Origin of the sequence: Schlesneria paludicola DSM 18645 (assembly GCF_000255655.1) — a bacterium.
Lineage (GTDB): Bacteria > Planctomycetota > Planctomycetia > Planctomycetales > Planctomycetaceae > Schlesneria > Schlesneria paludicola.
Genome location: NZ_JH636434.1, coordinates 224,320 through 455,005, shown reverse-complemented (window position 1 = coordinate 455,005; position 230,686 = coordinate 224,320). Strand labels below are relative to the sequence as shown.

The window sequence follows — 230,686 nt, the reverse complement described above, 5'->3', positions numbered from 1 at the left end:
AGCACGATGCCACCCCTGAAAGGCACGCGCAATACACTCCGACTTCATCAGCTTCGCATGACATTTTAGAGAGGCCCGTCTCTCTGCAGAGTATTTCCGAGGGCACGCTGATTCGGGTCAGGCGGGAAGTCTCGAACAACGAGCAAGTTAATTGCTTTTCGACATACTATGCGAGTCGACGAATTGCCGAGCTGTCTCGAGCCGGGGGGGACCCGCATCTTTGTCAACGTGTTGAAGATGACTTTACTGTGACTGTGGTCGCTGAAGTCGTCGGGTTCCGCGGACAGTGCTACGAAGAAGCGATTGTCGACATCACATTCGAACTGGACGGCTACGCTTACGAGGCGACGTTACAGGCTGTGCCAATTACGGGTCAGATCATTGAACAACCAATTGTTGAACAGTGCGCGGTCACAGGTCTCCGGATGCCTTACGGTGTCTTTGGTAAATGTGATCGGACGGATAGGTCGGTTCCACGTCACTCGCTCATGAGATCAGATGTGAGTGGACGCCAGGCATTGCCAGAGTATGTCGTCAAATGTGAAGTCACAGGGAAAGCTGCGATTGACGACGAGGTCGAGAAGTGCATGAGTTCGGGGCGGACTGCGATTTCAAGCGAATTCGTGACGTGTGTGGTAACAAATAATCGCATTCTTCGTAGCGAGTCAGCGACATCTGATGTTTCATCCAAGATCGTTACAAAAAATCTTCTTTTTGCATCTGAACGGCAACCGCACCGCCTGGGACTAGAAATCGAATGTGCATCGTGCGAGTTCTCAAAACGTCGGCTGCTGATCGATGAAATTGGATTGTCAGCAGTCTCTAAAATGGCGGTTGACACCGCGCTCCTTGTGGCTTCGGAGAAATCTGGTAGGCTCGGTCTCGACAGTGAAACTGTTCGTTGCCACAAAACAGAAAAGCTCCTTCTCAAAGATGAAGCAAAAACGTGCGAAGCTACCGGACTCCTCGTCGATGAAACGCTGTTAGCCTACAGCGAACACAGTGGTCTGCTCGTACTTTCGGACCTGTTACTGCCCTGCTCAGTGACTCGTCGTCTGGCTTTGCCGTCAGAGCTCGAGAAATGTGACGAGAGTGGCGATTACGTTTTGCCATCTGAGCTGGAGACTTGCGCTGTAAGCGGCAAGAGAGTCTCTCGAAAGTACATCACCTACTGCGATATCACAGATGATTGGCTCGCTCCGTCTGTCGCTTTCACATCCGATGTCAGTGGACGCCATGGACGGCCGGATTTGGCACGCATTTCTGATAAGCCGCCGCATCGACGCGGACTGCCAGACGAAATTGCTATCTGCGAAATATCGCACAGTAAATTGCTGGTCGACGAATTGAACCGCTCATCGGTCTCGAATCGACTAATCGATCGCTCGTTACTCGTTCAAATCGAAGATCAGCTAGTCCATCCAAGTGAATTGGTCGTTTGCGAGATCTCGAATGAAACTCTTCTGCCGAGCCAGGTGGGCAGGTGCCAAATTACGCAGCAAACTGTTTCGACACGATTCTTGACGGTCAGTGAAGCTTCCGGTCGACAGATTCTCACAAACTTGTCAGCCAAGTGTACAGTAACTGGAAAGCTTGTCGGTCGGGATGAGCTTCAGAAGTGTGGGTTGACGGGCGACATGGTTCTGCCGTCGGAGTTGGAAACATGCTCTATCAGCCGTATCTCCGCTATACGCAGTCGGATGCTCCGATGTGATTGTTCAGGTGCGTGGCTAACGGAGGAAGTTGCGATCTTCTCGGATGTCAGTTCGCGATGTGCCAGCCCAAATCTACTACGACGATCTGAACGGCCCCCGCACCGTGTCGGACTTATTGATGAGACGGGAACGTGCGAAGTATCTGGAAAGACGCTTTTGATCGACGAGATGAGTCGTTCGGCAGTTTCAAATCGTCTGATCGATCGAGAATTGTTAATCACGATTCGCGATCAGTACGTTCACCCTGACGAACTCATAACATGCGAAGTCACTGGACGTAGGCTGCTTCCGACAGACACAGAGGTTTGTGCGATCACTCATATGCGAGTTGCATGCGATCTTTTAGTAACGAGTGAAGTATCCAATCGCAGAATACTAGAGAAGGAGGCATCTCGGTGCGCAGCAACCAATCGGCTCGTAGCCCGAGATGAATTGACTCCCTGCTACATCAGCGGCGAACTCGTGTTGTCGACCGCACTTGAAACATGTGCCGAGTCTGGAGCTGTTGCGCAGAAGAAATACTTCGTCCGCTGCGAAGATACTGGGGCGTTAATACTCCACGAGCATTCTGGCCGATCAGACTATCGGCCAAGAATTGTCACACGGCGATTGCTCCGGAAATCGGAAAAGCCTCCAGGTAGAATGGGGACTGCAGATGAATTCGGAATTTGCTCGGAATCCAAGGCGGTCTTACTCCTTGATGAGATGGCGAAATCAGCTGTTTCTGGCGAGCTGGTCAGATTGGATCTGCTGAAGGCATCAGACAAAAGCCAAAAGCGGGCGCTCGCGAGAGAAATGGAGCACTGCGAAGAGTCTGGCGCCATATGTTTGCCATCTGAAATTGGAGTTTGCGAAAGCAGTAGGCGTCGCGTGACATCCGACCTTCTTGAGAGGAGTCAGGCATCCGGCAGGGCGTGCCTCAAACGACTCTTCGTTGTCTGTGCTGTTACAAGAAAGCGGATACCGCAAGACGAATCTGAAGTTTGCGAGGTCAGTTCGGAGGTGGTTTGGCGCGACGTATTAGAGACGTGCGCTGCCACCGGGAAACGTGTTATTCCTTCGGCACTACATAAGTGTACTGATACGGGCGATCGCGTTATCAGCTCAGAAATTGGATATTCAGACTATCGGTCACGCCCCGTCAGAAAATCGCTTCTAATCTCGTCCGACAAACCCACAGGTCGGCAAGGTACAAAAGCCGAGATGGGCCGATGCAAGGTGAGTAGAAAAATACTGCTCCTGGATGAGCTCGAACAATGCGATTCTGTTAAAGGTCTCGTTGATCGTGATTTGTTAACGACGTGTACACAAACTCAAAAGCGAATTTTGAAGGATGCTGCGACACTGTGTGCTTGGACTGGCAAGCGAATTGATGCGAACCTAGCGGCGACGTGCGAACTCACACAAATCGATTTCTCCGCTCGCTACCTGGATTCAAACTTTATGCTCACTCCGCTCGCGGGGATGCTTGATGGTAAAACGGTGTTGGGCGCTCAGGATCGACCCGATTTGATTCCGATCTTGCAACGTCTGGGCGGAACCATACTTTCGTCGATCATCTCCGTTCAGGCGGTCGAATCAGCAAGTCGCAAAGTCTTGGCAGTGTGCATCGAATTTCAGAAGAAAACATGGTTTTCTTCGAGGCGTCACGCTGGTTGCCTGCTCGTGAATTCTTCGAATATGCGAATCTACGGGAAACTGGTTGTTGGTGTCCGAACCGCATCGGAGTGGAAACGCGAGAGCACCTACGATGGATTCTACGAGTAGAGGATGGACTCTTCTTTACGACCTGCCGCGCCGTCGATTCGCTCAGAGGCAAATCTTGCCTAATGAAGTGGACCCCGTTTTTCGGACCACGGAGGCTGCATCGCTACCTCGTCTGATTCGAATGGTGCCGTCGGTTGATGTTACCGATGTACCGAATCTACTCCTCTTTCATGTTCGATCCGCAATTGCAATCTTTGGCCCTATCCACAGCGTTGTTGGCTAAATTATTCCGACGCCAAGGAGCGAAAACACTCGTGGCATTGATTGAGCCAAGGCGTACTCAGCGGTCGGTCCCAAGCCATCTTCACCGGCGAAGTGGAGTGCGACGGCTTTGCTCGTAGCGCGGTTGATCCAGACCGATCCTGAATCTCCGGAAAGGCTGATTTCGGATTCGGGCAAATCGGGATCGACGACAATCCGAATTCCATCAATCCAGCGCTTCTGGTCACCGTAATCTGAATAGTCAAGCTCGAAACTGCCTCCGATCCCATCTACCATACCGTGAGTCAGACGTGAATTGATGCCGTATTTCATGACCTTCATCCCCACCATGGGGGACTCGACGCCTTGAATAACGTCCTTTTGATCAAACAGCTTCTGGTTCATCGCCACGGTTCTCGCCACCTTCGCGAGCCTGTCCATAGATCGGGTTGAAAGGCTGCTTTCTTCGATCGTGTGCTTGAAGAACTCCATTCTTCGTTCGCTGAATTCGCAGAAGTCCCGCACTCGGCCTCCTGGCATGGCCGCATTGAACGGGACTTCAAGACCGAAGTACCGTTTGTTCTGCGTGTCGCGAGCGGAAGATCGAGCCAAGTCCCATGCTTTACCAAGTCTGCAGGCGCGAGATTAATCAGAACTTCGACTTCTGGTTCCGGGATTTGCAGCTTCGCAAATGCCCCGGAGAGGCGTCCCATCGCTTCCCTGACTGACGTTGGGGCCATCCCAGTCAGGCTGACTGCCGCACTCCAGGGCATGGGCTGCCGAAGGACAGAGATTGCACGTGCCTGAATCTCAATGAGTCGGCCATCCAATCCGAAGAGAATCCCACCGTTCAGCGAGTGATCACGCGACAGCAGTGACTTGAGAGTTTTAGCGCGAACAGGAGAGCGTGGAGGGCTTGCCATGGCTGAGCTCGGGATTCAAACAGTGGTTAGGCCGCGAGCTGTCGGGGAATACGTTTTGGCCGACGAGGCTGTGCATTCATCGGTTCAGCCGACGACCGTGATTGGGTAGACGATCGTCAAGTACAAGTAGTACAGGACGATCGACAAGACGAGGAGAACGATGCCATTCCTCGCAGTTTTCATGGAAATGTTATTCATTGAGACAGCCAACTCAGTCGTCGGCATTTCCTGATTTCTAAGTTTTTCCGCATGAAAGTATTCGCGGACTGCGACGCCAAGGCAGATCAGCAAAGCCAAATGAACGATGACACAGACCACATGGCTGATGAAATTTGTCGTGGAGATTGCACTCCGTTGTTCCTTCAGAATTTCGGATTGCCTAACGTAGTACTGAACGAGCCATTCTTGGCACGCTTTTAGGACAGGTGCTGAACTCTGGGAATCGGCCAGAACTGCAGCGACAATCGGATTTGTACCTCCAACCAACGGAGGTTCGGTCTCGGACACCTTCTTCTTCGGAGGCATCTCAAATGTCATAAATTGTTCCGGCGTCTTCATGACAACTTGCGATGCCGACTTGGATTCCACGATCTGTTTAGTCACGGTTGTGACGGGTGAGTCACCTTTGCTTACGCTGTCCTGCGTAAAGCCAGGGCTTGCAAGCGTGATCATAGAAACCATCAGCGCACCGACGTGCGGCATTGACCAGATGTCAGATATTTCGAAACGCATCGCGTTTACCTCTTGTGTGCTCACTTTTTCGAACGTGCCTTCCGCTCGTACGTCGTGCCGTCTTTCTTGTGGACAACCTCTTTCCCGGTTGCCTTCTCGTATGCTTTCTCTGCGGCACTTTCCTTGTATGAGCTCTTTCCCTTGCTGCTAGTTGGTGCTGACGAGCTCGACGGCTTTGCCTTCTCTGCAGGTGAGGACGATCCGGCTTGTCGTCGTTCGTAGGTGCTTCCATCCTTGCGATGGACCACTTCAACACCGTTGGCTTTCTCGTACGCCTTTTCGGCTTCGCTTTCCTTGAACGATCCGCTTTTGCTATTCGTAGCGGAGGCGCTGGCCTTCACGATGGGTTCAGCCTTGGGGACTGTCACCAAACTATTCGCTGTGGCAGGGGGCGTAACGACAGGCACCGCAACGGTCTTCTCTGGAGGAGCTATCGCAGGTTTGGCAGGCGGATGGCGAAAATCCCAAGGTGCTGTTGGGTTCTTTTCTACCCAGAGCCCCTTCTCGCCGGTCCTTGCTTCGGCTTCGGCCTTTGCCAGATCTTCGTCTTTGCTGTACTGCTTGTAGTGCCAGGCGAGACCGTCGGAGACCATCTTCAAATTGATGTTGTTCCCGTCGAGCAAAATCGTCGCGAGAGTCCGGCCATACTTATCGGTTCCCGAGGTCTTTAGCACGACCTGCTTATTGACCAAGAGAGACCGCAGTGCTTCCCGCGATTCGGGTCCGCTCGGCTGCCCCTTTTCAGGAGCATCGATGCCTTCCAGCCGCACAGTGATCGTCGACGAACTCGTCTTCGCGACGACAGTATCGCCATCGATTGCGACCACGATTTTCGCGATCACCTCCGACGCTGGAGCCTCCCTGACGGTGGCGCCGGCCATTGCAAAAATGCAGCAACAGACATTGAGTGTTCGTCGCATTGGCAACCCTCCTGTACGAAGTTAAATCACTCTGTGACGCTACCGAGATTTTCCGAAGAATCCAACCGTTCATGACGAAATTCTCGAATTATTTGTGCGTAAAACGTGTTGTGGTAACATTTTGAGGAGACGTTTTCGCCATGAAACTGCGCCGCGAAAATTCGAGGTTGATTCATTTCGCACCTATCAGAACAATGATACAGTAGTGATGATTGTTCACATTTGTTTGTGCAAATATCCACAGATTTGGAGGGCCAACCGTGCGTCAGATCTTCGCCTGCATCACGATTTTCGTCAGTGCGTCGAGCGCTTTTGCTTGGCACGACGGTGGGCATAAAACTGTCGCGGCGATTGCCTTTCGCCAGTTGAGCCCAGTCGAGAAGACGGCGGTGTTCGAACTCCTAAAAAAGCACCCACGGTTCCCGGAAGAGTTCGCCGCGAAAACGCCGAGCAGTCTGACCGATGATGCCAAGATCGAATGGGCCTTTCAGCAAGCCGCCGTATTTCCGGATATCGCGAGGGGGTATCAAGGCAACTTGAAAACGACGTTCCATAGGCCACTTTGGCACTTTATCAACTTCCCGGAGTTCCTTTCCTCGGATGATCGGCAAGCACTCCATCCGGAAGCAAGTCTCAATCTCTCGACATCGACTCCGTCTCAGCTTGCAGATGACTCAAACGTGATCCAAGTAATTCGCTCCGCCAGAAGCACAATTGCTGATACCTCAAAGGGCGAGTCGGAAAGAGCCCTGATGCTCTCTTGGCTTTTTCACACCATCGGCGATGTTCATCAGCCCCTGCACTCTACTGCCTTCTTCTCGCGTGGACTCTTCCCAACCGGCGATCGAGGAGGAAACCGCGTCAGCACGATTCAGAAAGACAATCTTCACTCCGTATGGGACGACTTCCCAGGAGGACGGCTTTCGTTTCGAACAGTCCAGCAGCAAGCGATTTCGTTGCTTGCGATACCTGAGCTTCAAGCGTTAGGCACTCAAGCAACTGTAGATCTGGACGAAATGAAGTGGGTTGAGGAAAGCAAAGCCCTCGCAATGGGTCTCGTCTACGACGATGAGCTACTGGCAACTCTCCGGATCATGGAGGCTGCCCACACGGATATCGAGCATCAGCCGATTCATCTTAGCGAGGACTATCTGCGAGCTGGCGATGCGGCCTGCGACAAACGAGTTGTTCAGGCGGGCTTTCGATTGGGAGCAATCCTGAAAGGGTTGGTAGCAGCAGCACATTGATACGAGGTACAGAAGCTTTAGTTGATCCTCGGTCGCTTCGCACTCTCAGCGGGCCTTGATGTTGCCGTGGGCTGCCATAGGAGGTGTCAGGGTGCCAGCAACGCTACTTTTGCAGTCACGCGTCGCAGCCGTCTCCTTAGTTCCATGCTCTTTTGCACGCCGATCCGATGCGGTGCAATCGCTACTACCACGCACCTCTAAATGCTTTTCATTCGGCACCTAGTAATCTCGAAGCCACCACTCCAATGGCGAAATCGCATGTACAACTTCTGCTCATGGTCGGTACTTCTCTTAGTCGTAGTTGGCCTGATCGCTGTCTCCGTCTCTGCAGACGAGGCCCCAGATCCGAGCTTGAAAGTTGTCATCATCAGACACGCGGAGAAACCGGCTGATGGCGACAACTTGTCGTGCCAAGGAATGAATCGAGCACTTCGACTTCCCGCCGTTTTGCATCAGAAGTTTCAAACTCCGAAGCACGTCTACGTCCCGAAATTAAATTGTGGAAAGTCGACAGCACATTCGAGGATGTTTCAAACAGTCAGCCCCTTTGCCGCGAAATACAACCTCAAGGTTACGAGCGAATTTGATGAGAAAGACTCCAAAGGAGCTGCTAGTGATGTCCTTAAAAAGAAAGGGACCGTTTTGATGGTGTGGAATCACAGTGAGATTCCAAATCTCGCGAAGGCCCTCGGAGTAGAACAAGAATTGAATTGGAAGGAGAACGATTTCGACAGCATTCTCGTCATTTCATTTTCCTCGGGATCTCCAATTCTCAGGCATGATAATCAGGGGATCACGCCTGGCGCCGATTGCACTTTTTAGGGCTCCTAGATGGATGCTCCTCGATAAATGGAACATTTTGCAAAACCCGCGACGAATTCTCAGTCCTCTTGGAACTGACCATTTCTAACAGACTCTGTCGATTGTGCAGCAATTCATTTTGTCGACGGCCAATCCTCGATGCGTTTAATTTCAGTGCGACAGCCCATAACTAGTTTGGAGATAGGCCATGCCAGACTCAGATGTATCGCTTCTAATGCGGTTCCCAAAAACGAGCACGACTGGGTTCGCTGTCGCATCCGGTAGCCAACTTGCTGCAATGGGAATCACACTTGAGCCACTCTTCGAAACTCAAGGTCCATCAATTTCAGCAAAAGCGTTGGGAGCGTCTCCGACGGCGGTGCACGAGTGGTATGTGGCTCGCCCCATTGGTACTGCTGGCAGAAACCCATGGGATGTCGCTCATGAAGTTATGAGTCGTGCCGCAGGTACAAACCTGGCATTGGGAAGCGCTCCAGACATCATTGAGCCTGATCTTTTGCAGCAGTGGGGCTGGGAGGTGCCTAAGCATGATGTTGGGTTAGCGGCTGTGGCGCAATCCTGCGATTTCGTCGACCAAGATCCAAATCTTCCATTTCAACCAGGGCATTTTGCTTGGCATTTGGAAGAGGCGTTCTCTCAACTGAAGAAGGCTCGCGAAAGAGCCGGCACTGCTCCTGGAAATCGAACAATCAGAATTGCTCATCTAGACACCGGCTATGACGCAAGCCATTCAGCGATAGCATCAACAAAGCTGAACCGGGACCTTCAACGCAACTTTATTGACAGTGACCGTCCAAACGATGCGCGCGATCTCGGAGTATCCGGCGTCCTGAAGAATCCCGGTCATGGTCTGGCAACTTTGACACTGCTCGCTGGTGGTGGCTTCAAGTTCAACCAGTCTGGGTACTCATTCGACGGAGTACTTGGTGGTGCACCGAACGCCGACATCGTGCCAATTCGAGTTGGCAATTCAGTTGTACAACTCACAACGAGCGCCGTAGCGAAAGGAATCAGCTATGCGGTTGACCTCTGTCAAACCGATTCGACGCGAGTTCACGTGATATCAATGAGTATGGGGGGAGTGGCGTCGGCCGCATGGGCTGATGCAGTGAACAAAGCCTACGAAGCCGGGATTATTTTCGTCGCTGCCGCGGGGAATAACTATTCAGCCGGCGCGTTTGGCTTTCCTACTCATCAAATTGTATATCCAGCACGGTTTCGTCGTGTGCTAGCAGCGTGCGGCGTGATGGCAGATCGTACCCCTTATTACGGTCTCAAATTAGGAACGATGCAAGGGAATTGGGGACCAGAAGGTGCGATGGCGACAGCGTTGTCGGCTTTCACACCAAACACATCATGGGCTAAATGGGGCTGTGCAAACACAGTTTTAATGAGTGGCGCAGGCACTTCGTCTGCAACGCCGCAAATCGCAGCTGCAGCTGCGTTGTACCTCCAACAATACGCGAATGACTTGTTTGATTCATCGAAGTATCCAGAGGCATGGATGCGAGTCGAAGCGGTCAGGCAAGCATTGTTCCGGTCAGCTGATACAAGCGCCGATGGCGGCCGCCGTGATAAATTAGGAAACGGGATTCTCCGCGCAAATGACGCTCTCTCCATTGCACCCCCCGCAGCTTCGGCGCTTCATAAAACCGCGACAGATTTCGCAGGGTTTCCGTTCCTGAATGTCCTCTCGTCAACGGCACTGGGACCGTCACAACAGGACGGAATGCTTCGACTCGAGGCAACTCAGTTACTTCATCAATGGGGCACTCCTGAATTACCTAATCCGTTAGAGCAAGCGGTAAACGATCCCGATCGCCGGGCATCAGACGTTCCTGAGAGCGAGAGGAAGGCCTTTCTTGAGGCCATTGCACAACACCCACGGGCATCTCAAAAACTTCAGGAAAGGGCGAAACAAGTTTTATCCGGCATGGGGAGCACCGTCTCGCAAAAGCCCTCATCACCCACGGATGGTGGGCAGACCTTCCCCAAACCAATTTCTGAAGACAGGGGTGAGAAGTTTCTCCCGCCTAAACCGACATGCAGGAAGCTACGCGGTTACGCGGTCGATCCTAGCCTGTGTTCGAGATTGGAGACTGCGAATATCGCACAAATTACATTCGAAGTCCCTTGGGAAAAGCTTCGTCCAGGTCCAGTAGGTGAATACCTCGAAGTAATCGACATTGATCCGGCAAGTCGTACGTTTTACGAGCCGGTGAACTTGGAGAGCCCCGTTATTTTGGCTCAAGACGGCCTGCCTCCCTCAGAAGGCGTCCCGCAATTCCATCAACAGATGGTCTACGCAGTATCTAGCTTAACAATCAGGAACTTCGAAACTGCCTTGGGACGTAAGGCTCTTTGGCGCCCTGGCCCGCCGCCACCGGGTGCCAATGCAAAGGACGATTCGAATTTCATAGGTCAGCTGCGGATTTATCCGCATGCATTGCGCGAGGCGAATGCCTACTACTCTCCGAACAAGATTGCACTGCTATTCGGCTACTTTGACTCGGTGAACGTCGACGAGACGAATTCAAACGAAGCATCGATGCTTCCGGGTGGCAGAATTTTCACTTGCCTGTCGCACGACATCGTTGCGCATGAGACTACTCACGCACTTCTCGACGGAATGCATCGTCGATTTCTGCTGCCATCAAACCTTGATGTCCTTGCCTTCCACGAAGGATTTGCAGATTGCGTCGCAATGTTACAGCACTTCACATTCCCCGATCTGGTTGCAGATCAGATTCGTGTGACTCGTGGAGCGATCGACTTCGAAAAGAACATCCTAACACAACTTGCCATTCAGTTCGGCTTCGCCACAGGACAACGTTCCGCTCTTCGCGACGCAACTGGGAATACAGAAAACGGCAAATGGCTGCTTAAGAAACCGAGTCCTACTGACTATCAAACGGAGAAAGAACCTCATGGTCGAGGAAGGATACTAGTCTCGGCCGTGTTTGACGCCTTTCTCTCAATCTACAGGCGTCGTACCAGCGATCTGTTGCGCTTAGCCACGGGCGGTAGCGGAGTGTTGCAGGAAGGTGCTATTCACCCGGATTTAGTACGACGTCTTGCAGAAGAAGCCTCAAAGGCGGCTCAGCACGTACTGACGATGTGTATCAGGGCGCTGGACTATTGTCCCCCAACTGACATCACGTTCGGTGAATACCTGCGGGCAATTATCACAGCGGACTCTGATGTCGTCGATGACGATCGCTTTAACTACCGAATTTCCTTTGTTGAGGCTTTCCAGAGAAGGGGCATTTTTCCCCCCGATGTGAGAACGCTTAGCGTAGGCAGCCTAAAATGGCGTTCAATCGAAGAGGAAACGCTACAGCCGTCTGAATGGCTCAAAGATCGCGTCAGAGATCTACGACGTGTCAGCATGAAAACACTGTATGCATGCTCACGCAAGGAGATCTTCACAATCGAACGGACGATGCGAATGGACATCCATCGGACGCTTGAAACGCATTTTCATAACTCCGACGGTATTGGCCTATCTGACGCGCAATTGCTTGGTATTGATCCTGAAAAATCATTCGAGGTCCATACGGCGCGTATCGCGTTTCGACCGCGCCCTGATGGAGGCATTAGTCCGCAGGTTCTGATTGGCTTAATCCAATCAACGAAGAAGCCAGTGGACCCAAGCGATCCGTTTGGGCCTGATATGAACTTTGAGGGCGGGTGCTCACTTGTCGCGGATCTCTACGCTGGCGAGCTGAAGTATTGCATCCGTAAGCGACTAAATGGCGCGACCCGGCTAGCTGATCAACAATCGTTGGCGAGCCGAGAGTTTTCGCTTCTTCGTTCGACTTACTTTGGCAAACGTGCCCTCAGTCAATCCAATGGAGAAAACGAACCATTCGCCCTAGTTCATCGAAACCAATAAGGAGCGAGTCGAATGCCCAAGAAAAAATCTGTCGTTGCAAAGCCATCTGATCCCAAGGCTTCAGCCGCTGCTAAGAAGTCCGCCAAGAAACTGAAGAAGGGGACAAACCCAAACCAAATGTCGCTGCCCAGAGTCAAGGTGCAAATGTTCAGGCAGGGCCTAGGAGACTCGTTTTTGATCACTCTTGATGATCAAGGGGCAAATGAGCGGAGACTCTTAATTGACTGTGGGACACTTGGAAACAAAGTGTCGGAAGTCAACACAGGCTCGATTGCCAAATACTTGGAAACGTTAATCGCTGGTGGAAAAGCGATCGACGTGCTTATTGCCACGCACGAGCACCAAGATCACGTGTCTGGATTTCGCAAGGACCTGCAAAGTGTTCTGACCGGCAACGTGGGGCAGGTATGGCTTGCCTGGACGGAGAATCCATCTGACAGTGATGCGAAACGTTTTGCTAAGTACAAGGGGGACTTGGCAACCGCCTTGCATAGCGTCGCTCAGGCCGCGCCGAACGCACCGTTTACGAATGATCTTGAAAGCTTATTGGAATTTTCCGGATCTCCGCTGCTTGGTGCCGCATTTGCCAACACCGTCAATGATGCAATGGAATTTGTCCGAACGGGTACGGGTGGCAAGACACACTACCGAAATCCTGGGGACCTTATCGACGACGAGACGTTGCCGGGATTCCGCGTCTACGTATTGGGGCCACCTCGCAGTGAGCAATCACTAAAAGATGTCGGCTCGCACGCAAGCGATGAGCTCTACGGACTGGCAGCGTCGTTGGCTCGTACAGCCCTCATACACACTTCTATTATGAATAGCTCCTTGAGCGATCCGGGATTACCATTCGATGAACGCCACAATCATGTCGGCGACGACCTGCTCGCCAACATGTACCCCACATACACGTCCCCAGACGCTGGTTGGCGACGAATAGACTATGACTGGCTGAATGGCGCATCTGAACTAGCGCTTCAACTCGACAATCTCACAAACAACACCAGCTTGGCAATTGCAATCGAACGCATTGCCGACGGCAAAGTCTTACTTTTTCCAGCAGATGCTCAGGAAGGGAACTGGCTCTCGTGGCATGCGCCTGAAATAAAGTGGAACATCGAAGACGACTCCGGCAATAAGCGTGAAGTGACTGCAGCTGACCTCCTCGCCAGAACGGTGTTCTACAAAGTTGGACATCACGGTAGTCACAATGCTACTGCGAAGGGAAAAGGCTTGGAGTTGATGTCACGCAATGATGAGTTGGTCGCCTTCATTCCGGTGGACCGAGCAATGGCCCTTACACGCAGTCCGAAGGACTCTTGGCAAATGCCAGCACGGCCACTCTACAAAGAACTATTGAAGCGATGTCAGGGGCGGGTCATGCGAGCTGATTTGGGATGGGCCGCGCCGGCGAAACCTGGAGATGACGTCGAGCTCATGTTCTTGAATATGGAAGACGAGGAACAGTGGAAAGAATGGGCAGCAAATCAGCAACAGGCTTCACATGTCAGCGACTCCAATCCACTTTTCGTTGAGTACCTTCTCACATGACGACACTGACGACGGCGGGTGCCCTCTCTGAATGCCTCACACTAGCATAACATCGGAGCTTGAGATGGAGAATGACAGGAAGCTTCAAGCCCTTATGTCCCTCGTCATGATCCTGGCAACCGCGTCGCTGGGCTGGATCGGGCTCCGCAATCGCGGCGAGCTCGGACGCATTGGCGAGTCTCGGACCGCAGAAGTATCGCTGGCCAGTCCACAAGATGTGGTTGCCAGGATGTGGGAGGATCCTCTTCAAGCCGTATCGACAGCAGCACCTAGCCATGACAAGGCGCACAGCGGGCGATCAGCACACCACCACTCGCCACAACACGTCGCCGAGGATGTAAAACAAAACCTTTTCAAACATGGCGGCGTATCCTTAATAGTGATACCCATTCCCGACACACCATATCCGGAGGATGTCGAAAGTCGCTTGCGAACTCGGTACGCGATGCAAATGGCGTTCGCTAATGAACTCTACACGCCAGACAACCGAGAACGCCTGGGTTACTTTCGATTCCCATCAGAGTACTACGGCAGTACCACAGCCTCGCGTCTACCTGCACAGGTCGTGCCATCCACAACGACGATACCTCACGAGCGTGCAGCACATTCTTCGACCGGCGCTCTTACACTGTACTTTCACATGCGACTCTCTGCTCTACTAGATGTATTTACTCGCATAGCGGCATTATTTTCATCCCTTGCATCGGAGGAGGCTCCGACTGGAGCACTAGTACCGTACGAATGGTTTCTGCCCCCGCCTTTAAAGAGCACTTCATGCATCAACGCTGGCGAGTCACCAGCGATTCTAGTTATCTGGCTACCCAATAGCATTCTCGAGAACAAACCATTACGTTCTTTAGCAAAATTACAAAGTGCTCTCACCGGCTCCAATTCGGTTGAGCTAATGGGACTGTCGCTAATAGGGCCACCCACCTCCGACGGACTGAAAGCACTTATTGCCGACGATACGTGCGTGACAGCACTTCACAACGTCCTTTCAATATACTCTTCGCAAGCCACGGCATCCGATGCACAAATGGGGTTCAATCCTCTTTCAGAGGCGACAATCGATCGCACAGAGATTCAGGCACGCATCCGAGACAAGCTAGCATCTACTGAATCTTCGCCATTGCTCAAGCCTTCGCAGCGAGTTTCAAGGTGGCCTTTCTTTCGCAATCTAATCGCACCGGACAATCTTTTGACGGATCTTCTCGTCACCGAATTGAATGAGCGTGGCGTTGACACAACCGGAGATGGATCCGACATCATGCTTTTGGCCGAAGCAGATACAAAGTACGGACGGTCATTGCCAGTTACATTTCAGGCCTCTTGCAGGAATCAGAGATCTTGCGAGAAGCAATCGCATGTATCCGCACGAACGGCGACTCACATCACGATTCACAAATACTTGTGCGGACTCGACATGCAAAAAGGACAGCACTCAGAAAGCAAAACAGCACAGCGCCGGTCCGTGACCTCTCCGGAACAAGCTTTAACTGATGCACTAAGTAAAGACCGGGCGATGCCACTGGGTGAATCTCAGTTAGATTACGTTGACCGACTCATTGAAAGCATCGAACGAGGTGGGAAGGAACATCGTCCTCGGAACAAGATTAGAGCTGTCGGAGTACTTGGGAGTAACTTCTATGACAAGATGATTCTCCTTAGGGCACTACGGCCGAGGTTCCCAGGTGCGGTATTTTTCACAACCGACCTAGATGCACGAATGTGGCATCCGAATCACGCGCCGTTCACTACAAATCTAGTCGTCGCTTCGGCCTATGACGTTAACAGCCACGTCGACCCTAGCGCTGAAGATCTCCCACCATTTCGAGACGTCTACCAGGTCTCTGCGTACAAAGCCATTCAGGCAGCAATTCAAGACCACTCGGCTCTTAAAGACGGTTCCAAGTCGGCTGCGCCGACTCCGTCGGCTTCAATTTTCGAAATCGGCCGAAATCGCCAGGTAAAACTCACACCGTCGGTTGGTGGGGATTTGCACACACAGCTATCGTCCGTGCCTGAAGGGAGGACTTGGTTGTGGCACTTCTTCAGATCGAAATCACCGCATTTTGGTGGTTTTCTCCTGATCCTCGTCACGACGTCGCTGGGGATCGCGACATGGAACTATTTTAACGTTGAGCCCGGCGGGAGGAAAATAAAAATACGACAAGGAGAGTTGAACGCGATGATATCGCTGGGATTCGTTTCGCTTTTCTGCGTTCTGACATTTATGTTGTCCGAAGGAGACTCGGCGGAGCCTTGGTTTCTCAATGAAGGCGTGAGTGCATGGCCAACCGAAATCATCCGCATGACCATCATCACGTGTATTTTTTGCTCGTTTGCGTCTTCGTTCAGAGACTTCAGAAGCATGATTAAGAGTTTGAATGAACGTTTCTTCGTTCTGGGCTCTTATGGACTTGTGCGAGCAGTTGCAATACCTTCGCATCCTGAAGCCATTCCGGAAGGCCAACCGACAAATCTCCCAAGTCCCAATGAAACAGTGACTAAAAGGTACGCTACTCAATTGACAGCATGCTCGAAGTGGGTGCATTCCGCCGTGACGAAAGAGAATGTAGGGAAAATGTCAGCTCAACTGAGGCAACTGTGCGAAGAATTAATCCAAAGACTTGCAACAGCATTATTGACAAAGGCGGAGTCGCAAAGCACGTCTAGATCGCAAGCGGATCCTGTTGCCGCGAACTTATGTGAGGCATATTTGGTAAAGTCCTGCAACGGATGGCTCTTTCGCGTAGTCCTTGGCGCGGGGCTCTATCTCTCATTTGCAATTGGACTTACGTTCCTGATGGACGGTGAGATTGCGCCAAAGCCACATATTCGCGGTTTGATCGCAAGATGGATCGATTCTTTTCTCCTTTGGTCGTCGATCGCAATGTTTTTTGTCCTCGTGTTTTACGTACTCGACCGGGTGATGGCAGCCGCGCAATTGTTGCGATCTGTAGATGATAAAGAGTACACCATCTGGCCAGAAGCTGCGGTGAAGAGTATAAGAGAGCGATTCAATGTCAGTTCGAGGGTTATCAGTAGATATTTAGATTTCGGCTTGGCGGTATGCCTATCCACTCACACCAGTAAAATGATATATATGCCATTTTGTATCATTTTCGGCTTCGTCGTATCCAGAAGCGCGATGTTCGACAGATGGGAGTGGCCAGTTTCGCTAGTTGTAATGTTTGTTTGCAACGCCGCTATGAGCTGCGCGTCGTGGATTATCTTACGCCAGTCAGCCGACAAAATCCGAAAGAACGCTTTACAAAGCATAGCGCAAGCGATCGAGGAGAAACAGCGAAAATGGTGTGATGCAAAATGGAAACACCCGCAAGGAGTCCTCCTAGAGTCAACTGAGTCAAGCGAGCTATTTGCTTTGAAGAAAATGAAGACCGAAATCGAAAGTGAACGAAGTGGCGCCTACACGGATTTTTTTCAAGATCCCGCGGTGTTCGCGGCCATGTTGCCAACGAGTGTACTCGGCATCGTCACGATCATTGCGTATATGATTTTTGGCGGAGTGTAAACGAGCTGGTAGGCTATGAGTGTTAGGAACGCCAAACCGGGCATGCCCTTCGAGGACTGATGCCTTGAGTTTCAGAGCATCTCCCGACATCAGTTGACCATTCGCGCAGAATGCGGGCTTAGCCGAACACTGTTGCTTGCCTACGTCCTGATTCTGTCGCGTCGCGGCTAAGTTTTTGTGTCGGACAATACCGACGTCGAGTACCGCAATGAACATGCATGAATGGCTGCCCGAATTTGAGGCGCAGATTCAACAAAACATTGCCGCAAGCTCATTGTCCATCGGGTCACTCTGATCAATCCACGTCGCTGTGATGCCGTCCCAGTCTTGCCGATCTGGCCACTCCGCGAACTCGTCGAATCGATGCTCGCAGTTCGCTACGCCCTTCACGTCTTTTCCGTCCAAGATCTTGTTCACGGTCATGAAACCAGGTCTATCCGATAGCCGATCGAGTTTATGCCGGCCGATCGTTTGGTTCGCGTGTCTCACGACTTTCATCGGTACCGGAATCGACAACAGGGCTAGATCGCCTTTGTAGTTCACAACGATAGCTCCGGTCGCGCAAGTGGAGGATCGCACCTGCGCGATCTGGGCGATAGAGTGAACCGGTTCACAATGCCTTTCATCCAGCAGGTAGCCTGTCATGACGATTCCAACGAAGATCGGCAAATACACGATCGATTCGCAGCTAGCAAGCTCCGCGGTGGGTATGCACCGATACTCGGCCGTCGATCGTTCAGTAATGCACGAAGTTGAGCTTTGGGTGTTTTCCGATCGTTCGGCGACCTTTCGCGAGGAGTTGCTGAATTGGGCGCGTAGGTTCGCAACAACTGCCCACCTTCATCTGATTCCGGTCATTGACGTCATTCCGACAGAGGACGGGCACTATTGCATGGTTACACATTCGGTCCCCGGGGCAAACTTGTTTGAAACGTGTGGCGGTTCGGGATTACCAATCGATGAATGTGTTCGCATTGTTGCGGCAACTGCGAGCGCTCTGGACCACGTGCACGCCAAAGGAATTACACATGGCTCCATTTGTCCATTCTGTATTCTGAGCGAACATGAACGACCTAATGTGTATCTCACGGACTTCAGCATCGTGCCCCTCGATCGCGGTGTACCGGCCTATGCCAGCCCTCAAAGGCTAAAACTCGAGACGGGCCCCGATACTACAAGCGACATCTACTCGCTTGGCATGTGCTTTCACCACGCCCTTACGGGCAAGCAACCGTTTGAAGGTTCGTCGCTTGAAGTCTTGGAACAGGCCGCATCCGGCAGCCCCGTATCGCCTCGGCGCCAGAATCCGTCGATTCCCCTGGAGCTTGAGCGAATATGCCTGAAAGCCATCGCAATCAATCCACAGGGCAGGTACGCGACAGCCGGAGAAATGGTAGCGGACTTAAGAAAGTGGAAATCCAGCAAAGCTTGATGGCCGTTTTGCTCAGGACTCGCGGCCACTTTACGCGTTTGATGATCTGCTTCGAGCGTACGGAAGTTCCTCAACTGGTCTGAAAACTTCCTCGGGACTTCAGGCAGCGAAACCCGTTGCTAGGCGTATTGCGGGCAAAGTCGGACATGATCGACTTCGGCAAACGCGGGTACTTTCCTAGACGTGTGTTGGTCCTGATGGCTTGGCTGTCTTCGTCTTGCTAAGCAACAGCCAAGCCGATAGCAGGGTCAGTGGGAGAGATATTGTTGAAAGTGGTGTTTGGGAGACGAAAGAAAAAAGGCGGCGTATCCTGCTGTTAGAGAAAACTCAGCAGCCCCCATTGGGGCCAGAAGGAATGCCACCCATGCGACTGACTACGACGAATCAGGCTGGGAATCCAGCGTTTGGAGCCTCGGTGAACGAACGATCTGTGATCGGTTTCACGGGGAGTGACCAGAGCCGCAGCCCCTTGGATACGTTGATTCGGGAAGGAGCCAGGAAGATGCTGCAAGCGGCTTTAGAGAAAGAAGTCCAGGAGTTCCTGGAGCAGCATTCCTCCCGAGTTGACGAACAGGGACACCGTCAGGTTGTTCGGAATGGTTACCTGCCCCCACGAGAGATCGTGACAGGAGCCGGCCCGCTGGGAGTTTCCCAGCCTCGAGTCCGTGACAAGTCCGTTGATGTCACAGAACGCGTTCGCTTTTCGTCATCGATCCTTCCTCCTTACCTGCGAAAGAGCAAGTCGATCGAAGAACGGATTCCCTGGCTGTATCTCAAGGGGATTTCGACAGGTGATTTCTCGAAAGTTCTGCAATCCCTGATCGGCTCGAATGCCAGTGGATTCAGCGCGAATGTGGTCGTTCGGCTTAAGGAACAGTGGTCCCAGGAGTATGACGCCTGGAGCAGACGCAACCTTTCCGGGAAGCACTATGTCTACATCTGGGCCGACGGCATTTATGCCAATGTCCGCTTGGAAGATGAGGCCAACTCCCGTCAATGCTTGCTCGTTCTGATGGGGGCCACGGCCGAAGGAGAGAAAGAACTGATTGCCGCCATCGACGGCTACCGCGAGAGCAAACAGAGCTGGATGGAGGTTCTACTGGATCTGAAGCAGCGTGGACTGACTATCGAGCCCAAGCTGGCGATACTTTCCAGTGCGTCTCCACTGGTGGGGGCCTCGAATGACCCGTTGTGGTACAATCCCTGACGACGTAAGTAGTCGCGGACTTCACAGGAGGAGCTTTTCGATGATTGTGCATCCAAACGAGACTCGAGTGATAGCTGTAGTAAAAGAAATTGTACCGGGGATTGATGGTCAAGGATTTGATATCGAGCTGCAAATCGATGAGAATCAATCGCCCGTGCCTGCAGACGATTTTATCCAACCTCAGCCAGGCGATCGCTTAAAGGTATATTCTTCTTCATCAGGAACCCTGAAGCCCGGCGAGCAGATCCAAGCAATCTTGGGACTGTCCGCCGGACCATTTGATCAGAGGGTGATTCTCCGGAAACAGGAGCCAGTCAAACATTGACCTTGGCTTTGATGATTCCTGAGTTTTCGGTTATTCCCGAGAGCTTGACCTTAGAAGCGGAGCCGTCATTCGACCTGGTGCTGGGGTTCGTCGTGTCGCTCACGGTTTTCACATTAGCTGTACCAGGAAAAAGATCTCCTGCATCGCCACGGTTCGCGCCGAGCTCTAACTCTTTCAATCCGTCGGCCTGAACAAGTCCGACTAAGTACGCCAGCGGATTCGTGTTGTTTGATTGCTTCTCATCGATATGCCATAGCGCGAGCCCACTTCCTGGTAAATATTTGTCTAGCCCCGTCTGCTGGCGATTTTCGATCAGGAAGTATTCCGTACCCGCTGCCCCGCCCGTCCACAACCGGTAACTTGCTTTTGGATCGGTCTCAAGTGTTGGCAGCGATAGAGTTTTGGAGCTAGTCACGTTCGTCGACTTTATCCAGCCCAGCCGATTTAGGCACCAACAACTCATTCGAGTCGGATTTAATCCTCTGTTGCCCCAAGAGCCTCCGCCCATGAGGCACCAATCGCCAACGCCTTCGGACCGATTACTGGTGTCGTAAAGATCTGGGAGCCCAAGAACGTGCCCAAATTCATGACAAAACACTCCAACGTTTCCATCTTCGGGTTCGGTGGAATAGGCAAACACACTGACGCCATTTTTGACGAAAGGCGTCGGCAACGTCCATTTGTGCGACCAGATCATCTCCCTACGTTTAGTGGGATTCGGTTCTGCTTCCGCTCCACCACCAGCATGAATCAAAAAAATGCCGTCTACGAATCCATCGCCATCCGAATCGTACGGTGCGAGGCTATTCGTTGCAGTGAACACCGTGAGTGCATCTTGAAGTAGTCCTGGAGTATTCTTCGGAAAGTTGTTTCCAGTACCACTCTGCCCATCTGTATAAAAGTTGTAAGGCTTTGGCGCCCGTACATAGCCTTTAACATCGCCGGAAACCTGCAAAGCCCCGCCAGAGATCGTATTGTAATACGAAGTCATTGAGTTCGGGTTTCCAGGATCGAAGAGCATTTTTTGGAAATCTGCCGCGGGACGAGTTCCCTTGTTGTCGGAAAAATCGACAAGCAAAGCGAGCGCATGCAATTTCCGAGTTGGAAGTGGAGCGAGTTGGGCGGAAAGTGACAAAGAGCGCGTCCGTCCAGGACTCGATTGTGGTCCCATTTCCGGCGGATAGATTACGCCGTCGTTGAACCCGACGGACATAATCGGTAGGCCAGCGGGAGCGAGGCCCATCACGGAAGCCAGGCGTGTCTCATGCGAGGATAAAGCGCGAGCAGATGCGAGCTCTTTCTTGATATTCTTTAGCACCCTTGGCGAGGGGCAACATACGGAAGGGCCATCGAAATAGGTTCCGAAGTGGACGGGAGGCATCATGGGGTTAACCTTGATTAATACCATTTTCGCCGGGAGGAACTAGTCCGCAATCCGTGAAAACGGTGAAGGGAGGGACATGATTCACTTGAACGTATATAATCCGAACACAAGGAACATTTCAATCGAGTGACATGTATTAATTGTAAATATCCATTCGACTTCAACCGAACGGCCATGGGAAAGTAGCTCTCTCTCTACCATCGGACACATCTTGACGCGACAAGTGTTGGCATATCGATTTGTGCAGAATCATGATTTTGTTTAAGTCGAGTAATGCAAAATATGCGACAAACGTAGAGCCGTGTCGCGAGCATTCGAAACGCCAGCAACATGGATGCGGAGCTTTAAACAATCTCTTCGAGCAAACACAGTGAAGTACCGTCGCGTGATTTCAAATGGCCAATGCGCTAACCGATCACTAATGTGAAACGGAACGTTATGACGTGGTCTAAGCTAAGCGTGATGGCCATTCGATAAAATGGCTGGAAAGCCCACGAGGTGGAAGTTCGTTAAATCACACGAGGGTGGATGAGCGTAGACAAAGCGAGGAGCACGTTTACTAAAGGTCGGCGAGAGTTTTGAAAAACCCATAACCAGGGATACAGATTTTCGAAAAATTCCACGGGGGGAAGGTAGCAAATGGGTCCGTGGGCTCGCGGGGGCCTACCCCCATGCCTCCCAATGCCGCGGTGATCGCCAATTGCGGCTGCGTCGACTGCAAAGCTCTCGAGTCGCCTCTGTAGTCAGTGGCTATCGCGATGAATCCCAGGCGATTCAGCCGCGCAGCGTTATAGCTAGCGCGTTCGGCAACCTGCTCGCTAAGTGAGTTTGTCGGCATTGACTGGCGACGAGGCAACGTACGCAGGCGCCGCATCTCGCCCCGGAATTCACGAAGGCCTTTACCGCGGGGCTTGCGTGCAATGGGGTGGTCGATGTCGGAATGGCAATCGGCCCACCTACGACCTGTAGAAATCAGAGATTCGTCCGAATTTTCTCGAAGATTTCTGATGCATAGCGAGAATTCTGGTCAGGGACTACGACAAACGTAGTACATCAGACAACTAGCTTGCGAGTGCTCATACAAGATCTTGTGGTTCGATTGTCAGTTCGTCGCCGAACTCATGTAAGGGTAGAGGGCGATGTAACTGCGATCAGTTTTCCGCTCTCGCTTCCCTCTGCGGATTCTCGCGATTCACCGACATGCTTCGGTGACGCATCTCAATATCGCGGTGATCAGTTCATCGCAACCCGTGACTGAGTGCTTGGCGCTCGCACGATCCCTCTACTGCCCCTTTGGGGGCGTTCTCTAGGAGCCTGATCCATGTTCGCCTTGATCAATGAGATTGCCGTTGTTTCCTCGTTCTGCCTGTTCTGGGCGTCGTTCGCCACGCTTGGTGCGGTTGTTGTGATCGCGTTGATACCGAGTCGTCAGGTACTGCCACTCGGTCGTCGTCGCGTGCGTTGAGTTGACCGATTTGTTGTTCGTGACAGGTGGCGGTTTTCCCTGAGTTCACGGGCCGCGAGTCGTCAGTGTTTGAGAGTTGATCGAATGGGCATGGCACGCCCGAAGCTGCCAGCGGAGACTACAAAATGTCAGTGTGTGTTCTGGACTGCGATGAACTTTCCCTGTTTGCGGCGATAGCAACTCATCTAAAGCTTGCCACATTCGCTGAATGCGTGGCGATGGCTGAGCTAATCTCGGTTTCGAACTGTGCGGCATTCAATGCCCAGTACGGTGAGAATCAACAGTCTGCCAGTCTCAACGACATCGAAAGGGGGGCATTAGATCGGCTCGCGAAGAAGAACTTCGTCGGCCGTGCGATTGGTGGACTCACCTACAACATGGTCGCGAACAATGGGACCGCATACATCGGAGCGTTAGCGGCCTCTCGTGACGACGTGACTGCCAGATCTGAATTTGATCGCCTCGCCGCAATTGAGAAGCAAGTGTCGGCATGGCACAAGGCGGAATGCCGACGGATCGAGAGACAGGCCGAGGACGATCAAGCGTTCACTGAAGTTGGCCCATTGCCGATCCTGACGGACGAGGAACTCAAGGCGAAGATGCTCGCTTCTGGTGCGTCACGCTTGATCTACGCTGAATTCAGAGTTGATGAATCAGACTCACAATCAGACTACTGGGGCGGGCGATCTGGTCGACGTGTGGTGATTGGTTTTGGAACCGGCAAGCGTGAGTCATTCAAGCAATTGCGCGTTGCCGCCGCACAGTTCCCGCCAACGGCTGAGTATGCACCAGGTCACGATCGGTACACCGTGAGCCTCAAGTGGGACCACGATCGAAATGACGATCCGAATCGCGCCTGGATCAGCTTTGGTGATGGCAATGGTTGGAATCCTGATCATCCGCGCAAGGGGCAGTCGGTTCTGTTCCATTGGTACAAAGATCGATTCACTGGAGAGCAGGGAAGAATCGGCTTCAAGTTCTCAACTCAAGCGGAGTGTGAGGCATTCATCGCGAACAACCCGCCCTTGGACGGTACTGAATGGTCGACCAGCTCAGAGTCGTTCGAGCACCGCGAAAACTACTCAATGGGTGGCGGGAACTATCTCGGAATCGGGCGGTACTGCGGCTGGTCCGTTCGGTCAACGACATCACTCGGCAATTGTGAATACTTCGAACCACCAACCGTCGAGAAGCGGTTAAAGCGGCTTCGTGCGACCGCGACGCCAATGGTCAGCGAGCTATACGCGGCAAACGTCTGAACGGCGTGCGATTCACCCCATCGGTTTCGGGGGGGATATCCTGCGTCGAGAGCAGGGAGAAGTCGGACATGGTCGACTTTGCCAAATGGCATTCGTCATGCCTCTTACTTCTCGAGGCTTTGGGCGAACTCAACGACAGATCTCTTGCAGAACCTGCGAACCCCAGATGGCATAGCGCCCTTTCGAATTTTCGACTCTGCGGCCAATCGGTCGAGTTGTCGGCTGCTGACGGAGAGAAATTTGCTCGCTGTGCCTGGGTCCATCAAGCCAGCGCAGCCGAATTTGTATCCCCATTTCGAATCGGCCGCGCCCCCGTATATGGCCCCATTGTTCTCACCTACCATCGGATTTGTCCTGTGTTAACTCAATTGTTGCTCGGTGGAGTCAATTCGTTCAGCGTTCGTTTGCACTCGGCCAACTCACGTTCGACCTTCTCTCGTTGGCTTCGTTCACAGTGCACCGCGAATTGTTGGTTTTTCCACTGCTCCTCTTGCCTGGACTTCATCGTCGCCCATGTCACGAAGATTCCAAGTGTCAGGAAAATGATCCAGCCGTCCTTTGAACTCTCTGTTGGTGCGGCAGCCAAAAGCAACGTTAGCGCAGCAATCATCACATGCATCCCCTCGACCCACGATTCGCGACACGGGTCGAAGGATACCGAGGTCGCACCCCGATTTTCTCCTGAAATTTTGACCGTGAATCTGTAGATAGACGGATGGAAAACGTCGCAACGTAAAGGGATAAAACATCATAAAAGCGTTTTCATATTTACGAGTTTCTGGCAAAGGGCAGGTGCTCGGCGACGGGTTTCCTCGCCAGCGAGAAGCCATCGACGCCTATGCGAAATCGTCAGGGATCGTCGTCGAAGAGGAGTTCGTTGACGAAGGCGTCAGCGGTACAACAGAACTCTCGGATCGCGATGCATTGGCTCGCCTGCTCGATCGAATCGAATCGAATGGAGTTCGCACAGTTCTCGTGGAACGGTCGGATAGGCTTGCTCGCGATCTTCTTGTCGGCGAAGTGATCTTGGGTCAGTTTCGCGATCTGGGTGTGAGTGTCATCGAAGCTGCGAGTGGGAACGTTCTCACTGCGGACAATGCTGATCCAACGAAAGTCCTGATTCGGCAAATCCTCGGCGCCGTGGCAGAGTTCGATAGACGAGTCACTGTCGCAAAGCTTCGGGCAGCTCGGTTGCGCAAGAAAGCGAGAACTGGCCGGTGCGAAGGACGACGGCCGTATGGAGTCGAAGCGGGCGAAGCTGAAGTCGTCGGGAAGATCAAAGCCCTGAGACGCAAACCCACGAAGGGCAAACGATTGTCATACGACGAGATCGCTTCGCAGTTGAATTCCGAAGGCATCCCAACTCGTAATGGTGGTCCCTGGCGGGCGTCGACGATTGGCCAGATTTTGGGCCGTTAACCTCGGTACGCCACTTCGGCAAGGACTTGCCGTTCTAGAATGGGATTCAACATACAGTTATCGGAACAAAGTATGAAAGTCACGCAAGAGATGATCGATGTGATCGCAGAACTCATCGTTGAGTATTGGGACAAGAAGGCAGGCCAGGAGAAGTTCACAAAAGACACACCTCCAAAGCAAGACTGCGAAACCAAGGATGCGGCGTTAACGCTGCCTGTTATGCGGAAGCGAACGCCAAGGGCACCGAGAAAGAAATGACGCGAATCGCTCGGTCAATCGAGCATAGCCCGGCCGATTATTTGTCGACCGGGCTATGTTTCCCGACACTGGAATTCCGGCATTGATCAGGCAGCATCAGTTGCCGGCACCTTAGTTGCAACGATCCGTCGGATCGCTCGCAGGTCTCGAGTATCCTCAATCGCTTCCACTGCGTCCGCACATTCCTGTGAAACGGCGGCGATCTCTCGCAGCCACACGACAATCTGCTGGGGCAGTGGCTTCCGCAGATCGACAACCGCATTGGGCGGACACCAGTTGATCATAAGTTCGGCACACTCGATGTTCGTCGCTTCCCGGTAGCCGTGTTCGTTGCTCGGCTCGCCTTTCTCGGCTCGTCGCAATCCGTTGAATCCGCCGTGTTCGAATACGATTCCGTCGGTCTTCTCGTCGATTGCGATGCAGCTTCTCTCGAGAATTGGGCGGGAGAGTTCGTCCATTTGTTTCGCAACGGGGTTGCCGAGAATTTCGCGAAGTTTCGCTCTGTACTCGCTGTCTGTAAGTTTGGTCATGGGTATTCCTTTGTACGACTCGCAGTCGCTGAAAGATTGAATGGAGCCAGCTAGCGGACGGCCGACTGGACTTGAACGACAATTTTGTTGGTTAAGCGGATCGAAGCTTTCGCGGTCGTCCCAGATGTGCGAGGGTATTTCCGCGTTTCATGCGTTCTCGCTCAGACCAACCCGCCTGGATTTCGAGACATGCAGCGCGGATCTCTTCCTCCGTTGGCATGTACTCGGGTTGTCCACTCGAAATGGTTGACGGTTCTTCGGCAGATTCCGGATCAGACCAGAACCATTCAGCGTCGATCGTAAGCCGCCCATCGGTTACGAGGATATTGGTGTCTGTGCTCATTGAGACACCATCCCTTCTGCTGCGGCAAGCGGACAGACAGCGATTACCCAGCTTCGAGGAACGCGAGCCAAGCGATACCGCTCGGTGTTTTCAGCCTCCATTGCCAGATCCACTTCCTGTCGAGTGAACCCAGTGCGGACACATTTCGGATACGCCGTCGGGTCACCCGGCCGATCGGTATCCTCGACTCCGGACAAAATCAGCACCGATCCATTGGTCATTAAGAGCATCCACCGCTTGTTCTGACGGGCATGAACTGAGGCGTTGAATGTAACGGCCAACATCGCTGACAACTCCTTAGACATCCCATCCGTAAGTCCAGGCGGTGACGATCTGGCGTTCCTGGGAACAAAGTTTTCTACCGTGATCGTAATCAGGCCGTGGGTTAGCCTCGTGTCTGGCGTCGATGTTCCGCTGAACGCTGGTTTCGGAGTCTCGTATGGGCGACATAGCTCGGGATTCGCGACTAGTGGGAGAAAAGACTGCATTGGGGAAATGCCCTTTCTGGGGTGATTGTCAGCGGTCATCGAGTAGGCGCACCGCGAGCGCAGACGTTCTTCGGGTGTGCCCGCTGTCGATGAGACGCGGACGTAGAATTCAGCTCAGACAAACAATGAAACGTGCGGCGAGACGCCCGGCCGTGCGGACTCACCAGCAAACGAAAAACCCCTCGCGGATAGCTTGGTCACCACAACGAAGCGATCCCGCGAGGGGTTGAAAGGCGTCGGATTGTCTGCGTCAGAATGACTGACCGCTTCGTTGTGGTAGTGGGAAGATAACGACACTTAACTCGTTTTGTCAAAGGTTTTGTTGAAACTTCCACAAAAGTTCCGTGATACTTCGTGCGAACGGTCAGCTAGGTTCTAATCTCCACATGGCCAGACACGAGCACACTGCCGAGCAATTCGAGAGTATTGCCAACGATCTTGCAAAGGCGATCGAAACGATCAATGCCACCGTTGCAACGATGCGAGAGGCAGGAATGCCGCACGCATTGGTACATGGTTCATCCCCGAAAAATCAGCATCTGCCAGCGGTCCTGGATTGGATTGAAAAAGTGAACGCTGAAGTGAAGATGCAAGCGAGAGCATACCTCAGCGGAGTGGCTTCGCAGGCTGAACTTCTAAAACAGAAGTCAGACAACCAGAAAGCTGCCGCCGCCAAGAAGCCGTGGAAAAAGGCCGCGAAAAAGAAGGCGGAGTGAAGTTTCCGTCCAAGGGCATTGTAAATCTTGCATCATGAATTCTCGGGATTTGCGCCGAGCAAGTTCTCCGGGTGTAAGCCAGGAGTCTTTTGGCATCAGATTTCTGATCCTGTTCGAATCACTTCCGAACCGACTTAAAAAGTGAACGATTCGCCCGTGTCACTCTACGGAATGGATTCCGCATGAATGGTCCGACGTCTACTCAACTGCCAGATGCTCTGCTCCCGGCCCTGCAACAACTAATCAAGGCAATTCAAGAGCATTTGCCGACTAACTCACAGACCCATTTCGCGGCGACTAAGAAAACGTCGACTTCGGCAATGTTGACGACCGACGAGGCAGCGGAGGTCCTCGTCGAACGCTGGACCTCCAAGTCGCTGCTCACGACTTCGCAGGCGGCCAAAGTGATTGGGATGAAGCCTGGTACGCTCGAACAGTGGCGATGCCGGTTTCGGGGGCTCGCTGGCTACCCTCCGTTCATAACGGTTCGCAAGAGCGTACGTTACCGATATTCAGACCTGATGACATGGCTGGAATCTCAATAGTGTGATTGCTTGCTACCAACCCAAGGTAACGCCAGACTCCAGACAAACCGTCACGAGCCATTCGCGAGCCAGAACATGCGAGAGTTCTTCCGGGGTTGGAAACGCAAGTTGGGCATGTTCACGCTGGTGATGGCGTGCGTGTTTGCAGCCGCGTGGGTGAGATCAACCAGATTCTGCGACGTGATTGGGTATTATCGTGACTCGGTGTATGAAGCACCTGACTTCGGTGAGTGGCGTGTGCTCTATAGCGGTGGGGATGTTTATATTGTGTCTGATGCAGGTTCCATAACGGTTCACGCATCGGCACCATTGTTTCATTTACCATCGCTGTGGGAATTGCCTAAAACAAAGATTCGACTGGAATCGGATGAGTCTAAAGGCGAAAGCAACGAAGACTTGTGGGAGAAATGGCCGCACTATCGCCATTGGAATGGTTTTTGTTTGGCTCGATTTGCGGATGCGAGCGATATCCCATTCTCATGGTCAGTGACTTTCCCCTACTGGTCAATCGTTTTCCCGCTCACAGTTCTCTCCGCCCACCTGCTTGTCCGCAAGCAGCGACCGCCAACCAAAGCGGATGGGGCGAGAATATCAGGCACCAATTAGACAATTTGCGGGCTGTCGGCTTTGTGCGGCGGTTAGCAACGCGGCACAGAAGTCGATCATGTCCGACTTTCAATTGTTGCGTGGATCAGGCTTCGAGGCCTTCATCTCTGCGTCGAACGATTTTTTCAGCAACTCTGCCATTTCATCGAACCCACGGATGCCGTCGTCGTCGAGGCCCTTCACGACGTCGAGCATCGCAGAAAACGACTCAAAGATCCGCGGCTGCTCTCCGGTCATTCCTGCGATCTCGAATTCGCGGAGAACGGCAGTTTCGAATGATTGGTACTGCCCAGCGTTCAGACCGCGAAGATCGCGGAGCATCTGGCACAGATTCTTGCCAAGATTTTCAGGGGACGATTCGCGTGCTCTCTTCATTCAAATGCTCCAACAGGTGGTTTGGATGGTTACTCGAACCAACGTAAGTGTCTTTCAAATCGCGACTAAAGCCCAGGCTCCTCCATCTCGGGCGTAATCTAATGCGTATACACATCACTTTTCAGCGGCTTGCTTTGTGTAACTTTTGGACGCTTTGGACGTTTTTTCGGGTTCGGTCGCGAGGAAGCGAACAATCTCCCCCAAACAAATTTCCTCAACGCGCTCCCGCATGGATTGATGCAAGATCCAGCAGTTCGGGCCAGGGCGTTGGATCTGGCGTTCTCGGATTCTGAGAGCGGTAACAGCTTCGTTGACGATGCGTCTCGTGTATCCCATCACACGGAGCTCTGCACGAACTTCGTGTGATGGTCTTGGCCCCCCTAGAAGTGATGCACCTAGTAGGCGAATGCAGTTTTGGAGCGTGACCGTTGATTGCGGTCTGTGCCATCCACCTGCGACGTAATCGCTCATGTCGCGATGCACGAATTTTTGGGCGATCCCATCTTTGAACCTCACTGGCATTCTACATGTCGTACATCGCCAGACTCGTTCGCGGTTCGACCACAGATACGCAACTGACTGGCACTGCTTCCGCGGGCATTTTTCGCGTCCCGTGGGTTGGTTGTCTTCATTCGGGACTGCGGGCAAGAGTTTTGGTTCATCGAAGTTCGGTTTGGCTGCGTGCTTTCGCGACGGCTTGCGGCGTGCCTGTCGCTTCTGTTCCAGTGCAGTCTGCCTCTGCCTTTCCGCCGCATCTGGGAAGGACATTTCGGCGTGGGCCTTTACTGCGAGATTCAGCAAGTGCCATTCTGCGGATTCAACTGTCATTTACCTTCCCTGTTCTGTTTTGGCGGACGGATCGGTCCAGCACCTCGTTCAAGCGTTGATTGCCGGGCTCCACAGGATCTGCACTCGCGGACTCTGTAGATCTGGTTATGCATGTCGTCTGACTTTGAATAAATCACTCTGCAGCGGCCGTCGCACCGAATGTCGTGAATGATATTCTGGCACATGAATCCGCGATCTTCAGACATTCGTGGCATGATCTAGACCTGCTTGCTTGCACGGGACTGTAACCTGTAATTGAATGCCCTCTGCGGCCCGTTGACCGATGTCTCAATTGTCGACTCGACCGCACCACACACCTTGCAAACTCGCACTCGGGAAACCCAGCGCATTTCTTTGCTGTGTTCCGATCTACCAACGGACATAAAACCCTTGCATGGCTGACCATCGTTAACCGCAACGCATCTGAATCCGATCTTCGAACTCACTCTTGGCACAGGCCCCTCCTTTTCAAATACATCAGTTCTTCGAACAGGATCACGTGTGGACTTTCAGCGTCATCGGAAAGCCCGTCTGCTCGAAACCACGCTGAAATGATTGCTCGATCGCATGGAGGTTTTTTCGCGTCGAGTAAAGACTGTCATGTAGGCTGATGACGAACTCACCGGGGTTGGTCGCGATAAAGTTTGCGGCCACGGTCTCGATCACGAAATGGGATTCTTCGCGTTGCAGGAGCCTGATCAAATTCGCGTGATCGTTGGCGTTTACTTTCTTAATGAACCGATAGACGCTCGGGAACAGCTCACGGAACTTGTCCTCGACCTTGCTCTGATATTTGCCTTTTTTGGCAATAACGTCCGCCAAAATCTTCTTTTTGATGGCGTCTCGATCCAATTCAGGTGCATTCAGACTCAGCGCGAAGTGATCGTAGAACTCGCCACTTTGCACGAGCCGAATGTACTGTTCGAGATCAGAAAAACGTGAATCATATTTGCCTCTGCTTTTAATTCTCTCCTGTTCTCCTTTCCTGTGCTGTGCTGCGAGCTTGCCGAGAAGAGCTGGTTGGGCATTCGCCACGTCTACACTCACCAGACTCTGATTTCTCACGTGAAGATGTTTTCGAAGTTCCCTCTTTAAAGTCGAGATGCTGTTGGCTAATCGACCGTACTGACTGACGTTCGCGTAGAAGTCGCGACTTTCGATATTTTGGACGTTGATTCCCTGGCAGTCATACGGATTCGACGCTGGATCTAACCCTGCTATTGTCTTTCGCGCCGCGTCGCCATCGATTTCCAGCTGAGCTTGCAGCTTCGCTAACTGCCTGTGAACGGGCTTCATGCGAGCGTCGACATCCTTCGCCGCTTGCGCGTGAAATTTTGCCAAACGCCGAATCAAGCGAAGGTCGGTCGCTTTGACGCGAATGTGCTTATCTTCCAAGTAGCGTTTATCGAGTCGATAGCCGAAGGACTTTGCACCGGGAACGTAGGCGAAACGTTCGACGACGCCACCAACAATTAAAGCTTCAATGACCTCGGCATAGGTTTGCGCCCGCATGACCTTCAGCAAGTATTTTGCCATTAACCTAACAAGCCCTTTTTCATCGACATCACGCCTCGCGAATTTCCACATTATCAAACTGATGAAGTACCTCGCGTCATCGTGCCGCTTGCTCAAAGAAGGGGTCTGCAAGTAGTCTGCAGGTGCAAATGACTCTGGCTGGAGAAACTCAAAGATTTGCTCGTTTAAGTCATTTTTGTGTGGTCTATGACGACCACGCGTTGATTCAGTCCTTGAAGTCGCCATAATCTTGAAGTCCTTCCACTGGACGGTTTCCGATCACGAGCGCCGGCTGATTCCACCCGGCCGGCGCTCAGTCAAAATTCGTGAGATCTCCCAGAGCGTCGCACGCGAAAAATGTCATTACATCGTCAGCGCCGAGCACTGGCAGTCCGTACGCAGATGTCAGGTCTTCAGCCTCGATGAATCCGCAGTCGCGACATAGGGCAGAAGAATCTGCGACGCTAATTGGTGAGACGTGATCCGATTAGATGTCGACATCGCAATTGAGCTTGATGCGATCGAGTCCAAGCCGACGACTCACCTAGATTCTGATTGCCGCTCGCCGCGCATCACGGTGAACTTCATGGCGACTCATTGAGCGTCCACCTCCATGACGAACGAAGCGAAGTTTTTCTGCATCAAATCTCGGATACCCTTGAGACGTGCTGCATCTCGATCCTCAGCAACTCGTTCCTGTTCAAACAAGTCCATGTCGATGACGTTGGCGATGGTGTCGCGAATAATCTGTTGCAGGGTCTCGTGTGGCAGTGCTTCGAGCTCCCAGCTATTCGCTCCAAATTTCTCGATGAAAGCCCGAGAACGTGCTGTTTCTGACTTAGCCTCTAACCCTTGCGGCAGGTTATATTTCAGCACTTGTTCGTGCGTCAGCGCAACCTTAATTGGGACGATATCGCCAATTTCAAAGTCGTCACGCATCGACCGACCAAAGGATTCAGCGATGCATTCGCCGTCCGCGTCAAAATCGCTGACGATCAGTACCACCAGTTTCGACTTCCCAGATTTGCGAAATCGCTTAGCCATCGCATGGCGCGGCGGAAGACTGCAAAATCCACGGGCACTTGTCACTGGCAGACAGAATTCGCTTGCGACATCAGTGACGATCCGTGCGACCGTATTTTTCTCGCACAGCAATTCGACGTGATTCGGCTGGGACTGCATGAGATCCCTAAAGTATCCCTTCAGAAATTCGTTCATCTCAGTCGCGATGAATGCCCCAGGCTCTCTAGATACATTCCAGATCGTTACCGGGCGCGTCTCATCAGCAATCGCCTCGAACGAAATCAAGCCGTTCAGGCGCATTCGTGTGAGCAGTTCAACCAACGACTTATAGGACGCGATGTTATTGCGATACCGACTCTCAGGTTTGCTGGCGTGAATTAAGGGCGGATTATTCAGCAGTACGTAATGAATCTGCCTGTCCGAAACTGGCAAGATTCCTTTCAACTTCTCCAAAGCGCGGAAGATCGCTTCCACCATCGGCGTCTTTGCCGGTGAAATTGCCTTACGCCGCTTGTACGATCCGAGCAAAAGTTGGTCATGATCGACTTTTGATTTTTCCCGACGGTAGTTGATCAATTCCGCCCGGGCCTCTTCGGGGTCAATGTCGACAACCGACTCTCGAAGTTGCTCATCAAGAGCTTTTACTCTTTGCCTGTTGAATTCCCTCAGGAGCACGACGAACCTGTCCGGTTCATCAATCCGCCGAATGTTCTCATACCGACACGGCACTTCAGTCAGGCGAGCGATTTTACTGGCCATGAATCGCCGGTGACCGCTCAGGATGTATCCATCTAGGGTCAGCACCAATGGCTCACGAAGCCCAATTGCTTTTATCGACTGAGCCAACGAATTGATCTCTGGATCGGATGCGAGTACAGGCCTGTACAACGTATCGTTTTCTGGGGATGGTCTGATATCTGCGATCGCGACGTTGACAATCTTAAGTCGCTTGTCCGCACCCTTTTTTTCGGGCCTCGAAGTTTGGGCAGTCGTTGCCATGGAAAAACATCCTTGCGCTACAGGAAGGGATTGACGGCATCTGCTGATGCGTTTTAGGAAGAGACCGATCAGTACCCGGATGATTCGAGGAGCCGGTTAGCTAATTCCGCCTGCTTGCGACGCTGCTGAGCTGTCAGCCCCGCAGGTTGTGCCTGGCCATTGGCCATCCGCAAGAATCGATGGAGGGCTTCAACGCTGGTGCAGCGGATGCCATTCAGCTTGAGAGTCGGCAGCTTGACTCGCTGGTCAGTACCGGCAATTCGCAGCCCGTCAAGAGCCCATCGAAACGCGGTTGCGCGTGACGGCTTTCGCGGGCCAGGACAATGTTTCGGGATTTCGAACAGGCCAATGATCGTTTCGTGTTCGATGTCGATCACATCTGGCTGATTGCTTGGTTTGATCGCGATCATAAAAAATCCTCAGTCAACGAGAGACGAAATGAGTATTCGTAACGCGAAGATGAGGATGACTTCGAGAAGCCGTTTTTTTTAGCCGGACTTTTTCAGTAGTTATTACGGACTTATTCGGAATCGGAATCGGTTACAGTGATGAGGCGGTCGGCGGGCGGATGTTTAACAGAAATCCAGCCAACTCCTCGTATGAGCCTCGCGAGCCTGTTCTGTTCCAAAACGGTCTTCAGCCCAAAATCGTAAAGGCGAGTGGTGACACCTCCAGAAACAGCATCGGCGAGTTTGGTCACCGTTAGTGCTTTTCCTTTTAACGCTTCAAGAATGTTTAATTGATGATTCGTCAAAACGATACTCGGAGACTTTCGCTTACCTTCGACCGCACGATTAACCGAGTTTCGCTGTGAAGCAATCACGGCTCTGCAATGCTCAATAGTTGTATCGATGTGCAGCCTGGCCACGCTCAACTCGCAGCGATATCTGGATTGCAGGCGACGAAGAAGCCCCTCAGTCTCAAGCAACGGAACTTTTTCAGCTAGGAAGAATTGTCCCCACTCAGTGAACTTGGCCAGCCACTTTGCTCGTAGCTCCTCCTGCACAAAGCGCTCTTCAACAAATTCGTCAAACATATGCACTTTGTCATCTGTGGCACAGCACGCGATCGCGTCCACAAAGATGGTAGCTTCCTTTACATCCAGAGTGTCTACATGTTGCTGATCCACTTTGTTTTGAGCTAAAACGTGCGATTTGTATTTATCAATGATCGTATGATCAATTGCTCTGATCATCGTGATATGTGCTTCTATCGCAGTCGAAATCAGTGCATCAACGGCGCTCGAATGATCGCCAGGAAAGTCGAGCAATGGAGCTTTCCGATAGTGATCTCGCAGTTCCCATTCGTATTCGTGATAGCTATCAATTGCTGATTCAAGTTCAAATCCGAGTTGATGAAATCGGGCACAAATGTGCACAAAGGATTCACGGACCATGTCTTCGACCTTGCAACCGAATCGCTTCTCGTCTTTCCTGGCATTCTTGCGAGATAGGTGGTGGCGCAGTGACGCATTTTTGGCCAATTCTTCGTGCCTCTCGGCATAATTGCATAGCAGACATAGATAGTAGTGAACTTCGTTTAAGAAGGTTTCAAGTTCACAGAGGCGGGCCCGTGTTTTTTTGAAATTCATCGCCGTCGGCTCCTGTTGCCGAATCCTGATTGAAGAAACAACTCGGAAGCGGGATCAGGATTCCCGTTTGTCGACTGGCCGGTCTATCCGAGTTGAAAGGAGAGCATACCGTTCTTAACCGAGTGCTTCAGCCGTCTTGATCGCCAGAGCGTCCATCTGGCTCGAATAAACGTCTGTCATGTCAGTCGTCGTGTGTCCTGCAACAGCACGAGCAGCTTCAACGCCGAGTTCCGCCCGCGCCCGCGTGACGTACGTGTGCCGAAGCCAATGAGGTGACCAGCGAGGGATCTTTGCATCGGTACACGCCCGCGTCACGGCCCGGCAATACGAAGTCCGTTCAATGTCGAATAAGGGCTTGTCTGGATCATCTGACAGATACTTTGAGATGATTTCGCGAGCCTTCTTGCCGAATGGGATCATTCGTCGCAACCCGTGGTGAGCACATTTGTGGTCATCCAGAACAGTGGTCCACGTTTCTTTCGTTCGGTCGATCATCGCGGGCGTCAGCGCCAACAATTCGCCGGATCGGGCACCGGTCGCCAACTGTAGGTCAATCAAATCCCTGACGAGCGGCCGGACGCGCTGGCGAACGGCTTCAATATGGACCTGATCAACGGCATGGCGTTTCGGTCGATCTGGCGCGCCATGATCACGGCCCCGAAGCAGTGGCGAGACCGACTGAAGTCGAGTGAGAACATCAACACTCACCATTTCATTCTCGACTGCGAATTTCCACATCCTGCGGACGCGTCCAACCATGACATTGATGTTGCTGCGCGCCCATTTCTTTTCGATCATCTTGGTTCTGACCGCCTTTAGGGCGAGCGGCCCAAAGTCTTTGATCGGAGTCAGTCCATAGAGCGGACGAAGAATTCGGTAGCAGGCCTCGTAACAATCAATCTCGGACGTTGGCACTCCATTCTTCGTGTAGTGCTTGGCGGCGTGTGCCTTAAAGGCCACGATGAGTTCTGCCACGCTTGGTCCGGGATCTTCTTCCGATGTTGATTTTGCCAAGGGGCTCAAGGGTGGGAGATTGGCGTTGACGCGAGCCACCAACGCACCGTACTGGACCATTGATTCAGGGCTCAGGTATTCACCCAAAAGGTAGTCGTGGCCGTTGACACGAACTCTGGCTTGGCCGCTGGACTGATGAAGCAGATATGAAGGGATTGCGTTCTTTTTTCGAGCCACGTGCGGGTTCCTTTCCGTTTCGTTTCGTGGAACGAGTTCCACGATTGAAATAGGACTTTTCTACCGCACGGGCGACCTTCGCCCGGTAATCTGAACTGATTCGGTTCGGGGGGATTATACTGTTTTCTAAGCAAAAAACCGGGTGAATTGCTCCACCCGGTTTTTTCTCGGAAATAGTCGGGCTGACAGGATTTGAACCTGCGACCTCTTGACCCCCAGTCAAGTGCGCTAGCCAAGCTGCGCTACAGCCCGGGCCACGAATTGTTGATGACAACAGCTCGTGCGAGAACTATCGCAACGTCCCGCGATCAATGCAAGAGAGGCTCGTCGATTTCCGTAAAAGTTTTTATTGACAGCCTTTACGCTGGAATCTATTCAACTGTCATTGACCGCCAACCATTGGCTTGTTCCAGCATTGATTCGCGGTCGATTCCGTAGGTGCCGCGGTGCGATTGTTTCAGAAGTGAGACTCGGTCGCGATTCTTTCGTCTTGCCGCCGTGGCCACCAGATCGAGTGCCGTGAACGCAATCAGGCATCCTGTGGATTCTCTCTGGAATTCGAATAGACGGAAGCGATTTGACCCTGCCCCTGGGATGCCGTATTCTGACTTGGATCAAATAGTTCCGATGTTCGCGGCCAGTCTGCGCATCCAAAGCGGGTGGCAGCAGATCGGTTATTCGACGGGGAGTCTGAAACGATGCAACGACGATGTTGGCTGACGATCGTGTTAGGCGCCGTTTTGATCGGCCACTCGTCGATCACGAGGACGATATTTGCCGACGACGAAGTCAAGGTCACACGGATCTGGACCGTCCCCGACAAACTGACGCTGAGCGATATTCGCGATGCGCGCAGTTTGCTTGTCTTGGGTGAAACTCAAGAGGGCAAAATCGTTGATTTCTCACATGTTGCGACACGCACACCTCAGGGGTCGAGCATTCGCGTTGACCAGGATGGATACGTTGTTCCCGTCATGCCGGGGCCGAGTCAGGTTGTCGTCACCGCAGGCGGGCAATCGGTCACGGTTCCTGTTGACGTCAAAGAGCTGCCCAAAAAAGAAGTCGATTTCATTCGGGATGTCGAGCCGATCATGGCCAAGGTGGGCTGTAACCAGGGGACCTGCCACGGCGCCCAGCAAGGTCGCAAGGGGTTCAAGCTGAGTTTGCGCGGTTACGATCCGCTCTACGATTTCCGCGCGCTGGTCGACGATGTGTCGGGACGCCGCTTCAATCGAGCCAAACCGAGCGACAGTCTGATGCTGTTGAAGCCGACCCAAGGCGTGCCGCACGAAGGCGGATTCCTGTTCGACGAGGATTCGCGCGCTTACAAGATCATAGAACAATGGATTGCCGAGGGGTGTAAATTCAGCGAAGCCACTCGGCCATCGCGACTCGAACTGCTGCCCGCGAGCCCCGTACTTGAACGCACAAGTCAGACCCAGCAGATGCAGGTCATCGCCTATTTCAGCGATGGCACCTCACGTGATGTGACCCGCGATGCTGTATTCGAAGTCAGCAATTTTGAAGTCGCGACGGTCAGTCCCGGAGGAGAAATTAAAGCGGTTCGACGCGGGGAGACACCCGTACTTGTTCGATATGAAGGCGCCTATGCCTCAAATACCGCGATCGTGCTTGGCAAGCGCGAAGGATTTGAATGGAAGGATTCTCCCGAGTTCAATTTCATCGATAAGCACGTCAACGCAAAATTGAAACGCTTAAAAATTCTTCCCGCCGAACTGTGTTCTGACGCTGATTTCCTGCGACGCGTTTCGCTCGACCTGACCGGATTGCCCGCAACGGGCGACCAAACCAAGGCGTTTCTGAACGACGCCCGCGATTCCCAGACGAAACGTGCCGCGAAGATCGAGGAATTGCTTGAATCGCCCGACTATGTCGACCATTGGACGCTGAAGTGGAGCGACCTGTTGTTGTCGAATCGAAAGTTTATCAAGGAACAGGGGGTCTGGGCGTTCCGCAACTGGATTCGTCGTGCCGTTGCAATCAATCAGCCCTATGATCAATTCGTTTATGAATTGATGACGGCGAGTGGCAGCACGCTCGAGAATCCGTCTGCGAACTACTATCGAATCGCTCGTGAACCCCGTGAAGTCATGGAAAACATGACACAAGTATTCGTGGGCACGCGGTTCGTGTGTGCTCAGTGCCACGATCACCCCTTCGAGAAATGGACGCAGACCCAGTACTACCAGTTGTCGGCGTTCTTCGGTGGGGTGGGCCGAAAAGGTGGCAATCGCAACGAAGAAGAAGTCATCTACGACATGCGAGCGCCCGCTACGGTGACGCATGCCGGGACGGGGCAAGCCGTCTCTGCGGCGTTTCCGTTTCAACTCGCCAGTGTGGATTTGTCGTCAGAGATTCCTCGCGTCAAATTGGCATCGTGGCTGACATCGCGCGAGAATCCCTACTTTGCGAAAAGCATCGTCAATCGATACTGGAGCTACTTGAATGGTCGGGGAATTATCGATCCGGTCGACGACATCCGACTGAGCAATCCTCCCACGAACCCCGAGTTGCTGGATGCTTTGACCAGCGACTTTATCGCGCACAATTTTGATCTGAAGCACGTGCTGCGCACGATTGCCAACTCACACACGTATCAACGCACGTTCGCGACACAGAAATGGAACGAAGATGATGACGTGAACTATTCACACGCGACCCCTAGACGACTGGCCGCAGAACAGTTGTTCGACGCCATTATGACTGCGACGGGGGCACCGACCAATCTGCCCGGTGTGCCAGGAGGCTTCCATGCGTCGCAACTGCCGGACTCGTCGGCTAGTGTCAGCTTCCTCGACATGTTTGGCCGTGCTCCGCGCGAATCGCCGTGCGAATGCGAACGATCGTCGGAAGTGAGCCTGGCGCAGACACTGACTTTGATCAACGGGCCAACAATCTCGGAAGCGATCGTGCATCCACAAGGGTTGATTGCGAAGCTCGTCGCCGCGAAAGCCGAACCAGTGCAGGTCGTCAATGAAATCTACCTTTCCGTCTTCAATCGCCCCGCGACGGAGGCGGAACGCGAACAGGGTGTAAAGTATCTCGCGACGAATGGAACCGCTGAGGGGGCTCAAGACCTGATGTGGGCGCTCATCAACAGCCCCGCGTTTCTGTTCAATCGATGACCGACCCATATTTCTGGAGTTGCCCATGAAGCTGCCGACGAGCCTCGGTTCGATCCTGATAATCGCCTGCCTCTTCTCTTCCAACGCCGCCTGGGCGGAAGATGCGTTCACACGAGTTGAGGATGTGATTTATGGCCGGAAATGGGGCACGGCCCTGACGATGGACGTGTTTACACCGAAGCAGGCCAATGGCGCCGCGATCGTTTTCGTGGTGAGTGGCGGCTGGTATTCGGCCCATGAAGCGATCAACCTGGCCTTCGCCAAAGAGTTTCTTGATCGCGGCTATACCGTCTTTGCAGTGGTTCATGGCAGTCAGCCGAAGTTTACGATTCCCGAAGTACTTGAAGATCTGAACCGTGCTGTTCGATTCATTCGCAGCAACGCGGAAAAGTATCAGATTGATCCGAGTCGAATCGGCATTTGCGGAGCGTCAGCTGGCGGCCATCTGTCCTTGATGCTGGGGACGGCCGGATCCAGCGGAAATCCGGACGCAAAGGATCCGGTCGACCGTGCATCCAGTCGCGTGCAGGCCGTTGCCTGCTTCTTTCCACCCACCGATTTTCTAAACTATGGCACCCAAGGCGAAATTGCCCTGGGTCGAGGCATCCTGAAGGACTACCGCGCCCCGTTCGATTTTCATGAATACGACAAGAAAACCAAAGCGTTCGTCCCGATCACGGACGAAGCTCGCGTCCTTGAAATCGGTAAATTGATTTCCCCTGTCAATCATGTGACGAGCGACGACCCACCAACGCTGATCATCCACGGTGATGCAGACAAGCTCGTTCCGATCCAGCAGGCCGAGATCATCATTGAAAAACTGAAATCGGTCGGCGTCGCCAGCGAACTGGTCAGCAAAAAAGGACGTGATCACGGGTGGCCTGAAATCGGAAGCGACTTTAAAACGCTGGCCGACTGGTTCGACAAGTATCTGGTGAAGCCCTGATCACGCGGCAACGGACAAAAGCGACGGCACCATCGCCATCACTATCGCATACCGCGTAGTTGAACCGGTTGAAGGCTGCGAACTGTGATCACGTCCGCATTCCAGTCTTCACGTCGAACGCGGGGTCCGATGACGCCCATCGGACGCCCGTTGTACCGGTTCAGGTCAACACCCGGTCCCGGCTGAAGAACGCTCAGCATTCGTCCGTCGGGGGCAATCAGCACGAACTGCGGTCCACCTGGCGTGGCGTTGGTGATCCGCTGGACGATTCCGGCCCCATCAAATGAGGGCGTAGGGCCTGTCGACGGGGCGGCGGCCGGCGCCTGGCCCGAGGCGACGGGCTGAGCCGGGCCAAGCACGGGTGCCGACGATCCAGGTTGAGTGATCGGCGTTGGCGCCTGCTGCGGATCGGCCATCGGTGACGGTTTGACCGAATCAGGCTGGAATTGAGCTTGTTGCTGCTGGAGCTGCGCATCACGCTCTTTTGTCTCGGACGACAGCTTATAGAAATCTATGTAGTCCTTGTAGACCTTGCGATAACGCTTGACCGCATCGACTCGAAGCTTGATCGTGGATGTCATCGAAGCCAGCCCAACGTCAGCATCGAGCTGTCGATACTGTTGTTCGAGCGTATCGAGGTCCCAGGTTGGCGGATCATTCTGAATCATTTCGCGGAACTGTTGATCGATCTCTGTCAGACGCTGTTTGCCGGCCTGTTTTTCGGTCGCGGTTTCCGTTCGACTGGAGGTGGCTTCATTCGATGACGAATCCGTCAATGACTCACGAACGACTGGACCAGTGGAAACCGGCTTTGCGAATGCATCATCGTCTTGCTCTGCGATCGGACCAGTGCGCTTCTTGGGATGGTCTGATGGGAAGGGATCATTTCGAAACGCATCAATGGGGACGATCGACTTTCGGGCGATCCAGCGCCATTCCCCTTTCGGCGGGGCAATCTTTAGCATGACACGCGGAGCTTCGTCACCAACTTGGAACGATTTCTCGCCAAGGATTTCGACATCGGCATCTTTGGAAAGCTCTGCCTGAATCGTCGTAAAATCGTCTGGATTCAGGTCACTGCCGACGTGAACGACAATCCGATTCTGCTTGAGTGATCCATGATTGGGGCCGTTCTTTTGCACGTGTGAGGCCCTGATCCAACTGAAGCTGCCCTCGGGCGGCTCGATCATGCACCAGCCACCCGGATCATGACGCACGACTTTGACTCGCTGGCCACGGTTCAAGTGGCTGGTTGGATAGAACTTTTTGGAACTCGGTCCGCTCCAGACATCGTCACCGTCAGCGACATCAATGACGGCCTCATAGGGAAACGTGCGTTCTTCGGCGGGCACCGTGACGACCGACGTGAAAAACACGAAGCCGGCAATCAAACACGGAATACGCATGACAGCCTCCGCTGCGGACTCGATGCAGTGTTGAAATTTGGGGGAATGCGATCCGCGACTCGAATGCTGCCACGGATCAAATCTGGGAGATGTGGCGCGGGTTGTAGCCCACCGGCGAAATCTGCTCAAGACCAATTGAAGTCGAGTTTTTCCCAACCTGTTTCGCGAGAAACACCAAATGGTGCTTAAGTCGTCGCGGCTACCCACGGCAGAGGCAGGAGGGCACTGCTCACAGATGTGTACCCCCCGCAGCAGCACGCCTGAGCGGCCAAGGTTTGACAACGCCCCAAACACGAAGGCTCAATGGGGGGCTCACTTCATCAGATGGTCGAGAATCGCCTGATCCAGATTCGGAATACGTTGCATCAGACGTTTACTGAGCGGCATGGGAACGTCGCCCGATTGAATTTCTTCGAAGTAGGTCGCGAGCGATTCTTGCGCCGCCACGGGACCGTGAATTAAGAAATGGACGATCCCCCACGAATCACGGTACTCGCGTTTCTTCATGTCAAGCAGTTCTCGCTTCGACTCAAGGTACGCAATATCGGGCTTCCAACGTTCAAATCGAATGGCGTTTTGCAGTTCACCCCGATGTGGATTCCCTTTTTCGCGACGACCGGCGGGCACTTCGAAATACTCCGCGAACCCCTCGTCGATCCAGATTGGAACATACGGCAGCGCGGTGTGCAAAAGGGCGTGCGTCGTTTCATGCCGCACATCTGTTTCCAGGTCGCTGTGGCGGTAGGCATACACGCGCCCTGCGTCGGTCCCGGGTACATACAGGGCCTGGCGATTGACGCCTTCGGGGATCCTCACGGAGATGTATTGATTGTAGCTGCGTTTGCTATTGAACAAATGAATCTGAATCGCCTGGGGCTGACATCGCAGCCCCAGCGTCTTCTCGATATCGTCTTGCAGATCTCCGAGATCCTGCACCAGTTCGTGCACGTCTCGGAGCGGGAATTCGGATCGGATCAGATAGGGGCCAAGTTCACGCTCATCAGCCCACTGGTGTGCGGCGGGCGGTTTCTTCCACGGTGAGCTAAGAGAGATGCGACTCCATGGCGCGGCCATCACCGACGTCGCGGCGACGAGGACGAAACACGCAACGAGCGAGACAGGACGCATGCCGCGGAGTATAGAATTGAACGGTATTCGGTCAAGATGACTGTTAGGCTTGGCGAGTTCTCATCAAAACGCACGCAACACCTTCACGATGTGACGAGAATCTGCATATGACATACAGACCGACGGGTTCGGCACCAGAGAACCGCCTCGTACCACTCGGGCGAGGCCTGTTTGGCGGAGGGCTCATCCTTCTCGTCTTGCGAGGGCTGCAGATGACAACGCAATTGCCGGGTCTGCCCAGCTTCTGGTATTCGAATCAATCCTTGTGGGTCTGCTTGGGATTTGGCATGACGGCACTCGGATGGCAAATCCTGTGGGGTAAACCCAAAATGCCAGAAAGCGGATGGCGTCCCGCAGTCCCCGGCCGTCGATTTCGATCGGTCATCCTTTACACCAAAGAAGGATGTCACCTGTGTGATGAGGCCGCCGAATTACTCGCACGATACGAGCGGTGGCTGCCTCGTGTTGAAAACATTGAGATCCAGTCCAGCCGTGAACTGACCGAACAATTCCAAACGTGTGTCCCTGTGATCGCGTTTGATGGTAAGATTCGATTTCGCGGACGCGTTGATGAAGCATTACTCAGACGGCTGATCGAAGGCAGCCCTCCCCAGGGCCTGAAGTCGTCCCACGGCCACGGCACGGAGGTTCAGTAGTCGCTCGACGGCTCAATACCAGCATGAATGAGTGCAGGGAATAACAAGAATTTGACGGCCAATCCCTACGCGCAATGTCGGGAACAGCGGGGCAACTGCCTTTTTCGCACTTCCCCATTCTGCTACGATGAGTTTTTCAGCTAGATTGATTTGATGCGGGTTTGGATCCTCACAACACTCCTCGATGGTACCTCAATTCTGAATTGCCCCGTGGCCAGCGTTCGCTCAACGCCATTCACGACGCACAGCGAATTATCAACGCGGGATTGAGTCGTCTCTTGTGACTCGACGAAAACCGTGGCGACAGACATCAACAACATTTTCAATCTGGTTGAGATCGCAGTTTGGAGATCGGCGAGACGGCCAGTCCAATCGATGAATGACCGGCCTGGACTCAAGAAATCAATCCTTCTCATTTGCTCACGGGCAACGCAAGACGCGGGAATCGTAGCGTGTGGAAGCAGTTGGCGAATCAGTGGGCACTGATCACCGGAGCCTCAGCGGGCTTGGGTGCTGAATTCGCACGCCAACTCGCCTCTCGCGGCATGCATCTGGTGTTGACCGCACGTCGACGCGAATTGATGGAAGAGCTCGCTCTAGAACTTCATACCAAGCACGGGACGCGCTGTGAGATCATCGTTGCGGATCTCTCCGATCCGTCGCAGCCCCAGCGAATTTTGAACGAGCTGGATGCCAAGGGAATCACGATTGAACTGCTGGTGAACAACGCGGGCTTTGGAGTTGTTGGCGAAGTGCAACAGGCCGACATCGATCGATTGCTCGAAATGATTCGTCTGAATATCGCGGCGATGACCGAACTGACTTACCGCCTACTCCCCGGAATGATCGCCCGGGGGCATGGTTCGATTCTGAATGTCTCGTCGTTGTCGGCCTTCCAGCCAGTGGCTTACATGGGCGTTTACGCGGCGAGTAAGGCGTTCGTGCTGCACTTGAGCGAGGCCTTGCACTGTGAATTGAAAGACCGCGGAGTCACTGTGACAGCGGTTTGCCCAGGGGTCACGCGAACCAGCTTCTTTGATATCGCAGGCGCTCCGGGGTGGGTGCAGAAGCACTCGTCACTTTCGGTCGAGACGGTCGTCAAAAAGGGGCTCAAGGCCCTGGTGCGACATCGACAGTGCGTGATTCCCGGCTGGCGCAACTTTTTACTGACGTTACTCGTGCGAATCGCGTCGCGACGGCGGGTTGTGATAGAATCGACGCGGTTCTTTCGCCCACGTTCTAAACCGAAAGCCAAGCCGTCCTGACGGGGTGCTTCTGGCAGAATCCTCCGTGGCATCGACATCCCCTCTGAATTCAGAAATCAGCATCGGTTACGAACATGCCGGATCGAATTGAGACCTATGAACAGGCCATTGAGTTCCTGTTTGGGCGGATCAATTACGAACGGATTCAGGCCGAGGCTTATTCCACCAGCGATTTCAAGCTGGACCGCATGCGCCGTCTGCTCGAGTTGATGGGGAACCCGCATGAGCGCATTCCCGCGATTCACGTCGCCGGCACAAAAGGCAAAGGGTCGACGTGCTCGATGCTGTCCTCGATTCTGGCTGCATCGGGATATCGTTGTGGATTGTACATTTCGCCGCATATCACCGCATTCGAAGAGCGATTTACGATCAATGGAGTGATGCCGACGCAGTCTGAGTTCATCGGATTGGTCAATCGTCTGCTGCCAATGATTACCCAGATGGACAACATGCCTGGGCGGATGCAACCAACTTATTTTGAGTTGGCAACGGCGCTGGCCTGGCTTCATTTTCTGGAGCAGAACGTCGATATCGCGGTCTTGGAAGTAGGGCTCGGCGGGCGGCTCGATTCGACCAACTTGTGTAAGCCTCTGGTCACCGTGATCACCAACGTCAGCCGTGACCACACACACGTGCTGGGTAGCACTGTCCATCAGATTGCGTATGAAAAGGCCGGAATCGTCAAATCAGGCATTCCGACGATTTCTGGAGTCACTCACCCCGACGCGCTGGCCATGGTTGAGGAGACCTGCCGTGAGCGGGGTTCCCCACTGAAGTTGCTGGGCCGAGATTTTCGGCTTGTGGATCGCCATCTGGATGAGCATGAACAGGTACAGATCGACGTCACAACATCTACATCGAACTGGCAACAGATGCCCGTGGCTTTGCGCGGGCCGCACCAGGCCGTGAATGCAACGCTGGCACTCGCCGTGGTGGATGAGCTGCGGCAGTTGAACTGGGACCTGTCCGATGACGATGTCCGGCAAGGACTACTAAGCGTAAGCTGGCCGGCGCGTGTGGAAGTGATCGCAAGACGTCCGACCGTGATCGTTGATGCCGCGCACAACTGGGAATCGGCCCGGGCACTCGTGGCGTCACTCAACGAGTCCACCAAACTTCGCAAGCGAATCCTCGTCTTCGCTGCGACGAAAGATAAAGACGTCGCTGGTATCCTGCGCCAACTGTTACCCCACTTCGATACGCTCGTTTTGACGCGATATCTGGACAATCCGCGCGGGGTATCGCTCGAGGAACTGAGCAGGCTTGTCAATGCTCTGACCGTTCGGCCCGCGCATCTCGCCAAAGATCCGCTTGCCGCCTGGACACTGGCCAAACGTTTGGCGACGCAGGACGATGTAATCGTGATTACCGGTTCATTTTTTCTCGTCGCAGAACTGCGATCGACAATCGCAGAGGAATGCCGCGCGACGCTGAATTGAGAGATCGCCGCCCCCTCTTCGATCCATCAAGCAATCTCGCTGGATGACGCGTGAGCGAACCGATGCAAGTTGTGATATTCGCCCGCGAACTCCGGGACGTTCACGACTTCGAAGTCGCCTGTTCTGCTGCGAGTTCCGCCATCCGCTGAGCCGGTACGACAAGCCGATCCCAGTTTTTCAGCATATAGTCCGGTGGTCCACCCTTGTCGGCGACGACCTGAGCAACTTGGATTGTGGGAATCATCTCGATCGCATCCCACGGACAGACCGTCAATTCGTACGGATCGGTTTTCTTCGTTGGGATATGGACGCAGACTTCGCAGCCCACACATCGCTCGACATCGATTTCGCACCACGACTGCAAGACCGAGATGGAATCGCCAGGGACTTTGTAAATGCAGTCAACCGGGCAGACTTCCAGGCACGCCTCACAGCCAGTGCAGTTGTCGGCATTGATGACGGCAACTTCTTTAGGAAGCTTTTTTCGCGAACCAGCTTTGGCCATGAATCACTTACCTCGCAACGAGTATCCAGCAATTGAACGCGACTGGAATTCAGAATTCGATCAGATGATTCAGACAGAAAAGGCGTCGACCTGACCCGATCAGAAACTTCAGGGATTCGCAGGCCGTCCGCGCAGTCCTCACCGGATACATCAAGTATAGCGTTTGAACGCCCCCCCGCGAGGTGAAGCCACGAAGATTCCCGACTTTGAAAATCGCAGGACCGCATTTTCGCCGGCACGCCAACTCAGGATTCCCACGAAATTTCGAGCGGGCAGGTCGAATACGCGGCGAATGTCTTGCTAAGTTTCTTTGCTGCTGTGCGGGGCGTGCTGCACTCCAAGTCAGAGTGACGATCGAAATTGGGGCGCACGTGAAATTCGAAGCCAGGCGATACTCCGCGCATGGGCTTTGGGATGATAGACTGTTTTTGGCGACGAATTTGTTGTTCGATCCTAACGGGACATACCTGCCGACAACTGCCTCGCTGTTCGACCTTCGACTCGCGATGGGCTCATGCTTTCACGCCTGTCTTTACTGCCGTTCGTTTGGAACTGGCTGCGAGTTCTCTCTTGAAAGTTGACCCGATGTCACGAATCCGCCGACAGAAACAACAAGCCGCAAACCCGACTTCAACGATCACCGAACCGAAACCGACCACGGCGGGATTTGGCCTTCGGGGGGTTGGATTGATCGCACTGGGGGCCATCGCATTCGCCGGGGCGTACGCCGTCACGGCCTACGAACAGAAAACGGAGTCCAAACAACAACCCGCAGCGCGAAAGGCCGCGGCGTTAAAAGGCTCGTCCGAAAACGTCGCCGCATCCGTTGAAGCCCCGATCACTGAAGCCCCGACCTCGGCCCCGGAAGGCATGGTTTGGATTCCACCGGGTGAGTTCACGATGGGAACATCAGGCCCCTCGGCCTTGCCGAACGAACGACCTGCTCATCAAGTACATCTGAACGGTTATTGGATCGATGCTCACGAAGTTACCAACGCCGAGTTTCAAAAATTCGTCGATGCAACGGGATATGTCACGACGGCGGAAGTGAAGCCTGATTGGGAAGAATTGAAAAAGACCGTGCCCCCCGGGACTCCCAAACCGCCCGATGACGTGCTGGTCCCTGGTTCACTCGTTTTCACGGCGCCGCCAACTCCTGTACCCACAAACGATGTTTCGAAGTGGTGGACGTGGATCCCTGGAGCCTGTTGGAAACATCCCGAAGGCCCCAAGTCATCGATTGATAACCGGTCCGAACATCCCGTTGTCCACATTTCGTGGGACGATGCGAATGCCTATGCAAAATGGGCCGGCAAGCGTTTACCCACCGAAGCAGAATGGGAGTGTGCTTCACGCGGCGGGCTGGTGGGGAAGCGGTTCACCTGGGGAGACGAACCTCCCAAGGAATCGAGCAAGCTTAGCAATATCTGGCAGGGCGTGTTCCCGAATCAGAACGATCAGTTGGACGGTTGGGAACGAACGGCGCCGGTCAAATCATACCCTCCCAATGGGTACGGCCTATATGACATGAGCGGCAATGTGTGGGAATGGTGCTCGGACTGGTACCGCGCCGATGCGTATGCTCAACGCATGGCGGAAAAGGTCGTCGAGAACCCGCCAGGTCCTGCCGACAGTTGGGACCCCGGCGAGCCTGATGCCGCAAAACGCGTGATCCGTGGCGGTTCGTTCCTTTGCCACATCACCTATTGCGAAAGCTACCGCACGGCAGCTCGACGCGGCACGACTCCTGACACGGGGATGTCGCACCTGGGGTTTCGCTGTGTCGTTCCGGACAAGAAGCCGCAATGAACTCCGCACCACACGTTGCAGGGCGACCGCAAAGTTGCATTGCGACTATAAAAACAGTGCACAGTTACCACAAATCGTGAAGGATTCGTGAGAGTTCGTCGTCGGCGACATCACGAGGATTGCCACTCATGCTATTGCCGCGCGAACCCGTCACGAGCGCCGGAATTTGCTCTTCCAAAACACCGACATCGCGCAATCGAACGGGAATGCCGACCTCGAGACAAAGACCTTCGATCCTGCGAATGAACCCTTCGGCCAGTTCTGGATTTGTGAGCGGTCGTGATTCGAACAGGCTTTCGAGTTCAGCCAGCTCGACCTCTCGGGCTTGCTGGTTCACTCGCAGTGCTGTCGGTAGCAGCATCGCACAGGCCTGGCCATGAGGTACCTGACAATGGACTCCCAACGCCGCGGCAACCCCGTGTGCCAGACCAAGCCCCGAATTGGCAAGTGCCAAGCCTGATAGCATCGCCGCATGCGCCATCGCTTCACGACTTTCTCGATTTGCCCCATCACGGACAGCGACGGGTAACGCCGGCAGCGCCAACTTCAGTCCACGAAGTGCCATCGCTTGCGGAATCGGCGCAGCGCGTCGGGAGATGAAACTTTCGATCAGTTGCGTGATGGCATCCATCCCGGTGAAGGCCGTTGTGTGGGACGGCAGGCTGACCGTGAGTTCCGGATCAACCAGAACGATCTTGGGAATCATCCAATCGCTACGCAGACTTTTCTTGAACGGCGCGTCGTATGACGAAATCACGGCGTTCTTGGTGCATTCGGCACCGGTTCCCGCCGTTGTCGGAACGGCGATCATCGGGAGCGGACGGTGGGTGATCTGGAGTCCTTTGCCGACGCCTTCGAGAAACTCCACCACCGAGTGACCATGGCGGTTCTGCACGAGTGCCGCAGCGGCTTTCGCGAGATCGATTGTCGAACCGCCGCCAACTGCAACAATCACGTCGGTCGCGCAGGGTTCCGACATCACCAGTTCGGACACCAACCGATCGACGTCAGCCACCTCGGGTTCGCGTGAAGCGGCCGAAAAGCGATGGACACGCAGTCCCTGCTCTTCCAGCGACGCGGCTGCAGACTCGATGACGCCGCATATCTCGAGCGTTCGGCTGCCTGAAATCAGGAAGGCACGCGTCCCAACCGTCGCGGCAAGCTTGCCCAGTTCAGAACGGCGTCCCCATCCGAACACAATCTGCATCGGTGACCAAAAATCGTACTTCATAGTCATTGTAGAATAGCCTGGATCCAATCAATCTTCATCTGTGTTGCGATCGAGACTGGAAGAAGGCTTGCCGCGAGTTCTTGTTGGAACGACAGCGAAAGATTTCTTGCGAATGGCGAGTTCCCTCTGGACGGTATCGGGATCGCCTGCCAAATTATGGCAGTGAGCCGTCGAAGACGAACGAGACGGGTCCGCGGGACTTCCCTCACCGGACTATGGCAGTTGCACCGCCATTTCGCTCATTCGCCAATCCAAAGCTCGCCCGGAATCCCATTGATTTGTTCCTGTTCTGCCGAGTCGAATTCATGCTCACAAACACAAGTTCGGCATTGCGACCCGTTTCTCGACGGCTGAGATGGGTGGTGGGCGTGCTTTTGCTTTTCGGCGGCGCGATCGGACTTCGAGCATTCGCTCAAAACAAACGCACCGCGAAAATTGACACGTGGGGCTTTCAAGTCATCGCCAGCTATCCACATGATCCGGTGGCGTTCACACAGGGGCTTGTTTTTAAGAACAATCAGTTGTTTGAGGGAACCGGCAAACTGGGTGAATCGTCCCTGCGGCGTGTCGATCTGGCGACGGGCGCAGTCGAGAAAATCGCCCCGCTGAACCATCATTACTTTGGTGAGGGAATCACGATTCTCGACAATCGGATCTATCAACTGACTTGGCAAAATCGACTGGGGATTGTGTATGACCTGACGAGTTTCCAAGTCGAGAAGACTTTTCAATTCACGGGCGAGGGCTGGGGACTGACAAACGATGGCAAGTACCTGATCATGAGTGATGGGTCGTCGACAATTCGCTTCCTCGATCCCAAGACATTCACGGTCGTGAGACGCATCACCGTCCGCGGCCATCAGGGCAAAGTCGAGAGACTGAACGAATTGGAATTCGTGAAGAACGAAATCTGGGCCAACGTGTGGTATCAAGACACCATTGTGCGAATTTCTCCTGAGACTGGAGAAGTACTGGGGTGGGTGGATCTCAGCAATCTGTATCCTCGGACGCAGCGACGCAGCAACGAAGATGTACTGAACGGTATCGCGTACGACCCGGACAGCGATCGTCTGCTGGTGACCGGAAAAAACTGGCCGCATCTGTTCGAGATCAAAGTGGGCCCGAAATAGGCGAGAGATGATCGTGCCCTGAACGGGACGTGCGTTCAGTCTGCTTAAATCGAAATTGTCAATTCGAGTGCGGTCTCGCCAGCGCTTCGCCGAACTCGGATAAAATCACCTTCAGCCAGAGTTCCATTCCCGATCACGCGCCGTATCCTGTTTCGAAAACGACATTCGAGGGGGATGCGGTGACCGACGCGAATGAGGACGTCTTGCGAGTTCCAACCAAGCCACAGAATCGTCGACATTTCGTGATGTTGTGGCTGGCTGCCATGGCCGCAATCGCCTACCTGTGCCGCACCAGTATTTCCGTTGTCGAGAAATCGATTCGCGCCGATTTGGGGCTATCCGAAAGTGCGATGGGCATGATTCTAGGCCCCGCCTTTTTCTGGACCTATGCCTTAGCACAGATTCCCGCGGGATACGCTGGCGGCCGAGTTGGCGCGCGAATCAGTCTGCCCTGTTTTGCGTGCCTCTGGTCCCTCGCAACGGCGGTGTTCGGAATCTTTCATTGGTTTCCGCTTCTGATGCTGAACTGGATGCTGGTTGGCCTTGCACAGGCAGGCGCCATTCCCGTGGCCGCGAAAACGATCGCCGACTGGCACCCAAAGGCAGAACGTGCCTTCGCCAGCGGTACGTTTGTGGCAGCCATGTCGTTTGGTGCCGCTGGCGGGGCCGCGTTGACGGGCTGGCTCGTCAGTTGGATGAACTGGAAATCCGTGTTCATCCTGTATGCCATTCCCGGGATCGTGTGGGCAATCGGTTTTGCCTGGTGGTTCCGGAATCGCCCCGAAGAACATCCGCGGATCACAAGCGAAGAACTGGATTTGATTCGCGAGAGAACCTCGACTCCAACGATCGTCATAAGTGCGTCTGCGCTGTCTGCGACCAAAGAATCAAAGATGCCCGCGGCGCTTGAGGAATCCGAGCGAACCCCATGGCTTCTGCTGGTCACCAGCCCCGCGGTCTGGTTGATCTGTGGGCAGCAGTACTGTCGGGCCGCTGGCCTGGTCTTCTTCGCCAGTTGGTTCGCGACGTTCTTACAAGAATCTCGGCAGATCACCGTCACGAAATCCGGCATGCTGTCTGTTTTACCGCATCTGGCAACTGCCATGGCCTGCCTGATTGGGGGACGAGTGGCAGACGAAGTCTTTCGCCGTACCAACAACCTGGTTTGGTCCCGCAAAGGGCTGGCGGTGGTCAGTTTGATTCTCAGCACCGTGTTCTTGTTCGCCGCCTACTTCGTCAACGACGCAACACTTGCGGTGACCGTGATCAGTCTTGGCGTCTTCTGTGCAGGACTCGCGGGGCCGAGTGCTTACGCGGTCACCATGGACCTTGGAGGCAAACACGTTGCCTCGCTCTTTGCGACCATGAACATGATCGGTAACCTTGGCGCGGGAATGCTGCCCTTGATGGTGCCGCTGCTGCGGCGGGTGATCGCCAGTAACTCGACACTTCTGGGCCTGTTTGGGGGAGACAGTTGGAATGCCGTCATCCTGTTTATTGCGTTGCTGCATCTGGTTGCCGCCCTGTGTTGGTACCGCCTTCGCATGACCGGGACGGTCTTCGAACAATCATGGCTGGCCAAAGGCAGTGCATCCGCGTAGCTATCGGTTGAAATTGCGGTGACGGACTCGTATCAACCACATCCACACCAACTTGTTCGACTTGCGCTTGCTTGTACTAACTCTGTTTCAATCGGCGATTACGCTCTTTTGATCGATCCCTGAAAGACTTCTTATGACGAGCCAGAAAACTCCAGAAAGCCGTTGTCTTGTCGGCGTCTCGCAGTGCGACATCACGCCGCCCGTCGGCATCTATCATCGAATGTGGGGGGCCGCGACACATGAACGCTCGACCGGCGTTCACCGGCCACTGATGGCTACGGTGCTGTTGATGCAGGCCGATTCAAAACAGGCAAGCGACTCTAGAATCATTATTGCGTTGGACCATTGCCTGTTCTGGACCGAAGAAATGAATCGGTTTTTGGACGTTGTCAGTACGAAAGCCAAAGTCTCGCGCGATGCGATTGTCGTGTTCTTCTCACATACACATGGCGCGGGGCTGATGGGCCTTGAACGTCGTTCTTTTCCCGGCGGGGAATTGATCGAGCCGTACCTGGACGAGCTTGCGATTAAGGTCATCAATCTGATCGCCGACTGTCAAGAACGCTTGACGCCCGCCACCATCGTCTACGGCAGTGGTCGGTGCAGCATGGCCAAACATCGTGATTTCTTTGACACGAAGAATGGTCATTACGTCTGTGGATTCAACCCCGATGGCTCAACAGACGAAACCGTACTGGTCGGCCGAGTTGTCAGCGAAGCGGGTGCTCCTCTGGCAACGATTGTGAATTATGCCTGTCACCCAACCACGCTTGCCTGGGACAACACGCTGATTAGCCCAGACTACATTGGGGCGATGCGCGAACTGGTCGAAGACGAAACGGGTGTCCCTGTTGTTTTCATTCAGGGAGCGTCAGGTGATGTTGGGCCACGCGAAGGATTCGTCGGGGATCTCAAAGTCGCCGACCGAAACGGTCGCCAACTGGGTTACGCGGTCCTGTCCACATTGGAATCATTGCCCCCCGCCGGGCAGGAATTCGAATATCAGGGGCCGGTCGTCTCAGGGGCCACGATTGGGACATGGGCCTATCGTACGGAAACGCCCGTCCGGCGAAATGAGGAATCCCAATGGACCGCGTCTTGCCCGCACGTTTCCCTGAAGTATCGCGACGATCTGCCGGTGCTGGCAGAACTCAAAGCGGAGAAAGCCCAGTGGGAAGCCGAGAAACAACAAGCAATTGCCGCGCATGACGATGACCGTAGTCGCCGCGCCCATGCCATGATCGAACGTTCGACTCGACGAATGACGCGGGTCGAGTTCTTGCCGCCGGGCGAGAGCTTCCCGTATCCCATCCGGATGTGGCGCAATGGAGACGCCGTCTGGATTGCACTCGATGGCGAGCACTACAACATTCTGCAGCGGACACTGCGTGAACGATTCCCCAATGCACCGCTTGTGATCGGGACACTCGCGAACGGCTCCAATGTCTGGTATCTGCCAGATGCCGACAGCTATGGACTGGGGCTTTATCAGGAAGAAGTCTCGGTTCTCGCCAAAGGATCACTCGAGGCAGTGATCGACGCCACCATCATCGCCGTCCAGCAACTGCTCGCCGATAAGTGATGACGCTGTCGATCGTTGATTGTAGGCCTAGATCCTCGCCTCGACCTGGTCTCTGCGAGGCGAGGATCAACGACGAGCCGTTCGAGAAGATGCGATCGACTCGAAGCGTTGCGGATGCTTGCAACGTTGCTGCCGGAGTTGCGCGGATTCATCCGACATTGAGTCATGCAACCCGGCATCGCGCACGTGGGCTATCGCAGCACGCTTGCCGACAGCGAATCCGTTGGGACCAACGCCAGCCGTTGCAGACCATCACTTCGACGGTCGTGAACCTTTGACTGAGGCCCGATGGGCCGGCCGGGAAGTGGAGTCCGACGCGACGGAACGAACTTTCCCGGAGCCCCATTCGCATCGTCCCCAACGCCTGACTCCTCGGGTTGATCAATTACGGAATCGCTGGGAAGTTGAGGCGGGATCGGAATCGAGATTGACCAGGTGTCATCTTCTGTCGGAAGCGTCCGAGGCGTTTCCAGGCTTGGAGGACTCACGTCGAGTGGCAGTTCTGCAGGGAGGGTCGGCAGCGGGGCCACCGGCGCTTCCAATTCCAATGGTCCCTGTTCGGGAACACTTCGAAGCTGTGGCGTGTTGCGCGACTTCACCACCTGGGGTGTCGCTGTGATTTCCGTCCGAGAAGGAATTCGAAGCGTCATTCCCAACTTCACGTCATTGGGGTCGGTCAATTGGTCAAGATTCGCTTCAAACAGTTCCGGAAATCGACTGGAGCTTCCCAGTGTTTTCGCGGCAATTGAAGAAAGCGTTTCGCCTTTTTGGACGACATGGGTACGAGTCTCGCCCCCCGGTCCCGCACCTGCCGACCCGCGACTTGTACCGTGCAATTCCGACGTGATTTGTTCGGATGCGGGACGAAGTTCGTTGGGAACCGTGATGGGCGCAAATTCAACGACTTCCTCACCGATTGTCGCCTTGGGCCGAAGCTGGCGGTCATGTGAGTGCGTGGAACTTGAATTATTGTCGCCGCCGGAATTCAGCGGGCTCCAATAGCTGGCACTGTCGGGTGATTGATCGCCGGAGTGACTGGGGTCGGCCGCACGCTGACGGCGGCGATCCGAGGCTTCGACAGCTTCGATCCCTTTGAGATAGGGCCGAGTAGTTCGTTCCGCAATCCGCTCGTCGAGTTCTTCGGCGTGCTGCAGCCGAAGTGCAGGTGGAACGGTTCGCGTTTCGTTTCGGAAGAAGAACGCCGCGCAGGCGCCGACGAGAAGCACTCCCAGTGCTAATCCGATTCGTTGATCTTGGTGCATTATGACCTCCTGAACCAATTGTCGATGCCGTGCGAAACGCGATCGAACCGATCAGAAACACGTCTTGGTGTGTTGCCGAGCGGATCGATGAGCCGCATCACGGTTTCGCCCTGCATTAAAGGCCGCACAGAGCATCGTCACAGATTAAAGATGGATCACTCCGGTCGATCGTGCGACAAGAACTTGTTGAAAAATGGCCTCTAATCGCGATCCCGCCGTTTTTATGACCAGATTGCCGACGATTGCGATTTCGCCGGTTGTGATGAGAGCGAGGATCGCATCGATTATCGCGGCGTCCAAAAACTCGCATTCTGCTACAACACATTTCTCATAAGAACGTTGCGGCAAGATCCTGTGTCACGTGGGGCACCGACGTCTCCGCTCGTCGGCTGCGACGAACTCGCGATTCATCTGCTCCCCAATGCCGGTTACGAACTTGGCGTCTCATCCCGACATCACATCAGTGAAATGCCACTCTTCCTCGTGAAGTTTTTGGTTTTAAGACTGGTGGCCGCAGAATCAGGTCGATAGAATCTAAGAGACAACTTGAGACTGAGTCTCAATGCGCGGATTACTGATTTCGTTCTCACCCGAAGGCGGACCGCATGGCGAGTGCAATTTCACAGACCCTACCACTTGAAGTGATGCAGGTGGGAGAGCGTGGCGTCGTAGCGGATGTTTTCGGCCAGCCTGAGCTGGTCGTGCGTCTGGCCGAAATGGGCCTGCATCCAGGTGTGTGCGTTCGCATGGTGCGCCCCGGCTCCCCCTCAATCGTGGAAATCAATCACCAGCGGTTTTCGATCCGATTCGAAGAGGCTGCAACCGTCCTCGTGGATGTTTCCCCATGACATTGAATGAGTTGCGAGTCGGACAGCAAGCGACGATTGTCGATGTGGTCGGTACTGATGGAATCTCGAGTCGGCTAATGGAAATGGGCCTGACGGATGGTGAGACGATCACCCTTGTTGGATTCGCTCCTTTGGGTGATCCGATCGAATTCCTGATTCGCGGCTATCGATTGTCACTTCGGAAAGCGGAAGCCAGCCGAGTGCTCATTACCTGCGACGGCCACATTCCTGTGCCGCCTCAATCCAGTTAACACCCCTCGCGGGATCGCTTGGGATCGACAAAACGACTGTGAGGAACGCTGAATTCGGGCGTCCGAGTTTCGGAATCTGCGAATCAGTCTCATTCTCTCCGCTGAATAGCCCCCTCTGCTCCAACTGGCCCTCCCTCCTCGCATGAGCATACCGGACACTCCCACCGCCCAAATTCCTCTCCGTCGAACGTTAGCCGACGGCTCACGACTTCCGGAGCGAACGGTCGCTGTGATCGGGAACCCCAACACGGGCAAAAGCACGCTTTTCACCGCGTTAACGGGTGTTCATACACGGATTGGGAATTACCCCGGCGTCACCGTCGAGAAGAAGTTGGGCTGGTTCGAGTTTGAAAATCAGCCCATTCGGCTCGTCGATTTGCCCGGAACATACAGTCTGTCCCCGCGCACAATTGATGAACTGGTCAGTGTCGAAGTCTTGCTTGGACGCCAGGCGGATCTCGGAACGATCGACGCCGTCGTCTGCATCGCGGACGCGTCCAATCTCGAACGAAATCTCTATTTGGTCAGCCAGGTGCTCGACCTCGGTTTGCCGACCGTGCTCGTCCTGAACATGTGGGATGTTGCACAAAGTCGAGGCGTTCAGATTGACATCGACGAGCTTTCGAAACGGCTGGGCGTGACCGTTGTGGCCTGTGAAGCACACCGTCGTCGTCAGATCGAACAAGTCCGATCGGCCATTGTACACGCGTCGCATTTGCCACGCGTTTCGCGTGCGGATCTTTTCCCCCCCGAATTTCGCAACGAAATCGCGCGCCTTCGAACGGATTTGCAGCAAGCCACCAAGCGAGAGTACCCAGAGTACCTCCTTGAACGAATGTTGCTGGATATTGGCGGCCAGTTAGAAGTGGAACTTACGAAGCAGGACTCCACGAACCTGACCGCTTCGCTGATTCAGGCACGCGAACGACTGAACGCCGCGGGGTGCCGCATTCCCAGTATTGAAGCGAAAGTTCGGTATGGCTGGGTGCGACAGCTCTTGAGCGGAGTCATGACGTCCCCCGCAGTCCGACCGATCACCTGGACCGACACACTGGATCGTTGGTTGACGCATAAAGTCTGGGGATTGATCGCGTTCGGACTGGTCATGTTTGGCGTGTTCCAACTGATTTCCTCAGTTGCGGAACCGCTGATGCAACTCTGTGAACTCGGCCAGCAATCCGTGGGAGGAGCGATCGGATCATTGCTTCCCGTGGGACCGCTGCGAAGTCTGATTGTGGACGGCGTTATCGCGGGTGTCGGTGGGATTCTGGTTTTTTTGCCGCAGATCTGCCTGTTGTTTCTGGCGATTGCGATACTGGAGGATTGTGGCTATCTCGCTCGTGCGGCGTTCCTGATGGACAAACTGATGACCAAAGTCGGACTGAGCGGCAAATCGTTCGTCCCGCTGATGTCGTCGTTCGCATGTGCCATTCCGGGCATTATGGCAACACGAACCATTGAGAACCGACGCGATCGCATGGTGACGATCCTGATCGCGCCACTTATGAGTTGTTCGGCGCGAGCGCCCGTCTACTGGCTGATGGTGGCGGCGTTTTTTCCGAAGATTTCGTGGGCGGGCGGATGGATCACTCTTCATGGCGTGATGCTGTTTGTCATGACATTCTTCGGTGCCTTCGTCGCGATCCCGATGGCTTGGCTGCTGAAAAAGACGTTGTTCCGCGGCGAGACACCACCATTCGTCATGGAGCTTCCATCCTACAAAGTTCCTTCTCCGCGGATCGTACTGCATCGTGTCTATGATCGGGCGAGTGCGTTCGTGATGCGGGCCGGCACATTGATTCTGGCCACGTCAATCTTGATTTGGCTTGCCAGCTATCTGCCTGCCAGCCACGCGAAAGAAGAAGCGGTCATCGCCCAGATTCAAGACGTCGAATCACAACTTGAATCCGAAGTTCGCCAGGAGACGCTGTTGCGTGAAGAGCGAAATTCGCTCGGCGAGGATGATTCGGAAAATGCCACTACAAAGCGGGCTGAAATTGACACTCGATTGGCATTGTTGGAAGAGAAGTTGCAACCACTGCATGCACTTCAAGACGAGCGCAACAAACTCTCAGAGCAGATTTTGGCCGACAGTTACTTGGGACGATTCGGAAAAATGATCGAACCGGCCGTCATCCCCTTGGGCTGGGACTGGCGCATCGGCGTGGGAGTGCTTGCCTCGTTCCCTGCCCGCGAAGTGATCGTTTCCACGCTCGGCACAATTTACAGTCTGGGTGGCGACGTCAATGAACAGAGTTCGGGACTGCAATCGGCGCTGCAAGAGGCTCGGTGGCCCGATGGCCGGCCGGTCTACTCGATCCCGGTGGCCATGTCGATCATGGTGTTCTTCGCGTTGTGTGCACAATGTGCATCAACGCTCATGGTGATTCGCCGCGAGACAAATCACTGGGGCTGGGCTCTGTTCACGTTCACCTACATGACGTCACTGGCATATGCCGGGGCCTGGATTGCCTACCGTGTGACCGCCCTGTTGATTTCGTGAACCACACGAGCGATGGGCGGTAATGCTTTCGGCATCGCCACGTCGTTAAGTTTCATTTTTGACTCCATCGACGAACCGCGACGTGCAGAGGGGCGTGGTTTTCTCTGGCCCGTGATTTCGTTCGCCTAGCGGCTCACGTCAAGTTAAGTGGGACCAAGGGCGTCCGCGCAAATACGGCCGTCGCTGTGGGCTCCGGGCTCAACAAATCGAATCAGGAACGAGGACTGCAAAGAAACAGGATGCTCGGTCCACTATTTCTGCTTCGCGCTCTCTTCCGCTTTTCGTTTGCGGTAGTCGGCCAGGACCCCTTCTGGATCATCATTGAAGGCATCGCGGCAACCAGTGCAGCAGACGTAATACGACTTTCCCATATAACTGACTTTGATCGTTCCCAGTCCGCCGGTCACGACGCATTCGGGGCCCGAATTGCCCGCCGTTGCTAATCGAGTTCCATCGCGCTGGTAACCAATCTCGGCGACACGTGTGTAAAACGACTGCGGTTCGGGACGTTTTTCCATCAGCAGGATGACACGATTTTCGTTCATCGGCGTGAGCGTTACGCGGTGAATGTCCTTGTTCTCGTCCGCCTCGGACTCGAAAATCAATCGCTTTTCGTCTAGCTTTCCGCGATAGGTTCGAGTCGAATCGTCTTGCAGAGTGACGCTGAGCGTATATTGCTTCTTCGCGTCATCGAAACCAAATAAAGCCGACTTCCACAGTTTGCCCGATTCGATGTTCCAGCGAATGCCGTGGCTCTGGGGTTTCAGTTCCCAGAGTGCATCCGCACGCTCTTGCCATGCACCCTGTTGCGAACCCCGTTTCGGCTGCCCGATCCCGCGCCAGCCACCAATCAGTACTTGAAAATCGTGTAGAGCCTGGATCGTTGCGGGCTTCGCAGTTTCCTTTTCTGCCTCAGCTGCAAAGGCCGTCATGACGGCGACCACGCCGCCAAGGCAGATTGCGATGAACGACAGTTCCCGACGCATGTTCACCTCTTTGCTCCATTTGAGTCATTCTGACTACCGTGAGTATCTCAGTTTAGAGGCCAAGAATCCAGAGGTTTGTCACCTGACACGGAACGGAATGGCGAGGGCCATTCAAGAATGAGAAGAAACGCGGAGCGGGCCGATAAGCCGGGTTTTGTCGTGGACGATCATTTCTCTCGACCGCCGATTGCTCGGCGGCTCTAGCAACCTACCCGGACGTCAGACGAGACGGACAGCCTCGTGCCGTCGACCTGTTTCCAAGTCGACGAGCGACGCCCTGCTTGGTCTTGCTTCCGATGGGGTTTACCAAGCCGAACCGGTCACCCGATCCGCTGGTGCGCTCTTACCGCACCTTTTCACCCTTACCTCGTCACCGAGCCTCAAAAGCAAGCTCATGAGGCGATGAGTGACGATCGGCGGTTTGTTTTCTGTGGCACTGTCCCGGTCCTTGCGGACGGTGGGTGTTACCCACCATCGTGTCCTGTGAAGCCCGGACTTTCCTCCATGTGAAGAAGCGAACTTCTTCTCACAGCGATCGCCTGGCCCACTCCGCGAATGGGAAACTTTACGGAACCACGCCGATTGAAGATAGTAGGAACGCCGTATCCTGGAAGAAATCTTCGACAACTGTTCGATGAAACTCTGGGAAACCGCCTGAACTTCAGACTCAATCACCGTGTCCGGCACGTGAACGGAAACGACAGCAACCAGGTCTGGTCGACGATCTTCGGAGATACCTTATGGCTGGAATTCCCTGTTGGCAGGTTGATGCTTTTACAGACCATGCGTTCGGAGGTAACCCCGCCGCGGTCTGTTGGCTCGAACAGGAAGCCGAAACCGCCTGGATGCAGTCAGTCGCGGCCGAGATGAACCTTTCCGAAACCGCATTCGTCAGGCGGTTACCTGACTCCATGGAACTGCGATGGTTCACCCCAACCATCGAGGTCGACCTTTGCGGTCACGCGACTTTGGCAACGGCACGGGTGCTTTGGTCTGAAGGTCTCGCGCCGAAAGATCAACCTCTGCGATTTCAGACGCGCAGCGGCCTGTTGACGTGCCGGTTGAGCGGCGAACTGATTGAACTGGATTTTCCCGCGACTCCGCCGATACAGATCGACGTATCGCAAGAATTGATCGACGCCTTGGGCATCACTCCACTTTATGTTGGTCGATCGAAGTTTTATCAATTGGCGATCGTTGACTCGCCAGCGACAGTTCGCGCGGTAAAGCCTGATTTTCGAAAGCTGGCCGAAGTGCCGACGCTGGGTGTGATTGTGTCCGCCGCTTCGTCCGCCCCCCCTTACGATTTCGAATCACGGTTCTTCGCCCCACGGATGGGTGTCGACGAAGATCCGGTCTGCGGCTCGGCACACTGCTGCCTGACACCCTTTTGGTCGCAAAAGCTCGGTAAGAAAGAACTCCTCGCCTATCAGGCATCGGCGCGGGGCGGCATTCTTCACCTGCGCTGGGAAGGCGAACGCGTCATTCTGGGCGGACAAGGTGTCGTCGTATGGCGCGGCGAATGCCTGTGCTAAACGTTCGGACCACATATTCTTCGTTGAACCATTGTCGTTGAACCGGGCTTCTTCGATGAACTGCGTCGCGTCATTTCATTTCGTCTTTTCGCTCAACCTCGCCTCGTTGAGAAGCGCGGTTTTATTTTTTCCCCTCTCTCTCGAATCCATACCAGTCGGTAGGTCACTCACATTCACTCCATCGGCGAATTCTTCGCTGCGTTTGATGCCCCTGGCAGAAGGATGCAGATCCATGATGGCGCCGTCGCCGCTGGCTCCGGATTGAACAAGTCAGATAGATGTGAGCGGATCGCTACACCTCTTCGTCATCAGTCCCACTCACAACAGGCCTTCGCCCTGAGAGGCGATTCAACGTCTCCATCCATCACTTCCCATCCGACGAACTTCAGATCGCGTTCAGGAAAAAACCGCAAATTTGACCCCCACGAATCCCAGCCGAATGGCGGACAGGTGCCCATGAGGTCGATACAATCCCGAGACCTCACCGAGTGAGACCGCAGGCGCCAGATATCGACCGCTATATGGAGAATTCGCTATGAAGGCCGCATTTATTCGTGAAACCGGTGCGCCATCGGTCATCCAATTTGCAGACGTCCCTGACCCCGTTCCTGGTCCGACGGAAGTGCTTGTCAAAGTCGGTGCCGTGTCGGTCAACCCGATCGATACGTATATTCGCGCGGGGGCCGTCGCGATGATCTCCAAATTTCCCTACATCATCGGAGCCGATCTGGCGGGAACGGTCGAATCTGTCGGCAGCGAAGTCAAGCGATTCAAAGCGGGCGATCGCGTCTGGGGAAGCAATCAGGGCCTGTTCGGCCGTCGTGGTACGTTCTCGGAACTCGCAGCGGTCGATGAACGCTGGCTATATCCGACACCGGCTCGAGAAACCGATGCGGAAGCCGCTGCCGGTGCATTGGTCGGCCTGACAGCGCATGTCGGTTTGTTTTTACACGCGAACCTGGCCCCGGGTGAAGTTGTCTTCGTCAACGGTGGTGCAGGCGGTGTGGGCTCGGCTGTGGTCCAGTTGGCGAAAGCGGCTGGTGCGTTTGTCATCACGACAGCCGGTAGCGAAACAAGCCTAGCCATCTGCAAACAACTCGGTGCCGATCTGGTGCTCGATTACAATTCACACAACCTGGATGATCAGATTCGTGCGTTCAGCTTACCTCACGGCGGCGTTCACTTGTGGTTCGAGACCCAGCGCGAGCCGACGCTAGACCGCACGGTGTCGGCGATGGCACCACGAGGCCGAATCGTCCTGATGGCGGGTCGCGCGGCGCGGCCTGAATTTCCTGTCGGACCATTCTATGTCAAAGATCTGCGAATCATTGGCTTTGCGATCTTTAATGGAGCTCCAGAAGAACAGCGGGCTGCGGCGGATAAATTGAATACGCTCTACGAATTCAATCGTTGGAAACCACAAGTTGGCAAAACCATGCCGCTCAGTGAAGCCGCCGCCGCCCATCAACTGCAGGAGGATGCCACAGTGAAACGCCTCGGCAATCTGCATGGCAAGATTGTACTGATCCCCGAGTAACCGCCGGTCAGAAGCGGCTGACGGCAAAGCATGTTCGAGTCGTGCTCAAGTGCGATTCACAGATGCCCTTGCTGTCTGCAAGTCGACTCACTCGCCTAGGCCGACGTCGTGACAATCAAAATGAACAGAATGAACAATCGGTTTATGATTTTTCACCGTGCCGCAAACATTTGCAAAAATGGATTTGATCAGATGGAAAGAGAAATTGGACACCTTGTGATCGAATAAAATCGAGTGTCCTGCTTCGCAGGGTCGAACTTGATTTTGATGAGCTGACCAACCCTTTCCTTTATGACTGCCTGATCGCAACAGTGGTGTTCGGTCGTCGTCCTTTCAGCCTCTAGAACGGAATCATCCTTGGCGGAACCCATTCGAGAAGAACTGCAGGTTCAGCATCGTACGGCGGTGCTGGTTTCAGTGCCCGATCCAACCCGAAAACTCGGCAAAGAAAGAGCGCTCGACGAGTTGAAGGGGCTTGTGAAAACCGCAGGTGTGAAAGTGGTGGGCGAACTGGTCCAACTACGCGGACGCCCACATCCGGGAACATGTCTTGGCAAGGGGAAAATCGAAGAGCTTAAAGACCTGGTCGATGCGACGGGCGCCGAACTGATCATCTTCGACAACAATCTAACTCCGTCACAGGGGCGGCATCTTGAGCTCGAAACGAAGCGGATCATCGTTGATCGTAGCGAACTGATTCTCGATATTTTCGCCACACATGCTCGGTCAGCCGAAGCACGTCTGCAGGTCGAACTCGCGCAGCTTCAGTACACGCGTACTCGTTTGAAACGGATGTGGACCCACCTGGAACGCATCGAAGGGGGTATCGGAGCCAGTCGAGGTCCTGGTGAAAAGCAAATTGAAACGGACCGCCGGATCATCGATCAACGGATTGATGAACTGAAGCTTCGGCTCGCCGAAGTCGAGGTTCGACGTGAACGCATGGTCCGTCAGCGTGAATCCCATTCGCTCGTTTCCGTCGTGGGATATACCAACGCGGGAAAAAGTACATTAATGAATGCGCTGACGGGGGCTGACGTCTATGTTGCCAATCAGCTCTTCGCCACGTTGGATACTCGCACGCGAAAATGGACGATTCCGTCGTGGGGTGAATTGCTGTTGAGCGATACCGTCGGATTCGTGCGTGATCTGCCACATTCACTGGTCGCATCATTCAAATCGACCTTGGAAGAGGCAAGGCAGGCCGATTTGCTGCTGCACGTCGTCGATGCCTCAAACCCTGAAGCCGAACAGCAGGCCGAGACAGTCGAGCAAGTTCTCAACGAAATCGGCGTCGAGATCCGGAATTACATTCTGGTGCTCAATAAGGTGGACGCTGTCCAAGATCGCGGTGTCGTCGATGTCTTGCGGGCGAAGTATGCGCATTCGGTGACCGTTTCGGCACTGACCGGTGAGGGGCTCGACAAACTCGGCTTGCTCGTCGGTGAACTTCTCGGTGAAGGGTATGTCGATGCGGAAGTCACTACGTCCGCAGGAAACGGCAAGCTCTTCGCGTTTCTGGCCGAACATGCGGAGATCACCGACACCCAGTATGTCGAATCTACTGCGATTCTTCGTTGTCGGATTTCGCGAAACATCTTGTGGCGTGTGAAGGGCGAGAATACGACCGTACGCGTCATTGATCGACCTCAACCGTCGTTCGTGAATTAAACACGATCTGCCAAGCGATGATTGAACGTTTCGAACGAGAGTCAGACGCTCATTCGACAAACAGAAATTCGTTTGCGTTGAGTAGAGCGTGACAGAGATCGGCGAATGCTTCAGCGGCATTCGCCGATCGTTTTTCATCCGCCGTGCCCGCCGAACTCGGCGGTAGCGACGACTCGGTGGATGTCGCCGACAGATCTGCGATCACGGTTTGCTGGTCAAACAAGAAGCGGACTGCCGACTCCAATTCTGCGTCCGTCGCAGCTCGCCCGAACGTCATCTGCCAGGCCTGCCGAACCTTCTCAGCAGGATCGGCCGACTGGGCAGAGGCACTCGAACGCGAGGCGAGTTCTCGTCCCGCATGAATCACAATCTGATTGTTCAGCAGCATCAGTGCTTGCGGTGCGATGGTCGTCTTCGTGCGACAGCCACACGATTCGTGCATATCGGGAAAATCAAATGCGGCCATCAACGGATAGGGCAGATTTCGTTTCGCAAAAATGTAGATCGAACGCCGAACCTGCTGTGATGGTTCGCTCAATTTCCATTCGTAGTTGCTGAAGTTTGGTGGCAATCCAGGACGAATCCCAGGGCCATACATCGCATCGTTGAGCTGCCCCGACGCCATCAACCACGCGTCACGGATCCGCTCAGAGGAAAGGCGACGACGAACGAAGCCGCAATAGTCCGACGAGCGAGCACTGGCCAGAGACACCGTCTTTGTTTGCTGGCGATAGGTCGCCGACTCCACAATCCGTCGATGGATCCGTTTTGACGCGAATCCGTGCTCAATGAAATCGCTCGTCATCCAATCGAGCAATGCAGACAGAGACGGCTTGGGCGACTGAGTGCCAAAATCATTCGCGTTCGAGACGAGTCCCTGACCGAAATGCGTTTGCCAGATTCGATTGATCCAGACACGGTGTGTCAGTGGATGACTTGCGGCCGCAAACCAGCGCGCCAGGAACGACCGTCGCCCCGACGTCTGCGAACTAGGGGGCACGATCGCAAGGGGCCCGGGGGTGATGTCGCTCCTGAGAACGACGGGAAAATGGGGTTCAACCACTTCACGCGGTTTGTCATAACTTCCATTTTCCATCCGGCAGGTCGCAGGTGGCGATGTGGTCAATTCACTGATAGCCATGACCTCTGTCCGCGAAGGAGCAACCGGCTGGCTTTTTGAGGCCTCGGCCAGTTTTGCCAAGAGCTCGTCACGCCGTGCACGTGCCGCATCTTCGAGATGCCTGGGAATGTCGTCCTCTTTGACTCCCATCTGCCGCGCCGACCAGAATGCCAGTTGACGCTGCATCGTTGTGCGGTCTTCGATGGGCGTGTCGAGGGCCTCAAGGACTTCCGGGGGGAACTTCATCCGCCTTTCGCCCTGCATCTTGACGCGTGCCGGTCGTTCCAGCTGGTTCAGTTCACGCCGCAGACTGGCCGTTTCATCCAACCAGGCGCGTTCCGCGCGACGAAACTCGTCGAGTTGCAAATGAGTTCCAACGGCACTACGGTCTTCGAGGACGATTCCCGAGAAAAATGCCTGCAACTGGTAGAAATCGGTCTGCAGAATGGGATCGAATTTGTGGTCGTGACATTGAGCGCATCCAATCGACAGCCCAAGGAATACCGCGCCGACATTTCCTGTCAGATCATCGAGTGAGGTCTGACGCGCGAGCAGGATATTCGAAGCGTTACTTTCATCGGGCCACATGCGGCAGTACGCCGTCGCCGCCAGAGACTCGGGATCATCTGGAAAGAGTTCGTCGCCCGCCAATTGATCCTCGACAAATCGGTCGAATGGCAAGTCACGATTGAATGCCCGAATGACGTAGTCACGGTAGGTGTACGCACGGGGCCTGAGCGGATCTTCTTTGAATCCCGCTGTTTCCGCGAATCGAACGACATCGAGCCAATCACGTCCTGCTGCTTCGCCGTAATGTGGGCTCGCCAGCAGTCGGTCCACCAATCGTTCGTAAGCATCGGGTGATTGATCGTCCAAAAACTCGGCCACATCCGGCGGCGACGGCGGCAGGCCGATCAGATCGAATGTGAGACGCCGAATGAGTGTCGTGCGGCTGGCCGCATCAGCCAAATGGACCCCCTCATGTTGCAGGCGGTCTGCGATGAAGCAATCGATTGGACTTCGAACCGTCGAATCGCCTGTTGGCGATTCCTGAGTCGAATCAATCCTTGGGACGACGCTCCGTTCAACGGGGCGGAACGCCCAGTGATTTCGCTCCGATTCCGTGAACTTTGGCGTCTCTTGCGCCATCGCCGAAGCGATCACGCACAAGACTAGCGCCAGGAATTGAAGACCGTGTCGTATCGATTCGCGAACCATCGCCATCTCGACGGACCTCCGGGCGGATTCGAAGTCTCACTTTTCACGCAGACACGCATAAGGGATGATACGAGCACGAGCTTGCATTCATCGTGACGTCGCCAAATCCTTTAGAATCAGGACTCAGGCGACATGGGGATCATAAGCATATCGTTGCGGCGGTTGCGAGTGAAAGATCTTCCGGAGGTCGCAGTTCAGTCATGTATCAAGACGAGAGGCCGCGATCACGGAAGGGGACGAATTTTCCCCTTCCGTGTTTAAGCGACATTTGCCCCGCGATCACAGGATTTCCAGGGTCGGCATTTTAGGAGCAACCAGCAGTTGCTTGGCGATTTGCATGGCCACCTGCTCACAAATATGCAGCAGCGGTTTTCGTGAGGGATTCTCTTCGCTGAACAAGCTTGAAATCTGCCCAGCATCCCCTCGAATCCGGATTCCTGCGTCGATCGGCAGTTCACCCAGGAAGGGAATGTGCAGTTCTTCGGCTTTCGACTTGGCGCCGCCGCGACCGAAAATCTCACCCGTCATATTCTCAACGATTCCGAGCACCGGAATCTTCACCTGATTGAACATGCTGATCGCCTTGACGGCATCGAGCAACGCGACCTGTTGTGGGGTGCAGACAACGACGGCACCCGCGAGCCCGAGCGTTTGTGACAGTGTCAGCGAGATATCACCCGTACCCGGCGGGAGATCGATGATCAGGTAGTCAAGCTCGCCCCAGTCTGTGTCTTTCAAAAACTGCGTGATCGCACGATGCAGCAGTGGGCCGCGCCAAATCACGGCCTGATCCGGCTTCAGAAAATATCCCATCGAAATGACCTTAAGGCCATCCGACGAGACCGGCTGAATTCGCTCAATCTCTTCGCCCGACTTGGTCATCACTTTCACGGCCGAGGGCCGTTCGGTGGAACCAATCATATGTGGCACGCTAGGGCCGTAGACGTCCGCGTCCATAAGTCCCACCTGGCAGCCGAGCGTCTTCAGGCCATACGCCAGAGTCGTCGCGACGGTGCTCTTGCCGACCCCGCCTTTTCCACTGCCCACGGCAATGACGTTCTTGGCACGGAGACCGAACGAACCACCCGACATGGCCCCGCGGACGACCGCCGAGAATTCCACATCAACTTGCCCGACCCCAGGATCGGACTGCTTCACAGCTGCAGAAATGGCTCCAGAAATACGTTCACGTCCAGGATAAGCGGGCGTGGGCAACTCGATTTGCACCGAAACGACTTCGCCGGACCGGCGAACGCCTTTCAGCATTTCGAGTTCGCCGAAGTTGCGACCGATTTCCGGATCTTTCAAGCTCTGAATTGTTTGCGTGAGTTGAGCGTCCGATACCATTGGTTTTCCTGTGCGTCTCAGAGCAAGATTGTTTCGCGGCCCGCGGTTCAGATCAGATGGGCTTTCGTCCCAGCCATGAACTTGCCATAGGCCGCGTCGTCAGCGAGTTCGTGATCTCGCAGCCTGTTGCCGCCATCGACCGAAGATCACAAGCTGTTGTAGCACTGCATGGGCAGAGCAGCAACGATTGGCACGTCGTCTGCGATCGGCTTGATGAGAATTGGCAATCTCAACTCGTCCGAACTGACGCAGTTCGTGTGGAGCCGCAAAACCGTTACTGCCGATGTTGTCGGAGATTTTCTCGCGCGCAGAACATGCTGCACACAACGTGAGCACTGAAGCATGATTTTAAAGCACGGCACGCAAGCAGTGAGAGATGACCGAAGCGACAGATCCTGTTAAAGTCATTTCAATTCATAGATCGCATCGTGATGTCTAGACGTTGGCATTCTGATTGCTCATGAAGTTCGCAAAGCAGAGGCCTCGTGGCGCTAAATCCTTTGTTCCCCAGTTTGAAAGCACAACTTATGAGTGGAAGTACGGCTCGTTTTCAGGCAATCCAGGCAGTTACGAAGTACCAAGCCCTTTCCGAGCCATTGAATTTCGCCGCGACGACGATGGCCGAGGTCTTCGGTTCGAATGTCTTCAGCACGAAGGTGATGAAAGACCGATTGCCTAAGAGCGTCTTCAAATCCGTCATGAAGACGATTGAATCCGGCGAGCCACTTGACCCCGCGGTCGCGGACACCGTCGCCGCTGCCATGAAAGACTGGGCCATTGAAAAAGGGGCGACGCACTATGCGCACGTCTTCTACCCCTTGACGGGCCTGACCGCTGAAAAGCACGACAGCTTCCTGGCCCCTGATGGCCTGGGCGGCGCCGTCAACGAATTCAGCGGATCAGCACTGACACAGGGCGAACCAGACGCTTCCAGCTTCCCTTCAGGCGGCATCCGCGCCACGTTCGAAGCCCGTGGCTATACCGCTTGGGACGTGACAAGTCCTGCCTACATTCTCGAAAACCTGAATGGAACCACGCTGGTCATTCCCACCGCGTTCTTCTCGTGGACCGGCGAAGCGCTCGACAAGAAGACGCCTTTGCTGCGATCGATGAAGGCGTTGAACACCCAGGCACAGCGCGTGCTAAAGCTGTTCGGACATAAAAACATTCCGCTCGTCACAGCCTCGGCCGGCCCCGAGCAAGAATACTTCCTGATCGACCGCAATTTCTTCTTTGCTCGCCCTGACTTGATCAATGCCGGCCGTACCCTGTTTGGTGCCATGCCGCCCAAGGGACAGGAATTCTGCGATCAGTACTTTGGTGCGATTCCCGATCGCGTCCTCGCTTGCATGCTCGAAACGGAACGTGAACTGTTCAAGTTAGGCGTGCCCGTCAAGACGCGTCACAACGAAGTCGCTCCGAGCCAGTACGAAATCGCCCCGATCTACGAAAACGCGAACGTCGCTGCTGACCATCAGCAATTGTTGATGCTGACACTGAAGAAAGTGGCCGCAAAGTACGGTCTAGAATGCCTGCTGCACGAAAAGCCATTTGCTGGCGTTAACGGTTCGGGCAAGCACCTGAACTGGTCGCTGGGAAATGCCGTTCAAGGCAACTTGCTCGACCCGGGCAAGACACCGCACGAAAACATGCAGTTCCTGGTCTTCTGTGCGGCAGTGATTCGTGCCGTTCATAAACACAGTGCACTGCTACGCGCCGTCGTGGCTCACGCAGGCAACGATCATCGCCTGGGTGCCAATGAAGCTCCTCCGGCAATTATCTCGATCTTCCTTGGCGAACAGCTTGCTGATGTGTTCGAGCAGATCAAGAAGAGCGGTTCGGCATCGAGCAGCAAGCAAGCGGGGCTGATGAATGTCGGTGTCGACACGCTGCCTCCATTGCCGAAAGATGCTGGCGATCGAAACCGCACCAGCCCGTTCGCCTTCACCGGCAACAAGTTCGAATTCCGTGCTGTCGGTTCAAGTCAGTCACTGTCGGGACCGCTGGTGGCGTTGAATACGATCATGACAGAATCTCTCGATTACATCGCAACGGAACTGGAGAAGTCCACCGGCGGCGATCCAGCGAAGCTTGCCAGCTCGGTCCAGACGCTGCTCAAATCGATCATCAACGAACATGGCTCCGTGGTGTTCAACGGCGACGGTTACTCGGAAGAATGGCATGCCGAAGCCAAGAAACGCGGCCTGCCAAACAATAAGCAGACGATCGATGCACTTCCCGCCATCACCGATCCCGCCGTCGTGTCGATGATGGAAAAGTACAAAGTCTTGACCCCTCGTGAAGTTGCGAGCCGCGAAGAGATCTACTTCGAGCAGTACGTGTTGACGCTGAATGTCGAAGCACGCATCACGCATGAAATCGCGAAGACGATCATCTACCCAGCCGCCGTCCGATACCAGTCGGAACTCGCTGCCGCGTCTGCAAACTGCAAGGCAGCAGGAGTCGACTTCGACGCCGCGTTGCTGATCAAGCTGAGCGGATTGATCAAGACGTTGAACGAAAAGACGGCTGCGTTGGAACACTTGAACGAAGAAGGTGGTCACGGCGGACACGGCGTCAGCAATCCGAAAAAGGCGGCCGAACGCTGTGCGTTGAAGGTCAAGCCAGCCATGGATGCCGTGCGTGCTGTCGTCGACGAACTTGAAACAATCGTTGCCGACGATCACTGGCCACTGCCAACGTACCAGGAAATGCTGTTCATCAAGTGATCTGATCGGAACGCAGTGGACTCGCCCCGATGGGCCGACCGCTGGCCGACAGGCGGCATCTCCATCAGGAACAAGCCCCTGAGATGAACGAACCTGAATGGCCCGAGACCTCAAGTCTCGGGCCATTTTCTTTTACCAGAACCTCGAAAATATGGCGTCATCCGCACAGAACATCGCCCTCAGGCGAACCAACGATACGTTTTCGGCTCAAGGTGAATACTCGATGTGATTTTCACCCGATCGGGGCACTCGACTGCCCGTGGAGAATACGGTAACAATCTCTCAGTCTCCGCTGATTTGCCTGCCAACCGGAAAACACTTGGCCATGAAGATTGCTCTCGCTCAGTTGAATCCCACCGTGGGGGATCTCACGGGAAACAGCCAGTTGATTCTGGAAGCCACACAACGGGCCGTGACCGTCGGTGCCGATCTGGTTGTGTTCTCGGAACTGGTGGTCTGCGGCTACCCGCCGAAGGATTTGCTGTTACGCGAGGGGTTTGCGGCGGCGTGCGACATCGCGGTGGAAAAGCTTGCGGCAGCGATACCACCCGGAATCGGAATCATCCTTGGTCATCCGACGCATTGGCAAGTTCCGTCTGGCCGTACTGCAAACGCCGCCAGCCTGCTCTGCGACGGAAAAATCCTCGCAACCGTCCACAAGATGCTGCTGCCCAATTATGACGTCTTTGATGAGCGACGTTATTTTCGCCCGGCGGACCGTGTCGCGCCGATCGAATTCAAAGGCGTCAAGATTGGCCTGCATATCTGTGAAGATGCCTGGTGGGGCGAGCCTGACACGTTCCATCATACCGATCCGATGAGTTTTCCAGACCCCATCGCCGAACTGGCAAAAGGCGGTGCACAGGTCCTCATCAATGTCTCGGCGAGCCCATTTGAGGTCAACAAGACTGTTCGTCGCGATGGGATTCTGCGGCGGCATAGCCAGCGACACAAGGTCCCGTTCCTGTTCGTGAACGAAGTCGGCGGGAACGACGATCTGGTCTTTGATGGACATAGCGTTGTGTTCGACGCCAAGGGGGTAAAGGTCGCGCGACTCAAGGGGTTCGCCGATGATTTCACGGTGATTGACCTCAAGCAGCTTCCATCACCGCCGCATGACGTTCCAATGCCAGTCCCCGCTCAATTACTCGATGCACTCATCCTGGGCCTGAAAGACTACATGCGCAAGTCCGGGTTTACAGGCTGCGTGCTTGGTCTGTCGGGCGGCGTCGACAGCACGTTGGCGGCCTACATCGCAGCACAGGCCTGCGGAGCCAGCAACGTCCATGGGATCATGATGCCCAGCCGCTACAGTACTGGACATAGTATTGACGACTCGAAGGCTCTGGCCGATCGATTAGGAATCGACGCCCAGGTTGTCCCGATCGACACTGTCCACAAAGCGTATGAGCTGCTGCCACTCGCCGGCGACGACTTGGCCTCCGCCCCGGCGGGGCTCGCCGATCAGAACTTGCAGGCTCGGATTCGAGGAGCGATTGTGATGATACGCAGCAATCACCATGGTTGGCTGCCGCTGGCGACGGGAAACAAGAGTGAACTTGCCGTCGGCTACTGCACCTTGTACGGCGACATGGCGGGAGGCTTCGCCGTACTGGCAGATCTCTTCAAACGCGACGTGTATGCCATCTGCGAATACATCAACGAAACACGGGAATGCCGCGAAGTGATTCCGCGCAACGTGATCACGAAAGCCCCCAGTGCCGAACTGGCACCAGACCAGTTCGATCAGGATACGCTGCCGCCCTATCCCATTCTGGATGGAATACTCGAGGGTTTGATCGAACGAGAAGAGTCGGTCGCCACCTTGGGAAAACGGTTTCCGATCGAAACCGTTCGCTGGGTCGCAAAGAAACTGGACCGAAACGAGTACAAGCGCCGCCAGATGCCGCCCGGTATCAAGCTATCGGAACGCGCTTTCGGCAGCGGACGCCGCATGCCGATGGCCGCGCGATTCGAGATCGAATAGTACGGCGGCACCCGGAAAAACTCGCTCAATCAGCTTCATTCGGCTGTTGGGCGCGGACGATTGGACCAGTGGCCAGATGGATCACTTCCACTTACCCACACGCCCTTCTGGTTCCAATCCATGTACGCGTGAACGTCCGCCGGTGCGTATCGCAGCGTCAAGCCGCAGCGTCGGCGATCCGACATATTGGCGTTCGATCCGTGCAGCAGCAGGTCCGAATGCAGCGAGATTTCGCCCGCTTTCAAGCAATCGTCGACAAAATGACCGTACTGCTCGACGTTCTCGATCGTCTGATTGAGAACGTTGTGTTCCTTGGGATCGCTGGGGCGGAACGTCATTGCACCGTGGTGATGCGAGCCTGAAACAAACCGCATGCAGGCATTTTCGACATCGGCGTCGTCAATGGCGAGCCACGCCGTGACCGCTTTTGACGGCGTCAGCGGCCAGTAGCTCGAATCCTGATGCCAGGCAACTTGTTTTCCGTCTCTCGGCATCTTGCAGAAAAAGTGTGATCCCCAGCCGACCACGTTTTCGCCCAGCAGGTCGCGCACACAGGCGACGATCTTGGCGTTCGTCACGATGTCCCAGACACGTCCGTACTTCAAGTGCGCGGAGCTGATGGAGTAACTGTCCCCGCCTGCTGCGATAACTTTGGCCAGAAGCTCATCGAAGTATTGGCGAAGACTTGCGATTTCGGTCGTGGAGTAAACTCGAAGGCCCGCGACATATCCTTCGCGATTGAACTGCTCAATCTGATCCTTCGTCAAAACCTTGGGCGAATCGTTGCGGACGGGATGAAAATTGAGATCCCGGGGAAGCTTTGATAGCTCTGTCGGGTCGAGAACGGCTTTGAATTCGGTTGGCGCAGGCGCGGACATGAGCGACTCCAGTTGGCATAAACCACGAACCATCCATGATTTGAGTATATTCAGCCAGTCAAAGAAGCTAAAGTGAATGTTTTCGGCGAAGTCGAATTCGGTTCAACTTGCAACCCGCGTGGCGATAGTTATACTTCTTCCTCCCCTAAGGTCCGTTTTGGTAAGTGGCCTTCCCGACGAGAATTACGAACGCGATTTGAGGTTGTCATGGGTTCCGAATGCGCGATTTGTCAGAAGAAGCCGGTTCGCGGCAACCAAAAAGTGGAACGCGGTAAGGCCAAGTACTTGGGCGGTAACGGTCGTAAAACGACAGGTATCACCAAGCGTTGGTTCCGTCCAAACTTGCAGTCGCTGCGCATGCAGACCGGCGAAACGTCGAAGCGCGTTCGCGTCTGCGTACAGTGCTTGCGTTCCGGCCTGGTTGTGAAGCGAGTGGTCAAGAAGCCATTCACGATCGAAGCTGAGTAATCCTCGCGCTGACGCGTCGGCATCAAGGATTTGCCGGCGCGGTCACTTCCGGTAGCCAAGAACTGCCAGTTGGAAGCACCATGGAATTGTCGCGCGACGATGTACGAAAAGTGGCGGGGCTTGCTCGTCTAAAGGTCACGGAAGACGAACTCGATTCTCTTGCGCACGATCTTCGCGCGATGATCGGATACGTTCAGATTCTGAACGAAGTCGACACGACAGGTGTTGCTCCGATGGTGCATGCCGTTGAGCTGCAGAATGTGCTGCGCGCGGATACGCTCGTTCCGTCTCTTGAACGGCCGGCAGCACTCTCGAATGCGCCCCAGACAGACGGTGAGTGTTTCCTGGTACCAGCCATCATCGACGGCGAGTGACGTCAATCGACATGGCACGGCTTGGTCGCGCAGGAAGGGGGAGACCGCATCGTCTTCAGAGACGACACCATCGCGGTTGTTTTCCCGAATAGGAAGCTTCGCACTTGGCCTGCATGCTGCTGAAAAGCGGGATGGGCAAACTGCGTGAGCCATCCCGCTTGTGCTCGCATCATCAAATTGACCCGCCGAACGTGAAATCTCCGTTCTGCACATCGATCGTAATCGTCGCGCCCTCAGCGAAATCGCCGCCAAGGATTGCGTTGGCCAGTTCATTCTGAAGCCGCTGCTGGATCACGCGCTTCAACGGACGCGCACCGTACACAGGATCGTAACCTTCTTCCGCTAGTTGCTTTCTGGCCGCATCGGTCACGACCAGCGTGAAGCCGTTTTCCTCAAGCCGTTTTTCGAGCCGTACCAGTTGCAGATCGACGATTTGGCGAATCTCGTTCTTGCCTAGGGGGTGGAACACAATGACTTCGTCAACGCGATTCAAGAATTCGGGTAAGAACTCTTTTCGTAATGCTTGAAGGACTCGACGCTGAATTTCTTTGTCGTCTTCCTTGTCGGTCAGATCCATGATCGTCTGGCTGCCGATGTTCGACGTCATCACCACGATCGTATTGGTGAAGTCGACCGTCCGGCCGTGACTATCCGTCAACCGGCCATCGTCGAGCAACTGCAGTAGCACGTTGAAGACGTCCCGATGTGCCTTCTCGATTTCGTCGAGCAACAAAACAGAGTACGGCCTGCGGCGAACCGCCTCCGTCAGCTTGCCCCCTTCTTCGTATCCGACATACCCCGGAGGAGCACCGATCAATCGTGCGACGGAATGCTTCTCCATGAATTCGCTCATGTCGATCCGCACCATCGCTCGTTCGTCGTCGAATAAGAACTCGGCAAGTGCCTTGCACAGTTCCGTCTTTCCGACACCGGTTGGACCAAGGAAAATGAACGAACCAATCGGTCGATGGGGATCCTGCAAGCCTGATCGCGATCTGCGGACGGCGTTCGCGACGGCCGTCACTGCTTCGGACTGATCGATCATGCGGCGATGGATATGGTCTTCCATCTCGAGCAATTTCGTCTTCTCCGTTTGCAGCAGTCGCGAGACCGGAATTCCCGTCCAGGTGCCGACCACCTTTGCTACGTCCTCTTGAGTCACTTCTTCACGCAGCAAGCGCTGCCCCTCATCTCCACCAACCTGAGACGCACGTTCTTCTGCCTTCGCCAATCGCTGGCGAACATCCTTCAGCTTTTTCTCAACATCAAACGCTTTGACAAAGTCATCGTTCGAATTTGTGCGTTGAGCCTGCGAAAAGGCCTGTTCATAGGCGGTATTGAGCTTTTCGATTTCTTCCTTGAGCGGACGGATCGAGGTGAGTGCATCCTTTTCGGTCTGCCAGCGAGCCTTGAGCGCATTAACGCTCTCTTCTCGATCGGCGATTTGCCGACGAAGATCCTGCAATCGCGTCTTGCTGTCGGCGCTCGATTCTTGCGAGAGTGCTGCCGCTTCGATTTGCATTCGCGTCAATTGACGAGTCGCTTCATCAATCTCTGCCGGCATCGAATCCATTTCCATCCGCAATTTACTGGCGGCTTCGTCGACCAGGTCGATCGCCTTATCGGGCAGAAATCGATCATTGATATAACGATCGGAGAGGGTGGCCGCGGCGATCAAGGCATCGTCGGTAATGCGCACGCCGTGATGCGACTCATAGCGAGACTTGAGGCCACGCAGAATCGAAATGGTGTCCTCGACGCTTGGTTCGTTCACCAGTACAGGCTGGAATCGTCGTTCAAGCGCCGGATCTTTTTCGATCGACTTCCGGTATTCGTCCAGTGTTGTTGCACCGACGCAGTGTAGTTCGCCGCGCGCCAGCGCCGGCTTCAAAAGATTCGCCGCGTCCATCGCCCCTTCGGATGCACCGGCACCGACAACTGTATGCAACTCGTCGATGAACAGAATCACGCGTCCGTCGGCCTCGGACACTTCCTTGAGCACGGCTTTCAGGCGATCTTCAAATTCACCGCGGTACTTGGCCCCGGCGATCAGCGCCCCCATGTCGAGCGCGATGACCCGTTTGTCTTTCAGATTCTGGGGAACGTCACCCATCACGATGCGGTGGGCCAGACCTTCGACAATCGCGGTTTTCCCGACACCGGCGTCACCAATCAGAACCGGATTGTTCTTTCGACGGCGCGACAGGACTTGAATCACACGGCGTATTTCCTGGTCCCGGCCAATGACAGGATCGATCTTGCCGGCTTGAGCGAGCGCAACCAGATCCTTTCCATACTTTTCGAGTGCCTGGTACTTGTCTTCGGGGTTCTGATCGGTAACAGACTGAGACCCACGGACGGTCTTGAGTGCACTCAAGACATCGGCTTCGGTGACACCATTCAGCTTCAGAACACGCTGAGCCTGATCGTCGACCAGTGTTAAGGCGATCAGCAAATGCTCGGTTGAGACGAAGGCATCCTTCATCGCGTCGGCCTGATCGGCCGCTTTATCGAGCACTTGTCGGATGGCCTGACTGGCTCCGGTCTGTCCCCCCCCTGAACTGCGGGGCAACTTTGCAAGATCGGCTTCAACGATCCCGCGCAATTGCGGGACGCGAATTCCAACCTTTTCGAGTAACGGTTTGACAATCCCGCCTTGTTCGTCGAGCAATGCTTTGAGCAGGTGCAAGGGCACGAGTTGCGCGTGCCCTTGCGACTCTGCAGATTGCTGCGCCGATTGAAGGGCTTCCTGGGCTTTCACCGTCAATTTGTCGGGACGAAATGCCATCGTTAATCCTCCTTCAGGCGAGACGTTTTCGTGGAACTTCAATTCTGAAATGGCACATCGTTGAACTCGCGCTCGCAGGCAAATGAGCCTGCGAGCGAATTCTTTGAACGTGCCACAATAGAGTCATTGTGCCACTAGCCCGCCTTAACTTTTCTTTTCAAATTCGGCGTCAATGACTTCTTCATCGGGCTTGCCGCCATTCGCAGACGGTTCGGGAGCTGCCCCGCCGGCCGCTGCTCCAGCGGCACTTTGCATGTGCTGGCTCAACGCCATACTGGCTTGCTGCAGCCCATCGACAGCCGAGTTGATTGCCGCGATATCTTCGCCCTTTTCAGCCGCTTTCACCTTTTCGATGCTCGCTTCAACCGCACCCTTCGACGCGGCATCCAGTTTCGCACCATGTTCCTTCAGGATTTTTTCGACTTCATAGACCGAGGTTGACGCCTTGTTCTTGGCTTCCGCCAGTTCGCGTCGGTGCTTGTCTTCCGCGGCATGCGATTCCGCATCCTTCTTCATCTTTTCGATTTCAGATGAATCCAGTCCGCTCGAGTTTTCGATTTTGACCGAGTGTTCTTTGCCTGTGGCCTGGTCTTTGGCTTTGACGTTAAGAATCCCGTTCACATCGATATCAAACGTCACTTCAATCTTCGGCGTACCGCGAGGTGCCGGCAGAATGCCTTCGAGATTGAATTGGTTCAACAAACGGTTGTCACGAGCCATCGGACGCTCACCTTGGTACACGCTGATCGTCACTGCGGTCTGTCCGTCAGCAGCGGTCGAGAATGTCTGCGTCGCCGTCTTCGGAATCGTGGTGTTGCGTTCAATCAGCACCGTCAGCACGCCACCCTCGGTTTCGAGACCGAGCGACAGCGGTGTCACGTCAAGCAGAACCATATCCTTGACGTCGCCCGAAATGATCCCGCCCTGAATCGCGGCCCCGATTGAAACGACTTCGTCTGGGTTCACGCCTCGGTGCGGTTCTTTGCCGCCAAACATCTTCTTGACGAACTCTTGCACCTTCGGCACGCGAGTCGAACCACCAACCAGCACGACTTCATCAATCTGGCTGGGTGACAGCTTGGCATCGCGCAGTGCGTTCTCGACCGGTTTGCGGCAGCGTTCGACCAGGTGATCGATCATTCGTTCAAATTCGGCACGGGTCACCGTCAACTGCAAGTGCTTTGCACCACTCGCGTCGGCCGTGATGAACGGCAGATTGATATCGGTCGACTGTTGGCCCGACAATTCCTTCTTGGCCTTTTCCGCCGCTTCGCGCAGCCGCTGCAAGGCCATCGCGTCTTTGCGCAAATCGATGCCATGTTCCGCCTGGAACTTGTCGGCGATGTGCTTAATCAGCACTTCGTCGAAGTCATCACCGCCAAGATGAGTGTCACCGTTGGTGCTGAGCACTTCCACGAGTTCGTTATCGACTTCCAGAACCGAAACGTCGAACGTCCCACCGCCCAGGTCGAAGACCGCAATCTTTTCGTTCTTTTTATTCTGCAGGCCATATGCCAATGCTGCCGCGGTCGGTTCATTGATGATTCGCTCGACCTTCAGGCCAGCGATTTCGCCCGCGTCTTTCGTCGCCTGACGCTGAGCATCGTTGAAGTACGCTGGAACCGTGATCACGGCACGGCTGCAGGTATGACCGAGGTAGGCTTCCGCCGATTCCTTCAGCTTGCGCAGAACCTGCGCCGAAACTTCGGGAGGAGTGTACGTCTTCCCGTGAACTTCCACTTTGACGTATTCCGTAGGGCCGCCCACGACTTTATAGGGAACCATCTTCTCTTCAGATTCGACTTCGTTGTGTCGTCGTCCCATGAATCGCTTGATCGAGTAGATCGTATTCTTGGGATTGGTCACCGCCTGTCGCTTCGCAGGGTCACCGACCAGTCGATCCCCTTTCTCTGTATACGCAACGACGCTCGGGGTGATTCGATTGCCATCTTGGTTGGCAATGACCTTCACTTCGCCACCTTCCATGACCGAAACCACGGAGTTCGTCGTTCCCAGATCGATACCGATAATTTTTTCTTGAATCGCCATAGCTAAGTCTCCATGGGTGAGAGGAGGGATCTGTCGTCAGAAATTCGCGTTGTTGAAGAGAATCGCAAAGTGCGCGCCAACATTGGCGAGACTGCGAAAAATCGTGCAAACACCAGTATTTATGGCGATTCCACGACGGAAACAGAAGCGGCCGCAACGCAGGACTGCCAAAATTGCAAGTTTTCGGGAAACCATCACTGAACCCGACGCTGCCAATATGACAGCTTGGTGGCCGGGGTGTATTCGCTTCTTCCATGTGGATGAAATCTGACTTTCGCTCCAAATACGAATTCTTCCACGCGACGAGCTTACGATCTGCAATCGAATCACGCTGCTTCAATGATTTCGAGGCGCGGCCGGATATCATTTGAGGGACGGTCGCAATGGTCGGGATTGTTAACTTTCGCCATAAAGGAGTTGCAGACCGATCGCCGGCAGCCGTAAACTGCAATTCGGTCAACGCACATATGTCAGACGGATCGCCGTGGGTCGCGCGTTTAACGTCAGTTGGACGCGCAGAGAGGCGTCAATCGACGATTTCGCCCGTCGGCTCTTTGGTGTCGGTGTTCAACCTCGGTCAAGCGGTTGGCCAAGATTCCATGGCAACGGATTTTCAGATGGATCTGTGGCAGCGATTGTCAATTGCCAGTGTGCTGATCGCCTGTTCGTGCCTAATCTCACGAATTCTCGATGCAGCAGATGCACGGCTCGAACGAATTCAGGCCGTATTTTCTCGCATCGACCAGGATCGCGACGAAAAGCTGACCATTGCCGAATTCACCGCCGATCGAAAGCCCCTCGGCGCGGCACAACGCGACTTTCGACTCTTCGATCGCAATCATGACCAATTTCTGAGTTCTCATGAATTCGCTTCGATTCCCGGTGCCGTTGCCCCGGCCGATCGCGAACCGACCAATGATCCGATTGTCGATCTCGTTGATCAATTGATGTCAGGCATGGACCAGTCTCTTGATAACTGGAACGAAAATCCCGACGTCGAAATCAACGTGAACCATTTCACCCGTACGGTTCAATCTTCATTTAAGAACGCTCATATCCGCTTGGATCCAGTTCCCGCGGATCTCAACCAGGACCACAAGATCAGCAGGGCGGAGGCCCGACAGTTTCTCGAAATCCAAATGGGAGTGAGAACCGATCACGGAACGCTGCTTCGTGCAGCAAATGGTCAGATCCTGAACTATGGCCAATTCCACCAGTTCGACCTCGATCACAATGATCAACTCGACCGGGCGGAGTTTGAAAAATCGATCGATCCTGCAGAGGAAATTCCACTGACATTCGAATCTGCAGACACGAATCAGGATCGCAGTGTTTCGCTGGAAGAGTGGGGACGATTGGGAGGCGAGCGACTTGTTGATCCGATCGCCGACTTTCTCGAACTCGACACCAATTTCGATGCGTACGTCGCTCCGGATGAGTTGGCCGCCCGAATGCAAAACGAACAACATCACGTGCTGAAAAAGACCTTTCCCGCTTTCGACCTTGATCTCGATGGCAAGTTATCACTGGCCGAGTATCGCATCACGATGCGGGCGAACCCCGCTTGGAACTGGTACAAAGTCCCCGCGGACCAAAACAATGATGGACACCTGGAATTCGCAGAGTTCTCATTCGAGGGTGCATCGTCTCCGCTGCTGCGGTTGATGTATTTCAAACAACTGGATCTCAACAGCGACCAGCGTCTCGAACCGCATGAATTCCCCCTGCGAATCAAACGTCCGAACGAATTCTATTCGCTGCAGGAGGATGGATCGAACTTGCAGTTCCTTTGGGGGGGCGAGGATCATCCCGTCATTGGATCTCCCACCGTTTCACCCGACGGAAAATGGTTGGCATTCGACGAATTGCCGATTGGATCAACGGGAGGTGAACAGATTTACGTTATCCCGATCAAAGGCGGTACCGCGCGGAAGATCTGTTCGGGAGTGATGCCGTCGTGGTCACCAGACAGCCGCCTCCTGGCGTGTTCACGTCGCGCGCCACACTTTGGCGTCTGGCTGGCCGATGTCACCACTGGCGAGACCGAAATCATTGTGCAAAGCCATTGGGGGCAATTATCCCCCAATGGTAAATCCCTCATGATCGGTGTTCCGAATATTCTCGTGTACGACATGGAAACCGAATCGAAGAAGTCAATTCTTGGCACTGGGACAAATCCCTTTGTCAAAGTTTACCGAAACGGCGCCTGGTCACCTGACTCAATGCAGTTTTGCTTCAAGGGCCGCAACACGGAGAATCAAATTCAAATTGCCACGGTCCAAATCGCGGGTGATCCGAGTAACTCCACCCTTCAGGTGCACCACACTTTCGCGATCACGTCGACCACGAACTTCGCCTGGCACCCTTCCGGGCACCGCGTTGTGTTCTCGATGCCTTGTCTCGAACGCGACGGGTTGCGACAACTCTACGAGTTCGATCCAGGCATCCCGGGATCGGTCCAACTCGTCGCCGGTCAGGACCCAACGCGCAACAACATTGATTCGTGCTGGACGCCGGACGGTCGACGTCTGATCTTTGCGAGCGGTGACTTCTGCGACGATTGACGGCCAGGCGTTAATCAGACGCAAAGGCATTTGAATCGATGAATCCCCATGCGCCCAGAAGAGTTTCGCCATGAATCAGCTTAGTGGTCAGATCGCAGTGATTACCGGTGCCAATCGTGGAATCGGTAAAGCGATTGCGCATACGTTCGCAGCAGAAGGCGCTGCATTGGCCCTCTGTGCTCGTAGTGCCGATTCGCTGGCAGAAGTTGCCAACGAGTTGGCCGCGAACGGAACCGACGTCTTTCAGCAGACCTGCGACGTCTCTAATGAGGCCGACGTCGAACGATTCTTCGCAGAAGTCGAGGCACGATTCGGGCGAATCGACCTACTGGTCAATAATGCAGGTGCATTCGACGGTGGACCGCTCGACGAGCTTTCGCTGGACGCGTGGAATAATGTGATCGGCGCCTGTTTGACCGGAACGTTCCTTTGCAGTCGCGCCGCGTTCCGGTCGATGAAACTCCGACGCGCTGGAAAGATCCTGAATATCGGATCGATCAGCGCGCAGCGCCCTAGAGAAGGCAGTGCCCCCTATTCGGCCGCGAAGTTCGGCGTCTGGGGACTGACTCAGGCCGTGGCGCTTGATGGCCGACCGTACGGAATCACTTGCTCGTGCTTGCACCCCGGCAATGTGATGGTTGAGCGTCGCGCGGATTCGGGGAAAGAATCTGACCGCGAACCCATGATGCAACCCGACTCCATCGCCCGCGCGGCACTGGCAATGATGACATTGCCGGCCGACGTGAATTTCCTCGAAGCGATTGTCTTGCCACGCGATCAAGCCTATCTGGGGCGCGGCTAGTCGAGCTTCAGGGGCCCAAGCGAGCTTCGCGGCGTGCGCACGTGGTTTTTCAGTGCCCATCACGTTCTCTCGATCGTACGGCGCGATACCGGATTGACCTTAACGAGGTGGCGCTGTGCAATTAAGAACGTGCGTTGGCACGCGCGGACGTCTCACCAAATGCAGCTCGATCCGCGTTGCAAGTGAAACCCCAATTTATGCCGAATCTGCGTGACTCCGAACTCTTGAAGTTCGTTCGCGCAAATCGGAGACGCTTCATCAGAAACGACGCAAATCTCCGCCAGTGGCCATCGGTGTCGTACGGCATTTAGGGCATCAACTCGTCCAGAATCCCACGGGTCGGCATCAAACAAGACGAGCGATGGCGAATCCGCAACCAACTGATGCCCCTCGGCACCAAGCACATCAATCAAGAACCTCCGGTACGCCGGGTCTGGAGAATCCACGAGAATCGTCAGTCGTTCGACGCCGAGAGGTACAGGTGTGTTGTCAAACGCGAAAACTTCTTCTTTCGACGCCGACCACAAAAGCGGGCTGCGATCATGCTGGCCAGTAATCAGCTGCCACTCGTGGTGCAGTCGTTCGGTGGCAGCCCAAATGGGCACCCGCACGGCCTGCGGCCAGAGGTCCCGATTCCGGCCGTCCGACTCACACCACGCCCCCGCACAAACAACGACGCGGGCGAGAGGCGCAATGGCTAGCAACTGAAGAATCTCTATTCGCGAATATTCGTCGGACCAGCCTTGAAGAAGCACAATCAGATCCGGAATGAGATCATTCGCAGACTCCAATCGACCGACAATTGTCGAGTACACCGTCAGCGATTGGGGGTCTGCCTGCAGCAATTCGCTCAACCAATCGCAGATTGGCCGCATTTCGGCATGATCGCGGTTCCCAATGAGTGCAATGACGGGCCCGCAGTCTGCTTTCGTCGTGTCGTCTTCGAGTGGGGTCATCTCTTTCGACTCGTCGATCTTCGCTCTACGAGCGCGCCACATTGTTCGCCTGAGCACATCAGTCGCCGTGCTTCTGTCTAAGGCGTGGCGACAGACGCAGCATCAACTGGACACGTTCAAACTGATCGAGCCATTCCTGAATGACGGCGTCTTGCAATGACTTGGCCTGCGGGACAAGGCCCGTCGGACATGCGGCACCGCTGAGTGATGCCGCAGTGTCGCGATATTTTGCCAACGTCCGATCGCCATAACGGCCACAAGGCGCTCCGTCTTCGGACATTAACAATACCGACGGCACGCGGCGACCACCGCAAATCGACAGTTCATCAGCAATCTCGCTGTGATCATCTCGATCAAAGTATCGGATCTTCAGACGGGCTGTCTGTTCGGCAAACAGATCGAAGATCGGACATTGCTGGATACAGTCTCCGCACCAGGCTCCAGACACGACCATCACATGCATTTCTCGCTGAAATCCCGCCAGCAACGCCTTCTGGTCGGGTGTCAACGTGACCTCGCTGCGCACGGCATCCCAGCGTTTTCGTTGATCAGCCGAGGCATACCGGTCAAGAAATTCAACATACCCCAGTCCCGCGGGCCATTTCGCGAACAAATCCATGCTTCACCTCAACGGTCGTCAAATCACCGGTCGTCACCGAGCCATTCCGGTGACAAAACAACGTGCTTTGGCCATAGCCTAGAAGATGGAGCACGTGCTGACAATTCGGAGTGCGTCCCGTTGGTTGACTCAGCTCGAAGACCGCGCGGATCCAGGAATGTTTGTCACATTGCCGACGGCTTGCGAGTATACCGAAAGCTGGCTGCATCAATGGACAAGTTTAGGTATCGAGCGAGCCAGGTTGCCAGCCCCGCTTGCGTCAACACCGTTAGCGACGCGGCTGCCCCAAATCACGGGATGTGCTATTGGGGCGATACGGATCGTCGTCCTCTTCTGGCGTTGGCACGAGCACCGATCGCCTTGTTGGGGCTTCGGTTTCACGGACTGATGACGTACTGCGTCGATTTGTTCGCGCGGCGGAATCGTAGTCGCGATCATCACGAGGACTTCGAATCGAATCGTCATCATAGTATTGCGCTGGCGTGCGTTTAGGCGGACGCGGAGCGGGCAAATCCACTTCCTCTTCATCGACGAACGACTGCGAGCCAACTCGCGAATTCGTGCCGCTGGCGTCTTCGTAAACGCGGCGGGCACTCGAATTGGTCGGCCGAAGTGTGGCTCCGTGGTCGGGCAACATGTCTGCGTTCAAACTGGCATCAAAGTCGGGCAGATCCAACGGCAATTCCCCTTCGACCTGCTTCAGATAGGGCCTGAGAATCTGATGCATGGCTTGTGGCAGGATCGGATAGACGGCGTTGATAATTTTCGCCGCGATCGTTCGCGTCTCTGACTTCAGAATCTGTTCCCGCGCAGGTGGAGAATAAATCAGAAGCACGACAGTCGCCGACAGTGTGAGCAGGACTCCTTTCAGGAATCCCAGTAAGGCACCGATATGGCGGTCGAATTCGGTCAGCTTGGCCTTTTCCAGTCCCGCCCGGAATGACCGGACCAGCAGGTATACGATCAGCGCCACACCGATGTAGATCGAAACCAATGCGTACAATCGATTCTGTGGTGGATCACCAAAATAGTGGGCCATCGTCACCGACATCGGCATCGCAATCATATAGCCGAAAACCAGCGACATGATCGGAGCGAACTGCCAGGCGGCACCTTTCCAATAACCGTGGACGGTAATGAAAAAGACGATCAGCGCCATCAACCCATCGTAAGCGGTGACTCCGTTAAGAAACGTCATGATCGAAGTCCTTCGCGTTGCTGATCCACTGCGACCGAGAGCGTCGGGCTCTTCGCGGGCAACTTAGGGGTGATGAGTTTTTGGTTCAAGGGAGGATTGTGCTTCCGCGAATCAGCGCCAATGAGCATCCGTACGGCTTCCGTGACGCGGCGGCTGGGCTGGCTGTTGTCGGGTATTCATCTGGATTCGCGTGTTCATTAATGGCGGTGATGGAATCGATGCACTCGCGGGTCTGATCGGTTCATCTGACAGGTTGCGGATTGCGGCCCGATTCGGTTCCAACTGCCCCGGATTGGCTCGCATGAATGGCGCGGCAATCTCGGGGTGCCCTTGATCATGCGCGGCAAAGAACGACAACCCTGCCAGAAGCGCCCATGTGCCGGAGTTCGCCTGGGGTGAGTTGCCAAAAAATTTCATTGCGGTTCCAAACGATTTCTTGAGCCGAAGGTGCACTCCCGAGAATTCAACGGCCCAGATCTCGTCCAGAAGCAAGTGAACCAGATATCCGATCGTAGCGCCGACCGCCTTGAAGTTGCGGCCGGTGCTCACGCCAGTGTCACACAGGCAATAGGCAATCAGCCCCGCGATTGCGGCGGCTGGAAGGCTGTGAAACATTCCACGGTGGACGGACACCCTGAGCATCTGCCCGCATCCGAAACGAATCAGCAGATAAAGCGGTGCGCCAAACAGCAGAATATTCTCTGTCGCCAGGCCTTCGTAATGAAACCGATAGAACAACAGCATCGGTGCGACGGCCGCAAGAAAGCTGAGCGTTTCGCGGGCAGGAATCGCGTGGTCACTGTCCAGGTCAGGCATGATGCCTGCGATGGAGCACAGCCCGCCACCAATGGCGCATGTCGACAGCGGCAGGTTCAAGACGTTCACGCCTACGAAGGCGTAGGCCGCCCCGACGACAGTGCTGACGGTGATATGCGTGTGAAATCCGGCCATCGGCGTCCTTGCCTCAAGTCCGAAGTGTGTATCCGATCGGCGTTCAACGCGAACAAACCGAACCACTCCACGGAGTTACTTCTGCAACGAAAATCACGCGGCCCGCTCGATTTACGTACTTTCGCGCGAGCGGACCGTATCGGGAATCCGTTATTCGGTCAAGATGAGCCGCCTTGAATCTACCGAAGTCCTTTGTCATTCGATCATTGAGCGCAGACCGCGTGTACGAAGGCGATGTCGACGCTGACGAAAGTCACAGCTGCCAAATGTAAGCCTCAGCCAATTTCGGCAAGTTGATTCAAACGCTTCAGTATCCGCCTCTGGAACCAGCACATCAGCAGAACGATCGCCAGATCCGTAAACAGAGACATGAGACATCGAGATTCGATGGAATGACTGAAATTGATTTTGCTTAAATAGAATGCCGTCGTCGTCAGATAGACCGTCAGGGAGATTGGCGTGGCTGCCCAACCAAAGTAAAGCGACAACAAAACCAGGAGCTGGAGATACGCAAAGACGCTGATTCCAAAACTCATCGTGCCAATGACGATTTCGACACGGCTCATCAAATCGGGAATGCCTTCGTGAAAAAGTATCATCAGCCAGATCATCAAGAAGGGAGCGGCGATGGTCGGAGCCAAACCCAGAGCCCATCCGCAATATTTGTCAAATACAATCTGACTCAGGGTGTAAGGTGTCTGAACGAGCGACGCCCAAGTCTGATACCGGATCTCATCACGAAAAAGTCGACTGGCGGACCAGCTGCCATCCAGCAAACCGAAAAAGCCAGAATAGATCGCCGACCACGCAAACGTGAATCCAATGTTCGTAACGCCCACGACGGCTTGATGCCACAGGTATACGCCAAGCCAGATTCCGAACAGAATCACGATACGCATGGCGGTCCATCGAAGTCCACCCGCACAAAACTCATACTCGCGCCAGCAAATGGGCCTGGACCAGCTCCGCTGCGATGTTCGCGAACTTGTTGTCGGGCGTGTGAGCAATCCAAAAGGGGAATCCTTGAACACGAAACGATCGAAGACAAACCACGAGATTCCCAGGCACAGCGATCCCGTGATCAATCCAAATGTGACAGCGGGACACCACGGGGAATCTGTAAATCCCGTTTGAGTCAATTCCATCAAACGGTTTGAAAGGCTGATTCGGTCCACAATGAACGCCCCGAGGGATGTTCCCCACATCGGACTGAAGGTCATGATCAACTGGGGGATCAGCAAATACGCGCCAATCACAATCGCGGTGAGACGCGCGGCCGTCGCGCCGGTGGGCTGGGAGACCGACACCAGCACGCTGACAAATACAAGCAGCCATAAGTACGCCGCGAGTGCCATATAGGCGGCGATGACTTGCGGCCACGAGATTCCCCCCAAGGTAATTGCCACAATGGTAAATGGGAACTGGATTGCGATCAGTAGCCCGGCCTCGCAAAACAGGCTTGCCGATTTTCCGAGAATGACGGCAAGGGGACTGACGTCCGCGAGGCGCATCAGGCCAAGTGTGTCTTCCTCTTTTTCCTCTGTGATCGTCTGCGAGAAGCCGAAGACGGCCGCCATCGAGAGAAAGAAGGCCGTGATTCGCAATTGCGATTGGAAAAGTTCCAGTCCCGATGCCGACTTCCATGTGGACGATTGAAAGTAACAGACCGCCAGGTACAGCGTCGCCAGCATTCCAAAGCGAAGTCCGTGCAACCCCAGTCGGCGGCAGTCCGATTCCAATGTCAGCTTCGCCAACTGCCACACACCATGAAACATGCGTGATTTTCCGAGAAACGCCGCGCGCCTCAATCGAATGATGACAACACGTCTTACGTGATATCGTGCCGAGCATCGCGACGCAACAGAAGCGCGAACGTTAAACAATGTTCATGCAAACCTGCCGTTTTCTTTTCATGATACCCCGCCACAGTTCCAGCGAAAATCAGAGCTTCCCAAGAGACTCAATCCGAACGTGCGATTCGAAGCCTTTTCGACAAACAACATCTGGACGAGCCGGGGCGAGGCGTCGGAAACGAAAAAAGGGCAAATCGTCCTCGACGACTTGCCCCCGCGTGTGATTTCGAAATTCGGGATAACCGAATCATGCAATGCCGCTCACAGCGGCGGACCAACGCGACCGCTTCGATTCATGTTGAGATAGATCACCAGCAACAGCATCGCTCCGCCGATTGAAAGGAACAGCCCGCCGGCATGGATATTCGGGTCTGCTGGCGAGTATCCAAACACGGCCGACGAGATGAATCCCCCGACGAGTGATCCTGCCATCCCCAGCAACATTGTCAGGAGGACTCCCATCGGCTGACGGCCGGGCACCAGCAACCGCGCGAACAATCCCGCCACCAATCCAATCACCATCCACCACATGAATGCCAGCATGTCAATCTCTCCCCCCACAAGTCGGTTTCAATGACCGAATTCAATCAGTCGGTCTGGAATGAAAGCAACGTAACGCAATTCCGATGCCATTTGCCGTTTGCCCACTCGATTCAATACTGTTCCGGCGTTTTTCAACGCAGAAGCGGCAACATGTCGAAGGGGCTGGCCTTCATGAATCGGCGGCGAAAGTGATCCATCCGACCGGTTTGAAACCAGCCTGGACACGCGTCATTCGCATCGTGGGCGGTCGGCGACCAGAATGATCGAATGGGTGATGGCACGCATTCAATGCGCGAACCAATTCTCATCGTCGTCGAAGTTTGGACTCGTCCCTACTGGAATCGACCATAGCTGCGAACGCGCATCAATCCTTCAGCCCCGCACTTTGCGACATCGGCCGCGAGTTCAAGGGGAAACACATTCCATGGCGCGAGATCGAGTGGATCAACAAACCAAGCTCCTGAGATCGTTGCACATCGTGGTTGCGGAGTTTCTTTGCCTGCGGTGCATTTGAAGTACAGCTCCACCGAGTGACCGCCGGAATTGAAAACATCGCCCACCGCAATCAGTTCACCCACTTCACAAGTCAGGCCAAGCTCTTCGTCCAGTTCGCGACGTAAGCAGTCTTCAAACGTCTCGCCGGGTTCGAGCCCGCCACCGGGAAAACAGCGCCACCGCTCAGGACCGGTGCAATGCTCGACGATTAGGATCTCACGGCCACGAAACACCAATCCCCCGATCCGAACTCGAGGCCCACGCAAGCCGCTTGCCACATCGCCTGCCATTTCCATCTCCGTGTCTGACGAATCCATAGGTGATTTTTGAGGCGTTTTGAAGTCAGGGTACGGTACCTCAGTTGCCACCCAACGCGGACGAAGCTCTCCGCGACGCATCGACGACACGGTCCGATTTCCGTTTTGGGGACGGGGCGGAGCGAACGGAATTGAACTTGAAGTTGACTCCGCATTCGCCAAACTCATTCGATGCGGGCGGCTTCATCCACAGGAATCAAGACGTCGCCGGCTTGGCTCACTTCATTCGATCGCACTTCCGCCTGAGGCTGCACTTGGGCCGCATCGGATTCGATGGGAACAGACTTTCCATGGAACCAATAGCGACCTGGGCGAAGGTTCGGGAGTTCAAATGTTCCGTCGCGCCGGCTGATCGTCGATGGACAAGAATTGGATGGCTCTCGCAAGCCAACTGTAGACGCTTGCACGAACATCGAGGCTACTGGTTTCCCCTGGCGATTGACGACTCGTCCACGAACGGTTCCCGGGTTGGTGAGACGAATTTCCAGATCGTGAACCGGTGATCCGACCTCAAGGGCGAATGCCCGACTGATACCGCTTGCCCATTTGATTCCGACATTGTTGCGTTGTCGCTGCTGCGCAATCAGGTGATAGGTCGGCGTTTCGCTGCGAGGCAAAAGGAATCGGAATCGGCCTTGATCATTAACCTGATGAGGATAGTCCGTGATTCCTTTGGAGTTTGTGTCTGACGAATCGACCGCCAAATGGACTTCCGCATTGGAAACCGGCTGGCCCTGTGGATCAAGCACAATACCGCTAACTTCGACGCCGGATTCCAGTTGGATCTGAACGGGTGACATCCCGGGGCGAAGCTCAAATGTCAGTTTGTTGTTCGAGGGAACGAAACGAGCTTGTTCACCATTTGACACGGGTATCGCTTGTTCAGACGCCCATCGCAGGTGATTGGGGGAATAGATCTGGAAAGTGAGCTTGCCGGACGGGAGTGCCGGATAGGTGACAATCCCTGTCTCATCACTCTTGCCGCTGCTTCCGGTTAGGTCTGCGTTGTCATACAGAATGAGCGTGGCATCAGATATCGGTTGACCCGATTGCCGATCGATCAGCTCGGCGACAAATCGTACACCGGGTTCCAATTGAATGTCGAGCGGCCGATGTTCGTTGTCGAAGATCGACATTTTAGTCCGTTCAGCTTTACTTCCGGAATGGTTCAGTGGAACCCATGCCACTCCAGCGGCAGCATGTCCAGCGACAATGCGATACTCCGCGGGCTCGACCAGCAACCGATAGCGCCCGTCCGCGTTCGTCATGGTTTCCGTTTTCAGATACAGTTCGGACTGAATACTGGAACTATAACTCTCGTGAAAGGCACGAACGGGCACGTGTGCTGCGGGCGTTCCATCCGGTTTGTGGACAGTGCCTTCAAACCATGTGTTGCGATGCAATTGAATCGTCATTTGGCCCGAACCAATCCGAACGTCTCTCAAAGTGGGGGCAAAGCCCTCTTTCACGAAACGCAACGGAATCACCGCCTCTTCACCCGGTTCGATCATTTCCGGATCAAAGCGATGATGAAACTCCCCTTGAGCGTCGGTTCGAATTTCGAAGCAATCTTCATCGACCAGAAGCACCTTGACGCCTTCGAGTGGATGGCCCTCGTAATCCTCGACTCGACCAGACAGCTCGGTCGAGTGCTCAGGAGGTGAGGCCGACAACTCGTCATCGGCCAGCTCAGATTTCACATCAAACTGAAGGGCCGGTTGGGGCTCCATGTGCAACGTCACCTGTGTTCTTTTTCCTGGAGTGAGCATGACCCCCAGGAACGGTGACCCCATGATCTTTGGCATATTTTCGAGGACGGAGGACGATTGAGCGGCGTACTTTTCATGCGTCGCGAAGAACGTCGCCAAATTATAGCTGGATGGAGCATCGGGCGCGACGCAAGGTAAATCGACGATGGTGACTTTTCCATCTGCGTCCGTATCTGCAGAGTATTTTCGATGATTGAAATCTGAATCGTCACGATCCCCGTTGATTTGCTGCTCGCGAAGTCGCGTGGCATCGTCTTGGCCTGATCTCAGCGCGGTTGCCCCCCAATGAAAGAACATTTGATTGGGGTGAAACTGCACCTTTACCCCAGAGACTGGGCGATTCTGTGCGTCGACGGCCGTGATTTCGCACGACGCTGTCCGCACCATGGGCACGGCCCGCTCGTGAATGTCGGTCTCATCCACACGAACCAACTGTGGAAACAAGTTGGATGCACCGGCGAATCCGATCTCTCCACGGGGAAAATGGTTGCTTGCCTGGAACTCTTCGAATTCCGCCTGGGACGGTGTGCGAGAATTCCAACCGTCGCAGAGCGCGATGAGTTGCAATGTTTGATGGGGTGGCAATGAATCCAACACGAACGTTCCATCTTCCGCAATTTTTGCGGCGACGCTCCAGGCGGTTCTCTGTGAATCAATGCCGACGAGAGGAACTATCTTTCCTTGAATTTTTCCGTTTTTCACTGGCCGAGGCACATCGTCTGCCAGGCGCCCTTCCAAGCGGACTCCCCGTTTCAACGTCAAGTCCAATGAGATCGGGTTGCCCGCGAGATGCTTCAGATCAATGACGTCACTGAACCAGGTGGTCCCTTGTTCTGGGAACTGAATCAGTTGGAGAAACGGACGACTTCCTTCGTCTGTGAGATTAACGCGCCGATATGTCACGACGCCCGCTTCTTCCGTCCAGTCTGTCGAATAAGAGCCCGCAAGCCACGGAACGACGCGTGTTGCCAATTCCGTTTCGCCGACACGCCATCCACGAACCACGAGGGTGTAGGAATCCGCCAAGTGCAGTTGGGCGTCTTGCCGGAGTTCGAGAAAATTCGACCAAAGTGGGTGATCGGGGTGATCCACCTTCAAATACAACTGCCTGATCCCAAGTTGCAGCAGACTCTTGGGGAACCCTTCAGGAATGCGATTGGATTCGTATCCCCAGGGTGAACTCCCGGCGTTGGCGCGACCGTTGAGTCCCCGCAAGAGGATGGCTTGCTTCACGACTTCCGACGGCAATCGAAAGCGAACAAAGCCCTCGGCGTCACTCTCAACAGTTTGCCAGACAACGTTATCGTTCCCCCAGGAAGCTCCTCGAAAATCGGAGACGAAACTCGGCAGAACACGCGCCCCGGCGACCGGCTTGTCCTGCGTGTCGAGCACACGAAACACAATCTCAACCGGGTTCGCGTTGGCAACTGCCAACGCTTTCTCCAAGGCCTGATTGACGGAATCTTCGGTCGCCGCAGGAGCCGAAGCTGGTTTTGGTTTCGCGTTCTCGTCATCCACGATTGTCAGCACATCCGCGGGGACTTCCGTGGACGAAGGTGGTGCTGCGGCAAGTGACGTCAAGCGAATCATCAAACTCAACACAAGCAATCCACTCACACCGCTAACCACGAACAGTCGATTTCTCTGGGGCACCGATGTCTCCACACGTCGCTCGGACGACAAAAGGGACGCCACACGCTGCTCCAAACGATGCGCTTTCGGGATGACACCAATGCCCAGTAAGAACGCTTCATTCAAGCGTTTGCCGACGGCGACCCGTAACAATGTCTCTGCATATTGAAGAGCGGATTCCTGGGTGAGCACGAAGTTATCACACATTTCTTCCCGCAACCGACGCATTTCGCTCGCCAGGACATACACCAACGGATGCGGCCAGAACACCGCGAGCACCAGGCGCAATAAGACGTCAAAAACCAGATCGAATCTCTTCAAATGCCCGCACTCGTGTAGCAGAACGGCCCTGAGATCGTGTCGCACGTCTGCACTCAGCAAACTCGGTGGAATAGCAATCTGCGGGCGAAAAATCCCGATCACTACAGGACCGGCTAGTGCCGGATTCGCAGAAAGTCGGGGCCTCGATCGCAATCCCACACGATCAGCGCACTCGTGATTGAGAGCCAAACAGTCCGCATCAGTCACAAGTTTCGCGGTCCGTCGCAGGCGGAATCCGTTCCCCACCGAGACACCGATCATCATCAAATGGAGAACCGTTCCGGCAAGCCAGATTGCCGCGACCATACTCATCCACGACCACCTGGGTGTCGGACTTACTGTGATCGGCTGAGGGGTTTCATGGGAGACAAATTCACGGGAGGCAGTCACCGCTGGAGCCACAGTGATTGTGAATGCGTCCACAATTTCTTCGCGTGATCCGGCGGGAGGAGTCTCGATGGATGTGCGGGGCGGCAAACGACCGGCACCATCAGTTCGATTCGCCACAGGAACGGGCGTCGGTTGCTCGGGTGTCAAACGAGAGATCGTCTGCGTATCGGACGATGGAAGTACAATCGCTGGCCATACCGGAAGTTGCCATTGCCAATTCACAAGCACCGCACGGCCCGTCACCACTCCCGGCGACAGAGCGACCAGAATGAGCGCGGTGCGCCACACAAAATCGCACAGGGAAGGTCGCGAGAAAACCAGTCGACTGATGCCCCAGGCCGCCAGCAGAATGACCGTCACCGCAACGAGAGTGCCTTCAACCCGCCCCATCTCTCACCTCCATGTTGAGCTTTTAATTGAGCCCCGAACACCAGGCTTTCGAAGAACCTACGATTTTTTGCCGCGGGCGGTTTCGATCTGCTGCCGAATTCGCTGTGCTTCCTGCGGCGAGATTCCTCGCCCTTCGAGCAGCGTCATCATCAAAGATTCCGACGATCCGCCAAAGAACGTGTTGACCAATCGCTGCACCGCTTGCGTGAGCGTAACTTTCTCGCTCACGCAAGCCCGGTAGAGTTGGACGTTGCCGACGGATCGCTTCTGCAGCCAGCCGCGTTTCTCCAGACGATCAAGTACCGTCAGGATCGTATTCCGCGCAACCGGCCTCTTGGCCGAGATCGCCTGCCAGACGTCTGAGACGGTAATTTCCTCATGCTGCCAGACCACCTGCATGATCTCGAGCTGCGGTTCCGTTAACGCGGGAAGCTTGGGTGACGTCGCCATGATGAACTCCTTGCATTGCTAATCCCGACGCATGTCGTTGTTTACCTACTTGTGTAAGCAGAGTCAAGCCGAGCCGCGCGTTCGAAGCAACTTCACCCGCGAATAGTCGCATCCAGTGACCGTGCGATCGCGAAGAACTCGGCTTGAGATGCGAGGTGCACAAGAGATTCGCTGAAACGGTTAGAGATTCCAGCGACATTCAGAGAGATTCTCGAGATGGCTAGAACTGTTGAGGAAGCCAATTGTCCGGCAGTCCTGGTCGCCGACTCTGAGATGCGTGATTGAACCCGGCGCGGCGTCGTACATGATATTGGCAACAAGGTTGTCATCGGCAATCCTCATAAACCAGTTGACCAGGCAAATCAGGGCGTACGCGTGCGTGACGAGGATCACTACCGCATCGTCATTCCGATTGAGGCCATCGGCAAACGTGACGATCCGTCGATACAGGTTGCGCCAACTCTCTGCCCCTTGATACGGCACCCAATCGAGAATGGGCTCGACGGGCGGACGACGGAGTTTACTCGCTTCGGTCTTGGTTCGACCGGCGGCGGTGCCATTGTTCAGCTCCCGTAACTCGGGTGTGAAAACGGCATTGCACTGTAGCGCGCTGGCTATCGGCTCGGCCGTTTCGCGGCATCGCTTCAGGTCTGACGAGTACACCTGAGCATTTCGGCCGTGAAGCTGTACGGCGAAGAATTGAGCCAACAGCCGAGCCTGGCGGTGCCCCACGACGGTAAGAGGTACGTCGGTCCAGCCGCCCGTCAGTTCGCCAACGTGATGCTGAGACTCGGCGTGACGCACGAGGAACAGGTTCTTCATGAGGTCGAATCCCTCCTGGCAACGCAGCGAAACCAGGGCAACGAATCAGGCAAAGAGCATCCAAATTCCCGCGAGCCCGATCACGGAGAGCAGCATGGCGACCGTGATGCTCAACGGCCATGGCGTCAGGATGAGGGGCTCACCGCGCCGAAGCCTTCGAAGTGTCAGGAAGTGAGAGACCCCTGCGACCATGGTGGATGCAATTCCCAGGATGATCAATGCGGCCCCCATTCGGATTGCCCCCTGATGCAGCCTGATGGTTTCGGGCGAAAGATGTTTCTCTTCCAGCGTCCGGAAAAAGCCGACCATCCCGAAGCCAAACCCCGCGATGGCCAATGTCGTCCTGATCCACGCGAGCGTCGTGCGGTCCATCGCCAGTTGCGTGCGGAACTCGGCCAGGTCTGTCCGATGTTCTGCGAGCGGGACTCGCGGGTCGCTGGTGCTCGATTCCTGATTCATGACGGGGTCTCGTGTTGAAGAGAGAACATGCACATCGGGCACTTGTTTCATTCTGATTAAACTCATTATTGTCGCATCTCGAAATTTATTCCGGATAAATATTGAGGATTCGCAATGGCCATGGCGAAGGTCATCGGAAAAGGAAAGTTCTTGAAGTTGGTGCGTGAAGGAACGTGGGAATTCGTCGAACGTGTGAATGCACGAGGCGTCGTTGCGATCGTTGCACTCACACCGGACCGGCGAATTCTCTTGACCGAACAATTTCGCGCTGCGGTGGGACGATCCGTGATCGACTTGCCGGCGGGTCTTGCAGGCGATGTCGCTGGCCAAGAAGACGAAGCGTTTGCAACCTCCGCACTGCGTGAGCTAATTGAAGAGACAGGCTATACCGCCAAGCGAGTGGACCACTTGGCCGATTGCCCCACGTCGCCCGGCCTGACATCAGAAATCGCGTCGTTCTTCATCGCGCGCGACCTTCGTCAGGTCAGCACGGGCGGTGGTGTCGAGGGGGAAAACATCGTCGTCCATTGTCCGACGATTCGCGGAATCGAAAAGTGGCTCGCCAACCGGGTCGCGGAAGGAAAGCTGATCGACGGCAAAGTCTACGCAGGTCTGCATTTTTCTAGACGCCGCACTTCGTCACCGCGTCCCGGTCGCCGCGATCAGAAATAATCCGAATTAAGCCAAGCATCGGGAATCGATCTCGCGGGCAAAATGACGATCAAACCACCACCACCACAGTCATCGCGACGCTACGCCGCGTGCTCATTGCGACCGGGCGGGGGGAGGCCATCACTAACGTCGGCAAGCGACGATTCGCGATTGACGCCCGCCGGGCCCGACGAGCCAATTGTGGGCAGGAGGTATTTCGCAGTTGCTCCGAACTGCGGATTCTGGAAGATATTCTTCGACCTGAATTCGCCATGTGCGATGAAGAGGGGCAATTTTGGCGAATTGTCACGGCATGCGAGTTGCCTTTTCATGGAAATGGCGTCTTCGTAAGCCCTGAAATGCATTTCCTGCTGGATCTATAAGCGATTGCTGCCTGTTCTTGAGGCCATGCAATTGGAGTTCAACGAATGTCGGGGCAAACGTCGACAAATCAGAGTCTCAAATAGAAAGACTTGAACGATGCTCGCGGTCTCCGATTCTGACCTCCGACCCGGCTCACCCGACCTGATTTTTCACGGGTATGAGACAACTGGTTTCTATGACGAGATGTTTCTCGACAACGGGCATCCGCGCGAACGCGGCGAGCTGCTCGCGTCTCGACTTAAGGGATTGACGGAAGGGGAGTTAACGCGACGTCAGCGCGTCGCCGACCAAGCTCTTCTGAATATGGGAATCACGTTCAATGTTTACGGCCACGAAGCCGGCACAGAGAAGATCTGGCCGTTTGATTTGATTCCTCGCATCATTGAAAGCCAAGAATGGCGGTTCATTGACGCAGGTCTGAAGCAGCGAATCAAGGCCTTAAACCTTTTTATCAACGACATTTACCACGACCAGACCATTGTGAAGGAAGGCATCTTCCCCGAGTACATGGTCACATCGAGTCGTAATTTTCTGAAGCAATGTATTGGCCTGAACCCACCTGGCGGCATCTGGTGCCACATCACCGGAACCGACCTGGTTCGGAACTCGGACGGCACGGTCTACGTGCTGGAAGACAACCTGCGATGTCCATCGGGGGTGTCGTACGTGCTGGAAAACCGCGAAGTTATGAAGCGGACATTCCCGCAACTCTTCAACGGGCTGTCGGTCATGCCGGTCGAAGATTATCCCGAGCAACTGTTGAAGATGCTTCAGCACATCGCGCCGCCCACGGCTGACGAACCGAACGTCGTGGTGCTGACTCCGGGCATTTATAACTCCGCGTACTTCGAACACTGCTTCCTCGCTCAGCAGATGGGGGTGGAACTGGTACAGGGACCGGACTTGGTCGTGATGAACGGCTACGTGCATATGCGAACGACGCGTGGCCTGGAGCGGGTCGACGTCATTTACCGCCGGATCGACGACGAGTTTCTCGATCCACTCGCCTTCCGCCCCGATTCGTGCCTGGGCGTTCCCGGTCTGATGGACGTGTACCGCGCCGGTCGCGTTGCCCTGGCAAATGCTCCGGGCACCGGAATCGCCGACGACAAGGCGGTCTACGCGTACGTTCCGCAGATGATTAAGTATTACCTGAACGAAGAAATGATGCTGCCCAACGTTCCTACGTATCTGTGCGCGAACGACGAACAACGAGGATACGTACTGGATCACCTGCCCGAACTGGTTATTAAGCCAGCGAATGAATCCGGTGGATACGGAATCCTGGTCGGCCCGCGCGCCACGAAGGAACAGCTCGACAAATATCGTGAACTGATCCTGTCTAACCCGCGGAACTACGTTGCCCAGCCGACACTTTCACTGTCCCGTGTTCCTACGATCGTCGGCGATCGGCTCGAGGGCCGGCATGTCGACTTACGGCCCTACATTCTTTACGGCGAAGACATTTACATTCTGCCTGGAGGATTGACCCGTGTGGCACTTGTTAAAGGATCGCTGGTCGTCAATTCGTCGCAGGGCGGCGGCAGCAAGGATACATGGGTTCTCAAGAACGGGACGCCGCGGGCATAGAGGTCTGATGTCGACGATTTCGAAAGAGCACTGGGCAGAGCCAGTGGCACACGGATGAACGCCGATTTCGGCAATGAGTCGCTGCTGAGTCAGTCCAAGCACGACGATAGACGCTGCGAACCGACGACGACCCCAAGACGATCACCAAGAGTTGAATTGAAAGCTTTGTCATGCTGAGCCGCGTTGCCGACTCGATCTACTGGATGAGCCGATACGTGGAGCGAGCGGAAAATGTCGCTCGATTCATCGATGTCAATTTGAATCTGGCCCTGGATGTCGGTCCCGAGATGGACCGCCACTGGGATCCGCTCATCTATACCACGGGCGATCACACCGAATTTCAAGAGCGATACCCCGAGGGGACGCAGCAGAATGTCATCCAGTTTTTGACGTTCGACACCGCCAACCCGAATTCGATTCTGTGCTGTTTGCGTTCGGCTCGCGAAAATGCTCGTACCGTTCGCGACATGATCAGCTCGCCGATGTGGGAAGAGATGAACAAGTTTTATCTCTCGGTGAAGACCGCATCGCAGCAGCAGGTGCTCGGGTCACCGTTCGATTTCTTCACGCAGATCAAGTTGTCGGCATATACCTTGGACGGGGTCGTGCAATCGACGCTCTCGCACGGTGAAGCCTGGCACTTCCATCGGATGGGGCAATTGATCGAGCGTGCAGACAAGACTTCGCGCATCCTGGACGTCAAATACTTCCTGCTACTGCCACAGGTTTCCGACGTCGGAACACAACTTGATACCAATCAGTGGGCCGCGCTGCTCAAGTCGGCGAGTGCGCTCGAAATGTACCGCAAGGCCCATGGACGCATTACTCCACGGCAAGTGGCCGAGTTTCTGCTGATGGATCGCGAGTTTCCTCGCGCGGTTCGGTTCTGTATCGGCAATGCCGAACAGTCCTTGCTGGCAATTACCGGTGGGACCCGCGGCAACTTCTTCAATCCCGCGGAACAGCAGATGGGCCGACTGCGAGCGGAACTGGATTACACAAATATCGAAGAGATTTTTACGACGGGGTTGCACGAGTTCATCGATCAGTTCCAGCAGAAGCTGAATAAAGTTGGAATCGCGATCTCTGACACATTTTTTTCCGTCGAGCCGGACGTCAAACCGCTGAAATCGAATCGCCAGACTTCAAATCGCAGTGAACAGTCGCAAGGAAGCGGTCACCAATCCCAATCTCAGGGATGAAACCACAAACGCTCGCTCTGCGTCGAATTGAAACGCCGACATCGCATCGCAGACCGCGAGATCAACGACTCGCCCGCAACCCACGACGGTCCTGACCAAAACGTCCGAAACAACACGACAGTGCCGTGATGCTGCTACCTTCAGCATCCAGACGCAGCACCCAACGCCCCCCCCCTGAAGCCAAGAGGCGAAAGACTCGATCATGACGATTCGCGTCGCACTGCATCACAAGACGACCTACACGTATGACCGGTTGGTGACTCTGTCGCCCCAGGTGATCCGCTTGCGTCCGGCCCCTCACTGTCGGACGCCGATCGTCAGCTACTCGATCAAAGTCGAGCCGGAAAAGCAGTTCTTCAACTGGCAGCAAGATCCGTATGGGAACTTTCTGGCGCGGCTCGTCTTTCCTGATGCGACGAAGAAGCTTTCCGTCGAAGTCGATCTGATTGCCGACATGACGGTCATCAATCCGTTCGACTTCTTCCTCGAACCGGAAGCGACCGAGTTCCCTTTCGAGTATTCCCCCGCGCTGAAGACTCAGCTTCAGCCGTATCTCGCGACGGAACCTCTGTCGACGATCATGCGTTCGTTCGTCGGTCGTGCGCCGCACAGTAAAGAATCGACGAACGACAGTATCGTCCATTTCAACCAGTATGTGAACCAGGCGGTTCGCTACGTCATTCGCATGGAACCTGGCGTTCAAAGCTGCGAAGAGACGCTGACCAAGCAGAGTGGTTCGTGTCGCGATTCGGCTTGGCTGCTGGTGCAGCTTTTGCGTCACTATGGCCTGGCCGCACGATTCGTTTCGGGGTACTTGATTCAGCTCAAAGCGGACGTTGCGTCGCTCGACGGACCTTCGGGGACCGCCGTTGATTTCACGGACCTGCACGCCTGGGCCGAGGTCTTTCTGCCCGGTGCTGGCTGGGTAGGGCTCGACCCGACGTCGGGATTGCTGGCCGGAGAAGGTCATATTCCGCTCGCGGCGACACCCGATCCCCAATCGGCGTCACCGATCAGTGGTGGCGTGGATCCGTGCGAAGTGGAATTCGGGTTCGATATGACGGTGACCCGCGTTCACGAAGATCCACGCGTCACCAAGCCATACACCGAGGATGAATGGCGCGAAATCGAACGGCTTGGACAGGACGTCGACCGTGATCTCGCCTTGGGCCCAAAGACCTTGACGATGGGTGGTGAACCCACATTCGTGTCGATCGATCATCGTGAAGAGCCCGAATGGAACACGGCCGCGTTGGGCGAATCGAAGAGACGGCTGGCTGGTACGCTGTTCCGAAGGCTGGCAAAGCGTTTTGCGAATGGACCTTTGCTGCATTTTGGGCAAGGTAAATGGTACCCCGGTGAATCGCTGCCCCGATGGGCGCTGGGCTGCTACTGGCGCAAAGACTTGGAGCCCATCTGGACGCGGCCCGATTTGATCGCGGACGACAATCGCGACTATGGGTACGACGAAAACGACGCTCGCGATTTCATGTATATGCTGACCGAGCAATTGCAGGTCCGCGCAGACCATGTCCTGCCAGGGTATGAGGACACCTGGTACTACTTGTGGAAGGCCCGTAAGCTGCCTGCCAACGTCGATCCATTCGACTCACGACTCGACAACGAGGAAGAGCGGGCGCGAATTGCCCGCGTCTACGAGCAAGGACTGGCCCGCGTCGTGGGTTACGTTCTGCCGATCACGCCGAACAGCTCGGCAACCGATCTTACGCGATGGATCAGCGGTCCCTGGTATCTGCGACAGACTCGCATGTTCTTGATTCCCGGCGATTCCGCCATGGGTTATCGCCTGCCACTCGATTCGCTGCCCTGGATCCATCCCGATGAACGTCCACAGGTGATCGAACTTGATCCGTTCGCAGAACGTGGTGCACTGCCGACCACCGCATCGCGCCCTCAGGCACAACTTCATGCGCCAGAAAATGGATTCATTCCGTCTCAATCGCACGAATCCGCCGCGGTGCCACGAGTTCTGCAGACGCGCGGCCGGATCTTGGACTTCGTGCAGCGCTCGATGAATGACCTGGAACCGGCATTGATCGAAGGCGACGAGGCCGCCCTCGGCTCAGATGGAACCAGGATTGGTCATGGCAATCACAACGGACGGCTTGGCCGAACGCACGAAGGTTCGAACGGCTCAAATGGTTCAAATGGCCTGTACGGTGAGTCTTCAAAATCGCCAATTGGTGATCTGTTTTCACCTGTTGTGCGGACGGCGCTGTGTGTCGAAGCTCGCGGAGGTGTGATTCATATCTTCATGCCGCCGCTTGAGCGAATCGAGCAATACCTCGATCTAGTGTCGGCGATCGAAGCCACCGCCGACGAACTGTCGATGCCAGTCCGGATCGAAGGTTATACGCCGCCTTACGACTATCGCGTCGACCACTTCAAGGTCACACCAGACCCCGGTGTGATCGAGGTCAATCTGCAACCGGCCACAAACTGGGCGGAACTTGTTCGCAACACAACGACGCTCTATGAAGAAGCGCACTTATCACGGTTGAGCAGCGAGAAATTCATGCTCGATGGTCGCCATACCGGGACGGGTGGTGGCAATCACATCGTCTTGGGCGGTCCTTCACCGGCGCAAAGCCCGTTCCTCCGACGACCAGACCTTCTGAAAAGTTTCGTCTGCTACTGGAACAATCGACCGTCGCTGTCCTATTTGTTCTCGGGACTCTTTATCGGCCCTACGAGTCAGGCGCCACGTATTGATGAAGCTCGTCATGAAGCACTGTACGAACTAGAAATTGCCTGCTCGCAGGTTCCAGAGGACGGGCCTTGTCCGCCATGGCTGGTTGACCGGCTGTTCCGACACTTGTTGACCGACCTGACCGGTAACACGCATCGGGCTGAGTTCTGCATCGACAAACTTTTCTCTCCAGACAGTGCGACGGGGCGATTGGGACTGGTCGAAATGCGGGGATTCGAAATGCCTCCGCACGAGCGAATGAGCCTGACGCAGCAGTTGCTGGTGCGTGCCTTGATTGCCCGCTTCTGGAATAAGCCGTATCGCGAAAAACTGGTTCGCTGGGGTACGACGCTGCATGACCGATTCATGCTTCCTCACTTCGTTGAACAGGACTTCAACGAGGTCCTCGACGATCTCGCCGATTCGGGATTCCGTTTTGATCGTAAGTGGTTCGCCCCGCATGTCGAATTCCGGTTCCCGCTGATTGGCGAGTTTACTTTGGCCGGAGTGAATCTGGAGTTCCGACAGGCCATTGAACCTTGGCACGTTTTGGGCGAAGAATTTGGCGGAGGGGGGGCCGCACGGTATGTCGATTCTTCGGTTGAACGTCTTCAGGTGAAAGTCAGCGGGCTGACCGATCCGCGGTATGTGGTGACGTGCAACGGCCGCCGCGTGCCGCTGCATCCGACGGGGACGAAAGGGGAATTCGTCGCAGGCGTCCGGTTCCGCGCCTGGCAGCCGCCGTCGTGCCTGCACCCCACGATCGGCGTTCACACACCGCTGGTTTTCGATCTGATCGATACCTGGAACAAGCGGTCGCTCGGTGGGGCGACTTGGCATGTTTCGCATCCTGGTGGACGCAGCTATGCCACCTTCCCCGTGAATGCCTACGAGGCGGAAAGTCGTCGTGTAGCAAGATTCTTCAAAATCGGTCACACTCCGGGGCTCCAGCCGACACCCGAGGTCGAATTGAATGCCGACTTCCCGTTCACGCTGGACCTGAGAAGATCATGAAGACAATCCGACAGGCCATGATGCGGTGGAAGCGTCTTGCGGTAGCAAACGCTACTTTGAGGTGTATGGATCGCCACGCACGGCCCTATCGAACGACAAGGAGTTGCCGATCCCATGGATGATAACACCGGTGCGGTGAGCGCTCACCTGGCCGGCGAAATCACGCCCCTTTACCAGCCCCCTGCGCCACATTTCGATGAGATGCTCGACGCAAACGGGGCGATTCGTCCGGCGTGGTCGCGATTGGCACGAAGTCTGAATACGGGTGGTACGTCGGGGCTGGTGCGACGAACGGAAGAAACGCAGCATTTCCTGCGTGAAAATGGCGTCACGTACAACGTCTACGGAGCAGCCAAAGACCTTGAACGGCCTTGGGAGCTCGATCCTGTTCCACTGATGTTCTCGGTCAACCAATGGAATCCATTGGCCGACGCCATCGCGCAGCGCGCCCGTCTGCTGAATCGAATTCTGCAAGACGTCTACGGCAATCAAGACCTGCTGCGATCGGGCGTGCTTCCTCCGAATGCCTTCTTCGAGCATCCTGGATATCTGCTGCCGTGTGTCGGAATTCAGCCCCCTGCGGGGATCTTTCTGCACTGGTATGCCGCACAACTGGCGCGCGACCTCAGCGGCAATTGGATCGCCCTGGGGGATCGCTCACAGGGACCGTCTGGGGCCGGGTATGCAGTCGAAAACCGCATTGTGGTCTCGCGGACGCTGCCGGAAGAGTTTCAAGAACAAAACGTTGTCCGGCTCGCGTCGTTCTTCATTTCGCTCCAGAACACGCTCGCCAGTCTGGCACGCAATCATCGCGAGAATCCACGCGTCGTCTTGCTGTCGCCAGGCCCCCGAAGTTCTCGCTACTTCGAAGACGTCTACCTGTCCCGCTATCTTGGCTACACACTGGTCGAAGGCGGTGATTTGACGGTTCGCGGCGATGGGGTCTACCTGAAAACTCTGGGCGGACTGCTGGGCGTGGACGTGATTTTTCGCCGCATTGGCGATGGCCGGTGCGATCCGCTGGAATTGCGCCCCGATTCTCCGGCCGGTGTGCCTGGACTCCTTCAGGTCATTCGTGACGGGCAGGTTGTTGTCGCCAATGCCCTGGGTGGCGGATTTCTCGAGGCCCCTTTGCTGCAAGCGTACTTGCCCTCTGCATGCCGCTTCCTGCTGGGCGAAGAGTTGAAGCTTCCGTCGATTCGAACGTGGTGGTGTGGTCGGTCGGACGATTTGAAATATGTGGAAGCTCATCTGGATCAATTGGTGATTCGCCCGGCGTTCCGTCACCACAACGTGAAGGTGCATATCGGTGCGAATCTGACGGACGAAGAGCGTGCAAGACTGATCGCGGATATGCGAACTCGTCCCAGCCAGTATGTCGCACAAGAGCCGGTTGTTGGCTCGACCGCGCCTGTCTGGAGCGGCGATCGATTGCAGCCCTGGCATGTCACATTGCGGGCCTTCGCGGTCGCAACGGACGGCGACTATCAGGTCATGCCCGGAGGATTATCCCGAGTCGCGATGCGTTCGGAAACGCTAAACGAATCAATGGCGGCCGGTCAGCGCAGCAAAGACGTCTGGGTCTTGGCCGATGGCCCAGTGGAGCCGGTCTCACTGCTGCGCCCCAAGCAAACGGCGCTTGAGCTGCGTCGCAGTTCGAACGACCTTCCCAGCCGCGCCGCCGACCATCTGTTCTGGCTTGGCCGTTTGATCGAACGGACCGAAGCGAAAGTACGGCATGCGCGCTGCGTCGTGGCTCGCATGACCACGGAACTGCAGCCGGCCCGGCTTACGGATCTCAAGCGAATCGTGCTCGCGATGGACGAACCCGGTGAATCACCTTTGTCCAAGGTTCCGGTGGATGAGGCTCGCTTGGGACAGACACTGATCGATTCGGTCTGGCTCTATCTGCACGATCCCCATCGAACGTACGGTCTGCTGGAAACAATCGACGCCGCTCAGCGTACGGCATCGGTCGTTCGCGACCGAATTTCGGTGGATGGCTGGCGGATTATCAATCAACTCGATTTTCCCCCGTCTCACAGCGCCACGGCGATGCGTACGTCGTCGGATCTGGCGGGTGCGCTAGCGCCACTGAATCAGTTGCTGACATGGCTGTCGGCCTTTAGTGGTCTCTGCAATGACAGCATGACGCGCGGGCCGGGCTGGAGGTTTCTGGATATTGGCCGGAGAATCGAACGTGCGCTGCAGACCTTGCGTGTGATCCGCGGATTACTTGTCGACGCCCAGACCGACGTCTTGCCGCGCCTCGAGGCGATGCTCGAAATCGCGGACAGTTCCATGACCTACCGCTATCGTTACCTGACGACATTGCAGTTGGCGCCCGTACTGGACCTTGTGCTTGCCGATGAATCGAATCCACGCGCTGTCGGATTTCAACTGATGGCGCTGTCCGAGCACGTCGGAAGTTTGGCACGGGATGAATCGGACATCGTGCGGACGGCCGAGCAAAAACTCGTCCTGTCCGCGCAGGCGACGTTACGTCTGGCCGATGTTGAATCGTTCTGCACGGTCAATGGGACCAATGACCGGCAGGAACTCGACGAATTCCTGTCGGGACTCGCTTCCGAATTGCGAGCATTGTCCGATAGTATCTCGCATACCTACCTCACTCACACCGTTGATTCGCGACAGCTTGAAGCCCAGTTGCAGATCCCCCGTCGTGCGTGAACTACGTTTTAAGGGTTCAGGATTCAGAGCTCGCTGAAGACTGAAAGCTGAAAACAGCCGATGCATTACAATGTCCGACATACAACGATCTATTCCTACGCGGATGCCGTTTCGTTGTGCCAGAACGAGGTGCATCTGACACCGCGGCAGACACCGTTTCAGTCCTGCGCCGGCTTTCAGCTGGACATCGCTCCCGATCCTGTTCGTCGGCGTTCCCGCATCGATGCCTTCGGCAATCAAGTCTGGTACTTCTCGCTTGAAGAACCGCACCATGAACTGCAGATCACGGCACGAAGTCGAGTCAGCATCGCTCCGCGCGAACTTCCGATTGCCGGCGCCACGCAGCCGTGGGAACAGGTACGCGATCAATTGATCCGTGCGGAATCACCAGACATGCGGCAGTTGGCGCAGTTTCGCTTTGAATCGCCCTTCGTACAGCTATTGGACGAAGTCCGCGACTATGCACTCGTCAGCTTTACTCCCAAACGGCCGCTGCTCGAAGCGGCTCTCGATCTGATGTCACGGATCTTTCGCGAATTCAAGTACGCGCCAACGACAACCAGTATCAGCACGCCAACGCGTGAAGTCATGAAGCTGCGCCGAGGCGTCTGTCAGGATTTTGCTCATTTGCAGATCTGTGCGTTACGGTGCCTTGGTCTGGCGGCTCGGTATGTCAGCGGTTACCTGGTGACGGCGCCGCCTCCCGGAAAACCAAAGCTGATCGGCGCCGACGCGTCGCATGCGTGGTTGTCTGTTTATTGCCCAGGCGATGGCTGGATCGATCTTGATCCGACGAACAATGTCATTCCTCAGCAACGACATGTTACGATTGGCTGGGGGCGTGACTACTCTGACGTCTGCCCGATTCAGGGCGTTTTGACCGGGGGTGGCTCGCAGATTCTGACGGTGTCAGTGGATGTCGCGCAGATCTTAGTCGATCAGCCAGCTTGATCAGGCCACTACAGGCATACGTCGGACATTTCGACGAGTACACCTCGGGCGATGCAGCGAATCACAGCGTCACACGAATGAGCCGACATCGCTTTTGTCCGTGTGGTCACGGTTTTCGCGAGCGCGGCTTGCTGCCCGACGAGCGAGGCACCCAGGCGCCACCGTGCTCGGCGGCGTCACGCACGGATTCGATGGTTGGTGGTTGATTGCCGCCAAGCTCATCGCGGGCCTCTTGGCGTCGTCGTGCCGCGCGATAGAGATCCGTGGCGTCGTTTCGTTCCTGATAGGTCAACCAGAACTTGAGCTGATTGATCGGCTCTTCCCAATGCATGCTGATCAGAATTAAGACCACGCACAAGCCGGCAAAGCATCCACCCCAGATCAACCAGACAAAATACTGATCTTGCGCTTCGCGGGTAGCGGCCATGATCACGAAAGCCGTAGCGGCCGCACCAATTAAAATGATGAACGACGTCGCCAGCCAGATGACGGCCTGCCGCCCCGAATCGGAATTCCGCCCAGCCATGGCAGATCGCTCCCGTGATATGTTGTGGCCCTCACGCACTGATAAGTTACAAAAGTCTGCAGAGGGCAGCAATCTTCCGTGGTCGATGTGCTGGAAGTCCCCGGCCTGCACCCATCGGCAGCACATCAGCTTCTGCTCCATGCGGAACTCTGAAGGCATCCAAGATTTCCGTTGATGCTGCTGGTTTTTCTCGTTCTCTCGCGACAAGCTTTTGCATGACCTTGCCTCATGCGCTCTCGTTTTTTGTCGAGTAGACGAGTGTCCTGGGTGCCTCGCAGACGCGTCCTCGATTTCGGAAATGCACAGATTGGACCGTGTCAGGTCCCTCCGCGATGGGGAAGTTCGTGTGAAGAGGCGTTTCTAATTGGGAGCTTGGTAACGAGGATTTCAAGGATACCCTCAAGTCGAACTCGTCAAACGAAACAGCCCGCACATGGATTCATGTGCGGGCTGTTTTCTGTCATCTAAACTGTCGAATCCCCGTTTCAATCGCGGTCACTTGAGGTCACTGCGTTCTGCTTGGGAACCCAATCAGGATGATTACATTTCGTCATGGCCGCCGTGGCCACCGGCCTTCTTGTCGGCGTCTTTTGGCTTTTCGGCGATCAGAGCATCGCTCGTCAGCAACAGGGTCGAAACGCTGGCGGCGTTTTGCAACGCACTGCGAGTCACCTTGCAAGGATCGATGATACCGGCCTTGACCAGGTCTTCGTACTTGCCAGTTGCAGCATTGTAACCGTGGCCGTCTTTGTGCTCGGCGACTTTCTCGCAGATCACGGCACCGTCAACACCGGCATTGTTCGCAATTTGCGTCAATGGAGCGCGGCAAGCGCGAACGATGATGTTGAAACCGGTCGTTTCGTCTTCGTTCAAGCCCGTTGGCTTGAGTTCGAGCGACGAACGCAGCAATGCGACACCACCACCTGGAAGAATACCTTCTTCAACAGCGGCGCGAGTCGCATGCAGAGCGTCTTCGACGCGGGCCTTCTTTTCTTTCATTTCGCTTTCGGTTGCAGCACCAACGTTCAGCTGAGCCACACCACCCGACAGCTTGGCAACGCGTTCTTCAAGCTTTTCACGATCGTAGTCGCTGCTCGAAGCGGCCAATTCGCGACGAATTTGTTCGATTCGCGACTTGATGTCGGCCGACTTGCCGAGGCCTTCGATGATTGTCGTGTTGTCCTTGTCGATCACGATTCGCTTGGCGCGACCGAGATCCGACAACTGGACGTTTTCGAGCTGAATGCCCAGGTCTTCGAAAATCGCCTGTCCGCCAACCATGATCGCCAGATCTTGCAACATCGCCTTGCGACGATCGCCGTATCCAGGAGCCTTCACGGCAGCGATCTTGAAGGTGCCACGCAGCTTGTTGATCACGAGCGTGGCGAGTGCTTCGCCTTCGACTTCTTCGGCCACGATCAAGAGCGGTTTGCCGCTGTTGACGACCTTCTCAAGGACCGGAACGAGATCCTTGATGTTCGTGATCTTCTTTTCGTGGATCAAAACATATGCGTCTTCGAGCACACATTCCATCGACGTTGGATCGGTGACGAAGTAGGGCGACAGGTAGCCGCGGTCGAATTGCATCCCTTCGACAACTTCATAGGTGGTCGTCAGCGACTTGCCTTCTTCGACGGTGATGACGCCGTCTTTACCGACTTGTTCCATCGCGTCTGCGAGGATTCCGCCGATTTCGGTGTCGCCATTCGCAGCAACGGTACCGACCTGGGCGATTGATTTCTTGTTCTTGCACTCGACAGCCATGCTCTTCAGCTTGGCGACGATTTGCTCGACGGCCTTGTCCATGCCGCGCTTCATGTCGATCGGGTTCACACCGGCGACAACAGCCTTCAAGCCTTCGCAGTAGATTGCTTCGGCGAGGATCGTTGCCGTGGTCGTGCCGTCACCAGCGGTATCGGAAGTCTTGCTGGCGACTTCACGCACCATGCGTGCGCCCATGTCTTCGAACTTGTCTTCGAGTTCGATTTCGCGAGCAACCGTCACGCCGTCCTTGGTGACCGTTGGTGAGCCGAAGCTCTTTTCAATGATGACGTTGCGACCGCGAGGTCCGAGCGTAACGCGTACGGCGCGGGCGAGCTTCTGCACGCCGCGGCGCATCGCTTCTTGCGCTTCCTGATCAAAGGCGATAATCTTTGCCATTCGGAGAGACTCCTGGTTTTAAATTGTCAGTTTTACGTCGGATCCGAAACTGCAGCAGTCCCACTTTGGCGTTCACTGCGAATCGGAATTACTGTTTTTTCGGGTCTGGCTCGGTTGTCACGTGGACCCGAAAATTTCAATTCGGCTCGAGGCGGATCATCGAGCGAGAGTCCGCCTGACACGGATGAGCCAGACTCATTCATCAGCCATAAATGGCGAGAATGTCGCTCTCGCGCAGCAGCAGATACGTCTCGTCGCCAACCTTGAATTCGTCGCCAGCGTAGGAGCTGAAAATGACGTGATCGCCAGGCTTCACCGTCAGGGCGGCCTTCGTTCCGTTGCTTTTCACGTGTCCTTCACCAACTGCGATGACATCACCACGTTGCGGTTTGTCCGTTGCGGAATCCGGCAGAACGATTCCACCAGCGGTTTTGGTTTCCGCTTCGGCTCGCTTCAAAACCACTCGATCACCGAGCGGGACCAGCTTGGGGTCGTTCGAGCCACTCTTCTTTGCCATCTCACCATACTCCAAGAATCGAAACGCGTTCAGTCTTCCAACGCGGGACGGATCCCACAAACGACACCACGAGACGGAAGATCGCCTAGCGAACGGCGCGCCAAAAAAACGTATCAGCCATAAGTCTCATGAAACAAGTGCTTTGCAGATATTGACGAAATCACGACCTCTGCCAACGTGGCTCAGCAGGGCGACCCGCAATTGTTTCGGCTGCCAATCTGACAGAGCAATGCTTGCCTTAAAAAGGCGACGGTTTGGAGGGCTAACCGAATCATTTGTGTCAAAGACCTTCCGGCCACTGGCTCGTTTCTTTGAGCGCATGGCCGGTTTCGAGTAACGACTTGAGGCTTGAGAGGATATGCGGCCAACCCGTCGAGACGCCCTGGATCAGTTTCGAATCAGGCTTATCCATTTCGTGCTGAACCGTCAGCTTGACCGAATCGCCGATTGTTTCGAGTTCGTAGGTCAGTCGTGAAAAACCTTCAGCCGTCATCTCGGGATCAAGATGGTTTTGCCATAGCAAGACGAGTTTCTTCCCGGGCTCGATCTCCACAACCTCGCCCGAATCAGCAACTCGCCCTCCAGGAACCACGATCTTCCAAGTGGCTCCCTTTTTCCATTCGCAGTCCTGCCATGTCTCGCACCAGAACTGGCGAGTAAATTCAGGTCTGCTCAGAGCTTGCCACAATTTCTCGGGCGTCGTGCGGATATATGTGACGTAAACAAACTGAGATTTAGCCAATTGAGTCACCTTCCAGAGTCTGCTTGAGGTCTGCGAGAATGCGGAGTCGGCTTTGTTCATATTTTCCAATCCAGCGATCGGCGATCTCATGGATCGGAACGGGATTCAGGTAGTGAAGTTTTTCACGGCCCCGGCGAACCGTCATGACCAGCGAAGCCGCTTCCAGAATCTTCAGATGCTTCGTCACTGCCTGCCGGCTCATATCGAGCTGCTCACAGAGTTCTCCGAGAGATTGCCCGCTCCTCGTAAAGAGTTGATCGAGCAACACGCGGCGACTTGAGTCAGCGAGCGCCTTGAAGGCGTTGTCCATCCTTGAGTTCATGCAAACAATTATGCAACCAAGTGGTTGCATGTCAAGCCGCAGCGATGGTTGAGTGAACTCTCGGCAAATGAAACACAATTCGCTGAATTGCGACGATGAGGACCTATGACTTCATCGGGGATTTGTTACGCATCGCGGGCAACGCAAAGCACGGATTTTCCACAACCCTGCTTTGCATTCGACGAAATCGCGGCCGCCGCCTGCTCAAATGGAATCTCGGCCTGAACGACCGGCTTAAGAGTTCCTGAATCGATCAAACTTGTAATCCGCAGCAGTTGCGATTGATTCGGCTCGACGATGAAAAACGCTCTTTTGTTGCGTTCGTCGGTTTCCACTTCGCCCGACGCAGCGATCGTGACTAGCCGACCGTTCGGGCGAAGCACTTCCCACGATGCCGTGAGCGTCTCGCCGCCCACGGCGTCGAAGATCACATCAAATTCTTGGCCCAGATCCTGAAACCTCTCGTTTTGATAATCGACGACGGTCTGTGCCCCGAGATTCAACAAGAATTCGCGATTCCGACTCGCGGCGGTCGTCGTGACGTGCGCATTTCGCCATTTCGCGAGCTGAATGGCGAAGACGCCGACAGCCCCCGAACCGCCATGAATCAGGACGCGTTCACCCGCCAGAAGCTTGCAGCGATCGAACAAACCCTGCCACGCAGTCAACGCACTGATCGGAACCGCCGCCGCCTGTTCATGAGTCAGTGTTTCGGGCTTGGCGGCGATGGAGGTCGGCAGGGTGCAACAGAATTCCGCAAATGCCCCATCGGCGAACCAATCGTTCACTCCGTAGACTTCCAGACCCACGGCAATATCGACATCCTTCCCGACTTCAGCGACGACGCCAGAGAATTCGTGGCCGGGCACGGCGTTTTGCCGCGGCTCTCCCGACGCGGTGTGCGTCGTGGGATACCAGAGCAATTCCGTGGGGGTGATCCCCGCAGCGTGAATCTGGATCAGAAGTTCGCCTGGTCCGGGAGTTGGCGGCTTGAGATTCGATTGAACCAATCCGGGCCGAGGCCGAACCGCGTCGCACTGCCAAACTTTCATTTTGGTTCCTTGAAAGATCACTCGGCTGCGGTATCCCGCGAGAATTCGGGCACCGGCGAAATTCATGTTTGCGGTCAATCCACCGTCAACAATCGTCCGGCTTGGTGAAATTCGGTGAAAGCAACATCGGCACCTTCTTTGGCCAATCTTTGCACCATTGCCATCCCAATCTTCAACGCTGTGAAGGATTTGTGGACCGGAACGGCGCGTAGCGAGTCTTCCTGCCCAGCGGACAACTTCCCGAAGGATTACTAAGCCCTCGACTGCGACCTGTTACCCGCGTCCTCCAATCCTAATTCGTGCCTGACTCAGGGAACTGATGCTCCAACGTGACGCAGTATTCACCGAATCCGACGGATCGCCAGAAGGCGAGTGCGTTTTCGTTTTTAAAGAGAACCTCAACTCGAATTCGCTTGGCTGTCGGCCAGGCGGATTGCCTCAGCCATTCCAGCGCGTGTCGGCCAATTCCTTGACGACGTCGATCGGCGACGACAAAAAGGTGTCTTAGATAGACGAAATCTGGCTCATGCCGATAAAGAGCGTACCCGACAATCTGGTCGAATTCTTTGAAGAGAACCGCCTGGTACTGGCCGTTCAGCCAAATTGACATTCGCACCGTCAGATCGTCGACGGACATCGGGTTGCGATGCCCCTCATCGCGAATCAGCTGCAGATTCAGTTCTGCGAGAATTGCCGCATCCGACACACCCGCGAACCGATATTTCAGGTTTTCTTTCATTTGAACTGTGCCGCCTTGAATCTCGCCTTGGCGAATTGGGACCTTTCGAATACGGTCCGCGTCTCTCCCTGCACCGACTCTACATATTGACCTTTATCGACGGAGAATCCTGGCGATGATGTCGTCTCGAACGGTCGCGGAGTGCGCACTGATTGGTATGCTTGTTTTCAACGCCGGCTGTGCGAGCTTTTGGCATGAATTCAAGCCGCACAGACTGCAGCGATTGAATCGTGGGCCCGCGCCTTCGCTCGATCCAGAATTTATTCACTACAAACGCAAATCACAAACGGGACTTGTCAAAAAGATCCCGCCATCCCGCAGTGCGACATTGTCTGCCAACAGCGCCGAAATCGTGACATTACGAGCACAATCCGACGCCGAGTAATTTGAGTTCCGTGGGACGTTATCGCGGATTTGCCAATAGCGTCGTCAAATGGCAAGCGACCGATTCTGCCAACCGTTTGACGTGATACCCGCCTTCCAGACAACTCACCAGGCGCCCCTGCGAATAGGTCTGGGCGACCTGCATGACAAGATGCGTCAGCGTTCCGAAATCTTCGGTTTCAAGTCCCAATGAACCGATCGGATCTTCGGCGTGCGCATCAAACCCGGCGCTGATCAGAACCAGTTCTGGCTGACACTTCTTGGCGACATCTGTCAACATCGCCTCAAACTGGCTCAGATAGTCCTTGCGCGCCGTTCCAAACGCCACGGGAAGGTTGTATTTGGTTCCCAACCCCAGCCTCGAGCCTGTCTCGTCCTTCATTCCTGTCCCGGGATAAAAGGGCGAGCGATGCACGGACAGGAACCAAACATCATCACGTTCGTAGAAAATGTCCTGAGTGCCATTTCCATGATGGACATCCCAGTCAACGACCAGCACTCTTCGAAGCTTGTGCTGTTTCACCGCATGATCCGCCGCCAACGCAATGTTGTTAAACAGGCAGAACCCCATCGCATCATGGACGAGCGCGTGGTGGCCCGGTGGTCGAACCAGACACAAAGCTTGCTGATCGGGCCCCGCCATGACCGCGTCAATGGCTTGGATGGACGTTCCAGCCGCACGCAGCGCGACATCATAGGATTTCGGCGATAGAAACGTATCCGCCTCAATCCAACCCCCACCGTCTTTCGCGAACTGTGCCGCACGGCCGATGTACGCTCGATCGTGAATCCGTGCAATCTCGTCAACGGTCGCCAACCGTGTTTCACGGATCTGGCATCTTTTCGCCAGCCCGGTGCGTAGCAGTTCGGCGTCGATCGCTCGTAGTCGCTCGGGACATTCTTTGTGCGTTCCCGTTTCATGGCCCTGAAACCGAGCGTCGCTAAAAAGAATCGTCATGGCAATCTCACAATTCGACAGCGTGACCGAATCCGCAGTCTCGCTTTTACACGCAAGGCACAAGCGGCGGCAACAGATCGACAAACTGATGCTTCGACTTAAAACTACCTACTATCCGAGACAATTTGTATCTAAAATGCCGTAGAGAATAATGTCCTCGAATAGGGTTGTCGGCTCTGGATTGCTCCTGACCGGCTTACAGTCCTCTCTCCCGAACTCCGATACAACCAGATGCTGCTGCTCGCTCAACGAAATCCCTCTGTCAGTTGGGAACCCGTGCGACTTGATCCTTCGGGCCAGTTCACATTGTGGGCGTGGTTTCGACCGGTTGCGATCCCCGGCGGCCTGATGCTTGTCATTCCCGCTCCATTGTTTGCGGAGCCAACCGTCGCCGCATTTCTGACCGTGCGGCAGGTGGTTGCGGCAGCGGGACTCGATTCGAGCCAGATTCTGTGCTGGAGCCTGGGGGGCATGAATTTCGACTCGGCGGGTGGCCATTCCCCCTTGCTCGACCAACGCCTGCTTGCACCGGTCGCCGGCGGCAATCTGGAGATGACCGTCTGGATGGCTCCTTTGCCCGCCGCTCCCTGGCCGGTTCAGGCGCCAATGATGCCCGATTACGGACAGGCCGCGATGAGTCAGCCCGCGGTGGCTTCGCAGAGTGTCTCTGCACAAGACTGGCAAATGCTTGACGCGATGGATTCCTGTTGGAATGGTGTCGTCCAATTGGAGGTTCGCGTCGCGACCATCCGGAAAGAGCTTGGATCGGGGATTTCGCGACTGAACTCGCTCAATCGCGATTTGTCTTCGGATGAACGCCGCACCTGCGACAGCAAAGATCTGCAGGAATGGGCCGACGCGCGTCGCTGGCTGCGAGACTCGATTTCCGTGTTGTCCCGTTCCGTCAAAGAAATCGATACCGGCACGACGAGCGGAGCCGGGCGACGACATCGATTTGAAGAGATTCATCGCAATCACGTTGTTCCGCGCGTTCCCCTGCCAGGAATGACCCAGTTGGTCAATGAGTTCGAGACGTATCGCAAGATTCTGCAAAACGTGTTGGCCGCGGCTCAGGCGAATGTGGCGCGCGCGGGTCGCGACGCCGAGAATCGAGCCAACGGAGTGCTGAGTCGAATTGGAGCCAAGATGCGGGCGCGACGACGATGAGGGAGTGTGATGCGAAACAGATCCGTGTCTGCCATCAATGACAATTGCCACCACCGACTGAGTCGGACCGCGTCAATCCCCCTTTGCACTTTTGAGACTCAGCATCGATAATCGAGATCGAGGCCACATGGCCAGTAATGGTCCAGCACAGCGAGCAAAGCAATTATGGCGGGTTGGTTAAGCAAAGCGACGTCGCTGTTTCAGCCACCACCACCACCCGTGGACCCGTTCGAGGTCGAGTGTGAGTGTGGTGGTCGCGTCATCGGCTTACGCACACCGACCTATCAGAAACGCCCTTGCCCTCGTTGCCAGCGGCCCGTGTTCGTCTTGCCCAGCAATCCTTATCCGCACCCCAAGCCCAAAGCCGCACCCGCACTCAAAACGGCTCCCAGCCAATCGACGACGACGAAATCCGATCTTTCGACGTCACGCACAACTGTCGATCCAGGGCCGCCACCAGCGGTCTCCAAATCTGGAAAACCGTCGGCAGCCGGACCGCCACGCGGCGACAAGGCGATCGCTGTTGAGGAATCGACACTCGCCGCAGAGCCGAAACGCCGCGTCTTCACGCCGCTTCGACTGTTGGCATTCGCCATCGTCTCGATGACCGCACTCACAGCGGCCGCTTTCTGGTACCGGTATCAAATCGACGCCGCCAAGGCGATCGTCACGAAAGCGACCGATGCGGGGGAAGCGGCCCTTCGCGAGGGCGACTTCGTGGTCGCGGCACGAGAATACGGCCGGGCGCGAGCCGCTGTCGATGTGCTGGGCCGGACCGATCGAGCGGCGAGCGACATTCGCCGAATGAGCCTTCAGACAACAGCAGCCGCGAAACTGGCGTCCAGTACCCTCACCGAGATTCTCGAAGACTGCCTGGCTCGGAAAAAATCGGGGCAGGCGAGTTCTATTCAGCTCACCACAACCGATCAGGGGGGGTGGATCATTTTTGACACACGGATTCTTCCGTCAGATGAAAATCAGAACCTCTACGAAATTGACGCACCAATGCAGTTCAAAGAGGCCACGATTCAGATCGAACTCGAAACAGAGATTTTTCGCCATCTTCCGCAGACCGAAAGTGAATCCGGCGGCCCCCGCGTGATCTTCGCCGCACAACTGGACCAGTTGGACGATCCCAGCGGAGATCCGCCAATCGCAAAACTTAGACTGAACGGGAAGTCGGCATTTCTCTGGTCTAGCTATGACGTGTATGCGTCGATTGGGTATCGCCCACTTGATCCGGAACGTGAGCAGCAGACGCGGGCATTGCTTGAGCGACAGTTGGAATCCCAGCCATAAAACCTGAAGGGATGGGCCGCGTGAGAATCCTCCGCGATGGGAAAATCACTGTTAAGAGGCGTTACCAAGCGGGAGCTTGGTAACGGGGAATCCGCGGACACTCGCAAACTTCCATTTTGGAAACACTACGCACAGTCAGAAGTGGGCACAGCCTGCATTCCCGCTCGGGAGAAACCGAGATCGCAAGAGGCGTTACCAAATTCGAAGCCCGGGAATGTGAGAGAATGCGCAACTTCAAGTCCCAGAGACCAGAGAATGGGCTCGCGATGATGGCAAGCGCCATCGCGCTTCAACAAATCGCATGAGAAGTTTCAGTGAGCTCGGTCTTCGCCCCTGACACGCCGCGCAATCGCTACAGTCCAACTCTCTGACGTCCTTAAGCCTTGGACATCGGCTCCCTGTGCAATCTCTGCCCGACAAGAGTCAGTCGGTATACAGCGATTTTCGTTCAGGTGGTGATCCGGTGAGCGCCTGTCGCCGCCGACTGATCCCTCATCCGGTGTCCGCACGTCAGGATGTGTTTGAGCGGCATATCCGACAGTTCCGTAATGGTACTGCAAAAACTGCCGAACTCCCTCCATTTCGCTCGGGGTTTGGCACGCTCCCTCCGCCGATACCCAAAAAGGGGCTCATGAAATCGGCAGAAAATGACGGAACGGGAACGCGGTCATGTCGCAAACAAATGTCAGTCGGTATAGCAATGCGGATTCAGAATGGTGGCGTCTGGTCATCCTGTTGATGGGGCTCGCATTCGCCCTGTTACTCATGGGGACCAACGTCAAGGGGGCGGAATCGAGTTCGTTCTGGCGTAGCGACTACAAGGCCGCGCTTCAGGAAGCAGAAGAAAAGAAGTTGCCGCTACTGGTTCACTTCTATGCCGACTGGTGCGGCCCATGCCAGCGAATGGAACGCGAGGTCTTTTCTACGACCAGTGTGAAAGACCTGTTGGACCGGAAGTTCGTGGCTGTAAAGGTAAATTCCGATCATCGGCAGGATCTCGTTCAGCGATTCGGCGTCGAAACACTTCCAAGCGACGTGATTGTCGACTCGCTCAATGGGCGAGTGCTCGAACTGCATGCCGGGTACCAGGATCGCTCCGCCTATGTGGCAACAGCTTCAAAGGCCGAGGCGAATTTCGTCAAAGCGCATGCCGGTGATTTGGTCGTGACCAAATCCTTGTCGAACTCGAACGAGACGCAGCCTGCCGTCGCGATCAAGACAGACCAGATTGAACTGGGTGAACCCAAGCCGGTGATCGGTCTGGATGGTTTCAGCCCGGTGTCTCTGACGAAGAAGCGTCAGTGGAATCGCGGGTCACCAAGACTGGCGTGGGATTACAAAGATGTCACCTACTATCTGACCTCGCGAGAAGAACTGATCGAGTTCCGGAACAACCCTGAAACATATGCCCCCAAGCTGCTCGGCTGCGATCCAGTGATCCTCTGGGAATCTGACAAGGCGGTCGCAGGTGACATTCGGTTTGGCGCATTCTTCGATGATGAACTGTTCCTGTTCAAATCGGACGAGCGTCGACGTCAGTTCAAGGCCAATCCCGAGAAATTCATCCGACTACAGCACGCCTTGAAGGCCGATCAAATCGAACGAACGGTAATGCGATGAAATTTGAGATTGCCGCGTCTCGGACGTGGTCAGACAACTTCATGCGGCGGGGCAGCATTGTAACGCAGCTTGTGCAGTTGCAGCGACGAGCGAAAAACCACGCTCTTTGTTGTGTCGCGGTGAAACGAAGGTTTGTCGTCGGTGGCCACAGCGCCAGTTTTTGATAGCGTTGTGGCCACCGATGATGGCTCGGACTTTGCTCGGACGGGTCGCCGCTCTAACATGTGGCGACTGTTGACGATCACCTGTTCCGTACTGCCAGGCCCGCATTCTGATGACAAATGCTGTTGAATATGCCAGCCGCCTGGTCGCGAGCCCTTCTGTCAGTTCACAGTCGAACGTCCCGGTCACGCGCATCGTTGAATCGCTGCTGCGGGAACTCGGATTCCAGACCGAGTTTCAAGAGTATCTCGACTCGGCTGGCGTTCCCAAGTCGAATGTTGTTGGCAAGCTCGGTACTGGGCGAGGCGGACTGGCCTACTTTGCACATACCGACGTCGTCCCGGCTGATACGTGGTCGATTCGCGAGCACGGGGCGTTCGAACCGACTGTCAAGAACGGGCGGCTGTATGGTCGTGGCAGCTGCGACATGAAAGGCTCAATCGCGAGCTTCCTGGCTGCCGTTAATCGGCTGCGCGTCGCATCGTTCCGAGAACCCGTCTACGTCGTCTGCACTGCGGACGAAGAGGTGGGATTCCACGGAGCTCTGTATCTCACCCAGCACTCCCCGTTCTACCGGGAAATGGTCGAATCACAAAGCCGCGTCATCATCGGCGAACCAACGGAGTTGAACGTCGTTCATGCCCATAAAGGGATCTTTGGCTTTCGAGCGATTGCGCACGGCAAGGCGGCTCATTCGAGCACGCGTGACGGTATCAATGCCAACGTGCTCATGATCCCATTCCTCGCAGAAATGAAGAAGATTCACGACGAGACACTGGTGGACCCTCACTGGCTCAACCACGCCTTTGAACCACCATGGATTAGCTGGAACATCGGGATCAACGATCTGAACTGCGCCGTCAACATCACGGCGCCACGCAGTATCTGTACGGTCTTCTTCCGTCCTATGCCGGGACAAGATGGAAATGAGCTGATTGACCGCGCTCGGCGGGTCGCTGATCAGCATGGCATTGAATTTCAACAGGAACTTGCCGGCCACCCGGTGTTCGCCGACCCCCATAGCGAATATGTGCGTGAGACATTGAAAGTCACGGGACACCCCGCATCGAGAACGGTTGGATATGGCACGGACGGCGTGATGTTCACCGAATTAAAACAGATTCTGGTACTGGGCCCAGGATCGATCGAGCAGGCACATCGGGACGACGAATGGATTTCCCTCGAACAATTGGCGCGCGGGACTGACCTCTATGAACAACTTGTTCGACGCTGGTGCCTACAATGACGGATCTCGAAGCTTCCTCGGCAGATCAGGTTCTGAAGAACTCCAAAGTGACGACCAGCCACACGGCGATGGTCATGGTCCTGCTGCTGGCCACGTTGCTGCATGCCATCTTCCTTGCCAAGGCGAAACCACTCCAGAGTGCCAATGATCGGTCGCGCTGGTGCACTGTCTGGTCGCTTGTCGAACGTGGAACCTTCCAGATTGACGAAATTCGCCAGCGACCGGGATGGGACACCATCGATCTGGTCCATGTCGATGGCCACTTTTATTCCACCAAGCCGCCACTGCTGACGACGATCGTGGCCGGGATCACATGGTGTGTGCAGCGCGTCACGGGTTGGAACCTGATTGGTCAGACCCAACAGGTCACATTCCTGGTACTGCTCATTGCGAACATCATTCCCTTTTTTCTGTCGCTGATGGCTTGGGTCGCGATTGTCGAACGAATTGCTGAAAACAATTGGACGCGGCTGTTTGCCGTCATCACGGCCTGCTTCGGGACGCTGATTACGCCGTTCCTGATGACACTTAACAACCATACGGTCGCCACGGCCGCAGTCATGATTGCGCTGTTTGCACTCCTGCGGATGCTCGATCGAACCTCGGAACACGCTCCCTATTGGCCGTATGTTCTCTGCGGTCTGGCATCGGCCTGGGCTGCCGTGAATGAACTGCCTGCGGCATTGCTGGTCGTGATCCTGTTTGCCGTGTCATATCGCAGTTCATCGAGGAAAACACTGTTCGCTTTCCTGCCAGCGGCGGCTCTGCCGATCATCGCGTTGGTGGCCACCAACGTCATTGCTACGGGAAGCTGGAAGCCTTTCTATGCCGACTATGGAACGGACAAATACCGGTTCGTCATTGATGGCGTTCCAAGCTATTGGATGCAGCCGCAAGGGGTCGACCGGAACATCGATTCTCCATGGGTGTATTTCCTGCACTGTACCGTCGGGCATCACGGCCTGTTTTCGCTGACGCCAATTGCACTGCTTGCCCTTATCGGATGGACGATGAGCGTCCGCGTGCGAGACGCGTTCCTGAAAGTGACGCTATTGGCAGGGGCATTCACGTCAGCCGTCGTCATTGTGTTCTATATGACGCGAACTCAGAACTACAACTACGGCGGCGTCAGTTGCGCGTTGCGGTGGGCACTTTGGCTGACCCCCTTGTGGCTTGTCGCGGTGGTACCTGCGCTGGATCGCTTCGCAGGGATCTGGGCCTTCCGCAGCGCGGCGAGCCTGCTGCTCGCTGTCTCGGTCTACTCCGCCTGGCAGCCGATCGACAACCCATGGCGACAACCTTGGCTCTTCCAATGGATGCAGAGTGCTGGATGGATTGACTATTCCGAAGAGCGCCCATCTCTGGAGGAACGACTCTGGACGTGGTTTCCGTCAGTGCCAGATGTGGCTCCTGGCGAAATGGCCTGGGTGGAATTCGAAGTCGCGCGACCGGGAACCTCGAATCGATTCATCCGTCTCTTGGGACGAATCCAAAACAAGGGAACAAAGGACGAACTTCTGGAACTTGAAGTCCGGGAAACGTCCGATGACGGAATCACCGCCCCACGAACTAGAAAGATGTGGATCGACCCGCAAAACTTCAGAAAACAGATGCGTCCGTCGGAATTCATGCGATGGCTTGACCCCGACGTCATCCCCGCACAGCAACAGGACGATTTGGCATTTGTCCGCGGGCTGCCCCGGCTGGTTGGCTATGACCTCAAACAGCGCCGCTACATGAAAACGGCCCTGCGACGTGAAGCGCTGTATTGCAAGCATGTCGCGGCCCATGTCGCCTTTGCCACCAATGAAGATGACCCGCCACTGATCTATCGATGCGATTCCTGGCAATCAGACGCCGTTCCCTTTGGCGTGGTTCAGGTGGAATTTCATATCAGTCCACCGGACGGTAATGGAACGCTGTTTCACGAACGCTGGACGGTTCACGACTGCTGGCCCAAGGTTGCCCCCTTCAAAGAACCTTGAGGTTTCATGACGGAGCTTATGTCATCTGGGCGAACCTGACATGCGTTCAGAGCGTCTGCACGTCGGCCGTCCCTGCTCGGCCTGGAATGTCCGAGTAACGTCTTGACGGGCTTTGAATAAATGTCGAGTGACGATTCTGCGTCCGAGTCGGAACTGGCATCCATCGGACTTCGGCGGCAACTTTTCCTGCTGGCGATCCCTGTTCTCGGTGAGCAGTTTCTGACCTTCTGCATTGGATTTGTCGACGTTTACCTGTCGGGCCGCTTGGGAAAGAACGAGACGGCGGCGATCGGATTGTCGGCCTATGTGTCGTGGCTGGCGTCGATGATTTTCAGCCTGATCGGAACTGGCACCACGGCGGTGATTGCGCGGGAATGGGGGGCTGGCCGGTTCGATGAGGCGAGAAAAGTCGCAGGGCGTTCATTGACCATGATGCCTGTGATCGGGTTCATGGTGTTCTGCCTGTTGCAGGTCATGGCGAGTGGCTTCGCGCGGCTGCTGAATATGGAAGGCGAGCAATTGCGGATCGCGGTGCAATTCCTGCGCATTGACGCCTGCGGTCAGTTCTTCGCGGGATGGACGTTAATTGCCGCGGCCGCGTTTCGCGGATCGGGCGACATGTGGTCGCCGCTGCGAGTACTCATCTGCACGAATTTGACGAACGTCGCCGTTTCAGTGGCCTGTACCTGGGGACTGCAACTTCCGGGAACGTCGATCTGGCTGATTCCTCCCCTGGGCGTGATTGGAATTGTCGTTGGGACGACGACGGCGCAATTCTGCGGGGCCACCTTGATGACGCTACTGCTGTTGTCCAGATCTCCCGGATTGCAGTCACGACGACTTCACCTCACTCGAAGCGACTTTGGTTTTCACCGCGAGACGATCTGGCGCGTTGTCCGCGTCGGTGGACCGGCGGCTTTGGGGGGGCTTTGTACGTTCTTCGGGCATTTCACATTCCTCATGGTCATCGCCCGACTCTCTGACAAGGGTTTTGATGGAGCGACCTTTGCCGCACATATCGTGGGAATTCGAATCGAAGCTCTGTCGTATCTGCCCGTCGAGGCGTTTGGTATTGCCGCTGCGACATTGGTCGGGCAGGCTTTGGGCGCGCATCATCCCGCGCGCGCCAAGCAGGTTGGCTACGAGGCACTCCGCCAGTGTCTGTGGTATGCCGCGGTGATGAACGTTGTCTTTTTCGTCTTCGCACCGCAAATCTACGCGAACATGCATACGGAACCGGAAGTCGCTGTGGTCGGAGTTCCCGCGTTTCGATTGATGTCGTTTTACCAGATCCCGAATGCAATTCTGATTGTGTATGTCTGTGCCCTTCGCGGAGCGGGCGATACACGATTTCCGCTACTGTGTTCTCTGATCGGAAACGTATTCGTCCGGGTCACGGTCGGGTATTTGTGCGGCGTCTATTGGCATCAAGGGTTATGGGGAGCGTGGATCGGCATGGGAGCCGACAACATCCTGCGATCGATTTTGATCTCGCTGCGATACATCTCAGGTCGATGGACGCGGATTCGCGTGTAAGAGTCTGAAACGTGATCGCTTGCCTGAATGAACTCAGACAATCGTCTTTAGAGTGCGACTTCGCCTTGAGAGATTCCCCAAAAACAGCCTGTTGAAATAACGGGGACTGGCTCCGCACAGATTCAAATGGACCATGTCATCATGAACACGACGGTGCCTGCCTTTTTTTCAACAGGCGGCTAGGGCCCACCTTCGACAATCCTCGAATACAGTCGGACGCTCAAGGTTTTGTCTGTCGCGCCACGATAGACGACTGGGATGGTGGCAATCAGTTCTGGTGCGGCAAAGCCCTGACAAAACTCTTCCGGCAAGGGATGCTCGGTCACCACATACGCTCGATCAACATCCGTCAGATGACGAGGTGGACGCGTGAAATGACTCGGACGTGTCAGTCCATCGATCTGCTGCGTCGGGAGAGACTCAAATCGAAGGAGCGACGTCATCTGGTACGAGTCAGTATAGACCGGCAATGGTTCCGCATGCTTCCGCACGGTGTCTGCAATTTGTTTCGCCGCGTGATTCAAGGCGATTTGACGATACACTCGATCGCCCTTAATGGGAACGACCGGCAGCGGGTGGATCAGATGCACGGTGATCGCGAGCACGGCGATGACAGGTGGCAAGAACGAAGCCGCTGTCGACCAGCGCCAGGCCCGGGATGCACGAACCGTTTGATACCACTCGCTCGCGAGGGGCCAGAACGACAGAAAACAGACGAGTGCCCAGTTGCCTTGCACACGTGTCTGCGCCGACTTGTATAGAAAAAAAGCCAAGGGTAAAGCATACAGGCACAAACACACGCGAAGGCGTGCCGTCCGACTGAGAGAAAAGGTCTGTCGACAAACCCACGGGAACAGGACAAACGGCATCGTGCCGAACAGCAACATCTGTACGCCGACGAATTCTGCAATCGAGATCATGCCATTCTGAGATCTCTCGGCCGCATGTCGCCATTGATATAGCAGCGGCTCAAAGTTCTGGGTGACATTGTAAATCAGAATGGGTGAGGCGACGACGACGGCGATCACGCCGTGCATCAGATAGCCGAACAACCACTCGCGTAAGGGGCGACGCGCCAGTAGAAAACTGACGAAGCCAGCGGGAACGGCAATCGCCATGGTGTATTTGCTCAGTCCGCCACAACCAAGTATGACTCCCCCGATCAGCCACCAGGCAAACGGCACGCCGCCCGGGAATGCAGGAGACGTGTCGGCGTTTTGATCGACGCTGGCAACCGCGGGGTCAGGGTTTGAGTCTGTGGAGAAACGCCGCTGGAGTTCCACCAGCCACCACAAATATGCAGCCCAGCACATAACGAGCGGCGAATCGGGCGTCATCAGTACTGCGCCGATTGTGAACAGCGGGCTGAAGATCACCGCCCAGACGAAGGGCTTGAAGGACGTTAGGCGATCAATCACATAAATCGCAAACGCAGAGGCGACACATGCGAAGAAGCGAAATCCAAAGACCGTGTCACCCAACACCATCGTTGAAAGCCGCATCAGCACTGCCGTCATCGGAGGATGATCGTAGTAGCTCCATTGTAGTTCTTTCGCCCAGCACCAGTAGTAGACTTCGTCGTCCACTGCCGGCAGAACGGCGGCCAGAATCAAGTAGACCGCAAACAAGGCTGCGGCACGCCACCGACGACTCCGTTCTTCCATGACTTGCTCGCACTTCCCTCCGTGATTTCCCACATTCGCCCGATCATCGTCCAATGTTCAGCCGGTCGGGGAAAGGCCGAAGAAACGACTCGTCCGATATAATTGCAAGTTTTTCGCGACGCCAGGTCTGGGCTTCGAAACGCTACTCGGGCAGAGGCCGTTCGAACACAACGATGTGTTGTTTGGGCAACGTCTTGATCGTTTCTTTCCACTTTAAACCAAACTCAGGCTGACTAATTTCACGTTTGATTTGCGCCTCAGACATCTTGTGCACAAGCTTGATCATCACCTTGGGATCTTCGCGACGATACTCGACGAACGCCACGCGTCCGCCAGGTTTGATTGCTTTCGATAGTTCCAGCATCGTTTCGAAGGGAAATGCGAATTCGTGGTAGACGTCGACCATCAAGGCCAGATCGAGGCTTTCGGGCTGCAGATGAGGAGAGGTCTCATCCGCGAGAACCAGTTCGATGTTCTCGATTTTCCTATCCTTAATCTTGTCTTCCAGCAGATTGAGCATCTCTTGCTGGATATCAACCGCGAACACCTTTCCTGTCTCACCGACTTTCTCGGCCATCTTCAGAGTCAGTACGCCCGATCCGGCGCCTATGTCGGCTGCCACGTCGCCTGGTTGCAAGTTCAAAGCGCGGATCAGTTCGGTGAGCCGTTCCTCTTCTTCGCGTTCCGGTCGTTCGAGCCAGTCTGCAGCGGGGAACCCCATCACCTGTGCGATTTCACGCCCCATGTAGAACTTGCCGAGCCCATTCGGATCGTGATTCTCTTTGAAGACGTAACGTTTCTTCTGTTGCTTCGGCACTGCTTTCGTTGAAGCGTCCTGGGCCGCGAGCTGCGACAAGAACTCACCACGGGACAGCAGCAGCCAAAGCAAGCCGGTCAATACGGCGCAAAAAACGCACGAGATGCGAACCGAGTGGCGTCTGGAAGAAACGGAACGGATCACCGTGGCAGAACCACAAGATGGGTCAAGGTCGGAATGAGATTCTCGCATTTGCGCCTCCTCCATGCTTCGTTCCTCGTTCCCAAGCTCCCGCTTGGGAACGACTCTTACGATCTCGGTTTCTGCAGAACGAGAAGGCAGCTTGATCACACTTCTGTGCTTTCCCTCGTTCCCCAGCGGGAGCATGGGAACGAGGGAAAGCTGGGCAACGCGTCTCTTACCGGAAAGGCATCTCGCGAGCCGAGAAACCTTTCCGCCTACTAAAATCCCCGTGCCGATCGGATGTCATCGAAATCACGCAGGTGATATCCAATCTTCTCGTAATCCAACGTACGGCAAAGTGACCGCACGGCGACTCCAAGTCCATCCGGACCGCTGAAACCGCCGAACTGACCGCCGCCCTTCAAATGCGGTTCCAATTCCAGGAAGACACCAGGAGCCCCCAGCTTCTTCATGCGTTCACAGAGTTGCGGCAGATGCTCGCGCAGATCGCGCAGGATCAGTTCATGTCCCGAGTCACCAATGTCACAGGGAACGAAATTCTTCAATCGTTCTTCATCGACGACTCCCGTCCACTTCAGATTCGGATCAACGCGATAGTCCTTGATATGCAACCAGCCGAGGTGATCTCGCATCGCACGGTATTCAGCCAGACACTCAAGTGGACTGAGATTTTGCGACGAAATATTTCCACCGTCGAAGATACAAACGAGATTCGAACGACCGACGGCTTGGGCCAGTGCGGCCAGCATTCGTCCGTTCTGTCCTACGAGGTTCGCTTCCACCTCCAACCCATATACCAGGCCTGCCGCGGCACACGCGTCAACGATCGGTCCCAGCCGATTGGCCGCTTCTTGAACGTAGGGCGCGGGATCGTGGCCTTTGGGATGATAGAACGAAAAACCGCGAATCAACTTTGCATCAAGCCCCTGAGCGGCACGGATCGTACTGGCCACGTCCGTCTCGAGATACTGCTTGTCGGTGACGTACTTATTGTGAGACCCGTCATCAACATCCTGCAGTTTCACTTTCCCCAGACGCGACCCGATGCTGGCGACTTTCACACCATACTGGCCATGCAGCTCTTTCAACCGGCTTAACTCGCTCGCGTCCAGTTCGGTAACATGCTTGACCTTGCCGGAACCGGTCACATCCAGAAACCGCGGGCTGTAATAGCTGAGCCCCATCGCGGCGATTACCGACAGTTGCTCGACGGCGGTTTTGGAGTTGGCCCCCTCGTCGGCGAACGCGCTGAGGACGATTGTCGGTTGAGTCGCCATGGAAAGTTCCCATTTCGGTGTGGAAAAAGCGGCGAGACGATTCCCGCCGCCATTCAAGATGTCAATCTGGCTCGTGCAAGATAGAGTCACTTAGTGGCACAACCACTCGGTCCTGACAAAGTCATGAGCATCGTGAGCAGGCACGCTGGTCAGCCCGCAGCAAGTTATCAACATGTCGTTTAAGGCTCGAATCTCTACTAATAGCGGTTCGCTTTATCGGAGATGTCTTTTCGGCACCAGGCACCGTCCCAGCGAATGCATTTCACGGCCTGATAGGCACGCAACTTCGCATCCGAGATCGTGTCTCCGATCGCCGTAACGCCAAGCACTCGCCCACCATCATTGACGATCTGTTCGCCCACCCGTCGTGTTCCGGCATGGAACACTTTGGTGTCAGGGACAAGTGCCGCATCGTCAAGTCCACGGATAGGAAGCCCCTTCTCATAGTCACCGGGGTACCCTGCCGACGCCATGACAACGCACAATGATGGACGTGGGTCCCATTCGAGTGGCTCGATCTGGTCGAGCTTCCCTTCCGCACAGGCGTACATGATTTGGGCGAGATCCGACTTCAGCCGCATCAACACTGCTTGCGTCTCGGGATCGCCCAGACGGACATTGAACTCAAGCACCTTGGGCCCTTGGTTCGTTAACATCAGGCCGGCATAAAGGCAGCCACGAAATGGACGTCCCTCTTTGTTCATTTCATGAACCATGGGAACCAGGATCTTTTCGACGACGGTATCAATGATCTCGTCATTCACGATCGGCGTGGGGCTGTACGCACCCATCCCGCCCGTATTCGGACCGGTATCGCCGTCGTGGGCCGCCTTGTGATCCTGTGCGGCTTCAAGTGGCACGATCGTATTGCCATCGACAAACGCCAGAAGACTGGCTTCTTCACCGACCAGGCGATCTTCAATGACAATGCGCTGTCCCGCCTCGCCGAATTCCTTGTGCAGCAGCATGCGCCGGATTGCGTCACGGGCTTCTTCATTGCTATCACAGACGGTGACACCCTTCCCCGCCGCGAGGCCATCCGCCTTGATGACGAATCGATCGCCCTCTTCGCGTTCTTCGATGTAGCTGATGGCTTCGGCGGAATTGGTGAAGACGCGGAAGTCGGCCGTCGGAACGTTCGCCTTTCGCATGATCTCTTTGGCGAACTTCTTGGAACCTTCGAGTTCGGCCGCCTTCTTCGTTGGGCCGAAAATCCGCAAGCCCACCTTCTGAAACTCGTCAACGATCCCCTGCACAAGCGGGACTTCGGGCCCCACGACTGTCAGGTCGATTTTTTCCTTCTGGACGAACTTGATCAGCTTGGGAAAATCTGTGGCGGCAATATCGACATTGGTGCAATCCAGCCCGATGCCGGCATTCCCTGGTGCACAATAGATTTGCGTCACGGACGGTGACTGCTTCAGCTTCCAAACCAGCGCGTGCTCACGTCCGCCACTTCCAATTACGAGAATTTTCATGTCGCCGAAATTTCCTGCAAAAAACAAATCGACTGGGCGAGCTGCCAACGTCTGTCTCGGTCCCTTCAGAGACCGAAAGTGGGACGATTCCGTTGCGTTGCGAACGACCAAGACGGCTACGATTCGCCGATTTTCTGCGCCGAGTTCTTTTCATCGGCAATTCGTGATGCGAATTGTCGATGACAGAGATTAACAGCGCCACCCCTATTTTCAACATGTCCAGGTGAACGGAATCGCGACACATGTAGAAACAACAGCATCCGGTACCATTCGTTCCATCGGTCGTGCGAACGAAGGCAACTGATTGGAACGCTATTCCAAGTAGGTACCGCGCAAGGCGCCAGCTTCGTATTCAACGACAAGTTGGGCGGCTGTCTCTTTGCTGAGAGCGCCGGCTTCCACTCGGGCGGTCACCTGCTTTCGGTACGATTCGACCAGTTGTGCCCTGTCGTAACGTGCAAAAACCAGCATGTCGTTGATTCGGCTGCCGTGAACCAGCTTCGTGACGTGGTAGCGTCCATCACTATCGATCACGACTTGTGCCTCGTTGGGATTTCCGAAAAGATTGTGGTGGCTGCCCATCACCTCTTGATACGCGCCGACCAGGAAAATGCCAAGGTAATAGTCATCGCCGACTTTCCACTTGTGCAGTTCCAGGGTCTCTTTGACATCCTTCAGATCGACAAATTTGTCGATCTTGCCGTCGCTGTCGCAGGTCACGTCGACCAATGTCGCGAAGTCGGACGGGTTTTCGTTCAAGCGATGGATCGGAACGATCGGAAACAGTTGCTTGATCGCCCAGCTATCGGGTGCCGACCGAAATAACGAGAAGTTACACAGGTACTTCTGCGCCAGGATTTTCTTCAGCGACTCAAATTCGTCGTCGGGAAACTTATCTTCCTCTGACTCTTTGAGCGCTCTCGCGCAGGCCTCCCAAAACAAGACTTCGCCTTTCGCGCGATCTTCGAGGCTGATCAGACCGAGGTTGAATTGCGTATGCAGTTCATCTTTGTGTTCGAGCGCATCATGGTAGTACTCGGCGTAGTTCTTGCCGTTGATACCGTCGCACAGATCCTTCAGCTCGGTGATGACCTGTGGATCGTCGGCGTCGATCGTGATCTCTGGCTTGTCTTCGGCAAACGTCTCAATTTCGTCGCGGATCGAAGTGATAAAGACGGTGTGATAGGCGGTCATGAACCGTCCGCTTTCCGTCACGAGATTCGGATGGGGCACATTCTCTTCGTCGCAGACCTGCTTGATCACATAGACCACATCGTTCGCAAATTCTTGCACTGTGTAGTTTACGCTCGATTCGAATCGAGTCTGTGAACCATCGTAGTCAACCCCCAGCCCACCGCCGATGTCCAGGAATTCGATTCCGCAGCCGATCTGCCGCAGCTTCGCATACACGCGAGCCGCCTCTTTCATGGCGTTTTTGACACGCTTGATGTCGGTGATCTGTGAGCCGATATGAAAGTGAAGCAGTTTCAATTGGCCGTCGAGCTTGGTCTCGCGCAGCAGACGCACGCAGTCGAGCAGTTCTGAGGTCGTCAGTCCGAACTTGGCCGAATCGCCACCAGACGAGGCCCATTTCCCCGACCCACGCGAGTACAACTTTGCACGCAAGCCGATCCAGGGCGCCACGCCGAGCTGCCCTGCCAGTTTGATCACCATCTTCAGTTCGTTCAACTTCTCGACGATGATTGTCACGCGCTTACCGGCCTGGACGCCCAGCAATGCGGTCCGAACGAATACCTCGTCCTTGAATCCATTGCACAGCAGCAACGATTCCGGCGTTTGCTCTTGGGCGATCGCCGCGTAAAGTTCTGCTTTTGAGCCACACTCAAGCCCGACTCGAAGCCGACCGCTCTCACGGAGAAATTCTTCCACGACTTCGCGACGTGGATTTACTTTCATCGGAAACACAGGGTAGTGCAGGCCGCTGAAACCATATTGCGAGATCGCGGACTGATACGCTCCAGAAAGCGCCCGCAATTGACTGGTCAACAACTGCGGGAATCGAATCAAGAGTGGCATTTGCAACTTGTGCTTGGACAGCAGATCGTCGACCAGTTCCTTCAGGTCGACGTACCGCGGATCATCCTTTCCGGGCCGGACCAGGATGTGCCCCTTCGAACTGATGTCGAAATATCCTGCGGACCAGTTCTCGACACCATAGACCTGTTGAATACGCTGTAAGACTTCGTCGTTCATGACTTCTCTGGTTCCTGGTCGAGGGCCTGTCAATCGGTGTGTTCAAACGGGCCAGGGCAGCGGATCGCCGCGTAGTCCGGCTCGCAGGTTGACGACGGACATCTCTGCCATTTTCTGGCGAGTGCGATCGGTCGCACTTCCCAGATGCGGTGTGATGACCACGTTCGACAATCGCAGCAAAGGATGATTCCGCGGTAGCGGTTCCGGAGCGGTGACGTCCAGCCCCGCTCCTGCAATACGACGCGAATGGAGTGCCGCATATAAGGCATCGTGATCGACGACCGGACCACGGGCTAAATTCAGCAGGATGCCAGTTGGCTTCATCAGCCCCAGCTCTCGCGTGCCAATCAGATTCGTCGTTTCTGGTGTCAACGGACAATTCAGCGAAACAAAGTCCGCTTGCTTTAGCAAATCATCGAACTCGGCATAGATTACCCCCAGTTCACGTTCCGCCGCCTCGTCACGACGGCGATTGTGATAGAGCACCTTCATCTCGAACGCGTTCGCTCGTTTGGCGACCTGCCGACCGATCCGTCCCAGGCCGATAATCCCCAGCGTACTGCCAGAGACTTCATAGCCGATCATGTCGGAAGGATCATAGTGCGTGAAGCCGGGCGAGCGTGCGACATGGTCGCCCGTGACCACATTCCGTGCGACAGCGAGCATCAAGGCCATCGTCATGTCGGCAGTCGACGCATCCAGACATCCTGGAGTGTTGCCCACGGGGATCTTCCGCTCATGGGCAGCGGAGACATCAATATGGTCCACCCCGACGCCATGATTAATGACGACTTTCAAGTTGGGGGCTCGATCCATCATCGGTCCGTCAACGCGCGGATGGCCGTAGGCCAGGATTCCAACGGCTCGAGCGAGTGCGGGCGAATCGGGGCTGTCATCCCACTCCAGGATCTCAATTTCGGGTCCCAGCAAGTCACGCAGCGCGGGAGGAGGCCCATCACACATGACAGGAATTGGCGTCGGCATCTTCAGATCTCAATAGGAAATACGACTGAATGACATTCTCTCTGTGTCTCCGTGCCTCTGCGTCTTCCTTTCCACCAATGTGCGGCCCAAGTACGCAAAACGTACATGTGGGTCCAGCGGAAGTGAGGGAGTCACAAAGGCACGGAGACACAGAGGACTTTTGACAAACGGGTCTAGACTGCAGGACACGATCACATTGCTGCGCGGCGGCCCGGCTTTTGTTTGATGATGCTTTCGTTTCCGCACCCCGCGAGCGTAGGCAGCATCTTCCCTGGGCTGCAACGCCCAGTTGGGTTAAAGCAATCGCGGATCGATCGCATGACTTTGAGATCTTCCGCAGTAAAAAGCCGATCCATAAAACTGATCTTCTCGACGCCGATCCCGTGTTCACCGGTAACGCTTCCGCCCAGATCAATACACTTGCCCAGAATCTCGTCACTCGCTTTCAGCACACGGGCCACCTGTTCGGAATCGCGTTCATCGAACAACAGGATCGGGTGGATATTTCCGTCTCCTGCATGAAACACATTCACGATCCGAATTCCATATCGCTGACCGCAATCAATGATGAATTCCAGGATTTGCGGCAACTTTGTCCGAGGAACAACTCCGTCCTGCGTGCAGTAGCTGGGGCTCAGGCGACCGATCGCGCCGAAGGCCTGCTTCCGACACTTCCAAAGAAGAAGTCGCTCTTTCGGCGTGTTCGCTCGCCGAACTTCACGAGCGCTGTTCTTGGTGCAGAGATCAATAATTCTCTGGGCTTCGTCTTCGACCGCGACTTCCAGGCCGTCGACTTCAATGAGCAGGACGGCGCCGGCGTCGAGAGGAAAGCCGAAATGAAAGGCCTGTTCGAGTGCTCCGACGATTCCTTGATCCATCATCTCAAGTGCAGCGGGGACAATTCCGGCACCGATAATGTCACTGATCGCGCGGGTTGCATCCGCAACCGTTTCGAACACACCCAACATCGTACGATACGCGGCAGGATCTCGCGTCAGCCGTACGATCACTTTCGTCGCGATTCCCAACGTGCCCTCGTTGCCGACGAACAAGCCGGTCAGATCATACCCAGGCGCTTCCTCAACGGGGCCACCTAATTGCACGACCTCTCCATCAGGCAACACCACCTCGGCCCCCAGCACGTGGTTGACCGTGACACCGTATTTCAGCGTGTGCGGTCCGCCGGAGTTCGTGGCGAAGTTTCCGCCGATCGTACATGCCCCCTGACTTGATGGATCAGGGGCATAGTGATACCCACTTCCCTTGAGATGCTGTGTCAGATGGACATTGACCAGCCCCGGTTCGACGATCGCGTATCGATCGCGATAATTCACTTCTAGGATTCGCTTCATCCTGGTGAGCGTGATCATGACGCCGCCGCCAACGGGCAGGCAGCCACCGGCCAGGCTGGTTCCAGCACCGCGCGGCACGAATGGCACTTCGAACTCGTTGCACAGCTTGACGATGGCGACAACCTGCTCCGTCGTCGTCGGAAAGACCACGACGTCTGGAGACTTCTTCTCGACGACGAATCCATCGCACTCGTACACGAGCAATTCATCGGGATCGTACAGCATCGATTCGATGCCCACGATCGCTTTCAGGCGTTCCAGAAGCTGATGCGGACGCGGCATTGATGTCCGCGAATCCGAGTGAGATTGAGTTATCGACATGGATCCTGCTCAAAACGATCGAACAACAGTGCGTGAATTCCAAATCCTGAGGCATATCCAATGGTTATAGCGAGTCTGGGCGCGAGACCACAGGCAGCGCCAATTCTAGAGTCGCTCGCCGCGTACGCTCGCCACTTCCGAAATGGCGTCCCCCATTGACTCGGCGTCGGCAACGAAACGGCTCGTCCATGACCGCGGATCACGTCAGATTCAGCTGCCACGAGACACCAAAGCGGTCGTTGAGCCAGCCGAACTTGGTGCTAAACCCATAGTTTCCCAGCGGCATCAAGATTTGCCCACCCTCCGAAAGCTGCTGAAATACCGTGTCGAGTTCGGATTCGGATTCGCACTCTACGAATAGCGAGATCGAAGGCGTGAACTGAAAGTCATGATGAACGGGTGAATCAAAGCAGATAAACCGTTGACCATTCAGCGAAAATTCGCCGCGTTTGATCAACCCTGGTCGACCCAGATCGCCGACCTTCCAGGCCTCATCCAGAAGAATCTCAGACCGCTTAAAGAGCGAGACGTAGAACGACATCGCCTCACGTGCCTTGCCCTCGAACATCAGAAATGGAGTCGTACTGTGTGCCATGGTGCGTTATTCCCCGGTAACGAGAATCGCTCAATGGCCCGTCGAACGAGTCCACGAGCGTGGAACCATCCTCCCAACAACACGAATCGAGGCTGTTATCGACTTAATGGTAGCCATCAGCATGAAAGTTGTCAGTTGACACCATGACATCAGAACTGACGGATCACGGCACCGACACGTCAAGCGAACGACGAGACCGCCGCAGAAATCGCTCGTCAACCGATCTGGCACGTTCACGGGGGCTCTGCTTTGACGAGTGCCACCGACCGCGCATGGTGTGTGCACGGCAGTCGATTCTGGTCGTACGGTCTGAACGACCCGTTAGCGACGTTTCGCCGTTTCAGTCGTCAGCATCACCTGCTGGAACTTTTGAAACGACAGTCGCTTGAGTTTGGGGTCTTGCAGTTGCTTCTCCCAGTCGGCGATCAGTTGCCGATCGGTTTCCAACAAGCCCCAAGTCCAATCGTGCTTCGCGACCAGATGCACTTCCGGATTCGCCCCGACTCGCAATTCAACGGATTTGGGGACAATTCCACGCTGACGCATTTCCTGGTTGAGAGCCAGCCGAGGCTCTGGTAGAAGCGACTGCGGATGAAGTACCGAATTGAGCTGCGCCGTCCAGTCCGCAACGTTCAGGTACTTTTCCGTCACGTTTTCGATCTTTGGCACGGTTCCTTCGACCACATATTGGAATTCAGGGGCGTGCAAGGACAAATGCAATTTCGCCTCGTCGAAGGTGACTTCAAAGTTTGGCCGCAATTGGAATTGTAGGATCTCGACAGCTTTTCGCGACACGTTTGACGAATCGTCGAACGGGGCTCCCAAATGTTTACGCACCTCGGCCTCAGCCATTCCCAGAAAACGGCGGATCTCGGACTGACTGAGTTCCGTGCGCAACTGTCGCTGCGAATTGAGCACTGTGAACTGGCTGAGCGCCGGTTCGTAGATTGTGACCTCTTGCCCTGGATCAATCAGATCGTAGACCTTGCCCGCGTGAAACAACATCAGGCTCTTGGCGACCAGCACCGGCGCCGCGCCCCTTGACGTCGTGGCCTTCGAACGATCGTAAATTTGAGTATAGACCCGAATATCCTGCGCGACCGCCGCACTGGCGACACACCAGAACCCCACGACCGCCCAAATCGCTCGATGCCACATTTTCATGTTTCGTCCGCCTGACTTCACTTCCGTTCACCATCCCGTTTCGACTGATTCCTGAAAGTCGTGAGCAGCCTGCGCGGGACGGTAAATCTAGAGGCATTGTCGAACAAGGCGAGTTGGATGCATTCCGAGCACTGCGATCGCGCAATTTATGCAAAGTTGATCGTGTTCGGCTGACTCTGCCGCCTTGGCGAATCAAGTTGCTTCCGGACGCGAAGTGAAACCGATTCCAAACAACGATCGCCTTTGTGATGCGATCAGCGTTCCCACCGACGACGGGTCGTCCCGGCGCCTGTTTGCAGTAAGTAGGCCGTTCTCGCAATCCCGCCTCTCTTTGAGTGTCATGGCGAGATCGGTAGAACGAATTCGATTGTGTTGAGATTCCGTTCGTGCGAATTGCGAAACCCTGCCCGAAAACTCCTCTTGACTTAGTTACGACAATTGTCCATCGCGTTCATTGAACCCCATCATCGCGGCATGTAAACTGCGGGGGAACGGCGAAATGTATCGATTGGGAAATTCGTTCCATTGACGTAGGTTTTACCCGTTGGTGGGATCGTCATCCCAGCACGTCGATGAGTTTCAACCTGTCGCACTCGTGTCCAGAGGGATCGTGGACGATAAACAGCGCTGGCGAATGGAATTGCCGTCATGGGCGCGTGATCCAGGTTTGATCGGCAGGCAGTCGACCACCTTGGAACAAAACATAGCATTTTGAATGGAGCGGATTCATGACGGAGCGGAAGACTCGGACATCATGGTTGTCTGAACGGTATTGGCGAAAAAACAAGCTGGCTCACAGTTTCGCACTGCTGAGTGTCATTGGCTTGGCCGCGACGGGCATTTTTGCCGTCGAAGACGCTGCGAAGCTTTCGGGCACGGGCCTGAGTGGAATCTTTCCAGCGAGTCCCCCCGCAGACTTGAGCGAAGGCGAATTCGCCAAGCTCGACGGCAACTGGGCAGAATGGTCGAAGAGTGCCTCCGCAGCAGTGGCCGACTTCTATTCGAAGATCGACAGCACAGACGCGAATGCACAGCGTCAGGCGCTGGGCAATCTGAAGATCAAGCTCGACGTGATGCGACGCGCGCTCGACGATTCCCGCTATGCCTCGCTGCACAATCCGCTGACCGCACTGCATAACAGTCTGTCGATGCGAATTGAACTTGCCGAAGCCACCCTGGATACGCTCGAATTCCACGATGTCAAGCAGACCGGCAGCAAGATCAAGACGCGCGCCGCTGAACTGCAGTCGAATATTGATGGGTTGGAACGGTACCTGTCGACGATCGGAAATGGCTCGCTGTGGCTCTCGTACTTCAAAGTGGAAGACGTCAAGACGGCCCTGGCGGCTGATCCTCAAGGTCCAGCCGCTCTCGCAGCTGCAAAAACCTCACAGGCCAACCTGCTGGGCCGCAGCTATCTGCTGGACGGAAGCCAAAAGGAATTCGCCAGCCGCCCCGCATTTGAATCCTACGCGAACGCCGTCAACCTGTACGTTAGTTCGGCCGCCTGGTCGAACGCTGATGAAGCTATGAAGTCGTTGCGGAACGAGTTCAAGTCACTGGCGACTGCCGTTGATACCTATGCAACCACGGGCGAAAAGGCCTCGGATCTGCGACATGCGTTTGCCCGAGTGCGTTTCGTCTCGGCCGATGGTGGCGAGCGTGTCGCGTCATCGCTGCAGAATCGGTTGTTCAATTACAACCTGCGTTTGCTGGTTACCGAAGATTTCCTGAACCGTTTGATGTCGCAGAATCGCCAGGAAACCGGACCGGTTTCAGACTGCGTTCTCGGAGCGACGGTCAGTGGGTGCCAGATCACCAATACGACGGTCAACGTCGACTTGAAACCAAGCAACAACACTGCGCGGTTCGATCTGCGTTTGAACGGCCATATTCAGTCGAACACGCAAGGCGTGACACCACAGGCCACCGTCTGGACCTTTGGCAACCACACCTTTACGGCGTCCAAAGAAATTAACTTTGACGGTGATCGATTCAGCACGCGGCCCGCAACGATCAGCGTTTCACCTCACAATACCACAACCGGGATCGCGACCCAGTTTTCGGGCGTGCCGATTCTCGGCGGAATCGCCAACCGCATTGCGGCTGGTGAAGTTGAAAAGCGACGTGGCGAAGCTGAAGCGATTGCTGCCAGCCGAGTGCAGGATGGCGTACTGCCCCGATTCAACAGCGAAGTGGACTCGTCATTTGCCTCAGCCGGCGACCAGCTCAATCGCGAGTTGTTCAGCGGACTGCGAAATGCCGGACTGTTCCCAGATAGCTACAGCTATCAGTCAACGGATCGCCTGCTGACGATGAATGCACGACTGATGTCGAAAGATCAAATCGGTGCAGATGTCCCCGAAAGCAGCCTGATGACCGCCACCGGCGCAACGGCACTGTTGCACGAAACGGTTTTGAACAATGCGATCGATCAAATGGGGATTGCAGGCCAGACGCTGACCGAAGCGGAACTGCGAACCAAGATCGAAGAGTTCCTGACGAAGGCACTCAATCGCCCGTTCAAGTTCGAAGCACCACCGGCCGATCCGAGCGCCTTGCCTGCTGATGAAAAACCAGGTGAAGAAGAAAAGTCACTGAGCGCGATCATCTTCGCGGCCTCAGATCCAATCCGACTGCGAATCGTCGACGGCGAACTCCAAATTGTGATTCGTGCTGGCTTCAAACGTGAAGGCCAGGACGATATCCCAACGCGAGAAATCACCGTTCCGATTGCCTTCGACGTGGAAGGCACGAAGATCAATGCACGACGCGGAAACGTGATCGTTGCAGCGGCTGAAGGCCAAGGCGGCGGTATCCAGATTAATGCGGTTGTTCGCAAGAAGATTCAATCCGTTCTGCCTGACCGTGCTGTCGATAGCAAGATTGAGTTCAAAGCTCCTGAGAAGACTCTTGTGGCTTACGTGACAAAGATCCGACTGGTCGATGGTTGGGTCGCCATCTCGATCGACTGAACAGTCGATTTGATTTGAATTAGCTTAAAACGCAGCCGGGGTTCATTCTCCGGCTGCGTTTTTTTGTGGAATCAAATCCTGGCGTCACAATTTTGCCGCGATAGCCTGTTATGGCGTGACGGGACGGTCTGTGTCTCGAATAGCTGAACGATCGAAATCCGGTACGATCTCGTCTAAGGAGAACCAGATGTCCGGCGCGATCCAGTCTGCCGTTCCACTATTACAGGTTTTCGACATTCTGAAGTCGATCGCGTTCTATCGCGACGTACTCGAGTTCGCCGTGGTGTCGACATCCGATCCTGCGAAGCCACTTTTCTGGGCCATGCTCCAGAATGGCGGCGCGACGCTCATGTTGAACTCGGCCTTCGAGGAACACGAGCGGCCCGCACAACCGGACGCGGGACGTTCTATCGCGCACGCAGACACCACACTGTTCTTGAATTGTGAGGATGTCGACGCATTCTATGAATTGCTGTGCGACAAGCACTGGCCTGTGGAACCGCCTCAGACGACCTCATACGGAATGCGACAGGTCTACGCACGCGACCCGGACCAGTTCTGTCTCTGTTTTCAGCAGCCAGTCGATCAGCCCGAAGGTCTTTGAAATCGGTCCAACCACATACGGCCCACGTATTTTGTTGCGGGCTCCCAATTGGCCGGACCGTGGCATTTCTGTGCTTCAGCTTGGCAGTCCCAAGGGCCAACCAAATCCTTGCCCCATCTGCGGTCGACGCCCAATTCACGAGATGTTGGCGAGCGATCCATAAAGCTCCGGTCGGCGGAAGCGATACAGGTATTCCGGCTCGGCGCGCGCTTCACGCAAAACCTCCGCGGACAGATCGCTGATCAGCATTCCTGGTTCGCCAGACGCGGCAGTCCACTCGGTCATGATTTGACCTCGAGGATCGACAATGATCCCTCCACCCGGAAATGACTGACTGACGCCAGCACACGTCACCGTCCCGACGTAGTTACAAGCAACGCCGTAGATTCCGTTTTCAGCACAGCGTGACCTGATCGGTAGCGAAGCCCAGTTGGCCCAACCTTGGGGTGTCACTGGTGGTGGATCGGCCGCAAACGGAAAGAGGGCGATTTCCGCGTTCTTCACGGCCAGCAATCGCGTCGATTCTGGTAACAGAACGTCGAAACAGATGTTCACACCGACCCGGCCCAAGGGCGTGTCGACCACGTCGGGGACACCGCCACCGCAGTAAAATGGCATTTCGTACATAGGAACATGCATCTTTCGCCACGATCCCAGCAAGCCTTTGCCTCCGACCAGGACCTGCGTATTGTGCAGGACGTTACCAGCGTCCTCGAACATTCCGGCCGAAATCAACACTTCGGATTCGGCAGCGATTTGCGACAATTGTCTGACGGCTGGGCCATTCACGGGCTCTGCGATCTTCCGACCGACCTGTAACGCTTCTCGCACCCACTTGTCATGATCACCCGTGGGGTGGTTCGGGATGAACCCCGACAAAGACAGTTCCTGGAACAGAATCAGGTTCGCCCCCGCGGCCGCTGCTTTCTTTGTCCAATACGCGATCTTCCGCAGATTGTCAGACAGGTTTCCAGGTTGAGTGTCGACTGCGACGGCGGCGATCCGGACGTTGTTCAGCATCAATGTGGTGACCTGGGAATACGTATCGTGTGAATTCGAGTATTAGTTCCCGCGACTCCAAGACATCCGAGGGGAAGTGGATGTATAAGTCTCCTTGGCGGAAATGGGAAGGGACTTTCACAAACGGTTTCAGGCTCAGTTAAGTCAGGCGGCAAGCAGTACGGAATTCCATCCAGAATTCCTCGTTGCCAAGCTCCTGGTTGGCAATGCATTCTGTACATCAGAAATGTGCACGAGGGTTCCAATCCACTTTTCCGGACGACGGGAAAGATGAGCGCAAGATGCTTCGCAAAGCGGGAGTTGCGTAACGAAGAAATGAACCGCAACACATGGAACGCGGCTTCTTTTCTTGCGCCATCGGCAAGCGACTGTCAACCTTTGACGACATGCGCGAACACAATCGCGCCGGTCATTCAAATGTCGAACTCCGATTCAAATATTCTTTGCATAGTGAGGACAAGACTCGTGTCTGTCAGTTGAAGACGCTCACAGCACGAATTCGAAGGACCTCGTCATGACGACAAGCGAGCAACTGCTTCGGGACTACGCCCTGTCTGGCGATCCCGCCTGCTTTCGCGCGCTTGTCGAGGAACTTGGCGGGATGGTCTATGCCGTTGGCCTGAGAATTACCGGTGACCCCCATGCGGCTGAGGATCTTTCACAGGATTGCTTTCTGGAACTGGCTCGCAAAGCGTCAACGATTCGGACATCCGTGGCGGGTTGGTTGCATTCGACCGCAACCAACCGTGCCCTCAACCTGATCCGATCGCGGAAGCAAGACCGTAAGCGGCTCTCGTTTGATGCGGCAATCACGCCCACGCGAGAGACCGAAGACTTTTCCGAACTTCAAACGCTCATCGACGAAGCCGTCGATGGACTCGATCAGCAGTTGCGACAGATTGTGGTCAGCCATTATTTAGAAGGTAAGACTCAGGCCGAGATCGCCCAGCGCCTTGGGGTTGATCAATCCACGGTCTCGCGTCGGCTGGCACAGGGATTGGACGACGTCCGAAGTCAATTGCGCCGAATGGGTGTTATCACGAGCGTCACGGCGCTCATCACCGTTCTTGGCCACAGTTCGGCGAGCGGTGCACCAGCGACGTTGACGGAGACGGCAGCCAAGATTGGTTTGGCCGGCGTGGGCTGGACCGCAACAAAGTCCTCGACGTCGACTCTCGGGCTATTCCTCAGTACGTGTGCTGCGACCGCAGGGAATCTCCTGTTCTATCTGATTTGCGAGGGATGGCTGTTCGCTCTCCTGGTTGTCGTCGAAGTCGCAGCTTTCGTATTTCCGCCCAAATGGTTCAAGGCCGCCATGACGGAACTTCTCGGAGGCATCGATCCTTGGTCTCATCCTGCGTTTCCGTTCAAACGATGGACCTGGACGGTACCTCCTCGCGACTGGAAAAGCCGGCTCGCCGCTTGGTTGTGGGTCGCGAGCGTCCTCAACCTCGTCGCATTCGCGGGGATCCACAATAACCCGATTCAATGGGTTCAGCCGAGCTGCATGGCAATCATGGGAACCGTCTTCGGCCTGATTCCGGCACTCCGGCTAGGGATTCGAGTCTGGTATTCTCGATCCAATTTACGTCAAACAAACGCGGAGACATTTAATCAACCTCATATCCATGAGACGTGGGAAATGGTCGCCACCGCGATGGCGTATGTCATCTTCAGTGTCTCATTCCTGATTGCAGGGGCAGCCATCCACAATCCCGAAGAGAGGACGTCGTGGATCCGTCACCTCATCGCCTGGTGCAACCTCGCTGGCAGCGTCACATTTTTCGCGTATGCCATGACTTCGCGATGGCGTTCTCGATCGAACGATTCTCAGTCGAGAATCCGCTCCGCGGACAGTGAGCAGGCCGATCGTCCACCGCGTCATTCCAATCTCCAATTTGTATTCATGATGCTCTTTCTTGCGGGAGCGATCGCGTTCCTTGCCAATGCACTGCTGTCGGCAATCATTTCCGTCTCTGTGTTGCGCGAACCCTATGTGCGTATGGTTCCGGTTTCCGTCGTGCTTAGCGGCGGATTCGCTCTGTTTTCCGCGATCGGATTTTTCTCGTTCCTGTTTCGAATACGAGATCGCCTCGTCCGCTGGAACTACGTCTTCCTTCTCGCCGTGGGGATTGGGTTGTCGGCAGGGGGGCTGACGGCGATCGGTTACGGTGACTATCTGGCGTTGATGATGCCTCCCTCACCGGAACGCCCCGCAGAACAGCCGTTGACCGCACATGAACTCGCCGCTCAAGAAGCGGTTCAAGAACTCCGCCGAAAATACGCCCGAGTAATGTCCGCAGTGGTCCCACGCGTAATTCCCGTTGCGTACATGCAGCGCGACGATGCTCGTCACACCTTTCCGATCGTTCTGGAAGCACCTCCCACGCAAATCGATGTTCGTTCCGACTCTGTTTGGATGGAAACGCAGCGGAGATGGTTGGAACAATTCGAACAGCCCGTGCCGCCGGAACTCAAAAGCGTGAATGCATTTTTTGTACATAGATACTTCAAGGTCGTATCGAATGCAGAAAAACCCGTTTTCAGCCATACGTTCGTATGCGCCTCAGCCGCGGAGGCGCGAGCGATTGCCGCGGTCTACGGTGCCACTGCAATTCAAAAGGACTATCTGGTGACAGTCGTTTTCGAAAAGAAAGTCCGCGAACCGCTGACCTCGAATGATCAACTGATCCTTGCCATCAGACACCAATTGGAATCCGCAGACCTTTCCAATGGCCCGCCAGAGCTGCTATTGGGCTCGCCATAGCAACTCGCAAGACGGCTGTCTCGCTCAGTGCTGTGCCGCATGTTGTCGCGAATTCGCAAAAACTCGAATGCGACGCTCTCATTGAGTGGTTTCAGGTCATCTTCTTGAATAGCATCGCGAGGATACGCCACGCAATGACAGGAGGAACGCATGACAACCGCGGACGAAGCTTCGCGCCATTGGATTGTTGTAGGTGATGAGAAGGATTGCGTTTCGACGGTCGGCGACAAGCCTCTCACGGAATTGCAGGACTCTGAATTCATCGATTGCAACACCATCGAGAATGCGCAACTCATCGCAGCCGCCCCCGACTTGCTGGAGGCACTTGAAATGCTGGTGCGTTGGGATGAAACCGGCACTCCCGTTTCTGATCTCTGTTTTATGAAAGCACGGAGCGCGATCGCGAAGGCAAAAGGCGGCATGACCTGAGTCGGAGGAAGCGGATTTGGTGTGCCTTTGCCACAGGAATGACGTCCGCGTTGAAACATACCTTGATACGATCGAGAATCATCAAGAGCTGCCGCGTCGCAAATCCAATCGGCTCTCATATTGCCCTTGGAATTTCCAAGGGTTCGTGGTTTACGGTTCCGAACATTCGTTCTTCATCCGACGGCAACCAGGCTCCTTGCAGCCGGCGGGGTGAACCGAGACATTGATACAACAGATCTCCATTTCCGAGAAGGCATTCGGCTCCACTTTCATTGAGCGCGACGCGCGATTCGATCGGTGACGAGACTCTCAATGCGATCTTGGCTCCGATCAGCGATTTAATCGCGGGAGTCACAATGTCACGACGGGGTTGCTGTGTCGCCAGAATCAGATGAATCCCCGCGGATCGCCCCATGCCGGCCAATCGCTTCAGAGCTCTCTCGATCGCCGCGCGCTCGGGACGTTCCGCCTGCAATAGCAAGTCTGCATATTCATCACACATGCAGACGATCCGGGGCATCGAGCTTCCGCTGTGGCGGACATATTGCGTCAGATCTTGGCAGCTTGCGGTCGCGAACAGACGGTTGCGAGATTCCATTTCTGAAATCAGCCCTTCCAGAATCTCACTCACGTTGTCATCTGGATTCGGGACCACGATGGGCTGCCGCAGCAATGGAGATGTTCGGGCAAATTGGAAGGCATTCTGCTTGGGATCGATCAGGAGAAGTTGCAGCGTCTCGCGATGATTGGTGCTCAGCAGCGAGGCAAGCGCTGCACGCAGCCATTGGCTCTTACCGCTACCAGGAGTCCCCACCACCAGCATGTGCGCACTTTCGGAACCCGCCAAATCACACCATTCCCAATCGCCGCTCAAATCAACTCCGATGGGAATCTTGGAGCAGCCCAATAGTCCGTCAGTAGACGGCAAATGTCGAGAAAGCTCAGAGAACGGAATTGAAACTCGATCCGGGCGAGGAAGATCAATCGCAATCGAACCATCGACGACCGCAATATTGGGAGGTGACTCGAGACCAAGATACAGATGAAGTTGCTCGGCTTGCGAGGCGACACGACGAACACTCACTCCACGCTCAGGAAAGACGAAATATCGAGCGAAGGTCGGACCGATGCTCGGTGGTTTCAACTCGCGACAGCCGGCGCCCGACTGCTTGAGCGCCCGCAAAAGGACTTCCTTCAACTCGTTTGCCCAACTCTGCAATGGCGGCTCTGTGGTCACTTTGAACCTGATCTCCGCAGGAATTGGCTGCTCGGATCGCGCGAGTGAACGAGACGTTGCGACCTGATTCGCACCCGTCTGATTCGATCCGACCTGAGTGGCACCGTCGTTTCGGGCGACACTGCGATTGGCACCGGGGGCAACACCCGCCAGATGTCCGATCAAGTCGATCAATCTCTGCTGTGCGTCGACGAGACGAGACTGCTCGAATACGGTCTCGGTTCGTTCGGGGCGAAAGCTGATCAGCGCGAGTGCCGACTTCGCATTGATCTCCGTCAGGTTCTCAAGAATCAAGTGGTAAAGGCACGCCTGACCAAGATCGACTTCGGGCGAGGCGCGGCCGAGTTTCCATTCCAGCACACACCAGTGGCTTTTCTGTGGCACGCGAACGATTGCATCGGCTTGCCCGACGATTGCAACCGGTTCGCGCCAGCCTGCCTGCTGGATTTCCCGCACCACCTGCTGTTCCGCGAAAAACCAGCTTCGCTGATCTGCGGGCTGCCGCCCCTGGGCGGTGATCTCCCACCACATCTCGGCCAGCAGGTCGCAGGCTTCACACACCGCAATCCACAGACTCTCCACTTTATCGCCATGCGACTGCAATCCTGCAGACTGTTGCGTCAGCAGAGGACCAAGCAACTGATCATAGGCATGCCGCGTCAATGTCTTTCGCCACAGCGACAGGTCGGCATCCAGCGGGCGGACCACGCTTTCGACGTTGCACGGCGAGTCGGGACGGAGCAGTTCACTGAGAATTCGATGAAACAGGGTGCCGATGCCCGCTGTCGAGGGAGCTCCGTCGCCCGGCTGACCACCTGCTCGGCTGAGCGCGCGGCGAATTTCGGAAACAGTCAGGGTCACGGCCATGTTCAAACCTCTCGCGTTCTGTCACGCCTTGTTGTTCGGATCGTGTGCCACTGGTGTGGTGCTGCGAGCTCGTCCTCAATGCTTGGACTCTTAAGCGACCGCCATTCTCGGTCACAGAGGCGCTGCGTTACTCACTGGATGGGAATGTGAGGCACTGGCTGCCGGCACGCATCGAGAAGACCACGCTTGGCTCGCCGCTTACCACGCCAAACAGGTCGCCACGGCTGAACGCAGTGGTCAGCAGTTGTTGTTCAGAGACGTTCAATTTTGTCGCGGCCTTTGAGATGGACGTCAGACATGCATCTGCCAGGAACTCCTGCAGCAGATCAACTTGCGATGGCGAGGGCTCGACATCGTGGGGAGTCACCAGCAGGTCGGACATCTCTTTCAAAACCCCCGGCAAATTCTGACGCAGCCATTCAATGACCGATTCAGGAGGCACGGCCGACCCTTCAAAATCGAGATCCCCCGCTTGTGATTCCGCCATCAACCGCCGCAATGCATCCAGTGCAATCAGCGCTTCGGGAGGAACGCGGTAGAACACGGCTTCTTTACGCTCAAGCTTATCGAGGAATTGCAGTGTCTGGACCGCAGTCTTGCTGATCGGCGTGCGTTCATCCCGCAGCAGGACCAGTTTGTGCAGCTCCAACTGAGACGGATAGGCATCGTTCAGCGTCCGCAACTGCCCCCACAACCGGCGCCCATCGTCGTCGCAAATCTTGATTCCCACCTGAGCCTCTTTTTGCGGACCCGATAGGATGTAATCGAGCGCCGATTTGTTCGGATGAGCCCCCGTCGTCCACTGCGGTTCGACCGCGCGGATCAACAGCGGAATTCCATGCCGTAGCGTCTCGCCAGTGGACCCGGGTTGATTCTCTCGTGCCGCTTGTTCTGACCGCTGTTCCCACTCTTGAGCCAGCCATTCCGGCAACGTCGGATTGTTCGATGGGAAAATCCGTCCTGCAATCTGGTCGAACCGGCGTGCCGCCCGGTCCAAGAGCGCGCGGGGATGCGCAAAACCCAAGCGTCCCACGATCGCGCTCAGATCACCGTCCGTCAGCGGCAGAATCTGGCCATCCCCATTCAGGCGGGATGAAAGGAGGGCGCGGGCCTGGATGACGTCGAGCGGAGGCAGACTACAGGTCGCAAAACTGAGAATTCGTGCCCAGGCATATTCCGGAATGGCGGCACTGATTTCCTGCGCAAACTGAGTTTGCATACACGAGATCAGCACGAGATTCGTATCGGCGGCATACAAATCCACCAAAAGCTGGGCATAAGCGAAAAAGGGCAGTGTGTCAGTGCGGTCGTTCTGCAACGCCTCGACCTGATCAAAACACAGAACCAGCGGGATCTCGGGACCGGCAAGCTTCATCAAATCCGACAGCATCCGCCGCGCGATTTCCTCGGGGTCGCGATCGGGGTCTTCAGGAGCGATCTCAAGCCGCTCATACGCAAGATCGGTTAGTGGGTCACCGCGAAGCCAGCCTGCGACTTCCAGACGATGGCGATTGCGAACAAAGTGCCCCAGCACCCGCAGAAATGTCGGCGAGAGATGTTCGCGTTGACCGAGTGCGAACAGCAGATCGTCAATTTCAGCGTCATGCTCTTCACGGAGATTTTCCCACCAGAGTCCGAGGTCGCCCGCTCCGTCGGCAACACTCATCAATTGCGTGACAACCAATCGCTCAAGCTGTGAGGGGCCCTTGCCCGGCGTTCGCATGAGATCGACGGCGACACATCGGCGAGTGTGCCGTGCCAACGATGTGTAATGCGTGTTCAACGGAATGTAGGCGAACGACTGACTGATCCGTTCCAGCGTGGGATGCTTCGACCGGTCCGTGAATTGATGTCGCAGTCTTCGGATGAGGTGCGTCTTGCCGCTGCCCGCTTCCCCATGAATTACGATGCCGGCACTACTGTTTCCGTGGCGAACCCAATCCACTGCTTCGCAGCATTTTTCGAAGGTTTTCCGATGAATCGTGGTGACGTCACTTCGGTCATCGCCAACCACCCATGCATCACCCAGGACCGATCCCCGAAAGGGATTCCGGAGCGGAGTCGATAATGACGCCTCGGCAATCTCGGCAACTGCCATGATTACTTCCTCCAGAAGGTGACTGCGTTATAGAAGTTGCCGTCAGCGTCAGAGACGAAGCTGTGCCGCTCGTCGCTCGTGAGCTGTGCCGAACTGGTCTTAAACAGCAGGACCTGCTGGGCCCGATAAAGGTCGAGCAGAATATGGTCGAATCGAAGTTTCTCAATCTGCTGGAAGTCCAACCGCTGCCGCAACTCATGCATCAGCACCGGGCTGCCTTCGTCCGCGCGGGGATTAATGTCTCGCATTGCCTGCAAAATCTGCTCACGCACCTCAGAATCCGGTGTTGAATCCTCCTCACTTGTCGAAACCGTTTCGAGCAAATGACCGAACGTGGCTGGCGGCTTCGAATCGACAGCCGCCGACTGAGGCCTCGTCTCAACCTTTTCCGCGTTCATGCCGCAATCGCTTGATAGACGTTTGAGTGCTCGTTCCATCACGGCACCGAGTGTCAATTGATTTTGTTCGGCGAGATCCTTCAGATTCGCGACCGCCTGATCAATCAGGCGATCCACGAAGTCGTACTGATCCGTCGTAAAGATTTCCTTTCGAGTTTTTCCTACACGAACCTGCGCGAAGAGACGGCCGCTCGACGAGAGCGACGCAATCCAGTCGTGAGCATCCAGGACTCCGGACAGAACCGGGCTCGTCGCGATCTTCTGAATTTCTTTCTGGGTCACTCCGCTGGGGTTCTTTTGCAGCTTCTGCTCAACCAATTTCCAGGCATATTCCGCGGGTGGTTCCGTCCAATACTGGTCAATGCGGCGAACTGCGCCATATTTCCAAACGGCCCCGATCCGAAGGGCCTCGGCCAGTGCCTCGTCGCACTGGCGTATCGGCTTGGGCAACACTTTGCGGATGAGATTGAGAGAGACTGGACCCGATGGTTTGCGACGATTGATGGCTTCAACCAGTTGTTCAACACTGCATTGTTCGACGGTGGTCACTGTCATTTCGATCTCCGGGATGCAATGAATCCGACATCCGATCGTCACAGGTGCCTTCGCAAATCGCGCCTCCCTTTGGGCGCAGTGTACACACAATACCTGTCGGGGATTTGAAAACAAGGATTGATGCAAATTTAACCACGCGACGGCTTCAGAAAGCATCGTTTCACCGCGGGGCAGCTCTTGGAGAATGCGACAAATCACCCGGATCAGGAATCGGAGGAAGGCCCCGTCAATCACTTTCATCTATTGTGGTAAGAGCTTATGAAGGCGACTTGACTTTGCCGTTGCTCATTCAATCATGGGATTAGGGGGGAGGGTGGTGGTCGGGCCAAATGTGAGTGCAAATCGAGTCCGGAATTGATTCCGACTCCCCCCCATCCGGACCGTCGAACAAAGATCAATTGGCCGTTACGTCGCCCGCGCGTTTCCGCTGTATTTAATGGTGAATTGGACGAGTTCCAGTTTGACTTTTCCCATCGAATCGGTTGTCATTGATCGATGGCTTGCCCCGGAATTTACCTGCCGGACTCCTACCTGCCTCGTCCTCTGCCTTCGGTCCTGAAACCAGGATGTGCCTTATGCAGCCTCGCTTCGCTGTCATTGTTGCGCTCACGTCGCTTTCCTGCATTGCGGTTCTCGATGCCGCGGATCGCAAGATTGAGTTTAATCGCGATGTTCGACCGATTCTGTCGAACAATTGTTATCTCTGTCATGGCCCTGACAAGAACCAGCTTCAAGCCGGTCTGCGGCTGGATAAGCGCGATGATGCCATCGCCAAGTTGGAATCGGGCCATACCGCAATCGTGCCACACGACGCAGCCGCCAGCACTTTGCTGGAACGGGTCACCTCGTCCAATCCCGATGAAAAAATGCCGCCCGCGGATAGCGGGAAAAGCCTCACTCCTGCCGAAGTGGAAATCCTGAAACAATGGATCGCCGAAGGGGCTGAATATCAGGGGCACTGGTCGTTTCTCGCTGCCGAGCGGCGCATGGCCCCGGCAACTCGATTCACCAATTATGTGCGGAATGAGATCGATCAGTTCATTCTGAAGAAGCTGGAGAATGAATCACTCGAACCGTCGCCGGAAGCGGACAAGATTACGCTGATTCGCCGTGCGACGATCGATTTGACCGGCTTGCCACCGACACCCGCCGAGGTGGACGCGTTTCTGGCTGACCACTCACAACAAGCGTACGAACGTGTCATCGACCGGCTGCTCGCGTCGACCCGCTATGGCGAACACCAGGGCCGAATCTGGCTCGACGCCGCACGCTACGGTGACACACACGGCTTGCACTTGGACAACGAACGGTCGCTTTGGCCGTATCGCGACTACGTCATCAGCGCTTTCAATCGCAATCTCCCCTTCGACCAGTTCGCAATTGAACAGTTGGGTGGTGACTTGATCCCTGGCGCTACGGTCGAACAAAAAATTGCCTCGGGCTTCAATCGCTGCAACGTCACCACCGGCGAGGGTGGTTCGATCGATGACGAGGTCCTGGTGCGATACGCGGTTGACCGGACAGAAGCGCTCTCAACCGTGTTCCTGGGCCTGACGCTGCAATGCGCCGTTTGCCACAGCCACAAATTCGATCCCGTCTCTCAAAAAGAATTCTATTCGCTGTACTCGTACTTCTATTCGATGGCCGATCAGGCGATGGATGGGAACGCTTTGTTACCTCCGCCCCTGCTGAAGCTTCCCAATGACGAACAGAAACAACGTCAGAAGGGCCTCAATGACGAATCATCGCAGGTTCAGCAGACCCTCGTCGCCGAGCTTTCGAAAATCAACTACGTCGACCCGCTTCAAGGCGCCGAACCGGCCGCCGATGCACTCGCCGTCTTGCGGCGTGAAGTGGTCTGGATTGATGACGATAACTTGCCCGCAGGAGCACAACTTCAAGGCGATAGCCCTTGGGCGTTTATCACCAAAGGCGAAGGACCTGTGTACTCGGGCGAAAAGGCATCGAAGAGAACGGCGACCGCATTGTCACAACATTTCTTCACCGGGGCGAATCCCGGTCTGAAGATTGGTGAGGGCGACACGCTGTTCGCGTATGTTTATCTCGATCCCACCAACCCGCCGAAATCGATCATGCTTCAGTTCAACGATGGGACCTGGGACCATCGCATCAACTGGGGCGACGAGGACGCAATCGGATTTGGTGCGAAGAACTCGACAGGAAAACGCCTGGCTGGCCCGCTGCCCAAGATGGGTGAGTGGGTACGCCTTGAGGTCTCTGCTGCAGATGTTGGACTTCTTCCCGGTGTTCAATTGAATGGTTGGGCCTTTACGCAATTTGGCGGAACGTGCTACTGGGACCGAGCAGGTGCGGTCACATTGTCGGTCTCAAAACCCACCGAATTTGATTCCCAGATCGCTTGGGAACGGTCGGAACAACCCGTCCCGAACAAAGCATTGCCCGGCCCCGTGCAGGAAGCGTTGAAGGTCGAATCGGGCACGCGGAATGCCGACCAGCAGAAAGTCTTGCAGAACTATTTCGTCCAATACGTGAATATCGGAACGAAAGCGATCTTCGCGCCCCTGTTCGCCAAATCGGCGGAACTTGAGAAGCAAAAGAAGGATTTGGATGCGGCGATTCCCGCCACCATGGTGAGCGAAGACTTGGCTCAGCCGCGCGATACATTCGTGCTGATTCGCGGTGCGTATGACAAAAAGGGTGAAAAGGTCGAGCGGAACGTGCCGTCGATTCTGCCACCGCTGCCGGAAGGAGCTCCGAATAACAGGCTGGGCCTGGCGAAATGGCTGGTCGCGCCGAATCATCCGTTGACGTCGCGCGTGATCGTCAATCGCTACTGGCAGCAGTTCTTCGGAACCGGACTCGTGAAAACGGCTGAAGACTTTGGTGCACAAGGAACCTGGCCAACCCATCCAGAACTACTGGATTGGCTGTCGACGGAATTCATCCGTACGGGTTGGAACATCAAGGGAATGCACAAATTGATGTTGATGTCTGGCACGTACCGGCAGTCAGCCAACGTCCCTCATGCATTGCAAACGCGTGATCCCGAGAACTTGCTGCTCGCACGCGGTCCCCGCTTCCGATTTGATGCGGAAGTCATTCGCGATTCGATCCTGTTTTCCAGCGGACTGCTGGTCGAACGTTCGGGTGGAAAAAGCGTGAAGCCGTATCAACCGGAAGGAATCTGGGAGGCGGTCGCCTTTGTCGGCAGCAATACGCGAGAGTTTCGACCGGACGCGGGCGAATCCTTGTATCGTCGCAGTCTCTATACGTTCTGGAAACGGACGGCACCGCCCCCATCAATGTCGACGTTCGATGCTCCGTCGCGCGAAAACTGCACGGTTCGTCGGCCGCGGACAAACACGCCACTGCAGGCATTGGCACTGATGAACGACCGTCAATACATTGATGCCGCGCGAAAACTGGCCGAACGGATGATGGTGGAAGGGGGACAGACCCCAGACGCCAAGATGACGTACGGCTTCCGCTGGGTTACGGCTCGTCCGCCCACTGCAAAAGAGCTTGAAGTCCTGCTGAAATCGCTGGAGAAGCAACGAGCCGCGTTCTCGGCCGATCCTGCATCGGCCGAGCATCTGCTGGCCTACGGAGATTCTCCGCGAAACACCACGCTTGATCCACTGGAGTACGCAGCGTGGACCATGGTCGCAAACCTTATGATCAACCTCGACGAAACCATCACGAAATAGGCTTCGCATCGCGATGCCTTTTGACCGATTACACGATCAGGAACCTGCCATGGATCCAATTCTCGAATACAAACTGGCGATGACTCGGCGACATTTCTTCGGCCGATCAGCGACAGGCTTGGGTGCTGCAGCCCTGGGGGCCTGCATGAACCCCAGCATTTTTGCAAGTGATCTGGCGGCCGACGGCGAACGCCAGACGTTCGGCATGATGCCCGCACTGCATCATGCGCCGAAGGCGAAGCGGGTCATCTGGATGTTCATGGCGGACGGCCCTTCGCAACTTGATTTGTGGGACTATAAGCCCAAACTGGAAGAGTACTTCGATAAAGACCTGCCAGAGTCCGTGCGAAACGGCCAGCGGATCACGACCATGACCTCGGGACAAGCCCGCTTCCCGGTCGCACCGTCAATGTTCAAGTTCGCTCAGCACGGCCAGCATGGAGCCTGGATCAGCGAACTGCTGCCGGAAATGGCGAGCGTGGCGGACGATATCTGCATCGTGAAGTCGATGCACACCGATGCGATCAATCACGATCCCGCGATTACGTTCATGACCACGGGAAGCGAACTGCCAGGACGCCCCTCGCTGGGGGCTTGGTTGTCCTACGGAATCGGCAGTCCAAATGAAGACTTGCCATCGTTCGTCGTGCTGATTTCGCGTCTCGCAACAGGCGGCATGAACCAAGCCCTGTTTTCCCGCATGTGGGCGTCCGGCTTCTTGCCAACGAAACATTCGGGCGTGTCGCTGCGATCATCGGGTGATCCCGTCCTCTATTTGACCAACCCACCCGGTGTCAGCAGCAATGTCCGTCGTCAGATGCTCGACGGCTTGGGGGAGCTCAATCAGCAGCGGTTGGCGGAAGTCGGCGACCCCGAAATTGCGGCGCGTATCGCTCAATACGAAATGGCGTTTCGGATGCAGACCTCGGTTCCGGAACTGGCAGACATTTCGAAGGAACCCAAGCATGTTCTCGACATGTACGGCCCCGAAGTGACTCAGCCAGGTTCGTTTGCCTACAACTGCCTACTGGCCCGACGACTCGCAGAACGTGGTGTCCGCTTTACCCAGGTCTTTTTGCGTGGTTGGGATCACCACGGCAGTCTGCCGGGGCAGATTCGCCAACTGACAAAGGGCTGCGATCAGCCTTGCGCGGCACTAATCAAGGATCTGAAGCAGCGCGGCATGCTGGAAGATACGTTGCTGATTTGGGGCGGTGAGTTTGGACGAACCGTTTATAGCCAGGGAACACTGACCAAAGACAATTACGGCCGAGATCATCATCCACGCAATTTCACGATGTGGATGGCGGGCGGCGGGATCAAGCCGGGAATGGTGCACGGGGAAACAGACGATTTCAGCTACAACATCACGAGCAACCCTGTTCACGTCCACGACCTGAACGCCACGATTTTGCACTTGCTGGGCATTAATCATGAAAAATTGACCTACCGGGCACAGGGGCGAGACTTCCGTCTAACGGACGTGCATGGGAAGATCGTGCACGAAATTCTCGCTTAGTGAATCATCCAAGCTGGATTGATGAATCGAGGAACGCGCTGCGAAGAGGCCACTGAGCCTGCGGGCGATGTTCGAGAACTTGTCAGAACAGAGCGGCTGGACCACTGGTGCGGGACGTCCGACGACAAAGTAATGACGCTTCAGGTTCTTCCTCCCCCGTTGGGCTGGCGGGGGGGCACGTGACCCATCGTCTCTCGCTGGCGCTCCGGACGAATTTGCAGGTCCGTGACAACATCGAAAGAGCCCATTGCAATGACCGCAAAAGTGATTGATGGCAAAGCCATCGCCGCATCAATTCGCGAACGTCTGGCAGCGGATGTCGTCGCGTTTCGCAATGTCGCGAATCGTTCTCCCAAGCTGGCCGCAATTCTGGTCGGGGACAACCCTGCCAGTCACGTGTACGTCCGAAACAAGGAACAAGCCTGTTCCAAAGTCGGGATCGCCAGCGACGTGCATCGGCTTCCTGACTCCACCACGCAACAAGAACTCTTGGAATTGATCGCCCGGCTGAATGCCGACGAAACCGTCAGCGGAATTCTCGTTCAACTGCCGTTGCCAAAAGCCATTGACGAAACAACCGTCTTGGACGCGGTGTCGCCGATCAAGGACGTCGACTGTTTTCATCCCGAAAATGTCGGACGGATGGCACAGGGCCGGCCTCGATTCCTACCCTGTACGCCGCGAGCCGTCCAGGTGCTGCTGCGTGAGTCCAATGTGACAGTCGACGGGGCACATGTCGTCGTTCTGGGACGTAGCGAAATCGTCGGCAAGCCGGTCAGCCTGATGCTGGTGCAAAAGGGGGAAACCGCCAACGCCACGGTCACCATCTGTCATAGCCGGACCAAGAATCTGGCCGAGATCACACGGACGGCCGACATTCTGATCGCAGCCATTGGACAGCCTCGGTTCGTCACGGCCGAGATGGTCCGTCCAGGTGCCGTTGTGATTGATGTCGGCATCAATCGTGTGGGAGATCGCCTGGTTGGCGATGTCGATTGGGAGCCCGTTTCCGCGATAGCGTCGGCCATTACTCCCGTTCCGGGCGGGGTCGGTCCAATGACGATTGCAATGCTGCTTGAGAATACGCTGACGGCCGCCAAGCTGCAGTCTGATGCCTGAGACGATTGCAGCAGTGCGACGCAAACGATTCGCGCCGCCTCGACGTCCCCATGCGAGGCGGCATTGTATCAGCGTTCGTCTTCGCCCGAATTGATGCGATAGAACGTGCGGTAGTGGTCTGGCGTGTACCAGATCTCACCTTCCTGTCCAATGATCACACGCTGCGGTCCCGGCCCCGTTTCCCCCGGCGTCGGATGGACATACTCTTTATAGTAGCCCGTGCCTTTGGCGGGAATCCGTCGCTCGCGGTTTTGAAAGATCGTGCCATCATTTCGATGCCGATGAGGATCGCCACGTTCGATCCGATCGATCGTCGGTTTGAGGTCGACGGTTCCGCGGAAAACGATTCGCCCGGACAGATCGCGAATCGTCTGATTGGCGATTTTGAGCGAACCTTCTCGGGCATGAAGCTCACGCTTGTTGGCTCGATGCTCTGTTCCATTGCGCTTCGCGTCAGCATGTCCATGCGACCGATCGCGTTGCCGAAGCCCCGGGGCGTCCGACGATGCTTCATCTGGCTTCTCATTGGTCGTCGTACGCCCAGATGATTCCTCGTCGGGGTGCATTTCTGCGGAAGACGGCGCGTCTTCGTCGGGCAGCGTCACACTTCGGGGCGGAACGACCGGACCGTTAATCGATCCAATTTCCGAATTCGGTTCTTCCGTCGGTGACGGATCGCTCTGCCACCAGACCCATCCTGCGACGGACACCAGCAGAATGACGATCAGCCAATCCGACAGCCGAAAGCCCGAGGCTCGTTGCGACGAGAATCGTTGAAAAGACATCCGACGATACTCCATGGCATCTCAGAACGGCATTTCAAGCACTACGACATCCCGTCGCAGTGCGATCAGTCAATGATCTTGTTGATGGGATATTCTACGATTCCTCTGGCGCCTGCCGCCTTTAATCGTGGGACAATTTTTCGCACGAACGATTCGTCGACAATGGTATTGACGTCGACCCAATCAGGATCGGAAAGCGATGACACAGTCGGTTTCTGCAGCGCGGGCAACTCGCGAATCACTGAAGCGAGGTCGGTGCGCCGAACATTCATCATGATCCCGACTTTCCCTTCGGCCGCCAGGCACCCCTGCAACATCAGTGCAATGTTCTCGAGCTTTTCGCGTTTCCACGTATCGCCCCATGCGGCGTTATTGGCGATCATCCGCGTGGTGCTTTGCATCAGTTCGTCGACGATCCGCAGATTGTTCGCACGCAGCGAATTTCCGGTCTCGGTGATTTCCACAATCGCGTCCGCCAGTTTGGGCGGCTTCACTTCTGTGGCACCCCACGAAAACTCCACCTGTGCTTTGACACCGTGTTTTTCAAGATACTGTCGCGTCATTCCAACCGCTTCGGTCGCAATCCGTTTTCCTTCAAGATCCTTCACCGACTTCACGGGAGAATCATTCGGGACGCACAGAACCCAGCGGACTGGGCGGCGACTGACCTTTGAAAACATCAGTTCGCAAACCTGATGGACCTGCGCATTGTTTTCGAGAATCCAGTCGTACCCGGTAATCCCGGCGTCAAGCACACCCTGTTCGACATACCGCGCCATTTCCTGGGCACGAATCAACATGCACTCGATTTCGCTATCGTCGATTTCGGGATAGTACGAGCGGGACGAGAACTTGATGTTGTACCCCGCCTTTTTGAACAGTTCAGCAGTGGCTTCCTGGAGATTTCCAGCAGGAATTCCCAGCTTGAGGATCTTTTCAGACATCGGAGCTTCGTTTGGAAAGAGGAGCGAAAAGGAGATATTCTGCGGGAGCCTGCAGACTCACTGGTCAACTTCAGCGACGCGGAATGGGAGTGGTGCAATCTTACAGTGATACCGTGCGAGGGCTCGCACGGACAGCCTACGATTTCTTGTAAACCGCCTTGGGATCGAACACGCGATCTCCGACGACGGAGACCGCATTCGTCTGGGGGTCAACCCGGCGAAAGAAGCAACTACGGTACCCCTCGTGACACGCGGCACCGCCGATTTGCGTCACTTTCGCAAGAAGCGTATCGGCGTCGCAATCGAAGAACAGAGCTTTCAATTCCTGAACATGGCCGCTCTCTTCGCCCTTTCGCCACAGCTTCTGGCGGCTGCGGCTGTAATAACAAACCCGCCCGGTTCGCAACGTTTCTTCGTACGCTTCGCGATTCATATAAGCGAGCATTAACACGTCGCCCGTCGCGTCATCTTGCGCGATCACGGGGATCAGATCAGATTTTGAAAAATCAGGTCCGCTGGCATCATTCATCAGACAACTCGGTCAATCAAAAAAGCGATCGCAGCCTGTTGAAATAACGGGGACTGACTCCGCTCAGACTCGAAAACGCCATCACATCACGAACGCCACGGTGCCTGTTCCCGTTATTTCAACAGGCTGTGAACGTCCATACGTCGAAAAGCTGGTTCTGAAACCTCTACTGTAATCCAGTTGCCCGCAGATGTCGAACCGCCAGCCACGAGAGTGAGCAGATTTCAGCACGTTGGTAAGTATCCGCGGAACACGAACAATCGGGGTTTTTGGTGAAGTTTTCCGGCGGTTTGTCGGCCCGGATATCAATTCCGCTTGTCGGTGGGACCAGGGACAGTCAAAGTCCGTCCCTGGTTCAGGTTCTCTGGATCACGTCACGCCGATTTCTGCTACGACGACAAAAATGGCCTGAGCGCCCCGTTACACAATCAGCATCGCATCGCCGTAACTGAAGAAGCGATATCGCTCGGCAATTGCAATGCGGTACGCTTCGAGAATCAAATCCAGGCCTCCAAATGCCGCGACGAGCATCAGCAGCGTCGATTTCGGTAAATGGAAATTGGTCAGCAAGATATCGGTCGAGCGAAAGCGATACGGCGGTCGAACAAAGAGATTCGTTTCGCCTTGCCATGCCTGAAATGGGGTCACGGCCGATGTTTCTGCTGTCGGAATTGCAGATTCCAGCGTCCGTAAACTGGTCGTTCCCACCGCGACGATCCGGCCGTGAGCGGATCGAGCGGCCGACAAGGTGTCGGCTGTCTCCTGCGGTACTTCACACCATTCCGAGTGCATGCGGTGTTCGGTCAGATTTTCGACCGAAACCGGCCGAAACGTTCCAATCCCCACATGCAGTGTGACTTCCGCTCGCCCGATTCCCTTTTGACGGCAAGCGTCAAGCAGTTCGGGGGTGAAGTGTAGTCCCGCTGTGGGGGCGGCGACCGACCCTGGGCATTGCGCATACGTCGTCTGGTATCGTTCCCAGTCGTTGGCAGTGGCCTGCTTACGATCCATGTACGGCGGCAATGGAACGGTTCCAAATCGTGGCAGCAGTTCAAGCACGCCTTCACATCGCAGTGGCTCGAACTGACAGATTCCGTCCGCTTCTTTCTCGATCAGCTTCAACTGCAGCGTTTCCCCGCCGTCATTCGCAAGCGTGATCGTTTCTCCAAGGCGAAGATATCCGCGGGTTTGGCCGATCAATCGCCACAACCCCGTCGAGGTCGAACTGAGGTACAGACCTTCCCACTTTCCGCCCGTGGCGGTTCGTACGCCAAACAGCCGTGCCGGCAGGACACGACTATTGTTCAGAACGAGACAGTCGTTTGCGTACAGCAGCGCAGGCAAATCACGAATGCGCCGGTGTTCGATCGAACCCGACTGGCGATCGACAACCATTAGCCGCGACGCATCGCGTTCGGCCAGCGGCTCCTTGGCGATAAAGTCGTCCGGTAGCTGATAGTCGTACGTGGAAAGCAGGTCATAACGAGACATCAGATCGTCTTGGCTCTTCGGAAACGGGGACCAGGCACGGATCAGGCCGCGGACGAACTGGCGGGCTTGGCACACCGTGGCAGGTGCACGCGAAACGTACTTCCATGCCCCGGTCCTTCGCTGGTCGCTTCAATTCGACCGCCATGATCACTCACGATTCGATTCGTGATCGAAAGCCCCAGTCCCGTTCCTTTGCCATTGGCCTTTTCAGTAAAGAAGGGTTCGTACAAGTTTTGAATGACCGAGGCGGTCATTCCGCAGCCATTATCTTGTACGCTGATGACCACTTCATCCACCAGTTCCAGAATCTGAATTGTCATCGTGCCCTTGCCGCTGATCGCCTCGAGCCCGTTTGCGACCAGATTCAGCACGACCTGTTTAATCTCTGCGGCACTGACATCCGCCAGATGGGGCCGACTTCGGTCGAAGATGATCGTGTGTCCGTCAAACTTGCTCATATGCGTCACCATATCAAGCACTTCGGCCACAATCTTGGTCAAGTCCTGCCGAGTTTTCGGACCATTGGTCCCTCGTGCAAAATCAAGGACGCGCGACGTGATCTGCTGACAGCGTGTCGATTCGCGTTCGATCATCCCCAAGTAGGTGGCAAGCAATTCACGATCAGAAGGGGGAAGTTCCTGACCGAGTGACCCTTCTTGTAGCCGACTTGTTAGCGATTCGGCCGCGGCACCGATCGCCTGCAGCGGGTTGTTGATTTCGTGTGCAACCCCGGACGCGAAAAAACCGATTCCAGCCAATCGCTCGCTTCGCAAGATTTGACGACTTCGTTCTTCCACTTCTCGATCGAGCTTGCCCTTATCGAACTGAAATCGTTCCGTCATTTTATTGAACATCTCGGCCAGCTCGACCATCTCGTCTCGGCCGCGAAGCTTCAATCGATAGCTGTAGTTGCCATTGGCCACGCGCGACGCGGCATCGTGAAGTCGACGAATCGGAACCAGAATCCAATGGTAACCACAATAAATCAGCCCCGCGAAAATCAGCGCCACCGTAAGAGTGACGCCACCAATCAACCAGAGCCGCCATTTGATGGCCGCATCGGAATCACGCAAGATCGAATCAACCGAACTGCCGGGATTGGGAATATCTTGCACAAGCGTCTCAAGCAGCAGCACATTCTCGACCAGGATTTTGAGGATGAACTCACGCTGCTTGCGCAGGGCAGTATGCTTATCTTGTCCTTGGTTTCCCTCGCCCAAAACTTTGCCCGCGTCATTCAGTGCCTTGCGGGCTTCGTCCAACCGCGACAGTCGCGTACTGATATGGTCCAACTTGCTCATGATGGCGCCATGCGGAATCGGCGGCCCCGACGAATGGTACGGATGCTCTAGTCGATCGTAGTACTTGAGCAATTCCGTGCGAACCTTCTCGCGCCGCTCATCCCAAAGCGATTCGTTCAGCTCGATCTCCAGCGTCGCGGGCAACGGCGTCAGAGGATTGCCCTGCTTTGGCGGGCGAATCAGGGCCTGGTTCAGCCCGACCATCGCTGCCAGCAGTTCGTCCGTTCTGGGCTCGTTACGGCTCACCCGGAGATTCTCGGTGACCGTCCAGTACGCGTAGAGTGCAGAAAGGCCGGCGATGGAAAGCAGTGAGACCATCGCGAACACAAGCGCGAGTCCAATTACCAGCTTTCGCCGAATGGAGCGTGTCAGTATCAACGTGACGTCCTTGTCCGCCGCGTTTCGGTTCGAAAACCTAAACGCATCCCTGCCTTCTGGCTCGGCACCAGGTGCGTCGCCCCCCTGCACTAACGTTAACTCCAATTCGTGATTCACTCAACCTCGAATGCGTCACATCACTTTCAGAATCACCAGACGGCGTGTAGCCTTTCGGCGTTCACTGAAGATGACGCGGTTTCGATTAACCACCTGCGGACCAGTGTTGGGTGGGCATCTGGGGCTCGTACGGATTCTTGGTGTTTCCAGAGATTGGCGGAGCCGGCCACGTTGATTCAACAGGCTGGCAGACAAACAAGGAGTGTCGTTCATGGTGTATCGCCAGTTGTTCGCTCTGCTGGCTGTCGTCGGGTTGGGATGGAACTCAATCAACGCTGCTGACCCCGTTAAGGTAGGCACGGTTGAGGGGTTAACTGAATATCAACTCGAAAACGGCTTGCGAGTCGTGATTTTCCCCGAACCGTCGAAAGCCAAGATCACTGTCAATATGACGATCCTGGTGGGCTCGCGCCACGAAGGATACGGCGAAGCCGGGATGGCACACCTACTTGAGCATATGCTGTTCAAGCCCACCCCCACCCACCCCCGTCCCGATCAAGAACTCGAAGCGCGCGGGGCGAAATACAACGGAACGACCTGGGTCGATCGCACCAATTACTATGAAACACTGCCCGCCAGCGACGAGAACCTGGAATGGGCCATCGCCTGGGAAGCCGATCGACTGGTAAATTGCCCCATCAAGGCCGAAGACCTGGCCAGCGAAATGACGGTTGTTCGCAATGAATTCGAGATGGGCGAAAATAACGCCGCGATGATTCTCGAACAACGCATGTTTGCCACCGCGTATGAGTGGCACAACTATGGAAAATCGACGATCGGCAATCGCGCAGACATCGAACGCGTTCCGGTCGACAACCTTCGCGCGTTCTACAAAAAGTACTATCGCCCCGACAATGTCGTCTTGTTCGTGGGTGGCCGCCTGGAAGAAGACAAAGCGCTGGCGCTCGTCCAGAAGTACTTTGGTCCGTTGGCCCGCCCCAGTGAGCCAATTCGTTCGACATACACCGAAGAACCGGCCCAGGATGGCGAGCGGCTCGTGACGCTGCGGCGCGTCGGCAACGTGGCCGTCGCAGGTGTAGTCTATCACATTCCCGCCGCGTCCGATGACGAATTCGCGGCCGTCGCGGTTCTGGAAGCGACGCTCACCGCCGACAAAACGGGCCGACTCTACAAGTCACTGGTCGAGCGGCGACGCGCCGCGAAAGTTCAAGGAATGGCCTATGCCTGGCATGACCCGAGCGCCATGTACATCTCTGCGGAAGTCGTTCCCGGAAACGAAACGAATTCCGTAGCCGAAGGAATCATCGATACGATCGAAGAGGTCGTCAGTGGCGGGATCACCGAAGCCGAAGTCGCTCGCGCCAAGCTTCAGTTCCAGAAGTACATCGACCAAATCAGTTCGGACACCCCGCGACTGATGGTCGAACTTGCCGAATCGACGGCGGCAGGGGATTGGCGACTGTTCTTCCTGAACCGCGACCGGATTGCCAAGGTGACCGTCGACGATGTGAATCGAGTCGCGAAGAAGTATCTGCAAACCAGCAACCGCACCGTCGGAATCTATGTTCCGACACAGCAGCCACAACGCACTCCGATCGCGAGTCCTCCTGATATCGCGGCGCTCGTCAAAGACTACAAAGGACGTGAAGAGTCTGCTGCAGTTGAGGCGTTTGATGCCTCACCCGCCGCCATCGAAGCCCGTGTGAAACGCTCGACAATCGAAGGCGTCAAGGTCGCTTTGCTTCCGAAGAAAACACGAGGCAACACCGTCTCGTTACAGTTGCGTCTGCGATACGGAACCGCAGAATCGCTGTTCGGCATGTCCGAGGCCTGTGAGTTCCTTCCGCAACTCATGGCGCGAGCCACCAAGAAACTGACCAGCGAACAGGTCGCCGATAAGCTCGATGAACTGCAAACGACCCTCATTGCCAGCGGTGGGGCGGGCGAGGCCACATTCGCCATTCAATCGAAACGTGAAAACCTGATCCCCGCGTTGGAACTTTTGCAACAGATTCTACGCGAACCAGCGCTGTCCACAGAGGAATTTGAGATCCTCAAGCAGCGCCGAACAGGTGAATTGGAAGAACAAACAGCCGAGCCTCAGGCGTTGGCCCCACGTGCGATTCAGCAAAAACTTAGCCCCTATCCTGCGGGTGACGTTCGCCACCTGCCAAGCTTCGTCGACGAATTGGCCCTTGTGAAAAAGCTCGACGTCGCAGCAATCAAGAAGGTTTATGAAGAGTTCGTTTCCGCTCAGGCAGGCGAACTCGTCCTTGTCGGCGACTTTGACGAAGAAGAAGTGAAAAAGGTGATGACGGCGACACTCGCCGGTTGGAAGTCGAAGAAACCCTACGAGCGAATTGCACGTAAGGGTGACCCGCAACCCAAACCGGAAATGATCCGCATCAACACGCCTGACAAAGCCAACGCAATTTACTTCGCGGGACTGCTGATGCCACTCCGTGATGATCACCCGGACTATCCCGGTTTGATCGTCGGTAATGAAATCCTGGGCGGCAGCGGATTCGCCTCGCGCCTGATGAGCCGCATCCGCGAGAAAGAGGGATTGTCTTATGGAGTCGGCACGGGATTCCGCTCGAGTGCCTTGGATCAACGATCCACGTTGACCGTGTACGCGATTTGCAATCCGATGAACGTCGAAAAGGTGGTCACTCTGGCCCGTGAGGAAATTGAACGGCTGCTGAAAGATGGTCCAACCGACAGTGAATTGTCAGACTCTCAAGAGGGTTGGGTGAAAAGTCAAGAAGCCGATCGAGGCGACGACGCCAAGTTGACCGGCATCCTCGCCAACGCATTGCTTTTGGGTAGGACGCTAGAACACCAGGCGAAGCTCGAGGCAAAGATCTTGGCCCTCAAGCGAAACGACGTGATCGAAGCGCTCCAAAAACACATCAACGCCGGAAAGCTCGTCAACGCGATTGCTGGCGATCTAAAGAAGTAGACTCACGAAGAATTCCTGAAATCCTCACTTAATTACAAAGAGTCCGTGACATGCCCTGCGTACGTCACGGACTCTTTCATTGAGCCCTTCATATCGATTTCTGTCAGAAACGCTGGTGCGATCGAATTCCTCGTTCAGCAGCCCTTCTTTGCGTTTTTAGATTCTGAACCAGAAAAAGGTTCCTGACACCGTTTTTCTGGTTCAATGGGGATATTTTTCGCGCTTGGGTTGAGCAACACCTGGTCCCGACGCTTTCTCCAGGTGACATTGTCGTGATGGACAACCTCTCCAGCCACAAGGTGGTCGGCATTCATAGTGCGATCCAGGCTGCTGGTGCGGAACTCCGCTATATGCCCACGTATTCCCCCGATCTCAACCCGATTGAGCTCGCGTTTTTCAAGCTAAAAAAATTGCTCAGAGATGGGGCGGAACGCACAACCGAAAAGCTCACAAAACTCTGTGGAAAGATTCTCGATTTCTTCTCTGAGCAAGAGTGCAGAGGGGACTTTAAGCACTGCGGATACCGCTACGACTAACGAGGAAACGCTCTAGACACTTCGAATTGTCGCGTCAAAGTAAGAAAGACCGTGACTCGCCCAGCGCGTGTCACGGCCTTTCAATTTGAAGATCGCCTTATCCTCGATTATGGCATCGGTGCCGGAGCAGGCGGCGTGGGAGTCGGCGTCGCGTTACCAGGGGCCGGCGTCACGACCGTTGTAGATTCCGGCAGATCTTGCGTTCCAAACAAGCCCATGCCCGTTCCCATCGGCTTGAATTTGTAGTTTCCGGTGGACAGTGTGTACTGTAACGTTTGACCATTGCCATCGTTGAACTGCACCACCCAGGAGCGATCGTTTCGAAAGCGTTGAACGGTACCTGGCTTCATCGAGTACGACATTCCATTCAGCGTGTACTGGATGACCTGGGTATTCGTCGGCGGACTGAAAACGACGATCTCGCCGTTGTCATACGTCACTTGCGGAGTGGACTGAATCATCTGTGGCGACGTAATGACTGGCGAACTGCCGGTGTAGATTGAGTTCGAATAAACGGGCGTGCTGTAGTTGTAATAGTTTGGAGCGTAGTACCCGGAATAGCCGCTGTACCCGTAGTTTCCATAGGGGTAACCACCGTAGTAGCCGCCAGATCCCAAACCGTATCCTAGTCCATATCCCAGCCCCAGGCCGTATCCATAGCCACCACCATATCCGCCGTAGTAACCGCCGCCATACCCGCCATGATATCCACCGCCGCCATGATACCCACCACCTCCGTGGTATCCTCCGCCGCCATGATAGCCGCCACCACCTCCGCCATGACCTCCTCCTCCGTGTCCGCCACCACCACCATGCCCGCCGCCTCCATGCGCGAACACAGCACCACTCGTGCTCATCGCAAGAAGACACGTCACTGCCAACACCCATTTCGCGGACTTCAAGTTCATCACGATTCTTCTCCTCATGTTCCCACGACGTTTGTCGCCAGCTCTTCGCATCGATGGTTGTCTCGAAGCAGCACGATTGCGACGATGGCGTTTGTTAACCCACTTGCCGACTCATAGGTATCGCAGGCAAGCCCCAGGCTGACGACAGTCAGCACTTTTCCCAACCGCCGAATCAATTATTCGCGTGATTGGCAAAAGGTTGCGTCACTTTCGAAATTTTCAGAGTGCAATTGCCGGCAATCAACCGTGAATCTGCGGATCGATGGCTGCAATTCTCGTTTTTTGCCCCAATCCGTACGCCCGGCCCAAGCCCGCTGTGATGGCACCAAACCACAAAAAGCTCGAATTTCTCTCGAGAAACACAGCAAACCCTACTGTCTAGCGGCAAGCATTACTTCACTTGAATCCCAAGTTGAGGGATCATCAGCCCATAGACCGCCGCCACGGCGAGCACAATTCCTAGGAGATTCAGAATCAATCCGTAGCTTGCCATCTGGCTCATTTTGATTCGGCCCGTCGCGAACACGATCGCATTGGGCGGAGTTCCAATCGGCAGCATGAACGCGCAACTGGCCGAGATTGTCGCCGGGATCATCAGCAGCCGAGGATCAATCTCGAGTGCGAGTGACGCCGCCGCGATGATTGGCAGAACCGTGTTCACCGTCGCGACGTTGGAGGTAAATTCCGTGAGGAACGTCAGCAACGTACACACCGCCGCAATCAAGACCCAGGTTGGCTGACCGGCACCTACCGTTTTGAATCCACCACCCACCCATTCCGAGAGCTTTGTCGACTCGAACGCACCTGCAATTGCGAAGCCTCCGCCAAACAACAGCAGAATTCCCCAGGGAATTCGCGATGTCGTCGCCCAGTCCATCAGGTATTGCGGTGAACCTGTGCGCGCTCGGCGGACCGGAATCACAAACATGAGGATCGAGATGACCATCGCCACCGTCGCGTCGCTGACGAATTCCAGAGACTTTTCTTTCGGTACGCCCAGCGAAATCAGCCATCGACCGACGGTCCCTCCCCAACCGCGAACCAGAACGACGTCGCCAAAGGTGAAGTCGGTCCGAAAGAGCCAGAGCATCGCTGTCACGGCAAATAGGATTAGCATCACAATTTCGGCGAAAGACATTGCCCCAAGGTCACGCAGTTGGTCTCGAAAATACTTTCGGTCGAAGCGTTCAAACCCGACCGGAGGCTTGAGCCCCCATACCAGCACCTGCCACGCGCAAATCAAGAAGACGATCCCGAAGGGAGTCCACGTCAGCATCCATTGCGATGCAGACACAGCGGGTTGGCCCGGAATCGATTTGTTCCAGATCTCAACAAACGCCAAATTCGTCGGTGTCCCGACAAGTGTTGCCAGTCCGCCAATACTGGCGGCATAAGCAATTCCCAGAGTGAGTGAAGTCGCGAGATGCGCAAACTGCGGATCGACTGACGCGGGAACGCCCTTGGCGGAAGAACGCGAACTGACGGAGCGTTGTTCAAGCGTGTTCAACAGTGCCACGGCGATGGGAAGCATCAGCAGAGTCGTCGCGGTATTACTAATCCACATTGACAGGCTAAAGGTCGCCAGCATGAATCCCAGCACAATTCGACGTGGACTCGTTCCCGTGGCAGACACCGTCAACAAGGCGAGGCGGCGATGCAGATTCCAGCGTTCGATCCCCAGGGCGATCATGAATCCCCCCAGATATAGAAATGAGGTGTCACCGAGATAAGACTGCCCGACGGTCTTGGCCGACTGAATCCCTAGCAAGGGAAACATTGCCAACGGCATCAGGCTGGTCGCCGCAATCGGAATGGCCTGCGTGACCCACCAGATCGCCATCCAGATGGTGACCGCCAAAAGGCGTTGCGCCGACGGAGCCAACCCCTCGGGCGACGGGGTAAGTAGGATCAGGGCAGCGATGGCGGGCCCCATGATCCGGCCCATCACGCCCAGCAAACCGGGATTCGCCTCTTCACCGCTCGAATCGCCGCGGGTTTGATCCGGCGCATTGGCGTCCGAATTGAGTTCATCCAAAGACATCGTAGCCCCCACTTTGCTTGCCGAACTCCTGTCGACAAACGCTGATCCCTTGTATTCAGCACCGTATTCGCGGTCGAAGGCGGAAAGAGTAAGGCATTCAAATGTGCATCGCCACTTCACTCGAAATGAAACGTTCGGCTTCAATCCCAAGACCTCCGTTACCCAAAGTCAGGTGGCAACAGTGCTGCGAGCAAGGGCAATCGCATGCCGCCCAACGATTTCCTTGATCGCAAACTAGACTTGTCGCGATCAACGGTTTAGGCTCAGTCGCGCGATCTTTTCATCGTGAATTCATTGCCGTCATCCCCCTGCATCTTTGGCACAATGTCTATGATTTACCGAGTTTTTAACGCATCGCTGTGCATGGCACTCCTCGTTGCGACGAGCTCCGTTCGTGCCGAGCTGACGATCGAGAAAGTCTTCGGCCCGGACATACCGGGTGGGGAATACAAGCACCCGGCAAGCATCGGGGAACTGGCGAATGGCGACTTGTACATCGCCTACTATGGCGGCGAAGGCGAATACAAGGGCGATACCGCGGTATTCGGTTCGCGACGCGAAAAAGGGAAGACCTCGTGGTCCCTGCCGACGACGATTGCGGACACCCCCGATCGCGCCGACGGCAATGGCGTCATCTGGCAAGAACCCGGCGGAGCAACCTGGTTGTTCTACGTCTGCCGATATGGCAAAACCTGGGCCGATTCGGTGATTAAGTACAAGTATTCACACGACAATGGTCATACCTGGACCGATTCCGAAATGCTGACGTTCGAACGTGGCATGATGGTCCGTTCACAGCCGATTCAATTGTTCGATGGTGATTTTCTCGTTCCGATCTACCAGGAAAAGGGCACTGACGCGAAAGCCATCGGTGCTCAAAGTTCCTCGCTTTTTGCGCGGTATCATAAGAAAACGAAGGAATGGAGCTTCACAAACAAGGTCCATTCGCGAATCGGCAACATCCAGCCTTCGGTCGTCCAGCTTGATCAAAACAAGTTGATTGCATTCTGCCGTCGAGGTGGCATCTATGGGCCATTGCTTGATGGTTTCATCGTCCGCACCGAATCGCGAGACGGTGGAAAAACCTGGGCGCTCGGCGAAGACACGAGCTTCCCCAACCCCAATTCGGCCGTCGATCTGATCAAACTGAAAAATGGTCACCTCGTCATGATTTACAACAACAGCAACCAGGCGAAACGAAATCCGCTGACCATGCGTGTTTCGACCGATCAGGGCCAAACCTGGCCGGCGGCTCGCGATATTGTGAATACCCCCGATGATGAACAGGGTTATCCGTTTATCATCCAGACGGCCGATGGTCGCATCAATGGCGTCTATACTTCGCAAAAGCGTACGGTCGTAAACCATTTTGTTCTGGACGAATCCGACATCAAGTAAGCGTCTTCAATCCACTTTTGAACTGCAGGAAACTGACTTGTCCGCAAAACCTTGGGGCGGTGCTTTCGACGAAAAGACCGACCCGCTCGTCGAAAAATTTACGGAATCGATCTCGTTTGATCATCGTCTTGCTCCGGTCGATATCCGCGGGTCGCAAGCCCATGCGCGAATGCTGACAAAGGTCGGACTCTTGTCCGAGCAAGAATGCCAGTTGATCGTTGCCACTCTGGACACGATCGGTGGTGAGATCGCTCGCGGTGAAATGGAGTGGAAGACAGAGCTTGAAGATATCCATATGCATATCGAATCGGCGCTGATCCAAAGGATCGGTGACGTCGGTCGCAAGTTGCATACAGGTCGCAGCCGGAACGACCAGGTTTCCACAGATCTGAAGCTGTACGTGCGCGAGTGTCTCACACAACTCGATCAATTGCTGCTCGAACTTCAGCGGGCGTTCGTGGATCGCTGTGATGGCGACGCAGACGTCGTCTTGCCAGGATTCACGCATCTGCAGCGTGCTCAGCCCGTCATGGCCGCACACTACTGGCTTGCCTATTGTGAGAAATTTCAGCGAGACCGTGATCGCCTGGCCGACTGCCTGAAACGCGTCAATGTGCTTCCGCTGGGGGCCGCGGCTCTTGCGGGCACCTCGTTGCCAATCGACCGCCACGAATCCGCCCAATTGTTGGGGTTTGTGGCCGACGATTTGTCACCTGCGGTCGCAGCTAACAGTCTGGATGTCTCAAGCGATCGCGATTTTCTGGCAGAAGCCATTTTCGATATGTCCTTGATTGCCGTCCATCTGAGTGGTTGGGCCGAAGAATGGATCCTGTGGTGCACCACGGAATTCGGATTCCTTAAACTGCCCGATGCGTATACGACCGGCTCGTCAATCATGCCGCAAAAACGCAATCCGGATGTGCTGGAACTGATTCGCGGCAAATCGGCACGCGTGATCGCCGACGTCACCCAGATCCTGACGCTGCTGAAGGGTCTTCCCCTCGCCTACAACCGCGACCTGCAGGAAGACAAACTCGCCTTCTTTGATGCCTTTGATACCGTTTACGCCTGTGTCGAACTGGCACCGCGCGTCGTCCGCAGGGCGAAATTGCAGCTTGAATCGATCAATGCCCGCCTGGAGGAGGGCTTTCTCGACGCCACGACGCTGATGGAATATCTGATCAGCCGCGGCGTCCCGATGCGGACGGGACACGAAGTGGTCGGAAAGCTCGTCCGACTTTGCGAATCCAAGGGATGCAAACTGGCTGAACTCAGTTTGCCGGAACTTCAAGTGGCCTGTGACAAAATCGAGGCAGACGTTTCCAACTACGTCGGCGTACGAAATGTTGTGGCTCGGCTCAGCAGCTTCGGTAGTGGCGGACGAAATCCGGTCCTTGAGCGGGTCGCATCGTGGAAGAGCCGACTGCAATCCTGAAATGGATTGATCGAGAACCACCAAACACAAACTGGTGTTGATGCGTACTGTACTGGAAGCTTGTCGACTCTGCGGGACATCTCGATCGGGGCTCTCTTGATCAACCGCAGATCGGCCTGTTCCGGAGCGGATCATGCAACGCGACGAATTCTTGAAGTTGATCGGCAGCAAGTCGGATGGCACGGAGTACATTCCCGTCGCGTGCCTGTTGAAAAACGGTTACGCGTGCGCGGGTTACGTCAATCAGTCGATCAACGAACCTTTCAACGACACCTGCCTTTTGATCAACGCGAGAATGGTTGACCTGCGGGAACCCAGTCGACGCACAGAACGCGGCGCCATTCACGACTTTGGCGATTTTCTCGAAGAGTTCGTGACTGGCATGATGGACAAGACACCCCATGACCGGGATCCGCTTGAAGACGCAAGCGGCGGAGCGCACGAACGTTTTGGAAAATGTATTCCCTTAACGGCCGTGTCATTCGATGAAATCGCCGTCGTCTATCCCGTCGCGCGCATCGGCAATCTACTGCGGCAGGTGACCGTAGAAACGAAGGCTGACCCGCAACAAGTTCCCTCGTTTCTGGACTTCGAAAAACGGAGCGTCGTCCTGAAAGTCTTACGGACGAAACTTTGGTAACCGACGTTGCGGTGAAGCGACGGTGACACGCCATTTCAAATGCGGACCTGGTCGACGCATTTTTCGAATCGTGTTGTCGCAGATTGCGGTGCAAGTTTGACGCGTGAGCACGAATTCCGACGTGAACTTTCAAAATCGTAAACCGATCTTGGATGGGAAACTCGCGAATTCAGGGCAGAATTCGGGAAATGCGATCGAACTCTTTCCGCGAACCTTGAATCTCTGGTGGTGTTTGGTAGTCTCGGGCGGTTTCGCGCAATTTCGACCGTGGTTTGGAGTAGCCACGCGAAGAGGTCGCGCATGCATGCCCTGCCATCTGCTCCACATCAAGGTCCGCCGCCGTGCCTCGTCGCGACGACATTCACAAGATTCTGATCATCGGTTCTGGTCCTATCGTTATCGGTCAAGCCTGCGAATTTGACTATTCCGGGACACAAGCCTGTAAAGCCCTTCGCGAAGAGGGGTACATCGTGGTGCTGGTGAATTCCAATCCCGCCACGATCATGACCGACCCCGAAATGGCGGATCGAACTTACATCGAACCGATCAATTGGGAATACGTCGCGAAGATCATCGAAGTTGAACGCCCGGATGCGCTGCTTCCGACACTCGGCGGCCAAACGGGCTTGAACGTCGCAATGGACCTGGTCCGCCACGGGGTCCTCGAAAAGTACGGCGTCGAAATGCTCGGCGCACGCGTCGACGTCATCAAGAAGGCGGAAGAACGCGACACGTTCAAACAGGCCATGATCAAGATCGGCCTGGAAGTGTGCCGCAGCCGCATCGTCCACAACATTGACGAAGCACGTTTGGCCCTCGAAGAAATCGGCCTGCCGATGATCATTCGAGCCAGTTTCACGCTGGGCGGCGTGGGCGGCGGCATCGCCTACAACCGCGATGAATTTGAGGAAAAGGTCCGCAAAGGTCTCGAACTCTCACCCGTTCACGAAGTGCTGCTCGACGAGAGCATCATCGGGTGGAAAGAGTACGAGATGGAGGTGATGCGCGATAACGCCGACAACGTCGTGATCATCTGCGCCATCGAAAACTTCGATCCGATGGGCGTTCATACTGGGGACTCGATCACGGTCGCACCGGCCCAAACGCTGTCCGACAAAGAATATCAGAGGATGCGCGATGCAACGATCGCCGTCATGCGTGAAATCGGCGTCGAAACGGGCGGTTCCAACGTTCAGTTCGCGATCAATCCGCGAGACGGACGCATGGTCGTGATTGAAATGAATCCGCGCGTCAGCCGATCCAGCGCCCTCGCATCAAAGGCCACCGGGTTTCCGATTGCAAAAATCGCGGCCAAGCTGGCAGTCGGATACCGGCTGGATGAGATCCAAAACGATATCACGCGTGAAACTCTGGCCTGTTTCGAACCGACGATCGATTATGTCGTTACCAAGATCCCCCGCTGGACCTTCGAAAAATTCCCCGATGCTGACTCGGAACTGACAGTTCAGATGAAGTCCGTCGGCGAAACGATGGCCATCGGTCGAACGTTCCAGGAATCGCTGCAAAAGGCCCTGCGGGGACTTGAGATTGGCCACTTCGGACTGGGTGGCGGTAAGAAGGATCTCTGGGGAACGCCGAAGCAGCCTTCCCGAGATGAACTGGAAAGCATGCTCTCACGACCGAACGAACAGCGAATGTTCTATATTCGCTATGCGTTCAAAGCCGGAATGTCGGTTGCCGATGTCTACGAACTGACCAATATCGACCCCTGGTTCCTTGATCAAATCCGCAATCTGATCGTTGTCGAGAACGAAATCCGCGAGTTCAGCAATCTCGAAGATGTTCCCATCGAGTTGCTGCGAAAGGCGAAACGGCACGGTTACTCGGATCAACAGCTCGCCTTCTGGTGGGACGAAACGGAAATGGATGTCCGGGCCCGGCGTAAAGAGCTGGGAATCGTGGCCACGTTCAAACAAGTCGACACCTGTGCGGCCGAGTTTGAAGCCTACACGCCGTATTACTATTCGACCTACGAATCTGAAGACGAAACGCCCGCCAAAGGCGACAAAAAGCGAATCATCATCCTGGGCGGTGGGCCCAATCGAATTGGACAAGGCATCGAATTCGACTACTGCTGCTGTCAGGCCTCGTTCGCGCTGCGCGAACTCGGAATCGAAAGCATCATGGTCAACTCGAATCCGGAAACGGTGTCGACCGACTACGACACCTCGGATTTGCTCTTCTTCGAACCGTTGACCACAGAAGACGTCTTGAATATCTGCGATCGCATGCAGCCAGACGGCGTCATCGTGCAGTTCGGCGGACAGACGCCCTTGAACTTGGCGCGTGGTCTTGAGGCCGCCGGTGTCAAAATCATCGGAACCAGTCCGGACATGATCGATGCCGCCGAAGATCGAAAGCGATTCCAGGGAATTCTGGAGCGGATCGGACTGCGGCAGCCACCAAACGGAACGGCGTTCGACGCACAGGGCGCACGTCTGATCGCAAACGAAATCGGTTATCCCGTCTTGATTCGCCCCAGCTTCGTGCTGGGCGGTCGGGCGATGGAAATTTGCTACGACGAAGAGACTGTCACCAAGTATATGAACGAGGCGGTCAACGTCTCGCCAGACCGTCCCGTGCTGGTCGACAAGTTCCTGGAAGACGCGGTCGAGGTCGATGTCGATGCGATTTCGGATGGCAAACTGACGCTCGTCGGCGGTGTGATGGAACACATCGAAGAAGCCGGCGTGCACTCAGGCGATTCCGCCAGTGTGCTGCCTCCCTATTCGCTGCCACAGGAAGTGATCGAAGAAATCAAACAGGCCACCTACGCACTGGCACGAGAACTCAATGTGCGCGGCCTGATGAACATCCAGTTTGCCGTTAAACGAGCACCAGATGCCACGCAACCGGGAGTGACGGGGACGCCTTCCGAGTACGTCGTCTACATCCTTGAAGTCAATCCTCGGGCCAGCCGGACATCGCCGTTCGTTTCGAAAGCCACGAACGTGTCGCTCGCGAAGATCGCGGCCAAGATCATGGCAAATGTTTCACTTGAGGAACAAGGTGTCACGCGTGAAGTCGTGCCGACTTATACCTCGGTCAAAGAAAGCGTGTTCCCGTTCAATCGCTTCTTGGGCGTCGACATCATCCTTGGCCCAGAAATGAAATCGACGGGCGAAGTGATGGGGATCTCGAACGAGTTTCCGATCGCGTTCGCGAAAAGTCAGATTGCCGCCGGCAACAAGCTGCCGAAATCCGGAACCGTCTTCATCAGCCTGTCTGGTCCGCATAAACACGCGCTCATCGATCAGGTGCGGCGACTTCAGGGGCTTGGCTTCAAAATCCTGTGCACCAGTGGTACGGCGCGAGTCTTCCGCGAGTACGGATTGGAAGTCGATACCGTCAAGAAATTGCAGGAAGGACGTCCCAACCTGCTGGATTACATGGCAAACAAAGAGATCGCGCTAATCTTCAACACCCCGAGCGGCAAGGGAGCTCGAACGGACGAAGGACGAATTCGATCGGCTTCGGTGGTCAATGCAATTCCGTGTGTTACGACGCTGCCAGGATGCATTGCCTTCGTTCAGGCGCTCGAGGCCCTTCGCGAACACCCGACTCCAGAAGTCAAAGCGATTCAGGATTGGGCGGCCGAACAGGCCAAGTAATAAGCGGGAGAGTTGTCTTTCCTCAGCACGAGCTCGATCGACCGTGTTTCGAGCAGCACGGTCGATTGCTGGTGCGCGGACTGAGGCTGTCCCAATGAAGGTGATCGTCACAACCTGGAACGGATGATGGAAAGTACGGCGAAACTCCGCTTTGCCATGATTGGTTGCGGGCGTATGGGCCGCCACCATAGCGAAAAAATGATCGCCGACGGGCGCGGCGAAGTCGTGGCCCTGTTTGATGCTTTTCCGGATACGGCAGAACGCCTACGGCTCGATTTGTGGCCAGACGCACGCGTCTGTGACACACTTTCTGCGGTGCTGGGTCAAGACGATCTCGATGCTGCGATCATCTGCACGCCAACAGCGGAACATTATTCTCAGGCAGAAGCCTGTTTGGACCGCGGGCTTCACGTACTGTGTGAAAAGCCGCTGGCGTCGAATCGGGAACAGATTCTGTCGCTGATCGGACGGGCCAAATCCTGCCGCGCTCGCAAACAAATCTTCTCGCTAGGCTATCAACGACGATTTACCTCGCTCTATCGAACGCTGCGACGGGAAGTGTTATCAGGTCGCTGGGGTGCCGTCCGATCGATCGACTCGCACAATGTCGAGAACTGGCAGTCGAGTATTGCGGGCACCTGGCGTGACGATCCAAGTCAAAACACCGGCGGATTCATTACCGACGCGGGCAGCCATAAAGTCGACCTGATTTTTTTCGCCACCGGATTGCGGCCGGTCGACGTCTTCGCACGGAGCAAAAAGTGCGGGAGTCACGTCGAGATCCTTGCGAGTGTGTCGGCATTGCTGACAGACGACGTCCCCGTGACCATGGATTTTGTCGGGAATGCCCAGTATCTCGGCGAAGACCTGCATATCCATTGTGAATGTGCCGATTTGATGGTTCGCCACGAGGAACTCTGGATTGCACATCACGAAAAACGTGAACTACTGCCGCTGGATGAGCCCGATTCCAATCCTGTCAGCGGACTTCTCGACGTGATTCTGCTTGGTCGCGACGATTTGTCACCACCCGAATCCGCACTGCCTGTCTACGACATGACGCAAGGGATTCTGGAATCCAGCCGCACAAATCGGCCCGTCAAGATTGGCTGAGGCCTGCTGACGTCACCGGGACACACGCCACCGGGGCTTACAAGTGCCATCGAGTCGCGAAATCCAAGTCGCGGTTACGTTCTTGAGTTCAACTGGCCGTTCAATCGCTGCGGCCGCCGTCTCGTCTGGACAGAGTGGCTGTGCCGCTTAGATGATCCCGCGAATAAATTTCTGGAAGCAATGACGACAGCGCCAAGGGCGCAGCAGCAGGGCCATCCAGAAATATTCGTACCAATTCAATCGACGAGCGGGAACCAGAACTTCCTGCACACAGCAAGGACAATGGTAAAATCCCGTCGCCACTCGCGAGCGACGAGTCGATCCCGGTTTAATTCGTCGGCCATGAATCGTTGGCATCATCGGTCCACGTCATGCGCTCGGTGGCGGTATAAGAGCGCCACCCTTCGTTCGGTACCCGCGAATTGAACAATCACCAGATTGAACTTTCGAACCCGACGCCGAAAAGATCGCCGCAAGCGACCGTTGTCGCCCAGCACGGACGATTGCCCAACACGGAAGATCAATCCATACGGAAGTTCACTCGGTGCGGAAGTTCACTAAGGGGATCGGTCCCCGATCCCCTGGAACTCCAATCTTTCATCCTCAAGGACAGATACGACGGCCATCCGTGACAAACCCGATCACCCCGAAATCGACACACCACTGCTCGAATGGGCGGATTTGCTCTGAGTTGCATTCGCCTGCTGATACGAACCAAGCCCTGCCGTTGCCGCGTTGAAACCATTGAACGAAGCGGCGGGACGTGACGTATCCGGTTTGCTGACACCATTGGAATTCAACGAAGAGAGCAATTTCAAGACGGAGGACGACTTCTGATCTTGTCGACCGATGAAATTTTGAATGACCGTCGCGACATCCTTCGGATTTTTCGCACTCTTGATGCTGTTGATCGTGGCCTTCAAATCCGCTTCAGGCGTCACCGCGACCTGAGACTTTTTGGTCGCACTTGAACTGGCCGTTGAACTTGTCGACGCTGCGGTCGATTTCACCGCCGCCGATGTCGCTTGCCCTGAAGTCGTTGTTGTCGATTTGGGTATCGACGAACTGCTGGCAGATGTCGTCGATGGTTTCGCCGTCGTTTGTGACGACGCAGTCGCTTGCGAACTTGTTGAGGCCGCGGCCGAACTGCTTGCTGACGCAGACGTCGTCGCGACGGGCGCGGAGGATCCGCTTGTCGATGTCGCTGTAGCACTGGCTGGCGACGATGTCGGTGGCGACGATGTCGGTGACGACGATGTCGGTGACGACGATGTCGGTGACGACGATGTCGTCGGTGGGCTCGTTGGAATCGCCACAGAAGTACCGGCCGAAGTCGAGCTTCCGAAACCGGACAAGACGACGGATGCAACCGCGTCCGCATTGCTCACGATGCTCGCCACATCGACCGTTGTTCCCGATGAAGTTCCCACGGTGGTCGTGGCTCCCGATGATGCGGCAGCAGTCGACGAGGCTGACGGACTTGCGACTGTCGCCAAAGCCGTTGACGCCGAAACTAAAGGATCGACCGTGGCAGTGGTCGGACTGGTCGGAGTTGTCGAACTCGCCGGGGTTGAACTGGTCGTTGTATTCTGGCTGCTGGACGATGTTGTGGACGTTGTCCCTGAAGCTGTTGTGGCGGCCGAGGTCCCTGACGAACCGCTTGCCCCCGATGTCCCCTTTCCAGAAGACGATGACGTTGTGGAACTGCCTTTAGACGATCCCGACGACGTCGTTGAATTGAGTGCGGACGCAATGCCAGACAGAATTGAACTCAGACTCACGATAGACTCCCCGTGTATGAAACAAGGCGCGTGCGGCACGCAGAAACGTGTCTGACGAATTGCACAGCGCGAATTGATCGGCGGCCAACGCGTGGTCGTCATCAATCATGACAGGGGAACACTAGCACTGATTTCGACGTTGGGCAAAACGCGCAACGATCGAAAACTCAATATTCATGGACGTTTACGTTTCGCATCATTGCCAAAACGCAACATCAGTTCGATATCACGATGCCTTTTGGCAGCATCGGCGGGGATCGTTTATTTCTTCTCACCCAGACAGTACAGCCACTCCTGACGTTTTCCGTCCGTCGTTGAAGCTGTTCGCACGAAGATTTGTCCGCCGCAGATTGTCGGTGTCGCAAACGCCTCTTCGGCAAGCTGATTTTCGGCAACGAGAGAGAATCCTTCGGGAGACGCTTTGAAGATGGTCGTCTTTCCGGATTCGTCCATCGCAAAAATCAAATCACTGACCAGAACGGGCGAGGCCGTAAACGTGCCCCCCACGCGTTCCTTCCACATCTCCTGGCCGGTATCGCACTTCCAACAGACGGCCACACCGGCATCCAACATCGCATACAAATATCCGTCCTTGAGCAACAGGGAGGGCACATAGACGCGACTGCCATTTTCCCAGACGATTTTTCCAGACCCGTCGGCAAGCACCGCCGCCAGGTGATTCTTGGGATATCCGCCACTGGTATAGATCAATTGGCCGTCCGTTACGGTTGACGTCACGCATTCTTCCGTCGAACCCTCGATCTCCCACAGCTTCTTCCCCGTCAGTGGCTCGAAGCTGGTGACCAGCTTACAGCCGCTGAAAATCAACTGTTCGCGGCCCGCGACGCTGAGAATGATCGGCGAAGTATAGTTGGGCAGTTTTGGACGCTCTTGCTTCCAGACAATTTTCCCGCTTGTCCGTTCCAATGCCGCGATCAGACCTGTTCCCTTGTTGTCCGCCGAGACAATCACCAGGTTCTCATAGACGGCAGGAGACGACGCGAAGCCCTGATGGAGGACATAATCCGTGATCTTAGTTTGCCACAGTTTCTTACCGTTCAGGTCGAGTGCTGTCGTGTAGACCGCACCCTCGAACAGAAAGTTCGCAAAGATCCGGTCGCCATCGCAGGCGACCGTCGAATTCGCCAGAGTGCTTTTCGCGTTGCTCTTGGCCCCTTTTAGGTCGAATCCCCCCTGGTGAACATCGGACTGCCAGAGCTTCTTTCCAGACGACCGCTGATAACAGAGCACCGACTGAATATCACGGTCGTCTTCGGCAGTCAGAAGGAAAATCTGATCTCCGACAATGGTTGGTGAACTGTGGCCACGCCCCGGAATGGGGCTTTTCCACACGACGTTGTCCGTCTCACTCCAATGCAGTGGTACTTTCTGATCGGCCGCCGCTTCACCATTTCGTAACGGTCCCCGCCACCAGGGCCAATCCGTCGAGCGAACGAATCGAACGGCTGAGCCACCCAGCAGACGTGATTCTTCTCCGAATGCGGCCGAGTGACAGAGAACACATCCGACAAGAACGAGATTCGCAATCGAGAGAGAAAAATGAGAATGCGGCATTGGTAGAAGTTTCTCGACTAAGTATGGAGGTTCGACGCTTTGCAATCAGGGCGTAACGCAGTCAAAACAGTCGGCTCGTCGATTGAACCTTGACGGAACGGCATCCGCAACTCAGACACCATGATTTCAAGGATGCCTGATCCAGATTGTCGATCTCGAGTTGTGCACATCCACGCGGCCCGAAGTTTCATCAACTCCCAGGAATCGCCCTTGAAATGCTCCGCGACTCGAGTGGATGACGCATGAATCATTTGTTCAGGCATCGGATCGACACGGCGAATTGTCATTGCACCGCGCGTCGCAGAACGACCGGCCATTTGGTAGTTTTGCAGGTATGAACGAAGAACTCCCCTCGTTACTTGTTCCTGAATCAAACCCGGACAACGCATCGAGCGAACGTCCCGCGCGTCCGATATTTCGTGACGCCGATGAGGCCCAGGCCCGACTGGCTGCGCTCGAAGGCCCGACGAACGCCCAGGAATGTTTGTCCCGATTCCTGCAAGCGATCGCAGAAATGTCGCCACCCGACGAATTGCTCGTCGATTTTCAGCGATACGTCCAAAGATCGGACGACCGGGCCGAGCTGTACCAGTTTCTGATCGACAATCCCCGCGCGATCGAAATGCTGGTGAAATTGTTTGCTGGCAGTCGCTACCTGACGGAAACATTACTCCGCGATCCCGCCGCCCTGCGGAAATTAATTCAAAACCGCTGGTTGGCCGACCTCAAGACGCGTGACGAGTTCATCTCCGCGGCGCTCGCCGTGGCCGCCTCCGAAGCAATGTTCGATGCGAAGCTCGATGCCGTGCGGCGATATCAACGATCGGAACTGCTTCGGATAGGCGTATGTGACGCGTTCGGACTGGTCGATTTTCGAGCCGCAACGGTGCAGCTCAGCCTGCTCGCGGACGGGATGATCGAAACGTGCCTTCAATTGGTCGCCGCCGAACTGGGTGTCAATCCCGCGGGTTTTGCCGTCATTGCGATGGGAAAACTGGGAGGGGAAGAGCTCAATTACAGTTCAGACATTGACCTGGTTTTTCTCACACAAAGCATCGAACCACATTTCAGGGCGTCGGCCCCCACAGCCACTTTGAATCCGCCCGGCGGCCCGGGCCATGCGCCCGTTTCCCCGACGATGAGCGACATGGAGACGGTCACGCTCGCCCAGCGACTGATCAAGGCCCTGCAAGATGCCACGGGCGAGGGATTCCTGTATCGCGTCGATATGCGTTTGCGACCCTGGGGCCGCGCTGGCGAATTGGTCGTCCGCGTCCCCGCGTACCTTGACTATCTCAGAAAACAAGCGGAACTTTGGGAGAAGCAAGCCCTGGTCAAAGCGCGTGTCGTCGCGGGCGAACATGCCGTCGGGCGCAGACTGCTCCTCGAAGCGGCCCCGATGATCTTCGGTCATCCGGCAGAAACAGTACGAGCCAGCGTGCGATCCGCCAAGTCAAAGATCGAAGCACAACTGGAACGTCGCGGCCGCTCATTCGGCGAAGTGAAATCGGGAAGTGGATCGATTCGTGATATTGAATTCGTCATCCAGTCTCTGCAATTGATCCATGGACAACGCCTGCCACAAATTCGATCCGCCAACACTTTGACAGCACTCGTTCGCCTGGCGGATTTTGACCTGATCCATGCGGATGAATACCGCTGTTTGTCCGAAGGATACGTCTTCCTGAGAACGATCGAGCACTCGCTGCAGCTCCTTCACAACCGCCAGGAACATTCACTGCCAACCGATCCTGCAGAAATCACTTCGCTGGCGCGCCGTCTTGATTTTCACGACGGCGAACACCTGATTTCGCACTATCGCCAGCATTGCCTGGCGATTCGTTCGGTCTACGAAAAGTATGTCACGAAAACGTACGATGCGGCTGCTGACAACGCATTGCCTGCTGCGAATGAACTGGACGCGTCCAGTCACGGTGCGTCCGCAGCCCGCACGACAGCGGCCAGCGTCGATCCCATTGCGTCGTATGAAAATGTGTTCTCGGAGGACGAGCGACGCGAGCATCTGCAACGACTGGCAACGCTGAATGACGAGCAGCCAGTCCGAGTCGACGCCACATCGCAGCCCGGTGGCACCTGGCGAGTTCAGGTCATTGGCATTGATCAGCCTGGTGAACTGTCCCTGATCTGCGGACTACTCTTCGTCTATGGCTTCGACATCGTTGAAGGGTTCGCCTCAACCGGACAAAACTTTGGCAAAGGATCGAAGCACAAAATCGCCTTTCGCGACTTCGTCGATGTCTTCACTGTGCGTTCGTCGATCGAAGCGGTGATGGGTGAAGTCTGGCACCGGTACGAATCGGACCTGATCGACCTGGTGCAGTTGGCTCGTTCAGGACGCGGCGACGAAGCTCAGGGGCGACTCGCCTCGCGCGTGGCCGAAGCCCTGGAAGATTCGCCCGACCTCGCCACCAAACCCTCGCCGCTGGAAGTGAGCTTCGACAATCATTCTCACGATCGATTCACCGTCCTTCGGATTCATGGCGAAGACACGATCGGCTTCTTGTACGAACTGACAAACGCATTGGCACTTTGTGGAATCGCCATCGAACAGGTGCTGATCAGTTCTGAGGGAGACCGCGCCGCCGATATTCTGTATGTCACCGATGCCCAGCGGCAGTGCAAGATTCTGGACGAGGCACGCCGTCAGGAACTCCAGGCGGCCGTCGTCCTGATCAAACATTTCACGCACCTGCTGCCGGGGTCACCCAATCCCGAAGCCGCGTTGCTGCACTTTCGAGCCTTCGTCAGCCAACTCTTCCAGCAGCCTGACTGGACAGAACAGCTTTCGTCGCTGGATCGGCCCGAGGTGCTCTCGGCATTGGCCCAACTCCTGGGGGTCAGCGATTTTCTGTGGGAAGATTTCTTGCGGCTGCAGTACGCCAATTTGTTCCCCGTTCTCAGTGACATTCAAGGTATCGAAACCGCAAAATCGAAGACGCTGTTGTGGCGCGATCTCGCGATCAAACTCTCGGCGACGGATGATCCCGACGAGCGACGACGCGATCTCAATGACTTCAAAGATCGCGAAATGTTCCGCATCGATCTTCGGCACATTCTCGGACGCTGCGGAGACTTTGATCAGTTTGCGGAAGAATTGACCGATGTCGCCGAAGTGATCGTCGCCACCAGTCTGCAACTGAATGAATCCGAGTTCCACGATCGCTATGGCGTCCCGAAAAGGTCCGACGGCGATCGAGCGTCCCTGGTGGTTTGTGCACTCGGCAAATGCGGCGGACGCGAGTTGGGATTCGCCTCGGATATCGAACTCCTGTTCGTCTATGATGAAGAAGGAATGACCGATGGGCGGGAATCGATTGCCAACGCATCTTTCTTTCAACGACTGGTCGAAGGGTGCGTGCATTCGATTCGGGCAAGGCAAGAGGGGATTTTTCGCATCGATACGCGGCTGCGTCCTTATGGTCGCTCGGGGCCCTTGGCAGTCTCATTTGACGCCTTCAAGCGGTACTTCGACCCGAATGGAGCGGCCTGGCCGTACGAACGGCAGGCCCTCATCAAACTCAGGCCCATCACGGGCGATCCGGCGCTCGGCGAGAAATTGATCGCTCTGCGTGACCAGTTTCTGTACGAAGGGCCCCCTTTCGACTTCGCATCAATGCGGGCGATGCGTGAACGACAAATCCGACAACTCGTGTCGGCCGGCGAATTCAATGCAAAGCTCAGCCCAGGGGGGTTGGTTGATATCGAGTACCTCGTTCAGGCGTTGCAGATTACACATGGATCACGGCACGAAAGTTTGCGCGTCACCAACACCTGCATCGCGATGGACGAAATGCGCCGCGTCGGGGTTCTCTCGGAACTGGATCATCGGGCCTTGCGGGATGCATACGGCTTCTTCCGGAAACTGATCGACGCCCTGCGAATGGTTCGAGGTGATGCCCGCGACCTGACCGTGTCCGCCAATATCGGCGACGACTTCCAGTTTCTCGCCCGCCGCCTGGGCTACGGGTCCGCCACGCAAAAGCTAAAACGCGACCTCGCCCTGCACTCAGAAACCGTCAACGACATGGTCAGACGTCTGTCCGCGAATGGAGTCTAAGTTTCAATTCGGTCGCAACTCAACCGCGATTTCATTCGGAAGGATGAATGGAAACCGAGAAAAAATCACTTTCTTCGCAGTTTGAGCATCGACGGTTTCTTTTCCTTCGTTACCGTCGTTCACAACATTAGGCTCTCCAGAGCTTTCGGATGTCACCGTATACGTGGTCTGCACAAGCCCACTTCGACTGCTCGAATCCGCAGGAACTGTGGACTCGGCCACATTCAAGAGATGTGGCAATCCACGCATGGCATCCACCCAACGTAATTGCAATGCAGTCTCCTGCGATACCGGCTTCTCGTCACCGTCCGTACCATTGTTCTGTGGTCGGGGCTGTGACATCACGTTCGCTCGCTTCGCAAGCTTGACCACCTCCTGCTGAATTTCTTCCGGCAAAGGCAATGGGTCCGCCCGGCCTTCACTGGCACGCGTCAATGCCGAAACGTAGTAGCTTCCTTCCAGACAACAGTGCTTGCTGGCCCCACCTGGAATGTCGAGCAATAGAAAACAATTTTTGTCCATGAGATACAACGCAAGCACAGGCTGTGGCGTAGTCGGTTTTGCATAGAATTCGCTACGCGTCGCCTCCCATTGAATTTCAAGCAAGTCCTTGACATGTCGAGATTTCATCCGCAGCTTGTTTCGCATGACGGTGTCGTAGTAAGGGCGCAGGTATGTTCCGATCTCCTTTCGAAGATGCCCACTGTTCGGTGCGGATGCTCCTCGCGGAAGAATCAAACGGCACAAGTAGAGCAGAAACTCTGAATCCTCAGCGAGATGATACCTGTCCTCGGCGGGTACCTGATCAACGAGAAGTTTCGCCGCCAGCAAAAGTGTCTCAGACTGATCTCGATGGTGTTTTCCGCGAAGCTCATCGCACAATGTATGGATCAGACGTCGGAGCTTACTTAATGACTCAGTCTTGGATTCAGTGGCATTCGAAGCAGAGAACATCTCGACAATCGCTTCAGTGATCAGACCAAGAGTTCCCACTGGTTCCGTCGAGCGGATGTTCAAGGTTTTTCTCAGCGCCATCGCTTCTTGGCAATACGCACGTGCAAGCTCCAAATCCTGATTCGAAGAAGGAATGCTGAGAGTTAGCGACAATTTGTAGAGCAGACCAACACGCATGTTCTCACGCAAGTCGCCTCGTGGCAGGAACGAGCATGCATTAAGCGCCCGACGATAGTCATCGGCCGATTCTTGAAGATCGGGACAATCGGGATCGCCGAAAAGACTGCAGTCTGCAAGTCGTTCTTGAGAATTGACCAAGCGATTAAGAAATAAACTCTCCAAGTCTGATGCAATTCGCTGGCTGGGGTTAATACGCTTCTGTTGATTGGCGTTGACATGCTTCAGATGCTCCAAAGCCAACGTGATCATCCGAACGATCTCGCGGTAGTCTGAAATTGCCTCGACATGGTGCCCACAAAATCGCTTCGCCATCGCCAGTCCATGAAGATGATGCAGATAGCGAGCCAGCGCGTTGTAATCATAGTCCAGCAGTGTCTCAAATTCTTTCTGGCGCGACCGGTCAACTTGCGGTATAGCGTCAAAATTCGATTTAGCCAAATTGAGTAAGATCGAATTCGCGCTGACGAAAAACTGCCTGGCTTCGTCAACTCTCCATTGAACCATCAACGACCAGGCAATTTGGTTCTGAACAAACACCGTCAGTTCATGGTCCACATCGAAGTCTCTGGCAACATGCAGGGCTTCAGAGAGCAATTCGTTGGCTTTTCCCCAATGATTTTGGTTTTGCCAAGCCAACGCTTCTGAGCACAAGACAAACACACGGAACGCTGCAGGTGCGTTCCCCGCGACGATTCGCGGCGATTTCGCTTCTGCGCCAATGGACGTTACGGAATTGGGGTCCGTGGGTGCCAGTTCGCGCGAACTCGATGAAGTCAGTTCCCTGGCGAGGTCAGAACTAAACAACGTCATGGCACTTCGAAACTGCAATGCCGACTTCTCGTAGTCACGTTTCAACACACTGAGAAACTGCCCATAGTCGGCATAACACAATGACTTCAAAGTCAGCTCGTTTGGTTTATTGACGTCAAATCGGCTGAGTGCATTCGTATAGGCAAACTCGACCGCCTCAACATCTTCCGTCTCATCCGTCTTCCGATGGAGATAGTGCTTACTGACCGCCAGCAAGTGCAGATCACTTGCGGACAAGTGATCTTTCACGTCCGGCGCAAGCGATTCAAAATCTTTCACGATGGAACTGACGACCTGTGTTGAATCGTTCGCACTGACGCTCAGCAATCCCGTGAAATGCTTCAGCCGCAGACGCAACAGATCTTGCTTCACTCCCGCAGTCGAGTCCTCAAGATCTTTCTTTAAGGCCCGTCGAAGTTCCGCCGCGAGCGTCCGCAGTTCTTCTTTGCTGATTGCCGACGACTGCAGTCCCGAACGAGGCATGGCCGCGTTGTCGAGGATCATCAGCCGTAGGCTCGGAATGAACCAGGGCATTTCTTCGAACCACCAGTTTCCATGATCGCCCGGAACCATCGCTTGCAATGCACGAAATTCACTATCCGTGGTACGGAACTTGTCAAATTCTTCCCTTGCTTCCTTGGTATTCGAGGGGAAAAACGAGAACTCGCCGTCCACATCGCCGAGCAGACGGCAGTCTGGGCTTTGACCATTGGGTAAATTCTTCAATTCGGGCAGCATGAACGTAAACAATTGATTCACACCAATCCTGAGCGACGAGACTGAACCAACGCTTTCTCGCGCGGGAATCCTGCGCATCGCTTGCAGGAATGCGGCAGTAAAAGGCGAATGCTCACCGCTACCGTCCGAGGCACGCTGTCGATCCCGGCACGATGCAATCGCCTGAATCGAATTCGCACGTTCAAACAGTGCCAATGCACGACGATCATCCGCATCGCTTCGGGCTCGTGCGTGGAGCGAAAAAATTTCGCCTGAATGGCAACAGTCAAGAATCAGCAATTTGTGCTTGGCAGTGATGCTCTCGTCGAGCGTCTTCATCAAATCAAGATGCATCCGAAGGTAACCGCCTTTGAGCTTACCTCCCTCTGTAAACTCGACATTGGCACCGTATATCGCCCCGCGCTCATTCGCCTCGTTCTCCAATCGAGCGCCGTGTCCCGAGAAAAAAACTAACAGGCTGTCATCTTTGGTGATTCGCTGCGAATCCTTGAATTCATTCAATGATTTCTCAATCGCTTCTTTTGTGGCACTTGCCCCGGTTAAAAGAACGATGTGGTCGTTGCGATAACCGTAAAGCTCAACCAACGCTTTTTTCAACGCATTGGCGTCATTCTCTGCATTCTTAAGTGTCGGAACCAAATTTCGAGCGGCGTTCGGCACATTCGTCTTCTCGTAATTCACACCGACAATCAGGGCCCAGGAATTCGTGTAACCCGTGTTTAAGTTTGCCGATGCGCCAACGGGAAGATACCCCAATTCTTCGTCCGCGCCCTGCGCATAGGCAATGCAAGGCATCCCTTGCAGGCCAAAACAGACGATCAAAGCGATGACATGGCGACGGTAAGCCATACTCTAATTCCATTGCACGATGACGGAACCGTCCGTGGCAACTTCGCACCTGACTTCCCTGAGGTGCGCGGGCATCATCCCTCCATTGGAATGACGAACCCCGCAGATCAAATACACTACAGACCGCACGTTCACTATTGCAAGTACCAAGTTGCACGAACTAACCCATTACACCGCACTCGACGACTTACCGTGACTCAAGTGGCTTATCAGAGGTCGAAATGGCATTCCATGAACGCATAATGAGGGTTGGAGCAGCCCCTGTTGCAGGTAGACTCTCACCGCGAAACGTTTGCTTTTGACCGGCGATTGCCTGAACAAGACTCTCAAATGGGGATGTCGATGCGCGATGCCCGCTTGAAATCTGCTTTGTTGACCTGCCGAGGCCGCTTTGAGACAGAAACCGAAAGTCAGGCTGTTGTCGGTCGATTTCCGCCGAAGAAGCGATCACGAGCCAGGCCTGACGACCTGATCGAGAACTTGATACGCGGAAGCGAAATGGCTGAAGTGAATCTCCGACTGAGCCTAGGCGATTCAATTGCTCCGCAGGCAGAACGTCAATCAAACAGTTAGAGTTCAAAAATATCAGCGTTATCCAGACTCTGTCGGCACTCTCATTCTTCACGCGCAGCTCTAAATGCTGCCCGATATCAACGGAAGACCCATCGAATGGTTTCCCTCCGGTTTCATCCTGAGGACCTTCGATTTTGCAAAGCTCTACTTTGATATCACTCGAAGTGCTGGACTCACTACCGGCCAGACGGCCCGACAATCGCCACAGTTGTCGCCACGAGAAGAACTTCAAAAGATCAGACTCGAGTGCCGCCCGAAACAGTGCGCCATCGTTCGGATCATAGATCTGATAGACATGCGGGACGCGCCCCTTCGGCCGTTCACTCGCAACGCAGCTCTCACGGGCGACAGGCTCGCCGCGCAGTTCACCAGGGCTGGTCATCAAGATTCTCACATCCGGAATCTTAATGTGAAAAAGATCTTCGGCTTCACGGGGCGTGACGGCATGAAGTTCAAGATCAGTTTGCGATTGCTGATCTGCCCGAACAAACTCGACAAACTCCGAGATCTTTGCTGAAACAGATTCAACGACTTTCTGAGCCACAATGCCCAAGGACTTCAAATCATCGTGCGGTGCGTTCAGAGCCAGACGAATTCGAAAATCACCGACGGCGCGCGTGACCACTTTGCATTCCATCAATTCGGTGAGTGTCTCGGTCGGCATCGCAGGCCGTTGATCGTACTCGCACGGCTCAACCCTGACTGACGTCGGTGACGCACTCACCACACGCACGTGCCCTACCAGGGTCTCTGACGATGTGGTCCCGGCGGGAGGGTAGACAGCGAAGATCGATCCCGTTGTGATCCCCTGCAACTCACCCGTATTGACGATCCACTGTCCCTCTTGCAACTTAAGCGTAAACTGCGAACGTCCTCGCCACTCGTGCTGCCCGAGAATCTCTCTGTCCAAGGCTCCCGAAAAACTGGGAGTAGGCCCGCGTGTTCCACGTTCTTTTTGATATCGCTTTTGTACGATGTTTCCGAGCTCGCGGTACGTCAATGTTGAGGTGCCTCGCTCATTCAGCAGCGTTTGCAATGTCGTATAGGTCAGTAGTCCGAAATAGTTCTCGCGAGCTGGCGGGGCATTCATCGGGCACGGCAGGTCCGGAGCGGTCTCAAACGGCTGCGCTGCGTAGAACGCAACCAGCGACCCTTTCCGTTCTATTTGGACGCGAGAGTCGATCATTCCATCCCCTTCACCAAGCTGGTCGGCGACAGCGGGCGGTTTTGCCACCGGCGTTGTTTTCGATTCGCCATCACCAGGGCGACCGGATTGGGCAGTCAGTCCAATTTGACTGAGAAGGAGCTCTCGCGGATTTTCATCATCAGCGCCTCGAGCCATCGTCCCGGAATGACAGCAGTCGAACAAAATCCAAACATGAGCCCCCTTTGCCTGCATTGCATCCAGCCAGTCACCAAATTCATTGTCAAGAATCAGGTTTTTCAATTCGCCATTTTCCGCCTTCGCGTCAGCAGCGACAAATGCTTCATCATATCCGTCAAGCTCGACATTTTTTGGATCGAGTGGATCGGATTGAAATTCAGGAAGTGCGACTCGCGTTCCGTGTCCCGACAGGTAAATCGCAACCTGAGAATCTGGCGTCACACGGTCAATGAGTGACTGAAATTCGCGGACAATATTCTCACGAGTCGGACGCTTGGAAAGATCATCGGGCCATCCCACAAGTTGACGCACTTCTGTCGGAGGAAATCCGAACTGTGTGACCAAGGCCTGCCCGAACGCACGCACGTCATTCGTCGGCCCCTTGAGATTGCGCCCTTCGATGTTGACGTATTCCGAACACCCCACAAGCAACGCGAATTTCTCTGTCGAACTTCCGGAAATTGGTCCGGCTGATTGAGCGATCGCAATTCGAACGAAACTGAGACTGAAAAACGCGGCCATCACGAGGAATCGTATGACTGATTTCCGCATGAGCAATTCTCCAAGCAAATGAGTCTCAGTTCGCAGATGACCATACGCTCGCTGGCAAGAAACACCGAAGGACCAGGGAATTGCCTGGTCCTTGGTCGACAGCGTTGAAAACCGCATCGTTCGCAATCACGCCAGAACGAATCAGTGAACGTGCCAGATGAAATCGTGATTGTGACCAAACACGAACTGCTGACTTACCAAGTCATTATCTGATTCACAAATTGCATCCAGTCGCGTCGCTTGATTGTGATCATGAACATGAAACGAGATCGTTTCACCTTCGTGAACGGTCCCCTTGTAACGCCCGCTGACGAAGATTTTCAAACACTCGCCCGAATGGTTGATGACCGTCAAACGACCGAGCAACTCCTTGTCGCCTTCGCCCGATTCCGTCTTCTGCTTCGCTTCTGCTTCTCGTTTCTTGGCGATTGAGATTTGCTTATCGAAATCCGCTTTGGACTCAGGAACTAGAATTGCCACGGCGGACAATTCATTGGAGATTCCCCGCAACTTTGCGAGCTCGAGGGCTTCGGTCAGGATTTGCTCGGAGGTGATGGACGCCTTCTTGCCGGAAACTTTTTCCGCAACAGACAATGCTTGCGCCGCCAAGGCAAGTTCGACAGGGTCAGGCGATTTGCGAGCGACCGAAATTCTGTGGCCGATTCCATCAAGGTACTCCAGCGACAGGCCGAGTTCCTTGGGAAAATTTACTGTACACGCCGAACCGCAACACTTCTTCGCATCCGTCACTTTGCTGTGGACGACTTTCGAACTGTCGTTCTTTGCGTCTTGTGCCCAGCAATTAAAGGCGAGTCCGCTTATGAGCAACCCGAACATAATCGTCTTGTGAATCATCTCGTCACCTTTCCGAATAACCCCTATGTTGTTGGTTGCGGTGCGGGGGAGAACCATCCGCAACTTTGGGTAATTAACGAACGTTGATCTTCACAAATGGGGATGCATGTAATGCACACGCGTCCCCTTATTCAACCGACACAAGGCAAGGAAAGCAAACGACACTGAACAAATTTTCCTTCACATCGATTTTTCCGGATACAGCCACTTAGTAGTGAAGGTGTCCGGTGCGATGCAGGTCGTAGTGGCCAGGGATATAGTGCGAGTGGTTCCCATGGGAAACCACTTGTCCGGGGCGGTAATCCCAATGAGTCGTATTGTGCCAAACGGGGCCAACCGAACCTGACCACGCCCCACCACCGTGCCCATATCCATGTCCATAACCGCCACCGCTTCCGTAAACATGGCCGTGGCCATATCCCCCACCATTTCCATAGCCACCACCATGACCGTGGCCTCCGTGTCCATAGCCGCCATTCCCAGGACCGCCCTGGGCGGATGCGACTGACTGACTTCCGATGAACACTCCGAACACGACCAGAGCAGCAGCCAACTTTGCCTCAAACGTTTTCATGATAATTCCTTGTGCATTTTTTGGGGTTCTGCAGGGACCAATCGTCAACCAGTTTGACTGACTGTCATTCGCCTCCGCGAATCCAAACGGAATCCGCTTGCGAAGCGGACAAAATTTTCAAGAATTCTCAATTCTTTTTTTGAAGAAGGACGAAATCGGTGCTTCACGGCGTCCGTAAACCGCGATTCGAGACGCTCGAACAATCGAATGCGACAAAACCAAGTTTTCTTGTGTGACAACAGATTTCGCTCGTCCAAACCGCATGAATGCGTGGCACTAATGAATAGTCATGCCCAAGCTTTGACAGGACATCATAGTGTGCTTTACGATCACTATTTTAGTCCCGCGGTACCGCGATCCGTATTCTTCGATACAGTGTGGTGTTCTAAACAATGTGAGACGTCATGGAGTTTCAAACTCTGCTCGATCGCGTCAAATCTGGTGACCAGGATGCGGCAGCGTCATTAGTTGACAATTATGAGCCCCTTGTCCGCCGCTTTATCCGATTCCGACTCACGTCCCCTTCACTTCGACGAACTTTTGATTCTTTGGACATTTGTCAGTCCGTTCTCTCGAAATTTTTCGTTGAGATTTCGGCGGGTGATCTTGAACTGAATGATCCCGCGCAATTGAGAGCACTCTTGCTCACGATGGCGCGCAATAAGTTGTACGACCGAGTTCGAGATGCGCAGGCAGACCGACGTGATGTTCGACGGATGGAAGGCACAGGTGATGAAGCGCTGGCTCAGGTAGCCCAGCCAGGAGAGTCACCCAGTGAAGTGATGGCCGCAAAGGAAATCTTAAATCTGGTGCAAGAGCAACTTTCTGATGACGAGCGATACCTCATCGAACAGCGAATGAGTGGAACTCCGTGGGAGCAGTTGGCTGCTCAATTAGGGGCATCCCCCGAGGCGCTCCGTAAACGGATGACTCGCGCAATTGATGATGCCGCAAAACGGATCGGATTTCGCGAGAACGCAAATGACGTCAAATCCACACAACTTCGATCCGAGCGATGAATCACGAAGGATGCGTGGCGAGGGCGGCATGGTTGTTGCCTGAAGTCAACTTTCAAAGGCCTGTCCCGTGAACCCTCCGTACCTTTCGAAATCGTCGACGCAACTCGTCGCCGAATACTGGGAAGACTTGCGGAAACGTTGGGCTCAAGGCGATTTCGCGCGCGCTGAAGAGTATTTGACACCTGAATTTCGCGCGAATTGCACTCCAGACGACGCTGTCGACATTGTCTACGCCGAATACGTGCTCGCCGAACAGTATGGGGGCCAACCACAGGAATTGGAGTTTTTTCTTCGCTTTCCAGAAATTGAACAGCAACTTCGACAGCAATTCACTTTTCATCACGCGTTCGAAAATCAATCGCGGGGCGACCCTCATGCCCTGTCAATCAATGATGAGACACTTCGTGAATCGGTTCCATTTCCTCGCCCATTTGGCCGTTATATCCTCATCGCTCCGCTCGACGAGGGTGGACAGTCCAGAGTCTTCCGTGCCGTTCATCCAGATTTGAGCCAGGAAATTGTTCTGAAGATCGCCCGCCGCGACGGCCTCGCAAGTGACTCCTCTCGGGTTTCTCGATCCGTTGAGGAAGCTCGAATCCTGGCCTCATTGTCTCACCCGAATCTGGCCCGCGTCTTCGATGCGGGTACGATCGAGGGCGACGCCTACTTGGCGTTAGAATACGTTCGAGGTCAAACACTCAGCCAATGGTATGCACAGCGTCGCCCTCTGCCCGACGACGCCGCAAAGATCGTGGCAACCATGGCGAAAGCGTTGGCAGAGGTCCACGCTGCAGGAGTTCTGCATCTCGACATCAAGCCCAATAACATCGTGCTCGACACGGAAGGCGAACCGCGATTGCTGGATTTTGGCTTATCTCGCCAACGAACGGCGTGGAGCAGATCAGACGCGAGCGATCTTGGAGTCAGCGGCACACTAGAATTCATGGCTCCGGAACAAACAAATCCGGTGTCGGACCAGGTTTGCCCCGCAACAGATATCTTCGCCTTAGGAGGGGTGCTATATTTTTTGCTGACAGGGAAACCGCTCTACACGGCCAACACGCTCGCAGAGGCGTTTGAACGAGCGTATGACTGCGACTGGGACCGCGACGCTTTGATCGCCTCTAAGGCGTCGAAGCAGCTTGTCGGAATTTGTAAAAAAGCGTTGGCGAAATCACCTGCCGATCGGTTCGCATCCGCCACTGAGTTCTCAAATACGCTGGACGGGTGCATTCGCCGTGACTCGCAACGAGCACATCTCAAACAATGGGGAGCGAGGATTTTGCTGGGGATTGCGACGGTTGTATTCTTCGCCGCACTCTTGGCACGAACTTGGCAACCATTGATGCCTGCGCCGACCAAACCAATCGATCTCACCGTACGCGTCTGGAATCAGGACAATTTCACGAATCTGGCGCATGCGGTACCGCTTCGCAATGGCGATGAACTCGAAGTCACCGCAACCATCCCGCCCCAGATGGGCGCGGTCCTGATGCTGGTCACCAGTGAGAATCGTGTTCGACAGCTTAAAGCGTTTCCACCTTCACTCGAGTTGCAACAGATACGCTATCCCGATGAAACTCTTGTCCCAATGACGGGCAATCCCGGCACGGAATTCCTTCTGATCCTTGCGGGGCGAGAACCTTTTCCGACTGCGACCGAGATTGAATCATTTTGTCAGAAGGAGGATTGGCCCCGACTTCCTGACTACTCAATTTTACGGCTTACCCCTGAAGAACTCATCACCGAACAGATTGGGAAGGATTTCGGCGCGCCAACACACGCAAGAAATCCGGAAAGCCTTGTTCGAAAGAAATTAGAAGCTCTTAGGCAGTATATGAAACAACACTGTCAGACTTTTGAAGGAATCGCCTTCTCGCATTCGCGTTAAAATCGCCAGTATGGTTTTCTCAAATTCCGGTTTTTCGTTTCCTCATCTGCGCCCTCATTGCCAAGATCCCGCTTGAGGGTCTGCGTGAATGAAAAGTCCCATTCCTCGGGCTGCTACGAGAACTCTAAAACTTACAAATTACGGCGAAGTTTGACGTTGATGTGAATTTCTCGGAATGCCTTTTCTCGGCAGCACGTTGGCTGGAATGAATTCCTGCCCTCTCAAGATCGCGATTGGTTTCGTTTCTAGCCGATGCACTGTGGATTTCAATTTAACCGGGAAGCTGTGCCCGCCCCCTCCCTTTTTCGGGTGGTGAACGGTTACTCCGCTGACCGAAGCGTTTTCGCGGCGGCAACCATGTTGGTCAGTGCCGGGATGACCTCGTCCCACTGACGAGTCTTCAACCCGCAGTCAGGGTTGACCCACAATCGCTCAGGGGGAATCCGTTCGGCGGCCTTTTGCATTAGACCGATAATGTGCTCTTCGGTTGGAATATTCGGTGAGTGGATGTCGTAGACTCCAGGTCCAATCTGATTGGGATACTTGAAGGTTTCGAATACATCCAAGAGTTCCATGTCGGAACGAGACGTTTCGATCGTGATCACGTCCGCGTCCATGTGAGCAATCGCTTCAATAATGTCATTGAAATCCGAATAGCACATATGAGTGTGGATCTGGGTTTCGTCCGCCGCGCCGTTTGCGCAAATACGGAACGACTCGACCGCCCAACCGAGATAGTCTTGCCATTGGGAACGTCGCAGTGGAAGTCCTTCCCGAAGAGCGGCTTCATCGATCTGGATGATCTTCACTCCGGCTTGCTCCAGATCTTGCACTTCATTCCGGATCGCCAAGGCAATTTGCTTGCACGTGGTCGAACGTGGCTGATCGTCACGAACGAACGACCAGTTCAAGATGGTCACAGGGCCCGTCAGCATTCCTTTCATCGGTTTCTTAGTGAGCGATTGCGCATACTTGATCCATTTGACGGTCATCGGTTGCGGGCGGCTAATATCGCCAAACAGGATTGGCGGTTTGACACAGCGGGAACCGTACGATTGCACCCAGCCAAATTCGCTGAATGCGTATCCGTCAAGCTGCTCGCCAAAGTATTCAACCATGTCGTTTCGTTCGGCTTCTCCATGGACGAAGACGTCGAGTCCCAATGATTCTTGCTCACGCACACAACGCGCGATCTCGTCGTGCATCGCCGACGAATAGGCGGCCTCATCGATTTTTCCGGCCTTGAACTGATTGCGCGCTCGTCGAATGTCTGCTGTTTGAGGAAACGAACCGATCGTCGTGGTGGCATACTTCGGCAGGTTAAGAATCTCGGCCTGTTTCTTGGCCCGCAGTGCAAACGGGCTCTTGCGTTGGCCCAATTGCGAGTCAATCTTGGCAACTGCGGATTTCACCGCAGGATTATTGACGCGAAGAGATTGACGACGTGACGTCGTGGCCGCTTGATTGGCATCCAAATGGGGCTTTGCCGCAGCGCGACCCCCTTCCAATACCGCCTTGACGACACGCAGTTCTTCGAGCTTCTGTTTGGCGAACGCGAACCACGATTTGATCTCGCTGTCGAGCCTCGTTTCGCCATCAAGGTCGACCGGCACATGCAAGAGGGAACAGGATGGTGCAATCCACAACCGGTCACCAAGTTTCGTTGCCACCGGCTCCAGCCAGTCGAGCAGTCCATTCACATCTGTCTTCCAGATATTGCGGCCGTTGATGACCCCCAGCGACAGCACGCGATCGGGCGGTAGCATTTGAATCAGGGCATCAACCTCGTCGCGAGCATTGACGGCATCGAGGTGCACGCCCGCAACGGGAAGCCCCGCCACCATCGGCAGATTCTCAAGCAGCTTTCCAAAATAGGTCGTCAATAGCAGCTTGATCTTGGTGCCAGCCAACGACTGGTATGCGGTTTCGAACGCCTGCGTCCAGTTTGGTTCCAATTCGGTCACCAAAACGGCCTCGTCGATTTGAACCCATTCGAGGCCTTCGCTGGCGATCGCTTCGAGCAGCTTTTGGTAGACAGGTAACAGTCTCGACAAGAGAGCCAATTTGTCAGAGTCATCTTTGACCTTGCCCAACGCGAGGTAGGTGACGGGCCCAATGATGACCGGCTTCACGTTGACACCCAATGACTTGGCCTGGCGAATCTGCTGAATCAAATGAGACGAATCCAGCTCGAACGTGGTATTCGAGTCAAATTCAGGGACGATGTAGTGGTAGTTGGTATCGAACCATTTGGTCATCTCGCCCGCAGCCACGCCTTGACTCTCGCCGTAGGCGGCCGTTGGGGCGGAGCGACCGCGGGCAATTCGGAAGTAGTTGTCGAGAGCGTCACCCCTGTATCCGCCAACTCGTTCCGGAAGATTGCCCAACGTAAAACTCATGTCGAGCACTTGGTCGTAGAACGAAAAATCTCCGACGGGTACCAGATCGAGTTGCGCTTGAGATTCCCAGTTCAAGCGACGCAAGTTCGCACCGACAGCCCTCAAATCATCAAGAGATGATTCGCCTTTCCAATAGGCTTCCAGGGCAAACTTGAGCTCCCTGCCGGCTCCCATTCGAGGAAAGCCCAGATTGTGTGTTCTGACCATATCGCGATCCTTTTTGTGTTGATTCGATCTCAGACAAAACCGTTGCGGACGAACTCTAGCTCTTCAGAAACATGAATAAAAATGATAGTTTTTCACGAGTGCATAAATTTTGCTCATGAGTTGCAAGGCGAGAAAATGTCGACAATCGAACGGATTCATCTGGAAATCGTCAGGGCGATCGATCAACTCGGGTCGGTGACTGCGGCTGCAGAATCGCTCTACGTGACTCAACCTGCGTTAAGTCATGCGATTCGCAAGTTGGAGGAATCGCTCGATCTGCGGATTTGGACACGCGAAGGACGGTCACTGCGACTCACTCAAGGTGGCGAATACTTGTTGTCCGTCGCCAATCGATTACTGCCCCAGCTCGAACGAGCGGAGCAACAGCTTCATCAGTACGCTCAGGGGGAACGTGGGACTTTGCGAATCGGCATGGAATGTCATCCCTGCTATCAATGGCTGCTGAAGATCGCGGCTCCATTTTTAGAGGCATGGCCCGATCTTGATCTCGATGTTATTCAGAAGTTTCAGTTCGGAGGCATCGACGCGCTCTATGGGTACGATATCGATGTTTTGGTCACTCCAGACCCTCTTAAGAAACAAGGTCTTCTGTTTGTCCCTGTATTTGACTACGAGCAAGTCTTGGTGGTCGGAAAGGAACATCCTTTACGCACAGCGAAATACGTCAACCCTGAACAACTGGCGAACGAAACTCTCATCACGTATCCCGTTTCGATCGATCGTCTGGACGTCTTCAGTCGCTTTCTGACTCCGGCAGGTATCACTCCGAAACGGCACAAGTTGATTGAAACAACAGACATTATTCTGCAGATGGTCGCTTGTGGTCGGGGTGTCGCAGCGCTGCCGCGATGGCTTGTCATGGAGCAGCAAACGCGATTCGATTTGTTTCCGGTCCGCCTGGGCAAGAAGGGTGTCGACAAACAGATCTTTCTCGGCCTGCGAAAGAAAGACACCGAGATTGATTACATGAAGGCATTTGTCGACATGGCTCGTTCCAGTGAATCGGTCCGAAGCTAACCCGTATCCGTTCCCAGTCCGAAGAGAGGGGGACGGGCACATTTTCCCGGTTCAATTGGAATCCACGGTGTATCGACGAGGGTAAGCCTTCCTTTGCCGCAGGAAAATGAGTCTATCCCCGGCGTGAGAACGGTTACAGCTGACCGAAATGACGCCCCTTGGATCAACAAAGTCGCCATCGATCAAGGTGATCGAACCAAGGTACGATCTGCCGAAAAACAAAATCCTGTGCTGCGGTCTCAGGACCGGAGTGGTTTGAGATGGAATGGCGTATTCAAGCCAATGCACTGAAGCAATGACGCCGCTGCATACGGCCGATTGGTTCGACACGCGCCACAACATACCTTGCATGCTTCAGAGAGTGAACATCAAAGAACTCGCGGTAAGCAATCAAGTGTTTATTCGGCGATATGCAGACGGCGAAACACCTTCCAACCGCTTGAAGGCGGCACTGAAATAGTCGACAGTCGAGTATCCACAGCGCCTGGCCACCTCCGCAATTGGCAATATTCCATCAGCAAGGAGCCGTTTTGCTCGTTCCTGGCGAATGCGCGTAATCTCATGGTGCGGGCTGCGTCCAACGAGCTGACGAAAAGACGTTTCAAGAGACGTGCGCGACATGGGAACAATTTTGAGGAGGTCCTCGACATTGATCCCGTCACAGGCGTGCTGTTGGATGAACCGAAAGGCCAGCCCAACGAACGGATCAACGCTTGCGGGATTCTCCGTCGATCGGCGAGATTCGATTCCGAGCGGTTCGACGACGATGGTTTTCGGACTGACGCTTCTTCCCGACATCAGTTGATTGAGTATATCAGCCGCTTCGTGCCCTATTTTCTCCGTGTTGGGAGAGACGCTCGTCAGAGTTGGATAGCTTAGTTCGCAGAGTAGTTCATCATTATTCACACCGATCACCGCGACTTGATCGGGCACCGAGAATCCCGCGGTGTGGCAGGTTTGGAGAAGGCGGCTTCCACAGAAATCATTTGCGGCCATGATTGCGACACGGGAGGGCAATGTTTTCAGCCACTCACCAATTCTTCGCACTTCGGTAGGTTCTTTTGGGCCGTGCAGATCGGCCAGAAAGGTGCCACAAAATGTCATTTCCATTTTCGAAATCAGTTGACGAAACGCCGTCTCGCGATGGCAGCTCCACGCATGGCGAACCGGCCCAAAAAACGCGAAATCCTGATGCCCACTGTTGCGAAATTCTTGAACAACCAAACGAACGACAGAGTCATTGTTGACGGTCACCCACGGAATTCGTTTGTTGAAATTCGTTCCGCTGACGTTCACGAACGGAACACCAGACTCTGCGATTTTTTGATGGACTTCCTCACTTTCCATTCTGGCAATCACGCCATCAAATAACGACAAGTCGCAAAGCAGTGGCAACGACTTTGACGTTCGCCGTTCGCGCAACGTCATCAGCCAGTGCCCGTGAGATTGACTGTACGAAGCGACTCCGCGAATCAACCTCCGTGTGAAGGCACTCGACGCTTCGACAAGAAGGAGGACTTTTCGTAGAGGGGGCTGAGCATTCATGCAGCGAAGTCGTCAAAGTTGCGTCGGCCAACAGAGCAGTTCAAGTTGATGCAGGCTTGAAACATCAGAAACAATCCGCCGACGTGAATCGAATGATGCCGACTGCCAACTTCGCCAACGGGTGGTCCATGCCAGTGAACCGGTGCACCAATCCGGACGAAAACCCATCGGACTCCCGAACCTGAAGCGGCAGAGCGATGTGATTGTCGTGAGGGTGTGCTCGAAGCGGAGTGCTGCCGAAAGCCACGAAATCGATGAGTACAAAAAGTCTCAAATGGTCACGCATGATATGTCCAGAGTATTCGTTTTGATTGCTGACCATTCCCTCGGACTTGCGTGTGAAATCGACAGCTCTTTCCAGTGAACTGCGAGACGTTGCATCACGTCGAGCCACATTTTGTCGAAGTTTTCGATTGTTTCAATCCACGACGAAAAATCACAACTCATTCCGCAAAAGATCACATTCAGTCTCGAAACGGACTTCCGTAAGCTTCGGAATCGACTCGCGGTTGTGAACCGTGCCATGCCATCAGTATTTGAGACGAAACGAATGAGACTTCAAGTGCGCCGCGGGGGCTTTACGCTGATCGAACTTTTGGTCGTCATTGCCATCATTGCCGTTCTGGTCGCCCTGCTGTTGCCAGCAGTCCAACAAGCGCGTGAGGCGGCGCGGCGATCCCAATGCAAGAATAACCTGAAGCAGATTGGGCTCGCACTTTTCAACTACGAGTCGTCCTGCGGGGCATTCCCCGCGCATTCGTATCAACCCTACGCAGGGCCGCACTGGAAAGATCCCCGTTGCAGTTGGTTCACGGCGATCCTTCCGAACATCGACCAGGTCAACGTTTACAACTTGTATGAGATGAGTGCGCATTGGCACGATCCAGCCAATGCAACCGCGGTCAAAACGAAGTTGCCAGTCTATCGTTGCCCTTCAACAGTTGATCGAGACGGTTTCGATTGGGCGATTCTCGTCAGCTATCCCGACGCAAGTCCCACGGCGACGTTTATTTCGTCCCCTCGCGATTTCTACTACGGGGCCGTCACGGACTATGCGAACATTGCCGGAATTAGTACGGCACTCAATAACACTTTGACAGTGAAATACGCAGATAACACGAATATTGGAATCTTGAAATCTGACATTTCACGGATCGCCGCCGTCACAGACGGCCTTTCAAATACCATTCTTGTCACAGAGTGCGGAGGACGTCCGCAGCTCTTTCAGAAAGCCACGCTGATTCCAGACGGTACAACTCCCCGAACCTGGTCCACAACAGCGACACGACCCTTTCCGACGGGGGGCGTTTGGGGAAGTCACCTGAGAGCGTTCCTGATCGATGGTGCGCAGTCGAATGGCTACACGAATTCTCTCGGCCCATGTGCCATCAACTGCTCAAACGACAGTGAGATTTACTCGTTCCACACAGCGAGTGTGAATGCATTGATGGGTGACGGCTCCGTTCGCGGACTTGGGGCAGCAACTTCGATGCAAGTGCTGATCAGTCTTGTTTCGGCAAGCGGAGGGGACGTTGTCTCGGAATAGGGCGTTCTTCGGGAAAATCTAAGCGGATCATGGATCACAATGTTCGAAATCATTCAGTCGATTATGTACGCATTTTCGCACGCATTGCTCTGGCCTTGCTGCGTGATGCTCATCCTGGGAGTGGTTCACACGCTTTACTTGTTTGGTGGCCTCTTGGTGGAGTGCTTTCAACGGCGTGGTGAAGCGAAGGCGTTTTCTGACCGACTCAAACCGCCATTGGCAATGGTCCGGCGAACGGGGATTGCCAGATATCTTCGGCAGTGTGAAAAAGATCAAGGCTGCCCTGCGTGGTTAGCGATCGATCGGACAGAAGCTTCGCTCGCTGCCACCGTCGATCGAGCGCGATTCTGGATTCGTATTGGCCCCGCATTAGGGCTGATTGGCACCCTGATTCCCCTGGGGCCGGCTCTTAAGGCATTGGCAGAGAACAATCTCAAGGGCCTGTCGGCCGGCCTGATGCTCTCGTTCGGCACAACCGTCTTCGGGCTCTTTTCCGGAAGCCTTGCCTGGGTCATTGCCAACACGCAGGAACGCTGGTACCGGCTTGACCTCGCCGAGGTTCGACATGCCGTGGAGGAATCCGATGCGTAGGCGGACTCGTGCCGGACTCGGCATGCTTGGCGGCACGCGTGATGATGACCCTTTGGCGAACGTGGCCAACCTTTTCGAAGCGGGAATTTTGTTGGCTCTTGGTTTTCTCGTCGCGTTAATCAGCGCGCTGAACCTGCTGACGATGTTTGATGCGGACAGCAAGGTCACGATCACCACCGAAAAGTCGGACGGCAGTCTTGAGATCGTGGTGAAGGAAGGGCGGAAAACGACGATCCGGCGAATGACAAAGCAAGTCGGTTCAGGCGATGGGACTCGTTTGGGAGTCGCCTATCGACTTGCCGATGGCACGGTGATTTATGTTCCGGAAAGTCAAGAGTGAGCGATTCAAGAAACGTTGTGCCAGAGCCGGACGAAGCTTGGATGCGGTTCGCGGCAGGCACACTAATGGTTGGGCTATTTCTCATCGCCGTGACCTGGATTTTCCGGCAGGTCATCTCACAGCCCACGCCCAGATCATTGTCGGTCTTAATCGTCTGTTCAGACCCGGCTGTCGAAAGTCTGAATCACGGAATCGACCGCCTGATTTCCTCAAATTCAGAAATTGCTCGTGATGTGACTTTCTCTGTGCGAGCGCCTGGTAACACCGTGCGTGGTGACGCCGTCCCGAGTGCCGACATTGTGTTGGTGGAGCTGCTGGAATCGAAGTGGGTCCGCGCAAATGCGGAAATCATCCGCAACTTGAATGCGCGCACGCGACTGGCCTTCGGGCCGCGTGGAACGGGAATCAGCGAAGAAACGCTCGTGGACTTCGGCTTAAAGCAAGACAACTTGATCGAGCCCTACTGGAGGGAAGGTGGTACGGCCGATGTTGAGCAAATGCTGCGATTGGTTCTCAGGCGTTATGGCAGCTACCCCGATCTTGAAGTCACTCCGCCCGTGAAACGACCCGAACAAGGCTATGTGGCGTGGGTCGACGGTCAGCCGCGACTGGTCGAAACATGGACCGAGTGGCAAACGCTGTCGAAGGCCGATTCGACAAAGCCATCCGTTGCGATCTTGGAATTCGCAACGCGCGCACGTCGGGAAGTACTTGCGGTTCCCAAGGCAATCGCTGATGCCTGCGTCCAGCGAGGTCTCCAACCTGTGGTTTGCTTCGGCCAGCCCGCAAGCCAAGTTGTGTCCGAGTTATTATGTGACGAAGCGGGCAAGTCACGAGTCGATGCGGTCATCTCGCTGCATTTCAAGTTTGCCGACAAAGACGGCGAAGTTGCGCTGGCGCAACTGGGTGTGCCTATCATCAATGCCATCCGTGTTTACGGCCGCACGGTGGATGAATGGCGGGACAGCCAACAAGGCCTGACAACGGGTGAAGTGGCATGGCAACTCGCAGTTCCCGAGCTAACTGGCCTGGCACCTCACAATGTCGTGGCGGGACTTGAATCCACCCGCACTGGCGTCGAGGCCCAACCGATTCCAGATCGCGTCGAGCGGGTGGCGGCGCGTGCGCGGGCTTTCAGCGACTTGCGGCGTACGCCAATCCCAGAGCGACGGATTGCGCTCATGTATTGGAACTATCCACCTGGAAAACAGAATGTCGGCGCAAGCTATTTGAATGTGGTGCGAAGTATACCTGTCATCTTGCAAGCGATGCGCGGGGCCGGCTATCGAGTTCAAGATTTCCCAGACGCGACCACCGTCGAAAATTTGGTGGTCGAACGCGGTCGCAACATTGCGCGCTGGGCTCCCGGCGAACTGAAAAAGCTGGTTGCCGGGGGCAATGTCGTCACCATTCCCCTGAGCACCTATCAGCGTTGGTTCGAATCGCTGCCGCAACGATTTCGTAATGACGTCTTGAAACATTGGGGACCTCCGGAGAACGCTGACATTATGACTGTCCGGAACGATGGCCAACTTCAGTTCATCTTGCCAACGATCCAGCTTGGAAATGTGGTCGTGCTTGTGCAGCCTGATCGCGGCCGCACGCAAGATTTGGCCGCACTCTATCAGACGCACGATTTGCCACCGCATCATCAGTACATTGCCACCTATTTGTGGCTGCAGCACGAGTTCAAGGCGAATGCGGTCATCCACACTGGTACGCACGGAACGCACGAGTGGTTAAGCGGCAAAGAATCTGGGCTGGCAGGATTTGACGCCGGTGAAGTCCTTGCAGGTGATATGCCTGTCTTCTACCCGTACATCATGGACGACATTGGTGAGGGCATCGTTGCCAAACGGCGCGGTGCGGCGGTGGTCATTGACCATCTCACGCCAGCTCTGGGGCTCAGCGCATTGTCACCAAAACTCCAGATGTTGCAGGATTTTGTGCAGCGTTGGCGAGAGGAGCGTTCCAAAGGCGGTGAGGCATTCGCACAGACTCAAGCCGAGATCGAAAGGGCCGTTTTTGAGCAAGGGATCGACAAGGATCTGGCGGACAGGGGTTGGGACGAGACCGGACGTGCCAACCCCGATGCTGAAGGTCGCTTTAGTACATTAGAAGACTATCTGGAACAAGTGCGTGCGCAGAGCGTTCCGTTCGGAATGCATACCTTCGGTGTTTCGCCCGAGGGTGAACGACTGGATGGTTTCGTAAATTTGATTTCGGGGGCACATGGCGAACAAGCCGCGGAGACTGGTCGCAAAAACTTGATCGCGTGCGGTCCAGCGGAATTGTCAGCGCTGCTGCATGGACTCGATGGCGGCTATGTCGCGCCAGGGCCTGGAAATGATCCCGTGCGGAATCCCAAGGCATTGCCAACAGGACGTGATTTTTACGCCTTCGACCCTCGCACCATTCCGACCGAAAGTGCTGACCAACTCGGTAAGAAACTGGCGGACCAGCTTGTCTCTGACTTTCGGTCTAAGGAAGGTCAATGGCCGCGAAAGTTTGCGCTTCAAGTATGGGGCGTGGAGACGATCAGGCACTCCGGCGTACAGGAAGCACAAGCGATGGCGCTCTTGGGCGTCCGCGTGAAACGCGACAAACAAGGACGGGTCGCAGGCCTGGATGTGATCCCGCGAGAAGAACTCGGCCGACCACGCGTGGACGTGATCATGCATGGTACCAGTCTTTACCGAGACACATTTCCGATACTGGTCGAGCTGTTCGATCAAGCTGTGGAGTTGGCGGCCAATTCTCCGGAAGCGGACAATCCGATTCGCGAAAACATTGACAAATTGACGGCGGAACTGAGCGCGACTGGAATGAGCGCTGACGAGGCAAAGTTGCGAGCACATATCCGATTCTTTGCCGAACCAAGCGGGATGCACGATAGCAAACTTGCCGCCATGGCTTCTGCCAGCGGCTCGTGGGATAGTGAGGATCAGGTGGCAGAGGTCTATATCCGACGCATGAGCCACGGCTATGGGCGCGGTGCATGGGGCAAATGCATGGAGACAGAATTTCGTTCGGCACTTGCGGGTACTCAACGCATCATCCACACGCGCTCGAGTAAACTCTATGCCACACTCGATAATGATGACTACTTTGGATACGGAGGCAGTATTGCCCTCGGAATTCGGCGTGTTCAAGGTGGAAAGAGCCCGCCGATGCTTGTGACCGATCTCCGAACGCCTGGGCAAGAGCGACACGAACCCATTGAGCGATTTCTGGGTCAGGAGTTTCGCTCGCGCTTGCTGAACCCAGAGTACATCAAGGGGATGCAGGCAGAGGGCTACGCTGGGGCGCGCGAGGTCTGGAAGAGTACCGAATATCTATGGGGTTGGCAGGTGGTCTATCCCGAAACCGTGGGGGCCGAAAAATGGCAGGAACTGCATGAAGTCTGGCTTAAAGACCGGTACCAATTGGGGCTGGACGATTTCTATCGTCAGAACAATCCTCACGCGCGTGAAGCGATGGCAGGGCGACTGCTAGAGGTTGCGCGAAAAGGATACTGGAACCCCAGCGAAACGACGCGCGACGAACTGGCCGAGATCTATGTGAAAGGGATTGCTGAACACGGCGTCGCCTGCGACACGCTGACCTGTGACAACCCAGAACTCCAGATGTTCGTGAACGGAATTGCGGAATCGAACGACGGTCTCGATCCAGTGTTGGTAAGCCAGTGGAAAAATCAAGTTGAAGACGCCACCGGCGGACGCTTGGAAATCACACTCTCTCGACGGTTGGCGGACAAGTCGGCGTGGCACGACACCACGACGCTTGAGAAATCGAGTGACGGTGGACTGCCAGGTTCTCAAATCCGAGGCTTTCTGATGGAAGAGGTTGACGAAGAATTCCAGAATGAAACACCGGGCACTCCAGAATCACTCGAGACATTCGGTACTCTCATCATGGCCTCATGCCTCGTGCCGCTGCTCATCGGTGCAATCACTCAGCTCAATCGCAATTAATCGAACCGTTTTGTGGGAAACATCATCTGAGATCATTAATCTTTGATTCTGTATGTCTCCATTGTTTGTGATTGTCCCCTCTCTTCGAATGTTAACAGTTAACCATTGTTTCAATATGAGACAACTTTGCTATGATTTCGAGTCACCGTTTAAAGGCCGGGGGGGCTGGCTCATTTTCCCGCGGTAAAGGGAAGCATGACCCTAGTCGAAGCACTATGGATTCCAGTTGAGCCGAGAAAATGTGCCTGTCCCCCTCTCTTCGGGCTGTGAACGGTGACTGATGCCGCCGTGTTCGATTCGTGGGCGTAGGAGACTGATTGATGCGATTCCTGAGCACGATGTTATTCGCTTTTCTGAACGTCATCGCGATCTCTGTCGCGGTCGGAGCCGATCCCACTGCGATTGGTCGGAAGATTGGTGACTTCAAATTGCATGACTTCCTCGGCGCCGAACATGACTCTGCCGACTTGAAGGATGGTCAGTTCGTGGTCGTGGCCTTCTTGGGAACCGAATGCCCGCTCGCCAAACATTATGGCTTGCGACTCGGTGAACTCGCCAAACGGTATGATGGTCGCAAAGTCGCGTTTGTCGCCATTGATGCCAATCAGCAAGACACCCTGATCGAAATGGCACAGTATGCACGTGTGGCCAAGATCGAATTCCCATTTCTCAAGGACCCGCGAAACGCTGTTGCGGACCAGTTTGCGGCACGCCGTACCCCCGAGATCTTCGTTCTCGATCCCCAGCGGGTGGTTCGTTACCATGGACGTGTCGACGATCAATATGGGGTCGGCTTCAGCCGCAGCCAGCCGCAACGCGAAGATCTCGTCCTGGCGCTGGACGAACTTTTGTCCGGTAAAGACGCCTCCACGCCCAGCACGCCGGTCACCGGATGCCATATCGGACGCGCACGTCAGATTGCGCCGCGGGGTGAGATCACCTACACGAAGCACATCGCGCCACTGATTCAGACGCACTGCATCCACTGCCACCGCGCAGGTGAAATTGGGCCGTTCGAGCTGTCGTGCTACGACGATGTTGTGAACTGGAGTTCCACCATTCGCGAGGTCATTGAGGATCGTCGGATGCCTCCATGGCACGCCGATTCGCATGCCGGAACATTCGCCAACGATCGTCGGCTGCCTGAAGAAGACAAGCAGCGCCTGTTTGCCTGGATTGACAACGGAATGCCCGAAGGTGCTGCCTCGGATCTGCCCGCGGCGCGTCAGTTCGCCGACGGCTGGCAAATCACGCAGCCTGATCTCGTGCTGTCGATGAGCGAAGCATTCTCGGTGCCCGCTAAAGGAACCGTTGAGTATCAACTCTTTCCCATCAATGTCACGTTCGAAAAGGATATGTGGATCGCTGAGTCGGAAGCACGGCCAGGAAATCGTGCGGTCGTACACCATCTGATCCTCTTCTATACCCCTCCCGGATTTGAACATCCCGCCGAAGCCGCCGCGTTGCAAAACTCGATCGCCACATTCGCTCCGGGCATGCCTGTTTGGCGAGCCGCATCTGGAACGGCGCGTCGAATCCCTGCCGGGTCGAAGCTGTACCTACAAGCGCATTACACCCCCAATGGCGCTCCCGCTACGGACCTCAGTCGCATCGGACTGGTCTTCGCGGACCGGAAACAAGTTGACAAACAATTGCTGACCGACGCGATCATCAATCCTCACCTGCGAATCCCTCCGAATACCGACAATGTCTTGATCAAGGCCGAGCACACATTTCGACGCGACATGCATTTGATTTCACTGATGCCGCACATGCATTTGCGGGGAAAAGCATTTCGAATTGAATCGCTGGCACCCAATGGCGAACGAACGATGCTGCTGGATGTGCCCCGTTACGATTTCAACTGGCAGAACATCTACTCCTTTTCCAAGCCGCTGACCCTTCCCGCCGGGACGAAGCTCGTCTGCTCTGCCTGGTACAACAATACCGACAAGAATCCCTCCAATCCCGATTCTTCGCAAACGGTGGAGTGGGGGGATCAAACTTGGGAAGAGATGCTGGTCGCGCAAATTGAGACCGTGATTGCTGACCAACATCTGCTGCAGGGGCCTCCCCAGATCAAATCCATCGGCACCGATGATTATGAGGTCACCTTCTCGTATCAGCCCACGTCCGCAGCGAAGACTGTCGCCGTCGTAGGAACGTTCAATGACTGGAAACCGACCGAACACCCCATGACAGGCCCCGACGCCACGGGCCGCTATTCGACCACGATCCGACTGAAACCGGGGCGACATGAATACAAGTTTATGATCGATGGCAAGATTCTTCAGAACGACCCCGGCAATCTACAGATCGTGGGCCGCAAGGAAAATAATCTGTTGCGCATTCCGGAAGATGTGGCGCAGAAATAGGTTGTGGCGAAGTTTGAGTCTTCCCTGTCATTCCCGATGCGGTGATGACTTCCCCGCCCCATCGGCGCAGTTCTTGTCTGGACCCGCCGCGCGCTTCCGTGTCTAATTCCCGCAATCGCTTTGAGACAGGGATGTCATCGTGGAAAGCCTTGCGCGCCTAGGTCCGTTCATTTACCAACAACGTCGGGCACTGATTGTGTCCGTGTTCTTGTCGGTCGGAGCCGCCGTTTTCGCGGTCGCACAGCTTTCGTTGGTTTATCCAACCGTTCGCCTGCTTCTGGAAGGTAAAGACGCCGCGCAACACGTGCGCGACGAACTCCAAAACACTCAGTCCAAAATCGAAGCAGAAGCCGATAAGCGATCTCGGATCAGTGATCAGCTCAAAGATCCCGATTGGGTTGCCGCCAATTCGAACGAGGATGTCCAGAATCTGCAGCGCGAGCTTAAACGCGTTCAGGGGATCGAGACGGGGCTTCAACGTCAGGAGGCGATCTATCAATGGTTTGAGACCATTCTGATTCCCTATATTCCCACGGATCGCTTCAATTTCCTGGGTTTTCTGTTGGGGTTGTTGCTGGTCCTGACACTGCTCAAAGAGACCTGCTCGTTCTTCCAGGAGATGTTCGTCGGACAGGTCGTGCAGAGAGTGCTCCAATCGCTGCGTGTGCGACTCTACCGCAGTTCATTAAAACTGGATCAGCAGACGCTGGCGCTGGAAACCACGCCGCGTTTAATGTCACGCTTCACATTTGACCTGCATCAGGTGGCTCATGGGCTTTTGCTGCTCGGCAGCAAGATCATCGTTGAACCCATGAAGGCGATCATCTTCATCGGTTGCGCCTTCATGGCGAACTGGCGGCTGACGCTGCTGGCTTTTGTGTGTGCACCAATCTTCGCCTTGTTTTTTGGTCGACTGGGAAAGAAGTTGAAACATGCGGCAAAGCGACAGATGGAAAGTATGTCGCGTGTCTATCATGTTCTCGAAGAAGCGCTCTCTTCGCTCAAGACGGTGCAAAGTTACCGCAACGAACGCTTGCACCGCCGACGACTGGCACTCGAACATCGCACATACTACGAAAAGGCGATGCGCATCCTGCGGATCGACGTCATGGTCAGCCCTTCCGTAGAGTTTCTGGCGATGTGCGGCGTCTTTATCGCCTCGCTGCCCGGCGCGTATCTCGTACTTCGTCATCAAAAATCGATCTGGGGAGTTCAGCTTGCCGCCGAGCAGATGACCGTCTCAGATCTCGCTTTTCTCTACACTTGCCTGGCGGGCGTCCTCGACCCCGGCCGCAAACTGTCGGGTGTCTATTCGAAGTTGAAGAAATCGGCCACCGCTTGTGGTCGCCTGTTCGCCTGGATGGACCGTGCGTCGCTTGTCAAATTGTCGCCCACTCCGGTCGCCTTGCCACGGCATCGGCAATCCATCGAATTTGACCAGGTCACGTTCTACTATTCGAGCCTTGAGTCGGAAGAACTCGGGCGAAAAGCACTCGATGCCGCCACGGTGTCGATCCCCTTCGGCTCGACCGTTGCCGTTGTCGGCAGCAATGGCTGCGGAAAATCGACACTGATCAATCTTCTGCCGCGATTCTTCGATCCCCATTCGGGACAGGTCCGAATTGATGGCACGAATGTGAGCGATGTTGACCCTCGACAATTGCGGCGACAGATTGGATTTGTCACACAGGAAACCCTGCTTTTCGACTGGTCGATCTCGGACAACATCCGTTACGGAAACCCCAACGCCACCGATGCCGAAATTGAAGAGGCCGCACGAAAGGCTTACGTCATCGATTTCGTGAATCAACTCCCCGATCGATTCGAGACGCAGATCGGCGACAAAGGGCACCGGTTGTCGGGTGGACAACGGCAGCGCGTGGCACTGGCCCGGGCCATTCTGCGTGACCCCGCAATCCTGATTCTGGACGAAGCCACATCCGCCATCGACACGCAAAGCGAGCAGTGCATCCACCACACCCTCAGGGAATTCGCCCCGAACCGCACGACGTTTATCGTGACGCATGCGATGACGCCCACCTTGCTGGAGTGCGTCACGCACGTATTGGTCATGGACGAAGGGCGTGTCATCTCCTTTGGGGCGCATGACGCCGTGCTCGCCACCTGCCCCGAATACCAGAAGCTGTTTGAAGCACAAACACTCAAACGCGCGGGCTAGCGGCAGGTCGCACAGCCACCTCGAAACTATCGGATTGCCGAATCGCGGTTTACACTGCGAACGTGTTTTCTCTCCAACGCGGATCATCGGAATCACTTCGACAAGGAAACAATCGATGCCTTCTCCACTCTTTGATTTGACCGGCAAAGTGGCACTCGTAACCGGCGGCAGCAAAGGGCTTGGGCTGGCAATGGCTCGTGGATTTGCCGAAGCGGGAGCGGACATTGTCATTTGCAGCCGACATGCCGATGAACTGGAGCATGCGCTGCCCGAGATCCTGAAGGGGACAGGGGTGCGAGGCCGCGCGTTCGTGACCGACATGACCAACCGCCAGGATGTCGAAAAGCTTGCCGCTTCGGCATTGGAAGCGATGGGACGCGTCGACATTCTCGTCAACAATGCCGGTTCGAATGTGCCTCAAATGATCGACGAGATCGAGGACGACATGTGGGATCGCATCGTGGAACTCAACCTGACCTCGTGTATGAGTCTTTCTCGCGCACTGGTGCCACAGATGAAGCAGCGTCATTGGGGGCGGATTATCCACATTTCCTCTGTGATGGGCCTGGCCTCCAAAGCGGGCCGCAGTTGCTATTCCGCCACGAAGGCGGCACTGATCGGCCTGGCACGCGCCATGGCTCTTGATCTGGGACCCCACGGAATCACTTGCAACTGCATCGCTCCGGGGCCGTTCTTGACGGATCTCCCCAAGAGTGTTCTCAGTCAGGCGGAGCAGGACACATTCGCGCAGCGAACGGCCCTCGGGCGCTGGGCTGACCCACGCGAACTCGCCGGCCCAGCGCTTCTGCTGGCAAGCGACGCTGGCAGCTACATTACCGGTGCGACGCTTCTTGTCGACGGCGGTAACTTGTGTAAGACCTTCTAACGAGAATGAGTCCTGACGAGACGCATCGCGTCACGGGCACTCCGGAATCCCACCCACGAGTCTTCTAAACGTTTGGAACATAGACTCAAGTTGGTCCTGACACGATCGGCCGAGATCGTATGATTAGAAAACACTGACCGTCCAACAGCGGACGCGTGGCGCGACCAGACCACGTCCGCCGTGTCAGACCGTGGGGAGTGTGAAGATCAAAGGCCTCGATGAAACTGTGTCAGAAGGGAATCGAAATGACCGTCGTTTGCACCGACAAGACCGATGTGGCATCGACGAACTGTCATTTTGCAATCCGTCGTTCATCAATTGCCGATCGCGCTTCCGTAAAACGGGCGTCTCTAAAAGGGGGCCCCTTGCACATGTCGATCAAGACGGTCAAGGTGCTCAATTCTCGAAATCAAATGATGCAGACGTAAGTTGTTTCAGGGCAATATATTCTGAATCAAGATGCGCACCTCGATCAAGATGCTCAGAACATTCCAATCCCGGTGCATGTCAGCTATTTGACAATTTGAGAAAAAAAACAGTTCCGAACAGGGGGCCATCCGTCGTTCGGGCTGTCGCGACAACACCATGGCCATAGCACCGCGTTTGTCGGCTCGTGTGAAGCCGTGCAAATCCGCACGCCGTCAGACTGCAGTTCGGTTGAAATCCGACAGCTTCTCGACGCGATCAAACTGCGCTGCCACATCCTGGGCATGGGTCACCAGCAGCAGCGAAACGTCGTGTTCTCGACACGATTCGCGCAACAGTTGCAGAACCGTCTCTTGATTGGCCACGTCGACGTTCGCCGTCGGTTCATCGGCCAGAAGAAGCCTTGGGGTATTCACCAGCGCCCGGGCCACCGACGTACGCTGCTGTTCGCCGACGGACATCTGCGCCGGTCGATGGTGCAATCGATGCCCCAGACCGACTCGTTCGAGCAGCTTGATCGCACGGCTGCGATCGGCCTTGCGACCACCGAAACTCATGCCCAGCAAGACATTTTCAAGCGCGGTGAACGCGGGCAGTAAATTGAACGTCTGAAACACATATCCGATTCGTTCTGCGCGAAATCGGTCACGCGCGACTTCAGGCAATTTCGCGATATTCGTTCCCGAGATCAAAACGTCTCCCGAATCGGCCGATGTAATTCCCGCGATGATGTTCAGCAGAGTCGTCTTACCGCCACCACTGCTGCCAATCAGCGCCACTTGCTCGCCCGCATCCAGCTTGAACTCTTGGACGTTCAACACGGGAACTCGACCGCCGCTGGGATCACGATAGGTTTTCGTCACATTTCGCAGTTCAAGTGACATCGACGTTTTCCTTGATTGAGATCGCGCGGACGTGTTCAATGGTCGGACGGCAGGCCTTATTGCTTCGCAAATCGCTTTTCCAGCAGCCCGCGACGATAGTCGAAGCCATCGTCAAGCGCCTCGAGAATTCGATCTGCGGTCACCAGGAAGCCCATCAGGCCGCCGGGAGGTTCAAACTCAATCCGATTGACTAGGGTCACACGGTCCGGCGATGAGTGTGGTTCGATGATATAGTCATGCAGCCAGAGTTTCAGCGGCCCTTCGACCATTTTTTCACGGAAGCCGGTCGGCGACTTCAGATCGACGATCTCGTACGTCAATTGCTGAACCATACCGTAAGCCTGCGCCTTGCAGGTCAGTCGGCTCCCAAGCGTGACAACTTCGGGTGGCTCGACATAGACAAACTGCATGTCAGGCGGGGCGATCGCCTCAAGATTCACAGGACGCAGAATGAAATCGAATAACTCGTGCTGGGTCGTGTACAGTTCCGTGCGACTCTCAAAAATCGGCATTCCAAGCGTCCTGAGGCAGTAATGAATTAGCAATTCCGCCGAGTATCGTAGTCGAAAGGCAACAAGTCGAGGAGGGTTATGGCATCAGAACTCGTTCGCAAAAATCGACGAGCCAAATGACGTGAGTTCGTCGGTGGTTCCACCCGCACCGCTTAGTCGAGATACAACTTGCCATCGCGCTCGTAAAACGCCTGCCTCTCCAGCAACAGCGGCAACCGTTCCTGAATCACGGAACGCAGTTTCGGAGTGACCATTTTTAGCCCCAGGCGTCGAGCCACCGCCGTCGAGAGCTGGTCGCGCGTCATCCCGAACTGCTGCGTGACAAGCTGTACGACGGCCGCATCGATTTCGATGGGAGGAATCAGTTCGGCTTTTCGGAGTCCTGCCGATTCAACGTCGACGCGCGATCGGACGGGAACCTCGGAATTCGAACTGAGCGACAGGAATTGTTCCGAATCTTGCGCGATCAGCAGATTCTCAATCAAGCCATCAATCGCCGCATCAAGTGCGCGCGATATCGATGTCCCCAAACGCGTTTGCCCCCACAACCCCAGAATTCGTTTGATTACCTCGCTGCGGTGAACAGGCGACTCGACCGCCATCACATCAATGACAACCTGCCGAATGCGATCGAGCGACAGTTCTGGAATTGGCGTTTCATGGGGAACTGCGAAACGGGCTTCGACATAAGGGGTACCAGGGGAAATCGGACAGTCTTCGAGTAGCGCCGCCTCATCACGCTCGATCGCAGGATTGCCTGAACCTGATGTCAAGCGGTGCTCTGATTCTTGAAGTTCGCGTCGTTCGATCTCGGTCTTCGCACGTTCAAACGCCGCCAGCACCGCGTTTCGCTGTTCGTCGGGGCGATGGAGCCAATCAAGACTCCAAACCCTCATCAGTTCCCAACCTCGATCACGAAGCACCGACTCTGAAAGACGATCACGATCGCGAGCCCAGCGACTGGCCTGATAGGTCGCTCCGTCACACTCGAGCCCCAGTAAGTAGCGATTGGGATTCTGGGAATCGACGATCGCCAGGTCGACGGCAGCACCTGTGGTACTGACGCGATGATGAACGGTTAATCCTTCACGCTCCAGAGCCTCGCCCACTTGCTGTTCAAAGACAGATCCCGGAGCGTTTGCCGAGGGCTCGGTTCCGTCCAACCGTCCCGTGGATGCGAACGATAAGAACGTCTTGAGAGCCGCAACGCCGCGCGAGCGGGCGCGTGAAAGATCAATTTGCTCGGCCTTGATCGAGGAAAAGACGAGACAGGACTGTTTGGCCCGCGAGATCAGCACATTCAGTCGACGTTCCCCTCCTTCCATTCCAAGTGGCCCAAAATTCATCGTCAATTGACCGGATGCGTCGGGTCCATAACCAACCGAAATCATCATGACATCGCGTTCATCACCTTGCACGTTTTCCAGATTCTTGACGAAGAACGCTTCATGGCGATCTGCGGCAAAGAACGCTTCCAGCCCCCGAGACTGTCTGAGCCGCGCCTCAAGCTCGCTTCGAATGGCATCGCGCTGCGACACCGAAAATGCCACGACCCCCAGTGAACTCGTGGAGTTTGTCTGCGCATGCTCGATGACCGCATCCGCAATCGCGGCGGCTTCCCGGCGGTTGGTTGCCGTCCCGCCACGATCAAATCGACCGGCCTCGATATAGCGGAACTCAAGGCCGACACCGGGCCGCGCGGTCGAGGGGCTGGGAATGACGCACAGCCGATTGTCATAAAATTCGCGGTTCGAAACGGCAATCAATGAATGATGACGGCTGCGATAGTGCCAGCGCAACATGCGTTGTGGCAGTCCGCGTGCGACACAGAGCCCCAATACACTGTCCAAACTCGCCAGATCGGTCTCATCGTCGACGTCACCTCCTTCCAGCAATTTATTGAAGAAGCGAGATGGCGGCAATTGCCGACTGTCCCCGACAACCACAACTTGCTTGGCGCGGGCAATGGCTCCCAAGGCATCTTCCGGCGTCACCTGGCTGGCCTCATCCATGACCAGCAGATCGAACTCCAAGACGCCTGGTTCGAGAAATTGCGCCACCGAAATCGGGCTCATCATAAAAACAGGTTTGATTGCCTGCACCGCGCGGCCTGCGTCGCGTAACAATTTTCGAATGGGGCGATGAAGCCGCTTCTTCGCAATTTCGCCCCGGATAATTGCCATTTCACCCAGCCCCGATTCACGCGGAATGCCGACGAAATGTGATCGCGCGACTTCCGACCGCGCCAAATCCATCCTTTCGCGATCGAGCTTTCGAAAATCATGGATCTGCAGCTCATGGGACGCGCCATGAAAACGCGCCAGCGCTGGTTGCGTCTCCAGCAGATGTTTTAGTAACGCCTCGAAATATGATTGCCGGAAACCGTCGACGAGATGTTTTTTGTCCAAGGCCCCTCGATCAAATTCGGCAAGAAGTGGCCGAAATCCGGCCTGCTCAAGATCCACGCGTCGTAGCTGATAGCCATTCCATTTGGACAATAGTTCGTAGCCGCCATCCCATGCGGTCATGCGATCCATCAACGTTGTGAAGGGGACAGGATCGACGACGACATCGCCAAATCCCTCCTTCCAATCGAACTCCAAGATCTGCCCAACCGACCGCCAACCCGCATCGACCGCTCTGGAAGTTTCTTCAACGGCGTGAATGAGTGGCCTGATTGGTTGGGCGTCGACCATTTCAGCCGTCACGCGTCGGAATGGGTGTTCGAATAAGGCCTCACGGCCTTGCTGTTCCCAGTCGACGATTCGCTGCAGAGATTCAAAGTCAGACGATTCACCCGCCCAAAGAGAACCGAACGCGCGCTGGCCAATGGATTCATCCGAACCTTGGATCACTTTTCTGCCGGTCTGATACTGTAGTATCGAGTCGATCACTTTGAGTTGCTCGGTCAGCCGTGACGGCAGCACCTCCTGGACCAGACCCCGCAGTGATCGAATCGCTCGCCAGTAGTCGGGATACAAGAACCAGCACCAGCAATGGCCATGCGTCGCGAGCGCGCGTCGCGTCTCGATCAGGTCCGCGGTCCAAGCGGATTCGATGACGATTCCATTCAGTGCCCGCTTCGCGGCGACCATTCCCAGACCCGCTTCAACCAGTCGACGAATCTGTGAGGGATGTGTCTCCCATACAGAGCTGACAATCGCCTCGCGGTCGAGGACCGGTCGATCGACGCACATGCGGCCAAGCTGAACGAGGCGCCGGATGGACGCCAGCGAATTCTCGCGGCAGGACGGCACATTCAGTCCCACCGCCAGGGCGCCCCCCTGCTTCACCAGTTCGGGAAGTGACTTCAACTGCTGTTGGATGAGCTGACGAAGCGTCTGCAGTTCCGTCGGCAAGAGTGCAGGCCGTCGACGCACACCGCGCCAGGGGTGCACTGACACGTCACCCAAGTCCGCGACATACGTCTGGAATTCCCCGAGTCGACGCACACGCTGTTCGAACTCCGACTTCGTCCAACGGACGGGATTGTCCAGCGGAATTGAGACCGTTGCGTCCAGCGTCTTGTGGAGTGCGACAAGTTCGCCGATCAGTTCAAATGGGGTCGGTCCGGCAGGTACGAGCGGCGTATTCATGAGCGCCGCATGCTGATTGAGTGCCTCACGCACCTCATCCAGCCGTCGGATCCGATCATCGCGATCGGCGAGTCGCGGGCGGCCCAGTTCGATCGTGCGATTCAGATCTTCGAGGGCCGACTTCTTGTTGGCCTTGTGGCTGTGAAGTTCAAGGCAGATCGCACCGAGCCCCAAGTGATCGAGACGCCGTTTGACAACTTCGAGTGCGGCCATTTTTTCGGCGACGAACAACACCTTCTGCCCCGCATGCACTGCGGTCGCGATGATGTTTGTGATTGTCTGCGACTTACCCGTTCCGGGCGGCCCCTGTACGACAAGACTTCGACCACGCCGCACCTCTTCAATCACGAGTGCTTGCGAACTGTCCGCATCGGTCACATGGATCATCTGATCTGCGGAAATGACAGAATCAATCGACGCGTCGTCGTCACACAGCGGCGAAGTCGAGGCGAACCCGTCCGTCAGCAAGCTGCGCAACGTCGGATGGTGGATCAATGGCGCGTGGCTGGGCCATGTCTCGGGGTCGAGATCGCGAAACATCAGGAATTTGGCAAACGAAAAGAACGAGAGCGCGATGTCGTTTGGGTGGACCTTCCAAGTCGCGCGATCACGAATGGCCGTCTCGACGGCGGCAAAATACCGACTCGGAACGAACTCATCCGACTCACCAATCTCGGGAAGGTCGAGTCCGAATTCGACTTTCAATTTCGCCTGCAGTGAAAGATTCGTTTCGAGATCCGCACTTCGAAACGCCAAACGAAACCGAGTCGCAGCGGACGCTCGGGTCAGATCAACGGGAATCAGAACTAATGGTGCAAATCGGGGTTTATCGGTTTCCGCTTCTTCGTACCACTCGAGAAAGCCCAACGCCAGAAACAGACTGCTGACCCCTTGTTCCTCTTCAAACGTGCGGGCATCGTAGTACAAGCTCAGCAATCGCTCGTGGAGAGGCGCCGCTGCCAAACGCGTCTGCAGTTGTTTGTCGCGATACCGGACCTCGACGGTCTCATCAAGTTCATTGAGGATGACGGGCAATGGCAGTTCGCTCTCAAGAGACGCCCCGCTTTCGACGGTCAATGCGTCCTCCTCGCGTGCGGCGAGAAATGTCATCGCCTTTTCGTCACGAACGAGAATCCGAAAGACATCTTCGGATCGTTCGTCGATGACATCCAGTCGTTGCGATCTCGTTTCACCGCGGGGGGAATTGATCAACCGATTGCGGAGCGACAGGTCAAGCAGGTTCTGACGTGTTCGATCAAGGACGCTGGCAACGGATTCTTCAGACGGCATGCCAAGACTCAATTCATCGACCTTGGAAGAATGTTCATTCGGAGTGCAAGCGACATCAATTCCGCACCTGCTTCCGATGTGGGGCAGGTCATCGTTGATGCTGCACGCAATCTTGGGAAGTTCGATCCGCGGAATCCAGCCGGAACGTCACGTCTCGCGCGTGGATTGAGGCGCGTTGTCACGTCCTCGCAAATACGAACGCAAAACACGTTATAGGCGACACTTGCAACAAGATGAGTCAACTTCACCGATCGAGTGCGGTCCTTGACGGATGTAAAAAGGGAGTTACAATCCTAGTACGTATGCTGATTCTCCGCTTCGTTTCGGTTATCACAAGACGTTTCTGCGTCTCGATCAACAGCGGTTTGAATCCAACGTTTCTGCATTAACTTGTCGTCAGCTTCAATCGCATGAGTGGATTTGTTGACCGGCGATTCTCGTGCGAGATCCGTTAAGTCATTTGATTGGCATCGCATGCCTTGAGTTGATCACGGACGAGTCTGAGAAGTTGGTCTGTCTCGGACGGCATTCATGCCCATCTCGTACAGGACCGATTTCTGTCTCGTTGATTCTTCGGGAAGGTCGTTAGCAGCAAGCGGGTCAAGTTTCCGTGCGGCTGATTTTATCGGGGGAGCGCGGATGTCTGCGAATGTGGGTGCATCGCCAGATGAATTCAAAGAACTTGTTCGCGCACGCACGGACATCGTGCAGTTGATCGGCGAAACCGTGGCCTTGTTTAACAAGGGACGTGACTTTAAAGGCCTCTGTCCGTTTCATGACGATCATAATCCGTCGTTCACGGTCAACCCTGAGCGACAGACCTATATGTGCTGGTCATGCCGGAAGGGTGGTGATTGTTTTTCATTTGTGATGGAAAATGACCGCATCAATTTTCGTGAAACGCTGGAGCTACTGGCAAAACGGGCCGGATTGGAACTGCCCGCCAGCTATGCCCGCGGTCCTGCAGAGCCCAAAGAGAAGCCGCATCTTTACGACGCTCTCGAATGGGCCGAGAAAGAATTCCATCATTGTTTGCTGACAACCGCCATTGCCGAACGCGCGCGGAACTATCTTCATCAACGCGGATTTAATAGCGCGTCCATCGCCAAATTCAAATTGGGATATCACCCGGACAGTTGGGACTGGCTGTTGCAACGGGCAAAAGGCCGGTTCGATCCGGAATTGCTCGTTCGCGCCTCGCTCGCAAAAGAGCGTGACAGCGCGTCTGGGTATGGTGGATCCGGTTTTTACGATCAGTTCGTTGATCGCGTCATGTTTCCCATTCACGACGAACGTGGACGGACTGTGGCATTTGGGGGACGTATTCTTCCCGATTCAAAGGCCAAGTCGGACGCGAAATATCTGAACAGTAGTGAGACTCCCGTATTTTCGAAAAGTCGGGTCTGTTATGCGCTGGATGTCGCGCGTGACGCCATTAAGAAAACGGGAATCGTGATGGTGATGGAAGGGTATGCCGATTGCGTCAAGGCGCATCAGGGCGGAATCTTGAACGCCGTGGCGACCCTTGGAACCGCGCTGACGGAAACACATGTCACGGTTCTGAAGCGACTGGCAAGCCGCGTCATTCTGATTTTCGATGGCGACCGCGCTGGAGTCGAAGCGGCAGAAAAAGCAATTCCGCGATTTTTGTCTCAAGATGTCGATTTGCGAATCTTGACCGTTCCCGATGAGCTGGATCCGGACGAGTTCATCGATCAGCGAGGCGGCGATGCATTGTTACGACTTGCCGAGGATGCCCCCGATGCCATCGAGTATCAGTTGCGACTACTGCTCAATCGACACGGAAAAACGACGCTGAACGGACGCCAGCAAGTTCTGGAAGGTATGCTAAACTTGCTGACGCTGTCGCCAGGAATCGTGAATTCGCTGAAGGAAGATCTGTTGGTCGGACGCTTGCCGCAACGATTGGGAATATCGGAAGTCGATGTTCGAAAACGATTAAAGCAGATTCGATCGGGTCAGCCAGCGACAACGTCACGTGCTACAGATCGGAAAATCGCCGCAAGCAGTCCAGGTGGAGATCCTACGCAGATCCGAAGAGCGCAACTCGTTGATTCGCTTCAGCGAAATCTCAAGAAGGACGAAATGCTGGAGTGCGAATTTCTCCACATACTCTTTACACACCCGGACCTAATACATGCCGCTCGGCAAGAAATCGGCCTTGATGACGTCCGTCACGAGGCACTTCGCGAGATCTTGTCAATTTGGTTTGACATGCACGAAGAGGCTGTTGAACCAAGTTATGACCGAATGCTCGCCCGAATCGAATGTCCCGAGTTGAAACGGCTGGTGGTGTGGATCGAAGATCAGTCTCCGCGGCGTACTGATCCCAAAAGTTCAGCGGGATCGTCGGCGGTGGGCACGGAATCTGCGGAAGCGGGATTGCAACGAGTCATTGAAGGGATGAAGTGGAGACGCAGCCATGATGCCCACGAGGCTTCCAAAAGTCTCCTAGTTGAACGTCCGTCAGAGACGGCAAACCTAACTGCGGAAAGTCGCGCTGTCTTGGAACAAGCCCTGCGATTTCATCGCAAACGTACGGCAAAGTGAATATGTCGGTGAAACGCGTTTTGTAAATCTGAGAACAACCACTTCCCGACCACAGTAGAATTTACACGGAACAAACCCTTCCGAGGAGTTGCAGGTGTACAGACTTGATTCGAGTTTGAACCAGTTGATCGAAACAGGGCGGCAACAGGGGTTCCTGACGTTCTCACAGGTCAATGCTTACCTGCCAGACGAAGCCGTCAATCCTGAGAAGCTTGACAACTTGCTGATGTCGCTCGACGAACTCGGCATGCAAATCGTCGCAGACGAAAAACTACCGGTCACGCCGGAGATTTTTCTGAAGCGTCGTAACTCGAAGATGAAGCCGATCAAATCGGACAAGGGCGAAGACAAATCGCGTCGAATCGATGATCCGGTTCGGATGTATTTGACGCAGATGGGTGAAATCCCCTTGCTCACCCGCGAACAGGAAATTTCGCTCGCGAAGAAAATCGAAATTACCCGGAAGCGATTCCGTCGACATCTGCTCGAAAGCGATTATGCGCTGAAGCAGTCGATCGATATTCTGAAGAAGGTCAGTGTCGGCGAACTTCCGTTTGATCGCACCATTAAAGTGTCGGTGACGGAAGGCCTCGAAAAGAACCAGATCCTCGGCCGGATGCCGCATAACCTGCGCACCCTCGAAATTCTGCGTGACAAGAGCATCCTCGATTTCGAGTTGATGAGCGCGCCTGGAACCTCGGCGGCTGATGTCAAGGCGACGTACCATCGCCTGGCTGCACGTCGCCGCAAGATGGTGACGCTGCTCGAAGAACTCAGCCTGCGGACGCAACGTTTGCAACCGACGATGCGCCGGCTCGAACAGATCTCGAATCGCATGGATCATATCCAGATGCAGATCGAGAGCATGAAGAATTTGAAGTCCGCCCGTGATGAGCGTGCCAACCTGCAGAAAGAACTGCAGGATCTGATGCAAATGACGCTCGAAACACCGGACTCATTGCGTCAACGTCTGGAAGATGTTCGCGAGCGATTCGGCGCCTACGAACAGGCGATGCGCGAACTGTCGGGCGGAAACCTGCGATTGGTTGTTTCCATCGCGAAGAAGTATCGCAACCGCGGCCTGAGCTTCCTGGATCTAATCCAGGAAGGAAACACCGGTCTGATGCGTGCCGTCGACAAGTACGAGTACCGCCGCGGCTACAAGTTCTCGACCTACGCCACATGGTGGATTCGACAGGCAATCACCCGCGCCATCGCAGATCAGGCACGAACAATTCGTATTCCCGTGCACATGATCGAAACGATGTCAAAACTTCGAAAGGTCAGTAAGCGACTGCTCCAGGAAAAGGGACGCGAGCCAACGATCGAAGAAACGGCGGAAGCCGCTGGCGTCAGCCTGGAAGAAACACGTCGTGTGCTGAAGATCTCGCGGCACCCGATTAGCCTCGATCGTCCCGTGGGAGAAAGCGAAGACAGCTACTTTGGCGATTTCATCGAGGACGATAGCACGGAAAGCCCCGTGAACTCGGCAACGCAAGAAATGCTGAAGGACAAGATCGACGTCGTCCTCAAAACACTCACCTACCGCGAGCGGGAAATCATCAAGCTGCGATACGGTCTGGGCGACGGCTACACCTACACGCTGGAAGAAGTCGGTCGCATCTTCAAAGTGACGCGTGAACGTGTTCGCCAGATCGAAGCGAAAGCCGTCCGAAAACTGCAGCATCCGGTCCGCAGCAAACAGCTCAAGGGTTTCCTCGACACTTTGGCCGCCGCCACTGTCGGAGCAAATTGACCGAAGAATTTGTCGATCCCTTTGATCGATTTGTCGAGACGATCAAAACAACAGCCCGTCAGTCGTGTGTACGACTGACGGGCTGTTTTATCTTCAAGGCGAAATCATCGCCCTCTGTTTGTGCTACAGCGTGCCGCCATAACGTGCGTCCGAGCCCAGAAGCTCTTCGATTCGCAAGAGTTGGTTGTACTTGCAGATTCGGTCGGTGCGGCTGGCGGAACCGGTCTTGATTTGTCCGGTATTCAGCGCGACCGCCAAGTCGGCGATCGTCGTATCTTCGGTTTCACCCGAACGATGGCTCATCACGGCCGTGTAGCCGTTGCGATAAGCCGTTTGAACGGCGTCGATCGTTTCGGACAGGGTTCCGATCTGATTGACTTTGACCAGGATGCTGTTGGCAATCCCCTTCGAAATCCCTTCACGCAGGCGGCGCGTGTTGGTCACGAACAAGTCATCGCCGACCAATTGAACCTTGGAACCGATGGCATCGGTCAGCAGCTTCCAACCGTCCCAATCGTCTTCGGCACAGCCGTCTTCGATCGAGCAAATTGGATATTTCTCGGACCAGGTCTTCCAGATGTCGACCAGTTCGGCGGCTTTGATCTTCTTGCCGTCCATCTCGTACAGGCCCGTTTTGGAATCGTAGAATTCCGTCGAGGCACAATCGAGAGCCAGTTTGATCTGTTCGCCGGGCTTGTACCCCGCAGATTCGATCGCGGCCAGGATCACATGAATCGCGGCTTCGTTGCTTTCGAGATTCGGAGCGAATCCGCCTTCGTCACCGACGGCGGTGCTCATTCCTTTGTCGTGCAGCACCTTCTTCAGATGATGGAAGGTTTCGACTCCGGCCCGCAGACCTTCGCGGAACGTATCAAACCCCACCGGCACAATCATGAACTCTTGCAAGTCGATCGCATTGTTGGCATGCGCACCACCATTGATGATGTTCATCAGCGGTACTGGCAGGGTATTGGCCCCGACGCCGCCCAGGTAGCGAAAGAGCGGCAAGTAGCTGGCTTTGGCAGCCGCGTGTGCGCAGGCGAGTGAGCATGCGAGGATGGAGTTTGCACCCAGACGTGACTTATTGGGAGTTCCATCGGCGTCAATCAAGGCCTTATCGATCGCGCCCTGATCGGTGACGTTCAAATCGATGATCGCATCGGAGAGAACTTCGTTGACATTCTCGACCGCTTGGCGAACCCCCTTGCCGAGATATCGCTTCTTGTTGCCGGTATCGCGCAATTCGCACGCTTCATGGGCACCGGTGCTGGCGCCACTTGGTACTGCGGCAACGCCAACCGTACCATCTTCGAGTTCCACTTCGACCTCAACGGTCGGGTTGCCACGACTATCCAGGATTTCCCTGGCGTGTACGGCGGAGATCGCCACACTCATTCTTCAGCCTTTCTTCCTCAAACAAACAGGGGCGTCGTTCTTCATCAGGCTCCGAGACGATTCACACGGAACGCGCCGAGCGCACTGGATTCCAACGCAAATTCGCCTCGAATTCCGCCGTGTTGTACCAGAATGTGAGAACTGCATCCATCAGTCCTGTTTTTTGCGTTCTCAGGTTCCCCTCCGGTTCGTTCGAGAATGCCGATTTTCGCATGTTGCCAAAACACCACATGAAATCAGAGCCGAAAGCGGGCACAAACAACGACGTAAGAATTGGCGGCTTTCCAGAAAATCTGCTGGTCAACGGCACAACGTCGACTTACCTTAGAATACGCAATTTCAATTTCGTCGGCGCTCACGGGAAAACGGAACGTATAATTCCGTGGGGCATGGAGTTTCGGCGAATTCTGACCATTGAACCGTTTGAATTCACGACGTCACCCGTCGCGATTTGACTGCGAACTGATAAGCGTTAACTGATCGAAATACGAGCCAATTCGTTTTGGGAAAATGACTCATGAATCAGAAGCGATTCCTGACCGCTGACGAAGTCTTCCAACTGTTCGGTGTCGATACCGAAATGCTGGATCAACTTGTCGAAGCGGGAGACGTTCAGGCACTTCAAGATCTGGGTTCATTCAAGTTTCGCCGCGAAGACTTCGTGAAATTGGTTCAGGACGGACGCCTGTCACCACGGACCGCCGGCGAAATGTTCCAAGTTGACGCTCAGGGTGACATCCCTTTCCTGAAATTGAAACAGCAAGACGACGGTTTGAAATTTGACGAAGATGTCGAGTTTCTCGAATTGGATGAAGACGCGCTGAACGAGCAGGCTGGGAAGCCAACCTCAAAGACACCCGTCCGCCCTGAAAATCGGATGAGCGACAGCGACGAAACAGGATCGATGCAAACCTCACGCGAGGTATCTGTTTTCGATACCCCGGAAAAGTCGTCCAGAGAGAAGACGGACTTTGAGGTCACCTCGCGCGATCGGATCGAAAGCGACAGCAATGTGCGGCTGATCAGTGACGAGACGATCGACTTCGATGAGCCCCGCAGCACCTCCGCAGGAACGGACAGCGACGTCCGGCTATCCGGCCCTGTCAGCTCGTCCAAGTCTGGTCCGATCTCCAAGGGAGAAAGCGATAGCGACGTCCGATTCTTCAAAATGGTCAGCGAATCGGGCGAAAGCGACAGCGATGTCTCGATCTTGCCGAGTTCGGCGATCCCACCTATGCCGAAAAACGCCTCGAAAGGAGCAACTCCGTCGAGCCAGAAGCAACCGGACAGCGACAGTGATGTTCAAATCGCGCCTGTCGCAGGTAGTCCATCAGCAGGTCATGGAACGGCCCAGAAGAGTGCCTCACCCGTTGAAAGCGACAGCGACATTATCCTGATGGGCTCCCCCGCAGATGCCAAATCGGGCTCGTCAAAATGGCGACTCGGGAAAAAGGCCGATAGCGATAGCGACGTCCGACTTGCGAGCGATTCGGGCAAACTGTCACCGGACGCGGCAGCGCCCGTGGCATCGATTCATGCCGATACCGATAGTGACGTCAAGTTGAGTGACAGCAGTGTGCGTCTGGAGCCCGGATCGACCCCGTCCACCCCAGTTGTACCAGCAGTGAGTCTCGAAACTTCAACTCCGGAACCGGCAGACGATCCGGTTGAATTGAGCCTTGATTTCCTGGACAACGTCGAAGAAGCGGCGATCGAACAGGACGCTCACTCGGACACCGCCGAGCATCCCCTCGAAATGGCCGATGACGACGATGATTCATTTGAATTGTCGCTGCTCGAATCACCTATTACGGAACATGAGCTTCCCGTCACTTCCGAGTCTCAGAACGAGCTTCGACTGCATCAAGCCGACGATGACAGTGAAGTTTCCCTCGAGGAGACCGGCCTGGATCGTGAATTCACGCTCGCGTCGTCCGCCACTGACAGTGAGATTGCCGTTGAGCCTGACAGTGGGATTTCTCTAGAAGCCGAACCGAGTGACAGTGGAATCTCGCTCGACCAGTCGGGAACCGACAGCGGAATTTCGCTCGATCCGGCAGGCTCCGATATCAAGGTTCTATCAGCAGCCCAAAAGCCAGCGAGTGACATTGTGCTGGGTGGCCTACAGGACGACAGCAACATCCGTTTTGGCCTGGACCAAGACAGCGGAATCTCGCTCGACACGCAGGGCGCTGATAGCGGAATCATGCTTGATCAAGGTGATAGCGGAATCCGTTTCGATTCCCCAGCCGATAGCGGCATCAGCCTGATGGATGCCGACAGTGGGATCTCGATTGAAAGTGGTGACAGCGGAATCAGCCTGGGTGATGACTCCGACGATCTGGGAGCGACGTTCGTCGACCGCGACCTGCCTGACTTCGAGCCCAAGTCGAAAAACGCGGGGCAGACCGAAACCTTTGAGTCCCGTGATTCGGGATTCGATGTCAGTCTGGCCGAAAGCGATCACACGATGGAAATGACACTCGATGAGGATCTCAGTTCCTCAGAGACCGTGGTCCAGCGAGACAAGAAGAAATCCTCCGGAAGCAAGTCGCTCGATTTGAGCGAAGCGTTCCAATTGGACGAGCCACTGGAAGTCGAAGATCTTGACATCTCGGAAGACCTTGACGCGGCCGTCGGCAGTGATTTTAGTGACGAGTTCGCCAGCATTGATGAAGACGAGGTCGTTGAAGTCTCCGATGACGCGTTCAGTGCAGACTCGGTTTCCGTGGCCGAAGGGGCGAGTGACGAAAGCCTTGAAGCAGAAGTCGCGGCGGCTCCCAAACGTCGAACTGGACCAACAGAACCACCTTGGGGAATGGCGGCAGTGGCCCCGATCATCGGCGCGTCATTGGCAATGGCTGTGACCGTTCTCGTACTCTGGGGCGGGGTCTCGACCATGTGGGATGGGAGTGAAGCATCGGGCCCGGCAGCGATGTTGATTTCAACTCTCGGCGGTCTGTTCTAGTGATCGCAGGATCGTGATCTCGCAGGTGGGTGCATCATTCGCAGGCCCGTTGGTCCGCTTGCTGCGGATTGAAGGAGCACACCTTCTGATGTGGGCTGCGGTCTTGTCGCCGGCGCTCGATTCACCGGCTCCTGACCTGGATGGGCGGCAGTGAATCTGGCTGCACCGACTTGTGACAAACGATCCCGCATGTGACAATTGTAGTCCTCTTTCAATCAACTTTTCGATTCCCGGGGATTCACACCATGCGCCGTGCGCTCGCGTCGTTTATTTGTGTTTCACTGATCGTAGGCTGCTCAGGAAGCACCAAATCCGACACCGCAGCGTCGGGCAAAGAGGGGGCTTCTAAGAAATTACGGATTGCCGTGATCCCCAAAGGAACGACGCATGTCTTTTGGAAATCGGTTCACGCCGGAGCTCAGAAAGCGGCGAAAGAACTGGGCAACGTTGAGATTCTCTGGAAGGGACCTCTGCTCGAGAACGATCGCGACACTCAAATGAATGTCGTTCAGGATTTCATTTCATCGAAGGTCGATGGAATCTGCCTGGCGCCGCTCGACAAACAGGCATTGATCAGCCCCGTGAAAGAAGCGGTTGAAGCATCCGTTCCCGTCGTCATCTTTGACAGCGCTCTTCAAGACGAATCGGTGATCGTCAGCTACGTCGCAACCGACAATCGCAAAGGTGGGGAACTGGCCGCGCGGCACATGGCCAGTCTGCTGGGTGGCTACGGGAATGTCATCATTCTGCGTTACAATTCGGGTAGCGAGAGCACCGAACAACGCGAAGAAGGATTCCTCGAAACATTGAAAACGGAATTTCCGGGGGTGACAGTCATCTCCTCCAGCGAATATGCGGGAACGACTCCCGAACAGTCACTCGACAAGGCCACGCAGGTCTTGGGGAAATATCGCAATGAGGTCAACGGCATCTTCGCCGTCTGCGAACCGAACGCCAATGGGGTTCTGATCGCGTTGAGGGAAACTCAACTCGCTGGCAAGGTCAAGTTCATCGCGTTTGATTCCAGCGAAGACCTGATCCGAGCCATGAGCGACGGAACGTGTCACGGCATCGTCTTGCAAGATCCGGTCAGCATGGGCTATCAGTCTGTGATGACCATCGTGAACTCCATCCGTGGCGAGCCGGTCGAAAAACGAATCGGCACCGGCGAGTTTCTGGCCACTCCCGAGAACATGAAAACACCCGAAATGGATAAATTGCTCAATCCCGAACGGTACTGAGTCGTCCAGCGGTTTGGTGAAAACTCGATTCGAAGGTCTATCGCGTGACGGGCGTGTCGCGAATTCCGTCCAGTCCGAGCAAGAATAGATCGCGCAGCGACCGGACAATTTCGGCGACATTGATCTTCGATTGGCCGATGATACGGTCTTCAAACACGATGGGAGTCTCGACGATGCGACACCCGACGCGGGCACATCGATAGAGGAACTCTTCCTGAAACGCGTATCCGCGTGAGCGAATCTTCGTAAAGTCCAGCTCTCGAATCTTGCTGATGCGATAGCAGCGAAATGATCCGCTGCAGTCGCGTGCCTTGGCTCCCAGCAGCACATGAGAATACCAGTTAATTCCCTGGCTCATGAAATGCCGCATGGCACTCCAACCGGTGATGCCGCCACCAGGCACGTATCGCGAACCGATTCCCACATCGGCCATTTGCATGCATCCCCAGATCGCACGCAAATGGCGGGGATGATGGCTAAAATCCGCGTCCATATTCAGAACGTAGTCATAGCCTTGGTCAATGGCCCATTGAAATCCGGCAAGCGTTGCTGCCCCGAGTCCCGCCTTCTTGGTCCGAAGCAACAGTTTTACACGTGGGTCTGCGGCCCCCATCTGCCGGGCGACGTCCGCCGTACCGTCCGGTGAATTGTCATCGACAACCAAAACATCGGCATCTGGCAGTGCTTCGAGAATCTGCGGAATAAGCTTGCCGATGTTTTCACGCTCGTTGTAAGTACAGAGCGTGACAACCAGCCGTGATGACGAAAGCGGTGCGACAGGCGACATTTATGACTCCAAAACGAATATTGGTCGCGGATATTCGTAGAAGATGTCGCCGACGTCCAGCCCAGTCCGGGAAACCGGGCTATCGCTTCTTTTTCTTTTTGTCACTTCGGTTTGAGGTCGCCCCGCCTTCTAACTGGCGTGACGCGGCGCGTTGATTGTCTGCCGCGTCTTGCAGACTTTTCCAAAACCCGCCGACGACTGATGGCTTGCCGCCATCTGCCAGAGGTGGAGATCCCGCTGGTCCAACCAGCACGGCTTCACCTTCGGGAGGGCTCTCTTTTTTAAAGTGCTCGAACACCCATCGCTCGGTCATCGACCAGACATTGGTCGCGATGAAGTACAGGCACAACCCTGATGGAACGCGGAAGAACATGGCTCCCATGAAAATCATCATGTAACTCATCATCTTCTGCTGCTGCGCCTGTTCTTCATTGGTCGGCGGCGGCATCGTCAACTTCTGATGAATAAACATCAAACCGGTCGAGATGCACGGCAGCAAATTGAAGTGCGTCCACCCGAACCAGGGGACGACAAACGGCAGTTTAAACAGAGCATCCGGCGACGCCAGATTTTCGAACCAGAGGAACGGTTCCATCCGCAATTCGATCGAACTGCCAATCGCACGGTAGAGTGCAATGAAGATAGGCAGTTGCAGGAACATCGGCAGACACCCGCTCATCATCAGGCCAAGCTGCTCTTTGCTCAGCTCTTGAGCGGCCTTCATATATTCTTCGGTATTCTTGCCATACTTGGCCTCAAGCTCTTTTTGCTTGGCCAACATCTTCGGCTGTAGCACCTTCATCTTCGCGGCGTTGGCCGCCTGATGCTTTGAGATTGGCATCAAAAGCGTTCGCACGAGAGCGGTCAGGCAGATGATCGCAATTCCGTAGCTGAGCCCCAGTCCATGGAACATATTCAGCAACCAGACCATCCCCCGGCAGATGGAATCGAACCAGCCATAGTCCATCACGGCCATGGCCGAGAGGCGACCGATCAATTCCTTGCGTTTCGGTCCCGCAAACAACGTGTACTCGTGCGTGACCTCACCATTGGCGGGAACCGTGATCACCTTGGACTTCAGTTCAACGGAAACATCGCTGTACTCAGGCTTCTCGCGGTTTTCGCTGGCGACAACCGCTTTCGTGAATTCCAGCTGATCGGCCCCTGGCAGGATCAACGTTGCGAAGTACAGCACGTCGACGCCGATGTATTTGACTTTTCGCGCCCATTCGGCGATGGGCGTCGTAGCCTTGTTGCGATCTTTCTTGACCGTATCGGCGGCCGATTGTTTGCTCTCATCAACTGTGACGCCATCATCACGCAAGAATCCCATCCGAATATCGCGATACTTGTACGAATTCTCGGCATCCTCCAGGGGAATACCAACGGGTCCTTGCAACGTATAGCTGAGGGTCTGATCCTGGGCGGTGAGATTCTTCGACGTGATCGTCAGCTTGATTTCGTAGCCTTCGACCAACGTATCACGATGATTCTTATGCTCAAGCTGCTCTGGCGTCAGTTGCGTCAGCTCGAAACGTTTGGTCAATTCCCATTGACCGTCGGGTGACTTGAACCGGAACGTCGCAGCCCGTTCCGCCTGCTTGGGGTCGATTTCGGGAACCACTTCCCATGAAACCAAATCGAGGGTGGAATTCCCCAGTTGCTTGTCGATCTCTGCCGAGCGCAGCGCGAAGGTTTTGAGCGGTGTGCGTGCGTCACTTCCGAGCACCCGAACGCGTCGACCACGATGTCCGAATGCCGGATAACGCTTCTTATCCGTCAGCTCGACCGAATCAATGGCCGCACCTTGACTGTTGAGTTGAGCGGCAAGAAAGAATTCGTCGAGTGACGCGGTGTTTGCCGCAACCTTGTCCAGATCGGGATCGACGGGCCCCAACTGGATCGTCTTCGAGGGATGAGCGGGAACATTGGCTTCAATCACAGGCGTCACCGGAGTGATCGCCAGATTCACAGGTTTTGATGCATCTGCGGCGCTATCAAATGCCTGTTTTTCCTTCTCCGCAACAGTCGCCGCCTCATTCGATTGATTTGGCGGCTTCAGCGCATTCGGGAAAAAGAAGGGAACAGCCAGTTGAAACCAGGCGAGCCAGATCGCCATGGACAACACGAAAAAGACAAAAAACCGTCGCTGTTCCATTCCAGATACCAATTACCAGAGGGGACTTGCCCGTCCTCGCAGTTGCCAACGAGGACTAAAGCTTTCAATCGCGGCCAACGAATTGAGGAAACCATTCCGTCAATTTCGCTGACATTTTCACAACGCATATTCGACGGCAGCAGATCACAGGTGATCAGCGCCCGTCCGCGAGACGCTCTCCCAGAAAATTATCGAGATCAGAGATCTCGTAGATTTTCTGTGCGGTTCGGGCGAAATCGTATTCGACCCGCTTGAAGTAGATCATATTGCCGTCGAGGACAACATACGAGGAACGGTTGTCACTATTTCGCGGCTGACCAACGGAACCAACATTCACAAGAATCTTCTTGTCTGTCATCTCGTACTTGAAATCGATCTCTTCAGGTGCCAGAAAATTCAAATCCTCG

At 55.2% G+C, this 230,686-nt stretch carries 160 protein-coding genes, 1 tRNA gene, 1 other RNA gene and 2 pseudogenes (1 of these 164 cut by a window edge); 80 read left to right on the top strand and 84 right to left on the bottom strand.

Annotated elements, in window-relative coordinates; translation table 11 throughout:
• Positions 1-3,158: 3,158 nt before the first annotated feature.
• Positions 3,159-3,482: a hypothetical protein gene (locus tag OSO_RS51835; protein WP_237729246.1), complete on the top strand. Its 324-nt coding sequence runs from the start codon at positions 3,159-3,161 to the stop codon at positions 3,480-3,482.
• Between the two features lie 219 nt (positions 3,483-3,701).
• On the opposite strand, the gene OSO_RS0102260 is transcribed toward OSO_RS51835, so the two are convergent.
• From OSO_RS0102260 to OSO_RS47345, 4 genes and pseudogenes are all read right to left on the bottom strand, one after another.
• On the bottom strand, positions 3,702-4,295 hold the full coding sequence (locus OSO_RS0102260) for a magnesium chelatase subunit ChlI family protein (RefSeq protein WP_237729245.1): 594 nt from the start codon (positions 4,293-4,295) through the stop codon (positions 3,702-3,704).
• Between the two features lie 38 nt (positions 4,296-4,333).
• A pseudogene (locus OSO_RS52430) lies at positions 4,334-4,396 on the bottom strand (hypothetical protein); the annotation flags it as partial.
• Positions 4,397-4,690: 294 nt separating this feature from the next.
• On the bottom strand, positions 4,691-5,338 hold the full coding sequence (locus OSO_RS0102250; RefSeq protein WP_010581941.1) for a hypothetical protein: 648 nt from the start codon (positions 5,336-5,338) through the stop codon (positions 4,691-4,693).
• Between the two features lie 20 nt (positions 5,339-5,358).
• On the bottom strand, positions 5,359-6,258 hold the full coding sequence (locus tag OSO_RS47345) for a thermonuclease family protein (protein ID WP_010581940.1): 900 nt from the start codon (positions 6,256-6,258) through the stop codon (positions 5,359-5,361).
• Positions 6,259-6,518: 260 nt separating this feature from the next.
• On the opposite strand from OSO_RS47345, the gene OSO_RS0102235 reads away from it, so the two are divergent.
• The 8 genes and pseudogenes from OSO_RS0102235 to OSO_RS0102195 all read left to right on the top strand — a co-directional run bounded on the left by OSO_RS0102235 (position 6,519) and on the right by OSO_RS0102195 (position 20,275).
• Positions 6,519-7,505 carry a S1/P1 nuclease gene (locus OSO_RS0102235; RefSeq protein WP_010581939.1) on the top strand — a complete coding sequence of 329 codons (987 nt, stop codon included), beginning with the start codon at positions 6,519-6,521 and terminating at the stop codon, positions 7,503-7,505.
• A gap of 525 nt (positions 7,506-8,030) precedes the next feature.
• Positions 8,031-8,327: a hypothetical protein gene (locus tag OSO_RS51830; RefSeq protein ID WP_237729244.1), complete on the top strand. Its 297-nt coding sequence runs from the start codon at positions 8,031-8,033 to the stop codon at positions 8,325-8,327.
• Positions 8,328-8,514: 187 nt separating this feature from the next.
• Positions 8,515-12,222 carry a S8 family serine peptidase gene (locus OSO_RS49605; protein WP_083842757.1) on the top strand — a complete coding sequence of 1,236 codons (3,708 nt, stop codon included), beginning with the start codon at positions 8,515-8,517 and terminating at the stop codon, positions 12,220-12,222.
• Between the two features lie 12 nt (positions 12,223-12,234).
• Positions 12,235-13,776 carry an MBL fold metallo-hydrolase gene (locus OSO_RS47335; RefSeq protein ID WP_010581936.1) on the top strand — a complete coding sequence of 514 codons (1,542 nt, stop codon included), beginning with the start codon at positions 12,235-12,237 and terminating at the stop codon, positions 13,774-13,776.
• 94 nt (positions 13,777-13,870) lie between these two features.
• Positions 13,871-17,311, top strand: a complete 3,441-nt coding sequence (locus OSO_RS0102215; protein WP_157604955.1) for a hypothetical protein — start codon at positions 13,871-13,873, stop codon at positions 17,309-17,311.
• Positions 17,312-17,954: 643 nt separating this feature from the next.
• A complete protein-coding gene (locus OSO_RS0102205; RefSeq protein WP_010581933.1) occupies positions 17,955-18,743 on the top strand; it encodes a serine/threonine protein kinase in 789 nt (262 codons plus the stop codon).
• A 364-nt stretch (positions 18,744-19,107) separates the two neighbouring features.
• A pseudogene (locus OSO_RS0102200) lies at positions 19,108-19,890 on the top strand (IS256 family transposase); the annotation flags it as partial.
• 100 nt (positions 19,891-19,990) lie between these two features.
• Entirely contained in the window at positions 19,991-20,275 is a 285-nt protein-coding gene (locus OSO_RS0102195) for a hypothetical protein (protein WP_010581931.1), read from the top strand.
• Here the strand turns inward: OSO_RS0102195 and OSO_RS41825 are convergent.
• Positions 20,265-21,488: a M6 family metalloprotease domain-containing protein gene (locus OSO_RS41825; RefSeq protein ID WP_010581930.1), complete on the bottom strand. Its 1,224-nt coding sequence runs from the start codon at positions 21,486-21,488 to the stop codon at positions 20,265-20,267. The two genes, OSO_RS0102195 and OSO_RS41825, sit on opposite strands and share 11 nt — an antisense overlap.
• Before the next feature lie 1,492 nt (positions 21,489-22,980).
• On the opposite strand from OSO_RS41825, the gene OSO_RS50555 reads away from it, so the two are divergent.
• Together OSO_RS50555 and OSO_RS0102175 are read left to right on the top strand one after the other, a co-directional pair.
• Positions 22,981-23,124, top strand: a complete 144-nt coding sequence (locus OSO_RS50555) for a hypothetical protein (RefSeq protein ID WP_157604954.1) — start codon at positions 22,981-22,983, stop codon at positions 23,122-23,124.
• A 125-nt stretch (positions 23,125-23,249) separates the two neighbouring features.
• Positions 23,250-24,383 (top strand): hypothetical protein, encoded by a 1,134-nt coding sequence (locus OSO_RS0102175; protein ID WP_010581928.1) that lies wholly within the window; start codon positions 23,250-23,252, stop codon positions 24,381-24,383.
• A gap of 364 nt (positions 24,384-24,747) precedes the next feature.
• On the opposite strand, the gene OSO_RS0102165 is transcribed toward OSO_RS0102175, so the two are convergent.
• Entirely contained in the window at positions 24,748-24,993 is a 246-nt protein-coding gene (locus OSO_RS0102165; protein ID WP_010581926.1) for a hypothetical protein, read from the bottom strand.
• A gap of 137 nt (positions 24,994-25,130) precedes the next feature.
• Between OSO_RS0102165 and OSO_RS0102160 the strand changes: the two genes are divergently transcribed.
• Positions 25,131-25,802 (top strand): recombinase family protein, encoded by a 672-nt coding sequence (locus tag OSO_RS0102160; protein ID WP_029246548.1) that lies wholly within the window; start codon positions 25,131-25,133, stop codon positions 25,800-25,802.
• Between the two features lie 72 nt (positions 25,803-25,874).
• Complete coding sequence (locus OSO_RS0102155; protein ID WP_029246547.1) at positions 25,875-26,060, top strand: hypothetical protein; 186 nt, start codon at positions 25,875-25,877, stop codon at positions 26,058-26,060.
• A gap of 86 nt (positions 26,061-26,146) precedes the next feature.
• Here OSO_RS0102155 and OSO_RS0102150 read toward each other — a convergent pair whose 3' ends face one another.
• The 3 genes from OSO_RS0102150 to OSO_RS41820 all read right to left on the bottom strand — a co-directional run bounded on the left by OSO_RS0102150 (position 26,147) and on the right by OSO_RS41820 (position 27,217).
• Positions 26,147-26,590: a hypothetical protein gene (locus OSO_RS0102150; RefSeq protein WP_010581923.1), complete on the bottom strand. Its 444-nt coding sequence runs from the start codon at positions 26,588-26,590 to the stop codon at positions 26,147-26,149.
• Between the two features lie 91 nt (positions 26,591-26,681).
• Entirely contained in the window at positions 26,682-26,933 is a 252-nt protein-coding gene (locus tag OSO_RS0102145) for a hypothetical protein (RefSeq protein ID WP_010581922.1), read from the bottom strand.
• Complete coding sequence (locus OSO_RS41820; RefSeq protein ID WP_010581921.1) at positions 26,930-27,217, bottom strand: hypothetical protein; 288 nt, start codon at positions 27,215-27,217, stop codon at positions 26,930-26,932. The genes OSO_RS0102145 and OSO_RS41820 overlap by 4 nt, the downstream gene beginning before the upstream one ends.
• 590 nt (positions 27,218-27,807) lie before the next feature.
• On the opposite strand from OSO_RS41820, the gene OSO_RS0102135 reads away from it, so the two are divergent.
• The 3 genes from OSO_RS0102135 (at position 27,808) to OSO_RS0102125 (ending at position 29,288) form a co-directional block, all read left to right on the top strand.
• Entirely contained in the window at positions 27,808-28,137 is a 330-nt protein-coding gene (locus OSO_RS0102135; RefSeq protein WP_010581920.1) for a hypothetical protein, read from the top strand.
• Between the two features lie 182 nt (positions 28,138-28,319).
• Positions 28,320-28,682, top strand: coding sequence for a helix-turn-helix domain-containing protein (locus OSO_RS51680; protein WP_010581919.1), 363 nt, complete (start codon positions 28,320-28,322; stop codon positions 28,680-28,682).
• A 114-nt stretch (positions 28,683-28,796) separates the two neighbouring features.
• A complete protein-coding gene (locus OSO_RS0102125; RefSeq protein ID WP_157604952.1) occupies positions 28,797-29,288 on the top strand; it encodes a hypothetical protein in 492 nt (163 codons plus the stop codon).
• A 69-nt stretch (positions 29,289-29,357) separates the two neighbouring features.
• Here the strand turns inward: OSO_RS0102125 and OSO_RS0102120 are convergent, their stop codons facing one another.
• From OSO_RS0102120 to OSO_RS0102080, 7 genes are all read right to left on the bottom strand, one after another.
• On the bottom strand, positions 29,358-29,663 hold the full coding sequence (locus tag OSO_RS0102120; RefSeq protein ID WP_010581917.1) for a hypothetical protein: 306 nt from the start codon (positions 29,661-29,663) through the stop codon (positions 29,358-29,360).
• A 1,323-nt stretch (positions 29,664-30,986) separates the two neighbouring features.
• Positions 30,987-32,027 (bottom strand): hypothetical protein, encoded by a 1,041-nt coding sequence (locus tag OSO_RS0102110; protein WP_010581915.1) that lies wholly within the window; start codon positions 32,025-32,027, stop codon positions 30,987-30,989.
• A gap of 573 nt (positions 32,028-32,600) precedes the next feature.
• Positions 32,601-34,028, bottom strand: a complete 1,428-nt coding sequence (locus OSO_RS0102100) for a ParB/RepB/Spo0J family partition protein (RefSeq protein WP_010581913.1) — start codon at positions 34,026-34,028, stop codon at positions 32,601-32,603.
• 68 nt (positions 34,029-34,096) lie between these two features.
• Positions 34,097-34,438, bottom strand: coding sequence for a DUF1580 domain-containing protein (locus tag OSO_RS0102095; protein ID WP_010581912.1), 342 nt, complete (start codon positions 34,436-34,438; stop codon positions 34,097-34,099).
• A gap of 110 nt (positions 34,439-34,548) precedes the next feature.
• Complete coding sequence (locus tag OSO_RS0102090; protein WP_010581911.1) at positions 34,549-35,619, bottom strand: hypothetical protein; 1,071 nt, start codon at positions 35,617-35,619, stop codon at positions 34,549-34,551.
• A gap of 114 nt (positions 35,620-35,733) precedes the next feature.
• Positions 35,734-36,810 (bottom strand): tyrosine-type recombinase/integrase, encoded by a 1,077-nt coding sequence (locus tag OSO_RS0102085; RefSeq protein ID WP_010581910.1) that lies wholly within the window; start codon positions 36,808-36,810, stop codon positions 35,734-35,736.
• 177 nt (positions 36,811-36,987) lie between these two features.
• A tRNA-Pro gene (locus tag OSO_RS0102080) sits at positions 36,988-37,062 on the bottom strand.
• 446 nt (positions 37,063-37,508) lie between these two features.
• Here OSO_RS0102080 and OSO_RS41810 point away from each other — a divergent pair.
• A complete protein-coding gene (locus tag OSO_RS41810; protein ID WP_010581909.1) occupies positions 37,509-39,956 on the top strand; it encodes a DUF1549 domain-containing protein in 2,448 nt (815 codons plus the stop codon).
• 25 nt (positions 39,957-39,981) lie between these two features.
• Entirely contained in the window at positions 39,982-40,902 is a 921-nt protein-coding gene (locus OSO_RS0102060; protein WP_010581908.1) for an alpha/beta hydrolase, read from the top strand.
• A gap of 41 nt (positions 40,903-40,943) precedes the next feature.
• Here the strand turns inward: OSO_RS0102060 and OSO_RS0102055 are convergent, their stop codons facing one another.
• Positions 40,944-42,308 carry an SH3 domain-containing protein gene (locus OSO_RS0102055; protein ID WP_010581907.1) on the bottom strand — a complete coding sequence of 455 codons (1,365 nt, stop codon included), beginning with the start codon at positions 42,306-42,308 and terminating at the stop codon, positions 40,944-40,946.
• Positions 42,309-42,620: 312 nt separating this feature from the next.
• A complete protein-coding gene (locus tag OSO_RS0102050; RefSeq protein WP_157604950.1) occupies positions 42,621-43,382 on the bottom strand; it encodes a hypothetical protein in 762 nt (253 codons plus the stop codon).
• A 161-nt stretch (positions 43,383-43,543) separates the two neighbouring features.
• Here OSO_RS0102050 and OSO_RS49600 point away from each other — a divergent pair, with 161 nt between their 5' ends.
• From OSO_RS49600 to OSO_RS0102030, 3 genes are all read left to right on the top strand, one after another.
• Positions 43,544-44,092 carry a glutaredoxin family protein gene (locus tag OSO_RS49600; RefSeq protein WP_010581905.1) on the top strand — a complete coding sequence of 183 codons (549 nt, stop codon included), beginning with the start codon at positions 43,544-43,546 and terminating at the stop codon, positions 44,090-44,092.
• A gap of 452 nt (positions 44,093-44,544) precedes the next feature.
• The gene (locus OSO_RS0102035) at positions 44,545-45,357 is read left to right on the top strand and encodes an SDR family NAD(P)-dependent oxidoreductase (RefSeq protein ID WP_010581903.1); all 813 of its coding nucleotides are present in this window, start codon (positions 44,545-44,547) and stop codon (positions 45,355-45,357) included.
• Positions 45,358-45,431: 74 nt separating this feature from the next.
• Positions 45,432-46,796 carry a bifunctional folylpolyglutamate synthase/dihydrofolate synthase gene (locus OSO_RS0102030; protein ID WP_010581902.1) on the top strand — a complete coding sequence of 455 codons (1,365 nt, stop codon included), beginning with the start codon at positions 45,432-45,434 and terminating at the stop codon, positions 46,794-46,796.
• A 100-nt stretch (positions 46,797-46,896) separates the two neighbouring features.
• On the opposite strand, the gene OSO_RS0102025 is transcribed toward OSO_RS0102030, so the two are convergent.
• The gene (locus OSO_RS0102025; RefSeq protein ID WP_010581901.1) at positions 46,897-47,301 is read right to left on the bottom strand and encodes a ferredoxin family protein; all 405 of its coding nucleotides are present in this window, start codon (positions 47,299-47,301) and stop codon (positions 46,897-46,899) included.
• Positions 47,302-47,886: 585 nt separating this feature from the next.
• Between OSO_RS0102025 and OSO_RS41790 the strand changes: the two genes are divergently transcribed.
• On the top strand, positions 47,887-49,110 hold the full coding sequence (locus OSO_RS41790; protein ID WP_010581900.1) for a formylglycine-generating enzyme family protein: 1,224 nt from the start codon (positions 47,887-47,889) through the stop codon (positions 49,108-49,110).
• A 64-nt stretch (positions 49,111-49,174) separates the two neighbouring features.
• Here the strand turns inward: OSO_RS41790 and OSO_RS0102005 are convergent, their stop codons facing one another.
• On the bottom strand, positions 49,175-50,347 hold the full coding sequence (locus tag OSO_RS0102005; RefSeq protein ID WP_237729243.1) for an iron-containing alcohol dehydrogenase: 1,173 nt from the start codon (positions 50,345-50,347) through the stop codon (positions 49,175-49,177).
• Between the two features lie 299 nt (positions 50,348-50,646).
• On the opposite strand from OSO_RS0102005, the gene OSO_RS0102000 reads away from it, so the two are divergent.
• The 3 genes from OSO_RS0102000 to OSO_RS0101990 all read left to right on the top strand — a co-directional run bounded on the left by OSO_RS0102000 (position 50,647) and on the right by OSO_RS0101990 (position 54,654).
• A complete protein-coding gene (locus OSO_RS0102000) occupies positions 50,647-51,471 on the top strand; it encodes a glutaminyl-peptide cyclotransferase (RefSeq protein WP_040591808.1) in 825 nt (274 codons plus the stop codon).
• Positions 51,472-51,650: 179 nt separating this feature from the next.
• A complete protein-coding gene (locus OSO_RS41785) occupies positions 51,651-53,072 on the top strand; it encodes an MFS transporter (protein ID WP_157604948.1) in 1,422 nt (473 codons plus the stop codon).
• Between the two features lie 133 nt (positions 53,073-53,205).
• The gene (locus OSO_RS0101990; RefSeq protein WP_010581896.1) at positions 53,206-54,654 is read left to right on the top strand and encodes a neutral/alkaline non-lysosomal ceramidase N-terminal domain-containing protein; all 1,449 of its coding nucleotides are present in this window, start codon (positions 53,206-53,208) and stop codon (positions 54,652-54,654) included.
• 191 nt (positions 54,655-54,845) lie between these two features.
• Here OSO_RS0101990 and OSO_RS41780 read toward each other — a convergent pair whose 3' ends face one another.
• Entirely contained in the window at positions 54,846-55,916 is a 1,071-nt protein-coding gene (locus tag OSO_RS41780) for a LysM peptidoglycan-binding domain-containing protein (protein WP_010581895.1), read from the bottom strand.
• Positions 55,917-56,521: 605 nt separating this feature from the next.
• Between OSO_RS41780 and OSO_RS41775 the strand changes: the two genes are divergently transcribed.
• The 3 genes from OSO_RS41775 to feoB all read left to right on the top strand — a co-directional run bounded on the left by OSO_RS41775 (position 56,522) and on the right by feoB (position 59,518).
• Positions 56,522-56,764, top strand: coding sequence for a FeoA family protein (locus OSO_RS41775; protein WP_010581894.1), 243 nt, complete (start codon positions 56,522-56,524; stop codon positions 56,762-56,764).
• On the top strand, positions 56,761-57,015 hold the full coding sequence (locus tag OSO_RS0101965) for a FeoA family protein (RefSeq protein ID WP_010581893.1): 255 nt from the start codon (positions 56,761-56,763) through the stop codon (positions 57,013-57,015). Before OSO_RS41775 ends, OSO_RS0101965 begins: the two co-directional genes overlap by 4 nt.
• Before the next feature lie 229 nt (positions 57,016-57,244).
• Positions 57,245-59,518, top strand: a complete 2,274-nt coding sequence (feoB, locus tag OSO_RS0101960; protein ID WP_010581892.1) for a ferrous iron transport protein B — start codon at positions 57,245-57,247, stop codon at positions 59,516-59,518.
• Positions 59,519-59,769: 251 nt separating this feature from the next.
• Here the strand turns inward: feoB and OSO_RS0101950 are convergent, their stop codons facing one another.
• Both OSO_RS0101950 and rnpB read right to left on the bottom strand, forming a co-directional pair.
• Positions 59,770-60,504 (bottom strand): YHS domain-containing protein, encoded by a 735-nt coding sequence (locus OSO_RS0101950; RefSeq protein ID WP_010581891.1) that lies wholly within the window; start codon positions 60,502-60,504, stop codon positions 59,770-59,772.
• Positions 60,505-60,631: 127 nt separating this feature from the next.
• An RNA gene (gene rnpB, locus OSO_RS48145) (RNase P RNA component class A) lies at positions 60,632-61,055 on the bottom strand.
• Between the two features lie 189 nt (positions 61,056-61,244).
• On the opposite strand from rnpB, the gene OSO_RS0101945 reads away from it, so the two are divergent.
• From OSO_RS0101945 to hflX, 3 genes are all read left to right on the top strand, one after another.
• Positions 61,245-62,039, top strand: a complete 795-nt coding sequence (locus OSO_RS0101945) for a PhzF family protein (protein WP_010581890.1) — start codon at positions 61,245-61,247, stop codon at positions 62,037-62,039.
• Between the two features lie 535 nt (positions 62,040-62,574).
• Positions 62,575-63,576 (top strand): NADPH:quinone reductase, encoded by a 1,002-nt coding sequence (locus tag OSO_RS0101930; RefSeq protein ID WP_010581889.1) that lies wholly within the window; start codon positions 62,575-62,577, stop codon positions 63,574-63,576.
• 357 nt (positions 63,577-63,933) lie between these two features.
• On the top strand, positions 63,934-65,247 hold the full coding sequence (gene hflX / locus OSO_RS0101920; protein ID WP_010581888.1) for a GTPase HflX: 1,314 nt from the start codon (positions 63,934-63,936) through the stop codon (positions 65,245-65,247).
• Between the two features lie 49 nt (positions 65,248-65,296).
• Here the strand turns inward: hflX and OSO_RS41770 are convergent, their stop codons facing one another.
• On the bottom strand, positions 65,297-67,591 hold the full coding sequence (locus tag OSO_RS41770; RefSeq protein WP_010581887.1) for a DUF1549 and DUF1553 domain-containing protein: 2,295 nt from the start codon (positions 67,589-67,591) through the stop codon (positions 65,297-65,299).
• Between the two features lie 273 nt (positions 67,592-67,864).
• Positions 67,865-68,932: an Mrp/NBP35 family ATP-binding protein gene (locus OSO_RS0101910; protein WP_010581886.1), complete on the bottom strand. Its 1,068-nt coding sequence runs from the start codon at positions 68,930-68,932 to the stop codon at positions 67,865-67,867.
• 527 nt (positions 68,933-69,459) lie between these two features.
• On the opposite strand from OSO_RS0101910, the gene OSO_RS0101900 reads away from it, so the two are divergent.
• The gene (locus OSO_RS0101900) at positions 69,460-71,661 is read left to right on the top strand and encodes a glutamine synthetase III family protein (RefSeq protein WP_010581884.1); all 2,202 of its coding nucleotides are present in this window, start codon (positions 69,460-69,462) and stop codon (positions 71,659-71,661) included.
• A 325-nt stretch (positions 71,662-71,986) separates the two neighbouring features.
• Positions 71,987-73,648 (top strand): NAD+ synthase, encoded by a 1,662-nt coding sequence (locus tag OSO_RS0101895; protein ID WP_010581883.1) that lies wholly within the window; start codon positions 71,987-71,989, stop codon positions 73,646-73,648.
• A 35-nt stretch (positions 73,649-73,683) separates the two neighbouring features.
• On the opposite strand, the gene OSO_RS0101890 is transcribed toward OSO_RS0101895, so the two are convergent.
• On the bottom strand, positions 73,684-74,526 hold the full coding sequence (locus tag OSO_RS0101890) for a phytanoyl-CoA dioxygenase family protein (RefSeq protein ID WP_010581882.1): 843 nt from the start codon (positions 74,524-74,526) through the stop codon (positions 73,684-73,686).
• 207 nt (positions 74,527-74,733) lie between these two features.
• On the opposite strand from OSO_RS0101890, the gene rpmB reads away from it, so the two are divergent.
• A complete protein-coding gene (gene rpmB, locus OSO_RS0101885; RefSeq protein ID WP_010581881.1) occupies positions 74,734-74,994 on the top strand; it encodes a 50S ribosomal protein L28 in 261 nt (86 codons plus the stop codon).
• A gap of 80 nt (positions 74,995-75,074) precedes the next feature.
• Positions 75,075-75,368 carry an Asp-tRNA(Asn)/Glu-tRNA(Gln) amidotransferase subunit GatC gene (gene gatC, locus OSO_RS0101880; RefSeq protein ID WP_010581880.1) on the top strand — a complete coding sequence of 98 codons (294 nt, stop codon included), beginning with the start codon at positions 75,075-75,077 and terminating at the stop codon, positions 75,366-75,368.
• A 172-nt stretch (positions 75,369-75,540) separates the two neighbouring features.
• On the opposite strand, the gene clpB is transcribed toward gatC, so the two are convergent.
• Positions 75,541-78,156: an ATP-dependent chaperone ClpB gene (clpB, locus tag OSO_RS0101870; protein WP_010581879.1), complete on the bottom strand. Its 2,616-nt coding sequence runs from the start codon at positions 78,154-78,156 to the stop codon at positions 75,541-75,543.
• A 144-nt stretch (positions 78,157-78,300) separates the two neighbouring features.
• Positions 78,301-80,205 (bottom strand): molecular chaperone DnaK, encoded by a 1,905-nt coding sequence (gene dnaK, locus OSO_RS0101865; RefSeq protein WP_010581878.1) that lies wholly within the window; start codon positions 80,203-80,205, stop codon positions 78,301-78,303.
• A 617-nt stretch (positions 80,206-80,822) separates the two neighbouring features.
• On the opposite strand from dnaK, the gene OSO_RS0101850 reads away from it, so the two are divergent.
• Both OSO_RS0101850 and OSO_RS0101845 read left to right on the top strand, forming a co-directional pair.
• Positions 80,823-82,769, top strand: coding sequence for a PD40 domain-containing protein (locus OSO_RS0101850; RefSeq protein ID WP_162130503.1), 1,947 nt, complete (start codon positions 80,823-80,825; stop codon positions 82,767-82,769).
• Positions 82,770-82,839: 70 nt separating this feature from the next.
• Positions 82,840-83,571 carry an SDR family oxidoreductase gene (locus tag OSO_RS0101845; RefSeq protein WP_010581875.1) on the top strand — a complete coding sequence of 244 codons (732 nt, stop codon included), beginning with the start codon at positions 82,840-82,842 and terminating at the stop codon, positions 83,569-83,571.
• 152 nt (positions 83,572-83,723) lie between these two features.
• Here the strand turns inward: OSO_RS0101845 and OSO_RS0101840 are convergent, their stop codons facing one another.
• The 11 genes from OSO_RS0101840 to OSO_RS41750 all read right to left on the bottom strand — a co-directional run bounded on the left by OSO_RS0101840 (position 83,724) and on the right by OSO_RS41750 (position 96,736).
• Positions 83,724-84,527, bottom strand: coding sequence for a hypothetical protein (locus OSO_RS0101840; RefSeq protein ID WP_029246541.1), 804 nt, complete (start codon positions 84,525-84,527; stop codon positions 83,724-83,726).
• A 58-nt stretch (positions 84,528-84,585) separates the two neighbouring features.
• Positions 84,586-85,146, bottom strand: a complete 561-nt coding sequence (locus OSO_RS0101835) for a thioredoxin family protein (RefSeq protein WP_010581873.1) — start codon at positions 85,144-85,146, stop codon at positions 84,586-84,588.
• A 268-nt stretch (positions 85,147-85,414) separates the two neighbouring features.
• Positions 85,415-86,344: a CvpA family protein gene (locus OSO_RS0101830; RefSeq protein ID WP_010581872.1), complete on the bottom strand. Its 930-nt coding sequence runs from the start codon at positions 86,342-86,344 to the stop codon at positions 85,415-85,417.
• A gap of 111 nt (positions 86,345-86,455) precedes the next feature.
• Positions 86,456-87,295 carry a metal-dependent hydrolase gene (locus tag OSO_RS41765; RefSeq protein WP_010581871.1) on the bottom strand — a complete coding sequence of 280 codons (840 nt, stop codon included), beginning with the start codon at positions 87,293-87,295 and terminating at the stop codon, positions 86,456-86,458.
• Positions 87,296-87,570: 275 nt separating this feature from the next.
• Positions 87,571-89,070, bottom strand: coding sequence for a hypothetical protein (locus tag OSO_RS0101820; protein ID WP_010581870.1), 1,500 nt, complete (start codon positions 89,068-89,070; stop codon positions 87,571-87,573).
• Positions 89,071-89,409: 339 nt separating this feature from the next.
• A complete protein-coding gene (locus OSO_RS0101810) occupies positions 89,410-89,691 on the bottom strand; it encodes a GlsB/YeaQ/YmgE family stress response membrane protein (RefSeq protein ID WP_010581869.1) in 282 nt (93 codons plus the stop codon).
• 332 nt (positions 89,692-90,023) lie between these two features.
• Positions 90,024-90,476: an NUDIX hydrolase gene (locus OSO_RS47325; RefSeq protein ID WP_157604946.1), complete on the bottom strand. Its 453-nt coding sequence runs from the start codon at positions 90,474-90,476 to the stop codon at positions 90,024-90,026.
• Between the two features lie 191 nt (positions 90,477-90,667).
• Positions 90,668-95,005: a M56 family metallopeptidase gene (locus OSO_RS0101790; RefSeq protein ID WP_010581867.1), complete on the bottom strand. Its 4,338-nt coding sequence runs from the start codon at positions 95,003-95,005 to the stop codon at positions 90,668-90,670.
• Between the two features lie 57 nt (positions 95,006-95,062).
• The gene (locus tag OSO_RS0101785) at positions 95,063-95,455 is read right to left on the bottom strand and encodes a BlaI/MecI/CopY family transcriptional regulator (protein ID WP_010581866.1); all 393 of its coding nucleotides are present in this window, start codon (positions 95,453-95,455) and stop codon (positions 95,063-95,065) included.
• 180 nt (positions 95,456-95,635) lie between these two features.
• Entirely contained in the window at positions 95,636-96,277 is a 642-nt protein-coding gene (locus OSO_RS47320) for a histidine phosphatase family protein (RefSeq protein WP_010581865.1), read from the bottom strand.
• Between the two features lie 45 nt (positions 96,278-96,322).
• Positions 96,323-96,736, bottom strand: coding sequence for a YidH family protein (locus OSO_RS41750; protein WP_063710388.1), 414 nt, complete (start codon positions 96,734-96,736; stop codon positions 96,323-96,325).
• A 114-nt stretch (positions 96,737-96,850) separates the two neighbouring features.
• On the opposite strand from OSO_RS41750, the gene OSO_RS0101770 reads away from it, so the two are divergent.
• The 6 genes from OSO_RS0101770 (at position 96,851) to OSO_RS0101740 (ending at position 107,929) form a co-directional block, all read left to right on the top strand.
• On the top strand, positions 96,851-97,408 hold the full coding sequence (locus OSO_RS0101770; protein WP_010581863.1) for an NUDIX hydrolase: 558 nt from the start codon (positions 96,851-96,853) through the stop codon (positions 97,406-97,408).
• Positions 97,409-97,867: 459 nt separating this feature from the next.
• Entirely contained in the window at positions 97,868-99,361 is a 1,494-nt protein-coding gene (locus tag OSO_RS0101760) for a circularly permuted type 2 ATP-grasp protein (RefSeq protein WP_010581861.1), read from the top strand.
• Between the two features lie 170 nt (positions 99,362-99,531).
• Positions 99,532-100,563 carry an alpha-E domain-containing protein gene (locus OSO_RS0101755; RefSeq protein WP_010581860.1) on the top strand — a complete coding sequence of 344 codons (1,032 nt, stop codon included), beginning with the start codon at positions 99,532-99,534 and terminating at the stop codon, positions 100,561-100,563.
• Positions 100,564-100,765: 202 nt separating this feature from the next.
• Positions 100,766-104,287, top strand: coding sequence for a transglutaminase family protein (locus OSO_RS0101750; protein WP_010581859.1), 3,522 nt, complete (start codon positions 100,766-100,768; stop codon positions 104,285-104,287).
• A 114-nt stretch (positions 104,288-104,401) separates the two neighbouring features.
• On the top strand, positions 104,402-106,978 hold the full coding sequence (locus OSO_RS41745; protein ID WP_010581858.1) for a circularly permuted type 2 ATP-grasp protein: 2,577 nt from the start codon (positions 104,402-104,404) through the stop codon (positions 106,976-106,978).
• 60 nt (positions 106,979-107,038) lie between these two features.
• Positions 107,039-107,929 carry a transglutaminase family protein gene (locus OSO_RS0101740; RefSeq protein ID WP_010581857.1) on the top strand — a complete coding sequence of 297 codons (891 nt, stop codon included), beginning with the start codon at positions 107,039-107,041 and terminating at the stop codon, positions 107,927-107,929.
• A gap of 106 nt (positions 107,930-108,035) precedes the next feature.
• Here OSO_RS0101740 and OSO_RS0101735 read toward each other — a convergent pair whose 3' ends face one another.
• The 8 genes from OSO_RS0101735 to OSO_RS0101685 form a co-directional block, all read right to left on the bottom strand.
• On the bottom strand, positions 108,036-108,455 hold the full coding sequence (locus OSO_RS0101735; RefSeq protein ID WP_010581856.1) for a hypothetical protein: 420 nt from the start codon (positions 108,453-108,455) through the stop codon (positions 108,036-108,038).
• A gap of 540 nt (positions 108,456-108,995) precedes the next feature.
• The gene (gene groL, locus OSO_RS0101730) at positions 108,996-110,615 is read right to left on the bottom strand and encodes a chaperonin GroEL (RefSeq protein ID WP_010581855.1); all 1,620 of its coding nucleotides are present in this window, start codon (positions 110,613-110,615) and stop codon (positions 108,996-108,998) included.
• Between the two features lie 202 nt (positions 110,616-110,817).
• Positions 110,818-111,132, bottom strand: coding sequence for a co-chaperone GroES (groES, locus tag OSO_RS0101720; protein WP_010581854.1), 315 nt, complete (start codon positions 111,130-111,132; stop codon positions 110,818-110,820).
• A gap of 280 nt (positions 111,133-111,412) precedes the next feature.
• Positions 111,413-111,874, bottom strand: coding sequence for an SRPBCC family protein (locus OSO_RS0101715; RefSeq protein ID WP_010581853.1), 462 nt, complete (start codon positions 111,872-111,874; stop codon positions 111,413-111,415).
• Positions 111,867-112,184, bottom strand: coding sequence for an ArsR/SmtB family transcription factor (locus OSO_RS0101710; RefSeq protein WP_010581852.1), 318 nt, complete (start codon positions 112,182-112,184; stop codon positions 111,867-111,869). The genes OSO_RS0101715 and OSO_RS0101710 overlap by 8 nt, the downstream gene beginning before the upstream one ends.
• Before the next feature lie 137 nt (positions 112,185-112,321).
• Positions 112,322-113,314, bottom strand: a complete 993-nt coding sequence (locus tag OSO_RS0101705) for an NADP-dependent oxidoreductase (protein ID WP_010581851.1) — start codon at positions 113,312-113,314, stop codon at positions 112,322-112,324.
• Between the two features lie 226 nt (positions 113,315-113,540).
• On the bottom strand, positions 113,541-113,987 hold the full coding sequence (locus tag OSO_RS0101695; RefSeq protein ID WP_010581850.1) for a GNAT family N-acetyltransferase: 447 nt from the start codon (positions 113,985-113,987) through the stop codon (positions 113,541-113,543).
• Between the two features lie 403 nt (positions 113,988-114,390).
• Entirely contained in the window at positions 114,391-115,329 is a 939-nt protein-coding gene (locus OSO_RS0101685) for a histone deacetylase family protein (RefSeq protein ID WP_010581848.1), read from the bottom strand.
• Between the two features lie 231 nt (positions 115,330-115,560).
• On the opposite strand from OSO_RS0101685, the gene OSO_RS0101680 reads away from it, so the two are divergent.
• The 6 genes from OSO_RS0101680 (at position 115,561) to OSO_RS0101645 (ending at position 124,344) form a co-directional block, all read left to right on the top strand.
• Positions 115,561-116,496, top strand: a complete 936-nt coding sequence (locus tag OSO_RS0101680) for a hypothetical protein (protein ID WP_010581847.1) — start codon at positions 115,561-115,563, stop codon at positions 116,494-116,496.
• 165 nt (positions 116,497-116,661) lie between these two features.
• Complete coding sequence (locus tag OSO_RS0101675; RefSeq protein ID WP_010581846.1) at positions 116,662-117,795, top strand: hypothetical protein; 1,134 nt, start codon at positions 116,662-116,664, stop codon at positions 117,793-117,795.
• Between the two features lie 669 nt (positions 117,796-118,464).
• On the top strand, positions 118,465-119,415 hold the full coding sequence (locus OSO_RS0101665) for a thioredoxin family protein (protein ID WP_010581845.1): 951 nt from the start codon (positions 118,465-118,467) through the stop codon (positions 119,413-119,415).
• Positions 119,416-119,689: 274 nt separating this feature from the next.
• Positions 119,690-120,823 carry a M20 family metallopeptidase gene (locus OSO_RS0101655; protein ID WP_010581844.1) on the top strand — a complete coding sequence of 378 codons (1,134 nt, stop codon included), beginning with the start codon at positions 119,690-119,692 and terminating at the stop codon, positions 120,821-120,823.
• Entirely contained in the window at positions 120,820-122,808 is a 1,989-nt protein-coding gene (locus OSO_RS0101650; protein WP_010581843.1) for a glycosyltransferase family protein, read from the top strand. Before OSO_RS0101655 ends, OSO_RS0101650 begins: the two co-directional genes overlap by 4 nt.
• Before the next feature lie 120 nt (positions 122,809-122,928).
• On the top strand, positions 122,929-124,344 hold the full coding sequence (locus OSO_RS0101645) for an MATE family efflux transporter (RefSeq protein WP_010581842.1): 1,416 nt from the start codon (positions 122,929-122,931) through the stop codon (positions 124,342-124,344).
• 179 nt (positions 124,345-124,523) lie between these two features.
• Here the strand turns inward: OSO_RS0101645 and OSO_RS0101640 are convergent, their stop codons facing one another.
• The 9 genes from OSO_RS0101640 to OSO_RS0101590 all read right to left on the bottom strand — a co-directional run bounded on the left by OSO_RS0101640 (position 124,524) and on the right by OSO_RS0101590 (position 136,354).
• Positions 124,524-126,008, bottom strand: a complete 1,485-nt coding sequence (locus OSO_RS0101640; RefSeq protein ID WP_010581841.1) for an ArnT family glycosyltransferase — start codon at positions 126,006-126,008, stop codon at positions 124,524-124,526.
• A gap of 142 nt (positions 126,009-126,150) precedes the next feature.
• Positions 126,151-127,017 (bottom strand): class I SAM-dependent methyltransferase, encoded by an 867-nt coding sequence (locus tag OSO_RS0101635; protein ID WP_010581840.1) that lies wholly within the window; start codon positions 127,015-127,017, stop codon positions 126,151-126,153.
• A 209-nt stretch (positions 127,018-127,226) separates the two neighbouring features.
• On the bottom strand, positions 127,227-128,246 hold the full coding sequence (locus OSO_RS0101630; RefSeq protein WP_010581839.1) for a sugar phosphate isomerase/epimerase family protein: 1,020 nt from the start codon (positions 128,244-128,246) through the stop codon (positions 127,227-127,229).
• 197 nt (positions 128,247-128,443) lie between these two features.
• The gene (gene purD / locus OSO_RS0101625) at positions 128,444-129,724 is read right to left on the bottom strand and encodes a phosphoribosylamine--glycine ligase (RefSeq protein ID WP_010581838.1); all 1,281 of its coding nucleotides are present in this window, start codon (positions 129,722-129,724) and stop codon (positions 128,444-128,446) included.
• 312 nt (positions 129,725-130,036) lie between these two features.
• Positions 130,037-131,938, bottom strand: coding sequence for a biosynthetic arginine decarboxylase (gene speA / locus OSO_RS0101615; RefSeq protein WP_010581836.1), 1,902 nt, complete (start codon positions 131,936-131,938; stop codon positions 130,037-130,039).
• A 42-nt stretch (positions 131,939-131,980) separates the two neighbouring features.
• Complete coding sequence (locus OSO_RS0101610; RefSeq protein ID WP_010581835.1) at positions 131,981-132,922, bottom strand: 2-hydroxyacid dehydrogenase; 942 nt, start codon at positions 132,920-132,922, stop codon at positions 131,981-131,983.
• 191 nt (positions 132,923-133,113) lie between these two features.
• Positions 133,114-134,595, bottom strand: coding sequence for an FAD-binding oxidoreductase (locus tag OSO_RS0101605; protein ID WP_040591569.1), 1,482 nt, complete (start codon positions 134,593-134,595; stop codon positions 133,114-133,116).
• Between the two features lie 199 nt (positions 134,596-134,794).
• Positions 134,795-135,190, bottom strand: coding sequence for a VOC family protein (locus OSO_RS0101595; protein ID WP_010581833.1), 396 nt, complete (start codon positions 135,188-135,190; stop codon positions 134,795-134,797).
• 321 nt (positions 135,191-135,511) lie between these two features.
• On the bottom strand, positions 135,512-136,354 hold the full coding sequence (locus tag OSO_RS0101590; protein ID WP_157604944.1) for a hypothetical protein: 843 nt from the start codon (positions 136,352-136,354) through the stop codon (positions 135,512-135,514).
• A gap of 728 nt (positions 136,355-137,082) precedes the next feature.
• Between OSO_RS0101590 and OSO_RS0101585 the strand changes: the two genes are divergently transcribed.
• A complete protein-coding gene (locus OSO_RS0101585; RefSeq protein ID WP_010581830.1) occupies positions 137,083-139,329 on the top strand; it encodes a hypothetical protein in 2,247 nt (748 codons plus the stop codon).
• Positions 139,330-139,516: 187 nt separating this feature from the next.
• Positions 139,517-139,933: a VOC family protein gene (locus OSO_RS0101580; RefSeq protein ID WP_010581829.1), complete on the top strand. Its 417-nt coding sequence runs from the start codon at positions 139,517-139,519 to the stop codon at positions 139,931-139,933.
• Positions 139,934-140,068: 135 nt separating this feature from the next.
• On the opposite strand, the gene OSO_RS0101575 is transcribed toward OSO_RS0101580, so the two are convergent.
• Positions 140,069-140,953: a carbon-nitrogen hydrolase family protein gene (locus tag OSO_RS0101575; RefSeq protein WP_010581828.1), complete on the bottom strand. Its 885-nt coding sequence runs from the start codon at positions 140,951-140,953 to the stop codon at positions 140,069-140,071.
• Positions 140,954-141,467: 514 nt separating this feature from the next.
• Here OSO_RS0101575 and OSO_RS0101565 point away from each other — a divergent pair.
• Both OSO_RS0101565 and OSO_RS0101560 read left to right on the top strand, forming a co-directional pair.
• Positions 141,468-143,720 (top strand): RNA polymerase sigma factor, encoded by a 2,253-nt coding sequence (locus tag OSO_RS0101565; RefSeq protein WP_010581826.1) that lies wholly within the window; start codon positions 141,468-141,470, stop codon positions 143,718-143,720.
• A 150-nt stretch (positions 143,721-143,870) separates the two neighbouring features.
• Complete coding sequence (locus OSO_RS0101560; protein ID WP_010581825.1) at positions 143,871-144,149, top strand: XkdD/Y8K6 family phage-associated protein; 279 nt, start codon at positions 143,871-143,873, stop codon at positions 144,147-144,149.
• Positions 144,150-144,264: 115 nt separating this feature from the next.
• Here the strand turns inward: OSO_RS0101560 and OSO_RS47315 are convergent, their stop codons facing one another.
• The 3 genes from OSO_RS47315 to OSO_RS0101545 all read right to left on the bottom strand — a co-directional run bounded on the left by OSO_RS47315 (position 144,265) and on the right by OSO_RS0101545 (position 149,304).
• On the bottom strand, positions 144,265-146,253 hold the full coding sequence (locus tag OSO_RS47315; RefSeq protein WP_010581824.1) for an FtsK/SpoIIIE domain-containing protein: 1,989 nt from the start codon (positions 146,251-146,253) through the stop codon (positions 144,265-144,267).
• A 127-nt stretch (positions 146,254-146,380) separates the two neighbouring features.
• Entirely contained in the window at positions 146,381-148,351 is a 1,971-nt protein-coding gene (locus tag OSO_RS0101550; protein ID WP_010581823.1) for an AAA family ATPase, read from the bottom strand.
• Positions 148,352-148,353: 2 nt separating this feature from the next.
• Positions 148,354-149,304 carry a hypothetical protein gene (locus tag OSO_RS0101545; protein ID WP_157604942.1) on the bottom strand — a complete coding sequence of 317 codons (951 nt, stop codon included), beginning with the start codon at positions 149,302-149,304 and terminating at the stop codon, positions 148,354-148,356.
• A 575-nt stretch (positions 149,305-149,879) separates the two neighbouring features.
• On the opposite strand from OSO_RS0101545, the gene OSO_RS0101535 reads away from it, so the two are divergent.
• The 3 genes from OSO_RS0101535 (at position 149,880) to folD (ending at position 155,631) form a co-directional block, all read left to right on the top strand.
• The gene (locus OSO_RS0101535) at positions 149,880-152,993 is read left to right on the top strand and encodes a PSD1 and planctomycete cytochrome C domain-containing protein (protein ID WP_010581821.1); all 3,114 of its coding nucleotides are present in this window, start codon (positions 149,880-149,882) and stop codon (positions 152,991-152,993) included.
• 49 nt (positions 152,994-153,042) lie between these two features.
• Positions 153,043-154,512 (top strand): DUF1501 domain-containing protein, encoded by a 1,470-nt coding sequence (locus tag OSO_RS0101530; protein ID WP_010581820.1) that lies wholly within the window; start codon positions 153,043-153,045, stop codon positions 154,510-154,512.
• 252 nt (positions 154,513-154,764) lie between these two features.
• Positions 154,765-155,631 carry a bifunctional methylenetetrahydrofolate dehydrogenase/methenyltetrahydrofolate cyclohydrolase FolD gene (gene folD / locus OSO_RS0101525; RefSeq protein WP_010581819.1) on the top strand — a complete coding sequence of 289 codons (867 nt, stop codon included), beginning with the start codon at positions 154,765-154,767 and terminating at the stop codon, positions 155,629-155,631.
• Between the two features lie 68 nt (positions 155,632-155,699).
• Here the strand turns inward: folD and OSO_RS47310 are convergent, their stop codons facing one another.
• From OSO_RS47310 to OSO_RS0101500, 5 genes are all read right to left on the bottom strand, one after another.
• Positions 155,700-156,416, bottom strand: a complete 717-nt coding sequence (locus OSO_RS47310; protein WP_010581818.1) for a guanyl-specific ribonuclease — start codon at positions 156,414-156,416, stop codon at positions 155,700-155,702.
• 65 nt (positions 156,417-156,481) lie between these two features.
• Positions 156,482-157,360, bottom strand: coding sequence for an ATP phosphoribosyltransferase (hisG, locus tag OSO_RS0101515; protein ID WP_010581817.1), 879 nt, complete (start codon positions 157,358-157,360; stop codon positions 156,482-156,484).
• Positions 157,361-157,496: 136 nt separating this feature from the next.
• Complete coding sequence (gene hisI, locus OSO_RS0101510) at positions 157,497-157,889, bottom strand: phosphoribosyl-AMP cyclohydrolase (RefSeq protein ID WP_010581816.1); 393 nt, start codon at positions 157,887-157,889, stop codon at positions 157,497-157,499.
• A gap of 420 nt (positions 157,890-158,309) precedes the next feature.
• Positions 158,310-159,380: a tRNA preQ1(34) S-adenosylmethionine ribosyltransferase-isomerase QueA gene (gene queA / locus OSO_RS0101505; RefSeq protein WP_029246535.1), complete on the bottom strand. Its 1,071-nt coding sequence runs from the start codon at positions 159,378-159,380 to the stop codon at positions 158,310-158,312.
• 41 nt (positions 159,381-159,421) lie between these two features.
• A complete protein-coding gene (locus OSO_RS0101500; RefSeq protein WP_157604940.1) occupies positions 159,422-161,176 on the bottom strand; it encodes a sensor histidine kinase in 1,755 nt (584 codons plus the stop codon).
• Between the two features lie 211 nt (positions 161,177-161,387).
• Between OSO_RS0101500 and OSO_RS0101495 the strand changes: the two genes are divergently transcribed.
• Both OSO_RS0101495 and OSO_RS0101490 read left to right on the top strand, forming a co-directional pair.
• Positions 161,388-164,099 carry a M16 family metallopeptidase gene (locus OSO_RS0101495; RefSeq protein ID WP_010581813.1) on the top strand — a complete coding sequence of 904 codons (2,712 nt, stop codon included), beginning with the start codon at positions 161,388-161,390 and terminating at the stop codon, positions 164,097-164,099.
• Between the two features lie 182 nt (positions 164,100-164,281).
• Entirely contained in the window at positions 164,282-164,635 is a 354-nt protein-coding gene (locus OSO_RS0101490) for a transposase (RefSeq protein ID WP_050985972.1), read from the top strand.
• Between the two features lie 107 nt (positions 164,636-164,742).
• Here the strand turns inward: OSO_RS0101490 and OSO_RS51675 are convergent, their stop codons facing one another.
• The 3 genes from OSO_RS51675 to OSO_RS0101465 all read right to left on the bottom strand — a co-directional run bounded on the left by OSO_RS51675 (position 164,743) and on the right by OSO_RS0101465 (position 167,584).
• Entirely contained in the window at positions 164,743-165,543 is an 801-nt protein-coding gene (locus OSO_RS51675) for a hypothetical protein (RefSeq protein WP_202799916.1), read from the bottom strand.
• A gap of 14 nt (positions 165,544-165,557) precedes the next feature.
• Positions 165,558-165,719, bottom strand: a complete 162-nt coding sequence (locus tag OSO_RS50545) for a hypothetical protein (protein WP_157604938.1) — start codon at positions 165,717-165,719, stop codon at positions 165,558-165,560.
• A gap of 215 nt (positions 165,720-165,934) precedes the next feature.
• Positions 165,935-167,584 (bottom strand): SLC13 family permease, encoded by a 1,650-nt coding sequence (locus OSO_RS0101465; protein WP_157604936.1) that lies wholly within the window; start codon positions 167,582-167,584, stop codon positions 165,935-165,937.
• Positions 167,585-167,914: 330 nt separating this feature from the next.
• Between OSO_RS0101465 and OSO_RS0101460 the strand changes: the two genes are divergently transcribed.
• The 5 genes from OSO_RS0101460 to OSO_RS47305 all read left to right on the top strand — a co-directional run bounded on the left by OSO_RS0101460 (position 167,915) and on the right by OSO_RS47305 (position 175,802).
• Positions 167,915-168,982 carry a sialidase family protein gene (locus OSO_RS0101460; RefSeq protein WP_063710373.1) on the top strand — a complete coding sequence of 356 codons (1,068 nt, stop codon included), beginning with the start codon at positions 167,915-167,917 and terminating at the stop codon, positions 168,980-168,982.
• A gap of 37 nt (positions 168,983-169,019) precedes the next feature.
• On the top strand, positions 169,020-170,417 hold the full coding sequence (gene argH, locus OSO_RS0101455) for an argininosuccinate lyase (protein WP_010581807.1): 1,398 nt from the start codon (positions 169,020-169,022) through the stop codon (positions 170,415-170,417).
• Between the two features lie 133 nt (positions 170,418-170,550).
• Complete coding sequence (locus OSO_RS0101450) at positions 170,551-171,057, top strand: hypothetical protein (protein WP_010581806.1); 507 nt, start codon at positions 170,551-170,553, stop codon at positions 171,055-171,057.
• 341 nt (positions 171,058-171,398) lie between these two features.
• The gene (gene carB / locus OSO_RS0101440; protein ID WP_010581805.1) at positions 171,399-174,689 is read left to right on the top strand and encodes a carbamoyl-phosphate synthase large subunit; all 3,291 of its coding nucleotides are present in this window, start codon (positions 171,399-171,401) and stop codon (positions 174,687-174,689) included.
• Between the two features lie 123 nt (positions 174,690-174,812).
• Positions 174,813-175,802, top strand: coding sequence for a Gfo/Idh/MocA family protein (locus tag OSO_RS47305; RefSeq protein WP_050985969.1), 990 nt, complete (start codon positions 174,813-174,815; stop codon positions 175,800-175,802).
• A gap of 641 nt (positions 175,803-176,443) precedes the next feature.
• On the opposite strand, the gene OSO_RS0101420 is transcribed toward OSO_RS47305, so the two are convergent.
• A complete protein-coding gene (locus OSO_RS0101420; protein WP_010581802.1) occupies positions 176,444-176,743 on the bottom strand; it encodes a hypothetical protein in 300 nt (99 codons plus the stop codon).
• A 16-nt stretch (positions 176,744-176,759) separates the two neighbouring features.
• Between OSO_RS0101420 and OSO_RS50540 the strand changes: the two genes are divergently transcribed.
• Positions 176,760-177,638, top strand: a complete 879-nt coding sequence (locus tag OSO_RS50540; RefSeq protein WP_010581801.1) for a hypothetical protein — start codon at positions 176,760-176,762, stop codon at positions 177,636-177,638.
• A gap of 206 nt (positions 177,639-177,844) precedes the next feature.
• Here OSO_RS50540 and OSO_RS0101410 read toward each other — a convergent pair whose 3' ends face one another.
• On the bottom strand, positions 177,845-179,158 hold the full coding sequence (locus OSO_RS0101410) for a BamB-related PQQ repeat family beta-propellar protein (RefSeq protein WP_010581800.1): 1,314 nt from the start codon (positions 179,156-179,158) through the stop codon (positions 177,845-177,847).
• A 334-nt stretch (positions 179,159-179,492) separates the two neighbouring features.
• Here OSO_RS0101410 and OSO_RS41710 point away from each other — a divergent pair, with 334 nt between their 5' ends.
• On the top strand, positions 179,493-183,236 hold the full coding sequence (locus OSO_RS41710) for a [protein-PII] uridylyltransferase family protein (RefSeq protein ID WP_010581798.1): 3,744 nt from the start codon (positions 179,493-179,495) through the stop codon (positions 183,234-183,236).
• Positions 183,237-183,239: 3 nt separating this feature from the next.
• Here OSO_RS41710 and OSO_RS0101395 read toward each other — a convergent pair whose 3' ends face one another.
• From OSO_RS0101395 to OSO_RS50535, 4 genes are all read right to left on the bottom strand, one after another.
• On the bottom strand, positions 183,240-186,767 hold the full coding sequence (locus OSO_RS0101395; RefSeq protein WP_010581797.1) for a caspase family protein: 3,528 nt from the start codon (positions 186,765-186,767) through the stop codon (positions 183,240-183,242).
• Between the two features lie 187 nt (positions 186,768-186,954).
• Complete coding sequence (locus OSO_RS0101390) at positions 186,955-189,276, bottom strand: caspase family protein (RefSeq protein WP_157604934.1); 2,322 nt, start codon at positions 189,274-189,276, stop codon at positions 186,955-186,957.
• A 141-nt stretch (positions 189,277-189,417) separates the two neighbouring features.
• On the bottom strand, positions 189,418-190,131 hold the full coding sequence (locus tag OSO_RS0101385) for a hypothetical protein (RefSeq protein ID WP_010581795.1): 714 nt from the start codon (positions 190,129-190,131) through the stop codon (positions 189,418-189,420).
• A gap of 208 nt (positions 190,132-190,339) precedes the next feature.
• Positions 190,340-190,705, bottom strand: a complete 366-nt coding sequence (locus OSO_RS50535) for a hypothetical protein (RefSeq protein ID WP_157604932.1) — start codon at positions 190,703-190,705, stop codon at positions 190,340-190,342.
• 404 nt (positions 190,706-191,109) lie between these two features.
• Here OSO_RS50535 and OSO_RS0101370 point away from each other — a divergent pair, with 404 nt between their 5' ends.
• Positions 191,110-191,724, top strand: coding sequence for an RNA polymerase sigma factor (locus OSO_RS0101370; protein WP_010581792.1), 615 nt, complete (start codon positions 191,110-191,112; stop codon positions 191,722-191,724).
• A gap of 67 nt (positions 191,725-191,791) precedes the next feature.
• On the top strand, positions 191,792-193,615 hold the full coding sequence (locus tag OSO_RS47300) for a serine/threonine protein kinase (RefSeq protein WP_010581791.1): 1,824 nt from the start codon (positions 191,792-191,794) through the stop codon (positions 193,613-193,615).
• A 320-nt stretch (positions 193,616-193,935) separates the two neighbouring features.
• Here OSO_RS47300 and metE read toward each other — a convergent pair whose 3' ends face one another.
• A complete protein-coding gene (gene metE / locus OSO_RS0101360) occupies positions 193,936-196,221 on the bottom strand; it encodes a 5-methyltetrahydropteroyltriglutamate--homocysteine S-methyltransferase (protein ID WP_010581790.1) in 2,286 nt (761 codons plus the stop codon).
• Between the two features lie 81 nt (positions 196,222-196,302).
• Here metE and OSO_RS0101355 point away from each other — a divergent pair, with 81 nt between their 5' ends.
• Positions 196,303-197,259 carry a LysR family transcriptional regulator gene (locus tag OSO_RS0101355; RefSeq protein WP_083842752.1) on the top strand — a complete coding sequence of 319 codons (957 nt, stop codon included), beginning with the start codon at positions 196,303-196,305 and terminating at the stop codon, positions 197,257-197,259.
• Between the two features lie 390 nt (positions 197,260-197,649).
• On the opposite strand, the gene OSO_RS0101350 is transcribed toward OSO_RS0101355, so the two are convergent.
• Together OSO_RS0101350 and OSO_RS52420 are read right to left on the bottom strand one after the other, a co-directional pair.
• A complete protein-coding gene (locus OSO_RS0101350) occupies positions 197,650-198,804 on the bottom strand; it encodes a XylR family transcriptional regulator (protein WP_010581788.1) in 1,155 nt (384 codons plus the stop codon).
• A gap of 64 nt (positions 198,805-198,868) precedes the next feature.
• On the bottom strand, positions 198,869-199,090 hold the full coding sequence (locus OSO_RS52420) for a HupE/UreJ family protein (RefSeq protein ID WP_157604930.1): 222 nt from the start codon (positions 199,088-199,090) through the stop codon (positions 198,869-198,871).
• A gap of 264 nt (positions 199,091-199,354) precedes the next feature.
• On the opposite strand from OSO_RS52420, the gene OSO_RS41700 reads away from it, so the two are divergent.
• The 8 genes from OSO_RS41700 to OSO_RS0101305 all read left to right on the top strand — a co-directional run bounded on the left by OSO_RS41700 (position 199,355) and on the right by OSO_RS0101305 (position 211,123).
• Complete coding sequence (locus tag OSO_RS41700) at positions 199,355-200,350, top strand: DUF1559 domain-containing protein (RefSeq protein WP_162130502.1); 996 nt, start codon at positions 199,355-199,357, stop codon at positions 200,348-200,350.
• A 39-nt stretch (positions 200,351-200,389) separates the two neighbouring features.
• On the top strand, positions 200,390-200,941 hold the full coding sequence (locus tag OSO_RS47295; RefSeq protein ID WP_010581785.1) for a MotA/TolQ/ExbB proton channel family protein: 552 nt from the start codon (positions 200,390-200,392) through the stop codon (positions 200,939-200,941).
• Positions 200,934-201,281 carry a DUF2149 domain-containing protein gene (locus tag OSO_RS0101330; RefSeq protein ID WP_010581784.1) on the top strand — a complete coding sequence of 116 codons (348 nt, stop codon included), beginning with the start codon at positions 200,934-200,936 and terminating at the stop codon, positions 201,279-201,281. Before OSO_RS47295 ends, OSO_RS0101330 begins: the two co-directional genes overlap by 8 nt.
• Before the next feature lie 41 nt (positions 201,282-201,322).
• Positions 201,323-205,255, top strand: a complete 3,933-nt coding sequence (locus OSO_RS41690; protein WP_010581783.1) for a cobaltochelatase subunit CobN — start codon at positions 201,323-201,325, stop codon at positions 205,253-205,255.
• Between the two features lie 320 nt (positions 205,256-205,575).
• The gene (locus OSO_RS41685) at positions 205,576-207,630 is read left to right on the top strand and encodes a redoxin domain-containing protein (protein ID WP_010581782.1); all 2,055 of its coding nucleotides are present in this window, start codon (positions 205,576-205,578) and stop codon (positions 207,628-207,630) included.
• A gap of 139 nt (positions 207,631-207,769) precedes the next feature.
• Positions 207,770-209,809, top strand: a complete 2,040-nt coding sequence (locus OSO_RS0101315; RefSeq protein WP_010581781.1) for an ABC transporter ATP-binding protein — start codon at positions 207,770-207,772, stop codon at positions 209,807-209,809.
• 115 nt (positions 209,810-209,924) lie between these two features.
• The gene (locus OSO_RS0101310) at positions 209,925-210,695 is read left to right on the top strand and encodes an SDR family NAD(P)-dependent oxidoreductase (protein WP_010581780.1); all 771 of its coding nucleotides are present in this window, start codon (positions 209,925-209,927) and stop codon (positions 210,693-210,695) included.
• A gap of 245 nt (positions 210,696-210,940) precedes the next feature.
• Positions 210,941-211,123 (top strand): hypothetical protein, encoded by a 183-nt coding sequence (locus tag OSO_RS0101305; protein WP_157604928.1) that lies wholly within the window; start codon positions 210,941-210,943, stop codon positions 211,121-211,123.
• Between the two features lie 213 nt (positions 211,124-211,336).
• Here the strand turns inward: OSO_RS0101305 and OSO_RS0101295 are convergent, their stop codons facing one another.
• From OSO_RS0101295 to OSO_RS0101285, 3 genes are all read right to left on the bottom strand, one after another.
• Positions 211,337-212,005: an ABC transporter ATP-binding protein gene (locus OSO_RS0101295; protein WP_010581778.1), complete on the bottom strand. Its 669-nt coding sequence runs from the start codon at positions 212,003-212,005 to the stop codon at positions 211,337-211,339.
• Positions 212,006-212,061: 56 nt separating this feature from the next.
• Entirely contained in the window at positions 212,062-212,517 is a 456-nt protein-coding gene (locus OSO_RS0101290; RefSeq protein ID WP_010581777.1) for an SRPBCC family protein, read from the bottom strand.
• A gap of 152 nt (positions 212,518-212,669) precedes the next feature.
• Entirely contained in the window at positions 212,670-217,403 is a 4,734-nt protein-coding gene (locus OSO_RS0101285) for a DUF3320 domain-containing protein (protein WP_010581776.1), read from the bottom strand.
• A gap of 639 nt (positions 217,404-218,042) precedes the next feature.
• Between OSO_RS0101285 and dnaG the strand changes: the two genes are divergently transcribed.
• Entirely contained in the window at positions 218,043-219,974 is a 1,932-nt protein-coding gene (gene dnaG / locus OSO_RS41680) for a DNA primase (protein ID WP_010581774.1), read from the top strand.
• 94 nt (positions 219,975-220,068) lie between these two features.
• On the top strand, positions 220,069-221,730 hold the full coding sequence (rpoD, locus tag OSO_RS52365; protein WP_010581773.1) for an RNA polymerase sigma factor RpoD: 1,662 nt from the start codon (positions 220,069-220,071) through the stop codon (positions 221,728-221,730).
• Positions 221,731-221,853: 123 nt separating this feature from the next.
• Here the strand turns inward: rpoD and eno are convergent, their stop codons facing one another.
• Positions 221,854-223,125, bottom strand: coding sequence for a phosphopyruvate hydratase (eno, locus tag OSO_RS0101260; RefSeq protein WP_010581772.1), 1,272 nt, complete (start codon positions 223,123-223,125; stop codon positions 221,854-221,856).
• 517 nt (positions 223,126-223,642) lie between these two features.
• Between eno and OSO_RS0101245 the strand changes: the two genes are divergently transcribed.
• Together OSO_RS0101245 and OSO_RS0101235 are read left to right on the top strand one after the other, a co-directional pair.
• On the top strand, positions 223,643-226,093 hold the full coding sequence (locus OSO_RS0101245) for a midas domain-containing protein (protein WP_010581770.1): 2,451 nt from the start codon (positions 223,643-223,645) through the stop codon (positions 226,091-226,093).
• Positions 226,094-226,338: 245 nt separating this feature from the next.
• On the top strand, positions 226,339-227,334 hold the full coding sequence (locus OSO_RS0101235) for an ABC transporter substrate-binding protein (RefSeq protein WP_010581769.1): 996 nt from the start codon (positions 226,339-226,341) through the stop codon (positions 227,332-227,334).
• 37 nt (positions 227,335-227,371) lie between these two features.
• On the opposite strand, the gene OSO_RS0101230 is transcribed toward OSO_RS0101235, so the two are convergent.
• The 3 genes from OSO_RS0101230 to OSO_RS0101220 form a co-directional block, all read right to left on the bottom strand.
• A complete protein-coding gene (locus OSO_RS0101230; protein WP_010581768.1) occupies positions 227,372-228,121 on the bottom strand; it encodes a polyprenol monophosphomannose synthase in 750 nt (249 codons plus the stop codon).
• 79 nt (positions 228,122-228,200) lie between these two features.
• Complete coding sequence (gene yidC / locus OSO_RS0101225) at positions 228,201-230,279, bottom strand: membrane protein insertase YidC (protein ID WP_010581767.1); 2,079 nt, start codon at positions 230,277-230,279, stop codon at positions 228,201-228,203.
• Between the two features lie 154 nt (positions 230,280-230,433).
• On the bottom strand, positions 230,434-230,686 hold the 3' end of the coding sequence (locus tag OSO_RS0101220; protein ID WP_029246529.1) for a metallophosphoesterase family protein. 491 nt of this gene lie beyond the right edge of the window; only the last 253 of its 744 coding nucleotides appear in the window; its start codon lies beyond the right edge, outside the window; the stop codon is at positions 230,434-230,436.

Coding starts and splice junctions, on each gene's coding strand:
- OSO_RS51835 (WP_237729246.1), top strand. CDS start 3,159: ATGCTCACTCCGCTCGCGGGGATGCTTGATGGTAAAACGGTGTTGGGC.
- OSO_RS0102250 (WP_010581941.1), bottom strand. CDS start 5,338: ATGCGTTTCGAAATATCTGACATCTGGTCAATGCCGCACGTCGGTGCG.
- OSO_RS47345 (WP_010581940.1), bottom strand. CDS start 6,258: ATGCGACGAACACTCAATGTCTGTTGCTGCATTTTTGCAATGGCCGGC.
- OSO_RS51830 (WP_237729244.1), top strand. CDS start 8,031: ATGTTTCAAACAGTCAGCCCCTTTGCCGCGAAATACAACCTCAAGGTT.
- OSO_RS49605 (WP_083842757.1), top strand. CDS start 8,515: ATGCCAGACTCAGATGTATCGCTTCTAATGCGGTTCCCAAAAACGAGC.
- OSO_RS47335 (WP_010581936.1), top strand. CDS start 12,235: ATGCCCAAGAAAAAATCTGTCGTTGCAAAGCCATCTGATCCCAAGGCT.
- OSO_RS0102215 (WP_157604955.1), top strand. CDS start 13,871: ATGTCCCTCGTCATGATCCTGGCAACCGCGTCGCTGGGCTGGATCGGG.
- OSO_RS0102205 (WP_010581933.1), top strand. CDS start 17,955: ATGACGATTCCAACGAAGATCGGCAAATACACGATCGATTCGCAGCTA.
- OSO_RS0102195 (WP_010581931.1), top strand. CDS start 19,991: ATGATTGTGCATCCAAACGAGACTCGAGTGATAGCTGTAGTAAAAGAA.
- OSO_RS41825 (WP_010581930.1), bottom strand. CDS start 21,488: ATGTCCGTCGGGTTCAACGACGGCGTAATCTATCCGCCGGAAATGGGA.
- OSO_RS50555 (WP_157604954.1), top strand. CDS start 22,981: ATGTTCGCCTTGATCAATGAGATTGCCGTTGTTTCCTCGTTCTGCCTG.
- OSO_RS0102175 (WP_010581928.1), top strand. CDS start 23,250: ATGTCAGTGTGTGTTCTGGACTGCGATGAACTTTCCCTGTTTGCGGCG.
- OSO_RS0102165 (WP_010581926.1), bottom strand. CDS start 24,993: ATGATTGCTGCGCTAACGTTGCTTTTGGCTGCCGCACCAACAGAGAGT.
- OSO_RS0102155 (WP_029246547.1), top strand. CDS start 25,875: ATGAAAGTCACGCAAGAGATGATCGATGTGATCGCAGAACTCATCGTT.
- OSO_RS0102150 (WP_010581923.1), bottom strand. CDS start 26,590: ATGACCAAACTTACAGACAGCGAGTACAGAGCGAAACTTCGCGAAATT.
- OSO_RS0102145 (WP_010581922.1), bottom strand. CDS start 26,933: ATGAGCACAGACACCAATATCCTCGTAACCGATGGGCGGCTTACGATC.
- OSO_RS41820 (WP_010581921.1), bottom strand. CDS start 27,217: ATGTTGGCCGTTACATTCAACGCCTCAGTTCATGCCCGTCAGAACAAG.
- OSO_RS0102135 (WP_010581920.1), top strand. CDS start 27,808: ATGGCCAGACACGAGCACACTGCCGAGCAATTCGAGAGTATTGCCAAC.
- OSO_RS51680 (WP_010581919.1), top strand. CDS start 28,320: ATGAATGGTCCGACGTCTACTCAACTGCCAGATGCTCTGCTCCCGGCC.
- OSO_RS0102125 (WP_157604952.1), top strand. CDS start 28,797: ATGTTCACGCTGGTGATGGCGTGCGTGTTTGCAGCCGCGTGGGTGAGA.
- OSO_RS0102120 (WP_010581917.1), bottom strand. CDS start 29,663: ATGAAGAGAGCACGCGAATCGTCCCCTGAAAATCTTGGCAAGAATCTG.
- OSO_RS0102110 (WP_010581915.1), bottom strand. CDS start 32,027: ATGGCAAAATACTTGCTGAAGGTCATGCGGGCGCAAACCTATGCCGAG.
- OSO_RS0102100 (WP_010581913.1), bottom strand. CDS start 34,028: ATGGCAACGACTGCCCAAACTTCGAGGCCCGAAAAAAAGGGTGCGGAC.
- OSO_RS0102095 (WP_010581912.1), bottom strand. CDS start 34,438: ATGATCGCGATCAAACCAAGCAATCAGCCAGATGTGATCGACATCGAA.
- OSO_RS0102090 (WP_010581911.1), bottom strand. CDS start 35,619: ATGAATTTCAAAAAAACACGGGCCCGCCTCTGTGAACTTGAAACCTTC.
- OSO_RS41810 (WP_010581909.1), top strand. CDS start 37,509: ATGCAACGACGATGTTGGCTGACGATCGTGTTAGGCGCCGTTTTGATC.
- OSO_RS0102060 (WP_010581908.1), top strand. CDS start 39,982: ATGAAGCTGCCGACGAGCCTCGGTTCGATCCTGATAATCGCCTGCCTC.
- OSO_RS0102055 (WP_010581907.1), bottom strand. CDS start 42,308: ATGCGTATTCCGTGTTTGATTGCCGGCTTCGTGTTTTTCACGTCGGTC.
- OSO_RS0102050 (WP_157604950.1), bottom strand. CDS start 43,382: ATGGCCGCGCCATGGAGTCGCATCTCTCTTAGCTCACCGTGGAAGAAA.
- OSO_RS49600 (WP_010581905.1), top strand. CDS start 43,544: ATGACATACAGACCGACGGGTTCGGCACCAGAGAACCGCCTCGTACCA.
- OSO_RS0102030 (WP_010581902.1), top strand. CDS start 45,432: ATGCCGGATCGAATTGAGACCTATGAACAGGCCATTGAGTTCCTGTTT.
- OSO_RS0102025 (WP_010581901.1), bottom strand. CDS start 47,301: ATGGCCAAAGCTGGTTCGCGAAAAAAGCTTCCTAAAGAAGTTGCCGTC.
- OSO_RS41790 (WP_010581900.1), top strand. CDS start 47,887: ATGTCACGAATCCGCCGACAGAAACAACAAGCCGCAAACCCGACTTCA.
- OSO_RS0102005 (WP_237729243.1), bottom strand. CDS start 50,347: ATGACTATGAAGTACGATTTTTGGTCACCGATGCAGATTGTGTTCGGA.
- OSO_RS0102000 (WP_040591808.1), top strand. CDS start 50,647: ATGCTCACAAACACAAGTTCGGCATTGCGACCCGTTTCTCGACGGCTG.
- OSO_RS0101990 (WP_010581896.1), top strand. CDS start 53,206: ATGACGAGCCAGAAAACTCCAGAAAGCCGTTGTCTTGTCGGCGTCTCG.
- OSO_RS41780 (WP_010581895.1), bottom strand. CDS start 55,916: ATGCACCAAGATCAACGAATCGGATTAGCACTGGGAGTGCTTCTCGTC.
- OSO_RS41775 (WP_010581894.1), top strand. CDS start 56,522: ATGGCGAGTGCAATTTCACAGACCCTACCACTTGAAGTGATGCAGGTG.
- OSO_RS0101965 (WP_010581893.1), top strand. CDS start 56,761: ATGACATTGAATGAGTTGCGAGTCGGACAGCAAGCGACGATTGTCGAT.
- OSO_RS0101950 (WP_010581891.1), bottom strand. CDS start 60,504: ATGCGTCGGGAACTGTCGTTCATCGCAATCTGCCTTGGCGGCGTGGTC.
- OSO_RS0101945 (WP_010581890.1), top strand. CDS start 61,245: ATGGCTGGAATTCCCTGTTGGCAGGTTGATGCTTTTACAGACCATGCG.
- OSO_RS0101930 (WP_010581889.1), top strand. CDS start 62,575: ATGAAGGCCGCATTTATTCGTGAAACCGGTGCGCCATCGGTCATCCAA.
- OSO_RS41770 (WP_010581887.1), bottom strand. CDS start 67,591: ATGGCGATGGTTCGCGAATCGATACGACACGGTCTTCAATTCCTGGCG.
- OSO_RS0101910 (WP_010581886.1), bottom strand. CDS start 68,932: ATGGTATCGGACGCTCAACTCACGCAAACAATTCAGAGCTTGAAAGAT.
- OSO_RS0101900 (WP_010581884.1), top strand. CDS start 69,460: ATGAGTGGAAGTACGGCTCGTTTTCAGGCAATCCAGGCAGTTACGAAG.
- OSO_RS0101895 (WP_010581883.1), top strand. CDS start 71,987: ATGAAGATTGCTCTCGCTCAGTTGAATCCCACCGTGGGGGATCTCACG.
- OSO_RS0101890 (WP_010581882.1), bottom strand. CDS start 74,526: ATGTCCGCGCCTGCGCCAACCGAATTCAAAGCCGTTCTCGACCCGACA.
- rpmB (WP_010581881.1), top strand. CDS start 74,734: ATGGGTTCCGAATGCGCGATTTGTCAGAAGAAGCCGGTTCGCGGCAAC.
- gatC (WP_010581880.1), top strand. CDS start 75,075: ATGGAATTGTCGCGCGACGATGTACGAAAAGTGGCGGGGCTTGCTCGT.
- clpB (WP_010581879.1), bottom strand. CDS start 78,156: ATGGCATTTCGTCCCGACAAATTGACGGTGAAAGCCCAGGAAGCCCTT.
- dnaK (WP_010581878.1), bottom strand. CDS start 80,205: ATGGCGATTCAAGAAAAAATTATCGGTATCGATCTGGGAACGACGAAC.
- OSO_RS0101850 (WP_162130503.1), top strand. CDS start 80,823: ATGGATCTGTGGCAGCGATTGTCAATTGCCAGTGTGCTGATCGCCTGT.
- OSO_RS0101845 (WP_010581875.1), top strand. CDS start 82,840: ATGAATCAGCTTAGTGGTCAGATCGCAGTGATTACCGGTGCCAATCGT.
- OSO_RS0101840 (WP_029246541.1), bottom strand. CDS start 84,527: ATGACCCCACTCGAAGACGACACGACGAAAGCAGACTGCGGGCCCGTC.
- OSO_RS0101835 (WP_010581873.1), bottom strand. CDS start 85,146: ATGGATTTGTTCGCGAAATGGCCCGCGGGACTGGGGTATGTTGAATTT.
- OSO_RS0101830 (WP_010581872.1), bottom strand. CDS start 86,344: ATGACGTTTCTTAACGGAGTCACCGCTTACGATGGGTTGATGGCGCTG.
- OSO_RS41765 (WP_010581871.1), bottom strand. CDS start 87,295: ATGGCCGGATTTCACACGCATATCACCGTCAGCACTGTCGTCGGGGCG.
- OSO_RS0101820 (WP_010581870.1), bottom strand. CDS start 89,070: ATGTTTCATGGTGTGTGGCAGTTGGCGAAGCTGACATTGGAATCGGAC.
- OSO_RS0101810 (WP_010581869.1), bottom strand. CDS start 89,691: ATGCTGGCATTCATGTGGTGGATGGTGATTGGATTGGTGGCGGGATTG.
- OSO_RS47325 (WP_157604946.1), bottom strand. CDS start 90,476: ATGGCAGGCGATGTGGCAAGCGGCTTGCGTGGGCCTCGAGTTCGGATC.
- OSO_RS0101790 (WP_010581867.1), bottom strand. CDS start 95,005: ATGGGGCGGGTTGAAGGCACTCTCGTTGCGGTGACGGTCATTCTGCTG.
- OSO_RS0101785 (WP_010581866.1), bottom strand. CDS start 95,455: ATGGCGACGTCACCCAAGCTTCCCGCGTTAACGGAACCGCAGCTCGAG.
- OSO_RS47320 (WP_010581865.1), bottom strand. CDS start 96,277: ATGAAGAACCTGTTCCTCGTGCGTCACGCCGAGTCTCAGCATCACGTT.
- OSO_RS41750 (WP_063710388.1), bottom strand. CDS start 96,736: ATGAATCAGGAATCGAGCACCAGCGACCCGCGAGTCCCGCTCGCAGAA.
- OSO_RS0101770 (WP_010581863.1), top strand. CDS start 96,851: ATGGCCATGGCGAAGGTCATCGGAAAAGGAAAGTTCTTGAAGTTGGTG.
- OSO_RS0101760 (WP_010581861.1), top strand. CDS start 97,868: ATGCTCGCGGTCTCCGATTCTGACCTCCGACCCGGCTCACCCGACCTG.
- OSO_RS0101755 (WP_010581860.1), top strand. CDS start 99,532: ATGCTGAGCCGCGTTGCCGACTCGATCTACTGGATGAGCCGATACGTG.
- OSO_RS0101750 (WP_010581859.1), top strand. CDS start 100,766: ATGACGATTCGCGTCGCACTGCATCACAAGACGACCTACACGTATGAC.
- OSO_RS41745 (WP_010581858.1), top strand. CDS start 104,402: ATGGATGATAACACCGGTGCGGTGAGCGCTCACCTGGCCGGCGAAATC.
- OSO_RS0101740 (WP_010581857.1), top strand. CDS start 107,039: ATGCATTACAATGTCCGACATACAACGATCTATTCCTACGCGGATGCC.
- OSO_RS0101735 (WP_010581856.1), bottom strand. CDS start 108,455: ATGGCTGGGCGGAATTCCGATTCGGGGCGGCAGGCCGTCATCTGGCTG.
- groL (WP_010581855.1), bottom strand. CDS start 110,615: ATGGCAAAGATTATCGCCTTTGATCAGGAAGCGCAAGAAGCGATGCGC.
- groES (WP_010581854.1), bottom strand. CDS start 111,132: ATGGCAAAGAAGAGTGGCTCGAACGACCCCAAGCTGGTCCCGCTCGGT.
- OSO_RS0101710 (WP_010581852.1), bottom strand. CDS start 112,184: ATGGACAACGCCTTCAAGGCGCTCGCTGACTCAAGTCGCCGCGTGTTG.
- OSO_RS0101705 (WP_010581851.1), bottom strand. CDS start 113,314: ATGAATTTCGCCGGTGCCCGAATTCTCGCGGGATACCGCAGCCGAGTG.
- OSO_RS0101695 (WP_010581850.1), bottom strand. CDS start 113,987: ATGAAAGAAAACCTGAAATATCGGTTCGCGGGTGTGTCGGATGCGGCA.
- OSO_RS0101685 (WP_010581848.1), bottom strand. CDS start 115,329: ATGACGATTCTTTTTAGCGACGCTCGGTTTCAGGGCCATGAAACGGGA.
- OSO_RS0101680 (WP_010581847.1), top strand. CDS start 115,561: ATGCTGCTGCTCGCTCAACGAAATCCCTCTGTCAGTTGGGAACCCGTG.
- OSO_RS0101675 (WP_010581846.1), top strand. CDS start 116,662: ATGGCGGGTTGGTTAAGCAAAGCGACGTCGCTGTTTCAGCCACCACCA.
- OSO_RS0101665 (WP_010581845.1), top strand. CDS start 118,465: ATGTCGCAAACAAATGTCAGTCGGTATAGCAATGCGGATTCAGAATGG.
- OSO_RS0101655 (WP_010581844.1), top strand. CDS start 119,690: ATGACAAATGCTGTTGAATATGCCAGCCGCCTGGTCGCGAGCCCTTCT.
- OSO_RS0101650 (WP_010581843.1), top strand. CDS start 120,820: ATGACGGATCTCGAAGCTTCCTCGGCAGATCAGGTTCTGAAGAACTCC.
- OSO_RS0101645 (WP_010581842.1), top strand. CDS start 122,929: ATGTCGAGTGACGATTCTGCGTCCGAGTCGGAACTGGCATCCATCGGA.
- OSO_RS0101640 (WP_010581841.1), bottom strand. CDS start 126,008: ATGGAAGAACGGAGTCGTCGGTGGCGTGCCGCAGCCTTGTTTGCGGTC.
- OSO_RS0101635 (WP_010581840.1), bottom strand. CDS start 127,017: ATGCGAGAATCTCATTCCGACCTTGACCCATCTTGTGGTTCTGCCACG.
- OSO_RS0101630 (WP_010581839.1), bottom strand. CDS start 128,246: ATGGCGACTCAACCGACAATCGTCCTCAGCGCGTTCGCCGACGAGGGG.
- purD (WP_010581838.1), bottom strand. CDS start 129,724: ATGAAAATTCTCGTAATTGGAAGTGGCGGACGTGAGCACGCGCTGGTT.
- speA (WP_010581836.1), bottom strand. CDS start 131,938: ATGAACGACGAAGTCTTACAGCGTATTCAACAGGTCTATGGTGTCGAG.
- OSO_RS0101610 (WP_010581835.1), bottom strand. CDS start 132,922: ATGCCGACGCCAATTCCTGTCATGTGTGATGGGCCTCCTCCCGCGCTG.
- OSO_RS0101605 (WP_040591569.1), bottom strand. CDS start 134,595: ATGTCGATAACTCAATCTCACTCGGATTCGCGGACATCAATGCCGCGT.
- OSO_RS0101595 (WP_010581833.1), bottom strand. CDS start 135,190: ATGGCACACAGTACGACTCCATTTCTGATGTTCGAGGGCAAGGCACGT.
- OSO_RS0101590 (WP_157604944.1), bottom strand. CDS start 136,354: ATGAAAATGTGGCATCGAGCGATTTGGGCGGTCGTGGGGTTCTGGTGT.
- OSO_RS0101585 (WP_010581830.1), top strand. CDS start 137,083: ATGACGGAGCGGAAGACTCGGACATCATGGTTGTCTGAACGGTATTGG.
- OSO_RS0101580 (WP_010581829.1), top strand. CDS start 139,517: ATGTCCGGCGCGATCCAGTCTGCCGTTCCACTATTACAGGTTTTCGAC.
- OSO_RS0101575 (WP_010581828.1), bottom strand. CDS start 140,953: ATGCTGAACAACGTCCGGATCGCCGCCGTCGCAGTCGACACTCAACCT.
- OSO_RS0101565 (WP_010581826.1), top strand. CDS start 141,468: ATGACGACAAGCGAGCAACTGCTTCGGGACTACGCCCTGTCTGGCGAT.
- OSO_RS0101560 (WP_010581825.1), top strand. CDS start 143,871: ATGACAACCGCGGACGAAGCTTCGCGCCATTGGATTGTTGTAGGTGAT.
- OSO_RS47315 (WP_010581824.1), bottom strand. CDS start 146,253: ATGGCCGTGACCCTGACTGTTTCCGAAATTCGCCGCGCGCTCAGCCGA.
- OSO_RS0101550 (WP_010581823.1), bottom strand. CDS start 148,351: ATGGCAGTTGCCGAGATTGCCGAGGCGTCATTATCGACTCCGCTCCGG.
- OSO_RS0101545 (WP_157604942.1), bottom strand. CDS start 149,304: ATGACAGTGACCACCGTCGAACAATGCAGTGTTGAACAACTGGTTGAA.
- OSO_RS0101535 (WP_010581821.1), top strand. CDS start 149,880: ATGCAGCCTCGCTTCGCTGTCATTGTTGCGCTCACGTCGCTTTCCTGC.
- OSO_RS0101530 (WP_010581820.1), top strand. CDS start 153,043: ATGGATCCAATTCTCGAATACAAACTGGCGATGACTCGGCGACATTTC.
- folD (WP_010581819.1), top strand. CDS start 154,765: ATGACCGCAAAAGTGATTGATGGCAAAGCCATCGCCGCATCAATTCGC.
- OSO_RS47310 (WP_010581818.1), bottom strand. CDS start 156,416: ATGTCTTTTCAACGATTCTCGTCGCAACGAGCCTCGGGCTTTCGGCTG.
- hisG (WP_010581817.1), bottom strand. CDS start 157,360: ATGTCTGAAAAGATCCTCAAGCTGGGAATTCCTGCTGGAAATCTCCAG.
- hisI (WP_010581816.1), bottom strand. CDS start 157,889: ATGAATGATGCCAGCGGACCTGATTTTTCAAAATCTGATCTGATCCCC.
- queA (WP_029246535.1), bottom strand. CDS start 159,380: ATGTCTCGTTATGACCTGCTTTCCACGTACGACTATCAGCTACCGGAC.
- OSO_RS0101495 (WP_010581813.1), top strand. CDS start 161,388: ATGGTGTATCGCCAGTTGTTCGCTCTGCTGGCTGTCGTCGGGTTGGGA.
- OSO_RS51675 (WP_202799916.1), bottom strand. CDS start 165,543: ATGAACTTGAAGTCCGCGAAATGGGTGTTGGCAGTGACGTGTCTTCTT.
- OSO_RS0101465 (WP_157604936.1), bottom strand. CDS start 167,584: ATGTCTTTGGATGAACTCAATTCGGACGCCAATGCGCCGGATCAAACC.
- OSO_RS0101460 (WP_063710373.1), top strand. CDS start 167,915: ATGATTTACCGAGTTTTTAACGCATCGCTGTGCATGGCACTCCTCGTT.
- OSO_RS0101450 (WP_010581806.1), top strand. CDS start 170,551: ATGCAACGCGACGAATTCTTGAAGTTGATCGGCAGCAAGTCGGATGGC.
- OSO_RS47305 (WP_050985969.1), top strand. CDS start 174,813: ATGATGGAAAGTACGGCGAAACTCCGCTTTGCCATGATTGGTTGCGGG.
- OSO_RS0101410 (WP_010581800.1), bottom strand. CDS start 179,158: ATGCCGCATTCTCATTTTTCTCTCTCGATTGCGAATCTCGTTCTTGTC.
- OSO_RS41710 (WP_010581798.1), top strand. CDS start 179,493: ATGAACGAAGAACTCCCCTCGTTACTTGTTCCTGAATCAAACCCGGAC.
- OSO_RS0101395 (WP_010581797.1), bottom strand. CDS start 186,767: ATGGCTTACCGTCGCCATGTCATCGCTTTGATCGTCTGTTTTGGCCTG.
- OSO_RS0101390 (WP_157604934.1), bottom strand. CDS start 189,276: ATGCGGAAATCAGTCATACGATTCCTCGTGATGGCCGCGTTTTTCAGT.
- OSO_RS0101385 (WP_010581795.1), bottom strand. CDS start 190,131: ATGATTCACAAGACGATTATGTTCGGGTTGCTCATAAGCGGACTCGCC.
- OSO_RS50535 (WP_157604932.1), bottom strand. CDS start 190,705: ATGAAAACGTTTGAGGCAAAGTTGGCTGCTGCTCTGGTCGTGTTCGGA.
- OSO_RS0101370 (WP_010581792.1), top strand. CDS start 191,110: ATGGAGTTTCAAACTCTGCTCGATCGCGTCAAATCTGGTGACCAGGAT.
- metE (WP_010581790.1), bottom strand. CDS start 196,221: ATGGTCAGAACACACAATCTGGGCTTTCCTCGAATGGGAGCCGGCAGG.
- OSO_RS0101355 (WP_083842752.1), top strand. CDS start 196,303: ATGATAGTTTTTCACGAGTGCATAAATTTTGCTCATGAGTTGCAAGGC.
- OSO_RS0101350 (WP_010581788.1), bottom strand. CDS start 198,804: ATGAATGCTCAGCCCCCTCTACGAAAAGTCCTCCTTCTTGTCGAAGCG.
- OSO_RS52420 (WP_157604930.1), bottom strand. CDS start 199,090: ATGCGTGACCATTTGAGACTTTTTGTACTCATCGATTTCGTGGCTTTC.
- OSO_RS41700 (WP_162130502.1), top strand. CDS start 199,355: ATGAGACTTCAAGTGCGCCGCGGGGGCTTTACGCTGATCGAACTTTTG.
- OSO_RS47295 (WP_010581785.1), top strand. CDS start 200,390: ATGTTCGAAATCATTCAGTCGATTATGTACGCATTTTCGCACGCATTG.
- OSO_RS0101330 (WP_010581784.1), top strand. CDS start 200,934: ATGCGTAGGCGGACTCGTGCCGGACTCGGCATGCTTGGCGGCACGCGT.
- OSO_RS41690 (WP_010581783.1), top strand. CDS start 201,323: ATGCGGTTCGCGGCAGGCACACTAATGGTTGGGCTATTTCTCATCGCC.
- OSO_RS41685 (WP_010581782.1), top strand. CDS start 205,576: ATGCGATTCCTGAGCACGATGTTATTCGCTTTTCTGAACGTCATCGCG.
- OSO_RS0101310 (WP_010581780.1), top strand. CDS start 209,925: ATGCCTTCTCCACTCTTTGATTTGACCGGCAAAGTGGCACTCGTAACC.
- OSO_RS0101305 (WP_157604928.1), top strand. CDS start 210,941: ATGACCGTCGTTTGCACCGACAAGACCGATGTGGCATCGACGAACTGT.
- OSO_RS0101295 (WP_010581778.1), bottom strand. CDS start 212,005: ATGTCACTTGAACTGCGAAATGTGACGAAAACCTATCGTGATCCCAGC.
- OSO_RS0101290 (WP_010581777.1), bottom strand. CDS start 212,517: ATGCCGATTTTTGAGAGTCGCACGGAACTGTACACGACCCAGCACGAG.
- OSO_RS0101285 (WP_010581776.1), bottom strand. CDS start 217,403: ATGCCGTCTGAAGAATCCGTTGCCAGCGTCCTTGATCGAACACGTCAG.
- dnaG (WP_010581774.1), top strand. CDS start 218,043: ATGTCTGCGAATGTGGGTGCATCGCCAGATGAATTCAAAGAACTTGTT.
- eno (WP_010581772.1), bottom strand. CDS start 223,125: ATGAGTGTGGCGATCTCCGCCGTACACGCCAGGGAAATCCTGGATAGT.
- OSO_RS0101245 (WP_010581770.1), top strand. CDS start 223,643: ATGAATCAGAAGCGATTCCTGACCGCTGACGAAGTCTTCCAACTGTTC.
- OSO_RS0101235 (WP_010581769.1), top strand. CDS start 226,339: ATGCGCCGTGCGCTCGCGTCGTTTATTTGTGTTTCACTGATCGTAGGC.
- OSO_RS0101230 (WP_010581768.1), bottom strand. CDS start 228,121: ATGTCGCCTGTCGCACCGCTTTCGTCATCACGGCTGGTTGTCACGCTC.
- yidC (WP_010581767.1), bottom strand. CDS start 230,279: ATGGAACAGCGACGGTTTTTTGTCTTTTTCGTGTTGTCCATGGCGATC.